218 protein-coding genes, 19 pseudogenes and 3 riboswitches (1 of these 240 running past the window's edge) are annotated in these 230,686 nt (G+C 34.4%); of the genes and pseudogenes, 65 read left to right on the forward strand and 172 right to left on the reverse strand.

All coding sequences use genetic code 11. From position 1 onward, the window contains the following. Positions 1–368 precede the first annotated feature (368 nt). Positions 369–617 (forward strand): DUF3243 domain-containing protein, encoded by a 249-nt coding sequence (locus VF726_RS17090; protein ID WP_087981107.1) that lies wholly within the window; start codon positions 369–371, stop codon positions 615–617. An 802-nt stretch (positions 618–1,419) separates the two neighbouring features. Here the strand turns inward: VF726_RS17090 and VF726_RS17095 are convergent. Then, a complete protein-coding gene (locus VF726_RS17095; protein WP_440170451.1) occupies positions 1,420–1,992 on the reverse strand; it encodes a spore coat protein in 573 nt (190 codons plus the stop codon). Between the two features lie 130 nt (positions 1,993–2,122). On the opposite strand from VF726_RS17095, the gene ku reads away from it, so the two are divergent. Then, on the forward strand, positions 2,123–2,947 hold the full coding sequence (gene ku, locus VF726_RS17100) for a non-homologous end joining protein Ku (RefSeq protein ID WP_440170454.1): 825 nt from the start codon (positions 2,123–2,125) through the stop codon (positions 2,945–2,947). 22 nt (positions 2,948–2,969) lie between these two features. Here ku and VF726_RS17105 read toward each other — a convergent pair whose 3' ends face one another. Beyond that, entirely contained in the window at positions 2,970–3,749 is a 780-nt protein-coding gene (locus VF726_RS17105) for a DUF2935 domain-containing protein (RefSeq protein ID WP_440170456.1), read from the reverse strand. A 301-nt stretch (positions 3,750–4,050) separates the two neighbouring features. Here VF726_RS17105 and VF726_RS17110 point away from each other — a divergent pair. Together VF726_RS17110 and VF726_RS17115 are read left to right on the forward strand one after the other, a co-directional pair. After that, positions 4,051–4,131, forward strand: a pseudogene (locus VF726_RS17110) (manganese catalase family protein); the annotation flags it as partial. Positions 4,132–4,540: 409 nt separating this feature from the next. Further along, positions 4,541–4,702 (forward strand): annotated as a pseudogene (locus VF726_RS17115) (DUF4021 family protein); the annotation flags it as partial. A 121-nt stretch (positions 4,703–4,823) separates the two neighbouring features. Here VF726_RS17115 and VF726_RS17120 read toward each other — a convergent pair. Beyond that, the gene (locus tag VF726_RS17120) at positions 4,824–4,997 is read right to left on the reverse strand and encodes a hypothetical protein (RefSeq protein WP_000354585.1); all 174 of its coding nucleotides are present in this window, start codon (positions 4,995–4,997) and stop codon (positions 4,824–4,826) included. 508 nt (positions 4,998–5,505) lie between these two features. Between VF726_RS17120 and VF726_RS17125 the strand changes: the two genes are divergently transcribed. Further along, positions 5,506–5,868, forward strand: coding sequence for a carboxymuconolactone decarboxylase family protein (locus VF726_RS17125; protein WP_088058929.1), 363 nt, complete (start codon positions 5,506–5,508; stop codon positions 5,866–5,868). Positions 5,869–5,989: 121 nt separating this feature from the next. Here the strand turns inward: VF726_RS17125 and VF726_RS17130 are convergent, their stop codons facing one another. The 4 genes and pseudogenes from VF726_RS17130 to VF726_RS17145 form a co-directional block, all read right to left on the reverse strand. Further along, positions 5,990–6,445 (reverse strand): TspO/MBR family protein, encoded by a 456-nt coding sequence (locus tag VF726_RS17130; RefSeq protein ID WP_240588615.1) that lies wholly within the window; start codon positions 6,443–6,445, stop codon positions 5,990–5,992. Between the two features lie 153 nt (positions 6,446–6,598). After that, a pseudogene (locus VF726_RS17135) lies at positions 6,599–8,029 on the reverse strand (cryptochrome/photolyase family protein). Positions 8,030–8,101: 72 nt separating this feature from the next. Then, complete coding sequence (locus tag VF726_RS17140; RefSeq protein WP_440170461.1) at positions 8,102–8,923, reverse strand: SDR family oxidoreductase; 822 nt, start codon at positions 8,921–8,923, stop codon at positions 8,102–8,104. 5 nt (positions 8,924–8,928) lie between these two features. Next, entirely contained in the window at positions 8,929–9,354 is a 426-nt protein-coding gene (locus tag VF726_RS17145) for a MarR family winged helix-turn-helix transcriptional regulator (RefSeq protein ID WP_048560574.1), read from the reverse strand. A 583-nt stretch (positions 9,355–9,937) separates the two neighbouring features. On the opposite strand from VF726_RS17145, the gene VF726_RS17150 reads away from it, so the two are divergent. The 3 genes from VF726_RS17150 to VF726_RS17160 all read left to right on the forward strand — a co-directional run bounded on the left by VF726_RS17150 (position 9,938) and on the right by VF726_RS17160 (position 11,987). Next, positions 9,938–10,453, forward strand: coding sequence for a DUF3231 family protein (locus VF726_RS17150; RefSeq protein WP_048560573.1), 516 nt, complete (start codon positions 9,938–9,940; stop codon positions 10,451–10,453). Positions 10,454–10,629: 176 nt separating this feature from the next. Then, the gene (locus VF726_RS17155) at positions 10,630–10,929 is read left to right on the forward strand and encodes a WGxxGxxG family protein (RefSeq protein ID WP_440170465.1); all 300 of its coding nucleotides are present in this window, start codon (positions 10,630–10,632) and stop codon (positions 10,927–10,929) included. Between the two features lie 203 nt (positions 10,930–11,132). Beyond that, positions 11,133–11,987, forward strand: coding sequence for a manganese catalase family protein (locus VF726_RS17160; protein ID WP_440170468.1), 855 nt, complete (start codon positions 11,133–11,135; stop codon positions 11,985–11,987). 254 nt (positions 11,988–12,241) lie between these two features. Here VF726_RS17160 and VF726_RS17165 read toward each other — a convergent pair whose 3' ends face one another. The 4 genes from VF726_RS17165 to VF726_RS17180 form a co-directional block, all read right to left on the reverse strand. Then, positions 12,242–12,694: a spore coat protein gene (locus tag VF726_RS17165; RefSeq protein ID WP_048560570.1), complete on the reverse strand. Its 453-nt coding sequence runs from the start codon at positions 12,692–12,694 to the stop codon at positions 12,242–12,244. Positions 12,695–12,708: 14 nt separating this feature from the next. Beyond that, entirely contained in the window at positions 12,709–12,909 is a 201-nt protein-coding gene (locus VF726_RS17170) for a hypothetical protein (protein ID WP_048560569.1), read from the reverse strand. A gap of 372 nt (positions 12,910–13,281) precedes the next feature. Further along, positions 13,282–13,956: a spore coat protein gene (locus VF726_RS17175; protein WP_440170471.1), complete on the reverse strand. Its 675-nt coding sequence runs from the start codon at positions 13,954–13,956 to the stop codon at positions 13,282–13,284. A 515-nt stretch (positions 13,957–14,471) separates the two neighbouring features. Continuing rightward, positions 14,472–15,071 (reverse strand): CPBP family intramembrane glutamic endopeptidase, encoded by a 600-nt coding sequence (locus VF726_RS17180; RefSeq protein ID WP_440170473.1) that lies wholly within the window; start codon positions 15,069–15,071, stop codon positions 14,472–14,474. A 98-nt stretch (positions 15,072–15,169) separates the two neighbouring features. On the opposite strand from VF726_RS17180, the pseudogene VF726_RS17185 reads away from it, so the two are divergent. Next, positions 15,170–15,352: pseudogene (locus VF726_RS17185) on the forward strand (alpha/beta hydrolase); the annotation flags it as partial. A 226-nt stretch (positions 15,353–15,578) separates the two neighbouring features. On the opposite strand, the gene VF726_RS17190 reads toward VF726_RS17185, so the two are convergent. The 7 genes and pseudogenes from VF726_RS17190 to VF726_RS17220 form a co-directional block, all read right to left on the reverse strand. Continuing rightward, a complete protein-coding gene (locus tag VF726_RS17190) occupies positions 15,579–16,667 on the reverse strand; it encodes a GerAB/ArcD/ProY family transporter (RefSeq protein WP_440171407.1) in 1,089 nt (362 codons plus the stop codon). Between the two features lie 27 nt (positions 16,668–16,694). Beyond that, positions 16,695–17,882: a Ger(x)C family spore germination protein gene (locus tag VF726_RS17195; protein ID WP_440170475.1), complete on the reverse strand. Its 1,188-nt coding sequence runs from the start codon at positions 17,880–17,882 to the stop codon at positions 16,695–16,697. After that, positions 17,879–19,471 carry a spore germination protein gene (locus VF726_RS17200; protein WP_440170478.1) on the reverse strand — a complete coding sequence of 531 codons (1,593 nt, stop codon included), beginning with the start codon at positions 19,469–19,471 and terminating at the stop codon, positions 17,879–17,881. The genes VF726_RS17195 and VF726_RS17200 overlap by 4 nt, the downstream gene beginning before the upstream one ends. A 969-nt stretch (positions 19,472–20,440) precedes the next feature. Next, a pseudogene (locus VF726_RS17205) lies at positions 20,441–20,650 on the reverse strand (DNA repair protein); the annotation flags it as partial. 817 nt (positions 20,651–21,467) lie between these two features. Continuing rightward, a complete protein-coding gene (locus VF726_RS17210) occupies positions 21,468–23,057 on the reverse strand; it encodes a bifunctional metallophosphatase/5'-nucleotidase (RefSeq protein WP_440170481.1) in 1,590 nt (529 codons plus the stop codon). Positions 23,058–23,742: 685 nt separating this feature from the next. Next, a complete protein-coding gene (locus VF726_RS17215; RefSeq protein WP_000829762.1) occupies positions 23,743–25,383 on the reverse strand; it encodes a catalase in 1,641 nt (546 codons plus the stop codon). A 113-nt stretch (positions 25,384–25,496) separates the two neighbouring features. Then, the gene (locus VF726_RS17220; RefSeq protein WP_001074308.1) at positions 25,497–26,333 is read right to left on the reverse strand and encodes a bromoperoxidase; all 837 of its coding nucleotides are present in this window, start codon (positions 26,331–26,333) and stop codon (positions 25,497–25,499) included. A gap of 492 nt (positions 26,334–26,825) precedes the next feature. On the opposite strand from VF726_RS17220, the gene ycaC reads away from it, so the two are divergent. The 4 genes from ycaC (at position 26,826) to VF726_RS17240 (ending at position 30,729) form a co-directional block, all read left to right on the forward strand. After that, positions 26,826–27,470: an isochorismate family cysteine hydrolase YcaC gene (gene ycaC, locus VF726_RS17225; protein ID WP_000131219.1), complete on the forward strand. Its 645-nt coding sequence runs from the start codon at positions 26,826–26,828 to the stop codon at positions 27,468–27,470. Positions 27,471–27,645: 175 nt separating this feature from the next. Continuing rightward, entirely contained in the window at positions 27,646–28,290 is a 645-nt protein-coding gene (locus VF726_RS17230; RefSeq protein WP_000067162.1) for a hydrolase, read from the forward strand. After that, positions 28,287–28,880 (forward strand): antibiotic biosynthesis monooxygenase, encoded by a 594-nt coding sequence (locus VF726_RS17235; RefSeq protein ID WP_074562269.1) that lies wholly within the window; start codon positions 28,287–28,289, stop codon positions 28,878–28,880. Before VF726_RS17230 ends, VF726_RS17235 begins: the two co-directional genes overlap by 4 nt. Before the next feature lie 13 nt (positions 28,881–28,893). Further along, positions 28,894–30,729: an amidohydrolase gene (locus VF726_RS17240; RefSeq protein ID WP_440170486.1), complete on the forward strand. Its 1,836-nt coding sequence runs from the start codon at positions 28,894–28,896 to the stop codon at positions 30,727–30,729. A gap of 309 nt (positions 30,730–31,038) precedes the next feature. Here VF726_RS17240 and VF726_RS17245 read toward each other — a convergent pair whose 3' ends face one another. The 6 genes and pseudogenes from VF726_RS17245 to VF726_RS17270 all read right to left on the reverse strand — a co-directional run bounded on the left by VF726_RS17245 (position 31,039) and on the right by VF726_RS17270 (position 36,117). Next, on the reverse strand, positions 31,039–31,917 hold the full coding sequence (locus VF726_RS17245; RefSeq protein WP_440170488.1) for a LysR family transcriptional regulator: 879 nt from the start codon (positions 31,915–31,917) through the stop codon (positions 31,039–31,041). A 218-nt stretch (positions 31,918–32,135) separates the two neighbouring features. Next, positions 32,136–32,470, reverse strand: a pseudogene (locus VF726_RS17250) (MarR family winged helix-turn-helix transcriptional regulator). Positions 32,471–32,926: 456 nt separating this feature from the next. Further along, positions 32,927–33,877, reverse strand: coding sequence for a magnesium transporter CorA family protein (locus VF726_RS17255; RefSeq protein WP_440170490.1), 951 nt, complete (start codon positions 33,875–33,877; stop codon positions 32,927–32,929). A 305-nt stretch (positions 33,878–34,182) separates the two neighbouring features. Then, a complete protein-coding gene (locus VF726_RS17260; protein ID WP_440170493.1) occupies positions 34,183–35,208 on the reverse strand; it encodes a ParM/StbA family protein in 1,026 nt (341 codons plus the stop codon). Positions 35,209–35,243: 35 nt separating this feature from the next. Continuing rightward, the gene (locus tag VF726_RS17265) at positions 35,244–35,645 is read right to left on the reverse strand and encodes a peptidase U61 (protein ID WP_440170495.1); all 402 of its coding nucleotides are present in this window, start codon (positions 35,643–35,645) and stop codon (positions 35,244–35,246) included. An 85-nt stretch (positions 35,646–35,730) separates the two neighbouring features. Next, positions 35,731–36,117, reverse strand: a complete 387-nt coding sequence (locus tag VF726_RS17270) for a general stress protein (RefSeq protein WP_440170498.1) — start codon at positions 36,115–36,117, stop codon at positions 35,731–35,733. Positions 36,118–36,236: 119 nt separating this feature from the next. On the opposite strand from VF726_RS17270, the gene VF726_RS17275 reads away from it, so the two are divergent. Next, the gene (locus tag VF726_RS17275; protein ID WP_081101980.1) at positions 36,237–36,392 is read left to right on the forward strand and encodes an acyl dehydratase; all 156 of its coding nucleotides are present in this window, start codon (positions 36,237–36,239) and stop codon (positions 36,390–36,392) included. Between the two features lie 145 nt (positions 36,393–36,537). On the opposite strand, the pseudogene VF726_RS17280 reads toward VF726_RS17275, so the two are convergent. The 5 genes and pseudogenes from VF726_RS17280 to VF726_RS17300 form a co-directional block, all read right to left on the reverse strand. Then, positions 36,538–36,810: pseudogene (locus tag VF726_RS17280) on the reverse strand (alpha/beta hydrolase); the annotation flags it as partial. Between the two features lie 420 nt (positions 36,811–37,230). Then, positions 37,231–37,353, reverse strand: a complete 123-nt coding sequence (locus tag VF726_RS17285; protein WP_440170501.1) for a flavoprotein — start codon at positions 37,351–37,353, stop codon at positions 37,231–37,233. A gap of 320 nt (positions 37,354–37,673) precedes the next feature. After that, positions 37,674–38,777 (reverse strand): Ger(x)C family spore germination protein, encoded by a 1,104-nt coding sequence (locus VF726_RS17290; RefSeq protein WP_440170503.1) that lies wholly within the window; start codon positions 38,775–38,777, stop codon positions 37,674–37,676. After that, entirely contained in the window at positions 38,774–39,877 is a 1,104-nt protein-coding gene (locus tag VF726_RS17295; protein WP_440170506.1) for a GerAB/ArcD/ProY family transporter, read from the reverse strand. The genes VF726_RS17290 and VF726_RS17295 overlap by 4 nt, the downstream gene beginning before the upstream one ends. 4 nt (positions 39,878–39,881) lie before the next feature. Next, positions 39,882–41,429: a spore germination protein gene (locus VF726_RS17300; RefSeq protein ID WP_440170508.1), complete on the reverse strand. Its 1,548-nt coding sequence runs from the start codon at positions 41,427–41,429 to the stop codon at positions 39,882–39,884. 457 nt (positions 41,430–41,886) lie between these two features. Between VF726_RS17300 and VF726_RS17305 the strand changes: the two genes are divergently transcribed. Further along, complete coding sequence (locus tag VF726_RS17305) at positions 41,887–42,252, forward strand: YxeA family protein (protein WP_440170511.1); 366 nt, start codon at positions 41,887–41,889, stop codon at positions 42,250–42,252. Between the two features lie 102 nt (positions 42,253–42,354). Here VF726_RS17305 and VF726_RS17310 read toward each other — a convergent pair whose 3' ends face one another. From VF726_RS17310 to VF726_RS17345, 8 genes and pseudogenes are all read right to left on the reverse strand, one after another. Beyond that, positions 42,355–43,065: an alpha/beta hydrolase gene (locus tag VF726_RS17310; protein ID WP_440170514.1), complete on the reverse strand. Its 711-nt coding sequence runs from the start codon at positions 43,063–43,065 to the stop codon at positions 42,355–42,357. A gap of 103 nt (positions 43,066–43,168) precedes the next feature. Further along, positions 43,169–43,270, reverse strand: a pseudogene (locus tag VF726_RS17315) (tryptophan-rich sensory protein); the annotation flags it as partial. Positions 43,271–43,379: 109 nt separating this feature from the next. Next, positions 43,380–44,810, reverse strand: a complete 1,431-nt coding sequence (locus VF726_RS17320) for a cryptochrome/photolyase family protein (protein ID WP_440170517.1) — start codon at positions 44,808–44,810, stop codon at positions 43,380–43,382. Positions 44,811–44,895: 85 nt separating this feature from the next. Next, complete coding sequence (locus VF726_RS17325; RefSeq protein ID WP_440170519.1) at positions 44,896–45,408, reverse strand: carbonic anhydrase; 513 nt, start codon at positions 45,406–45,408, stop codon at positions 44,896–44,898. A gap of 79 nt (positions 45,409–45,487) precedes the next feature. Further along, a complete protein-coding gene (locus VF726_RS17330) occupies positions 45,488–48,112 on the reverse strand; it encodes a DUF2309 domain-containing protein (protein WP_440170521.1) in 2,625 nt (874 codons plus the stop codon). Beyond that, positions 48,112–49,644: an NADH dehydrogenase subunit 5 gene (locus VF726_RS17335; protein WP_440170524.1), complete on the reverse strand. Its 1,533-nt coding sequence runs from the start codon at positions 49,642–49,644 to the stop codon at positions 48,112–48,114. Before VF726_RS17335 ends, VF726_RS17330 begins: the two co-directional genes overlap by 1 nt. Positions 49,645–50,240: 596 nt before the next feature. Further along, positions 50,241–50,603 (reverse strand): DUF2294 domain-containing protein, encoded by a 363-nt coding sequence (locus VF726_RS17340; protein WP_440170527.1) that lies wholly within the window; start codon positions 50,601–50,603, stop codon positions 50,241–50,243. A 226-nt stretch (positions 50,604–50,829) separates the two neighbouring features. Beyond that, positions 50,830–52,284 carry a DHA2 family efflux MFS transporter permease subunit gene (locus tag VF726_RS17345; RefSeq protein WP_440170529.1) on the reverse strand — a complete coding sequence of 485 codons (1,455 nt, stop codon included), beginning with the start codon at positions 52,282–52,284 and terminating at the stop codon, positions 50,830–50,832. A gap of 173 nt (positions 52,285–52,457) precedes the next feature. On the opposite strand from VF726_RS17345, the gene VF726_RS17350 reads away from it, so the two are divergent. Continuing rightward, positions 52,458–53,006 (forward strand): TetR/AcrR family transcriptional regulator, encoded by a 549-nt coding sequence (locus tag VF726_RS17350; RefSeq protein ID WP_440170532.1) that lies wholly within the window; start codon positions 52,458–52,460, stop codon positions 53,004–53,006. A 191-nt stretch (positions 53,007–53,197) separates the two neighbouring features. Here the strand turns inward: VF726_RS17350 and VF726_RS17355 are convergent. Further along, a pseudogene (locus VF726_RS17355) lies at positions 53,198–53,311 on the reverse strand (polysaccharide deacetylase family protein); the annotation flags it as partial. A gap of 153 nt (positions 53,312–53,464) precedes the next feature. Between VF726_RS17355 and satA the strand changes: the two are divergent. Continuing rightward, a complete protein-coding gene (satA, locus tag VF726_RS17360; protein ID WP_440170534.1) occupies positions 53,465–54,016 on the forward strand; it encodes a streptothricin N-acetyltransferase SatA in 552 nt (183 codons plus the stop codon). An 80-nt stretch (positions 54,017–54,096) separates the two neighbouring features. Here the strand turns inward: satA and menA are convergent, their stop codons facing one another. The 5 genes from menA to VF726_RS17385 all read right to left on the reverse strand — a co-directional run bounded on the left by menA (position 54,097) and on the right by VF726_RS17385 (position 59,296). Then, positions 54,097–55,008 (reverse strand): 1,4-dihydroxy-2-naphthoate polyprenyltransferase, encoded by a 912-nt coding sequence (menA, locus tag VF726_RS17365; protein ID WP_440170537.1) that lies wholly within the window; start codon positions 55,006–55,008, stop codon positions 54,097–54,099. Positions 55,009–55,435: 427 nt separating this feature from the next. Continuing rightward, positions 55,436–55,819 carry a hypothetical protein gene (locus tag VF726_RS17370; RefSeq protein ID WP_440170539.1) on the reverse strand — a complete coding sequence of 128 codons (384 nt, stop codon included), beginning with the start codon at positions 55,817–55,819 and terminating at the stop codon, positions 55,436–55,438. Between the two features lie 186 nt (positions 55,820–56,005). Continuing rightward, entirely contained in the window at positions 56,006–56,578 is a 573-nt protein-coding gene (locus VF726_RS17375; RefSeq protein WP_440170541.1) for a histidine phosphatase family protein, read from the reverse strand. Between the two features lie 217 nt (positions 56,579–56,795). Continuing rightward, positions 56,796–57,950, reverse strand: coding sequence for a 1-deoxy-D-xylulose-5-phosphate reductoisomerase (locus VF726_RS17380; RefSeq protein ID WP_440170543.1), 1,155 nt, complete (start codon positions 57,948–57,950; stop codon positions 56,796–56,798). 92 nt (positions 57,951–58,042) lie between these two features. Then, positions 58,043–59,296 (reverse strand): MDR family MFS transporter, encoded by a 1,254-nt coding sequence (locus VF726_RS17385; RefSeq protein WP_440170546.1) that lies wholly within the window; start codon positions 59,294–59,296, stop codon positions 58,043–58,045. A 102-nt stretch (positions 59,297–59,398) separates the two neighbouring features. On the opposite strand from VF726_RS17385, the gene VF726_RS17390 reads away from it, so the two are divergent. Continuing rightward, positions 59,399–61,045, forward strand: coding sequence for an ABC transporter substrate-binding protein (locus VF726_RS17390; protein ID WP_440170549.1), 1,647 nt, complete (start codon positions 59,399–59,401; stop codon positions 61,043–61,045). Between the two features lie 308 nt (positions 61,046–61,353). On the opposite strand, the pseudogene VF726_RS17395 reads toward VF726_RS17390, so the two are convergent. The 19 genes and pseudogenes from VF726_RS17395 to VF726_RS17485 form a co-directional block, all read right to left on the reverse strand. Then, positions 61,354–62,238, reverse strand: a pseudogene (locus VF726_RS17395) (alpha/beta fold hydrolase). Between the two features lie 175 nt (positions 62,239–62,413). Beyond that, a complete protein-coding gene (locus VF726_RS17400) occupies positions 62,414–63,409 on the reverse strand; it encodes a CgeB family protein (RefSeq protein ID WP_440170552.1) in 996 nt (331 codons plus the stop codon). A 314-nt stretch (positions 63,410–63,723) separates the two neighbouring features. Next, on the reverse strand, positions 63,724–64,659 hold the full coding sequence (gene mntA / locus VF726_RS17405) for a manganese ABC transporter substrate-binding protein/adhesin MntA (protein WP_440170555.1): 936 nt from the start codon (positions 64,657–64,659) through the stop codon (positions 63,724–63,726). A 17-nt stretch (positions 64,660–64,676) separates the two neighbouring features. Then, positions 64,677–65,543, reverse strand: coding sequence for a metal ABC transporter permease (locus tag VF726_RS17410; protein ID WP_212955103.1), 867 nt, complete (start codon positions 65,541–65,543; stop codon positions 64,677–64,679). Continuing rightward, positions 65,540–66,289: a metal ABC transporter ATP-binding protein gene (locus VF726_RS17415; RefSeq protein WP_440170557.1), complete on the reverse strand. Its 750-nt coding sequence runs from the start codon at positions 66,287–66,289 to the stop codon at positions 65,540–65,542. The genes VF726_RS17410 and VF726_RS17415 overlap by 4 nt, the downstream gene beginning before the upstream one ends. Positions 66,290–66,657: 368 nt before the next feature. Beyond that, positions 66,658–67,257, reverse strand: a complete 600-nt coding sequence (locus VF726_RS17420) for a DJ-1/PfpI family protein (RefSeq protein ID WP_440170559.1) — start codon at positions 67,255–67,257, stop codon at positions 66,658–66,660. A gap of 55 nt (positions 67,258–67,312) precedes the next feature. Further along, on the reverse strand, positions 67,313–68,296 hold the full coding sequence (locus VF726_RS17425) for a phosphotransferase enzyme family protein (protein ID WP_440170562.1): 984 nt from the start codon (positions 68,294–68,296) through the stop codon (positions 67,313–67,315). Between the two features lie 56 nt (positions 68,297–68,352). Further along, positions 68,353–69,183: a GNAT family N-acetyltransferase gene (locus VF726_RS17430; protein ID WP_440170565.1), complete on the reverse strand. Its 831-nt coding sequence runs from the start codon at positions 69,181–69,183 to the stop codon at positions 68,353–68,355. Positions 69,184–69,324: 141 nt separating this feature from the next. Next, positions 69,325–69,596 (reverse strand): annotated as a pseudogene (locus VF726_RS17435) (arsenate reductase/protein-tyrosine-phosphatase family protein); the annotation flags it as partial. 109 nt (positions 69,597–69,705) lie between these two features. Further along, the gene (locus tag VF726_RS17440) at positions 69,706–70,215 is read right to left on the reverse strand and encodes a DinB family protein (protein WP_440170567.1); all 510 of its coding nucleotides are present in this window, start codon (positions 70,213–70,215) and stop codon (positions 69,706–69,708) included. Positions 70,216–70,704: 489 nt separating this feature from the next. Continuing rightward, the gene (locus VF726_RS17445; protein WP_336821149.1) at positions 70,705–71,286 is read right to left on the reverse strand and encodes a GNAT family N-acetyltransferase; all 582 of its coding nucleotides are present in this window, start codon (positions 71,284–71,286) and stop codon (positions 70,705–70,707) included. 612 nt (positions 71,287–71,898) lie between these two features. Continuing rightward, a complete protein-coding gene (locus tag VF726_RS17450; RefSeq protein WP_440170571.1) occupies positions 71,899–72,843 on the reverse strand; it encodes an acetyl-CoA carboxylase carboxyltransferase subunit alpha in 945 nt (314 codons plus the stop codon). A 32-nt stretch (positions 72,844–72,875) separates the two neighbouring features. Then, the gene (locus tag VF726_RS17455) at positions 72,876–73,322 is read right to left on the reverse strand and encodes a MarR family winged helix-turn-helix transcriptional regulator (RefSeq protein ID WP_440170573.1); all 447 of its coding nucleotides are present in this window, start codon (positions 73,320–73,322) and stop codon (positions 72,876–72,878) included. A gap of 311 nt (positions 73,323–73,633) precedes the next feature. Next, positions 73,634–74,038 carry an arsenate reductase (thioredoxin) gene (arsC, locus tag VF726_RS17460; protein WP_440170575.1) on the reverse strand — a complete coding sequence of 135 codons (405 nt, stop codon included), beginning with the start codon at positions 74,036–74,038 and terminating at the stop codon, positions 73,634–73,636. 20 nt (positions 74,039–74,058) lie between these two features. Further along, on the reverse strand, positions 74,059–75,099 hold the full coding sequence (gene arsB, locus VF726_RS17465) for an ACR3 family arsenite efflux transporter (RefSeq protein ID WP_440170577.1): 1,041 nt from the start codon (positions 75,097–75,099) through the stop codon (positions 74,059–74,061). 18 nt (positions 75,100–75,117) lie between these two features. Next, complete coding sequence (locus tag VF726_RS17470) at positions 75,118–75,555, reverse strand: ArsI/CadI family heavy metal resistance metalloenzyme (RefSeq protein ID WP_440170580.1); 438 nt, start codon at positions 75,553–75,555, stop codon at positions 75,118–75,120. A gap of 60 nt (positions 75,556–75,615) precedes the next feature. Then, positions 75,616–75,921, reverse strand: coding sequence for an arsenical resistance operon transcriptional regulator ArsR (gene arsR / locus VF726_RS17475; RefSeq protein ID WP_000046014.1), 306 nt, complete (start codon positions 75,919–75,921; stop codon positions 75,616–75,618). Between the two features lie 254 nt (positions 75,922–76,175). Next, positions 76,176–76,478: an MFS transporter gene (locus tag VF726_RS17480; protein ID WP_440170583.1), complete on the reverse strand. Its 303-nt coding sequence runs from the start codon at positions 76,476–76,478 to the stop codon at positions 76,176–76,178. A gap of 152 nt (positions 76,479–76,630) precedes the next feature. Continuing rightward, positions 76,631–77,395: an SDR family oxidoreductase gene (locus tag VF726_RS17485; RefSeq protein WP_440170585.1), complete on the reverse strand. Its 765-nt coding sequence runs from the start codon at positions 77,393–77,395 to the stop codon at positions 76,631–76,633. Positions 77,396–77,562: 167 nt separating this feature from the next. Between VF726_RS17485 and VF726_RS17490 the strand changes: the two genes are divergently transcribed. Then, positions 77,563–78,003 carry an Lrp/AsnC family transcriptional regulator gene (locus VF726_RS17490; protein ID WP_001178569.1) on the forward strand — a complete coding sequence of 147 codons (441 nt, stop codon included), beginning with the start codon at positions 77,563–77,565 and terminating at the stop codon, positions 78,001–78,003. Between the two features lie 368 nt (positions 78,004–78,371). Here VF726_RS17490 and VF726_RS17495 read toward each other — a convergent pair whose 3' ends face one another. The 3 genes from VF726_RS17495 to VF726_RS17505 all read right to left on the reverse strand — a co-directional run bounded on the left by VF726_RS17495 (position 78,372) and on the right by VF726_RS17505 (position 82,918). Next, positions 78,372–78,854: a hypothetical protein gene (locus VF726_RS17495; RefSeq protein WP_440170588.1), complete on the reverse strand. Its 483-nt coding sequence runs from the start codon at positions 78,852–78,854 to the stop codon at positions 78,372–78,374. A 283-nt stretch (positions 78,855–79,137) separates the two neighbouring features. Continuing rightward, positions 79,138–80,343, reverse strand: a complete 1,206-nt coding sequence (locus tag VF726_RS17500; RefSeq protein WP_440170591.1) for a M20 family metallopeptidase — start codon at positions 80,341–80,343, stop codon at positions 79,138–79,140. Between the two features lie 88 nt (positions 80,344–80,431). Then, a riboswitch (SAM riboswitch) is annotated at positions 80,432–80,533 on the reverse strand. 75 nt (positions 80,534–80,608) lie between these two features. Then, a complete protein-coding gene (locus VF726_RS17505; protein ID WP_440170593.1) occupies positions 80,609–82,918 on the reverse strand; it encodes an AAA domain-containing protein in 2,310 nt (769 codons plus the stop codon). A gap of 111 nt (positions 82,919–83,029) precedes the next feature. Here VF726_RS17505 and VF726_RS17510 point away from each other — a divergent pair, with 111 nt between their 5' ends. Both VF726_RS17510 and VF726_RS17515 read left to right on the forward strand, forming a co-directional pair. Then, a complete protein-coding gene (locus VF726_RS17510; RefSeq protein WP_440170595.1) occupies positions 83,030–83,422 on the forward strand; it encodes a VOC family protein in 393 nt (130 codons plus the stop codon). Between the two features lie 98 nt (positions 83,423–83,520). Further along, positions 83,521–83,844, forward strand: coding sequence for a hypothetical protein (locus tag VF726_RS17515; RefSeq protein WP_440171409.1), 324 nt, complete (start codon positions 83,521–83,523; stop codon positions 83,842–83,844). 52 nt (positions 83,845–83,896) lie between these two features. Here VF726_RS17515 and VF726_RS17520 read toward each other — a convergent pair whose 3' ends face one another. Then, the gene (locus VF726_RS17520) at positions 83,897–84,229 is read right to left on the reverse strand and encodes a DUF1904 family protein (RefSeq protein ID WP_001120970.1); all 333 of its coding nucleotides are present in this window, start codon (positions 84,227–84,229) and stop codon (positions 83,897–83,899) included. Positions 84,230–84,578: 349 nt separating this feature from the next. Here VF726_RS17520 and VF726_RS17525 point away from each other — a divergent pair, with 349 nt between their 5' ends. Then, entirely contained in the window at positions 84,579–85,058 is a 480-nt protein-coding gene (locus VF726_RS17525) for a PRK06770 family protein (protein WP_440170598.1), read from the forward strand. A 135-nt stretch (positions 85,059–85,193) separates the two neighbouring features. On the opposite strand, the gene VF726_RS17530 is transcribed toward VF726_RS17525, so the two are convergent. The 5 genes from VF726_RS17530 to VF726_RS17550 form a co-directional block, all read right to left on the reverse strand. After that, a complete protein-coding gene (locus VF726_RS17530) occupies positions 85,194–85,499 on the reverse strand; it encodes a monooxygenase (protein ID WP_440170601.1) in 306 nt (101 codons plus the stop codon). Positions 85,500–85,679: 180 nt separating this feature from the next. After that, the gene (locus VF726_RS17535; RefSeq protein WP_025991640.1) at positions 85,680–86,030 is read right to left on the reverse strand and encodes a DoxX family protein; all 351 of its coding nucleotides are present in this window, start codon (positions 86,028–86,030) and stop codon (positions 85,680–85,682) included. Positions 86,031–86,243: 213 nt separating this feature from the next. After that, positions 86,244–86,663, reverse strand: coding sequence for a MarR family winged helix-turn-helix transcriptional regulator (locus VF726_RS17540; RefSeq protein ID WP_001048555.1), 420 nt, complete (start codon positions 86,661–86,663; stop codon positions 86,244–86,246). A 279-nt stretch (positions 86,664–86,942) separates the two neighbouring features. After that, complete coding sequence (gene cypD / locus VF726_RS17545) at positions 86,943–90,140, reverse strand: bifunctional P-450/NADPH--P450 reductase (RefSeq protein WP_440170604.1); 3,198 nt, start codon at positions 90,138–90,140, stop codon at positions 86,943–86,945. Between the two features lie 481 nt (positions 90,141–90,621). Continuing rightward, entirely contained in the window at positions 90,622–92,100 is a 1,479-nt protein-coding gene (locus VF726_RS17550; protein ID WP_440170606.1) for a DHA2 family efflux MFS transporter permease subunit, read from the reverse strand. Between the two features lie 382 nt (positions 92,101–92,482). Here VF726_RS17550 and VF726_RS17555 point away from each other — a divergent pair, with 382 nt between their 5' ends. After that, the gene (locus VF726_RS17555; RefSeq protein ID WP_440170608.1) at positions 92,483–93,076 is read left to right on the forward strand and encodes a hypothetical protein; all 594 of its coding nucleotides are present in this window, start codon (positions 92,483–92,485) and stop codon (positions 93,074–93,076) included. Positions 93,077–93,295: 219 nt separating this feature from the next. Here VF726_RS17555 and VF726_RS17560 read toward each other — a convergent pair whose 3' ends face one another. From VF726_RS17560 to VF726_RS17580, 5 genes are all read right to left on the reverse strand, one after another. Further along, positions 93,296–93,682 carry a DUF1259 domain-containing protein gene (locus tag VF726_RS17560; RefSeq protein WP_144535834.1) on the reverse strand — a complete coding sequence of 129 codons (387 nt, stop codon included), beginning with the start codon at positions 93,680–93,682 and terminating at the stop codon, positions 93,296–93,298. 302 nt (positions 93,683–93,984) lie between these two features. After that, positions 93,985–94,146, reverse strand: a complete 162-nt coding sequence (locus VF726_RS17565) for a hypothetical protein (RefSeq protein ID WP_033691926.1) — start codon at positions 94,144–94,146, stop codon at positions 93,985–93,987. 123 nt (positions 94,147–94,269) lie between these two features. Then, on the reverse strand, positions 94,270–94,926 hold the full coding sequence (locus tag VF726_RS17570; protein ID WP_440171411.1) for a serine/threonine protein kinase: 657 nt from the start codon (positions 94,924–94,926) through the stop codon (positions 94,270–94,272). 481 nt (positions 94,927–95,407) lie between these two features. Then, positions 95,408–97,264 (reverse strand): alpha/beta fold hydrolase, encoded by a 1,857-nt coding sequence (locus VF726_RS17575; protein ID WP_440170611.1) that lies wholly within the window; start codon positions 97,262–97,264, stop codon positions 95,408–95,410. Positions 97,265–97,322: 58 nt separating this feature from the next. Beyond that, positions 97,323–97,889: a TetR/AcrR family transcriptional regulator gene (locus VF726_RS17580; protein WP_142286549.1), complete on the reverse strand. Its 567-nt coding sequence runs from the start codon at positions 97,887–97,889 to the stop codon at positions 97,323–97,325. Between the two features lie 115 nt (positions 97,890–98,004). Here VF726_RS17580 and VF726_RS17585 point away from each other — a divergent pair. Further along, positions 98,005–98,295: pseudogene (locus VF726_RS17585) on the forward strand (hypothetical protein); the annotation flags it as partial. Between the two features lie 408 nt (positions 98,296–98,703). Here VF726_RS17585 and VF726_RS17590 read toward each other — a convergent pair. After that, positions 98,704–99,027: a PepSY domain-containing protein gene (locus VF726_RS17590; protein ID WP_440170613.1), complete on the reverse strand. Its 324-nt coding sequence runs from the start codon at positions 99,025–99,027 to the stop codon at positions 98,704–98,706. Positions 99,028–99,047: 20 nt separating this feature from the next. Next, complete coding sequence (locus VF726_RS17595; protein WP_440170615.1) at positions 99,048–99,518, reverse strand: hypothetical protein; 471 nt, start codon at positions 99,516–99,518, stop codon at positions 99,048–99,050. 423 nt (positions 99,519–99,941) lie between these two features. Between VF726_RS17595 and VF726_RS17600 the strand changes: the two genes are divergently transcribed. Continuing rightward, positions 99,942–100,616, forward strand: a complete 675-nt coding sequence (locus tag VF726_RS17600; RefSeq protein ID WP_440170617.1) for a response regulator transcription factor — start codon at positions 99,942–99,944, stop codon at positions 100,614–100,616. Further along, entirely contained in the window at positions 100,613–101,986 is a 1,374-nt protein-coding gene (locus VF726_RS17605; protein WP_440170619.1) for a sensor histidine kinase, read from the forward strand. Before VF726_RS17600 ends, VF726_RS17605 begins: the two co-directional genes overlap by 4 nt. Positions 101,987–102,130: 144 nt before the next feature. Here the strand turns inward: VF726_RS17605 and VF726_RS17610 are convergent, their stop codons facing one another. From VF726_RS17610 to VF726_RS17620, 3 genes are all read right to left on the reverse strand, one after another. After that, positions 102,131–102,346, reverse strand: a complete 216-nt coding sequence (locus VF726_RS17610) for a hypothetical protein (protein ID WP_044793101.1) — start codon at positions 102,344–102,346, stop codon at positions 102,131–102,133. A gap of 361 nt (positions 102,347–102,707) precedes the next feature. Then, positions 102,708–104,153, reverse strand: a complete 1,446-nt coding sequence (locus tag VF726_RS17615) for a L,D-transpeptidase family protein (protein WP_440170622.1) — start codon at positions 104,151–104,153, stop codon at positions 102,708–102,710. 934 nt (positions 104,154–105,087) lie between these two features. Beyond that, a complete protein-coding gene (locus VF726_RS17620) occupies positions 105,088–105,507 on the reverse strand; it encodes a hypothetical protein (RefSeq protein WP_440170623.1) in 420 nt (139 codons plus the stop codon). Positions 105,508–105,611: 104 nt separating this feature from the next. Between VF726_RS17620 and VF726_RS17625 the strand changes: the two genes are divergently transcribed. Continuing rightward, entirely contained in the window at positions 105,612–105,902 is a 291-nt protein-coding gene (locus VF726_RS17625; RefSeq protein ID WP_440170625.1) for a hypothetical protein, read from the forward strand. 168 nt (positions 105,903–106,070) lie between these two features. On the opposite strand, the gene VF726_RS17630 is transcribed toward VF726_RS17625, so the two are convergent. The 9 genes from VF726_RS17630 to VF726_RS17670 form a co-directional block, all read right to left on the reverse strand. Then, the gene (locus tag VF726_RS17630) at positions 106,071–107,066 is read right to left on the reverse strand and encodes a D-cysteine desulfhydrase (RefSeq protein ID WP_440170627.1); all 996 of its coding nucleotides are present in this window, start codon (positions 107,064–107,066) and stop codon (positions 106,071–106,073) included. Between the two features lie 333 nt (positions 107,067–107,399). Beyond that, positions 107,400–108,632 carry a DUF4073 domain-containing protein gene (locus tag VF726_RS17635; protein WP_440170629.1) on the reverse strand — a complete coding sequence of 411 codons (1,233 nt, stop codon included), beginning with the start codon at positions 108,630–108,632 and terminating at the stop codon, positions 107,400–107,402. Between the two features lie 280 nt (positions 108,633–108,912). Further along, complete coding sequence (locus tag VF726_RS17640) at positions 108,913–110,025, reverse strand: aminopeptidase (protein ID WP_440170632.1); 1,113 nt, start codon at positions 110,023–110,025, stop codon at positions 108,913–108,915. Between the two features lie 127 nt (positions 110,026–110,152). Further along, a complete protein-coding gene (locus VF726_RS17645) occupies positions 110,153–110,404 on the reverse strand; it encodes a hypothetical protein (RefSeq protein WP_440170634.1) in 252 nt (83 codons plus the stop codon). 28 nt (positions 110,405–110,432) lie between these two features. Continuing rightward, positions 110,433–111,257, reverse strand: coding sequence for a lysostaphin resistance A-like protein (locus VF726_RS17650; RefSeq protein WP_440170636.1), 825 nt, complete (start codon positions 111,255–111,257; stop codon positions 110,433–110,435). A 109-nt stretch (positions 111,258–111,366) separates the two neighbouring features. Beyond that, positions 111,367–112,161 carry a MerR family transcriptional regulator gene (locus VF726_RS17655; RefSeq protein ID WP_440170638.1) on the reverse strand — a complete coding sequence of 265 codons (795 nt, stop codon included), beginning with the start codon at positions 112,159–112,161 and terminating at the stop codon, positions 111,367–111,369. Positions 112,162–112,332: 171 nt separating this feature from the next. After that, positions 112,333–112,758 (reverse strand): ester cyclase, encoded by a 426-nt coding sequence (locus VF726_RS17660; RefSeq protein ID WP_440170641.1) that lies wholly within the window; start codon positions 112,756–112,758, stop codon positions 112,333–112,335. 156 nt (positions 112,759–112,914) lie between these two features. Beyond that, the gene (locus VF726_RS17665; protein WP_440170643.1) at positions 112,915–113,829 is read right to left on the reverse strand and encodes a class I SAM-dependent methyltransferase; all 915 of its coding nucleotides are present in this window, start codon (positions 113,827–113,829) and stop codon (positions 112,915–112,917) included. 194 nt (positions 113,830–114,023) lie between these two features. Then, complete coding sequence (locus tag VF726_RS17670; RefSeq protein WP_440170645.1) at positions 114,024–114,497, reverse strand: DUF4188 domain-containing protein; 474 nt, start codon at positions 114,495–114,497, stop codon at positions 114,024–114,026. A 404-nt stretch (positions 114,498–114,901) separates the two neighbouring features. Between VF726_RS17670 and VF726_RS17675 the strand changes: the two genes are divergently transcribed. Further along, positions 114,902–115,483 (forward strand): ATP-binding protein, encoded by a 582-nt coding sequence (locus tag VF726_RS17675; protein ID WP_440170648.1) that lies wholly within the window; start codon positions 114,902–114,904, stop codon positions 115,481–115,483. A 145-nt stretch (positions 115,484–115,628) separates the two neighbouring features. Then, a complete protein-coding gene (locus VF726_RS17680) occupies positions 115,629–116,753 on the forward strand; it encodes an LPXTG cell wall anchor domain-containing protein (protein WP_440170651.1) in 1,125 nt (374 codons plus the stop codon). Between the two features lie 64 nt (positions 116,754–116,817). Here the strand turns inward: VF726_RS17680 and VF726_RS17685 are convergent, their stop codons facing one another. Together VF726_RS17685 and VF726_RS17690 are read right to left on the reverse strand one after the other, a co-directional pair. Further along, the gene (locus tag VF726_RS17685; protein ID WP_000202604.1) at positions 116,818–117,489 is read right to left on the reverse strand and encodes an ABC transporter ATP-binding protein; all 672 of its coding nucleotides are present in this window, start codon (positions 117,487–117,489) and stop codon (positions 116,818–116,820) included. Next, positions 117,489–118,553, reverse strand: a complete 1,065-nt coding sequence (locus VF726_RS17690; RefSeq protein WP_377854782.1) for an ABC transporter permease — start codon at positions 118,551–118,553, stop codon at positions 117,489–117,491. Before VF726_RS17690 ends, VF726_RS17685 begins: the two co-directional genes overlap by 1 nt. Before the next feature lie 182 nt (positions 118,554–118,735). Here VF726_RS17690 and VF726_RS17695 point away from each other — a divergent pair, with 182 nt between their 5' ends. Together VF726_RS17695 and VF726_RS17700 are read left to right on the forward strand one after the other, a co-directional pair. Beyond that, on the forward strand, positions 118,736–119,362 hold the full coding sequence (locus VF726_RS17695; protein ID WP_440170654.1) for an ArsR/SmtB family transcription factor: 627 nt from the start codon (positions 118,736–118,738) through the stop codon (positions 119,360–119,362). Between the two features lie 214 nt (positions 119,363–119,576). After that, positions 119,577–120,836: an MFS transporter gene (locus VF726_RS17700; protein WP_440170657.1), complete on the forward strand. Its 1,260-nt coding sequence runs from the start codon at positions 119,577–119,579 to the stop codon at positions 120,834–120,836. Between the two features lie 110 nt (positions 120,837–120,946). Here the strand turns inward: VF726_RS17700 and VF726_RS17705 are convergent, their stop codons facing one another. After that, positions 120,947–121,411 (reverse strand): DinB family protein, encoded by a 465-nt coding sequence (locus VF726_RS17705; protein ID WP_440170659.1) that lies wholly within the window; start codon positions 121,409–121,411, stop codon positions 120,947–120,949. 163 nt (positions 121,412–121,574) lie between these two features. Between VF726_RS17705 and VF726_RS17710 the strand changes: the two are divergent. Further along, positions 121,575–121,709, forward strand: a pseudogene (locus VF726_RS17710) (MFS transporter); the annotation flags it as partial. A 319-nt stretch (positions 121,710–122,028) separates the two neighbouring features. On the opposite strand, the gene VF726_RS17715 reads toward VF726_RS17710, so the two are convergent. The 3 genes from VF726_RS17715 to VF726_RS17725 all read right to left on the reverse strand — a co-directional run bounded on the left by VF726_RS17715 (position 122,029) and on the right by VF726_RS17725 (position 124,959). Next, a complete protein-coding gene (locus VF726_RS17715; protein ID WP_440170662.1) occupies positions 122,029–122,532 on the reverse strand; it encodes a DinB family protein in 504 nt (167 codons plus the stop codon). Positions 122,533–122,903: 371 nt separating this feature from the next. After that, complete coding sequence (locus tag VF726_RS17720; RefSeq protein ID WP_440170664.1) at positions 122,904–124,280, reverse strand: sensor histidine kinase; 1,377 nt, start codon at positions 124,278–124,280, stop codon at positions 122,904–122,906. A gap of 1 nt (position 124,281) precedes the next feature. Then, complete coding sequence (locus VF726_RS17725) at positions 124,282–124,959, reverse strand: response regulator transcription factor (protein ID WP_000781966.1); 678 nt, start codon at positions 124,957–124,959, stop codon at positions 124,282–124,284. A 377-nt stretch (positions 124,960–125,336) separates the two neighbouring features. Between VF726_RS17725 and VF726_RS17730 the strand changes: the two genes are divergently transcribed. The 3 genes and pseudogenes from VF726_RS17730 to VF726_RS17740 form a co-directional block, all read left to right on the forward strand. Continuing rightward, a complete protein-coding gene (locus VF726_RS17730) occupies positions 125,337–125,927 on the forward strand; it encodes a hypothetical protein (protein ID WP_440170668.1) in 591 nt (196 codons plus the stop codon). A 1-nt stretch (position 125,928) separates the two neighbouring features. Further along, positions 125,929–126,105, forward strand: coding sequence for a hypothetical protein (locus VF726_RS17735; RefSeq protein ID WP_440170670.1), 177 nt, complete (start codon positions 125,929–125,931; stop codon positions 126,103–126,105). Positions 126,106–126,268: 163 nt separating this feature from the next. Further along, positions 126,269–126,418, forward strand: a pseudogene (locus tag VF726_RS17740) (FMN-binding negative transcriptional regulator); the annotation flags it as partial. 196 nt (positions 126,419–126,614) lie between these two features. Here the strand turns inward: VF726_RS17740 and VF726_RS17745 are convergent. The 3 genes from VF726_RS17745 to VF726_RS17755 all read right to left on the reverse strand — a co-directional run bounded on the left by VF726_RS17745 (position 126,615) and on the right by VF726_RS17755 (position 128,883). Then, positions 126,615–127,454, reverse strand: coding sequence for a YitT family protein (locus tag VF726_RS17745; RefSeq protein WP_440170672.1), 840 nt, complete (start codon positions 127,452–127,454; stop codon positions 126,615–126,617). A 339-nt stretch (positions 127,455–127,793) separates the two neighbouring features. Further along, on the reverse strand, positions 127,794–128,063 hold the full coding sequence (locus VF726_RS17750; protein ID WP_440170674.1) for a 2TM domain-containing protein: 270 nt from the start codon (positions 128,061–128,063) through the stop codon (positions 127,794–127,796). A gap of 178 nt (positions 128,064–128,241) precedes the next feature. Further along, positions 128,242–128,883 (reverse strand): hypothetical protein, encoded by a 642-nt coding sequence (locus tag VF726_RS17755; RefSeq protein WP_440170677.1) that lies wholly within the window; start codon positions 128,881–128,883, stop codon positions 128,242–128,244. Between the two features lie 279 nt (positions 128,884–129,162). On the opposite strand from VF726_RS17755, the gene VF726_RS17760 reads away from it, so the two are divergent. Together VF726_RS17760 and VF726_RS17765 are read left to right on the forward strand one after the other, a co-directional pair. Continuing rightward, on the forward strand, positions 129,163–130,194 hold the full coding sequence (locus VF726_RS17760; protein ID WP_440170679.1) for a S66 family peptidase: 1,032 nt from the start codon (positions 129,163–129,165) through the stop codon (positions 130,192–130,194). Between the two features lie 75 nt (positions 130,195–130,269). Next, the gene (locus VF726_RS17765) at positions 130,270–130,680 is read left to right on the forward strand and encodes a DUF3224 domain-containing protein (protein ID WP_440170682.1); all 411 of its coding nucleotides are present in this window, start codon (positions 130,270–130,272) and stop codon (positions 130,678–130,680) included. A gap of 186 nt (positions 130,681–130,866) precedes the next feature. Here the strand turns inward: VF726_RS17765 and VF726_RS17770 are convergent, their stop codons facing one another. The 7 genes from VF726_RS17770 to VF726_RS17800 all read right to left on the reverse strand — a co-directional run bounded on the left by VF726_RS17770 (position 130,867) and on the right by VF726_RS17800 (position 138,429). Then, a complete protein-coding gene (locus VF726_RS17770) occupies positions 130,867–131,244 on the reverse strand; it encodes an enoyl-CoA hydratase (RefSeq protein WP_440170685.1) in 378 nt (125 codons plus the stop codon). An 85-nt stretch (positions 131,245–131,329) separates the two neighbouring features. Beyond that, positions 131,330–132,577: a DUF1015 domain-containing protein gene (locus tag VF726_RS17775; protein WP_440170687.1), complete on the reverse strand. Its 1,248-nt coding sequence runs from the start codon at positions 132,575–132,577 to the stop codon at positions 131,330–131,332. Positions 132,578–132,590: 13 nt separating this feature from the next. After that, positions 132,591–133,763 (reverse strand): 3-phosphoglycerate dehydrogenase family protein, encoded by a 1,173-nt coding sequence (locus VF726_RS17780; RefSeq protein WP_440170689.1) that lies wholly within the window; start codon positions 133,761–133,763, stop codon positions 132,591–132,593. A gap of 12 nt (positions 133,764–133,775) precedes the next feature. Further along, the gene (gene serC / locus VF726_RS17785) at positions 133,776–134,858 is read right to left on the reverse strand and encodes a 3-phosphoserine/phosphohydroxythreonine transaminase (RefSeq protein WP_440170691.1); all 1,083 of its coding nucleotides are present in this window, start codon (positions 134,856–134,858) and stop codon (positions 133,776–133,778) included. 210 nt (positions 134,859–135,068) lie between these two features. Next, positions 135,069–135,260, reverse strand: a complete 192-nt coding sequence (locus VF726_RS17790; protein WP_098226768.1) for a DUF378 domain-containing protein — start codon at positions 135,258–135,260, stop codon at positions 135,069–135,071. An 89-nt stretch (positions 135,261–135,349) separates the two neighbouring features. Then, positions 135,350–136,408 (reverse strand): glycoside hydrolase family 113, encoded by a 1,059-nt coding sequence (locus VF726_RS17795; protein WP_440170694.1) that lies wholly within the window; start codon positions 136,406–136,408, stop codon positions 135,350–135,352. A 1,121-nt stretch (positions 136,409–137,529) separates the two neighbouring features. Beyond that, positions 137,530–138,429, reverse strand: coding sequence for a LysR family transcriptional regulator (locus VF726_RS17800; protein ID WP_440170696.1), 900 nt, complete (start codon positions 138,427–138,429; stop codon positions 137,530–137,532). A gap of 121 nt (positions 138,430–138,550) precedes the next feature. Here VF726_RS17800 and VF726_RS17805 point away from each other — a divergent pair, with 121 nt between their 5' ends. Further along, a complete protein-coding gene (locus tag VF726_RS17805) occupies positions 138,551–139,138 on the forward strand; it encodes a flavodoxin family protein (protein ID WP_440170699.1) in 588 nt (195 codons plus the stop codon). A 14-nt stretch (positions 139,139–139,152) separates the two neighbouring features. Continuing rightward, on the forward strand, positions 139,153–140,082 hold the full coding sequence (locus VF726_RS17810) for a DMT family transporter (protein WP_440170702.1): 930 nt from the start codon (positions 139,153–139,155) through the stop codon (positions 140,080–140,082). Between the two features lie 1,269 nt (positions 140,083–141,351). On the opposite strand, the gene VF726_RS17815 is transcribed toward VF726_RS17810, so the two are convergent. The 7 genes from VF726_RS17815 to VF726_RS17845 all read right to left on the reverse strand — a co-directional run bounded on the left by VF726_RS17815 (position 141,352) and on the right by VF726_RS17845 (position 148,045). After that, on the reverse strand, positions 141,352–142,380 hold the full coding sequence (locus VF726_RS17815; RefSeq protein ID WP_440170704.1) for a hypothetical protein: 1,029 nt from the start codon (positions 142,378–142,380) through the stop codon (positions 141,352–141,354). A 73-nt stretch (positions 142,381–142,453) separates the two neighbouring features. Further along, positions 142,454–143,164: a YiiX/YebB-like N1pC/P60 family cysteine hydrolase gene (locus VF726_RS17820; protein ID WP_440170706.1), complete on the reverse strand. Its 711-nt coding sequence runs from the start codon at positions 143,162–143,164 to the stop codon at positions 142,454–142,456. Between the two features lie 378 nt (positions 143,165–143,542). Further along, positions 143,543–144,973, reverse strand: a complete 1,431-nt coding sequence (locus VF726_RS17825) for an IS4 family transposase (protein WP_097980806.1) — start codon at positions 144,971–144,973, stop codon at positions 143,543–143,545. 305 nt (positions 144,974–145,278) lie between these two features. Beyond that, positions 145,279–145,554 (reverse strand): hypothetical protein, encoded by a 276-nt coding sequence (locus tag VF726_RS17830; RefSeq protein WP_016087254.1) that lies wholly within the window; start codon positions 145,552–145,554, stop codon positions 145,279–145,281. Positions 145,555–145,701: 147 nt separating this feature from the next. Then, positions 145,702–146,232: a hypothetical protein gene (locus tag VF726_RS17835; protein WP_440170711.1), complete on the reverse strand. Its 531-nt coding sequence runs from the start codon at positions 146,230–146,232 to the stop codon at positions 145,702–145,704. Between the two features lie 453 nt (positions 146,233–146,685). Next, the gene (locus VF726_RS17840; RefSeq protein WP_440170713.1) at positions 146,686–146,937 is read right to left on the reverse strand and encodes a cupin domain-containing protein; all 252 of its coding nucleotides are present in this window, start codon (positions 146,935–146,937) and stop codon (positions 146,686–146,688) included. Between the two features lie 280 nt (positions 146,938–147,217). Beyond that, complete coding sequence (locus tag VF726_RS17845) at positions 147,218–148,045, reverse strand: helix-turn-helix transcriptional regulator (RefSeq protein ID WP_440170715.1); 828 nt, start codon at positions 148,043–148,045, stop codon at positions 147,218–147,220. A gap of 654 nt (positions 148,046–148,699) precedes the next feature. Here VF726_RS17845 and VF726_RS17850 point away from each other — a divergent pair. Further along, positions 148,700–149,116, forward strand: a complete 417-nt coding sequence (locus VF726_RS17850) for a VOC family protein (protein ID WP_440170718.1) — start codon at positions 148,700–148,702, stop codon at positions 149,114–149,116. Positions 149,117–149,138: 22 nt separating this feature from the next. On the opposite strand, the pseudogene VF726_RS17855 reads toward VF726_RS17850, so the two are convergent. The 3 genes and pseudogenes from VF726_RS17855 to VF726_RS17865 all read right to left on the reverse strand — a co-directional run. Continuing rightward, positions 149,139–149,729 (reverse strand): annotated as a pseudogene (locus VF726_RS17855) (WXG100 family type VII secretion target); the annotation flags it as partial. A gap of 683 nt (positions 149,730–150,412) precedes the next feature. Further along, positions 150,413–150,627: pseudogene (locus VF726_RS17860) on the reverse strand (small, acid-soluble spore protein, alpha/beta type). A gap of 50 nt (positions 150,628–150,677) precedes the next feature. Then, positions 150,678–151,556: a CPBP family intramembrane glutamic endopeptidase gene (locus VF726_RS17865; protein ID WP_440171413.1), complete on the reverse strand. Its 879-nt coding sequence runs from the start codon at positions 151,554–151,556 to the stop codon at positions 150,678–150,680. A gap of 360 nt (positions 151,557–151,916) precedes the next feature. Between VF726_RS17865 and VF726_RS17870 the strand changes: the two genes are divergently transcribed. The 3 genes from VF726_RS17870 (at position 151,917) to VF726_RS17880 (ending at position 155,933) form a co-directional block, all read left to right on the forward strand. Next, the gene (locus VF726_RS17870) at positions 151,917–153,254 is read left to right on the forward strand and encodes an erythromycin esterase family protein (protein WP_440170720.1); all 1,338 of its coding nucleotides are present in this window, start codon (positions 151,917–151,919) and stop codon (positions 153,252–153,254) included. A 201-nt stretch (positions 153,255–153,455) separates the two neighbouring features. Further along, positions 153,456–154,034 (forward strand): sensor domain-containing protein, encoded by a 579-nt coding sequence (locus VF726_RS17875; protein ID WP_440170722.1) that lies wholly within the window; start codon positions 153,456–153,458, stop codon positions 154,032–154,034. A gap of 111 nt (positions 154,035–154,145) precedes the next feature. Next, positions 154,146–155,933: a response regulator gene (locus VF726_RS17880; RefSeq protein WP_440170724.1), complete on the forward strand. Its 1,788-nt coding sequence runs from the start codon at positions 154,146–154,148 to the stop codon at positions 155,931–155,933. Between the two features lie 240 nt (positions 155,934–156,173). Here the strand turns inward: VF726_RS17880 and VF726_RS17885 are convergent, their stop codons facing one another. The 4 genes from VF726_RS17885 to VF726_RS17900 all read right to left on the reverse strand — a co-directional run bounded on the left by VF726_RS17885 (position 156,174) and on the right by VF726_RS17900 (position 165,057). Beyond that, the gene (locus tag VF726_RS17885; protein WP_440170727.1) at positions 156,174–158,564 is read right to left on the reverse strand and encodes a penicillin acylase family protein; all 2,391 of its coding nucleotides are present in this window, start codon (positions 158,562–158,564) and stop codon (positions 156,174–156,176) included. Between the two features lie 100 nt (positions 158,565–158,664). Next, the gene (locus tag VF726_RS17890) at positions 158,665–162,084 is read right to left on the reverse strand and encodes a DUF4132 domain-containing protein (protein WP_440170729.1); all 3,420 of its coding nucleotides are present in this window, start codon (positions 162,082–162,084) and stop codon (positions 158,665–158,667) included. Positions 162,085–162,194: 110 nt separating this feature from the next. Next, positions 162,195–162,938 (reverse strand): DnaD domain-containing protein, encoded by a 744-nt coding sequence (locus tag VF726_RS17895; RefSeq protein ID WP_440170731.1) that lies wholly within the window; start codon positions 162,936–162,938, stop codon positions 162,195–162,197. Between the two features lie 343 nt (positions 162,939–163,281). Next, the gene (locus tag VF726_RS17900) at positions 163,282–165,057 is read right to left on the reverse strand and encodes an S-layer homology domain-containing protein (RefSeq protein WP_440170733.1); all 1,776 of its coding nucleotides are present in this window, start codon (positions 165,055–165,057) and stop codon (positions 163,282–163,284) included. Positions 165,058–165,489: 432 nt separating this feature from the next. Between VF726_RS17900 and VF726_RS17905 the strand changes: the two genes are divergently transcribed. Next, positions 165,490–166,197, forward strand: coding sequence for a DNA alkylation repair protein (locus VF726_RS17905; RefSeq protein ID WP_440170735.1), 708 nt, complete (start codon positions 165,490–165,492; stop codon positions 166,195–166,197). Positions 166,198–166,275: 78 nt separating this feature from the next. Here the strand turns inward: VF726_RS17905 and VF726_RS17910 are convergent, their stop codons facing one another. Further along, the gene (locus VF726_RS17910; protein WP_440170737.1) at positions 166,276–166,608 is read right to left on the reverse strand and encodes a DUF3895 domain-containing protein; all 333 of its coding nucleotides are present in this window, start codon (positions 166,606–166,608) and stop codon (positions 166,276–166,278) included. A gap of 406 nt (positions 166,609–167,014) precedes the next feature. Here VF726_RS17910 and VF726_RS17915 point away from each other — a divergent pair, with 406 nt between their 5' ends. Continuing rightward, complete coding sequence (locus tag VF726_RS17915) at positions 167,015–168,118, forward strand: S-layer homology domain-containing protein (protein ID WP_440170739.1); 1,104 nt, start codon at positions 167,015–167,017, stop codon at positions 168,116–168,118. A gap of 111 nt (positions 168,119–168,229) precedes the next feature. On the opposite strand, the gene VF726_RS17920 is transcribed toward VF726_RS17915, so the two are convergent. After that, on the reverse strand, positions 168,230–168,688 hold the full coding sequence (locus tag VF726_RS17920) for a VOC family protein (protein WP_440170742.1): 459 nt from the start codon (positions 168,686–168,688) through the stop codon (positions 168,230–168,232). A 360-nt stretch (positions 168,689–169,048) separates the two neighbouring features. Here VF726_RS17920 and VF726_RS17925 point away from each other — a divergent pair, with 360 nt between their 5' ends. Continuing rightward, positions 169,049–169,456, forward strand: a complete 408-nt coding sequence (locus VF726_RS17925) for a DUF4279 domain-containing protein (protein ID WP_440170744.1) — start codon at positions 169,049–169,051, stop codon at positions 169,454–169,456. A 102-nt stretch (positions 169,457–169,558) separates the two neighbouring features. Here the strand turns inward: VF726_RS17925 and VF726_RS17930 are convergent, their stop codons facing one another. The 4 genes from VF726_RS17930 to phaZ all read right to left on the reverse strand — a co-directional run bounded on the left by VF726_RS17930 (position 169,559) and on the right by phaZ (position 172,238). After that, positions 169,559–169,759 (reverse strand): NETI motif-containing protein, encoded by a 201-nt coding sequence (locus tag VF726_RS17930; RefSeq protein ID WP_000166305.1) that lies wholly within the window; start codon positions 169,757–169,759, stop codon positions 169,559–169,561. After that, the gene (locus tag VF726_RS17935; protein ID WP_440170747.1) at positions 169,743–170,939 is read right to left on the reverse strand and encodes an MFS transporter; all 1,197 of its coding nucleotides are present in this window, start codon (positions 170,937–170,939) and stop codon (positions 169,743–169,745) included. Before VF726_RS17935 ends, VF726_RS17930 begins: the two co-directional genes overlap by 17 nt. Before the next feature lie 113 nt (positions 170,940–171,052). Beyond that, positions 171,053–171,286 carry a hypothetical protein gene (locus tag VF726_RS17940; protein WP_440170750.1) on the reverse strand — a complete coding sequence of 78 codons (234 nt, stop codon included), beginning with the start codon at positions 171,284–171,286 and terminating at the stop codon, positions 171,053–171,055. A gap of 40 nt (positions 171,287–171,326) precedes the next feature. Further along, a complete protein-coding gene (phaZ, locus tag VF726_RS17945; RefSeq protein WP_440170752.1) occupies positions 171,327–172,238 on the reverse strand; it encodes an intracellular short-chain-length polyhydroxyalkanoate depolymerase in 912 nt (303 codons plus the stop codon). Positions 172,239–172,412: 174 nt separating this feature from the next. Between phaZ and VF726_RS17950 the strand changes: the two genes are divergently transcribed. The 3 genes from VF726_RS17950 (at position 172,413) to VF726_RS17960 (ending at position 175,402) form a co-directional block, all read left to right on the forward strand. Further along, positions 172,413–172,829, forward strand: a complete 417-nt coding sequence (locus VF726_RS17950) for a MarR family winged helix-turn-helix transcriptional regulator (RefSeq protein WP_440170755.1) — start codon at positions 172,413–172,415, stop codon at positions 172,827–172,829. Between the two features lie 15 nt (positions 172,830–172,844). Next, the gene (locus VF726_RS17955) at positions 172,845–174,044 is read left to right on the forward strand and encodes an MFS transporter (RefSeq protein ID WP_001190340.1); all 1,200 of its coding nucleotides are present in this window, start codon (positions 172,845–172,847) and stop codon (positions 174,042–174,044) included. 101 nt (positions 174,045–174,145) lie between these two features. Beyond that, positions 174,146–175,402 carry a serine hydrolase domain-containing protein gene (locus VF726_RS17960; RefSeq protein ID WP_440170757.1) on the forward strand — a complete coding sequence of 419 codons (1,257 nt, stop codon included), beginning with the start codon at positions 174,146–174,148 and terminating at the stop codon, positions 175,400–175,402. A gap of 420 nt (positions 175,403–175,822) precedes the next feature. Here the strand turns inward: VF726_RS17960 and VF726_RS17965 are convergent. From VF726_RS17965 to VF726_RS17975, 3 genes and pseudogenes are all read right to left on the reverse strand, one after another. Next, positions 175,823–176,611, reverse strand: a pseudogene (locus tag VF726_RS17965) (ABC transporter permease subunit). Next, positions 176,608–177,513 (reverse strand): ATP-binding cassette domain-containing protein, encoded by a 906-nt coding sequence (locus tag VF726_RS17970; RefSeq protein ID WP_440170760.1) that lies wholly within the window; start codon positions 177,511–177,513, stop codon positions 176,608–176,610. Before VF726_RS17970 ends, VF726_RS17965 begins: the two are co-directional and overlap by 4 nt. Continuing rightward, complete coding sequence (locus tag VF726_RS17975) at positions 177,510–177,749, reverse strand: PLD nuclease N-terminal domain-containing protein (protein ID WP_440170763.1); 240 nt, start codon at positions 177,747–177,749, stop codon at positions 177,510–177,512. Before VF726_RS17975 ends, VF726_RS17970 begins: the two co-directional genes overlap by 4 nt. A 125-nt stretch (positions 177,750–177,874) precedes the next feature. Here VF726_RS17975 and VF726_RS17980 point away from each other — a divergent pair, with 125 nt between their 5' ends. Next, positions 177,875–178,417, forward strand: coding sequence for a transcriptional regulator (locus VF726_RS17980; RefSeq protein WP_440170766.1), 543 nt, complete (start codon positions 177,875–177,877; stop codon positions 178,415–178,417). 160 nt (positions 178,418–178,577) lie between these two features. On the opposite strand, the gene VF726_RS17985 is transcribed toward VF726_RS17980, so the two are convergent. The 6 genes from VF726_RS17985 to alo all read right to left on the reverse strand — a co-directional run bounded on the left by VF726_RS17985 (position 178,578) and on the right by alo (position 184,945). Beyond that, complete coding sequence (locus VF726_RS17985) at positions 178,578–178,997, reverse strand: YvaD family protein (RefSeq protein ID WP_440170768.1); 420 nt, start codon at positions 178,995–178,997, stop codon at positions 178,578–178,580. Further along, positions 178,994–179,356 carry a DMT family transporter gene (locus VF726_RS17990; protein ID WP_440170770.1) on the reverse strand — a complete coding sequence of 121 codons (363 nt, stop codon included), beginning with the start codon at positions 179,354–179,356 and terminating at the stop codon, positions 178,994–178,996. Before VF726_RS17990 ends, VF726_RS17985 begins: the two co-directional genes overlap by 4 nt. Positions 179,357–179,370: 14 nt before the next feature. Then, positions 179,371–179,928, reverse strand: coding sequence for a TetR/AcrR family transcriptional regulator (locus VF726_RS17995; RefSeq protein WP_440170772.1), 558 nt, complete (start codon positions 179,926–179,928; stop codon positions 179,371–179,373). A 443-nt stretch (positions 179,929–180,371) separates the two neighbouring features. Next, a complete protein-coding gene (locus tag VF726_RS18000) occupies positions 180,372–181,124 on the reverse strand; it encodes a DUF7225 domain-containing protein (RefSeq protein ID WP_440170774.1) in 753 nt (250 codons plus the stop codon). Positions 181,125–181,855: 731 nt separating this feature from the next. Then, entirely contained in the window at positions 181,856–183,085 is a 1,230-nt protein-coding gene (locus VF726_RS18005) for a serine hydrolase domain-containing protein (protein WP_440170777.1), read from the reverse strand. Positions 183,086–183,406: 321 nt separating this feature from the next. Next, positions 183,407–184,945, reverse strand: coding sequence for an anthrolysin O/cereolysin O family cholesterol-dependent cytolysin Alo (alo, locus tag VF726_RS18010; RefSeq protein ID WP_440170779.1), 1,539 nt, complete (start codon positions 184,943–184,945; stop codon positions 183,407–183,409). Between the two features lie 409 nt (positions 184,946–185,354). Between alo and VF726_RS18015 the strand changes: the two genes are divergently transcribed. After that, a complete protein-coding gene (locus VF726_RS18015) occupies positions 185,355–186,701 on the forward strand; it encodes a short-chain fatty acid transporter (RefSeq protein ID WP_000490004.1) in 1,347 nt (448 codons plus the stop codon). A gap of 40 nt (positions 186,702–186,741) precedes the next feature. On the opposite strand, the gene VF726_RS18020 is transcribed toward VF726_RS18015, so the two are convergent. The 4 genes from VF726_RS18020 to VF726_RS18035 form a co-directional block, all read right to left on the reverse strand. Then, on the reverse strand, positions 186,742–187,095 hold the full coding sequence (locus VF726_RS18020; RefSeq protein ID WP_440170782.1) for a group-specific protein: 354 nt from the start codon (positions 187,093–187,095) through the stop codon (positions 186,742–186,744). Then, positions 187,092–187,667, reverse strand: coding sequence for an NAD(P)H-dependent oxidoreductase (locus VF726_RS18025; RefSeq protein ID WP_440170785.1), 576 nt, complete (start codon positions 187,665–187,667; stop codon positions 187,092–187,094). Before VF726_RS18025 ends, VF726_RS18020 begins: the two co-directional genes overlap by 4 nt. A gap of 22 nt (positions 187,668–187,689) precedes the next feature. Further along, a complete protein-coding gene (locus VF726_RS18030) occupies positions 187,690–188,079 on the reverse strand; it encodes an SWIM zinc finger family protein (RefSeq protein ID WP_440170787.1) in 390 nt (129 codons plus the stop codon). A 252-nt stretch (positions 188,080–188,331) separates the two neighbouring features. After that, positions 188,332–188,589, reverse strand: coding sequence for a hypothetical protein (locus tag VF726_RS18035; RefSeq protein ID WP_098390121.1), 258 nt, complete (start codon positions 188,587–188,589; stop codon positions 188,332–188,334). A 100-nt stretch (positions 188,590–188,689) separates the two neighbouring features. Then, a riboswitch (SAM riboswitch) is annotated at positions 188,690–188,788 on the reverse strand. A gap of 122 nt (positions 188,789–188,910) precedes the next feature. Here VF726_RS18035 and VF726_RS18040 point away from each other — a divergent pair. Then, the gene (locus tag VF726_RS18040) at positions 188,911–189,102 is read left to right on the forward strand and encodes a hypothetical protein (RefSeq protein WP_000544998.1); all 192 of its coding nucleotides are present in this window, start codon (positions 188,911–188,913) and stop codon (positions 189,100–189,102) included. A 32-nt stretch (positions 189,103–189,134) separates the two neighbouring features. On the opposite strand, the gene VF726_RS18045 is transcribed toward VF726_RS18040, so the two are convergent. The 7 genes from VF726_RS18045 to rraA form a co-directional block, all read right to left on the reverse strand. Next, entirely contained in the window at positions 189,135–189,857 is a 723-nt protein-coding gene (locus tag VF726_RS18045) for a YwiC-like family protein (RefSeq protein WP_440170791.1), read from the reverse strand. 183 nt (positions 189,858–190,040) lie between these two features. Beyond that, a complete protein-coding gene (locus tag VF726_RS18050; RefSeq protein ID WP_440170793.1) occupies positions 190,041–190,742 on the reverse strand; it encodes an ECF transporter S component in 702 nt (233 codons plus the stop codon). Continuing rightward, a complete protein-coding gene (locus VF726_RS18055) occupies positions 190,715–192,376 on the reverse strand; it encodes an ABC transporter ATP-binding protein (protein ID WP_440170796.1) in 1,662 nt (553 codons plus the stop codon). The genes VF726_RS18050 and VF726_RS18055 overlap by 28 nt, the downstream gene beginning before the upstream one ends. After that, entirely contained in the window at positions 192,349–193,227 is an 879-nt protein-coding gene (locus tag VF726_RS18060; RefSeq protein ID WP_440170798.1) for an energy-coupling factor transporter transmembrane component T, read from the reverse strand. The genes VF726_RS18055 and VF726_RS18060 overlap by 28 nt, the downstream gene beginning before the upstream one ends. A 22-nt stretch (positions 193,228–193,249) precedes the next feature. Further along, a complete protein-coding gene (locus tag VF726_RS18065) occupies positions 193,250–194,077 on the reverse strand; it encodes a DUF4430 domain-containing protein (protein WP_440170801.1) in 828 nt (275 codons plus the stop codon). Between the two features lie 56 nt (positions 194,078–194,133). After that, positions 194,134–195,921, reverse strand: a complete 1,788-nt coding sequence (locus VF726_RS18070) for a DUF4430 domain-containing protein (protein WP_440170804.1) — start codon at positions 195,919–195,921, stop codon at positions 194,134–194,136. A gap of 338 nt (positions 195,922–196,259) precedes the next feature. Then, positions 196,260–196,739: a ribonuclease E activity regulator RraA gene (rraA, locus tag VF726_RS18075; protein WP_440045543.1), complete on the reverse strand. Its 480-nt coding sequence runs from the start codon at positions 196,737–196,739 to the stop codon at positions 196,260–196,262. 200 nt (positions 196,740–196,939) lie between these two features. Between rraA and VF726_RS18080 the strand changes: the two genes are divergently transcribed. Beyond that, the gene (locus VF726_RS18080; protein WP_440170807.1) at positions 196,940–198,370 is read left to right on the forward strand and encodes a YfcC family protein; all 1,431 of its coding nucleotides are present in this window, start codon (positions 196,940–196,942) and stop codon (positions 198,368–198,370) included. 142 nt (positions 198,371–198,512) lie between these two features. Here the strand turns inward: VF726_RS18080 and VF726_RS18085 are convergent, their stop codons facing one another. The 5 genes and pseudogenes from VF726_RS18085 to VF726_RS18105 form a co-directional block, all read right to left on the reverse strand. Then, positions 198,513–199,340, reverse strand: coding sequence for an endonuclease I family protein (locus tag VF726_RS18085; RefSeq protein ID WP_440170809.1), 828 nt, complete (start codon positions 199,338–199,340; stop codon positions 198,513–198,515). A 511-nt stretch (positions 199,341–199,851) separates the two neighbouring features. Beyond that, positions 199,852–200,730 carry a 5'-methylthioadenosine/S-adenosylhomocysteine nucleosidase gene (locus VF726_RS18090; protein WP_440170812.1) on the reverse strand — a complete coding sequence of 293 codons (879 nt, stop codon included), beginning with the start codon at positions 200,728–200,730 and terminating at the stop codon, positions 199,852–199,854. A gap of 175 nt (positions 200,731–200,905) precedes the next feature. Then, positions 200,906–201,009, reverse strand: a riboswitch (purine riboswitch). A gap of 288 nt (positions 201,010–201,297) precedes the next feature. Continuing rightward, positions 201,298–201,459 (reverse strand): annotated as a pseudogene (locus VF726_RS18095) (RNA-guided endonuclease TnpB family protein); the annotation flags it as partial. Positions 201,460–201,478: 19 nt separating this feature from the next. After that, on the reverse strand, positions 201,479–201,862 hold the full coding sequence (locus tag VF726_RS18100) for a hypothetical protein (protein WP_440170814.1): 384 nt from the start codon (positions 201,860–201,862) through the stop codon (positions 201,479–201,481). A 62-nt stretch (positions 201,863–201,924) separates the two neighbouring features. Continuing rightward, positions 201,925–202,059 (reverse strand): annotated as a pseudogene (locus VF726_RS18105) (TetR family transcriptional regulator); the annotation flags it as partial. Positions 202,060–202,260: 201 nt separating this feature from the next. On the opposite strand from VF726_RS18105, the gene VF726_RS18110 reads away from it, so the two are divergent. The 3 genes from VF726_RS18110 to VF726_RS18120 all read left to right on the forward strand — a co-directional run bounded on the left by VF726_RS18110 (position 202,261) and on the right by VF726_RS18120 (position 203,898). Continuing rightward, the gene (locus VF726_RS18110; protein ID WP_440028962.1) at positions 202,261–202,404 is read left to right on the forward strand and encodes a hypothetical protein; all 144 of its coding nucleotides are present in this window, start codon (positions 202,261–202,263) and stop codon (positions 202,402–202,404) included. A gap of 65 nt (positions 202,405–202,469) precedes the next feature. Continuing rightward, a complete protein-coding gene (locus VF726_RS18115) occupies positions 202,470–203,228 on the forward strand; it encodes a MerR family transcriptional regulator (RefSeq protein ID WP_440170816.1) in 759 nt (252 codons plus the stop codon). A 13-nt stretch (positions 203,229–203,241) separates the two neighbouring features. Further along, positions 203,242–203,898 carry a GAP family protein gene (locus VF726_RS18120; RefSeq protein WP_440170818.1) on the forward strand — a complete coding sequence of 219 codons (657 nt, stop codon included), beginning with the start codon at positions 203,242–203,244 and terminating at the stop codon, positions 203,896–203,898. An 86-nt stretch (positions 203,899–203,984) separates the two neighbouring features. On the opposite strand, the gene VF726_RS18125 is transcribed toward VF726_RS18120, so the two are convergent. From VF726_RS18125 to ybaK, 4 genes are all read right to left on the reverse strand, one after another. Continuing rightward, positions 203,985–205,001 carry an alpha/beta hydrolase family protein gene (locus VF726_RS18125; RefSeq protein WP_440170820.1) on the reverse strand — a complete coding sequence of 339 codons (1,017 nt, stop codon included), beginning with the start codon at positions 204,999–205,001 and terminating at the stop codon, positions 203,985–203,987. Between the two features lie 12 nt (positions 205,002–205,013). After that, positions 205,014–206,138, reverse strand: coding sequence for a helix-turn-helix domain-containing protein (locus VF726_RS18130; protein ID WP_074601871.1), 1,125 nt, complete (start codon positions 206,136–206,138; stop codon positions 205,014–205,016). Positions 206,139–206,501: 363 nt separating this feature from the next. Further along, positions 206,502–207,032, reverse strand: a complete 531-nt coding sequence (locus VF726_RS18135) for a GrpB family protein (RefSeq protein WP_095205891.1) — start codon at positions 207,030–207,032, stop codon at positions 206,502–206,504. 595 nt (positions 207,033–207,627) lie between these two features. Next, positions 207,628–208,104, reverse strand: coding sequence for a Cys-tRNA(Pro) deacylase (gene ybaK, locus VF726_RS18140; protein WP_000710876.1), 477 nt, complete (start codon positions 208,102–208,104; stop codon positions 207,628–207,630). A 340-nt stretch (positions 208,105–208,444) separates the two neighbouring features. On the opposite strand from ybaK, the gene VF726_RS18145 reads away from it, so the two are divergent. Continuing rightward, positions 208,445–209,722, forward strand: a complete 1,278-nt coding sequence (locus tag VF726_RS18145; protein ID WP_440170824.1) for a histidine--tRNA ligase — start codon at positions 208,445–208,447, stop codon at positions 209,720–209,722. 162 nt (positions 209,723–209,884) lie between these two features. Next, the gene (locus VF726_RS18150; RefSeq protein WP_440170826.1) at positions 209,885–210,196 is read left to right on the forward strand and encodes a hypothetical protein; all 312 of its coding nucleotides are present in this window, start codon (positions 209,885–209,887) and stop codon (positions 210,194–210,196) included. Positions 210,197–210,367: 171 nt separating this feature from the next. On the opposite strand, the gene VF726_RS18155 is transcribed toward VF726_RS18150, so the two are convergent. Next, a complete protein-coding gene (locus VF726_RS18155; RefSeq protein ID WP_440170829.1) occupies positions 210,368–210,763 on the reverse strand; it encodes a winged helix-turn-helix transcriptional regulator in 396 nt (131 codons plus the stop codon). Positions 210,764–210,891: 128 nt separating this feature from the next. Between VF726_RS18155 and VF726_RS18160 the strand changes: the two genes are divergently transcribed. Both VF726_RS18160 and VF726_RS18165 read left to right on the forward strand, forming a co-directional pair. Then, positions 210,892–211,572 carry an NAD(P)H-dependent oxidoreductase gene (locus VF726_RS18160; protein ID WP_440170831.1) on the forward strand — a complete coding sequence of 227 codons (681 nt, stop codon included), beginning with the start codon at positions 210,892–210,894 and terminating at the stop codon, positions 211,570–211,572. A 160-nt stretch (positions 211,573–211,732) separates the two neighbouring features. Continuing rightward, positions 211,733–212,014 (forward strand): DUF1292 domain-containing protein, encoded by a 282-nt coding sequence (locus tag VF726_RS18165; protein ID WP_098267525.1) that lies wholly within the window; start codon positions 211,733–211,735, stop codon positions 212,012–212,014. A 50-nt stretch (positions 212,015–212,064) separates the two neighbouring features. Here VF726_RS18165 and VF726_RS18170 read toward each other — a convergent pair whose 3' ends face one another. The 8 genes from VF726_RS18170 to VF726_RS18205 all read right to left on the reverse strand — a co-directional run bounded on the left by VF726_RS18170 (position 212,065) and on the right by VF726_RS18205 (position 220,801). Continuing rightward, positions 212,065–213,123, reverse strand: coding sequence for a pyruvate kinase (locus VF726_RS18170; protein ID WP_440171415.1), 1,059 nt, complete (start codon positions 213,121–213,123; stop codon positions 212,065–212,067). A gap of 137 nt (positions 213,124–213,260) precedes the next feature. Beyond that, positions 213,261–214,520: a hypothetical protein gene (locus tag VF726_RS18175; protein ID WP_440170833.1), complete on the reverse strand. Its 1,260-nt coding sequence runs from the start codon at positions 214,518–214,520 to the stop codon at positions 213,261–213,263. Beyond that, complete coding sequence (locus VF726_RS18180; protein ID WP_440170835.1) at positions 214,517–216,061, reverse strand: hypothetical protein; 1,545 nt, start codon at positions 216,059–216,061, stop codon at positions 214,517–214,519. Before VF726_RS18180 ends, VF726_RS18175 begins: the two co-directional genes overlap by 4 nt. A gap of 215 nt (positions 216,062–216,276) precedes the next feature. Then, complete coding sequence (locus VF726_RS18185) at positions 216,277–216,987, reverse strand: hypothetical protein (RefSeq protein WP_440170837.1); 711 nt, start codon at positions 216,985–216,987, stop codon at positions 216,277–216,279. A gap of 338 nt (positions 216,988–217,325) precedes the next feature. Beyond that, entirely contained in the window at positions 217,326–218,084 is a 759-nt protein-coding gene (locus VF726_RS18190) for an SDR family oxidoreductase (protein WP_440170839.1), read from the reverse strand. A 56-nt stretch (positions 218,085–218,140) separates the two neighbouring features. Continuing rightward, positions 218,141–219,799: a putative ABC transporter permease subunit gene (locus VF726_RS18195; protein ID WP_440170841.1), complete on the reverse strand. Its 1,659-nt coding sequence runs from the start codon at positions 219,797–219,799 to the stop codon at positions 218,141–218,143. Further along, positions 219,792–220,517: an ABC transporter ATP-binding protein gene (locus VF726_RS18200; protein WP_000570195.1), complete on the reverse strand. Its 726-nt coding sequence runs from the start codon at positions 220,515–220,517 to the stop codon at positions 219,792–219,794. Before VF726_RS18200 ends, VF726_RS18195 begins: the two co-directional genes overlap by 8 nt. Before the next feature lie 89 nt (positions 220,518–220,606). Beyond that, complete coding sequence (locus VF726_RS18205; RefSeq protein WP_063220914.1) at positions 220,607–220,801, reverse strand: hypothetical protein; 195 nt, start codon at positions 220,799–220,801, stop codon at positions 220,607–220,609. A gap of 179 nt (positions 220,802–220,980) precedes the next feature. On the opposite strand from VF726_RS18205, the gene VF726_RS18210 reads away from it, so the two are divergent. Next, complete coding sequence (locus tag VF726_RS18210; RefSeq protein ID WP_440170845.1) at positions 220,981–221,340, forward strand: DUF3796 domain-containing protein; 360 nt, start codon at positions 220,981–220,983, stop codon at positions 221,338–221,340. Beyond that, positions 221,328–221,528, forward strand: coding sequence for a helix-turn-helix transcriptional regulator (locus tag VF726_RS18215; RefSeq protein WP_098095092.1), 201 nt, complete (start codon positions 221,328–221,330; stop codon positions 221,526–221,528). The genes VF726_RS18210 and VF726_RS18215 overlap by 13 nt, the downstream gene beginning before the upstream one ends. A 58-nt stretch (positions 221,529–221,586) precedes the next feature. On the opposite strand, the gene VF726_RS18220 is transcribed toward VF726_RS18215, so the two are convergent. Together VF726_RS18220 and VF726_RS18225 are read right to left on the reverse strand one after the other, a co-directional pair. Further along, positions 221,587–222,549 carry a tubby C-terminal domain-like protein gene (locus VF726_RS18220; protein WP_440170847.1) on the reverse strand — a complete coding sequence of 321 codons (963 nt, stop codon included), beginning with the start codon at positions 222,547–222,549 and terminating at the stop codon, positions 221,587–221,589. Between the two features lie 172 nt (positions 222,550–222,721). Continuing rightward, complete coding sequence (locus VF726_RS18225) at positions 222,722–223,432, reverse strand: YjjG family noncanonical pyrimidine nucleotidase (protein ID WP_440170850.1); 711 nt, start codon at positions 223,430–223,432, stop codon at positions 222,722–222,724. Between the two features lie 318 nt (positions 223,433–223,750). On the opposite strand from VF726_RS18225, the gene VF726_RS18230 reads away from it, so the two are divergent. Then, positions 223,751–224,176: a DUF1648 domain-containing protein gene (locus VF726_RS18230; protein ID WP_000464975.1), complete on the forward strand. Its 426-nt coding sequence runs from the start codon at positions 223,751–223,753 to the stop codon at positions 224,174–224,176. A gap of 37 nt (positions 224,177–224,213) precedes the next feature. Here VF726_RS18230 and VF726_RS18235 read toward each other — a convergent pair whose 3' ends face one another. Next, positions 224,214–225,236 (reverse strand): tyrosine-protein phosphatase, encoded by a 1,023-nt coding sequence (locus VF726_RS18235; protein ID WP_440170852.1) that lies wholly within the window; start codon positions 225,234–225,236, stop codon positions 224,214–224,216. A 175-nt stretch (positions 225,237–225,411) separates the two neighbouring features. Next, positions 225,412–226,134 (reverse strand): GNAT family N-acetyltransferase, encoded by a 723-nt coding sequence (locus tag VF726_RS18240; RefSeq protein ID WP_440170855.1) that lies wholly within the window; start codon positions 226,132–226,134, stop codon positions 225,412–225,414. Positions 226,135–226,257: 123 nt separating this feature from the next. On the opposite strand from VF726_RS18240, the gene VF726_RS18245 reads away from it, so the two are divergent. Beyond that, positions 226,258–227,097 carry a DUF2785 domain-containing protein gene (locus VF726_RS18245; protein ID WP_440170858.1) on the forward strand — a complete coding sequence of 280 codons (840 nt, stop codon included), beginning with the start codon at positions 226,258–226,260 and terminating at the stop codon, positions 227,095–227,097. Between the two features lie 18 nt (positions 227,098–227,115). Next, positions 227,116–227,565 (forward strand): NUDIX hydrolase, encoded by a 450-nt coding sequence (locus tag VF726_RS18250; protein WP_440170860.1) that lies wholly within the window; start codon positions 227,116–227,118, stop codon positions 227,563–227,565. A gap of 64 nt (positions 227,566–227,629) precedes the next feature. On the opposite strand, the gene VF726_RS18255 is transcribed toward VF726_RS18250, so the two are convergent. The 4 genes from VF726_RS18255 to VF726_RS18270 all read right to left on the reverse strand — a co-directional run. Continuing rightward, positions 227,630–228,010: a VOC family protein gene (locus VF726_RS18255; RefSeq protein ID WP_440170863.1), complete on the reverse strand. Its 381-nt coding sequence runs from the start codon at positions 228,008–228,010 to the stop codon at positions 227,630–227,632. 61 nt (positions 228,011–228,071) lie between these two features. After that, positions 228,072–229,100 (reverse strand): ROK family protein, encoded by a 1,029-nt coding sequence (locus VF726_RS18260; protein ID WP_440170865.1) that lies wholly within the window; start codon positions 229,098–229,100, stop codon positions 228,072–228,074. A gap of 122 nt (positions 229,101–229,222) precedes the next feature. Then, positions 229,223–230,416, reverse strand: a complete 1,194-nt coding sequence (locus tag VF726_RS18265) for an MFS transporter (protein ID WP_440170868.1) — start codon at positions 230,414–230,416, stop codon at positions 229,223–229,225. Positions 230,417–230,472: 56 nt separating this feature from the next. Then, positions 230,473–230,686 carry the end of a maltose O-acetyltransferase gene (locus VF726_RS18270; protein ID WP_440170870.1) on the reverse strand. 350 nt of this gene lie beyond the right edge of the window, so 214 of the gene's 564 nt are visible here — the last part of the coding sequence; its start codon lies off the right edge, out of view — the gene reads right to left on this strand; its stop codon occupies positions 230,473–230,475.

The raw sequence follows: 230,686 nt of genomic DNA on the forward strand, positions 1-230,686 counted from the left end.
ACCGAATACAAAGAATTTCATTTTGGATTACATTTATGATTAACCCTATGGTGAGGTACCATCACATGCTCATCGACTTAAGAATAGAAGCAAAATAAACTTTCGCTCATCAGGACTAAAGTATTCTTAAAGTAATGGTAAACTCTTAATTTTCTTTTTCATACTGAGCACACACCTTTTTTTAAGTATTAGTACCAATATTGCCAGGTTTGAAAATTTCTTTCTAATAGTTTAAATTTGCTACACCATAACCAAATTAATTGAGCTGAATGGTGATTCACATTGTTAAAATAAAAATTTGCACATAGAAAATAAGAAATTGTACAAATTAAGTATGAATCTATTACTTAATAGTGAGGTGATTAATTATGTCAGTACTAGACAATTTTGATCAATGGAAAAGCTTTTTAGGAGAGCGCTTAGAACAAGCAGAAGGAAAAGGGATTGCTGGTGAGGCTGTTTCAGATATGGCATTCCGTGTAGGGGATTATTTAGCAAATGAAGTAGAGGCGCGAAATGATCAAGAAAAATTATTAGCTGAGCTTTGGAAAGTTGCTGATGAACAGGAACAACATATAATTGCTAATTTAATGGTAAAGTTTGTACAACATAAATAGACAATCATAACTTGCCAGTCACACCTCTATATAAAAACGGTGTGACTATTTATTTTTCAAAACCTCCATCTCATTAAATAGATAATTTTTGTCTACCGTTTTTACGTATAAATTTCTCACCTTTAAAAACAATATCTATAAACAGGAGCTGTACTTTTGCTTTTCGAGAAATCATGAATAAATTTCTAAACTTGGCGGGTAGAATAAAATGCTATCTGATTTTCTGTATAAGATTTTTCATTTCACATATACTACTTTTGCACCTGTCAACTAATACGAACCATTTTGGTGTTTTGGATCTCCCTTCTTGGGATAAGTACTTTTTACTTATCCCTTTTTATATATTTACATAGACTTCGTTTAACAATAATTATGACCTGATTTTCTTTTTATGTGTGTTGTTCTAAACAACATACATTTTTCTCCTCTAAAGGACACAGGTACAATTACTCTTGCTTTTTTATTCATATCACATATTCCCCTTGAAGAAGTGAGTTATGGTTATCAAATATTTAATAATCGTGAAGACGATTGTATAAAAGTTATTTTGAAACCTTAAAGGACTCCTTGTTAATTACTTAATATCAGTTGTTTTTTGTGCTAAAGATAAGATTAAATCCAAGATCTTATCTTTTTTACTAAAAAAATAAATATATTTAAGTTTGAAATAAAGTTTCTCATTTTAAGGGCTAGCCTATAAATACTTTCTTTTTGCCAGAAGCTCTTAGTTATCTTTAATTACTGCCTCTATAAAATAAAGCTGAACAATAGTATTTTTACTGTTCGGATTTATCCAATAAATCTAATTATAATATTGTAATTGCTTATTAATAGGCTGATAAATGCTTGCTATAGCTTTTATTTCAGAATCTGGTGCTGGTGATAATGGATAGTAACCTTTTTTCACCATGTATTGCCAAATATCATACGCATGTCTACTACTATTTAAAAAGGTTTTTTCTAAAAAAGACCTCAAATTTGGATTTGCACATTCCAATAAAGCTCCAGCATAATTTAATGCAGCTGATTTTTGATTTAAGAGATAGCCCGTAGCAATTGCTCGATCGTTCGGAGGTGCTCCGTTTATACTAGGTACAACAGGTGGATATTGTTCAATAGGTGCTTTTACATAAGAAACCAACCCTGGATTTAACTTAGAGGGCTGAAAACGCTCAATATCGGGCGTACTCTGGCTTTGGACAAATTCTATTTTTAAATTATAGTCTGCCACATGGAGTGGAAAATGTTGCTGTAATAATCGTTTTAATTCTAAATCTTGTGCTTGCTGAATGTATGTACTCATCGTATTAATTGTATTGTAACAGCCAGCAATTAATTCACTTAAATCACGTAACTCATGAGTAGCTAATTGCATTGTTGAAACCTCCCTTTTAAAGTTTTTTTATTCTCTCCCAAAATATAAAAAATATAAGGAATGCATATGATATTTCTTATTACCTCATAATATAGCTATTCATTTTCTTTTTATGAAAGGAGAAGTTGTAATGCATACGGTATGGAAAGGCTCTCTTTCACTTGGTTTGTTAAGTATCGGTGTGAGACTGTATAGTGCTGTCGAAGAAAAAGATATTAAATTTTTAAGTCTTCATAAAGAATGTCTTACTCCAATTAAGTATAAAAAAATTGCTCCTGATTGTACAGAAACTGAAGTAAGCGATGAAGAAATTGTGAAAGCTTATGAATATGCGCCGCATAAATATATAATTATTAATGATAAAGAATTAGAAACACTACGAAAAAAAGATGAGCCGCGAATTATTCGCATTTCATCTTTTATCCAAAATGATGAGATTGATTCAATTTTTTTCGATCGTTCCTATTTTATTGGTCCTACCAATGGGAATGAAAAGCCCTATTTGTTACTAAAAGAATCATTAGAGAGAACAAATAAACTTGGTCTTATTCATATTACTATCCGTAAGAAACCGCATCTAGCTATTATTCGTAGCTTTCAAGAAGGACTTATTCTACAGACTATCCATTATCCTGATGAGATTCGAAATATAAAAAACATGCCTGATCTTCCTAAGTTTGAAGAAAACCCAATACAAAAACAAGAATTAACTACTGCCATGAATCTAATTCATCACCTTACCACTCCATTTAAACCCGAAGAATATGCAGATGAATATAAAGAGGCGCTTTTTAAGCTTATAGAAGAGAAAATTGAGAAACAAGAAAAGAACGAAATCATATCTCCAACCAAAAACATCATTAATATCATGGAAACATTAAATGCTAGCATTGAACAAGTAAAACAACAGAAAGAAAAGAATAAAAGAGGAATAAACGAAAAAAAAGCCAAATAATTGTGGCTTTTTTTACCTTCTTTTAAAGAGGATTACACTTTGGCCTCTCTCCTCCAGATGATTGTGCTAATTTTAGTAAGTAGTAGCATTCTTCTCTTGCCATATGGTCTGCCATTCTTGCGGATAATGAACTTAATATTTGCTCTGATAATTCTAACTCTTCTATTTCATGAAGAAAATGCGAAAATAAATTAAGTTCTAATGAAACATCTTGCGTAAATTTCTTCAAAGCTGGAAAATGCTTAAGCTCTGTACGTAAATACCCCGTCATTTCAACAGCTTTTAAATAAAACTGTTCAAAGTGTTTGGCGTACATCTCACTCTTCTCTTTCAAACGTTTCTCTACAAGATCTAATTCACCTGAAATTGAACCAGCATGACCAGCCGCATCCGTTAACCATACAAGATGATAATGTAGTTCATGAAAAATAGGGGGTATTTCTCCTTTTATTAAATACTTTAATACGGTTATATACTCTTCTACTTCATTTACCATATGGTTAATAAAAGTTGGAGTAAAGTGAATAATTATTTTTCCTTCTAATTGCTTTTGTATAATACTTAACTTAAATTGCCTAATCTCTTCTGCCAATTGTTTAACATCTTTCGCAAATTCAATTAAACTAACAGTATTAATACGACTTAAAAACCCATCAAATTTCTCTACAAAATATATAGCTCTTTGAATATCTCCAGTTTCTTTTGGAGCTAATGCATCTAAAAGGAACTGTGCATGGTCTCCAAGAACTCTAAGCCAAAATTTATGTTCAAATAATGCGCTTTCTTCATAAGTTCGATTCATCTCATTTCTCTCCCTTACCAACATGTCTTTCTTACTGATTAATACTAATAAAATATATAAAATATGAATTTTAGCTAGTTTTAATTTATCTTCAAAGAATTAAAGGCTACTTTTATCTAGAGAATGTGCAGAAATACATTCAAATAGATTTTTAGTAGCATAAGCACCTCTGAATGCCACTCAAAATTATTATAAATATATACAAATAACATTAATAATAACTTAATCAATTCAAGGAATAAACCAACCTCAATTAGATAAAATAACCATTTTTAACTATCTAGAAAAAGAGTTATACATTATGTTTTATTATAAAGAAGAATTAATTCATATTATTAAACCAGATCCAGCAGTCGCAAAGGTTCTACAAGAAATATTAGGTGTTCCTTCTATAAGTAATCTATTATATACATTAACTAGAAAGATTTTAGTTTTTATCCGGTTAAGTCTTAAATCAGTAAAATTTTCAATACCACTTATCCCCATACTTTCAACAGCCATTTTTAGCAGTTGTTGACGCTTAATGACATACTTACAACTTTACATAATATATAATTTGTGAAGAATTGATTTATATGATAGAAATTGAATGAACTATCTCCTATACTTACTAAATTTAAGCTTTATCACCTGGCATACTTTCTAGAAAAAATGACATACTACGTATGTGCTATTACACTAATAGCTCAATTAATCTTTCATTCAACTGGCAGATAATCCATGTTTTTATCTGCCAAACTCTATTTATTTCCTTTTACTTTTAAAATCATTTATGTTCGGAGTTTATATAATTGAATTTTTCACATTCTAAAAAGGAAAAGAATAACTATTCCAAAAAAATAACAACAAATGCTATTAACCCTATAATTCAACCTGTAGAACAAGCCATGAATGGATTGTATGGAATGCCAGAAACTGATATTGAAGATAAAGATCATCCAAAAAAGGGAATTCAAAAAATATTTAGTATTTTCAATGTAATCTTTATTTCCCATACATATTTCAATAATGATAATAAATAAGGAAGATTAAATTATAAAGAAGGCAAGCATTAATATATGCTTGCCTTCTCTTCTAACGACGATGTTCTACAAGATCAATTACACCTAAAACAACGTGAGCTAAACCAAATCCAAATACTGTATTTGCAATCATTTTATTAGTTCCACGAGTTTGTTTAAGAGCATAACCTGCTGCTGTCACTGCTGTACCTAGTGCCGTTGGAATTAATCCTTCACGAATATCCACAGTGATTGCCTCCTTATATCGTAGTTAGTAATTTTGTTTTAATGTTTTAGAAGTAAAGTACTAAAACAGGTATTAGTATTTTTCTTTTAAGTAAAATTATGTAGGATTTTTATAAATAATTTTTTACAATCATTAAAATAATATAGACAGTGAAGAAAGATTCAATTCAATATTTTTATTAGTTTATTGTCCTTATCTAACATCAAGATTTTAGTAAATAAACGTCTTATTTCCAATATTTTTCTAGAACTTGTGTTGAATGTTTCAATCTTAATTATATGTCTTTACTATTTGACGCCAATAATTTCTGCCTTCTTTTATGCAATATTTTTAATTAAGTATGCAAATTCCTTTACTGACTATCCAAAAATAATTTAGAGTATTCCCATTTTATATTTAAGCTTAAAATTATTATCTATTTTTCTTTTTGCAATTATGATTAATTAAAACTACTTACGCCCATACTATCCTTTGTTTAATACATACTACATATGGAGTTGAATTTAAAATGGAATATAAAGATAAAAATTCTACTGAAGCTGCCCTATTACAATACAAACATGGGTTGAGTTTATTTGCTGAAAAAATGCCCAAACTTACTGAACAATTTAATTCTTTTACAGAAGAATGCTTTAAAGATGGTAAGTTATCAAAGAAGGAAAAACAATTGATTGCATTGGGCATAAGTCTTTATTCTCAGGATGAGTATTGTATCATTTATCATACAAAGGGATGTATGGATCAAGGTGCTTCAGAACAAGAAATCCTTGAAACGGTTGGAGTAACAGCTGCATTTGGCGGAGGCCCTACCATGAGTCAGGCAGTCACACTTGTTCAAGAATGTATAGAAGAATTAAGTAACAAAAATTAATTACAAAAAGATTTTCTTGAGCTTAAACTTTGTTTGTTTATTTCCACAACTTTTATATATCGACTAATAAACATAAAAAACTTGAGCATTTTTTATTATGCTCAAGTTTTCATTTACACATTTAATTCATACTATAAATTGCCCAAGATAAGTATGTAGCAAAGGTAGTCCATAACAGATAAGGAATTAGAAGCCACCCAGCTGCTTTAGATAAGCGGAATGAATAAATGATAAGAAGAAATGCAGTAACAGCCACTAATAGACAATCTATTGTTGCTAAAAACAAATTTTTTTGACTGAATTGAAAGTAACTGAACGCTTGATTACAGATATAATTTAAAAGGAATAAAAACCAAAATGTTTTTGGATTAAATCCATACTTGTTGTAAATAATTGCAACTGATAATGCAATAAGTCCATATAATACAGCCCATATAATTCCGATCGTCATACCAGAAGGTGTCCAAGATGGCTTTTCTAACGCATCATACCAAATACGATCAATAGGGAATAAAATACTAGAAACATAAAACAAACCATATGTTAGTAAGAATACTATGACACTAGATTTTTTCATAAACATTCTCCTTTTCAATAGAAGGTTTTAGAAACTCTATATGATTCGTATGTTCTTTCAATGAATAAAATTTTAATATTTAATATGCAAATAGACATTCTTATATTTTTAATTATAACCTTTACATATCAAATTTATATTGATTCGTTTATTTTATACAAATTCCTTCATATTTTTATATACACAAAGCGCTCTCTCTCGCGCTGCCTTATGATCAACAATCGGAAAAGGATATGTATCACCAAGCTTTATATTGGCTTTTTGTAAAATCTGCTCAGATGCTTCCCAAGGTTTATGTATATATTTGTTTGGTATATCTCTTAATTCTGGTACCCAATTTCTTATATACTCTCCGTTTTCATCAAACTTTTCCCCTTGTTTAATCGGGTTAAAAATACGAAAGTACGGTGATGCATCTGCTCCACTTCCAGCAACCCATTGCCACCCCATTGTATTATTTGCAATATCAGCATCTAGTAGTGTATCCATAAACCATTTTGCTCCTTCTTGCCACGGAATTAACAAATGTTTTACAAGAAAAGAGGCTACAGCCATTCTTGCCCGATTATGCATAAAACCTGTTTGCCATAGTTCCCTCATTCCCGCATCAATAAACGGATAACCAGTTTCACCCTTCTGCCATACTCTTAATAACTCCTCTTCATTATTCCATGGAAAATGTTCAAAGCTCTTATTAAGAGGTTTATATACTGTAAATGGATAATGATATAGCAAATAATAAGAAAACTCTCGCCAAATTAATTGACGTATAAAACCATTAACTTATTTTTCAAAAAGGCTACATTGCCTTTCAATACTCTTATTTGTTAAATAATGATATATAAACTTCACTGATATTTGACCAAATGAAAGGTAAGGTGCCAACATCGAATGAACGTTTTGATTAGGAAAATCCCTTCTTTCACTATAAGAGGGTAATTTATTAGAAAAAAATTGTTTAAATATTTTGTATGCCTCTTCTTCTGTAGGACTCCATATTGAGTCAATATGGGATGTCCAAGGTATAATTGGAAGTAAGTTTAGCTCTGAAACAGATAAACTTGCTGGTAGAGGACTTATCCCCTTTAAATTCTGCACTTTACTAATAGGTGCAGGTATTACTTGCTTTTGAAAAGCATTATAAAAAGGAGTAAAAACCTTATATTCTGTGTTATCTTTCTTTTTAATAATCCAAGGTTCTAATAACAAATGGGATTCAAATTCTCTACAGGTAATGCCTATATCTTCAAATCCCTTTTTCATTTTTTGATTATATTTTAATCTCTCCGGATCATAACAAACATTCCAATATACAGCATTTACATTCATTTCTTCTATGAGAGACAATATTTCTTCTTGTGTATTGCCTTTACAAATTAGCAAAGTAGAGCCTAATGCTTCAAGCTACTCTTGGACATCTGTTATAGCATGATGTAGCCACCACTTTGAAGCACCTCCTACAAAAAAAGTTTCATCTTGTACATATACTGGAAGAACCTCACCCGACTGAGCAGCCTCAAATAGAGCTAGGTTATCATATAAACGAAAATCTTTTTGAAACATAACAATAATTTTATTTTGCATGGCTATCCTTTCTTACTCTTAAAACATAATGGATTCTTTATGTGAATAAGTATCTCTTTTACTTTTGCATTATTATATTAATAATTCTTTGTGATCATAAATAAACTTTTGCATAGTTATTGGATTTCTATCTAGTAAATTTGATAAATCTGATGTGACTTTTTTAGCTAATCCTAATTTTGCGGTTGTATATATTCCAATCATAACCCAAATAAAGTCACTTTTAAGCCCCTTTTTAACCATTCTTTTTCTAAATGTAAATATACTTGGGTTTGTATAGACAATATGCTTATTTATTATTTTTGAAATAATAGCAGCAACTTCATAATATGTTAATGCCTCATTTCCTGTTAAAGAATAAGCTTTAAATTTATGTCCCTCTTCAGTTAATATCTTAGCTGCAACTTCTCCAATATCTCGTACATCTATAAAACTTGTTTTCCCTTTGCCGGCAGGTACCTCGATTATCTTTTCATTTCTTAATTCATCACCATGTTGTGATAGTAAATTTTGCATAAAAAAACTCGGTCTTAGAAATGTATAAGGGATTCCAGAATCTTTTATTATAGCTTCAATTTTAGCATGAGGTACTATTGGATTTTTTTCTACTCCTAATAAAGATAAAAATACAATTTGTTTTATACCTATTTCTTTTGCAGCATCTATAACAGGCTGGAAATATTTTTTCGCATCAGCTAGATGTGGTGGTCGTATTAGAAATAATTTAGTAACACCTGTTAAAGCAGCCTTTACAGATGAGGGATTTTCAAAATCAAAATATACTCCTTCAGTTTCTCTACTGCGCGTTGCGACTTTGAAAGTAGCATTTCTTTTTATTAGTCCTTTTACAACCTCTTTCCCTACATTCCCTGTAGCACCTGTTACTAAAATCATTGTAATCACCCTCTATTTTTTTGTAAATTTCGAATCATACTTTGCAAAACTCGAACTGTATTTTCTACTTCCTCTTTAGGAATACTAGCTGTAGCACTTTTTATAACTTCATCGCTCACATTTTCTATTTCCTGTATTAATACCTTAGTTTCATCCGTTAAAAATATTAGATGTGACCGTTTATCTTTAGGATTATGTTTTATAAGAATCCATTCTTTTTGCAATAATCGTTGTATGATTCCAGTTACTGTTGGGCGGTCTGCCAAGAGCCTTTCAGCGATCATAGCAGGGGTGGTTCCATTTGGATAAAGAGATATATCCTTTAACACAGACCATTGCTGAGCTGTTATTTTATATTCTTTTAATTGATTTGATAATTCTGTTTTCGTCATTATACTTACCTTGTGTAATAAATAACCTAAATTATTCATATAACCCCCTATAGTTAGTGTACTAATTATATAGTTAGTATACTAACTATATTAAACAAATGCAAATTTTAATTACTAATTTATATCTAAAAAAGATAGATCAAATTGTTTCTTAGATTTTAGTTTAATTTAACATTAAATGTTAGATTCACATTCTTAAATGGTTTAAATTTGTGCTATTTTATTAAAACATAACCTTCTTAACAGTGACATATCAGCGATAATTTATTTCTATTACGTACAGTTGTTAACAAGTTCATTTGCAAACTTTTTAACAACTTTTTATATCTCTGCATAAATACAATCACCTTTACTACGATTGTTACAGCTTCTTTCATTTCCACTTCAGCTTTTAAGTTAAATAATCTATAAACTAAATCGAATTCATATTCCTATCCTAAGTTATATGGTATATATTCTTTTCATTTGTACATTATAGATTGAGAAAGTATTACTTGTAGTTAGGGTGTTCCAAATGAACTTTAGAAACCTATTTTCTTTATTACGGAACATTTTCAAAACTATTTTTTCTTTCATAAAAAGTAGTTCAAAAAATTTATTCAGTTTAAGGAGGCATCTTAAAATGGGAGTATTAAGTGGCAATCCCCAAAATGAACCAATGCATTATGGAGAAGTTTTTGCACTTTGGAGTTACCTTGCAGGGGCACAAGGTGCAATTGCTGGTTACCAAGTTCTCGTTAATCATACCGGAGACGAGGACTTAAAAAAATTTTTAGAAAACCTTATAGAAAATGATATCCAATCAGAAGTTGAAGAATTAAAAAACTTGTTGAAATTAAATGGAGTGGCATTACCACCAGCACCTCCAGAACGACCAGTTGCATCTATTGAAACAATCCCTCCTGGCGCTCGTATTAATGATGCAGAAATTGCAGCTAAAGTTTCTATGGATCTTGCTGCTGGATTAGTAGCATGTAGTCAGGCAATGGGACAATCTCTTCGAGAAGATGTAGGAATGATGTTTGGACAATTCCATATGAAAAAAGCACAAGCAGGTGTTACTTTACTGCGATTAAATAAGAAAAAAGGTTGGATCATTCCCCCTCCTTTACATGTTCTTCAATCTGATCAAGCATAACATAGAGTAAGCGGTTAGTTTTTTTACCGCTTCTTTTTATTTACCTATAACCTTTAATATTCGTAATCAAATATATTACTCGTAAATTTAGCCGTATTGTTATGGTTTATATGCTCTTAAACGAATAATGTACAAAGGAGCTGGAGAAATTAATACATGAGAAAGGAGGGAAAACTATGAAGAAGAAATTATCATCTATTTTAAGTGTTTTAGCACTAGCTATTATGTTTTTAGGCACAACTGCCCATGCTGAATACGATGGGAATAACATGAATCGAGTTAATAATACTGATATTTCAACTCGAGTTAATGACAATAACATGAATCGAGTTAATAATGATATGAGAACTCGAAATGTAAATACAACAAATGATTTAAATGATAATCGTGATAAAAATAATAATTGGGCTTGGCTTGGTTTATTAGGACTAGCAGGGTTACTTGGCCTTAGAAGAAGAGACAAAGAAACACGCTAATGTGGAAGTTTTTTTAGTAAACAAGTACTTATCCATCAAGATAATACAGTGAACATAAAATATAAATCGCCTTTAAAAAGGCGATTTATTAATTTTTCAAAATTAATACCTAAATATAATCAGTTATATTATGAGCTAATATGTTCAATTCATCAAAAACCTCATAAATATTTTTTCTATTCCAAAAAAGAGAGGATTATACTATGTATTATTATAAAGAAGAATTAATTAACATAATTAAACCAGACAAGCCAGACCCTGCGGCTGCTAAAGTCTTACAAGAAATATTGGGTGGGCATTATGGCGAAATGCGTACAATGATGCAATACTTTTTCCAAAGCTCAAACTTTAGAGGCAAAGAGAAGCAATATCGTGATTTAATCCGAGGTGTATTTCTTGAAGAGATTAGTCATGTAGAATTGGTACAAAATACAATCAATCAACTGTTAAACGAGGCTGGTGGATCACAGCCAGGCAATGTAGCTTTAGATGGTGCACCAATTGATGAGGCTGTAAAACTTGCAAATCCTCATCACTTTATTGTAGGTGCTAAAAGCTCCCTTCCTGTTGATGCAGCAGGCAATCCTTGGAATGGGTCATGGGTATACAGTCACGGCAACTTAATTAGTGACTTATTAGATAACTTAGTTCTAGAATCGACAGGTGTATTGCAAAAAACAAGAATATATGAAATGAGCTCTAATCAAACATTCCGAGAAACACTTGCATTTTTAATTGTGCGTGATAATGCACATCAAAATGCTTTTGCAAAAGCATTAGAAACATTAGGTGTAGAATGGGGAAAACTGTTCCCAGTTCCTAACTATGATATAAATAAGTATCCAGAATGTAGAAAGTATGTAGAGATGGGATTCCATAACGCTCAGTTTAATTTTAGATTAGATCCAACAAGAGTGGGAGAGATATTCCAAGGAGAATCCCCAAGTAGAAATAAAGGGGAACTACATGTTACAGAACCTCCAACAGGATTTCCTGTTCCAGAACTACCAGAGATGCCAAACGAACATAGCCCTGGCTTAAAAGATATGAATTTATAATCATTTTTCAAATTGGCTTTTAATTTAATATAATGTTTTCAAATTTTTACTGTTTAAAATTGAAAAACCGCATCCAATATAGGATACGGCTTTTCAATTTTAACAAATAACCAGACTTTATTTTCCACCATATTGTTTGTTTACATTAATAATTTAGAGATGGTGAATATTAGTCCAGTCATGATAAATATCCATTGCTTGTACCACAATTAAAACAGTGGGTATTCACCAATAAAGGACCATCCTATTTAAAGTTATAAAATGTTTAATTTAACTAATAAAGCTAATAAAATTTGAAGAAGGATTTGAACATTTACCGCTATATCTGTATCAGTAGTTGTAACTGAAACATTTCTAGAATTTCTAATAACAGTTTCTTGTTTATTAATTTGTTTAATAGATGATTTTTGAAACAAATCTTGTGCTACGCGATCAGCTTTCTCACTGTCTGCTATAGAAATACTTAAAATAACTACAATTGCCGCTTGTAACGCTGCTTGGATAGATAATGCAGCTTTTGTATCTGTAGTAGTAACCTGTACATCTGCTGAATCAACAATTCTGATAGATTCTTCTGAGATTTGGTAAGTTTTACTTTCTTGTGCAGCTCCTTCTGAAACGTTAGCATCTTTAAAAGAAGGATGAGGATTTGAAGAGTCTAATGCACTCCACTTTTTATTTTCATCTGAACGACCTTCTTTGCCCATGAGATCACCCCCTTTCAATCCAAATAATTATTGACCTGCGATTGTATTTCAGAAACAATATTTTTAATTTGCTGCTTTTTTTCTGGCGCTAAATTTTTTATTTTTTCTTCATTTATCCCATGCCTATTAAGAATATCTGAGAGTAAAAGGTCTATAATTATATTCTTTTGATCCTTATCAAATTTAAAGGAAGAAAATTTGTTTAAATCATCCATTTACAATATTCACTCCAATCAAATTTACAATAATAATTTCAAATAACTACCAGCATTATATGTATTTTGATGAGAATTGCTTGGACAAGTAACTTAATCTTTTATTTTCACTTCTTTTTTTCCAATAAAAGCAAAAAGCTGTCTTCTAATACGAAGACAACTTTCATTTACTTTACATATACATAGATTTCATTTACTGCTAAATAGTATATTTTACCTTTGCTATTGTGTGGTTATCTACAATTATTTTCACATTAATCTTGAATATTAATCCAGTCATAATGAGGAATCCAAGCTTGTACCACATACTACACCAAAGTAAATATTTACCTAGAATGAACCCTTATAGTTAATATAAACAGGATAAATACTTTATAAAATGTTTAATTTAACTAATAAAGCTAATAAAACTTGAAGAAGGATTTGAATATTCACTGCAATATCTGTATCAGTAATTGTTACGGATACGTTTCTGGAATTTTTAATAAGTGTTCTTTGTCTATTAATTTGTTTAATAGATGATTTTTGAAATAATTCTTGTGTTATTTTATCGGCTTTTTCACTATCTGCTATAGAAATACTTACTACAACCACAATAGCTGCTTGTAATGCTGCTTGGATAGATAGCGCAGCTTTTGTATCTGTAGTAGTAACTTGGACATCTGCCGAATCAACTATTTCAATATATTCCTCAGAAACTTGATCAATTTCATCTGTTTGTATAGCTTCTTCTAAAAGATTAACATTTTTAATAAATGAATAAGAATTTATTGATTCAGAATCCTGGTTTTTTGGTTTAGAATCCTGGTTTTTTGGTTCAGAACCCTGGTTTTTTGGTTCAGAACCCTGGTTTTTTGGTTCAGAATCTTGGTTTTTTGGTTCAGAACCCTGGTTTTTTGGTTCAGAACCCTGATTTTTTGGTTCAGAATTCTGGTTTTTTGGTTCAGAATCTTGGTTTTTTGGTTCAGAATTCTGGTTTTTTGGTTCAGAATCCCGGTTTAATGGACTCCGGTTTCTCTTTCTTCTACAAAATTCACACTCACACATAAAATCACCCCTTTTAATCTGAAAAATTAGCAATATAAAAATATTGGCTAACTAATAGCATTTTATGTGTTTTTAAAAAAATTGTTTGGACAAGTAACTTAATATTCTATCTTTACTTCTCCTTCTTTGTTTCTAATAGGAGTACCGCCAATCAAATGACATAAAACCTACGCTAAAGGTAAAATGGGATTCAGCCGAGATACACGTAAAAACAGGTCATAAGGTTACTTTTTTTTCAAAATAAATGGTTGTGAGTAAATTTTATCAGCTACAACATATTTTTATTTTATAAGTATCTATATAAAGAAAGAGTACATAAATTAAATTATGTTCTCCTGCTTTCTTATTCATACCGTAAACATTCTATCGGATCTAGGTTGCTTTTGTGCTTGTAAGAATGAAAAAAGAACCCTAAGGTCCTTTTTTGTTATTGTTTGTTACTTATAAGTAAAATAATTTTTTTATTTTAAAAGCATTGGTAAAAATCCAATAATGTCGAAAGCAAGGTGGCAAATTCAACTTACCCAAACGCTCTTTGAATTTTTCCATATATAATTCAGGAATAACCTAACAGGGACTATAGTTATCAATAATTGCATTGGCACGAAACCATAAGCAGGAATATGCCATAAGGCAAACAGAACGCTACATATTATTGATGCTGTACCAAATTTTAATCCTAATTTTTGTAATGCGATGATTATGTTAGTACATAGCAATTCTTCACCCATTAACATGAATGGTACACGGATTAAAATCATCGAAACACTTATTACTTGAGCAACAGAATTTGTAGTTGGGGGTTCAAAAATATAACTATATAGTGCGCCTGAACCCATGCCCACGATAATCGTTAAAGGCAAACCCCAGAGTAATGTCTTAAATTTAAAATGTTTGAATTGCTCTAAAGATATTTTCCCTAAAAAATAGTATCCTATAATTCCACATAATACAAGATTCCACGAAGCTTCAAGAATCATTGTTAATAATTCAGGTATATTACCCACTATAAATGCGATACATTGATATAAAAGTCCGGAAATAATTAATAATCCCAAAGCTAAAAGAGATTTTGAATCAATTTTCTTCTCTGTTTCTATAATCTTTGTTTCCACAACAACCCCTTCTTTCTTATTATTTCGTTAATTACAAATATTTAATAACATATAATCATCCTAATTAATGGTAATTCAGGAGGGTACAATAACTTTTATGGAATACAGATACATATATTATGTATGGAGACAAGGATGAACTGTGCGAATTTGAAACTATTAACTATTTTACAAAAAAACATCGTTGTGAATTAGAAGTCATGGAAACAGGTGAACATTACTTTCATACTGAAGAACAGTTAAAGATATTTAAACAGTGGTTACACAAACATATCGCTTAACAAATTACAATTTATCTTGAACCTGTTAGAGAAGAATCGTAAATATATAAACTGATATTATATTTGAGAAACATTATAAATGTGAATGTATTCACTTAAACAAACAGATGCTTTAGTTCAATAAGAATTAAACAACTTCATAATCACGCAGAAACGCCGCTGAAAAGCGGCGTCTTTAGTCAAAAAACTAAGTATACCTACTATTCCAACACATTACCGATTGGTTTTATGCATATTTCCTTCGAATTTTGCCAACCACCAATAACAGTAAGGGGATCCCTAGCTCATAAACGGGAAAAGCAATTGGAATTACGAAAAATATATAGTAATAATGGGTAAATGTCTGGATATTTTTAACTGACACAGCTATGATGAACGAAATAGGAGCAAGAACCAAAGCTACTTTTCGCCAATCCTTCAAATGAAACATTTGTGCTGTTCCATAACAAGCGATAAACATGTATAACGCCAGTTTAATAAAAATACTAAAAAACCAAATAATAACAATTAAAATATCCACATTTTGAATGAACTCCATGACGGATATGTACCGGCTCAGATCGTAAACTGGATATAAAAAACTTGAAGGTAAATTTGGACCGAATGTTAAAATGACCGCTAATGTTCCGATTGTTACCATGAAAACGGCTAGTCCTACTCCCCACATCGCCCTTGATGATGCTTGTTCTGGTTTGTCCATAAAGAAAACGAACATTGTCATCATGACAGCCTCTCCAAAAAATGCGGCTACAGGAGTATAGGAACCTTTAAGGATGGGAAGCCATCCAGAATCGTGATAAATAGGTCGCATATAATCCCAATTCATATTGTCAACATTCAAAATGATTACAAACGTTATCATTAAAAGTACTATTGGTCCTATGATTTCACTTAAACGTCCAATCCCCTCTATCCCGCCTTGGTAAATAATAAAAATGAGCAATAACATCGCAGTGAAGACGATGACCCACAAAGGTGTATTATGAAATAAAGCGATAATAATGAACTCACCAAATTCACGGACGGTTATCCAAATTATCATGTACCAACCAAAGAAGTAGAAAATCATCAGTAGCTTGCCTAGCCATTTACCAAGAATGGTTTGGCTAAATTCAATTAGAGTTTGCTTCGGATAAAGCGAACCAAGTTTGGTTGCCAAAAAAGTAAGAGCAATCCCTATCGCTCCTGCAATCAAAATCGAGATCCACGCATCTTGTTTGACAGTACGAATCGTCGCTGGAATAACTAGAAGGAGGGACTGTCCCACTTCAAATGTGAACATCATCCAAAAGATTTGCCTGCCAGAGATTTTCATTGAATTTCTCACACTCTATATTCCTCCTTATTTTTTCATCTCATTTTTCTTTAACTGCAACGGTGGTCCAGTCAGTCCTACTCTTCGAATAGTAAGCTTTGTATGAACAGAAACCTGCACTTTTCGAAATTGTTTACTCCAATTCTTTTTTAGACCTTTCCATTCAGATGGATATTTTTGATGAATGGCTTCTCCAAATCCAAAGATATCGGTTCCGTATTGTTTTTGAATTTTTTTAATGATTTGAAGAGATTGCTTTTCGGATTGTTTTTCTAATACATGTTCTAAAAGAGTAAGATTTTTTGGTTGCGAAAGATCTAAATTCGTGTTATTCTCCTGAATCGTTCCTTCACCAGAAAAAACAATGTCACACTTAATTGTGTCCCCTTGTATAGTAGGTATGATTTTTCTTTTGATTTTTGTCATATATAAACTTGCACTACCATTTCCTTTAGAGGCGCTTGCTGTAACCGTCTGTTTGCTTAAACGATTCACTACCCAAAGAGTGGTTAACCATTCCTGCATGTTTAAGTATCCTACCAATTTGAAATCGTTGTTAAATATAGCACCACCTACAATTTGAAAACCTTTGACCTCAGTTTTACCTTTTTTATGAGACACATTTAGTTTAATAACGGGCAAAATTGGGGTGATTCCATCACTCGTACCAGCAATAAGAAAATTTAATAAAGACATATCTCCTAACGCCTCTATTTGCATATGCTCTTTCAGTGCCCCAAGTGCCGGGATAGACTCTAAGGGGGTGGCTGCTTTCAGAAATTCTTTTGCAGTATTCCCTTTTATTACGAACGCACCTGCTCGTAATCGAATATCAGAATCTCGACTATATGCATCTAAAACGGGAGCGAGACCGCTTTTAGCCATTTTTTCTCCGATCAATATTACACGCTGGTGCCCTCGAAAAATTTCTCTCGACATTTTTGTTTGCATCATTTGTATAGCTTCATGTGTATCCTTTCCAATTCCTGATTCTATAAAAACCGCTTTTCCTGCATTACTTCTTCCGCTCTGTCCCATTCCCATTTTTGATGGAATAATAAACTGAGCGCTAATTTCAATCTTGTTATTCTTCGCTTGATCAAGTCCCCATCCTAATTCTATTGCCAGATCATTTAACTCCGTCCGATCCCAACATCCCGTCAAGAAACATAAAGAAACGACCAGTATCATACAAAGTGCCTTGTGCAGACTCATTCTGTTTCCCCTCCCCGTTCCGCACCTGGTTTTTGTCCATCTGGAAAACGGACTTTCTCTTCACCAGATACCATTATAGGGCGGTGCGTCATATTCCAACGAGGTGTTCGGAGAAAAACATCCTTTAAATCACGCGGAGTTTGAGGTGCAACCGGACTTAAATACGGAATTCCAAAAGAACGGATGTTAGTTAAATGAATCAAAATCGCAAGGGTACTTATTGCAATGCCATATAGCCCAAGCATCCCCGCCAATAACAGCATCGGAAAGCGTAACATCCGATAAGCTGTCCCTAAGTTGTAGCGCGGGAACGCAAACGACGCAATACCGGTTGTTGCCACAACAATGACCAAAGGTGCTGAAATAATACCCGCTTGCACAGCAGCTTGCCCGATAACAAGTGCTCCGACAATACTAACTGCTGATCCAACAGGTTTTGGTAACCGAACACCCGCTTCCCTCAAACCTTCAAATAAAAACTCCATCATTAGCGCTTCTATAACAGCCGGGAAAGGAATGCCTTCTCGCGCAGCTGCAATACTAATAAGCAAATTTGTCGGAATTAATTTTGGATGAAAGGTTGTAATAGCAACATAGAGAGACGGAAGAAATAATGAAATATTGATTAATATTAAACGTATCCATCGAACGAAAGTTGTGTAGATGGAGCGTTCATAATAATCCTCCGCCGCTTGCAAACCTGTCCAAAATGTCATAGGAACGATTAAAACGAAAGGTGTGTTATCCACTAAAATGGCGACTTTCCCTTCTAATAAACTTGCACACACCGCATCTGGCCGCTCAGTATTTTGAATTTGCGGAAAGGGAGAGAAAGGTTGATCCTCGATAAACTCTTCAATGAAAGCTGACTCCAACACCCCATCAATTTGAATTCGCTTTACCCTTTGGCGAACTTCTTCCAAAACCGAATCGGGCGCAATTCCCTCAATATAGGCAATTACCACATCTGTCTGTGACAATTCCCCAATGGAATACGGTTCCATTTTTAATTTTTGGCTTCGGATTCTTCTGCGAATAAGACTCGTATTGACCCTTAACGTTTCCGTAAACCCATCCCGAGGACCACGAACTGAGATCTCGGCAGCTGGTTCTTCAATACCCCTTTTTTCAAACCCTTTTAAATCAGCGACCAGAGCTTGACTCTCACCTTCTGTTAAAATGACAACATTCGCTTTCAATACTGCTTCTATAACCTCATGAACTTTAGAAACCGTTTTTACTTGAGAAACAGCAATAAGCTGATTTTGTATAATTTCTCCTAACGAATCCACGCTCTTTAATCCACTAGGCATACCCTCGAACATCATTGGTTTCAAAACAACTTGTTCCACAATCCTATCGTCTGTTAATCCATCTATATAAATAAAAAGAATTTTAGTTTGACTATTTAAGAGTATTGGACGAAAAACAATATCGGAACAATTTTCAAAAGCTTGTCTCAAAACTTCTTCATTCGCAGATACACTCTGCTTGAGTTCACACTCTTGATTATTTTGGAGCAGCATACTTGCACTCTCAAGTTCCTGAATATCTTTTCTCAAACGATTTCTACTAAGTTTTTTCATCATACTACCCCATTTATCGAATGGTTTATGTTTTTATACTTGAACTTTAGTGTTAGTGATTTCTTGACAGAAAAGCTTTAGAAACCTTTCCACTACATGATTTTTGGGTAAGTAATCATTTGTCTAGAAAACAACAGGAAAATATCCACTCTATATCCTTCTTAAAATCTCCTTACACATGAAAATTATTCAATTTTTTCTATAAGTTAGTTACTCTAAAATGAGGTATCCATAATGTAATTTGTAAATGATGTCTGGTTAAATTGATACTAATACACTTATAGAAACGAGTAAAAAGAGCATGCTCTGAAGAAAGATAGATCAGAACATGCTCTTAATTTATTTAATGGAATTATTCTTTTAAAAAAAATTATGATCATTTCTATAATCCTTCTTTCACTAAAACACCCTTTAATGAAATAATTGTAATAATATGAACTCATTTTTAAGTAAACATAAAGCTACTTCAAAATATGCAATAATAGTTGATTTTGAAGTTGTTTTATGGTTAATTGCTTAACCTTTTTCGGCACTCTGCATCTAGACGTTAAATCTAATCACCGCTGCAAGACTTTATCAATTTCTTCTTTATGGTTTAAATCGATGTTGGGAAGCGTTTTGAATAAATAACGAAGAGAGTGCTAGGACTTAGATTATTCTCTTTTGCCGTTTCAACCACACTATACATAATGGTTCCCCTATGCCTCATGCCCTTCCTCATTATAAATCTTTTGTCATCTTCCAACGATTTTTTAAACGCTCATTTATTTCTCACTACGAAGAAAAGAGTAAAATAAGCTTGGATAATACAACACTGTCTGTATTATCTAAGCTTATTTTACTCTTTTCTATCCGACACTTACCAAAAATGGATATTTCCAATTAATTTCTCCCCAAACATTTTTCTATTTTTGAGAAAAATTAAGATAACCTTTGATATCATTGTTAATTTAACTCTAAAAAAACATCACTATAAAATTTTGCCATTTTCTTAATTCCTAACGCTTTTAATGGCGGTGTTGCTGCTAATACGATTGATCCGCTCTGATTCACATCCCCTACGACAGCCAATTTTGTATAACGTGGATCCAGTCCTTTTTTAATACATGATACACTCGCATAAAAGCTACGAAGATCTACGCAAAGAATAATACGATTAGGTAAAAGAAAATAATCATACAAGGCAATCACCCCCCAGAAAAAGAACACTTGTTCTTATCATATACGAACATTCGTTCTTTTTAAAGGTATTTTCATGAAAATTTTGGTTAAAATAACCGTACTTTAAAAAATACCCAAGGAATTACCCTCAATATTCAAATGCCAATATTATTTTCACCATTTGGCATTACACTGTATTTAGCTATAAAAAATTTCACTAAATGTATTCTTGGTAACATGAGTATATAAAAAATAAGCTTCTTATCTATACACTATCAATCATGGAGAGAAAAACTAGAATTTCAAGTAACTCATAAGCATAAAAACTACTAAAACAAACCAATTAAATCTTTATTATCAAAACATAGTTTATATAAATTCCTTTGTTTCTTATATGTGTAAAGATAATAAAATACTATTCCCAAAACAAAAAACAAGGATTTTTAATTTACTTCAGCTTTCTTATCTCTCATGCATATATTCTTCTAAATTTGATTTTCCCTTGTATATTTCTCCAGCAAAATCTCCTACATAGCGCATGCACTAAGATTCATTCGTATAACTTAAAGTATCCAATTTCAGTTTGTGTTAGTAATGTAGTTAATATTGGACTAATATGAAGTTCCAAATTTTGTTTTTTTACAATGTATTCTCTTTATCATAGAGTTAATTTAGGGGTTATTTTTTGTCTACTCCATTGTTTTCGGCATTCTGCATCTAGACGGTATACCCATTGGCCACAGTAAGACTTTATTTCAAGCCCATAAAAAATAGATTACCTGCACACGAAAAATTATAGCGTACAGGTAATCTATTTGTTTTTGAGATTAATAAAAACCTAATTTATTTTTTGAATTCTTCCATCAATAATAGACTGAATTGGTTCTTTTGATTTTTTTATGTAATCTACTAATGCTTCAAAATCAGTTGGTCCTGTTTCAGCATCTTTACCGTTTTTAAAGGATACAAATCCATCTCCACCTGAAGCTAGAAATGCGTTCGCAACGACGCTGTAAGTTTTAGAAGGAATAATTTCTTCTCCATTTGTTAGGCGAATACTTGTTACTTTTTCTCCATTAGGTTTGTTTGCATCCCAAGTGTATTGGATCCCTGAAATTTGAAGCATTCTTGTTATGTCTTTTTGCCATTGTTGATTTAAAATATCACGAATATCTTGACCCGTTAAATTTACTTTTATTAATTGATTTCCGAATGGTTGAATACCATATATCTCTCCCCATGTAATATCACCAGCATCTAAGTCATTACGAATACCACCAGGATTCATAAGTGCAATTTGAGATTGCATTGTTGCACGCTGGGCATCAGCAACTAAATTTCCAAGAGTAGATTCACCAGCCGTATTTAGTTTGCGATCTAGTGAAGCAATAGACTTACCTACAACTTCATTAACAAGAGGTGCGATTTTTGCTTGATATTTCTCCATCTTCTTCTTTATTTTTTTATCAGGCTCCATGCCTTCATGGTAAGTTGTAACAATTTCTGCTTTTTTCTCAACAATATCTTGTGTTTTACGATCAATCTTTACATCAACATCAGCAAAAGCCATACCGTAAGAATTTGCTTGTACGACAAGTTTATTATTAACAGTTCCATTTACATAAGTGTGGCTATGCCCACCAAAAATAACATCGACTTCTGGATCAGTCTCATTTGCTAATCGGACGATATCACCATTTGTTACGCCGTTCCCATCTGTTGTCCCCCCATTATGTGCAAGAACAACGATAGATTTAACGCCTAGTTTTTTTAATTGCTTTACGGATTTGTTAATAGCTTCAACTTCATCTGTAATTTCTACATTCTTTAGCATAGTAGGCATAACAAGGTTAGGCACATCCGTTGTTACGACTCCGATAAATCCAACAGGAACTCCTTGTACCTTTTTTATAGTGAATGGTGGTAAAAATAAACGACCAGTGGATTTATTATAGAAATTTGCGGCAACATATGGGAATTTTGCACCTTTAAATTTCCCTGTTTTCTCATGGTATCCACCATAAATAAGGCGGTTCATTTCTTCAACACCTTCATCAAATTCATGATTTCCTATCGTTCCAACATCGAATTTCAAATCATTTAGAAATTCAATGGTAGGTTCGTCTTGTAATAATGCTGAAACAGGAGTACTTGCTCCAACAACATCGCCAGCATGTACTTTTAATGTATTCGGATTTTGTTTTTCACGATCACGTAAATAAGCCCCTAAGTACTCGATTCCCCCTGCATCTTTATTGTTAATTTTTTTTACTGTGTCTAGTTGCCCATGAAAATCGTTAATACCGAGCATTTGTACATCTATGTAGCGGTTTGGTTCTGTACTTGCTTGGGCTGAAGGTACAGCGAATACACTAGTAAAAGTAACTGTACTTAATGCTAAAGCAACTGGAATGATTTTTTTCAACATAAAATTTCTCTCCCCTAATTAAAATCTTACATAATACAATGTTATTTTAATATATTAAGAGGATTATTTCTATAAAAATTCTACTAATTATAAAAATTAATAAGATTTTATCATTTCCCAACAAAACACTTCTTCTTCAAAAATTTGAAGATGTAAAACAACAATTTTAAGAGGAGATGATTATTCGTAGGCTGTAGTCTACACTTTTGGATTAGGATATAAAGGCCCTCTCTCAACTTAAGAAACTTCACTACACAAACAAGAACATATACATTTCTTTGTTTTGAGAATTATTCAAAACATTATCTTGATAGTAATATAGCAATACTTCTAAGAGACTAAAAAACTCTAATCCATACATGTTAGCTGTTAAGAAGCATATTCAATCCGAAACTAATGGATATTTATAAACCTAACTCAATATCACCATTTAAAAATGAATAAAAATTTTGTTATGGAAGATTTCGATTCTTTAAATTGATTACAGTGGTGCACTACGCCGCATTCAAAAAGATGCTCCTGGATTTATCCAAGAGCATCTTTTTGAAACTTTATTTTTTATTTGTTTATGAACTATCTTATGATATTTAGTACTTCTCATATAAAAAAACATTTTAACAATCATATGGAAGGCTACCTAACTATTTTCACGGAATCTCTAGGTATTCTACTGTGCTCACTTCAATTAATAAGGATCGGATTCATGGCTTTTCTTTACTGCATCTTTTGTTGCTTCGTTTGCAGCTAATGAACCTTGACCATATTTTGATTTACTTACTTCGCGGCCCGGAAGTTTGTTTTCCGTTTTAGCTTCTTTCATTTTCTTTTCAATACCTTCTTTAACACGACGGCCATAATCTTCATCAGCTTGTGTGAAGTGTGCAATCATCGCATTCTGAATTCTTTTGTCACATACTGCAAGTGCTTCAGATAGATTTTTAACCAACTCATTTCTTTCCCACTCCTCAAAACTACGATACGTGTGACCTGCTTGACCATAATTGTTAGGACGATCGATTGGTGCGCTCATAGCAGCCGCATTGTAAGTTGGTTGGTGTGGATGATGCTTTTCTTGTTTTGCATCTTTATAACCACCCAGCATAGATGGCTCATAGTTAATATGCGGATTTTCTCCAGACTCTTTCGGATTACGCATATCCATTTGACCACGATGTTGATTTGTGCGAACAGGCGCTTTAGGTGCATTTACAGGTAATTGCAGATAGTTTGCACCAACGCGATAACGTTGCGTATCTGAATAAGAGAAAGTACGACCTTGTAGCATTTTATCATCTGAGAAGTCCATGCCATCAACAAGTACTCCTGTACCAAAAGCAGCTTGTTCAATCTCTGAATGGTAATCAACTGGATTACGATCAAGAACCATACGTCCTACTGGTAACCATGGGAACTGCTCCTCTGGCCAAAGCTTCGTATCATCAAGCGGATCAAAATCGAGTTCTGGATGATAACCATCCTCCATAATTTGTACAAATAGCTCCCACTCTGGATAATCTTTACGCTCAATTGCTTCATATAAATCTTGTGTTGCATGACTAACATTCATTGCTTGAATACTGTTTGCATCTTCTTGTGTTAAATTTCGAATTCCCTGCTTTGGCTCCCAGTGATATTTCACCAATACAGCTTCGCCTTTTTCATTTACCCATTTATAAGTGTTCACACCAGATCCCTGCATATGGCGATATGTTGCTGGAATACCCCATGGAGAAAATAAAAATGTAATCATATGTGTTGCCTCTGGGGTACGAGAAACAAAGTCAAACATCCGCTGAGGATTCGATACATTTGAAACTGGATCAACCTTAAATGCGTGAATCATATCTGGGAACTTCATCGCATCACGAATAAAGAAAATCTTCAAATTATTCCCCACTAAATCCCAGTTACCATCTTCCGTATACATTTTCACTGCAAAACCTCTTGGATCCCTTGCTGTTTCTGGTGAGTCCTTAGCTCCAGCTACTGTAGAAAAACGAACCATTAACGGTGTTTTTTTACCAGCCCCTGAAAATACTTTCGCACGAGTATATTTTTCTGCCGGCTCATCTCCAACTTTTCCATAGGTTTCAAAATACCCAAATGCTCCAGCTCCTCGCGCATGTACTACACGTTCCGGAACCTCTTCTCGATCAAAATGAGAAATTTTTTCGATGAAATGATAATTTTCAAGTGTTGCTGGACCACGATTCCCAATTGTTCGGATGTTTTGATTATCCTTCACAGGGTGCCCCTGTCGTGTTGTCAATGTCTCACGTTTCACGTCTTGTTCCTCTAGAGAATTCTTGTCCTGGTTTTCTGCCATAATTGAAAACCTCCTCAAAATTATTCACCTTTAGGTATTTCCATTTATTAGAAAAAATATGATAGAATTGCAACTTATTTATAATGTATCAATTAACAATTATATAGTTGTAATCAGTCCTTTAAAAATAATAGAAGTGCTTCATTAAATTCTTTAGCATGCGTTGCATTTAGCCCATGTGGACCACCCTTTATTAACGATACTTTAGAATTAGGAATTGCTTCATGTGTTAATTTCCCACTATATTCAAATGGTACAGTTGCATCAGAGTCTCCGTGAATAATAAGAGTAGGTATATTAAACTTCTCCAAGTCTTTTCTAAAATCTGTCTTACTAAAGGCGGTAATACAATCAAGCGTTCCTTTAGGTGATGCACCGGCTGCAATATCCCAATTATATAAACGGAATGGCTCACTAACTAAATCTGTTCGATCACCCGCCGCGAAAAATCCCTTAGTAAATTCATCAAGAAATGCAAGGCGGTCATTTATCACACCACTTTTGAATGTTTCAATTGTTGCATCATCTAATGCCCCTTCAGGATGATCCTCTGATTTGTATAAATAAGGAGGAACTGCTCCAGCAAAAACGGCCTTTTCAATACGATCTGTTCCATACGTACTAATGTACCTAGCTACCTCGCCTCCACCCATAGAAAAACCAACAAGTGTGACATTTTGAAGCTCTAACTGTTCTAATAGTTGATGTAAATCAGAAGTAAAGGTATCATATTCATACCCCTCCCACGGCTGAGATGATTTTCCAAAACCTCGACGATCATATGTTATAACTCTGTATCCAGCCTCAACAAGAGCGGGAACTTGGTATTCCCAAGATTGACCACTTAACGGCCAACCATGAATGAGTACAACTGGTTTTCCTGTGCCATGATCCTCATAATATATCTCAATTGGTGCTTGATTTTCGGTTCCTACAGTAATTTTTGCCATTCTCCTACCTCCTTTAATATATATCCTTTTCTTCAATAATCCGGATAAATCTCATAACCTATTTATGCCCATTTATATTGTGAACTCTATGTATAAAACTCTACTGTTCCGATGCATTCATTTTCTGTTTATGGATAATTCCCCATCTCCTACCTTTCTTATTACGAAGTATTTGCTAAAAATTCCTCCTATTCAATTCTAATAACAAAAATAGGTGACTATCAATATCGTTCTATCTATAGAATGTATAGGTAAAATCAATCTATTTTATAGTGAAAACATCTATAGTTACGACCTATATAAATTATAGATAATTTAGAATTGATTAACGAATCAGTTTTCAAATACTATAAATTTGTATAGCACTTCATGTTCTGTGAATGCTGCTATAACCAATATTATTGGTCAGCTTAGTTATAAACGAAGAAACTTATGATAGCATTCGACTATTTAAACTTTCTTCGATCACTTAATTTTTAGGAGGAATACATAATGACTGATCTCTATTCTCGTATTAACAAAGATGATGCTGTCGTTCTTTTAGTAGACCATCAAACTGGTCTTATGTCCGGACTAGTACGTGACTATGGTGTTGATGAATTCAAAAACAATGTTTTAGCTCTTGCTCACACTGCTAAGTTTTTTGATTTACCAGTTATTTTAACAACAAGCTTTGAAAACGGACCTAATGGACCTTTAATGCAAGAATTGGTTGATCTCTTTCCTCACGCACAAAAAATAGCTCGACCTGGACAAATTAACGCATGGGATAATGATGATTTTGTAAAAGCAATCGAAGAAACTGGAAAAAAACAACTTATCATCGCGGGCGTAGTTACGGACGTTTGTGTTGCTTTCCCGGCACTTTCTGCTATAAAAGCTGGATATGAAGTATTTGCTGTTACGGATGCTTCAGGAACTTTCAGCAAACAAGTTGCGGATGCTGCCAATACGCGTATGGCACATAATGGCGTGCAACTTATGAACTGGTTTAGCGTAGCTTGCGAATTACAACGCGATTGGCGCAACGATGTCGAAGGTTTTGGCAATTTGCTTGCTAGTAATCTTCCAGGCTATCAAAATATAATTGGAAGCTATTTAGGAGCTCAACGAGATCTTAGTAAACAAAATGTATAAATGTATTCCAAGGAAATAGCTTTAAATCACTTTTTTTTAAGTAGATAGTATAAATTTAGTGCTGATTAAATCAGCACTAAATTTTAAATTAAAAAGTATAGCAAAGCTTCAATTGACAGAAAACACATTACTTTCAATAAATTATTATAAACAATTAAAAAAGGAGCGCTTTATTATGAGTAATTTAGAATTGTTAAATCCGGAGAACAGTGCCTTAATTTTGATTGATTTTCAACCTCAAATGACTTTTGGAGTTGCAAGTATTGATAGACAAACATTGATTAATAACGTTATGTTGCTTGCTAAATCAGCAAAAACTTTTAACGTACCTACTATTCTTACTACAGTTGAGACACGCAGCTTTTCTGGTTATTTTTGGCCACAAATTCTTGACATATTCCCAAACCATGAAATTATAGAACGCAGTTCAATGAACTCTTGGGAAGATCCAAAATTTGTTGAGGCAGTTAAAGCAACAGGTAGAAAGAAATTGATATTTGCAGCACTTTGGACTGAAGTTTGCCTTGCATTCCCTGTGCTTGAAGCAATTAAAGCTGGCTATGAGGTGTATGCAGTTGATGATGCTTCAGGTGGTACTAGTTTGACAGCACATAACGCTGCTATGCGTCGTGTAGAGCAAGCTGGTGCAATTCCAGTTACAGCAATTCAAGTTTTACTTGAATACCAACGTGACTGGGCACACAAAGACACTTATGATGCTGTAATGGAGATTGTAAAGGAACACACTGGTGCTTACGGTCAAGGTGTAGAATACGCATATACTATGGTGCATGGCGCGCTTCCAAGCAGAAAAATATGAAACAAGAAGGAGTAACTGTCGAAGAGACTCATACAGAGAACACAATGGATGCTACTGATCCAGTAACAACAATTGTTACATGGGAAATTCAACAAGGGAAAGAAAAACAGTTTGAAACATGGAGACATGAAATCGAAGCTGCCGCTACTAAATTCCCAGGGCATTTAGGTGTAAATCTAATAGTCCCCAATAACGAATCCAGAGAGTATACTGTTATTTTTCGCTTTGATACGTATGAGCATCTACGTGCTTGGCAAGAATCAGATATTCGCCGAGATTTGTTAAAAACAGCAGAACAATTTCAAGTTACTAATCCAACTTACAAAACTGAAAGCAGTTTGGCTTATTGGTTTGTTACTCCGAAAACACCAGTTCCACCGCCAAAATGGAAAATGTCTATCGTTACCCTTCTGGGTGTATGGCCTCTTAGCATGTTAGTTCCTAAATTGATAGGACCTATTATAAAACATATGAATCCTATTATGTCCGCTTTTTTCGTTTCTGTATGTATAGTGTCCTTGCTATCATGGGTAGTTATGCCGATTTTCGGTAAATTATTTCATCCATGGTTACAAAATAATAGGAAGTAGACGAGGTGTGAATATGAATGTACCGGATATGATCTTATATAACGGAAAAATCACTACTCTTGATCCCTTTCAACCTGAGGTATCTGCTATCGCCATAACTGGTGGTTTCATAACTGCAGTAGGTGGAGATGAGCTTCTTGATAGTGCCACAGAAAAAACAAAAAAAATAGACCTTAAAAGAAAAAGAGCTATTCCAGGCCTGAATGACTCTCATATACACGTTATTCGTGGCGGTCTTCATTATAATATGGAATTACGATGGGAAGGTGTGCCTTCCATTGCCATTGCTCTTGAAATGCTCAAAGAACAGGCAAGGCGTACTCCTGCTCCTCAGTGGGTAAGAGTAGTTGGAGGTTGGTCTGAATTTCAATTTAAAGAGAGACGGATGCCAACTTTGAAAGAGATTAATGCTGTTTCCGAAGACACACCTGTCTTTGTGCTACATCTTTACGATAGAGCACTTGTAAATCGTGCAGGGCTTCGTGCACTGGGATACACAAAAGATACCCCAGACCCTCCAGGTTGTTTAATTGAGCGAGATAAACGAGGGAATCCAACGGGCCTTTTAATTGCGAATCCTAACGCTTCTATTCTTTATTCAAGTTTGGGTAAAGCTCCCATACTTAATTTTGACGATCAGATTAACTCAACTCGCCATTTTATGCGCGAATTAAATAGATTAGGTATTACAAGTGCCATTGACGCAGGTGGCGGGTTCCAAAATTATCCTGACGACTACAGAGTTGTTGAACATTTAGCCGAGAAGGAACAATTAACTTTACGTATTGCTTATAATCTATTTACACAAAATCCTAATCATGAATATGAAGACTTTGCTTCATGGGCAAAAATTGTTTCTCCAGGTCAAGGAAATGATAAGTATAAAATGAATGGTGCCGGAGAAATGTTAGTATTCTCTGCAGCTGATTTTGAAAAATTTCAAATGCCACGCCCCGAACTAGCTACGATGATGGAAGCTGACTTAAAGAAAGTAATTTCTCTATTGGTGGAAAACCGTTGGCCATTCCGTTTACATGCAACTTATGACGAGTCAATCACACGTTTCTTAAATGTATTTGAGGAAGTCAACAAAGAAATTCCTTTTAATGGTCTACGATGGTGGTTTGACCATGCAGAAACAATCTCAGATCGTAGTATGGAACGTGTTAAGGCTTTAAATGGCGGTATTGCCATCCAAGACCGCATGGCTTTTCAAGGTGAATACTTTGTTGATTTATACGGAAAAGAAGCTGCCAAGCGTACTCCTCCAATTTATCGTATGTTAGACCTTGGTATACCTGTTGGCGCTGGTAGTGATGCAACTAGGGTTTCCAGCTATAACCCTTGGGTTGCTCTTTACTGGATGGTTGCCGGAAAAACCATTGGTGGGCTTTCCATATACGATGAAAAAAATAAACTTGATAGAAAAGTAGCCCTGGAATTATATTCAAAAGGAAGTGCGTGGTTCTCTGGTGATGAAGGTAAAAAGGGAACTCTTTCAGTAGATCAGTTTGCTGATATTGCTGTATTGTCTGCTGACTACTTTACTGTGCCAGAAGAAGAAATTAAAGACCTTGAATCATTACTCACCATTATGGGTGGGCAGGTTGTTTATGGAAATGATGAATTTAAAAATTTATCACCTGAATTGCCCCCAGCATCACCTGATTGGTCACCGACGGGAGTTTATGGTTATGGTGGTGCTAACCTAGCCCACACTATACTTTCTCAAAATTCCCATGATAACAAGTTACATAGTTGCAGTAACCCTCTCCATCAACACACTCATACCGTAATAGGAAAAGATGGAACTAAATGGGGTATTGGTTGTACTTGCTTTGCTTTCTAAGTCAAAACCACCGGTATAATGCCGGTGGTTTTCTTTATACAATAAGGATATGTAGAAAGAAATAGCAGTATATCCCTAATGGAATTTATTACTATGCGATAAGACCGTAGAAATTATTGATTAACTTGACTTGTTTTTAACAGCCTTCTCTCCTTGCAAAGTCTGCCCTTTTTCCCTTAAGTAAAAGCCCATGATATTCCCTTTTGAAGCGACTACACCATACCTATAAATCTACTAGCCCTTTGACTGTAATTTAGGTCTTATCCTAAGAATTATGTATCATTTTTAATTCTTACACTATAATCATTATTATACTAATACCTTTTCGGGTTCATTTAACTTCTGCATAAAGATACGTGCTGCAAAACTTAAAAATTTATCATCAAAGTGAATAAGGTTAATATCTTGCCTTGGTGTCGGATCAATAATACGAACTATGCTCAAAGTATCATTATTCACAAAGTCAACTAGTGAAAGAGGTATTATGGCAACCCCATGCCCATTATATACAAGGCTCAATAGAGAAATAGAAGATTTTGTTTCTATATTTGCTTCAGATAAAGATAACCCTAAACTCTCACAATATATTTTAATAGATTCACGACAACTACATGCAACCATTATTCTCCTCAGCCCAGCTAGTTCTCGAAAAGAAACAAATGGTTTTTCATCCAAAGAATGATTTTTTGGAATGACAAGGACGAGCTCTTCGCTATACAAAAGGGTGCTTGTTAATGTGTCTGGAATTTGAGCACTACGTGTAATCCCTATATCAATATTTTTGTTAACGATTTGATTTACAGCAACTTCGGACTCTATAATTTTTACAACGATGTTGGGATACTGTTGTTGAAACTTCATAATATAAGGTGTTAAATAAGTGAGATCCTCTAATAAACCTCCTATAGTAATCACACCTCTTTTTACACCCTTTAATTCAAAAATTTCATTATAAACGTCATCAAATTGTTGCATGATAAATTTTCCTTTATCAAATAGCAGCTTACCCGCTTCTGTCATTTTGATACCTCTTCCAACTCGATGAAACAAAGGTGTATCAAGTTCACCTTCTAACACACGGATTTGTTGACTTAAAGTCGGCTGTGAAATACCTAGAACTTCCGCAGCTTTAGTAAAACTATTATTATTACAAACTTGAATAAAATACTCTAAATGACGTAATTCCATTCTTGATACCCACTCTCCGCTTTATGAAAGATTTATAATGAAAAGGACAATATGTATACGTTAACAGAACAACTATCTTTCCTACTATATCAATTGCAATTACATAATTTCTTTATTTTGTACTACAATACATTTACTACTATTTATTGATTTTCCCTCCTATTTATTTAATTTATATTTAATTAGGATATTACTAAACAGAAATAACCTCTAAAAACTTACAATTTCCGTTCATAATATCCTAACTTTTTCAACTGTTTCATTATCATTTTTTCTCAATATAGTCCAAACTACCAAATATTTGCCGAATCCCTTCTTTTCCAACCTATCCACTACATACGTGATACTACTACTTGCAAGTAATATTTTGATCTCCAAGTTTTTGTATAGGCTAATCACCCTTACTGTATAGTAGCTTAAGCACTACAAATTCAGTTGGGTTAAGTCCATAAATTTTTATATCCTTTTCAATACGTTTAGTGATTGACTGTAATTCCCTTGATAATATAACAAATAACTTTAAAGATAAGCTCTCATCGTTAATCACGCTCATAATTACCAATCCTTTACAACTTATCTTGAATTCGAGATTCATTATATTATCGTCAAAATATTATGTCAATCATTCGTTTTAGTTTTATCAAGCCACTTATAATTTATTTCTCAACATAAGAAATATGGAGTTAAAAGAAAACAATTGTTACTATATAAGTATCTCAATTACGTTATTTCTTTTAAAGAGAGCTTGTTTTCTAACGCAAGTTCTCTTTTGTCATATTCTAAATAGAATCCGGACAAATTTTATATGGTGAATCTACACATGTATAATATAGTTTTTAAACAAAGATTAGAGCTCTCCTACAAGAAGGAGAGCTCTAATCTTTCATATAAATATTCACCATTTTTATCATTGCGGGGACATCAAAACTTTAAGTGGATGGGGATATGATACTACCTCAATTAATAAATATTACTAACCATATATCTATCATATTTTTTGTAAACAGGATTAATTGGATTTAAAAAAAGATTTCTTTTTCTTTACTCGTAATAAATCACCTGTCCATCCTTTGAATCGCATATACATATACATACCTCCTGTTGTGAACATAATAAATAAGAGAGCAATTAAATAGCTATATTTCCATTCTAGTTCAGGCATATATTTAAAATTCATCCCCCACAATGCTCCTAAGGCCGTCAAAGGCGTACTTACAGCAGTTAATACAGTAAGAGCTTTCATAATTTCATTCCCACGATGAGAAGAAACAACTTCTTGTAAATGAATCATCGTGTCTAATTCTTCTTGGTACTCTTTAACAAGTTGTAATCCACGCTCTAATTTTACGTGTGTTTGTTTATAACAAAGGGTGTTTGTTAAGTTTTCTAACCAAGCTTCCTCCAGGCCTTGTAACACTTCTTGTATTAAGCGAAACACATGTGTGTTCATAAATAATTCATGACGAATATGATAAATTCTTTCTAAAACTGCTATGTTATTATGATGATAAAAATCCCATAATACATTTCTAAAATTGTTTTCAAAGTAGTCAACCTTTCGCAAATAGTGAGATATAAACATTGATAAGATAGCACATAATCCTTCAGCGGAACTATTACAATGTTTTGTACCCATAGGGAAATTATGTATTAACTTTTTGAAATCCTCTTCCTCTTTTTCTTGGACCGTTATCAGTATTCCATGAGCTACGAAATAATGAAGAAATTTTTGAATTTTGGCGTCCTTTTTATCTTGATCATATAAAAACGAACCATATACACAAGTTTGACTTGGTGATAACGTATAGACATATAATCCATTTTCACAAGGAGAACTTATTTTCTTTACAAATTGAGAAAAATAAGATGTTACATCACGAGGGATTATAGAAGAAAGTTTTTCAAGCTCACTATTTTTCACATGATACCAACTCCATTTCGGCATTTTTATGCATTCCATATTATTCTTCCTTTCTGAATAGTTTTATGTTTGATCGAATAATATTCGTAATATGAAATTTGTATGTAGGTATTCATGTCTTGGAGGAAAAGTTTTTAGATCAACTAAATTACAAAATAAATGGCATAGGAGGTCTTATTATGTTAAAAGGAAGACCCCCTATATATTAGCTATTTTTATTCTCAATTTTAAACATTTCCTCTATACAAGCACTTTTTATCTTTTCTTATAAAGAATTTATTATATGTGGAAAAGAAGCTACATAATTTGGCACGTCTATTCAATGAACTCCATTTCGGTCGTTATTATAATTTAGATTCATATGCAGATAGATTGGTGATGTCGTCAAATACTTGACTTCCAATAATGTAGTATCCATGAAGTGCAGCCTCTTTCGAAGCGTCTACCATACGGAAAGAAGAAATTTCACGTTGTATTTGTTCAATTCGTTTTTTGTGGAGATCTACTATTCCTCCTGTCCAAATAATAGTGTCATACTGGTCTAACTTAAATTGTTCTTGTAATGCATGCATAACATCTTGGAAGTGTGCATCCAACTCTTTTTGAATCAAAGTATCAACCTGACTTGTCTGATGATTTTCTTCTCGATATTCATATCCTTTTTCTAATATGTTTGGCATGTCGTTAATATGCAATTGATTACTTTCACCCGCATGATTCTGCACGATATTCTTAATATTTTTCAATGGCTTGCTACATCCTAGTTCCGTCTCATAATGATTTAAAATGACATTCTGTTTCATATCTGTCATTTCTAATGTACGAAATCCACCATCAATAATTAAGATACGATCTCGTTCCTGAATGATTCCCTCTTTTAAGAAATAGGCATGTAAAGCGACCGGTTGCTGAAGAATCAAAGCATTTTCCACCGTAATATTAATAAATTTCCCATCAATTTGTACGGAAGTTTCTTTTTTTAGTGCACGTTGTAATTGCTCATGCTGACTACCAAAACAACTAACGGGAAGCCCGGTAACAACTAAAGGCAACACGACATTTTCTTTATAATCCTTTGCAATGCAACCAAATATTTGTTGTTTAAACTGTTCGCTTTCATAATAATTTTCTATTTCTTCGTCAAATGGAGGAAGGAAGGAAGCGTCAGATTGATGTGCTTCATCTCCCATGTAGTATGCAAAGTCTAAGTCTATAAAACTTACCTTTGTTAAATCTTCACTTTCAGCATGATTGGGTACAGGCGCTAGTGTAGAGGCTTCACTCTTAATCGTCACCTCAGAATCTATATCCTGGCGATACGCCCGCTTAGTAAAGCCAATTCCTACATCAATTGCATACAGAGATTTCATACTTTTTTCCTCACTTTCTCTTTTTAGAATTAAATCTAAGCACTCTCTTCTTTCCCTTCTTTTCTATATTTCTTTTCATTTTTCGTTTTCTCCCCGTCTAAGTCCTTACTATTTTGATTTATTTCGTAATCCTTTTCATCTTTTTTCTTTTTGTTATTTTCGTTTTCTGTTAAATCTTTAATAGTAGAAATGACAACTGGTGTGGCTGTAAGCAGTTGTGGTAATGTTTGTTTTGCAACATTAGCTGCATTTACAGAGAATTGTTTACTTGTCTCAGTTACCTTCTCTATTGTTTCCTTTATGTTCCCTTCTTGTAGTTTTTCTTTTACGCTTTTTCCTGTTGTTTGTATAGCTTTCCGATTTTCTTTTTTTAATAAGGAGACCATGATTCCAGTCGTAACCCCAATCACAGCATATTTAAATATTGTATGTTTCATTTTTCTCACCCTTCTCTACTTTTATTTTCTTTAATGCTACGACCTAAAATAATTACCTTATCGATTTATCAGATGTTGCAATCTATTAGAGAGAATGATAGTTTTGCTGCTGCCTATCACTCGCCGTTGGTACTTCAGCTGTTACTAGAAGTAAAATCTTCCCTTGATCTAGTTTTTCTTCATATAAGTTAGCTTCCTCCTTCGACAACCCTATTTCCTCCATTTGATTTCGGAGCTCGTCCCCTTTTTTAGAGAAAAAGTTGATAATACTTGTTCCCAATCCTTGTTCTTTTACTCCAATCGTATTTATGTTTGTATCATCCGCAATCTTTTTTGTTAGATGTTTTTCATGTGTTAAGACGTAAATGTCATCTTGGTGAATCCCTTGTAATTCTAGCTCTTTTACTTTCATAACTACTTCATGTTCATTATCATATTCATGAACCACCGGTTTTCTTTCATCCTTATGCATTGTATTTTTCCTCCTTTAGATTTTTTATTTTCTTATTTAGTTGTTATGTAATATGTAATACACCTATTTTAAAGATGTTAAACCTAAATTTTCGAAAAATTTAATACAATAGGTTATTAATGTTTTTCAATATTAACGAGATGTCACGAGCACTTTCCTTTGATAGCAGTGTTACAAATAACGATTTGTTTGGAAGGCAAGCCCCTTATTTTATAGAAAAATTCTATTTAGAAAAAGTCACAAAAGGAGAACAAGATACTTTTTTCGGTAATTAAATCAAAAGAAAAATAAAAAAACACTCCTTTTCAAAGAGTGCTTTAAAAAACATATAACCTAATAAATATGTTTCTATTTTGATTACAGAAAGAAAGTCTTTATTAAAACATATGGTTGCTAATTTAATTGCAATCTTCCTTGCACCTAAGCAGCAATATCATTTATAACATACTCGAGGATATTAGCAGGACTATAATATTCATCCGGTTTACTTATTTCCCCATCATCCTCTGTAAAGAAATGATTTAACTTTGGATATAGTCGATAATCAACGTTATCTCGTTCTTTTAGTTGTTCTTTCCAAAGAGGGATTTCGATTTTCGATTGAAATTGATAGTCTCGTTCTACTTGAATAATAAAAAGCGGTGTCTTTTGTTCTTTTGACATTTCCACTGCTTTAATTTTACGGATAGAATCCTTACTTCACAGGATTTTTTTGCTTTTTCCATTATATCCTTACTATACAAATGAAAATATACAAACTTTGCATAAAAAAATGTTTTTATAGTATCTTTTTAATATCCATGTCCGCCTTGCCACCAGCCTGCATAGCCTTGTCTCTGTGAGTTCATTCCTTCGCATCCCTTCTTATTAAAAGTCCAAATACTGTAACTCGGTATTCTCTAAATATAATTATATATCCCAAAAATAAATGTATCCGCAAACATCCTGATTATTGGTACAGTAATTATCTAATGAAAAAAACATTTATTATTGCAAATCTAAGCTCTATAGTTGGGCTTTAGTTCTACAAAGAAAAACGATACTTCACTATTGAAATATCGCAAAAAAACTATTTATTTACATTATTATGACTATAACCCTATCCGGTATTAGTTACTCACCTAAAATTGCAACGGGGCTAAACGATTCATAATGAATCAATTCCTTTTCTATACTGTGTTCTTTTAATACTGGAGCCGTTGACTGCACAATTTGTATTATTTTCTCGTCAATCATAAATGGTACATCTCTTCATATACAATGTTTTTATAAAACATTAGCATTATTTGAAATTCACCTTTCATAATCCCATTTTTCACTTTTAACTTCAGAATATCGAATCTTTTTTTAATTATTATGGATCTAAACTGATTCAATAGTTCCGGTGCAATTGCTCTGAAGTTTTTACACTAGAACCTTCTTATTTACGCAATGAAAAATGTTACCTATAACGGAAAAGCCCAGATAGCGATGTGGCGGCACTCTTATTAAAGGCATTTCTCCTTCTAAAACAGACAGTACTTGCAATCTTAGTACAAATCACAGTTGAATTCATGTTACTTAATCGTACCCATTCCGCCAATTTTAATCTTAACCTTGACGTTTACATCGCCTTTTGCTAATTCGTTGCCCCAATTATTTTGTATTTTTTTCCATTCCGCATATTTGTATGTTCTTGCATATCCTCCAAGCCCAATAGGATCAATTTTGGCGGTTTGTATTTTTTGTATTAATTGCTTGAAATCAGCTTCCAACTTAGCTTCAATCGCCTTTTGTAATTTTGCTGCGTCCTTTCTAGTGTTAAACGAAAAAAGTCGTTCTGTAATACCGATTCTCATCTTTACATCTACATTAAATATAAAATGATCATCATATCTTGCCTTTGTCTTTACTTTAATACCATAGGCAGCAAAGCTTATCAAATCTTTATCTTGACTATCTGAATTTAGCTTAATTGGAACTGTAAATGGTAACTCCCCTGCAGTTCCTTGTTGCAAAATGCGTAAGAGTTTGTTTTCATCAGGTTTCAATGTTAATTTATACTTTCCTTTTTCATCCAATAAGGCTGTACCTGTCACCCATATTTTATTCTTTTTTTTCAGTTCAGTAATATTTGCTGTTAGCCCTTTGTCTGCTCTTTGTTCATATAATTCTTGAAGTGTTGTTTTCACCGTGATATTTCTTAAAAAAGCGGTATCAACTAGTTTTGTTAAATATATAGGAAGTCGCGGTTTATCTTTTGGACTATAGAAGATGACGTCTGAAACAGGTCCATCTACAGCGACAACCCTTGCGGTAACTGTATTTTTGGGATCACGGTAAAATGGATCAAGGTAAATTTCCCAGTTTTTTTGTTTCAGTAGCCTTTTTCCAACTAAAATAACCTGTGTTTTACTTCCGGCGGTAAGTGCCATAACTGTAGCATCAAATTGGTCTCTTGCTTTTCGAACCGTAGCAGATTTCACACCAGTAGTTTCTTCTTTTATTTTTGCTTCTTTATTGAAAACAGGGCTTGATATATACACTAATAAATTATCATTAGGATCTAAATCGATACCAAGAATAAGAGTAAGAGAAACATCTTCAACATTTCTTTGATCGAAGCATCCAGTCATCAAGAACACCAATAACAAAATACAACATAGTACTTTTCTTTTCAATGTATTCTCCTCCGGCGAAACTTCTCATATAGACAGCAATACAGCCATAAAATAATAGGTAATATATATGTTAATCCTAATCCAGTATTCGATAATACCTGTTGCCAAATTTCAGATTCATTCCAACTAGGATGAGTCCAAAATGTGAATCCGATAATAAGCAATAAGAGAACAACTACATGAGAGCTGTGATCTTGTTTTCTAAGTAATTGACTAGAACAAAATACCGAACAGTATAGGGCAGGGATCCATGATGTGGAAACAATAGTTAAGTAAACAGCCAATAAAATCATGTCAAAACGTTCTAAAAAACGAAATTCAATTACTTTCAGTAAATTTAGTACCGGTTGATTATATTGCGTAATGCTATCAGGGCTAAAATAGGCAAAGCAAACAATAGTAGCAAATAAATAAAATAACATCGTTAAGGTGTTTGCTATAACCATTCCATGGACTGCATACTGTTTTTTTTGTAAAAATGGATATAAAAAGAAAGCAATATCAAACCCTAAATAAGCATAAACAGTGCTTGGTACAGCGGTTATTATAGGTTTCCACCCTTCTTTTAAAAGCGGAAAGAACGGCATCCAACTTCCATTCCCTATAAGAGGGATTAAAAAAAATATCGGAATCCAAAGCGCCATATAAAAAAAAAGTTCGGCGTATCGTCCTAAAATACTAGGACCGTTACGTGCAACAAAATAGGTAGGAATCGAAAACAAAAAGATAACGATATAGTCAGGCGTTTTCGGGAGAAGCCATCCCTTAAGGTAAAGCATAGCGTTTATAAGAACGATACAAGAATAAAAAGCGAAGTACATCATGTAAATAACAACGAATGCTTTCCCTACTATTTTTCCAAACAATCGTATAAGAATATCATAAATCGTATCCTCAGGATATCTTGCAGCTGTTTTCACTATAAACACACCTGATATTGTGGAGAAAATCCAACCAATCAATATAGCTATCCATCCATCTGTTCCAGCCTTTTCTGCAAGCACACGTGGAAGCGATAAAACGCCAGTGCCCACCTGCACTCCATTAATTAAAATAATATACTGCATAAGAGTGATTTCATTATAGGCATACTTTTTCATAATTTCACCTTTTATTATGATTCTTTCCTTGTCGAATAGTTTGATTGGTTCCATTCCCCTTAGGACGCCTTCTTATTGTCCATAAAGGAAAGCGTACAAAAACATCTTTCATATCTGCAAAACGAAAGGGTGCTAATGGTGTTCCGTAAGAAGTACCTAGCGATTTAAGACTACTTAGATGCCCAATTAAAGTCATCCACCCGATAACAATTCCTACAATTCCAAATAAGGCAGCTGCTAGCATCATTGGAAAACGTAAAAGTCTTACTGCCGCTCCCATATCATAGTTAGGAATAACAAAAGAAGAGATAGCGGTAACAGCGACAACAATAATCATAATATTGCTTACAATTCCCGCCTGAACAGCCGCCTGACCAATGACAATACCACCTACAATTCCAACTGTCTGACCAATCGGAGTAGGTATCCGTAAAGCACCTTCTCTCATCGTTTCCAATGTTATTTCCATAAGTAATGCTTCCATAACTGGAGAAAAGGGTACGCGCGTTCTTGATTCAGCAATAGATAAATATAGCTCTACAGGAATAACTTCAAAATTAAAGGAAATAAACGCAACATAACTCGCCGGCAGAAATAAAGCAACCATAAAGGCGATAAAACGAAGCAACCGAATAGACGAAGCAACTAACCACCTTGTACCGTAATCATCAACTCCTTGAAAAAAGGAAATAAAATTTGTTGGAGTAATTAATACATTAGGTGAATGATCCATTACAGTTACAAATCTGCCCTGTAAAATGTGAGATACAGCCAAATCAGGTCTTTCAGTTAATATAAATTGCGGAAACGGCGAGTAAGGGTGATCTTCAATGAATTCTATAAGTTCACCATTACTAGTCACAGCGTCGATTGTAATATTTTGAATTCGTGTTTCTAATTCCTTCAGCACATCTTCAGAAGCTACATCTTTCAAATATAAAATAGAAATTTTGGTTTTGCTTCGTACACCAATTACTATTTCTTTTATCGCTAATTCACGATGAGGAATATATCTTCGAATCATTGCGATATTTTGACTTCCAGTTTCTATGAATGCTTGATGTGCACCCTTTAGAGCTATTTCGTTATGTGCATCTTCAACACTTCTTTGTGGCCATCCTTTTGTATCCAATTGATGCGCTGTTGTTCGACTGTGGATTAATAAAACACTATCTCCCCCATAAATAGCATTTTCAATCTGACTCAATGTATTAATAATTTTAATTTGTCCTAATGGAATTGGAAGTTCTGTATTGGTATCAAAATCACTATTCATCAAAGGACTGAGGACATGATTTTGAATCAATTCTTTATCTGTTAATCCAGACAAATATACTAAAGCTACTTCTAATCCATCTACTGTTATTTGAAACCGCCGAATTACTAAATCAGGCGCTTGACGAAATATATTCTGAATATGAGCTATGTTTTTGGTTAAATCAGCTTCTAAGAGGGCGTCTTCAATATTTTTTTCCTGAAAATGAGTATTGTCTAGTATTGGAAATGACTTAGGATTATCTCTATATTTTAAACGCCTCAAAAATTTAGCCATGATTCTCTCACTTTCTATATACTTTTTATAGTATGTTTAGTATGCATATATTAAGGGGAAATATCCTAATAGTTCCTACAATTATACTTTTAGGACATTAGATACATTTCTCGCTATCTCTTTTATTCATGTATTCCCTCTTGTTGTTGATGTAACTTTTCAATTGTAACTGACACAGATCTAAAACTCTAAACACACTCTCTTTCCTAACGACTACTAATCGTGCAATTTCAGAATCTAAATTGCGTAAATTCTCCTATATTCGCTCCCCTATAAAAGTAGATGTTTAACATATTGATGATAGTTTTTCTTTTTTCTTCTGTATGTCCTAATAAAATAATGTTTGGTTAAAATAACCTTAAAACTCTTTTTAAGAAAAACTTAAGAAAATCTCCCTTTATTCATAAGAATTTTTTTCTATACTGAAGCATGTAAATGAACAATAGGAGAAACGATCATGAAAAAATTTGTAATTTGCATAATAGGAATAGGTCTTCCTATATACTTACTACCTTTCATATTACGCGGGGATTTAGACAGATTTAATCCGATTGCTGAAGAAAAAAATGTATACGCCGTTGCGCAGGGGTATGGTGTTCCAGATTATCATTATAAAGGCCGGGCTATTTACTCACTAAAAAGTGTTGATGAATTAAGCAATGAGAAAGAATATAAAGTAGGAACGAACACCCCTAATGATTTTATTAGAAAAACTTACTTAAAGATTCATGTAAAAGGAAAATATGTTTATTCTTACGATATTATCTCTGAAAAGGACATACCAGAGAAAATAAGGGGACAATTGAAAATAGTATTTAACTAAAAGAGCCAACTCATATGAGTTGGCTCTTTATTACCTCTCTCGTCTATCATTGTACTATCTTAAGGGAGAGGCATTCTTTTAATAAATTTATGAAATTCACTATCACTGTTTTAACAACCATTGCTCAATTACTTTCACTGTTTCATCTTGTTGTGCTTTTGGCGTAATTAAACTCGCATTATCACCTTTTTGCTCACCGTACATGCCAAAATTAGCATGATTCCCCCCTTTTATCATGTGCATAGTATTATTCTTTGACATTAACTTTTTATTGTTCTCTATTTTTTCTACAGTTGCTAAAGCATCTACTTCCCCGTAAATTGATAACATTGGAATCGATTTGGCAGAGAAATCATCTGCAGGATAAGAACCTAAGAAAATAATTCCGTCTACCTTTTCTTCATGTTGAAAGGCATACCTAGAAATCATAGCTCCGCCCATTGAATGCCCAGCAACATACCATTTTTGAACTTCAGGGTACTTTTCAATTACACTATCTACCTCATTTATTCCAAGTATCGCTAAGTTTAATGGTAACTTAGGCATTACTACAAAATGCCCATCTTTTGCAAGTGCTTCCCCTAAGTAACTATAAGCCTCGGCTTCTACTTTAGCTCCTTGATAAAAAATAACCCCTATTTTAGCATCTTTCTCTCCAAAAGCTATATAATCTTCATCTTTTTTATCATCTACTAAAGACAAAGCCTCTTTCGTTGGTTTATAAGTAAACTGAGACCAAACAAAAAAACTAATACTTCCTATAAGTAAAATACCTAGTAAAGAGTACAGAATAATTTTTATCCATTTCTTCACAAAGATGACCTCCCTAAGATGTATATATTCTATATTTTAGATTACCATTCATACACATAAAAACTCGAGCATTTTTATTATGCTCAAGTTTTTATTTACGTCTTTAATTTATACTATAAATTGTCCAAGATAAATATGTAGCAAATGTAGCCCATAAAAAATATGGAATGAGCAACCATGTAGATACTTTAGATAAATTAATAGAAGGTTTTAGAAACTCTATATGATTCGTATGCTCTTTCAATGAATACAACTTTAATACGTAAATAGACATTATAACCTTTACATATCAAATTCATATTGACTCGTGTATTTTATATAAATTCTTTCATACTTTTATATGCACAAAGTGCTCTCTCTCGTGCTGCCTTATGATCAACAACTGGCAAAGGGTATGTATCACCAAGTTTTATATTGGCCTTTTGTAAAATATGCTCAGGTGCTTCCCAAGGTTTATGTATATATTTATTCGGTATATCTCTTAATTCTGGTACCCATTTTCTTATATACTCCCCATCTTTATCAAATTTTTCTCCTTGTGTGATAGGGTTAAAAATACGAAAATACGGTGATGCATCTGCCCCACTTCCAGCAACCCATTGCCACCCCATTGTGTTATTTGCAATATCAGCATCTAGTAGCGTATCCATAAACCACTTTGCTCCTTCTTGCCAAGGAATTAATAAATGTTTTACAAGAAAAGATGCAACGGCCATTCTTGCGCGATTATGCATAAAACCAGTTTGCCATAATTCCCGCATTCCCGCATCGATAAATGGATAACCAGTTTCCCCCTTCTGCCATACTCTTAATAATTCCTCGTCATTATTCCATGGGAATTTTTCGAAACGTTCATTAAGAGGCTTAGATACTGTAAACGGATAATGGTATAGCAAATAATAAGAAAACTCTCGCCAAATCAATTGACGTATAAAACTATTCACTTGTTTTTCAAAAAGACTACATTGTCTTTCTATACTTTTATTTATTAAGTAATGATATATTAGCTTTACTGATATTTGACCAAATGAAAGATACGGTGCCAACATCGAATGAGCATTTTGATTTGGAAAATCTCTTCCTTCACTATAAGAGGCTAATTTGCTAGAGAAAAATTTCTTACATGTTTTGTATGCCCCTTCTTCTGTAGGCTCCCATATTGATTCCATATGAGATGTCCACGGAATAGTCGGCAGCAAATGTAATTCTGAAACAGATAAGCTTGCTGGTAAAGAGCTTCCTCCCTTTATACGCTGCACTTTACTAATAGGCTTAGGTATTACCTGCTTTTGAAATGCATTGTAAAAAGGCGTAAACACCTTATATTCAGTGTTATCTTTCTTTTTAATAATCCACGGTTCTAATAATAAATGTGAATTAAATTCCTTACAGACAATACCTTTACCTTCTAATATTATTTTCATTTTTTGATTAGATTGTAATCTGTCCGGATCATAACAAATATTCCAATATACAGCCGTTATACTTAATTGTTCTATGAGAGAAAGTATTTCTTCCTGTGTATTTCCTTTGCGAATTATTAAAGTAGAACCCAATGCCTCAAGTTGCTTCTTTACATCTATTATTGCATGGTGTAACCACCACTTTGATGCCTCCCCCATTGAAAAAGCTTCATCTTGTACATATACCGGAATAACCTCACCGGACTGAGTAGCTTCAAATAGAGCTGGGTTATCATATAAACGAAAATCTTTTTGAAACATAACAATAATTTTGTTTTGCATGGCTATCCCTTCTCATTCTTAAAACATAGTAAACTTTATTATATAACAGTAATTTATACATAAGAATTTATTTGTCTTTCATAGATTAATTAACTTTTTCAACTACTTTATTAGTAGCAATTTTAACAGCCATTTCTTTTTCACTTGTTCTATCAATCATAAAACCATGAACTTTAATATCAGAAGGCACTAATGGATGATGACGAATCATATCTATACTCTTCTCAATATTTTCACTAACATTTTCTTTTCCACTTAGCCATGCATTCAGGCTACCACTTGAAAATTCAGGCATGCAATTTTTAAAGAGATAGTCTATTTCTCTGTTATTTTTTATGGAATCACGTTGAATTTGTAGATTAACTACATCAGTTTCTTTATCCTCTATTCCTACAACAAAAATTTCTTCTACATTTTCTTGATAAATAGCAATAATAACAGATCTCATTATATCTCCATAAGGATGTACAATTACAGAATCATAGCTGTGTATAGTCAACATGTTTTCTTGTTGAATGTTAGTTACTTGTTGGATAATAGGCTCTATTCCGTGTTCAATGTCTGTTAATAATAATACTTTTTTATTATTTGAATTCATATGGAGCACTCCTTCTTCATTATTGTATTTATGGAACTTTTAAACTAGTAACGATAGTTGATTATTCATTACATAATTGTTACCAGTTTTTCCATTGTCCTTCTGGATCAACACTTGCTAGTCTAACCCATCCATTTTGAACTTTTTCTCGAAATGTGAAATCGGTATTTAGCAAACGTTCTATATATTCAATAGGAGCTTGAATTACAATTAGTAAACGAAGTGGTGAATGATACATCTCACTATCTGACTGCATAACCGATTGCCAAGGTAAGCCCGGCAACAGGTCACTAGCATTCCCTTGCATAACACCGAGACCTGCCGTTACGGTTTGGGTTGTTTTGTTTCCACTACCATAATAATGAGGTGCTACAGTTGAAGCGTAATACTGTAAATTTATCCACTGAGCTACTGTTCCAGGTCCTGCAATGATGTTAGCTAATATATCGCCACTTTCATCCTGTTTCCAATCATAATTATGAAGGAAAGCCCTACCTTCTAAATCACAATTCTGAGTTAATTCTCGTTGCCCGATAATAAAAGATGCATTACGGGCTAATCCCCATTCCGGACGTATTTCACTCCAATCTTCTGCAAATCGATGTGCCTCTTTACTCGCGTTTTTTATTTTCGTTTTAAAATTAGGTAATTGCATTAAACGCTCTCTATTTGCATGTTGGCTCACATTTGGCATAACCGATTCAATACAATCAAATGCTTCTTGCGCAGTTTCCGAAAGTTCTGGGACGTAAATCCATTCCAATTCATCCACGGTTGTTTTATGTTCAGCTGCTGCAAAAATGGTATCCTCAGGAATTTTAATGCCTTCAGCAGACAATGCCTCTCTTACTTCTGGAAGATTACATAAAGTAGCGAAAACTCTTGCATTGAATCCTCCTGCTGCTCCGCCACACGCACCACACTCAAGCGCTGCAGCATAAGGGTTGTTTGTACTTTGACTACTGTGGCCGCACATTACAACTAAAGGCGCGAAACCTTCTGTTAATCCCACCATTTTTAAAGCTTGACGCACATAATTCACTTTTTCTTCTTTCGTAAAACCGATAGGTATCTCGCATTTTGTATCATGAACATGATTAAGCGAGAATGTTGTATCAGGCTTTTGCAACATATTTTTACGAAGATTACGAATGAAACCACCTACTCTTCTTGGCACAAAACTCCTTGTCATCATTTGTAGACCAAGTAAAGGGCCACTTACCTCAGGTAGTAACATACTTGTCAGTACGTTCTGTTTCATCGTTTTAAATGTATAACTTAACGAATTACCTACCATCTTACGTTGCTCATAAGATTTAAATTCATTTTCATCTGTGATCTCTTTGATTTGATGTTTCGCTTTTAATATAACTGGCAAAGAAGGATGGCTGTCACTACTACCTAGTTCACTAGTCGCAATCGGTAACCCAAAGAAACCAGCTATTCCAAACGTTTCAAACGGACCTAACTTTTCAAGGTGGCGACGAAATGGTTCTGAACGTACATCAATACAGAATGCTAATTGAGCTAATACATGCTTTTTATCATTAGTTGCACGTTGTTTAGAAGCAATCTTCTCTCTTAATTGCTCTGCATGCGTCTGTTCCCAAGCTTCCAACCAAAGTTTCCTGCGAATATTTTCATCAAAATGATATGCAAATGCTAATAATTCACTTTGTTCAGCTGCAGGCATTTGTGACCATTCCTGGGTTGAAATATTCCCCCAATAAATCCAAGAAGCTATAAGTGGGACAATCGCAACTTTTTTCTCAGCCTTTTGATTTGTTAAAGGTAAATAAGGTTTTACAATGGCCAGCTCCATAGAAATTCGAACTGCTAAATATTCGATAACGAGTTCCTGTTCCTGAATTGATTGTCGGGAACGCCATAGTATCATTCCTGCCCACCCAGGCAAAGCAAGCAAGTGCCCTTCAAGGTAAGCTTGCATGTTAGATTCAGCGATTCCTAATTCAGATAAAGCTCTTGTTAAAGCTACCTGGGCATCCTGTGGCCAATCTTTTAAAATTTTACGCTCATTTTTACTGAGCGCTGGATCAAATGTAATAAGGTGATGCCATGCACGATACAAACCTTTCTCTCGATTTGGCATCGTCCAACTTGACCCGGAGTCATCCAAATATAATTTACACCATTTAATAATGTGATAATTAAGAATATCAGATAGGTTTTCACCCTTTTGATTCTCTATAAGTGAACTTACAGGTTGCAAAGAAGAGTCTTTCATACTTCCTGTATTTATATAGCTTAATTCCTCTGCCAGTTTATTTAATTGTGGCGATGATACTAGGCTAGAAGGTAATTTCTCTAATTTTAAAGCTGCTTGGCAAAACTGCTCCGCTTTCTTTCGCGGGATATGAAAAGATTGTGAATCAAGCCAACGAGACAAACCACTTTGTAAAAATGATTCCTCAATCTCCTCTTTCGCCTTTGCTGAATGAATCATTGAAGCACTAGGATATATATCCACATTACGAATTTCTTTTAACCAATCTGCAACTTGTTCAAATGATTGTTTTTCAAGTCCCATCCAAGGGTGATGAGCTGCAAATGTAGCGATTGGCCAAAGTGGTGCAATCACTCGGCTAGCAGATTCAACTAAATCATTTATATTCTTTTCTTGTATTTCAATGTTTGTATCTTTCTTTTTTAAAGTTTCTTTCATTGCTATTGACGGTATGCTCATCACGAATTACCTCCCTTTGATACATAATGTTTCAGATAGCTTGGATGACTTTCTACTGACTTTTGTCGCGCCTCACCTACTCGAACGAACCAAAGATACATTACAGCAAATAAAGTAGAGGATTGATTACGAGTAACGAGAGTACTAATAGCACTACCAAATAATAAGAGACATATAACAAATATAATGGCTGAAGTCGACGGTTGAACATTTTGATACATGTCAGTATGCAACCATTTATAAAGAGAATTATGAACGGTAAAGTAAACGAGAGAAAATCCAGCTAAAATAAATACGCCAACAATTCGTCCCATTCTTCCCTCTCCAAAAACAACAAGTTGTTTCCATGAAAAATATAATGACCACCCTAAAATAAACGCACTAACTAATTCATACCCTTCTCCAGAAGTCGTAAACCAAAAAGCAATCGCTATAAATAATCCGAAAACACGTCCGACCATAATCCATAAATTAGACATCTTTTCATTAGACTGCTTCACTGCCCCAAAACGTTCTACTGAAGAACCAGCTTGTAAAAACAGTGTAGCTTTAAACAAACCGTGTAAAATTAAATGAATAACAGCCGCTAAATAGGCTCCTAATGCGCATTGGATGAGCATAAAGCCCATTTGTGCAATAGTTGATCCCACTAGCTGACGTTTATAATCAACTTGAACTAGGCTAATTCCTGTTCCTATTAAGACAGAAATACTAGAGAAAATAAGTAAAATGATTTGTGCAATATCATCATGAAAAAGAGGTGAAAATCTAGTTAACATGATACCGCCAGCATTTACTAAACCTGCATGCATAATAGCAGAAACAGGCGTTGGAGCAACAGCTGACTCAATTAACCATCTTTGAAAAGGCCATTGTGCCGCTGGGATCATCACAGCTAATATAATGAATAAGTTAATTCCTGTTTTCTCCAATGTTCCAAATTGAGTTACATTTTCATTCGTTAAAACTGATGTTAACTGCCACTGTCCAGTGACTTGAAAAAGCCAAATGATAGCTGCTAGCAAAGCAATCCAGCTTATTATAAATAAATAACTAGAAATTTTTGTTGCTTCGCTAACTACTTTCCACCCTCTATTTAGCCTTATGAGTAAAACCAATCCTATAAGAGTTGATCCCCAACAAATAATCATGAAACGAAGATCATCACTTAACCATGCAACCGAAGATATACCTGTAGTAAATGTAAAAAGTGCAAAGTATTTTCGATATGAGCGATCTCCCAGTAAGTAACGTATAGAAAAACGCTGAATGATTAAACCAATTGTAAGAACAAAGAAAGCCATGAACCAAGCTAAAGTATCTAAATGCCAAGGCCCCACAACGCTATCTCCATTGTGATTAACAAGTGCGAGTAAAGAAACCAATGAAGGCAATGCAGCGATACCAATATGGATATGAACAAAACGTAAAGGTATCCTTGCATGTAAAAACAATAATCCACTTAGCCAAGAAGCGCTAAGCGCCATAAAAAATAATGTTAACAGTGTTGATGAACTCAGCGAAATTAACATGTAAAATACTCCCTTCCAAACGAAAATAACCTATAAAAATTCCTTTTTAAGTAAGATAGTTTTTTAATTTCAATTTTCATTCACTCTTTTTAGTACATCGTTTTTTCCCATAAAAAAAACCGACAACTTCCATAATTCAATGATTTTATATCATCATTGAATTATGGAGATTGTCGGTTTCACTTCAACTAACTTCAATAAAGTTTTTTGAAGAGCTCCCATTTTATAGAGGATAATAATGTATGTATTACTCCTATTAAAAAGAAAAGTATATCTCTGATCTCCTAGATTATGCAATCAATATATCAATTTATGTTATATGCTATCTTTTCATTAAGAAACTTTTTCATTTAGTCAATATTACATATTAAAAAAATGCTAAAGCCTTAATTATAGCAAACTGTTAAAGTGAGCATCTAATAATTTTTTTAAACAATTATAAGATAAACCATATTAAGCAGTTTGTCAATTTTTTATCAGTTTTTAAAATTTATTATACCTAAATAACTTCAAATTTTTAATTATTAGTATGTTAATAAAGTGCAAAACTTGTAGGTTTCTTAATCCTTCCCCTAACCTTAAGTTGTTTATTATTTTTAAAACTTTTCCTCAAGATTATTTAGCAATTTAAAAATCATTACTCGTTCACCTGTACGTGAGCTTATATCCGTATGAAAACTTTTCACTTTTTCTTCAGTTAATTCTAGTATAATCTCTTTCAGATCATCAATTCCAGATTCAACTAGCTCCGAACGATTTTTCTTTATCGTTAGCATACCGTCTTTCGTTTCGCAAACAGTATATTCAGCCGGCGTTAAAATACCTTGTAAATTTACGATAATCATATCTCGTAATATATCTGTCTTAACGGATATAGATCCGCGTCCTAGGTAGTCCTTTTCCCAGTGCGTAATTGCTTTACTTATCTCTGACTCAATAGAGCCTTTTGAGTTTTTCATTTATGTATCCTCCTTCAATAAAATAAATTTACAATAACAATATAATAATCTGGATTAATTTTATTTTCAATTCCTAAGTAGAAATTATAGCAATTACAAAAAAGACCCTTATAAATTTAAGAGTCCTTTTTACGTTGTTTCGATAAAAAGAGAAGCAAGCGACCTCAATATTAGATCACTTGCTTTTCTTTCATCATATACTTTCTAAACAACTCTATAAACGATTCTAATTACTTGCCTTACTTTCAAGTTTTTGAGTTGCCACTTTTTTAGGCATGAAACATGCAAAAATTAATGCTACAAAAGACAAGAATAACATGAATAGATACGCATCACTTGAGCCGAAAATAGAAGATAATTTCGCTAGTTGAATTGCTGTAATGTTTCCATTTTCTAAAGATAAATCTGAAGCATGTGAAGTTGCTTGAGTCGTATATACAGTAATAACAACTGCTGTTCCAATAGCACCGGCTAATTGACGAACCGTATTATTTACCGCTGAACCATGTGAACCTAATTCTCTAGGTAAAGCATTTAGTCCTGCTGTATTTAAGGGCATTGAAATGAAACTTAACCCAATTCGTAAAATAATAGTACGCACCATTACATACATATACGTTGTGGATTCAGTTAAATCAATTACACCCCACATCGAAATAATGATAAATACTAACCCTGTAATAAAGAGTGGCTTTGCTCCGTATTTATCATACATTTTACCTGTAATTGGTGATAAGAATGCATTAATGACAGCACCAGGTAATAGAAGTAAACCTGATTCAAATGCGGTAAAACCTCTTCCGTTTTGTAAGTATATCGGTAAAAGAATTAAATCAGCATACATAATCATTGTGATAAGTACATTGATCACTGATGTAAGCGTAAAAATTTTATACTTAAATACAGATAAATTTAATAATGGATCGTTAGACTTTATTTGACGTAAGCAAAATATTGTTGTAACAAGTACCCCCGTAATAATTGTCGTAATAACAATCGGATGATCCCATCCCTTACTTCCTGCACTACTGAATCCAAATAAAACACAACCAAAGCCAATCGTTGAGAAAATGACACTTACAATATCCAATCTCGCTTTTGTCGTATCTGCAACGTTCATTAAATATTTCAGTGCAAGAATAATGACGATGAATACAAATGGAGCTAATCCAATAAATAGCCATCTCCACGATGCATATTCAATGATAAAACCAGATAACGTTGGAGCGATGGCTGGCGCAAAAATCATAGCAAAGCCGATAGTTCCCATAATACTCCCGCGCTTTTCACTAGGATACAAATATAAAATAACGGTCATCATGAGCGGCATAATAATTCCTGCCCCAATTGCTTGAATCATTCTTCCTGTTAATAACATGCCAAAATTGATGGCACCGGCACATAGTAATGTTCCGATGAATAAAAAAATCATCGAGCTAGTAAATAATTGCCTCGTTGTAAAACGTTTCATTAAAAATGCTGTAATTGGCACTAATACACCGTTTACGAGCATAAAACCTGTTGATAACCATTGTACAGTTGCAGCTGTAACATCAAATACCTCCATTAAGTTACTCATTGCCACATTAAGTAACGTCTGGTTTAATGTCGATATAAAACAACCAGCAATTAGTACAAGTAATAAAACTTTCTTATTTCTTTCTGTTATTCCCTTCTCCATTTGTAAACTCCCTTTTTCTATAGTTGCATTATCGACACAGTGTCGATAAAATTCATAGTAACAAAGATACATATTCCTGACCATGAACAATTTTGCTTTCAATGTTCATTAATCGACATTGAAAATATGCAATGTCGAGAAAGTCAAAGAAAAATCTATAAAGGAGTTTAAAAATGTCTACACCTAAAAAAGAGGATCCTCGTACACTTCGTTCAAGAGAAATGTTTAAAAATGCCGTCTATTCCCTTTTACAAGAGGAATCCACCATTTCAAATTTAACAGTCCAAAAAATCGCAAACAAAGCTGGGTTAAATCGGACAACATTTTACTTACACTATCAAGACATTCAGGATTTACTCGTGCAGCTCACTGATGAAATTTTAAACGAACTTTCTAATAAAATTACTGCTTTAATACACGTAAGCGATTTATCAGAAAAACAACAGCTAACACAATTGCTTGATTATTTATATACTCATCGAAATTATTTATCCATTTTATTTAATATGAATCATTTTGAAGAACAATTATTTCTATTAATAAAGCGGTTAGTAGAAACGAGAAGGAATAATAGTGAGACAGAGCTACCCGCAGATTATGTTGCCATTGAGATTAAAACTGCCTCATTGGTAGGAATCATCATGTGGTGGATAAGAAATGGGCTTCATTTTAGTTCAGATTATATTGCAAACCAAATTTATTTCATGTACAGAGGACAATGAGGTTAGAGCATATAAGTCCTATTTCGCTATGTAGAAAAATGCGAATTTCATACGCTAAGAGAATTTGAATATAAAAAATACCCCGATTGTTAGAATGTGCTTAACAATCGGGGTACACTTCATGGAAATCGACTTTGTTTTAGTTATTGTTTTAGTAATAAAAACATCTTTTTAAGATAACTATGTTTATACTATAGACGTTGATCTTTCTGGAAGTTTAAACGAAAATGATCCTCGTCATTATATACACCAAATTCATATCCTTGCTCTTTATAAAATTTAATAATTTCAGGAAGAGCTTGTAAGTATACACCCAAAATAAAAAATACTACTCTTTCTAAACAATATTTTCATATCAAGATAGCCTTACTATTGAAATTCTATTATAATTTTGTAATTGGAATGAATTTGAATCACATAAAGAACCAGAAGAAATAATATGATTTGGAGGTATCCCAATGAGCCTTTTAATTAGAGAGTTAGAAAAAAATGATTTAGACAATTTCCCGGAGATTGATGACAGTTTTATAGTGAATGCTCGGCTAATTCTTTCTCTTTCAAAAGTAAATAGACACATAGAATATACAGTAGAAGACGTTCCGAGTTATGAAAAAATTTATTTACAAAATGATAATGAAGAACTGACGTACAATGAATATATAAATAAACCGAATCAAGTAATTTACATAGCACTGTTACATAATCAAATCATTGGATTCATCGTATTGAAAAAGAATTGGAATCGCTATGCTTACGTAGAAGATATAACAGTAGATAAAAAATATCGTACACTCGGAGTTGGCAAACAGTTAATTGATCAAGCAAAGCAGTGGGCAAAAGAAGGCAACATGCCCGGTATCATGCTTGAAACGCAAAATAATAATGTCGCCGCATGTAAATTTTATAAAAAATGTGGATTTATAATTGGTGGGTTTGATTTTCTTGTTTATAAAGGTTTGGATATGGCAAGTGAAGAAGTTGCAATTTATTGGTATTTTCACTTCGAATAAAAATGTTCTTAACATTAAACAAACTCAAAATAAAACCCCAATCTCTCCATATTAAAATCGAGAAATTGGGGTTAAGTTATTTAAAACAGATAACTAATTAATAATCCTGCTGATAATAAGAAGCCGAAAATTGTATTTGTCATCGCTGTTGATTTCATTGCGATGCGCATATACCCGGGATCCTTTGCTCCTTTTTTGAAACTTTGAATGGCAGAGATTGGCTTTCTCAAACCTAGGAACATAACTAATGCCCAAGGGCTTATATAACCCATCAATACAATTACGGCAATCCATACATAAGCAATGAAAAAGGCTACAGCTAGTGTTACCACTGCTTTTTCTCTCCCAAGGAGGATTACTAATGTCTTTCTTCCACCTTTAATATCTTCTTCGATATCTCGGATGTTATTCGACATGTTGATTGCACCGACTAAAATTCCAATTGGAATGGAAATCAATACACTTTCAGTCGTTATCGTATTCGTTTGAATAAAGAAAGCGATGAGTACAAAACATGTCCCCATTAACAATCCAGAAACTAATTCTCCAAATGGAGTGTACGCAATTGGTAATGGACCACCTGTATATAAATAGCCAACCGCCATCCCAATTAAACCGATAACGACTAACCACCAGCTACTATTCATACAAATATAAATGCCAATAAGTGCTGCTGCTACGTACAATAAAAGTGCGACTGTTAAAACATTTTTTGGTTTCAATCCGTGACGGACAATTCCGCCACCAATTCCAACAGAATCAGCTGTATCTAATCCACGTTTGAAATCATAGTACTCATTAAATAAATTCGTTGCGATTTGCAATGCTAAACATGCAACCATCATCGCAATAAATAACAGCCAATCAATTTTGGCAACATAAAGTGATGCCACTGTCCCTAAAATTACAGGAGAAAACGTCGCCGTTAACGTATGCGGGCGCGTCATCTTCCATATTAATTTAGCGGAACTAATTTCTTTTTCTGTCCCCATAACTTAGTTCAATCTCCCTACATTTTAAGTATAAATTACTAGCAGTATCTTTCTATCTGTTTTCTGCCACGTATCTATTATATCAAAAAAAGAATTGGTGATAGAACTTTAATGCTCTTGCTTGCACGATAACTTTGCATCAAAAGATCGTTTTTCTAATATGGGGTACAGACGCATACCCATCAACTTAAGAAAACAGATTCACCCCAAAACGAAAAAATGAGCTTAATTCCCATATATAACTGTCGAGAGGTAATTTTTTTGTTTTGGTGGGCTTCAAAATATTAGCTTGATGGCGATGGGACTGACCCCCTAATACTTTATTTTAATAATGACTCTTTTCATGAAATAAAAATCAGCTATCATTTTAAACCATCTTTATATTTAATAGTAACAGTGTGCTTCTTTACCTTTCAGATGGTCTCTATTATTCTAATTTCTTCATTTCTTTCAGCCATGTTATCTCCTTTTCTGAAGCATTTTCTATTTTATACAGTTCATAGCTACCCTTTATCTCATCTATCACTACAAATTCAACTTCATTTCGAACATAGCTTTTAGTTTTTCCCTTTTTATAACCAATAACATTATCTAATATAGTTTCCCCACTATCTTTTTTATATAAATTATAGCTAACAGGTGGACGACCAATTACATACTTATTATCAGAAAATCCGACTATATCATCCCTTCCTAATCCTCTCGAAACACTCCAGACAAAAATAATCTGAAATATAGAATAAACAACAATACCGCATAAGAAAAAAAATAGGATTGATTTAAAAAATAACTTTAAAGATATCCTGCCCAAAAACATTCCCTCCCATTTCATCTCGGGGTAGCAAGAACAAAACGTGAATTTTGTACGCTAAGAAACCGAATTTTTTAGATTGTTGAACTCAATCCCCGTCAGTGCCATAAGCAAAAGGGTTACCGCAGTAACCCTTTTGCTTATAATACACGTCACTAGGAAAAGCTATGGATGAATAGAGTCAATCTATGAAATTCCCCACAATCTTTTAACCTCCACCAATTCCTGTCCATTGAATTCCATTCTATATATATCTGGCTTTGATGTCTGTAGTAAAAAATTCAAATCATACTTACTGTCATAATACCCCATCATCAACGTCATAATAGCTCCATGAGTGCCTACTACTACTTTCTGTCCTCGATAGGTGTTTAATAATTCTTTTAAGACTTTTATAGCACGTTTCTGACAGTCGACATTAGACTCTCCTCCTGATAAAGCAAAGTCGGGGTCTAAAAATGACGTTTCTATCAAAGGAAATAATTCTTTATCCGACATTCGTTCCTCTTCAGCAATAAAGATTCTCTCTTTTAAGTCTTCAAATACTAAAACTTCTTGTCCTATTTGCTTCGCTAGCTGCTGAACAGTTAGAATTGAACGATTGTATGGACTTGAGATAACAACGTCGATTCCCTCACCTTGTAGTATATCTGTTATTCGTTGAACATCTAATTTTCCTTTTTCAGTTAATCCTCTTGTTCCTTCTTTTCCAAACTTTGGTGAATCTCCATGTCTAACCATATATATGAAAGTTTTCATAATTACCTCCAGTTTTTTAGGTTTCTTTATTCCTTATATAGCTTATATGAATTAAAAAGAACTTTCCCAATGAGCATAACTAATAATTACTATAAATCCTTCTGCATGCGACATCTTAAATACATTTCTTTACAATTCTGCGAACGTAAGTGTATTAAAACAAAAGAACACGTAAAATGGAGAGCTAAAAAAGACGAGTTCTGTTCTAGCTCGTATTTCATTTTCTAATTAATAATTCGTTTGCATATTCACGAGCCCAATGATCGGCTTCTAATACTGTTTCCAAATCTGGATTTGCAATGCTATGATGGGCTTCAAGAGTAGAATAAATTGTTTTTTCAATATCAAAAAATGAAATTTTATTTTGTAAATATAGCGCATTTGCAATTTCATTTGCTGCATTTAAGACAGCAGGTGTTGTACCACCAATTTTTCCTGATTCATACGCATAATGTAAGCAAGGGAATTTTTTGAAATTTGGTTTTTCAAAGTGTAGGCTAGCTATCTCTAGTAGATTTAATTTTTTATAGTTTGATTGTAATCTAGTTGGATAATGAAATGCATATTGAATCGGCATTCTCATGTCAGGGGCACCGAGCTGTGCCATGATGGATCCGTCTATAAATTCAACTAAAGAATGAATAACACTTTCTTTATGAATTAAAACATCAATTTTCTCATACGGGATATCAAATAACCAACGTGCTTCCATGACTTCAAAGCCTTTGTTCATTAATGTAGCTGAATCAATGGTTAGTTTTGCTCCCATTAACCAGTTGGGATGCTTTAAGGCATCTTTAGCTTGTAAGATTTCCATTTCCTCACGCGTTTTATCTCGAAATGCACCGCCTGATGCAGTAACAATAAGCCTCTCAATTTCTTGAGTATTTTCCCCATTTAAACATTGAAAAATGGCAGAGTGCTCACTGTCTACTGGAATTAAGCGGCAGCCGTTTCGTTTCGCTAAATCTGTCACAATATGCCCTGCTGCAACTAATGTTTCTTTGTTCGCAATTGCTATATCTTTTTTCACTTTTAATGCTTCAATTGTTGGAAGGAGACCAGAGACACCGACAACTGAAGATAATACAAGATTAGAATCAGGGTAAGTTGCAACTTCAATTAATCCGTCCGTTCCATATGTGACTTTTGTGTCCGTAGAAATTCGCTTCCGAAGTGCATCTGCTAAATCTTTTGTGCTTACGCTTACAATCCGAGGATGAAATGTATGTATTTGTTGTTCGAGAAGATCAATATTGTGATTTGCTGTTAAACCAATAATTTTAAAATGTTCTGGATGAGAAGTGACTACATCTAATGCAGACGTACCAATTGAGCCAGTTGAACCAAGAATCGAAATATATTTTACCATGATAATTCCTCCAAAGTTGTATAATCCCTCTTTACACACATATCATACGATTCTATAAAAAGATTAGTGTATATTTCATTTTAGGCATTATATTATATTGAAATTTTATTCAATCTTTCCTGTGATTGACTATTAGTTCTAACAAACAGACCCTTATATAGGAAAAATGCCCCTATTATTACAATCATACCAATATAAACAGACATCATCGTAGGAATTAAGAATGCACCGACGATAATAGTCATTCTTGCAATTAGGTCCGCCCCAATATCTGATAGACCCGCAAAGGCTGAATATGATCCTCTCTTGTCAGCCGGAATCATATTAGCTTGTTCAGTATTTCTGATTGGTGAGTAGACAAGTTCACCAACAGTAGCAATAAAATTAAAAATAATCAGTACGTACCAAGTGTTTGAAGATGTTACTGCCACATAGCCCATCCCATAGAGCACAAGACCTAAAAGTAACGCTTTTCCCCCACTTATATAATCTGTAAATTTATTTATAATAAACGTTAAACATACTACTAAAAGCATATTTTGTATGTTAAGAATACTTAGCATCCTCACTCCTACTATTTCAAAGTCCCCAATGCTTATTGGATTGAATGTTTCTGAAAGTCGTACACCAATATAACTGTTTAAAGAAAACTCTGCCGCAAATATGCAGCTAGACCCTATTACAACCTTTAAAAATGCTCTATCTTGAATAGCAATTTTATAATTTTGAATTAGATCAAGTACTATATTTTCCTGCCTTTTTTCTAAGCATTCTTTAACTTCTGTAACTAGCCAAATTTTATAAGCAATCGGTACTGTAGCAGAAACACAAGTCAGTAGTATAAACAGCTCTTGTTGATGATTAATGTATAAAAAACCACCTAACGCTGCACCAATTGCCATAGAAAGATTCATAAGCCAATAGTCAATTGTATAGACAGCCTTTCGATTTTCCGGTGTAGTTGAGTCTATGATGATAGCTTGCATGGATGGACGCCCAAGACTGCTAGTTATTATAAAACCTATATAAGCGATTGCAAATAGCCAAATTATCTTATCTGTCGGATATAAGCTTAAAGTCATGAATAAAAACATCAAAGTACTAGAAAAAGAAGTTAACAATAAGATTTTCTTTCTTTGAAATCGATCTGAAATATAACCTCCAATTAAATTTGAAAAAAAACTTAAAATAACCGTTAAGATTAAAAATAACCCGGCCCATACTTTATTTATTTCTTGAGCAAAAAACAATGCCATAAAAGGCATTACTGCTGATGTAACAGCACGATTAAAAAATGATGTAATTAAGCGTACTTTTATATTTTGCTCAAATTCTTTCCAATTCATCGTATCTCCTCCCCTTGTCTAATGTTATATTAAACTAGACTTATCAAATTAAAAATGGACACCTTCAGAAAGACATGTCCACTTATAAAAGGAGATAGGAAATTGGATAAAACTTTACTGAATCTATGGCAATCATTTTCTTCTGGAAATATAAAAATACAAGACCTAGCAGATTTTTTAAATTTAAGTACAAAGCAAACAGTACGTTACTTACATAAATGGATGGATGAGGGTTGGCTGACTTTCATTTCTGGAAAAGGTAGAGGAAATCCCTCCTCTCTCCAATGGTTGAAAAATATAGAACAAATCTATGAGTCACAAGTAATGGAAATTATGGACCAACAGCCTGTTGAAAAAAGTAGTAAATATTTACTATATAATTGGTCTCCAAACAGTAAACTACGCTTAATGACTAAGTTTCATTCAAAATTTGGCTATATACATAATTCAGATGATAAATTAATTATTCCTAGAAGGAAGCCCTTTTTAACAACACATCCGCTCGAGGCTTCCGATGTACATAGTGCACATATTGTTGCGAATGTTTTCAATCGACTTGTTTATATGGATGAAGAAGGGAACATATTCCCTGAAATAGCTCACAGTTGGGATTTAACTCAATCTACGCTTAGACTATATTTAAAAAAGTCTATAAAATTTCATGATGGATCCATCTTAACAGCGTCTGATGTGAAACAATGTCTCTCAAAATTACGTAGTCATACATTCTATAAAGACTTATGGGCACCCATAGAAAAAATAGAAGTTGTATCACCATTAATTATTGATATACATTACCCAAAGGGGTGTAGTTATTGTTTACAAATGTTATGCATGATAAATACAAGTATTTATAAAGAAAATAACGGTCAAATCATAGGAAGCGGTGGTTTTTATATAGGAGAGAATAGCCTGGAGAAAACATCATTGATAGCATTTCATGATTATTTTCAAGAAAGACCTTTGCTAGATACAGTAGAATTCATTCAGGTCCCTCTGGAATTTGATAATATTTACCAATCTTCCAAACACCATAAATGTAATTCTACTTTTCAAGTAGAAAGAAATTCCGGTTTTGGCGTTATAATTATGAACGCTTGGCGTGATTCTTCAATTCAGCACATAGATGTTCGTAATTACTTACATTCTATTATCGCTAACAATATAAATCATATTCATGAATATGATTCTCAAAAAAAACCAAATATTAAAAGCTGTTTAAAAGACATAGATCATCAAATCGATATCCCAAAAAGAAAACGTCCCGAGTTTAAAGAACCACTTATTATAAAAGCTACTCAGTATACAGAAGCAACCACAAAATGGTTAATGAATATCTTAGAAAAAGAAAATATACCTTTTCAAGTTAAATGGGTTCCATTTAAAAACTATCTTAGGGATGAAAAACTTAATGAACAAGTCGACCTTTTTATTCATGGTGAAGTATTCGAGATGAATCAAGAGATATCATTTTATTATTTTTTAACAGCTAGATATTCACCATTGGCTAAAGTTTTAAAAACAAATAAATCACTAAGAAACCAGCTATCTAAATACAAACATACACATTTTGAAGAGTGGTCTTTATTAAATAAGAATCTTGAAAAAGAACTAATAGAATCCTCTATTATGATTCCCTTATACTATGATACACGTCAAATTCCTTTTTCATCAGATTTAACGAATATTAAGATGAAATATTTTGGGTATGTGGATTTTTCTCAACTTTGGATAAGACCTTTAATTTAAAATTCACAAGAAACCTAATCCAGTAGAAGCAAGCGATTTGTGTTTACGTGATCTTGGTTACTTCAATTTAGGAGACTTACAAGCTATTTATGATAACGCGGTCTACTACATCTCGCGGTTGAAGCTGAATACACACATTTATACCAAGAATCCTGAGCCAGTTTTGAACATTAGGCTTACTTTTCCTCAAAAACTTTTTGGACTTATAGCTGGTTTTATTATCTCTATTTACAAGGAACTGGTTATGACAATTACATTAAATTTCTCAAAAGAAAATCCGTTGCTCAAATGCGAACAACGGACCTTCTTTATTTGAACCAATGTAAAACATCCTCGGCAATCTCTTCCGGTCTATCCCAATGCATTAGGTGCCCTGTATCTGTATAAAGCTTAGTCGTAATATCAATACGCTTCTTAAATTCCTCAATCTGCAATTCTCTTATTTCTAAATAATCATCTGGAAGATCACAATACAATAATAAAATATCATTTTTAATTTTATGAGATTCCAACGTTTTATACACCGTATATTGAAACTTAATTACACCTCTAGCCGTATCGCCAGTAGCATGCCATTTTACTTTATTATCTTCTTCTCACATTAAGTCATAAACCACACGTTCTATTAATGGTGACCACCTGCTGTAAAACATTTTTTCTGATTGGATGAATGCTTCTTTACTGTCAAAAATATATTCATCAAAATCTTTTTCGTAATGAGTGATCTCTTCTTCTAATGATCGCGGTGGACACTCTCCTTCTTTCGCATCTTTATATAGCTTCGCAAAATAGTCTGCATTCATTTTACCGTGATGATAACCACCATCTAACAAAACCATTTTATTCACTTTTTCTGGACGTTCTGCTGCATAGTGAAGTGCAACACTTGCTCCCCATGAATGTGCTACTATATGAAATGTTTCTTTTCCTATCCCCTCAAGTAATGCTACTACCCAATTTGTTAAATGGGATGCACCGTAATCTTCATCCTTCTCAAAACTTGGTGTTTTCCCATGTCCAGGTAGATCAAACGATACGATATGATAGTTATCTTTTAAAACTTCTGCTATTTCTATAAAACTAAATTTTGTACTTCCTAAACCATGAAAACAAATGATTTGAGGATTACTTTTATCCCCCCATTCACAAACACTTGCCTTATATTCACCAAATTCTAAAAAAAAGTGATTCATTTTTAATCTCCTCTAATTATTAGATGTAAATTAGTTTGAATGCGAAATCGTTTTTTCTAATTGAATAAATTCGGAAAAATTATCTAAATCCCTTTTTCGTAAATGATTTTATAGAATACGAGAGTTAACTCTCGTTGAAAGCACGAAACGCTTATCATTTCAGTTAATCGTTAAACTACATCTTCATTCCTATGAAATCAATATAGCTTAATAATTGTAATATACGTCTATCATATGTGTGATTTTTCAAAGTTCTATCCAGCCCATTTTTTGCTATTTGTTTTCTCTCTTGTACATGCTCCAAATAATACTCCGCTTTTTGTATAAACTCCGGTGCACTGTAAAATGTTTCTATTTCAACACCTGGTATGTAATGCTTTGATACATCTGGGCGTATATCAGTTAATTGAAAAGAACCTACAGCATTAATTTCAAACGTCCTATTATTTACTGAAAAGGCTTGGATGTTTGCAGCATTACAATTCAATTCCCGATCACTTGGTGAACGATGTAAATTTATATTGATTTTAGTAGATGCATAAAATTGTAACGCATCTTCATACTTGGCAAGTGGCAAGAGTTGTATTTTATCCTTTAATCTTTCATAATTCTTTAACTTCTCCCAACCGAACCCTACAATTTTTGTGTTTTTTTCTGCTAAATAATCTGCAATAGAATCAACAAAGTTAATTCTATTTTCAAATGCTGTACCTATAAAACTAAGATCATACTTATATGTATCTTCTTTATGAGACGGTTTAAACACATCTTGATTTGCTGCTAACGGGAGATGAAACACATTATTACATCCTACCCCTCTATAAAACTTGATACAATTTAAATCTTGCGTAAATATGTAATTGTAATACGGAACAAGATTTTGTGTTACATCCATATAGTAAGGATCATCTGTCAGCCAAAGTCCAGTAGTAAACCCTGCATTCTTTAGGACTGGCATGACACTACTAAATCCTTCGCTTAAACCACTTAGTACCAAAATAAAATCTGGTTTCATTTTCAATGCGGTTTTTATAGCTTTTTCCGGACTCACCATAATCGTATTGCTGTTTACCTTTTGTAAACTATTCAAAATTGCTGCTTCGATCATTGGATAATAAAAAGGAATTCCCGATTGAATAAATAAAATTTTCTTAGGAGTATTGTCTTTCATGCCATTCCCCCCTATTTCTACATAATCAAAGTGCACAAAAATGGCCAGTCTTTATTCATTTTTATGACATCTTACTTTACATGTATAAGCATCGTTTATGTCCATTATGTTGAACTTTTCCTGATTCACAGACTAGCGGTGGATGATTCTTATCATATTGTTTTATCTTCTTTAGAAGCTGTTACGAAGCGAATACAATTAAGGTATATTCAGCCAAATTATTAATACATCATGATATATAAAAGAAAGAGCCAGTTCACATGAATTGGCCCTTTCTTTTCTTATAAAATTTCAATAGTTACACTAGCTAGATTTTATTTTTGTAACCCATTAATAATTGTATCTGTATTCCATTTCATCATTTTCAAATACGTATCTCCATCCTCACCTGATTTACCTAGTGAGTCTGTAAAAATTGTACCCGCAATCGGTACGTTTGTTTCTTTTGAAACAGTTTCCATACTACGTCGATCTACACTTGTTTCAACAAATAAAGCTGGCACTTTGTTTGTTTGAATTACACTTACAACATCTCTAATTTGATCTGGAGTACCTTGATTTTCTGAGTTGATTTCCCAAATGTATCCCGTCTTAATTCCATATGCTTTTCCAAAATATTTAAATGCACCTTCACTAGAAATTAAGAAACGTTTTTCCTCTGGGATTTGATGAATTCTGTTCACAGTTTCATCATGTAGCTTTTGAAGTTCCGCTACATACTTGTCGGCATTTTTAGTATAGAACTCTTTATTTTTAGGATCTTCTTTAATTAGTGCTTTCTTCACATTTTCAGCATATACAATACCATTTTTAATATTCATCCATGCATGTGGGTCTGGCTCTTTTTCTAATCCTTTTGTTTCTAAATAAATAGCTTCTACACCTTCACTTACTTTATAAACAGGTGCATCTTTCTCTGATTTATTTGCCGTTTTTAATAGTTTTTTAAACCATGCTCCGCCCTCTTCAAGGTTTAATCCATTGTAAAACACCATATCTGCATCTGTCATTTTCATAACATCTTTTGGTAGTGGATCATATTCATGTGGGTTAGCTCCAATTGGAACAAGACTATGAATCTCAACTTTATCTCCACCAATTTGCTTCACCATATCGTATATAATGGAGTATGTTGTTACAACTTTTAATTTTCCACTACCCTCTTCTTTTCCATTTGTGTTACTAGAACACGCTGTTAATACAAATACGAACATACAAATTACCGATAATAAAATATTTTTTAATTTCATCATTATCCTCCAATCAATTATGACAACTCTGCTCTATTTTTTCTAATTTTAATAGCTCTCCAAAACAAACCTTGTGACGGTGAGAAAAAGAATGCCAATGCGAACAAGAATGTTGCAACGAGAACAATCGTTGCACCTGAAGCAAGATTATAAGAGAAACTAAAATATAGCCCTACTACAGATGAAAGTGCACCAATACCTGCAGCTAAATAAATCATGACCCATAGACGATTTGTTAATAAATACGCTGTAGCCGCTGGTGTAATAAGCATAGCGACAACTAAAATAATTCCTACAGTTTGAAGCGATGCTACTGTAACCATTGTAAGTAAAATCATTAAGCCATAATGAATCCATTTGTTCGGTAATCCATAGCTTTGCGCCATCGTTGGATCAAAAGTGGATACGAGTAATTCTTTGTAAAACAACATCACAAGCCCAATAATGACTACTCCGATAATAAGTGTCATCCACATATCAGAAGAACGAACTGATAGGACATTTCCGAATAAAATATGATACAAATCCGAACTACTCTTCATAAAGGTAATTAAAATAATCCCTATGGCAAAAACAGATGTAAACATAATCCCTATCGCCATATCATGTTTAATTCGACTATTTTGACTTACAAATCCGATTCCAACTGCAGTAATAACACCTGTTAAAACCGCCCCTATAAAATAGTTCATACCAATCATATAAGAAAGCGCTACTCCTGGAAGAACAGCATGTGAAATCGCATCTCCCATTAAAGCCATACCTCGTAAAATAATAAAACAGCCAATTACGCCGCAAATAACTCCTACCATAACGGAAGTTAATAACGCTTTCTGCAGAAAACCGTACTGCATTAATGCATCTATAAATTCTACAATCTTCATGATGAATGTACCTCCGCTGCATTATTAAACAATATACCGTGATTTACATACGCTTTTGACATAACAGTTGGTTCTAATACTTGCCTTACTTCTCCGTAATGAATTAAGCTCTTATTCAATAATAGTAATTTATCAAAATACGATTCTGCTTTACTTAAATCATGATGTACAACAACAATTGTTTTTCCCTCTTTACGTAACTCCCTAAGAATTTTAATAATGGTCTCTTCACTTGTTACATCAATTCCAACAAACGGTTCATCTAAGAAGAATATCTCCGCCTTTTGTGCTAATGCTCTCGCTAAAAAGACACGTTGTTGTTGTCCACCTGAAAGCTCCCCAATTTGACGATTCTTAAATTCCTCCATACCGACTTTTTTTAGACATTCAAATGCCCAATCTCGATGCTCTTTCTTCGGTCTTTTCATCATCCCTAAAGATGGATACGTTCCGATTAGCACCACATCTAAAACTGTAATCGGGAAATCCCAATCTATATCACTTCTTTGTGGTACATAAGCAACATGCTTTCTAGCACTTTGAATATCCTCTCCAAGGACTTGAACATATCCCTTATCACTTGGAATTAGATTTAAAACAGCTTTCATTAAAGTAGATTTTCCCGCACCGTTTGGACCAATAATTCCAACGAGCTTCCCTTTTTCGATATCGAAGGAAACATTTTGAACTACTTGATTCCCTTGATAAGATACAAACAAATCTTTAACAATTATAGCCTCATCCATTTTTTATGCATTCCCCTTTCTTTTTTTCGTATATATAATTATTTTGCACAAAGGCAACTTTTAAATAAAAAAATATACAGCGAATGAAAATCCGCACTTAAGTTTCCTTTAGGAAACTTTTTTATATGAGTCAAATTATATAAGCTAGACGCAAATTTGTAAACTAAATTTTACTAATTTATAAATATATAATGAAAATAATTATCAATGTGGAACAAAATATATTATCTATTTTTATGATTTTTTTAAAAAGATATTACTGTGAAAAATAAGCAATATAGTAGCAAAGAGAAAGAACCTACTCGTATGAGTTGGCTCTTTCTCTTTTCAAATATTTAATACGCTCTACAGCAAAAAATATAATTAAATTACTTCCAAACAATCCCTCGCCGCTCGTATTCCATTCTATATTCAACAGCAGCTGCAATTTGGGAGCTTGCGAACCTTTCCGTGATCCACAGTCCTAAGTCAACTCCTGAAGTAACTCCTCTTGCGGTAATAACATTTCCTTGATCCACAATTCTGTAAGGAAGAAGTTCTGCCCCATATATACGAATTTCACTCTGCGCCAAATGATGCATCGTCGCCTTTTTACCATTCAATATACCTGAGACTACTAGCAGCATACCTCCTGTACAAACTCCCGCGACAATCGTTCCTTCATTGTGCATCTCTTTAATCATTTCGGTCAAAGTACCAAGCTCTGCTTGCTTGCGTGCCCCATGCTTTGCTTTATGATTCCAGCCACCACCAGGTACAATTAACAAATCCGGACGATTATCCATTCGTAAAAAATCATGTAGTTTCACCGTAACTCCAAACGAAGTAATAACTTCTTGTTTTTTTTCACTCGAAACGAGTTCAACCTTAAATGGAGCCCCTTCTTCTATTGCCCTTTTCAGTACTTCAAAAGGTGCAAAAGAGACAAGTTCTCCGAAACCATCAAACAATACAATTTGTATTTTCATTTTTTGAACACCTCATATGGTTTCTTTGTTGAATTCCAAATTAGAGGAATACATGTTATGTACAAATTAACAATGAAGATAGTCTTTCTCCCCTCACTCTATAAACTTCCAAATGTTCTTCTAATTCCCTCTCATCACTTATTACACTTAGCGTTTTCTTCACAAAATTCCAATTCAAACTACCGGATAGCCATAGTAACGAAGAAAGTCTTTTGTAATTATTTGATGTTACAATATTATGAGCCCTATACCCTTCTAAAAATGCTCTAGCCACACTTGAACATACTCCATGTGATTGTATTCCTTCTGTTCGAGAATACCACTTTAGTAAAAAGGCTAGTCCTTCAATACGATCAACATATCCAATCGATTCGACATCTACAATTCCTTTTACCTGCTCACTTGAGTCCCATAAAACATTCAAAGGATTTAAATCTGTCTGTACGATAAACTCTAATTCACTCGTATATGCGCACTCTATATGATATGTAGCGAGATCTATATACTCTCGTAATTCTCCACATCTGCTTGCCTTACTTTCTAGCGTATAAATAAACTGGGTATACCCATCCAAATGAGATTTCTTTTGAAAAATCGAGCTTTGAAATGTACTAGAAATATCATGTATCTTTCTTGCTTCCTTTCCGAAGACTTCTGCCATCGTTTCTGTGCATCGAGTAATATGTTCCCCTTCAATCCAAGTAGACAATACAAACCGGTACTGTTCATCATTCCAAGTGACAAGTGTAAATGACTCTCCCGCCCTATTCTCCTTAATCTGCATAAATGGAATTCCATGCTCTCGTAAATAATACGTAAACCGTACTTGCTCTTTCAATTGTTCATTTGTTAACGTCCCAAAAGCCGGATTGATTGTTCGATCGCTATTTATAAACCGTGCGGAATATCGGTCTCCATTTACGATGATTTTATAATGCAAATCTGTATTCCAACTATTCTTATGTAATTCTTCTTCTACTACTAATGTATGAATTTCTTTAAAATAATTTATTACTATGTCTTTTATTATGTGTTTCACCTTATTCTCCTTCCATGTAGAAACCTTTGATGATAGGTTTGTAAAATACACTTCATTTACTCAAAAGGAAAATAATATCCTACATAATTAAACACATTTGAAAAACCTACATTTTCTACAACGGCCACAGAAGGCTTATTTAACTCCATGCAGTCCCAATATGGAATGATATTATTCTCCAAACATTCTTTTACAAAACTATGAGCTATCATTTGAGCTAATTTTCTCCCTTGGTGACCTTCTATCGTTTCAATATCTATACAGTGTATATTTTCAAAAACGAACCCTGAAAAACACACACTTACAATCATGTTGTCATAAACAATACAATAACCTATTCCCTTATTAAAAAATTCATCTGTTGAGGACCAAAACTCTAAAATTTTTGATTGTAAAAATTCAATATTCTTAAATACGTGTCCTTTATTTTCATAGAGAGCTTTACTCATTTTTAGCACTGTATATCCTTCTTCAATTTTAGGTCCATACTGATCTTCATAATCTTCTTTTTTTAGCGTATACACTCTTTGATTCCAACTCTTTAATTTACGATGCTGAAATATTCTTTCGATTGTTTTATTCCACTTTGAATGATTACCAATTGCTTCAAAGCAAGTTAGTCCAACCTTTCTAGCCTCAGATATTATTACATTATCAATAAAGCTATTCATTTCATTATTAAATTTTTCATTTTCAGCATCTCCAATAAAGAAGAAGCCATCATTATTCCCTAACCAAATGAGTCCCGAATTAGGAGAAGTCATGTTATCTACAAATATACGACCAGGATTCACTCCTGCAATTACAGCCTTTACTTCTAATTGCCCTTTTTCATTTAGTAAACTGTTACATTTATAATAATCATCCTTTTTCAATTCAGAAATCATATGTTACGCCCCTCCCTGAAACTGCTCTATTCTAACTTTACCATCATGACAGAATATTCTCTATTCATTTTAATAGTTGTTTTAAATCAATACAGGAAAGAGCCAATCCCTATAAAATAGAAGATTGGCTCTTTCCTGTATTTACTCTCCTGTTTCAGAAGATCGCTTTATACGTTCTCCAATTTCATCACGAACACGTTGAAATTCAGACCATTCTTTTCCTGCTGGATCGTCAAATCCCCAGTGAACATGATTTACATGCGGAGGTGTCGAAGGACAGACAGAATCTGCATGACTACAAAGCGTAACGACTAAATCAGCATTATTTAAACATCAATTATATCTGATGTTTGATTCGTTATGTCGATATTTACTTCATTCATTGCTTTAATAGCACTTGGATTCCCTCCATAATACGCAAGCAGTTATGTATAAAAATTTGCATATTTTAGGCTGTTTAATTGTAATCCTTATTTTGTTAAAGTTACCCGTTAGTTCCATTCCAAAGGCCTCAGCCGACGATTAACTCAAGTACCGATTTCGGATGACCCCCATGTGATGAAGTTCGTGTCCTGCGATACCGTACGCGAGGGCGCGCACCGTAATGCTTAGGTTATTGGCTGTGCCCTTGCGGCTCCACGCCTCCGCCGGTAGCCCGCGCAGCAATGTGATCGTTGATTGCCGTACGGCCCGGTAGTCTTCGGCCAATTGCTCGGTTGTCCAACTTTCGAAAGGAGGCATGAACAATTCCTGATCGAAACCAGTCAGAGGCGTCTGGTCCCCTCTTGCGAACCGGAGCAGGCGGTAGGTCATGACACGTTCCGCATCTGCAATGTGGCCCACGACTTCTTTCAGCGTCCATTTTCCTTCCGCATACCGATATGCGGCCTGGCTTTCGGTCAACGATGCCAGGAGCTCGGTCATTTGCTTTTCCTGAGCGAACAGAATATCGATAATGTTACCGTCCGGCACCAAACGGATATATTTGCCGGAGTTCCCGGCGTATTCTTCTTCTGAAGGTCTTTGATTCATGCGTATTCACCTCTTTATGTACATATAAAAAATTATAGCGCTCGTCTATGTCTAATAAATTCGCGAAATGATAGAACTTCCCTTCTAATAATTGAGGATAAGCAACTATTTAGTTGGTCGGTCGCCACACTATCCTGATTCGTTAGCACAATAAAAATTATCTGTTATACAATATTTCGAAGTTATTAATATATAGGTAACACCTTCTTTTTTTAATTTAAAGATGGATTTTCAATTATATTTTGAAATGAATCGGAGTAGAACACACTAGTCTAACTACTTTTTTATACAAGATTTTATACACAAAAGAATAGCGAAGATCCCTAGAATCTCCGCTATATCAATGATGTATAAAATCTTGTATAAGTGATAGATAGACATAGAGACAAAAAATTTAGTAAAAACAAGGATTCTATGAAAAACTTGCTACCGATAATGATGCGTTATGTTAACCGAGCATGAATACGATATTCATAACAAATCTGTTATTTACTCAAAGTATTTTTCATAACAAACACACTGATGTTTACGAGTTAATCCTTTAAATTGATCTGTTTCCTCGCCGTCGTAATGACCAAATACTAAAATAGGATACAAATTAGGAATATTGCTTGAAATTCTATTATTTACCTCTTTTCCTTCAAAATATAAATGATAATATGACTCGGTTAGCCTGAATCCCATTTTTTCATACCAATTTCGAACCCAATCATTATCGCGAGTCCATGCTTCAAATCGGTTAAGATTGAGATCAATTGCTCGTTTTTCAGCAGCTTTCAATAAGCTTTCCCCTATTCCTTGACGAGCATAGTCTGGATGAACTGCTATATGCCAAATCATCCCTCCAAGTCCAGTCCCTCTTGAACAAACGGTCTTCTCTTTTTTTTCATATTCTACATCTATTAAACCAACAATTTCCCCATCCATTTCAGCAACAAGTTCAATTGATGGATTTTCATATACTTCTTTTTTATTTAAAACATTGTCATAGTAAGCCGTATTTAAAAAAGCTAGTACACGACAACGTAGCCACCCTTGCTCATCTTCATTTTGATAATCTCTAATTAACATTTTACTTTACACCCCACAATAGTATTTTTCCTATAATATTTTTCTAAATCATATCTATATCTGAATATTCTTTCTTTTATTATATAGGATAAAAAGAAAAGATGGTATGAAATTTCAATTCAAATCATCTTTTTTTAAAACTTTATTATTCGTCAACAACAAGAAAATAATAAACTCCTTAAAGAATTAATACAGGTACTTAAAGAGGGGAAAACTAATAAATTTTAACTTCCAATAACGAGAATTATGTAAATAAGCTGTCCATCTGGACAGCTTATTGTTTTTTGCTTAGCGTGCAAAATTTGCGTCTTGTTGGCGGTACCCCATTGCCATCAACCTAAGCTTTTGAGATACCCCCCATAACGAAATTTTCACCTTTTTACAGTTATTTATGAGAATTCAGCTCATTTTTTCGTTTTGGGGAACAATCAATTTCTTAAGTTGATAGGTAGTGATAATGCTTCCATTTGAACAAATTTTCCTTTTCCATACCGATCACACATCTTATATAGAGTAATAGTATCAGCATATCCCAGTTTAAGAGATTACTTACAAAATATTTAGTTTTTTTTGCAAGGATCCTCCGAAATGTAATACGGACTTTAAATACTTTCATTTATAATTCTCTATTTGTCTATACTTTTCATATCGCTGTTGTATAAGCTCTTCCGAGGATAATAGTATCAGTTTTTTTAGAGATGATTCGATTACAGATTCAATCATTTTTGCCTGTGATTTTATATCATTTTGTGCTCCACCTTTAATTTCAGGAATGATTTCATCAATAATTCCTAAATGTTTTAAATCTTTTGCTGAAATTTTCATATGTTCAGCAGCTTCTGGAGCATACTTAGCGTCCTTCCATAGGATAGATGCTGCTCCTTCTGGCGAAATTACCGAGTACCATGAATACTCTAACATATGGATATGGTTACCGACACTAATGCCAAGAGCTCCACCACTTGATGCCTCTCCAATTACAATACAAACAATTGGCACTTTAAGTGTAGTCATTTCAAATAGATTTCGAGCTATCGCTTCAGAAATCCCACGTTCTTCAGACCCTATCCCTGGATAGGCGCCTATTGTATCAATAAATGTAATAATAGGGCGATTAAATTTATCAGCTTGTTTCATAAGTCTTAGCGCTTTTCTATAACCTTCTGGATGTGCCATTCCAAAATTTCTTTCTATATTTTCCTTTGTATTTCTACCTCTTTGATGACCAATAACCGTAACGGGCATCCCTTTAAATTTTGCAATACCACCTATCATTGCTTTATCATCACCATATACTCGATCACCATGAAGTTCGAGAAAGTTTGTAAACAATAAAGGTATATAGTCCAATGTCGTGGGTCGGTTACGTAGCCTTGCAATTTGAACTCGTTGAAAAGGTGTAATATTAGAATAAATTTTATCTTGCATTTTATTTAAACGTTTTTCTAATTCATGAATTTCTGACGATAAATCTACATTATTTTCTTTCATAATTTTCTTTAATTCATCAAATTTCTCTTTTAATTCAATAATAGGACGTTCAAAATGCAAACTCATTTTATCCTCCAAATGTTATGACTTACCTCACTCTAATCAAAAGGCTTAGAAATAGAATCAATAAATAATTCAAAACCATCCACAACTATTTTTTGTTCTGCTTCTGATAAATTATTGAGAATACTTTGATAAAATGTAATGGATTGCTCTCTTAAGCAATTAACAGTTATGTGACCTTTTTCTGTGAGGTACAGAAAAAGTTCTCTTCTATTTTTTTCATTTACTTCACGATAAATAAGCCCCTTTTTTACTAACTTATCCACCAATCTACTTACAGTTGAAGTCTCTAATCTAAGTTTGTTGGATAGTTGCCAAACAGTTAGTTTTTCCACCTCTAGTTCCTCTAACGCCATCATTTGAGAAGTTGGTAAAGGTTTTTCAAATGGTCCATTGGGCAAATTTTGAGATTCAAAAACCCCAGTTATTATAATCATTTTCTTAATATCTGTTCTTAGTTTTAAGGCATCTTCTCTTTTCAAAAAGGTCACCCTCCTACAACTAATGTATCATACATCAATTGTATTATACATGAATATGATTTTTTCACAAGCTTAACGTAAGCCAATATTACAACATGAACGAGATATTTTTTCTTGTTAAAATGGTATAAGTGGATTGTTTTCTACAAATGGCAGAACATCAATTATGTATCAGGGGCCTTTATGGGGTACCGCTCATCGAAATCAAGCTAAGAAAATAAAACTACCCCAAAAACGAAATTTTGTGATAAGTTGTAACAAAATTTCGTTTTTGGGGGGAATTCTAAATTCTTAAGTTGATGGGCATGTGCCTATTCACCTGTTTCAGAAAATCGCTTTATACGTTCACCTATTTCATCACGAACACGTTGAAACTCAGACCACTCTTTTCCTGCTGGATCATCAAATCCCCAGTGAACACGATTCACGTGCGGAGGTGTCGAAGGACAAACAGAATCCGCATGACTACAAAGCGTAACAACTAAATCAACACTATTTAAAATGTTTGCATCAATTTTATCTGATGTTTGATTTGTTATGTCGATATTTACTTCGTTCATTGCTTTAATTGCGTTTGGATTTACTCCATGTGCTTCGATTCCTGCAGAATATACATTCCACTTATCTCCTAAATATTTCTTTCCCCATGCTTCTGCCATTTGGCTGCGGCATGAATTTCCTGTGCATAAAAAGTAGATTGTCTTTTTGTTTTCCATGTTGTTTTCCACCTTTGTTTTTAAGTTGATTGATCATTAAAATATTTACGTTTAAACCAAAAAGCGACATTTACAAGCGCAATCATGACAGGTACTTCGACTAACGGTCCAATGACAGCTGCGAATGCTGCTCCCGAATGAATACCAAACACACCAACCGCTACCGCAATTGCTAACTCAAAGTTATTACTACCCGCTGTAAATGCTAACGTTGTAGTCACCGGATAGTTTGCACCAATTTTTCTTCCCATAAAGAAAGAAACAAAAAACATCACAATAAAATAAATGAGTAATGGAATCGCTATTCTTACTACATCTAGTGGTACGCTAACAATCATTTCCCCTTTTAAAGAGAACATAACGATGATCGTAAATAGCAATGCAATGAGTGTAAGTGGACTAATCTTCGGTATAAACACCTTTTCATACCACTGTCTTCCTTTTAACTTAACGAGTACAAAGCGTGTCAACATACCTGCAAGAAAAGGAATTCCTAAATAGATAAATACGGATTTCGCTACTTCTACCATTGTAATATCAACAATAGCCCCTTCAATTCCTAACCATTCTGGAATGACTGTTACAAACACGTATGCATAAACGGAGAAGAATAACATTTGGAATACTGAGTTAAAAGCGACTAAACCTGCTGCATACTCTTTATCACCATCAGCTAGATCGTTCCAAACAATTACCATTGCAATACAACGTGCTAATCCAATCATAATGAGCCCGACCATATATTCTGGTTTATCAGGAAGAAAAATAATTGCTAAAACAAACATAAGTACCGGCCCAATAATCCAGTTTTGTACTAAAGATAACACTAACACTTTTACATCTTTAAATACTCGGCCCATTTCCTCATAGCGAACTTTCGCTAACGGTGGATACATCATGACAATTAAACCAACAGCGAGCGGAATAGATGTCGTTCCAACTTGTAATGCATTTAGTCCATCTACTACACTAGGGAATACAAACCCTAAACCAATCCCAACAGCCATCGCTAGAAAGATCCATAGTGTTAAATATCGGTCTAGAAAAGATAAACGTTTCATTTTATTTTCCATCTCCTATTAACAACAAGAATTTTTAGCCACTACGTTAGAAGTCGTACAACAAGATACCTCTTCTATTTTGTGAACATCACTATCTGCTTTCGTATAAAAGAACTCCCACTCATTCCCATCAGGGTCCGTTACCCAAAACTTATCTTGCACTGCATAGCAACAAGTTGTATCCATCTCATCACGCGCAAAGAAACCTTCTTTTTCTAATCTTTCTTTATGTAACGTAATTTCTTCAGCTGTATCCACTTGGAAACCGAAATGATTTACCTGATTTCCATTCACTTCATCTCGTACGTTCAGCGTGAAATTAAGTCCTGGCGTCTCTAATAAAAATTTTGCATAATCTGTTTTCACTTTAACGGGTGATACACCAAATACCTTTTCATAAAATTCAATAGACTTCTCTAAATTCGTAACGTTTATACCGACGTGAACATATCTCATACCGTATTCCTCCTCTTTATATATCGTTAATCAAATTTTTTTGATTAATAGCACAAAATTTTAACAGCAGCTACCTTTTCCTGTTTTTCTAAAGATACAGCACAATTCTTCTGATAATAAATTATTCACTTCCGCATCATTTAAATCATAATAACTCCACGTACCTTTTGTTTCTTTTACAATTAAACCTGCATCTAATAAAATCTTCAAATGATAGGACAGCTTAGATTGTGTCATTTCAAAAATCTCTGTTAAATCACATACACACGTCTGTCCTCGTTGGCAAAGTTCATACATAATTTCTAAACGCTTTTGATCCGCTAATGCTTTGAATTTTTTCTCATAGAGCTGAAAATCTTGTGCCATTGTAGTTCACTCTCCCTTCATCAATTTTTTTTGATGTTTATAGTATATATGTAGTTTAGCTCTTTATGCAACTAATTAATCAATTTTTTTTGATTAATATAAACTACTCTTCTTTCCCATAACAGAATTTTAGAGTTATCAAATTACAAAATAGCCCTGCATAACAGGGCTATTCTTATGTTTAAAAATTATTTTACAGGACACCTGAAGCACAGATTTCTTTTATAGCACCACTTCAAATTTTAACACCATCACTATTCATTAGAATTATGAATGTTTGTATTTGAAATCATACGAAATACTTTCACATAGAAAACTGCACTAACAAGGGCACAAAGTAGTATAATTCCGAACACAACTATTGGAGATAACCATGTAGAAAATACAATCATAATAGGTGCAATAAAACGCCCGATGGTAAATTGTAAATTGGATGCTGCCATATATTGTCCTCTAGCATTTTCAGGTGCATATTTACTGACAAAACTATGTACAACTGGCGAACGAATCAATTCGCCAATTGTTTTACCAAAAGCATCACTATAATATATGGCCATAAAAGGAAAATATAATAACATAAAGGGAATTTATTTTACAAACTAATATAGGAATCTAAACTTTAATTAAAATAAATTTACTAGTTATTTATAAGAATATATTTTTGGGGATACCTCAATTCATTCACTGATGGCCATAGGCTGTTTTCCTTCTATAAACAAAACCCACCAGAAACATCTATAATTTGCCCTGTTACCCAGCGACTATCAGCAGAAGCAAGGAACGCTACTGCATCTGCAATATCTTCAACTTGCCCTATTCGTCCGAACACAGATGAATTCGTAGCAAAATTTCGTATTTCCGGATTATCTAGCAATTTCACATTTATATCAGTCTTCGTATATCCAGGCATAATTGTATTCACTGTTATACCTCTTTCTCCAAGATGTTTCGCTAGAGGAAGTGTCATCGTATTTAGTGCACCTTTACTTAAACCATATGCAATAGACCCTGTAAAACCAAGTCGTACTTCAGCTGATGAAATGTTAATCACGCGCCCCTCTGCTCGTAGTAATGGTAATGTTTGCTGAATTAAGAAGAACGGTGCTTTAATATTTACAGACATAATTTCACCAAAAACTTCTTCTGTCGTATTTTCAATTGTTCCTTGTATACCTATCCCTGCATTGTTTACTAAAATATCAATCTCTGATGCACCAACTCTTATTTGTAATTCATTCTTCAATTGTTCTACTATCTTTTTGATACCATCAATTGAATTGAAATCCGCTTCAATTAAGAATGCCTTTCCTCCATTAGATTCAATCTCACTAATTGTTTCATCTGCAGCTGTTTTATTTCGGCCGTAGTGAACTGCAACTAATGCACCGTCGTTTGCCAATCTCATCGCAATCGCACGGCCAATGCCGCGACTCGCCCCTGTTACTAACGCTACTTTCCCATCAAGATTCTTCATTTTTCCATCCTTCCTAAATTTCCATTTGATAAATCCTATACTTATATTTTCATGCAAACACCAATCATTTTAAATATAGATTTATAGGTAATTTAGTTCCTTTACTTATGATATTATAGTTATAAATTACAATTCACTTTAGAAAATGAATCGAGGGAGATAACCCAATGCAAAATGCAGTAAAACTAGATGAAATCGATCACAAAATAATGAACTTGTTGTATGAAAATGCGAGAATTTCTGTTTCAGAAATAGGGCGAATTATATCCATGACGCAACCTGCTGTAAAAGAACGAATTAACAAGCTTGAAGATCAAGGAGTTATAGCGGCTTACCGAACGAAATTTGAGCCTTCCAAAATTAATAAAAACATTCAAGCATTCATTATGTTTAAAACGAGCCAATGCTCTGATTTTATCCAATATTGTAATGCCGCTCCTGAAGTAACAGATTTATATCGAATTAGCGGGGAATTTAATTATATGATGAAGGTCATGAGCGATTCGATGGATTCCCTCGCTGCATTTTTAGACTCGTTAATGCAATTTGGATTATCGTCTCCTTTAATTGTATTAAAGAGTGAGTTTGAGGAGAAATTGTCGTTTTGATAAAGTAAAACTTTAATTAACCCTCACCAATCGGGTGTTTACGTGAATCACAATTCTTGTTATGTTAAATAGCTTACGATTATAAAAAATTATTAAATTGAAGCGGAAAAGTAGTAAAATCAAGCATAAATAAGGATATGAGATATAGCACTCCCCTCAAATTTGATTAGTATGTAAATACAAGGTTTACTGGCTATATCCATCGTTAACTTAAAACGAATTATGAATCTAGTAAAAAGAAAGGCAACTTTCTATTCAACATTGAATGAAAAGTTGCCTTTCTTTTTTTACAGTTTATAAGCATTGATTTTTACTATTTAAATACAGTAACAAATAATATAAGAAAAATATAATTTCAAAAGCTATAATTAATAATTACTTTTTAATTTACTACGATCTTTACCCTCTGATTTTTGTACAGCATCAAACATTTTTGAATGTTTGTGCGCAAGCCATTCGTAAGTATATTCCCCAACAGTGACATAGAAAACCGGAGCCTTAACTTCTCGTGTACTGCTAAGTTGCATACCAGTATTCCCTAAATTTGTAGTTGTTGTACCATACACTCCTGTACCAACCCCTTTAAAACCATAGTTTGTTACAGTCTCTAATGGAATATCAATTATTTCTCCCTTCTTAGGAACAAATATAAAAGATTTGTCTGTTAAAGAAAGGTATCCGAACTCTAAATCATTATGATAAGCAAGTACTGTGAATTTACTGTTTTGATTACGTTCGCGACGTATCATTTCAATACAAGCATTTTTCTCTTTATTATCTTTCATGTAAAAGTACGCAGGAACAATTAACGGTGTGAATATTGTAAACATTAATAAAAGCGTAGAGTCCAAACTCGACCCCAGAAATAAACCTCCCAAAAAACAAACTAAAAATACGGCGAAACGCTTTAAAAACCTAGGCATATACGGATTATACAACAATAACACTCTCCTTTTTTTTCCAATGACAAGTTTTATTTTATTTCATACATCACTAAAATTTAATAATTAAATGTAATATTTATTTTTTTATATATTAAATACTAATATATTGATTAAAAATACTGGTTTTACTAGAAAACACATGGCTATTGTTAAGAGAAAAAGGAGTGGATCATCCACTCCTTTTAACCACCTACCCCTGATTTCTCTGGGCCTCTCTAAACTCCTCCTTCACCTTCTCTAACAACCCTTCTTCTGTAATTAATCGATACGCTGTATTCGCTAATGCTTTTGCGGATGTAATTAATGCTTTGTCTCCTAGTTCTGAACGCGCTGCTTCTCTAAATTCATTCGTATGCGCAATTAAGTCATCTGGGCCAATTTTAATGTACGGGTGGATTGTCGGCACAACTTGGCTAACGTTTCCTGCATCGGTTGAACCAATGCCAAGTCTTTCTTTACGATTTACTTCTTCACCTAGTAATTCTAGTTCTTCCGCTACGATGTCGTTATATGTTTTTGTTACGAGTAATTCATCGATCTCATTTTGGAATTGATGGATTTTTACTTTCGTACCTGTTGCTAGCGCTGCCCCTTGTGCGATGTTTTTCACTTTCTCTGTTACTTCCGCACATCTTTTTCGCGTTGCTGCACGAATGAAGAACCTTGCTGCGGCGTAGTCAGGAATAATATTAGGTGCTTTTCCTCCTTCTGTAATAACGCCATGAATCTTCACATCTGACGGAAGTTGTTGACGAAGTGCATTAATACTGTTATAAAGCTGAATAACCGCATCTAATGCGTTAATCCCTTCTTCAGGTGAAGCTGCAGCATGAGCTGTTTTTCCGTAAAAATGAAAATCAAGTGGATCGACTGCTAATGACGGACTCGTTGTCGCTGTTTTTCCGCTCGGATGAATCATAAGCGCCGCATCAATATTTTTAAATAAGCCTGCCTTTACATAACTCGATTTTGCGCTACCGTTCGGTCCTCCTTCTTCAGCTGGTGTTCCGAACACGACAACTTCCCCGCCAATTTCTTCAAGCGTTTCTGATAATGCAATTGCTGCTGCAACACTAATGGTGCCAATTAAATTGTGACCACACGCATGACCTAGTCCTGGCAAAGCGTCATACTCCGCTAAAAATGCGATTGCTGGTCCTTGTTTCCCTGAACTTTTCCGCGCGATAAATCCCGTTTCATGTCCAGCTATATTGTGCTGCAACTGAAATCCTGCACTACCTAGTAATAAACTTAGTGTTCTAGATGCATAAAACTCTTGGTTACCAATCTCCGGATTCGCATGAATATCATGACTTGTTTCTATGTACTTTTCCTTATTTCTTTCGATACTCTCTTCAATTGTTTTTCTTTGTGACGCTACTCCTGTCGCTCCCATTTTTCTTCCTCCTTTTATTTTCACGTAAAAAAGCCTCTTTCTAAAAGATAGAAAGAGGCTTCTGTATATACAGTCAAAATGAGCTTCTTTCTTATCTTTCAAGTTACCTTGCTGGAATTGGCACAGTATTCATAACGAATCCGCTGCCGAGGTATCATAGGGCCAGTCCCTCCACCTCTCGTGATAAGAATTTTCATAAAATTATATTAAATTACATTCATTCTAAGTTCATTCCAGGTAAAAGTCAAGGAATTCCTATCCGAATTTACCGAATATCTAAAAATCCTTTTAATACACCAATTGTTTCTGGTGCTTGCAGTCTTGCACATACGTACGGAAATTCCGTACTACCTTCAAACATCATTTGAGATGTGAGCGGTGCGCCTGCCCAGAAGATTTCATCATCGATTACGATAAATGGGAATGCTTTGTTTTGTCTTTGTAACTTTACATTTTTTAATGGAACTGGTCCATCACTATACACTGTTATTTGCGCATTTTTACGCATTAACGCTTGCCATACTCGTTTATCCACTTGTTTTGTACTTGGAAGTGAAATGATAATTTTTCGTTTTGCGGCTAAAATATCTTTCAATAACCCTTTCGGCTCTTCAAGATTCATTTCCATATACCAGCGTAAACGTTTCGAAATTTTTCGCTCCCACAATTGTCTTGATGTCGTGCGATCATACACATCTCCGTGACGTTCTATATGAGCTGTTAATTGTGATAACGCTTGTTTTCTCGATAAGTTTTTACGCATATAATGGCAATCTGATAATTGAATGAACTTTCCTCTCGCTCTCGTTACCGCTACATTGACGAGGCGATGATTTTTATGGTCAAAGAATAACACGCCAGGACGTTCTTGCGGATAACTATCCACTGTATCAAAAATCATCATATCTCTTTCAGAACCTTGAAACTTATGAACTGTTGCCGCTAAAACAGGTATGTGACGATACTTCGTTTTCTGCAACATTTCTCTAATACATGTTGATAAAAAGCGGGATTGGGCTCTGTAAGGTGTAACAATACCGATCGATTGAACACCGTCTAGCAGTCCGATTAACATCATTTGCATCGCTACTAAACCAGACATAATGTTAAAACGAGAACCAGATGCAGCGTCTTTTAACGAAAAGGCGCCCATTAAGCTCGTATCGAATAAAACACTCGCTTCATTTGCAAACGGCTGCAATTGCGCAATTTCCTTACGCTCTGAAACAGACGGATGGTCGTATACTCTATTTTTATAAATAAACGAATTCGTAAACTTAGATATATCCGCATGCATACGTCTTTGTTCCTGCAGCATAAAGAGGTTCGGATGCGCTTCTGATTTATTAACAGACTCAACAATTCCGGCATGATAAAACATATCTTCCCCGAGCCACTTTCGAACGAGTTCATGGTTCGCCATCGCAATTGGAGGTAACTGTAAGAAATCACCACAAACGACAATGCGTTTTCCAAGTGAAGCAGCTAATGCAATTTGTGGAACATATGCCATACTCACTTCATCTACGACAACTAAATCAAATGTACGCTCATAAATAAGTGAATCAATCGCACATTTCGATAAAGTTGCGCCGATTACTTTCGCATTTTCAATGTATTCTTTTTCTACTTCTTTAATTTTCGCTTTTTGCTTTCGAAGATCACTTTCAATCTCTTGTATACGCTTCTTATCAGCAGATGTTGCTTTATACGATAAAATCTTTTCACGAAGATCTTGTCGTGTCTCTTCTAAATAGAGTCTTTCTTCTCCCCAAGATCCGTTCGTCGTTTCAACTAACTTCGACGCAAGTAGCGTTTCATGATTTCTTATATGTTCATGTTGACTATAACCGTAACGAACAATTTCGCCAGGCGTCCATTTCTTTTTCTTTTCAATTTGCTTCGTTACTTCACTCATTAATACGTCCACTGCTGCGTTACTATGAGCTAACACAAGTACCGATTTTCCTTTTTGATAATGAGCCGAAATAATATGTGATAAATTGTAAGACTTCCCTGTTCCAGGTGGCCCCCACACGTACGTTGTCGGGTTGTAAAACGAACGATACGCCAATTCATTTTTCGGATTTTTCATCTTCTCAATATGTTTCGGACTGCTCGTCCCATCAACAAGACGCTTTATACGATTACGTTTTAACTTATCTTTATGTGCCTCTTTTAATCGCTCTTGTAACTGTTCTAACAATTGCCACGGTTCACTGTATAAAACAGCTTCTCGTATTTCACCTTGTATATAGTCATTTAATTTCAGTTCTATTTCTAATCCATGTACAGATAATACTTCCCCTGTCGCTTCCTCACCATCGAACTCAATTCGAATTGGTGAACCTTCAGGTAAGCTTACTTCCGAAATAAGTTGAAATACGTATACTGTACTTTCATAATCTGTATATAAAAAACGACCGTTCATGATAGAAATTTTACTACCACCTATCGTTTTCCAATGTTTAATTTCATACGCTAATGCATAATGCCACTCTTTCATCGTTTCCGATAATGAAGGAGTTTGAGTAGGTGTATTCATCGTATAATCTCCTTCCTTCTCCCCAAACATACTTTCTCACTATACCATATAACACGCTAAAATTTGTAAGGTTTTTATCTTGCTTATTTTCTTAATTTTCAATAACATATTGTATATAATTTTCAGAAAGAAGGAATCTACATGCCTGTTAGAAGAATCGAACACGTTGGACTTATGGTTGCAAACTTAGAAACATCTATTTCATTTTATGAAGAAGTGGTTGGCTTACAGCTTATTAAACGAATGGGACATCCAAACCCAGACTTAAAACTCGCTTTTTTAGGTGTAGAAGAATCGAAGGAAACGATACTGGAACTCATTGAAGGTTACAACTCCTCTCTTCCGGCAGAAGGAAAAGTACATCACATTTGCTTTAAAGTAGATTCATTAAAAGAAGAAATCGAAAGACTCAAGAAACACGGCGTAACATTTTTACTAGGAGAAGAAATCGAAACATTACCGGATGGAACAAGTTACATATTCTTCGCTGGTCCTGATGGGGAATGGATTGAGTTTTTTGAGACGGAGAGATAGAAAAAAGGAGCCTGAATTTTGACTCCTTTTTTCGCAAGTACAACACACTCTGAAAATTCATCTAGATTAAGAAGCAATCATTTTGCGAGGAGTAAAAAATAATGAATACAGTCTATATTTTGCTGTTTTGGGTACTTATACTATTTCCCATCCTTTATGTAATCAAGATAAAACATTGGAATATAAAAGTAGTTGCTGTTTTTATTGGACGTATCCTATTAAGTATTATCTTTTTCATAAACGGAATGATTTTAGGACTGCAACGAAATTGGGTAGAGCCTCCCTATGAAGAAGAATTGGGTTTCTTTATAAAGTCTTTGCAACATGGGAAAGCTGAAGCACTTATAGAAGTATTACTTCTAATTATTATCATTACTTTGGATTTAGCAGTCATATTTTATTATAGAAATAAAAAGAAATAGGATATTCTCTCCTATTTCTTTTCTTAATGTTATAAAAATCTTTCAAATAGCTCTAACTTGCACAATGCTTCCCGTTAATATAATACGCTGATTCTGTGAAAACCGTAAATACAACCTCTACTTCTGGAAGTCCAAAATCCATTACATATGTAGTAATGGCCTTGGCAAATCGATCACGAATTTCCTGTCCACGCTCAAACCATTTCACTTCAATAAGAGGAAACGCTTCTATTTCTTCTCCATTGAATACAAACGTAGAACTTGGTAGTTCCAAGGTAAAATTATCAGTACCACACTCACAGATATCTGCGAGCTCTTCTACTAATGGCTTGCTTATGCTTTTTAATTGTTCAGTAGTAATTCCACGAAACACAACATGCGGCATGTTAATCCCTCCGTTACATAGCTTTATATTTGCTCATATCATAACACAATTTATTTTGCTGCACTAACATCTATTGGTACATTTCAATGACATTCTTAAGAATGATCATATGTTATTGAAGCTTTTCATTAAGAATATAATCAGGAGTTAGTAATAAAGCAAAATCCTCTACACTATGGTTGAACTCCAAATCAAGATATTCGTAAAATTTTATCGACGATTTTTAATTACCCTCAGAACATAAAGCATAACTGACTACTGATAATGACGCTTTATGTAGATTAAACAGATAGATTGGGATATACAGCTCTTCTTTTATGGTACACTTCAGTAAAAGGGGGTACGAGGTTTGAAAAAGTGGATTAAAATCACATCAAGTTTAGTTATTGCTATAGCAGTTGGTATTTTTACTGGTTACAAAGTCGGTACATATGCAGGTTCAGACGTTAAGGAAAAGCAGACTGATAGAATTAAAGGTGAAGAGGTAATACTTGACCTCAATTCTGATCGTCATATAATCAATGCAATGCACAAAATGACTCATCAAAAAATATTATCTCACGAAAAGCAAGGATTTATTAAAATGACTCCAGAAAACATCGAAACAGTACGTCGAGTAATTGATGAAAGTAATAGTGGAACCTTACAACATAAAGAACAGTACCTCAAGATTTTGGTTCGTTGGTATGAAGGCGATTTCTCTCAATCCGTTGAGGAGCATAATTTATTATGGGAATGGGACAATAACAGCACTGGTCAAGCATACGAATTAGCGACACCAGAACAAGAAGAAGCATACATTCTAGAACAAGGGAAGTCTGAAAAATAATAACGGGGTATTGTCACATCGATATCAAACTATCAAAAAAAGATGCCCCTAAATAAAAAACACGCAATTCTTTCTATAGCATCAATTCAAAAAGGAAGGGATTATCCCCTTCTTTTTTGAATTCTGTGTCCCTTATTATTTACTATAACCACGATTCAGTTTCGTTAACTTATCATTGATAGCAAAAATTCTTACTCTAATATCTTTAACCCCAAATGTTTGAAGTCTATTTTTGTGCATTTCAGCGTATTTTTCAGCATCTTGTTTTTCTTCAAATACATAAATGCCTCCCGCTTCTTTTGTTTCTTCATTCTCTGTCCATATTTTCCAGTGGAATCCTTCTTCTTCGTTAATGCTGTTTGCTAAATCCCAAAATCCTTTTTCCATTTCTTCACCAAAAGGACCTTCAAACGGAAAATCAACTTGTAATAAATATGCCATCTTTGCTCACTCCTATTTTCAATATTTTTCAATTCGAATGCAGATAATATCTTAAATGAGTGCTGCTATTATTCCTGCACTCATTTGAAATTTCACCTACATTTTCAAAACCCCTTTTATAAAATAATTACAAAATGATAGCAACTTAAACGCATACAGTTTAATTGCTTTAGGTTATGTTTAAAAAATATGATACAAACTTATCCCTAAACTAAGAACAAACAAAACAAGCGCAGGTATTGCTTTCTTAAAGGGATCTCTTGCTAATACAATAAGAGTTAATGCAGCTGCAAGCATCGTACCACCTAACAACAATCCTGCTAATAAAGCTACTGTTGGAATCCAAATTCCTATCAACATTCCAATCGCTCCTACAATCTCAAAAGCTCCAGTTAAGAAATTAAAAAACGAAGGTAAACCAAATCGCTTGAACTCGTCTGCCATTTTCCCAGAAATAATTTTCGTACCTGTCATTAAAAAGAACAGAAATAATACAACTTTTACTACATTGATTAATATTAAAATAGCAATCACATCTTTCTTATTTATTTGATACGTTTACATGCTATAGCATATATAATATGAAATTTTGACTGATACTAGGAAAAAACGTGATCCTGAATCGAATCTCATACAAAATAAAGATATCTCCACCATTCCTTAAAACAAAATTATATGCTATAGCATATATAATACATAAAATAAAGTTTGTTCCTTATGAATAGCATCAATAAGGAACAAATATTAATAGCGTGTATCATACAATTTGTTTAATAATGATTGTAATACTTTAATTTCTTCCTCGCTCAAATTACTCGTAACGAAATGGTGAGCGTCTGTCACTACAGGCAAGATTGTTTTCTTTAACTCGTCACCTTTTTCAGTTAAAAAAAGGTTATGTGAACGTCGATCTTGCTCATTCAAATCCTTCTTTACAATCCCTTTTCTCTCCATTGACTGTATCATTCTTACGACAGTAGTTTGATCTTTATCAATCGCTTCTGCTAACTCTTTTTGAGTAGTGGCTCTTTGGCTACAAAGAACACTAATAATCCCCCACTGCTCTGGCGTAACTCCGAAAGGCTTTAATTTCTTCGTAAAATAATTCGTCATTTTCACATCAGTACGATGAACAAGATAGCCTATTAAATCATGTAAGTTCATATATCACCTCTATAAATTAATATATAAAAGAGTATAGCATACCAGTCAATTCTTAACAGTGAATGTATTCATTTTATTAATTATATGCTATAGCATATATATTATAGTAGGTCATTTTAATTGTCAAATGAATTACCTATTTTTCTACAGTATCAGCCGAGCTTATTAAAAATAAGAAAATCCCGCATTCAATGAAAATACGGGATTTTTATAAATGAGTTATTCACTTATTCGAAAGAAGGTCATTCATTACATATTACTTATCTAATTAAGAAGAATTTAGATTCCAGCCCAAACATCTTTTCCATATCGCCCTTCATCTTGCACACGTTCCAACCAATCCCTTGCTTCTTGTTCACTAACTTCATGAATTTCTTGATAGGCTTCACAAAGGGTATCTTCTACGTCAGGAGCCATTTTACTTCCATCCCCACATATATAAAGATGAGCTCCATTATCTAATAACGAAATTAAATTGATTCTATCTTCTTTTATTAAATGCTGTACATATGTTTTAGGATGCCCTTCTAAGCGAGAAAAAGCTGTGTGTAAAGAGATTAATCCGTCTCTTTCATCATTTTCTAGTTCTGTACGATAGAGATAATCCTTTTCAGGATGACGACAACCAAAGTATAGATGTGCTTGTCCTAAGTTAATGCCTTTTTGCTTTTGAACACGTCGTGCTTGTAAGAATCCACGGAATGGTGCAATTCCAGTACCTGGTCCAACCATGATAATTGGTGTTTCTGGATTTTCAGGTAATTGAAAGTTTGATTGTGGCGTTCGAATGAAACAAATAATCTCATCTTTATTATGACGCTGAGCTAAATAATTAGAAGCGACTCCTTCATATGTCCCTACCCCACTCCATGCAGGTGCATTAACGACACCAACCGTAATGCTCAGACGATCCTGTGCAACAAGTGGAGAGCTTGAAATAGAATAGTAACGCGGTTTGAGCGAAGGAAGAAGTTCTAAAAAGCGTTCAAATCGAATTTCACAAGCCTCATACTTTTCAAGTAGATCCAACATTGACATACGTTTCTTTAATATTTGTTCATGATAAACTCCTTCTTCCAATAATGATTCCAATTCCTTTTTATGAGGAGGGCATGCTGTGAATGTCACCATTTCTCTTATTTGTGCTCGAGTGGCTGCTTCTTGAACTTCTACACTATAACTAAGAAGGTCAAATAAACTAACAGGACTGTCTAAAGGTATGTGATTTACACTACGCCCACTTGCACTCAGTATGACTTGATCCTTCCCATTTAATCCAAATCGTTTTAAAATTCGGTTAACATTTTTCTCACTATTAATTGGCAGCACCCCAAGGTGGTCTCCTTCTTGATACGTAACGCCTTCTGGCAAGGATATCTCAATATGTCGCGTACTTCTTTCACTGCTAGACGATTGAAGTTCACGATTTTCTAATATAGATGCATAAACTGCTTCATATGTTCGCGCAAGAGGAGATCCTCCAAGACGACTAACAAATTGTAAACTTAATGTACTGCGTTCTTTCTCAATGTTTTTGTTAAGTTCCAATCCAAATGCCTTCATCGCATCAGACCACATACTTTGTTTCCATTGCTCGAGCTGTTCCTCGAAATCACCACTTGCATCCGCTTCCCCGCGTGTAGAAAATCTTGTTGCTCCTTTTTGCGCCATTTGCTCATCAATGTATCTTGGAATTCGCTGATAAGTACTAGCCCAATTATGATCTCCACAACCGAAAACTGCGTATTGAACACCTTTTAGCTCATCCGGTTTTAATTCCTCCAACCATTGCACAAACTGTCCTGCATTACTTGGCGGCTTTCCATTATAAGAAGAAGTTACAATAAGAACCGCTCCTTCTTTTGGCAGACTTCCAATTCGATCGTTAAGAGCTGCCACTTCCGTTTGAACACCTTCTAAACTAGCTGTATCTGCTAGTTCTCTTGCAATACCTTCTGCTACCCCTGTATCCGAACCATACAGAACAAGCAGCGAAAGATTATCGGCTCCAATAATAGAAGGAGTCTTCTGAACTTGCTGCTTAATTTCATGGTTTTTCAGTTTCTCCTCTGTAGGTGCAAGAACAGTAGTATGGCTAATAGTTTGATTTCGGGGTAGAATCCTAATTTTAAAATCACCAGGCTTTAGCGTTAATGTTTGTTTTACGTTCAGCTGATAGTCTTGATAATCGATGAATTCAAAATGTTGAAGCAGCATTCCCATTACGAGTGTTGCTTCATGAAGTGCAAACTGCATACCGATACATGCTCTCTGACCATTTCCAAATGGCTTATAAGCATGATGTGGGATCTTATCCAGCTCTTCAAATCGTTCAGGTTGGAATTCTTCCACATTGTCTCCCCACGCATCTTTATCCCTATGTAGCTGTGGAATAAGAACAGAAATGCGATCTTCTCCTTTCTTAATTGGATATTTCCCACCAATCACTGTATCTTCTTTTGCATAGAGACTGAATGCTGGAGCAGTAGGCCATAGACGTAGCGATTCATTTAAAATCATCCGTATATACTTAAGTTTCATAACTTGTTGGTATGTTGGAGTAGGATCTATCAATACCCGATCTACTTCTTCATAGGCTTTTTTCAACTTATCCGGATTTTTTAATAAAAAATAGATTGCAAAAGATAACAAGCCACTTGTTGTTTCATGTCCAGCTATTAAAAAGGTAATAATTTGGAAACGAATATTTTCATCATCTAATTTTTCACCAGTTTCCGGATCCTGCACATTTAACATACGGGAAAGTAAATCATTTTCTTCCTGATTTCCATTACTTTTACGTTCAGCAATAATATTATCTACTAAAGAAAACATGGATTGAATATCATGCTGAAATTGACGTTTCGTTCTCCACATGAGTTTGTCTTCTATATCCAATCGCTGTAATTGATGCATCGCCTCGTCTAGAGCACGGGTCATGCTAGTGATAAAAGGATGAGAGGTCTCACGATAAAAGCTATTAAATCGGTAATTAAAACCACATAGACCAATTGTATCTAATGTAAGGCGAGTCATATCCTCTGGAACATCCACGTTTTCATTTGGATTAAGTCTTGCCCATTTCTGAACGAGTTGTACGGCAATATCGACCATCATAGCATGGTAATCTTTCATTGCCCGTTGGCTGAATGTAGGCATCAAAATATTATGAGCTTTTTTCCAGTTAGGCTCGTGAGTCTCGCTTGTAAATAATCCGTCTCCAGCAAAGGCACGAACCTTTGCTAAAGCACCCTCAATACTTTTATCAAATCTTGTTTCGTCACAGACTTCTGCTACCAATTCATGTCCAGAAACGACAATGATGGTATTACTTAAAGTTTGAATTTGAAAAATGGGACCATACTCTTCCGCTATCTTGATAAAGGATAGGGTCGGTTTATCTTTATCGATTAATGGGAGATTCCCCAGTGGTCCATATGTTTTCGGCTGAGGAATGGCAGATACTTTTTTATCCATTAAAAAACACCCTTTCAAAAAGCATGAAATAAAATATCCCATTCAATAAAAAGAAGATAGCAATGAATCGCCTGGGATAAAGATATGTAATTGATTACCTTATTTTATCTTTTCCCTAACTATTCACGATTATGATACTGCTTATAAGGTTGGTAATCTAAGTTGTTTGTTGCTATTACATTTATAACTTGCAGAAAAAATACTAAATTAAAATGAAGCGTATTATTATAATGTTAATCAGAAATTGAGAGCTATAGATTATAGTATTGGGAAAACCAGTAGTTTCTAATGTCAATTCAAACAAATACAATAAGCAAGTATACTGTGTTACTAATGAAAAAGGATCTGATATGAAGATCAGATCCTTTTTCATTATGTGTAATTATTTCCCTGTTTCTTTCAGTTCTTTTCCCGTTTTAATTATCAGCTTCTTAGTAGCAAAACAACTTGTAGGAATCATTATCTCGAGTTTTATTTCGCCCTACCGATTTAACCTCTCGACAGCTTCCGCGCTTGTATCTACACGTTTAACGAAAAAAACTAATAGTAGGGCAACAATATTCATGCCAAGCGCTACATAGAATGAATATTGAATTCCGGATAATAAAGCCTTCTGAGTTAATATTGCCTTCGTAGTTTCAGTGAAGGTTGTTGGATCTACATCAGCCATTAGACTTTCAGCTTTTGTTGTTGTTACAGAATTCATAATCGTAACAAGAATAGCAGTACCAATTGACCCAGACACTTGTTGAGCTGTATTATTAACAGCTGTTCCGTGCGGATTTAAGCGAGTTGGCAATTGATTAAGGCCATTGGTCATAAGTGGCATCATCACCATTGCCATCCCAAACATCCGCAGTGTGTAAATAAGAATAATATGTGTGTGACTAGAGTCGAGTTGCAGATTTGCTAGCATATAAGTTGAAACGGCTGTAATGGAAAGTCCTACTATACCAAGAATCCGCGGTCCATATTTATCGAATAGTTTACCTGTAATTGGTGACATAACTCCCATTATTACCGCACCTGGAAGCATCATCAGCCCAGAGCTCAGCGGCGAAATACCGCGGACATTTTGTACGTAAGCTGGTGTTAAAATCATACCCGAAAACATGGCCACTGCATTGACAATTGCAATTACAGACGCAAGTGCAAACATTGGGTACTTGTAAACACGTAAATCCAATAACGGTTCATTCATTTTTAATTGACGGAGAATGAAAGCAATTAGGGCAATAGCGCCTATGATTAAGGTTGTTAAGACGACTTTATTCGTCCAACCATCAGAGCTTGCAGAACTAAACCCATATAACAAACCGCCAAAACCGACAGAAGATAATAGTAATGAGAGATAATCAAGTTTTGCATTTTTGTTTTGTCTCATGACATTCTCCGATTTCCAAATCCCTAACAGTAAGCTAATGATTGCTAATGGTAAAATCATTTCAAAAAGCAAACGCCAGTCATAATACTCTACAATATAACCTGATAGTGTCGGTCCAATTGCTGGGGCTGTAATCATAACTAATCCAAAAATCCCCATTGCTGTTCCCCTTTTTTCTCTTGGAAAGCTTACTAGCATAATATTCATTAACAAGGGCCCCATAACTGAAGAACCTGCTGCTTGAACCATCCGACCAGTAAGTAATAAACCGAAGTTCGGTGCTACAGCCGCTAAGGCCGTACCAAGAATAAAAATCACCATCGATGTAATAAATAAGCTCCTATTGGAAAAGCGGGTTATTAAAAATGCTGATGCCGGAATTAATATACCACTTACAAGCATATACCCTGTAGAAAGCCACTGGATCGTTGAATAATCTTTAATGTCTAAATCCTTCATTATTGATGGCAAGGCTACATTTAAAAGTGAGTTATTTAGAAATGAAACAAATGCCCCAATAAAAAGGATTACAAGCATTACATATGGTGGTTTTCTTTTATGTAATGTTTCACTCATATATTTATTTGCCCCTTCATTATCAATTCCATTGATTAATTTAACTCGTTTGCATAATTGCACGAGAATATATTACCCTTGCAGTATTTTGCCAAACTCTTCGGATGGATATTCTTTTTTTAGCAATTCTATTTGCTCAACATAACATGTTACAATCTTTTTTATTGATTAACCCTCTATAAACACGTTTGTTAACAGAAATTAAATTAGGTTGAATGTTGAGGTGGAGTTGTCTTATTGCCCACAAATAGTAAGATAAATCAACAAGTCCATACACCTTTTAAATACAGGCTTGTAAATCTAGTTATGTAACCATTCATAAAAAGAAATATTACATAGGCTAAGTCTAACATTACATTTTTAAAGTGAGGGGAATAAGCTTATGCACCAATGTTGGTATTTGAATTCAGAGGGCAACGGTGAGCAATATAATAACCAAATTGCAATGTCATCATTATATTTACAGCCCCAAATAGCTAAAGCTGAGGGAATGAATGATTTGAAGGTTCCTGAGAATTGGAGTTATCGAGTTTATCCATTTGGTTGGGATTCACCAGCTAATTATACGGGTTTCAATCCCCAGCCCCCTCCCTTCTCTCTAGGTCAGCCAATCCATTATGCAGGGTTGATGCCCCAAGGACCTCCCGCTAATTGGGCTCCATTACAAGGCCATGCAGATAATTTCCAAAAACCTCCCTTACCCTGGGCCCAACCATTCAATCATACAGGGATGTTCGCACAAGGTCATCTTGCCGCTTTACTATCGCCACCAGCCAAAGCTTTTAATTTTAATACCAATAATAACTGGGGTATTTTTGGAAACCCTCCAGGATGGGGAGGACAGGTAAGTCCTATGGGATGGGGGAATAACGGTCAGCCAGGAATGTTTGGAAACTTACTTACATTAGGAAAAGGCACCATGAATGGAATTGGAATGCTTAGTAGTCTAATGGGTATGGGGAAGTTCTTCTTTTAGTTAATTAGAACGGGAGGATAGGTCCATAGCCAAGAATTAAAAACCATTTCCTTTTAATCTTCTCAAACATACTCCCTTCAAGTTCGTTTCCTCGTTTTTCAAATTATAAAAACATCAAGAAAAGACATTCCAAATATGGAACGTCTTCTTTCACTTTATAAAACCATTCAACAATCTGAAATATTCTAACCAACATACTCATTTAACTAAATAAATTGGTTAATTGCATAACGCTCTTCTAACTTTCCTTGCGAAACTTAGCGGATCATCAACGTCTTCGATATTAACGTAAATTAAATTTGGATCATCACATAACCACTCATTGTGTATAGACGAAACGATTATTCCTTGTTTAATAATTGTAGCAACAAATCCGTTGACTTCTTTTTGCAATAGCGCTACCCGGCCTAGGCATAATGCCCGTCCAGTTTTATTATCTCGTGATTCGAATGAGAAGGAACTTGTTACTCTAAAACGTTTTCCTAAAATAGTTGCTTGTATTTCATCCCGATTTATTGTTGCCACGCATTTTCCACCGGCGAATCCTTCTTGGCCACCGATAATCCTTGCAAACTGTTGACAAATTAATTCATCATTACACGCCATACCTTGAATCATCCCCCTTTTTACTATTAGGTTATGAATGAATACTTAGGTCTGAAACGGTAATGAATCTATTCTATTACAAAATAGATTATCGGAATCTAACGAAATCTATTATATGGTAAGGCATTTTTAGGGAACATAAAAAAGACACCCCTAAGGTGCCATCCTCCAACTTGAGAATCATATCTATGTATGGAGAAAATTAGACAAGAGAATTTTCTAACTATAATTTATAGAGCTCTTATACCATGAATTACTTACATACATATTTCCTTATTTACCCCAAGAAGAATCCCCTTATATTACTTTCTGATCAGTCTCGTTAAAGCCATCCCAAGAAATCCAACGCCCATACCTATTAACCATCCAGTTTGGGCATTACCTAACATAGACCCCACTCCTCCGCCAAGAAACATGCAGCCAACGAATACTAAACCTCCAATTCCCCAATTCGGCCGTTCCATAGTCAATCACACCCTTTCAATAAAACATATGCGATTAACTAGCCTAACTTTCTTGCATAGGTTGGTTAATTATTTTGCTTACGTGTAGCACTTTAAGGGCATTCAAAAGATGCGATGATTGAGTCATTTGAATTTCTTTTTAAACTTCTTATATTTTCTATACGAATGTCTAACAATGTTTAACATAAAATACGGTATTTTAATAGGAAAAGGAAAGTTATAAATGAAAGGCAAATAAAATATAAAATATGCCTTTTCTAGGTCTCTCCACTTACTATCTTCTTTTGTTTTTAAGAAATCAGATACATCCACTACATATCCTCTTCCGTTTTCCATCATCACATTTTTCCCGTGAACGTCACAAGGAGTTAACCCTTGTTCCCTTGCATACTCTAATGCTTCATTAATATCAAAGATTACCTGCTTAGGAATTTTAATCCCCTTATGAATAGCATCGTATAAGGTAATTTCTTTTAAACGTTTCAATACTATGAAATTTTCTCCTTTATATATAAGCTTCGAATAAGAAGGATGGTCTCCGATTCTTCGGTATACTTCTGACTCTTTTTCAATTCCTTCTCCTTCTCGTGCGTAAACTTTCACTACCCAATCTTTGTATTCTTTATGCATGAATACTGCAGCATAATTACCTATTCCTAAACACTTCCAAAGTCTAGGAATATCTTTAACTACTACAGGCTCGAATTCATCCTCACTTCTAATGCTTACCTCTGTTAATAATTCATCCTTTATCAATCCCACAAAACTGTTTATACTCATCATTTCCACTCCGGTTTTGCTAAAAGGGGTACACCCACATTTTAACGAAAATATACACTAAGTGAATTTTATCATAAAACAAGTCATCTTTTTTCTTAAAATGAAAAGATGACTTGTTTTATTTTAACTGTTGAATACTTACTATTTATTTCACTATTCATTACTAAAAACCTTATAAAAAACAATTCCCCCCACCATTTACGTATTTTCATTTTTTCAGAGACAACCGTATAAGAGCTTTTATTAGTGCAAGTTCTCTTCGTTTATTAGCCATGCTACATATATGTTTGTTCATCGCATAAGTATAGCTTAGCTTTTCATCTGAATCGGTAAAACAGGATGAACCTCGGTGCTATACAAAACGTTCTGGGGGTGGTATGAACTTTTAACTTGATGGGCATAGGGTTGGGACCCCATACAGTACAATTTTATTTCAAAGACACAACAATCTTGCTACACACTTTTTATTTATCCCACACCCTCATCTGCTAGTATTACTATTTTTTATTACTAATGTTGCCGTTTCACTCGGATGGCTAAGAGGAAAATGATGGCCATATGGAACAAAATCAACCTTACCAAGATGCGATGGAGCAGAATAGCCTCTGTCATACTCCCCCCAAATAATGTGAAGATTATACTTTGTTAGTTCATTGAAATCATCTTGATCGTTTTTCAGTAATAAACTGTTAAGCTGAACCGTAGTATTTAAAATTCTAGGAGAAGTAAAACTGTTACTTATTTTTTCAATATAATGTTCAGGGATACTCTCCATACTTTCAAACAAACCATTACTTAATAAATATCGCTCTATTAAATTAGTAGTTGCCAATTTTAATGTCCATTTGTTCATAAATTGAGGAACATTTAGCGATTTAGCATTTTTTTTAGCAACAGGTGGCTGAAGTAAAGTGATTGCATACTTCTTATCTATGTACTCTTGTACCAATGCTTCTAGAAGAATAAACGCACCGAATGAATGGCCAATTAGATGTGCACCATCCGTAGCTTTCTCCAATAACTTTTTCACTACATTCAAATAGATATCTAGAAGATTTTTCTCTCGTTTAAAAGGAGAACGTCCCAAACCTGGAAGATCCAAAATCCATACAGGTTGACCAGTTTTTTCATGAAGCTCTTGTGCTAAAGGAAATAAATCCTCTCCACCACTCAATAAACCATGTAATAAAATAAACGGTTTACCCTTTCCTTGTAATTGGTAAAGGGTAGTGTTATCGCATAATGTTCGTTTAAATACATGATTATGCCGGCCATTTTGATACATCATTCGATAATCCAGATCAGCTACTACGGCAGGGAAAAATTTCATTACACTCGTCTTCTTAAACCAATCTCCTCCCATAATTTTTTTCGCTGAAACATTTGAAAATTTTTGTTTTGTAATAAAATTCAGTCCATCAGAAGGGATTTTTGTTATTTTACTTCCTCCACTATTCATAATTGCTTTCATAAATGGCATTGGAACAGAGATTTTTGGTGCCCTCATATTCATACTTTCCGACATAATACTTAATAATTCAGCAATGTTCTGATCGTGCTGTTTGTCTTCAACAAGTGTATATGTTTGAATAGTCGGTTGCTCCAATCTGAAAACCTGCACAATAAACTTCGCAAGCTCATCGTTTGAAATAAGTGGTAACCTATATCCCTTACCTCCAGGAATCACTGGCATGAGCCCTCTTCGCATACTCATCACAAGCAAACCTAATCCTGCTATCTGCTCTGTACTCCCTGTTTTACTACTACCGACTACAGTTGGCGGATTAATTACAGAAAGCGGATAACCTACTGCTGATGCCTGCTGACGGATATAGAGATCTGCTAAAAATTTTGTTCTCTCATATGGATTTTTTATTTTCAAATAATTGTTTCCTTCTTGAAACACATCAATTGCAATCTTACTATTTTTATCATCAAAGGGACTCATATAACCTACAACATGAATAAATTGTTGCAAGCCCTTCAATTGATGAATACTTTTAGCTAATTCACTAATATGTTTTGCGCCATTTACAAATACGGAAGATGCCTCTTTACTTGTCGCTTGAATATCCATGGGACCTCCTGCGTGAATAATCACATCCGTTTTCAATACTCTCTCCTTATCTTCAGCACTTAGACCTAAATCTATTTTCGTCAAATCACCTTCAATAAAGTGCATAACTGACTTTTTTAAGATGCCTCTTTCTTGAAAAAGGCGTATTGCTTTACTTTTCGACCTCACTAAAAGAAGAATTTTAACATCCTCTTTGGCTAATTGTTTCACTAATTGCTTTCCAATAAAGCCTGTTCCACCAGTTAAAAATACTGTTCTCATATAAGATCTCCTTTTTAGTACTATACAGTACTAATCTAATGTAAAAAAAATGCTTCTTTTATCGAAGCAATTTTAAAAAATGATCTGCTGTTTTCGTGATTACAGTTGCATCTTTCAATGTTTCTGAAATAAATAACGCTCCTTCAAGATTTGTAATAAAAAGGGATGCAACCTCATCAATATTAATCGTATTTCTGAATTCTCCATTCTCTACCCCTTGTTTAAGTAATAGAGAAACTTTCTCTTGTAATCCTGTAAAAAAAAGACCTATTTTTTCTTTTATTTGCGTGGCCTGTGTAGGACTTTGAATATAAAGAGTAATAAATGGACAGCCCCCCTTATACTCTCTCGACTGAACTCCTTGTGATAATTGCTTTAAAAACAGTTGGATACGATCTTCAACTAAAAATTGGTTCTGAGAAAGCACGTCATCAATTGCAGATTGATACATTTCAATCCAATAATCAACGACCCCTTCTAATAATACTTCCTTATTAGAAAAGTGATAATACACATTAGACTTTGAAACTTTGCTTACACGTACTAATTCATCCATACTTGTATAAGCAAACCCTTTTTCTAAAAATAATGTTGCAGCTACTTCAATCACACGTTTTTGATTCATTAATTTTACCTTTGTCATAACTAGAACTATATAGTACTAATTAGAATATTGCAAGTATTTATGTTAATTTACAAAAAATTTTGATTAAAAAAGTTCTACTAACATTGATTTTACTGCAAAAAATCCTAACCCTAATTATTTTCAAGATAGAAGAATTAAGAAAGGTACATAGTATATACAGATAGATATGGAGACGTTAATGAAATCTCTTCAACCAGGACAAACATGTGAAATAGCTGATGCTTATGTAGGTATGATTGATAAAGTTCCAGCTCGTGTAATTGCTCATCGATTAACAAAACAACAGCAAAATGGGCGAAAGTCTCATCGATATGAGAAAAAAACGGCCTTTGATATATTAGGTGTCGTTTACAATTGTACCCTGTCTGATAATCAAGCCGCTTAATTCAAAAAAGTGAAACCCGTTAAGGTTTATTTCGCATGCAAATCTTTCAATCACCTACACTTGCCCTTTAGAAAAAAGAAACAATCTCACCTAAAATTGACTTTGCATAAGCTTAGCTTGATAGCGATGGGGTACCGCCAGAATTCCGGAAAAAATTACGCTAAGAGTATACAAGATTTCATACAGTTTTTCGGTTAATCCAATAACAGACAAGAACCCTAAAACCGCACTAGGATAAGAATATAAAAAATGCATAGATCCATAGAACAAAAAAAGACGATTCCCTTGTGAAATTAGGGAACCGTCTTTTTCTTCGCTACCGATAACAAAAATTGTGTAAATAAGCTGTCCATATGGGCAGCTTATTTGATTTTTTCAAATACGTAATATTTATTTGTCGATATTTTCTCAATCTTCTTTATCGATTTCTATTGTACCTGTTCTAGCACTAACTTTTAAACTATTTAACAGATTATCAGGTGTCTTGATTTCCACTTCATATTCAAATGTAGATTGTGTTAAGTTGTCATCTTCTAATTCGAATTCTTTTTTCACGTTAATAATTTCTCCCTTTGTATGCGCTAAAGAAATTTCACGAACTTGTTTCTCTGTGTAGTTTTCATTCTTTTTTGCATAATTGTAACCCATACCATAATATCCACCAACAATCGCAATACCACTTACTAACATAGCAATTACACTTATCATTATTTTCTTTTTATGTTTTAACATTTTCATCCACTCCTTCATGATTAATCATCTATTCCAAATCTTGCTTCAAGCGCATTTTCTGCTTGCTCTAATTGATCTTCCAGTATATCGTGTTCTCTTTCTTGCGCTTTATATTGTTCAATCGTTATCGTTCCAGCATGATAATCTGCTTCTAGCTGATTATCAGATAGATCTATCTTGTCATCCAATTGATCAATTTCTTTTTTTGCTGCTAAGTACGTATTTAAGTTTTCTTCTTTTGCTCCAACTGTTTTCGTGTTATTTGCCTTTTCAACGATAGATGTGACTTCGTTTTTGAAATCTTGTATTTGTTTCGTATCATTTGTAGCAGGACCTGTTTTGTGTGGTTCTTGTTGTAGTTGAGAACTTTCTTTTTGCAATGTATCATTTTCCACTTTCAGTTGTTGTACTTCTGTATTTTTATCAGCTTGAGTAGAACAAGCTGTTAAGAATAAACAAGACATTGCTCCAATCAACATCGACTGTCTCATTCTGTTTTCCTCCCTTTACATGTGCACCTTATCCTTGCCTTTATATTACACAACAAACATTAAAGGAAGATTAATGTACAAAAAAATAAAGTGAAACTTTAATCAGTGGGGGTTTTCTTCATCCCCCACTGATTATTAGTTGAACCAATCGGACTTTTATGGGCAGTTGATCCCCCACCTAAATTCTTTGCTTTCGCTGAATTTTGAGATGGGGGTCTTACTGCCCATTAAAGCGGGATAAAGTGAAGACTTTTACAGATAGCCCGACTCCCCTTACCTCCCCCGCATTCGCCGAATTTTGAGGGAGGAGTCTTACTGCCTGTTAATGCTGGATAAAATGATATAATTAAATCGTTTCTAATCTTTCTTTAATGTTTTGGAATTATAGTGATACATATAAATAAGGAAAAAAGGAGAATGTTAATGCGAGTTCTTATTGTCGAAGACGAACAAGACTTACAAAATATATTGGTAAAACGATTAAATGCAGAACATTATAGTGTCGATGCATGTGGGAATGGAGAAGATGCCTTGGATTATATAAACATGGCTACCTACGATTTGATTGTGCTTGACATTATGATTCCCGGAATAAATGGTTTACAAGTATTACAAAAATTACGTGCAGACAATCATACAACTCCTGTCTTGCTTCTTACAGCTAAAGATACAATTGATGATCGCGTAACAGGACTCGACTTAGGTGCGGACGATTATTTAGTAAAGCCGTTTGCTTTTGACGAACTGTTAGCAAGAATTCGAGTGTTAATGCGAAGAAAAACAGGGAATACATCTAATGTGTTTGAAATTGCGGACCTAGTGGTAGATTGCAATATGCATAAAGTAACACGAGGAGACCAAGTTATCACTCTTTCCAGTAAAGAATTTGCTATTTTAGAATATATGATTCGTAATAAAGAAGTTGTGTTAACACGAGATAAAATTGAGCAACATGTGTGGAATTACGACTATGAAGGTGGCTCGAATATTATTGATGTTTACGTCCGCTATCTTCGTAAAAAAATTGATAGCCAGTTTGAAACGAAGTTAATTCATACAGTACGAGGAACTGGTTACGTATTGCGAGTAGAATCATGAGAAGACTATCAATCAAAATGAGAGTAACCCTGTGGTATACAGGGCTAATTGTAATTATTATGGCACTCGTGTTAGCTTTTATTTTAACTTCTTCAGATCAAGTTTTGCTTTTTAATATGAAAAATCAATTAAAGAGCACCGTAAAAGAAAGCATGGAAGATATCGAATATAAGCATGGACAATTAAAGATGGACGATGATTTTGAAACCTTAGAAGATGGAGTAAATATCAGCATTTATAATAAACAAGGTGAGCTGCTGGCAGGAAATAGTCCAACAAGCTTTAATAAAAAGATCACGCTTAAATCCGATGAAATACAAACCATTAAAGACGGTAATAAAGAATGGATTGTATATGATTTTCTCCATAATGCAGGCGGCGATGAGCAAGTCTGGATTCGTGGAATAATGACTATGAACCAATTATCATCAACGATGAATACGCTTATTGTCATAACACTCATCTCATTTCCATTACTTATTCTCATTGCCGCAGTAGGAGGATATTTTATTACGCAAAGAGCGTTTCGACCTGTGCAACAAATGAGTGATTCAGCCAGTAAAATCAGTGATGGTAAAGACCTTTCGAAGAGAATTCATTTACAAGGTTCACCGAAAGACGAAATGTATCATTTAGCACAAACCTTTGACAAAATGTTTGAGCGATTGGAGACATCATTTGAAAGTGAAAAACAATTTACATCTGACGCATCTCATGAATTAAGAACACCAACATCTGTTATTATTTCGCAATGCGAATACGCTTTATCACAGAGGCATAATCCGAAAGAAATGGAAGAATCGTTACAAGTCATTTTAAAGCAATCACGTAAAATGTCCGCGCTAATCTCACAACTCTTATTATTAGCAAGAGCTGACCAAGGAAACCAGAATACTTTTCAATTTGAATGTATCAATATGAGTGAATTAACGGAAATCGTTGTAGAAGAGCTTTCATTAATGGTTCAAGAAGCATCGATTGATATAACAACTCATATAGAGGAAAACCTGTTTATAAAAGCAGATCAAACATTGATGATGCGTTTATTAATGAATTTACTAACGAATGCGATTGCTTATAGCAAAGCGAACGGCACTGTGCATATGCAACTGTTCCGTGATGAAACCAACATAATTGGTAAAGTCTCTGATAATGGCATAGGCATCAGCAAGCAACATATTACGAAAATATGGGACCGCTTCTATCGAGTTGACGCAGCACGAACATCTTCAAGCACCGGAAATACAGGTTTAGGATTGTCGATGGTAAAATGGATTGTCGAACTACACGGAGGAGAAATTACGGTTGAAAGTAAATTAGGAGAAGGCAGTACGTTTACTTTTAAACTACCAATTGAAAAACAAGCATAATGTATGAATGTTTGTAGCTCCACAGTAAAGATTCTTCCATCTTTATATAAAAGTAATCGCTGCATTTTGTTCTGTTAAGTTCATATGCATACGGGAAAAATACCGAAATAAAACCCCAGAAATCCAAAGGTTTCTGGGGCTTCATTATATATTTAGCTCTTTTTGCTTTTTGTTTTGTTTATGTCTATAAAGTAATTTTCGACTTATTAGAGAAATCACTAATAAAGTCAGGATTAATACGATAAGTTGCATAAATGACAAATCAAAATATTTAGCACCTGTAACGATTAAAAGTGTAGAAATCGTGCCTTTTACAACGAAAAAAATAATAACCCATAATCCGCCTTTTTTCCAGTTCATTTTCTATTACCCTTCCCTACGTTTAAATTCATAAATGGAGCACCTTAATAGAAATCTATTATATTAACAAAAAATACATGTCTAATTAAATGCGACGATTCTATATTAAGTGAAAATGATATTCATTGTCAATTTTGTGGACTTTTTTAATTCTAATTGTCTCCATAATGTGACGATTTGACTATCCGCTTTATTTCATCTCGATCTATTTCCGTTTTCTTCCTTATCAGCTTCAAACAAAAAACACCTCCATTGAATGTGCGCACTTAGTATGCGAATTCAAGAGGTGTTTTTTCATGGACCATCAGGTAAAATTTCCTGCTTTGTTTATTCGTATAAGTTTTTAATACATAACTATTTTCTAGTACACAATAACTGGATCATATGTGTTCAAACTATCATACACAGTTTTCGCAACGTTAGGCAGAAGATTTACACACCCGCCTGATCCTCCTGTTAAGTAAGCATTATTTCCCCAGTCTTTTCGCCAGCCGGCATCATGGAATCCTTGGCCGCTATTTGTGAATGGAACCCAGTAATCTACTTTAACCGCATAATCAGCTTTCCCTACTGCGCTTCCTCTTAGTGTGTATGGTGTTCGTTTATATAGAACGTACCACACACCTGGTGATGTATCTTCAGCCGTGCTATGTTTACCCGTTACTACATTTGTTGTGACAACTAATTTTCCATCTTTATAAATCCAAATTTGTTGATCCGCAATGGAAACTTCGGCATACGTGTCCCCGATGCCATTATTCGCTGTTGTTTCATAGCCGATCCCTTCTTTCTTCCAACCATTCCCGTGAATATTAGAAGCAGAAAGCGATTTTTCACCTTTCTCGAAAGCTTCTTGCACTTGTTTTGTTTCTTTTTCCACATCTAGTGCCCAGCCGTAACCTTGACCTTTTACTGATATAACTGAACCAGAATGTGTTTTAAAAGCGAAGTCTTTATGTAATGTAGATTTAGCCTTATTAATTTCAGCAACCTTCTTCTGAATATCGCTCGCATCGATTGTCACTTTCATATCCTTTGACATAGACGCATTTTGAATTAAATCTTTTGCTTTTAATGAATACACTTCACCTTGTACTTTATAATCAACAGACTGCGTAAGAAGATTTTGTAATGCTTTCTCTTCTTTTTTAATAATTGGATCGTCTTCTTTAATAGGCTGTATGTATGCAGACTTCAAATGAATTTCACTTTTATGCTTCTGCTTGTCGTAATCTTTTAGTAGATTCGTAACGTCATATTGTTTCCCATCAACGCTCTTCGAAATAACAACTTTTCCTTGTTCGAGCTTCGCCATAGCATCTTGAGGCGCTTTTAATTTTTCATTCATAGAAACGAGCTTTTCTTCTACAAGCTTTTTCATCGTTTCATTGCGATACTGATCCGCTTCTTTCGGTAGCAATGAATAATCTTTTTCCTTTGCGGAAGGGAAAAATGTCCACTGGCTTTTTAATAATTTCTTAACTTGTGGCATATCTTTTTCCGTCAATTCTGTTTTTGTATCTTGTTCATCTAAAATTTGTTGTTGATCAATATAGACTTTGTTAGCTAGTCCAGATGTTTTTAATTTCTGTATTGCCTGATCAGCGCTCAAACCACCGACTTTTGTATCGTTAATCGTAACGTTTGAATTGAAATGAGTTGCCTGATAATAACTCACTCCCCCAATGAGAAGTGCAATTACACCGCCACCCGCTGCGATTAGCTTCCAATTTGTAAAACGTTTTCTTGTTCTTACCCGTTTTTTCTCAACTTCTTCAACAGATTCATTTACTATATTGTTATTCATCAATCTTTCCCCCGTATACATAAACGTCAATTGATTTTAAACCAAAACCATTGAATAGTGTACCTTATTTTTCCTGAAATTTCATTGTTTTAACCAAATTTTATCTCATTTAATCTATTAAAGTTAGATTTTTTAATAGAAAGATATATAAAGATGGTAAATAACGCGAAAAAGGACCATATCAATCGAGTTATTATGGAACCCATCGCATTTTGAAGGATGAAACTTTATAAACATCTTAACCTAGTAAAATAATTTTTAGAAGGTCCAAGTTAGAGACAGGCAGCATAGAATATCTTTTATTTATGAAAAATATCCACAAAAAATGACCTACATGTAGACTCTTTTTTGTGAATATTTTAATGCCGCATATTTTATTAATTTAAATGCGAACCGTGCTTCCTGCTTTTCACCAGGTTTCACAACCTCTACTATCGGCCTAACTAATTTCACCTTATGATCTTTATCATCAACAATTTCAAGTTTCTTTAAAACTATTATATATGTTTATACCACGCTTTGTTGACACGCTTAATCTTTATAGGTGTTGGATTTTTATATTCATCCTTTGGTGTAATCCTATTATTAGAACATCCTGCAATAGTGAGACAGCATGTAGCCAATAAAACTAATACTATTAATTTCTTCAAATAGCCACTCCTATATAAGGGAAATATTATATCGAGAAAATTAAACATAACATCGAATCTTTGTAAAAACAATATATTTCCTAGTATTATTATTCATTGGCGGATTAATGTATACCTTAATCCGCTTATACGCGTAGAACCTCATTCTCATCAAATCAATGTCCAATGTCCATTTTATCCGATTCTCAATGTTTATTCCAATATAAAGAAATAGCTATGTTTATTGAAAACTAAGTATCTCCCAAAATGAAAAATACGAACGGAATTCCTATAACCATATATACTTATTCGGCTAACTTCTCCCCTGTAACAATCCGAAACAAAGCGGCTACATGTTTCCCTTCTAATTGAGCGTACCGATTATCCTCCGCCTTAATTTCTACTTTATCCTTATTAGGGCTTACCCAAATTTGATACAACACAGCTTTTGCCTCTATTTTCGGATTTTTAAATTGAAAAATAAAGTGATAATCAGCTGGACGAGACATTTCGACTTTTTTATTTTCAAAAGCAGTATCATTTAATATTTTCTTTACTTGCTGAACTTGCTTATTATCTGTAACTACCTTCAAATCTTCATATTTATCATCCACATGTTTTTGCACTTTGATTGTTTGATCTTCATTTCCTAGTTTATTTGAACAACCGATTATTATGAGTATACATATGGTGATAATAACTAGAGACAAATTTCTAAATTTCATATTAATATCCTCTTTTCAATACAAAATATTTCAATTTGTAAAATAAAGGTAATTAATTTAAACTTAAAAATATAAATAATAAAGAGAAAGGAGTGTCTCGTTCCATGCAGTTACAAACATACACTTGGAAAAGTTATACGTTTCTCATTGTAAGTATATTCGTTACTATAAATCTCTTTCTCTTCTCACCTATTTTAGACAGAGCTGGAGTAGAATATGTTGTGCCTTTCGCCTATTTCATATTAGCTTCTGCTGTTATAGCAATCATATTAGCAGTCGTCTCTTTTTGTAGCCGAGCTGAGAAGAAAATTTTAGCCATTATCGGTTTATGTTTTACTCTATTTAACACAGTGATCATTTTATTTTTCCTTTGGTTTGGTTACCATTTCACTTAAGTGAAATACAAATAAATCCCATAAGACACAAATGAAATTAGTAAAATAGAAATACTGAGCACCGTGTATATAATCCATTTTAAACTTGAACTCATATATACCCTCCTCTCACCTTCTAATAATTCCAGTATATAACAAAAAGCATTGGATACCCAATGCTTTTTACTCTTATGCAAATAAAGATGTATTCGCATATAACGCTGGTGAACCACCTGAATGTACGAATAAAATGTTGTCTTCTTTATTAAATGTACCTTTTTTAATTAAGTCGATTAGTCCCGCTACCGCTTTACCTGTATACACTGGATCCAGTAAAATACCTTCAGTTTTCGCAAGTAATTGAACTGCTTCCACCATTTCCGGCGTTGGTAACGCGTAACCTGGTCCTACATATTCATCAAAGCATGTAACAGCTTCGCGTGAGATAAAGTTCGGAATACCAACGTGAGCTGCCGTTTCCTCTACAAGTTTTGCTACTTTCTCTTCTTGTTCGGCTTTTCCTCTACTTACGTTGATTCCAATTACAGGAATGTTACTTTGCGTTCCAGCAAAACCAGTAATTAAACCAGCGTGCATACCAGCGCTACCACTTACACAAACGACTGAGCTGAAATCAATTCCTTGATCGAATGATTGCGTCATTATTTCTTGCGCACAAGCAACGTATCCCATTGCACCAGTAGGATTTGATCCACCAACTGGTATTACATATGGTGTATTACCTTTTTCACTAACTTCTTTCGCGACTTTATGCATCTCTTCCATAAGATCTGCTCCGTTTGGTACAACAATTACATTTTCAGCACCTAGTAAATGATATAAGAAATAGTTTCCGTTAAAGTCTCGCTTCTCTTCTGGCTCAAGCCCTTCTTCTAATACAAGAATACATTTCATTTTTTCTTTTACCGCCGCTGCCAGTGTTAGACGGCAATGATTGGACTGAATGCCACCAGCTGTAATTAACGTATCCGCACCTTTTGCCTGTGCATCCGCAACTAGAAACTCTAACTTTCTCGTCTTATTACCGCCTGCTGTTAAACCAAGTAAATCATCTCGTTTAAAATAAATAGTCGGCCCACCAAGTGCCTCAGAAAAATTGTTTAATTTTTCAATTGGTGTATATGACTCTGTATATTTTTTTCTCGGGAATTTAGCTAAATTCATGAATAACGCTCCTTTTGTACTTCTTTCACAATGTATGTAACGATACTATTATTACATGTAAAAATGATGAAGTCATCTTTCTGGGGTAAAAATGTATTGGAATTCGGTTTTGGTGAATGGAATTATACGACACTTCGGATCTCAATATGGTACATGAAATTTATATCAGCGATTTTTCAAATATATCGTTCATAACTTGAAATATATCGGCGATTTTTCAAATATATCGTTCATAACTTGAAATATATCAGCGATTCGACATAACATATCGACTTACCGACAAAAAACGACAACACAAAAAGACCCACTCATAAAAAAGTGGGCCCTCTCCAATCACTTATTTTCCGAAAATCGAAGAAGCTGCGTTAATCCTGGTTCTAAATTCATTTCGCCTTTATGACGTACGTATACAGTTTTGTTCCCATCAAATTTTGGAGGGTTCCCTTTACTGTATGTGTGCCACTCATTCGTTCCTTCTACATTGTACTCCATATACTCTGTTGCACCGACAATTACATTTTTACTATCATCAGCTGTTACATCTGGTGCCATTTGTGCGACTTTCGCATCACTAATGAATAGCTTCTTTATATCCTTATCACGTTTATAATCGTAAGCTGTTACCATTACATCGTTACCATATGCTTTCACTTGTAACCCTTGTTTAAATGAATATCCATCTGGAGCAGTCTTCTCTCCGCCATTTGGTCCAGCTGACATCCAGCCTGTTTCAATACCACCCGTATTTACAACAGTAAAGCCTTTTTTATCTCCGCCTGCAATTTTCTTTTTACCAGCCCAGTCTGGTAAGTTTAAATCCCAATGCGTATGACTCGTGAAGAAAACAACTTGCGGATAGTCTTTTAATATATCGTACAATTTATCCACGTTTAAATAGTCATTTAAATACGGTGATTGTCTTGATCCAGATACTGTATCAGGTAACACGTGATGAGAAAAAATGAAGATTGGCTTATTTTTATCTTTTTGACTGTACTCTTCTAAATTTTGTTTTAACCAACCTAATTGTTCATCACTCATAAATACTTCATCCCACATTTTTGAATCGTGGTATTTCATATATTTTTCCGTTCCTAAAAATAAAAGCGGATAACCATCTAACTCTTTTTTATGGTACACCTTTTCTTGTCCGCTAAATTTCAAATATCGATTAAATAATGTTTCTTCTGCTACACCGTTTGGCCATGTACTTTGAGATAACTTCCCATCAGCTGTCCATTTACCAGCATAAAACTCATGATTCCCAACAGTTGACCATACATTCTCTGGATGTTTATTTGTATTTAACACACGCTTCACATCATCATATTGCGACTGCTGCCCAGTTGGCGTTATATCTCCATTCATAATAAGTGCTCTAGAAAGTGGCGTCACTTTGTTCATATCTTTTAATACGTGATCAAAATCCCCTAAATCCCCTTGAATATCACTAATAACGTTAAAAGTTGTAGCTGATTTTCGGGCTTGCTCTTTCCCTTCCGCATGTACTGAAAATGTCGGTAATAATGCCGCCATAACAGCTAACGAAGCAACTGCCTTTTTCATACAAATTCTCCCCCTAATAATAGAATGTACAAACTGACATGTTCTGCTTTCTCTTAGATGCTTGTCCAATTCACATTATAGAGAGCGATTGTAAAGGTAGATTGGGTAAAAAATTAAGTGTTTTTTAAGAGATTTTGTCTTTTTTACACGTCTAGTATAACAATTAGTACTAATTGTTATACTAATCTATTCATGTTAACCTAATGTAAAGTTATACGATAAATTACTTAGTTGGATACGTTGTGTTTTAATCTACTTTACATAAATTCAATAAAATACTTTATCCCTTCAAATGTTCTTCATTTAATCCGAATAACTCTTGTAAAATAAACCGCCCATCTTTTCTTATCAATACATCATCAAACCAAATTTCACCACCGCCATACTCTGGTCTTTGAATATTTACTAAGTCCCAATGTATCGCTGACTTAATTCCGTTGTCTGCACCTTGTAACGAATCTCCAATTGCTATATGATAACTACCATTTATTTTTTCATCAAATAACGTATTATTCATCGGGTGTAATATGTAGGGATTAAACGCTAGTGCAAATTCCCCTATATATCTTGCTCCCTCATCCGTATCCAAAATTTGATTTATTCGCTCTGTATCATTTGCATATGCCTCTATTATTTTCCCTTGTTTCACATGTAACTTTATATTTTGAAACGCATAACCTTGTTGAACGGATACTGTGTTACATGTTATTACTCCATTTACAGAATCTTTGACAGGTGCTGTATATATTTCGCCATCAGGGATATTATCCGTACCATCTCCCTTTAAAACGCCTATTCCTTCAATTGAAAACTCCAAATCTGTTCCTTCTCCAATAATCCTCACTCGTTTTGTCCTTTCCATTAATTCTTTTAATGGCTCCATTTCTTTTGACATATTGTTGTAATCTAGCGTACATACATCATAGTAGAATTTTTCATAAGCCTCCGTGCTCATATTTGCTTCTTGCGCAGAAGCCGCATTTGGAATGCGAGTTGTCACCCATCTCGTTTTATACACAGCTTCACTATGAGCTTTTCCAAATATCTTTTGATATAACTTCATTTTTTCTGCTGGTACATCTGCTAATTCATATGCATTTCTAGGGCTACGGAGATTAATATACACCTGCATTTTACTTAATCGATAACACTCCCAATCTGCTAACAACTTAAACTGTTCTTCAGATCCAGATAAAATTAATTGCCTTGTAACAGAAACGTCGCGCATTGATACATGCGCACACCCACCCGCTTTTTCTACAGACTTAATAATTTCACGAACGACTGCGGGATCTATTTCTGTAACACTTTGGATCAATACTTGATCACCAGGCTGCACTTTCGTAGAATGATTGACTAATACATCTGCTAATTCCGATAGTTTCTGCTTCATTACACCTTCGTCCCTTCACTACCATTTCAATACATGAATAAAAAAAGAGAACTACTTTCTTTAAGCATTTCTCCTCTCCGTCCAAACAATAGCTAAACATTATGAAAAGTATAACGTATGTATTCCATCAACTAGGTATCGCCGTTACATCTAAATAAAGAGTTCCTGGCAACATCCAAATGCAGCAAACGACCATAAAAGCCTTTTTCCTTGCCACTGCCGCAATTACTGCTAGAAAAGGAGGAAGTAAGAACATGAAAAATACAGTGATATATACTTCCTTATCAAGTACTTGATCGCTATACGGATTAAAATATAGAAAAACAATTGAAAAGATAAAGATACTTATGGCAGCGGCTACCCCTATATAATTTTTCATCATTCCCCGCCTTCCAATAGCAATGTACTTAATACTTTCCATTCCTGCTATCTATATCTTTCGCTCCATACAGAACTCTCTTTGGGTTCACAACAATTAAAACAACTGCAACTACTAAATAAAAAATCGCGTTATACATGATTAGATCAATTAAGTTTCCATTTATGATGCCAATAAAGAAATTAAAAAATTGATGGATAATGATTGGAATGATTAAATTTTGATTTAAGTTATAAAATGCAGTCATGACAATTTTAATGGATATGATAGAAATCATAAAAAATAATATATATTTGAATAAATCAACTCCTACAAATCCTGTAGTAAACCAAATTGGTAGGTGCCACATTCCCCACCAAAAACCAATAATTAGCGAAGCTTTTAATGGTGAATACTTCTTTTGAAGTTCAATTTGTGCAAAGCCTCTCCAGCCTAGTTCTTCTCCCAATGGCCCCGCAAGAAAGTTTTTAACAAAGAAATAGATTAGCATTTCCCATGAAGTGACAGTAAAAATAGAGCCTGCTTCACTATTTGTAGACTCGACAAATAAAATCATTAAAAATATGAAAGTTTGAATCACACTCACAATAAGTATTACAGAAACTTTAAGTTTATTTTTGAACTTGTCTTTTACAAATTGTATAAAGCTCTGCCCTGGATAGATTTTTTTGAATAGTACGGCAAAAGCAAAAGTTGAAGACCAAGACGATATACAAAACATTACATCAAAAACCCATGCTGGAAATCCTAGCATACTTATAGCTCCTACAAGCAAAAAAAGTGGCAGAAAAATGATATTGGTTAGTACAATAAAACTCGCTATTGGTTTTTTTAGTTCCTTTTCCCTATTCATGCACAATCCCCATTTCAAACTAAGTATTTCGTAAATATAATAGTATTTATACTTACGGATACTTTCAGCTTAAACCTGGGGGTTACTCACAGGTCAATACATGTCTACACTATTTTACAGGTGCATAAATTTCTAAAAATATACGCTCAAGTTCATCTTCATATGTGGTAAGTAATATATTTATATACACTAGCCCCAAAAGTTCATGCCCTTGTTCTATCGCTGCTTTTCTTAAACTGGATTCCACATTATGGTCGATACTTTCCCCACCAGTTGCCCACCTTCCATCTTCAATAACTGTATAAATACATTTTGGATGCGATAGAATTTCACCTTCTAAATCTTTATCAAAGTCCTCTACCTTTCTTACAATTATAAATTTATCTTCTATAATACCTTCTTCGTTGAAATTTATAACTCTTCGTAAAGATGTTAAAGTAACTGCTTTTTTTAAACTATCCGTATTCTTTTTCAAAGATTCAAATTCATCATACGCAGTAAAATGCTCTATTTCTCCGTTTACTTCTAAAGGCTTCATGTCTTTTACTACGTATTCCCCTAAGAATTGCTTTATTTTTTCGCAATCTTCTTTTAGAATTTGAAGCTTTTTTAAAAGAAGTTTTTTATATTCTATCGCCTCTAAAACTTCTTGTTCTTTCTCTTCGAACAATGATTTTATTCCCTCTATACTCTTACTTTTTCTTAATTCCTGAATTTTTTTTATTTCGATATCCATTTCCCTATAGAAATTGACCGTTGTTATATCATATATATCAAAATGATTATATTTTCTATATCCATTCTCAATATTTTGCTTCGGCTTGACCAAACCTTTTTCCTCATAAAACTTCAAAGTATCTCTAGATACATCTAAAAATTTAGCAACTTGTCCAATTGTGTACATTACGTTCTCCTTTACCATTGCTACTTGACTTTTACATTCATACTACATATTCTTTAAACCAGCGAATTCCCCTTCCAATAACCTTTCACTTACACCAACTCACTCTCTTATTTTTCATAAAAAAAGACACAGAGATTTCTCTCCATGCCTATTTATAGCTTTAAAAGTTAACTACTGGATATTTTTATTGCGCTCTAATTGGTTTTGAACTCCTAACCTATCAATTTGAATCCAATACTCTGCAATTTTCCCATCTTCTACTCTATACACTGCACTTGCTATTTGAATGATTGGAAGTCCTGTAGGTTCATATCCATCGATTTCTCCTACATGCATACCTACTTGTTTCCAACGTACATATACTTTACTTTCTTGTACTAAAAATTCTTGAATTTCTAAAGAAAAATTACCGTATACTTCAATCATCTCTCTTACATGTTCAGCATAATCTTCAGGTGTTCTACAAACTGTTTGTTCTTCTTCAGATACAATTTGATGTGCCAATACTTTTTCTGCCATTAATTGATTTGAATAATCAGGATTATTCCCCGAACGTACCTCATCAAAAAATTCTCTAACAATTTGTTCTGGCGTCATTTAAAAACCCCCTTATTAAGAAATCCAATACTAATCATATTGTATTTTAATCTACCTATTAAAGTAAACTGATTCATTTGTACAATAAAAGGACAAAATTTCTTCTTTCTTAAGAAATCCCAATTGTTTCCCCTGAAAATTCACAATAATAAATCTCTACTTCTTTACCGCATGTACATAATGTACCGTCTCAAAAGCTTTCAAATAATCATTTCGTCCTTCAAAATATAATGTATTTATGTCCTCTGGTGATAAATGCTCATAAATGAGTAAACCCGCCTTCTCTAACAATGCTTCCATTTCGGTATAAGAAAAACACGATTTCATCGGTTCCCCGCCTACTGCAGCCATTTTTACCATATTTTCAACTCGATTAGACAATCCTTTTTCCGTAAATAAGTTTTCATCCGGATAATCGAAAACGATAGAGCTCCCCTCTGGAACCATCTCGAATAAGTATTCTATTAAACTAGAAAGCTCCTCTTTCGTTAAATAGTACGTAACACCTAATAGACTAAAGAAAGTCTTTTTGTTTTCAAATCCTTCATTTACTAATGCTTGCTTCGAGAAATCTTTAGTGAAATCCATCGAAACAAAATGAAGGTTGCTTGGAATTTCATACTCTGCTTCTTTTATTCTCTCCTTCTTAAACTTTTGCGTAGAAGGATGATCCACTTCAAATATTTCTATTTTATTTTCTAACTCTCTGTGTCTAAAACTGAATGCGTCTAAGCCCGCACCGAGTACGACGTATTGTTTTGCGCCTAATGTAATTTCATGTAGTAATACTCTTTCACAATATGCCGCGCGGGCCAAAGGTGTTGGTGATAATTGAACTTGTGTAATCCATTTTAATATTTCTTTCGGATTGTCTTGAAATCTCTCTGCAATGTCTGTATTGAAAAAATGTATTCCTTGAATCATGTTCGTTTCAATATCGTTACGTTCTTTTTGTGAAATGAACTCTTTAGCTACATAATCATCAAATATTTTCGGACGATCAAATTCACTATGATATGCCCTGCTGAAAGCTGATACTAACGACGTTACACTTGCTTCACCTTTTTTCACGCACATACACTCTCCTTCATTTTCACAACAAAAATAGGGTTCCCCTGGCCAGGAGAACCCTATTATACACGTTATTTTTATATTGGTAAATTATAGAATAAATAAGTTTTTTTGTCAAGTTTTCAGCCCACTATCACTCCGATCCTTTGTATATTCTCTAGTAGAGAAATCAAATTACACATATACTATTCCGATTATTTATCCATTCTTTTTTGAGCAGTATTAGTATCTTGAGATACTGGTATATGTTCGGTAGCTCTAGATAAACCTGTTTTTGGCATATTAACATAGATTGCTTCAGAAGCACCTTTTTCTATTTGATATGTTTCGTGAAAAACACCGACACTCCCATTATCTTTAATCTTATTATTGTATGATTTCCAAGCATTTGAATGATTTTTTCCGTGGGCATAGTTTACTAATTCATCGAATCCCTTCCAGTATTGAATTAAGATCACCTTTCTCCAACTAAAGAAGAATTCTGTATGTAAGAAACCCCATTGTGGGTTTTGATACAATTCTTTAATCATAGGTCCCATAGCATTAAAAACTGGTATCCACTTCCAAAATTTTAATAGGTTATTAATACGCATACCAATAATAAAAACAACAAATTCTTGATCCTTACTATTAGCTATATGCCTGCCGTTAAAAATTTTAGCTCCCACTTTACTCCCCCTTTTTTACTGAACATAAAAAATGTGCAGCTCCCAAATAAACCATAACACTTTCCCATGAATTTTCCAATTAATTCAACAAAGCTTATGAAAAGGTGTATGCTTCCTACCTTTTTATTATTTATATTTGTTCTAAATTTACTTTTCACTAGGAGCATTTTCATAATATATTTCAATAGCGATAGCATCGCCGCTCCCTTTCAAAACAGAATATTTTTTAGTTCATTTCAGTTAGGACAACACCACATCACACTTTTTTCACATTGGGAAATGATTGGATACATAAGTTTTTTTGTGAATTTTCTAACCCACTAACACTTTGTATATTCTCTGGCAGGAAAATTGTCGATTCACACCGAACATTCCATATTATAAAAATACACATGGAGGCCGATATGAAACGATTCGTCATTATTACGGTAGGAAAGACTCACAGCGGAAAAACTACATTTGCTAAAGAACTAGAAAAAGAGTTACCCCACTCTTTCGTTATGGATCAAGATAACCAAGCAAAATTTATTAACACGCATTATGAAAAGTTACAGCCGACTGAAGGCACCAATACCTTTAAACACGGTCTTTCGAAATTCATTGTTGATTATGCAAAAGAACATACGAGTTTACACCTTATTATTAGTAACTCCAATCGCAGTAAAAACGGAAGGTTATATTTACTAAACGAATTATTTCCACAAAATGAATATATACGCATACTCGTTCATTTTGATATTCCAGATGATGTACTTTACGGAAGAGTAGCTCGAAGCACGCGAAGTACGAATATTTTTAGAGGTGATTATTCTAGTTTCAAAGAAGTACTCGATCGACAACAGTCTGAATCACTTCACGAAGATGTGGTAGATCCTATAGAAAACGAGGCTGATTATTTGTTTGTTATTCGTAATAGTAAGGATGTAAACCCTACTATAGAAGAAATTGTTCACCTAGCTAAAGATTTATCCCCTACTCCAAAATAGGAGACTATGAGAATTACATAATGATAGATTATTATGCAAATACTTCCTCTAGACATCGTACATGGTATATAATGATGTAATAATCTATTTTTATATGCTCAATTTTACACAATAGAGTGCATTCATAGGAAAGAGGTACAAGAATATGAAAACAAAACAAACAATTGCTGCGTCTACACTAGCTTTAGCAATGATTGCTGGCGCAAACTCTGCTCATGCGGAAGTAACTGATGCTACTCCTCAGCAAAGTACGGGAGATCGATTAGCTGAAATTAAGCAACATAGACAAGAGTTAGACGCGAAATTGCAGCAACACAAAGAAAACGTGGATCAAAAGTTGAATGAACTTAACCAAGTTAAGGAAAATGTTGATACGAAGGTTAATGAACTACATGAGCGTAAACAAGTTGCTGATGAAAAAATTAACGAAATGAAACAACGTAAAGAAGAGTTAGATGCAAAACTTCAGCAAGACAAGCAAATTGCCGAAGATAAAATCGCTGAAATAAAAGAGCATAAAAAACAAGTAGAAGACAAAGTTGCTGAAGTAAAAGAACATAAGCAAAATATCGATAACAAAGTGAATGAGATTAAAGAACATAAACAAACTGTCGATGAAAAAGTGAATGAAATGAAGCAACATAAAGAGAACATCGATCAAAAGGTTAATGAACTTAAGGAAGTTAAAAAACAGGTAGATGAAAAATTAGCTGAGTTAAAGAAAGCGAAACAAACTGCTGAGGACAAACTTGCTGAGCTAAAAGAAAATAAGCCAAATACTGGTAACACGTTAGAGGAACTTAAGAAAATTAAAGGCAATTTAGATAGTCTTTCCGCTAACTTAGAACTAGCTAAACAAGATGTAAAAAACAAACTAGCTGAATTACAAAAAGCTAGAGAAGATTTACTAAATAAAATTAACGAAATAAAACAAGCGAAACAAACTGTTTCAGACGATTTAACAAAGAAAAAACAAGACTTAGATATTAAAATCAACGACTTTAAACATACTGAGAAAAAAATTGAGGACAAATTAGCTGAGGTACATACTACGAAGCAAAATGTAGATAACAAAATTAATGAAGTATCTCAATCGAAACAAACGCAAACAGACAATAAAAATACTACTGCTCCAGCGAAAAACAATGCTAGAGAACTTCCTAACGCTGGTAGTGAGCAATCAAACAATATGGCTTTAGGTATGTTATCTGTATTAGGCGGGGTTTTATTAGTAACACGAAATAAAATTAAAACATTATTCTCAAAATAAAGCCCTTATAACTATACTTTATAAAAAGGACAACCGCACATTTATGTGCGATTGTCTTTTTTCTTTATATTAACTTTCCATCTCTAAGCGTCAATATACGATCACATACATCAAGCATTCTTTCATCATGCGTAATCATAATTGCTGCTTTTTGACTTTCTTTCACTTCACGTTTCATCATTTCCACAACTTCACGTGCACGTTTTGAGTCTAAGCTTGCTGTTGGCTCATCCGCTAATATTAAGTCTGGGTTGTTCATGAACGCACGAGCGATTGCGACCCTTTGTTTTTCCCCGCCAGATAGTTGATTTGGATAATGATTTTTTCTTTCTCCTAATCCAAATGCCGCTAATAAATGATCCGCACGCTTTTCTGATTCTTGTTTGTTTTCTTTTTTAAGCTTTGCAATATAAAGCAATTGTTCTTTTACATTCAAATATGGAACAAGATTTGCGAACTGGAAAATGAAGCCGATTTTTTTCAAACGAATGTCTGTCATTTCCTTTTCTGATAGCTTCGTAATATTTTGCTCACGAATGTAAATATCCCCTTTTGACGGTGATAATAACGCACCCGCGATTGATAATAATGTACTTTTCCCTGATCCAGAAGGACCGACGATTCCGATAAATTCTCCAGCTTTCACATCAAGCGACATCGGATGAAGGGCTGTTACTTCCGTATTCCCTTCTCCGTACACCTTACTTACTTTGTCTAATTTTAATAATGAAGTCATTACATCCCGCCTCCAATTGCTTCTAATGCATCAACTTTTAATACTTGGTATAACGAAATAAGTGTTCCTAAAATGCTAATTACGATAAAGATTGCTGCGTATTGTGCAATCATCGGTGTTGTTAATAAGAACGGCATACCTGCTGGTAAAATTTGTTCTAACCCTTGTACAAGAACGATGCTAATTACCATCGCAACGACTGATAAGAATAACGCCTGCACGACTAAGCTATTTGCTAAATAAGAATTCTTCGTACCGATTGCTTTTAATACGCCTAATTGCTGTGTTTTTTGCAATGTAATTACGTAGAAGAATACACCGATTAGTAATGCAGCGATAACAAGTAAGAACGCAATGATCATCGTCAATGTTCCTTGTTCTTCTTTAAATCCTGGAATACTTTGCAGCACTTCTTTTTTGTCAATTACATGTGCATTTTTAATCTCTTTATCTGTGTTAAGTGCAATTGCACTATAATCTTTTTGGTTTGGTTGTGAAATAGATCCCCATACATCTTCATTTACATACACAACTGGTGTATGGCTAAACATTTGATCTTTCGTAAATCCAACGATTGTAAATTCTTTCTTTGAAACAGGATCAATAATTGTATCCCCGATATCGATTCCTTTTTCTTTAATGGATTCATCAGCAACCATTTCGTTGTTTGCTGTACCTAATTTCTCACCTTTTACAATGTTCGGTTCTAAAAATGTATCGCGTTCACTTGAGAAAATCGCAACATCAACCTTTTTCGAACTATCTTTCTTTTCATATGTTGAAACTTTCACACGAAACGGAACTGCCTCTTTCTCGCCTACTTGATTTACTACGTTATCTACATCATCTTTCTTAATTTGTGAACGAAGTAATTTATTTTCCGCATCATCTGCTAAAACGAACTTATTTGCCTCCATATTTTGAATCGATGAAGCATTATCATATGATAGTCCATTTGCCAATCCTGAAATAACAAGAACTAAAAATGATAATAACACCATAATAAGTCCGATTAATCCGTATCGTAATTTTGATTGTTTTAATTCACGCAGAGCTAAAAACATTTCGCTCGCTCCTTCCTCTTTCTTTCTATGCACTTATCATAAAAAAGAATTATGAACGGAATATGAACAGAAGATTACAGAGGGGAAGATTTAATTTTCAGAAAGTATTGAAAATAATTAAAATCCTTGATACAATTCAGTCAAATAATCTTGACCGAGTAATTTCATTTAAGGAGTTGATTATGTTGAAGCCCATGTTAACACTAACTACTTATAGCCAACTAAAAGCAATAAGCGATCCACTACGTGTCGAAATGATGATGCGTCTATGCGAACGTCCTTATACAGGACAATTACTATCTGAGAAATTCGGCATTCCAAGGGCGAAAATTCATTATCATTTAAAAGAATTAGAAAAGAATGGTTTTATAGAAATTGTTTATACAGAAGAAAAGAATGGCATCATTCAAAAATTTTATCAATCTGTCGCTAGAGGCTTCACCCCTGCCGCAGATCTATTACCTCATTTAGAAATGTTAAGCGAATCAGGTCGCCAAATCTTTTTACAAATGACAGAAAGAACGAAAAACCACATTCTCACTGCACCAGAAGAAGCTTTTACATTACGAAAAGTAAGCGAAGACCCTGCTAATTGGAATTACGTTTCATCTTGCTGGGAATTTGATGCTACGCCAGAACAATTTCAAGTGTGGGTGAAAAAATTTCATGAATTGATGGCTGAATTAAATGAAATCGCAAAAGACGCGGATAAAGATCCAAATAGTAAATCTTATTACATTTCTACTACTGCACTGCAAATCGACGAACGAGCAATGCAGCGATATGTGAAAAAAGAAGAAAAATCGTAATACGATTTTTTTTACATAAACGGTCAAATTTATTTTACCGAATAAATTTATCCGACATTAACGGTCAGTGAAACTCCAACCTCAAAATTCAACTAAAAAAGAAGTTAAGTGGGAGATTAACTTCCCGTAAACGTCCGATTGGTTCAACTAATAATCAGTGGGGATGAACCTCCCACTGATTAAAGTTTCACTTTATTATAAAGGAGTAGATTAAATGGACATATTGAAAAACCGGAATTTCCTCTTACTATTTTTAGGGAGAATTTTTACAAACATAGGAGATAGCTTATACTATGTAGCCGCGATGTGGCTCGTATATAAGCTAAGTGGTAATCCTTTTTATTCTGGATTGGCTGGTTTTCTTACATTATTACCTTCTGCACTTCAATTTCTTACCGGTCCATTCGTTGATAGATGGTCAATCAAAAACACCCTCGTCATCACACAAGTTTTGCAATGCATTCTTATATTAATCATTCCTATTACACACTACTTCGACCTATTAACAGTTCAACTACTACTCATCATCATGCCCATCGTAGCCTTTATCGAACAATTCGCCTATCCCGCACAATCAAAAGCTTTACCACTTCTACTGCATAAAACACAATTATTAAAAGGAAATTCACTCTTTTCATTTGCGTATCAAGGCATTGACTTAATTTGTACGACTCTTTCTGGCATATTAGTAGCACTATTTGGCGCAATCACTTTATATGTAATCGACTCTTTTACATTCGCGATTACTGCCCTATTGTTCTTTTCATTGAAAATGCCAAAGCAAACTGAAGCAGGCACAACACTTTCAACCAAGCAATATTTCTCTGATTTAAAAGAAGGTTTTTCGATCGTCTTTCGTTCATTAATGGGCGTATTTTTAATCGGTTCAGTTGTCGCTAATTTTTCAATCGGTATGACGATGGCAATACTCCCTTCTTTCGCTGATTCTTTAGGTGGTGTGAAATTATATGGTTTCTTCTTAGCTGCTATATCAGCAGGTAGTCTCATCGGTGCATTATTCAGTTCATGGGTTGGCAAACGTAATGTTGGCCGTGTCTCCATTATTAGCTTTGCGACTGGCGCTATCTTTTGGTTTCTCTCTACGATTATACCGTTTCAATGGATGTCTATTTTCTTATTCGGTCTAGCTTGGATTCCAATTGGAGCTACGAACATATTGTTTGCGACAATTAGTCAAATGGTAATTCCAAATCAATATATTGGACGCATCAACTCAGTTATGCGGAGTATGGGCACAATTGCGATGCCATTTGGTTCTTTAATTGGCGGATACACCGCAAATGTATTTAGTAGCCAACTCATTTTCGCACTCGCTAGCATCGGGATTTTCTTCATTTCTCTCGTATGGTTACTTCATCCGAAATTACGAGCATTGCCAAAAGCTGATGAGATTACAGCGGATACTTTTGGAGTGCAGTTTAAGAAAGAGCGCGGGAAAGGTGCGGCTTTATAACAGAACAAACATAACCCCGTTTTAAATTAGGGACGGGGTTAAAAATATAACAATAAAGTCGTTTGAATATCTAAAATTTATTCAACAATAGCGCCAGCTCAAACGTTCAGTTAACGCTTTGATGGCCATGTCCCCTGCATTTTCCTTAATTGAATAATTTGGCCTGTATGGTAAGCATCATGAAGCATAATGTCCAGTAATTTGCCCTCAAGAAAATTAAGCTCTTTTTCGGAAATTGCACTTAATACCTGCCTTAAATTACGCTGAGCATTTTCAGAACGGACAACGACTTTCTTCCATTCCATATCATCATTAGATTGCTTAGTAAAATAAAAGGTGTCATTACCGTCAAGATTATGAGTCCATTCACGACCTTCCAAGTTTGCAGCAAGCCTCTCTTTGTAATAAATGAGATGATTAACGTTCTCCCAAATCGTATTCGTTTCCTCACCAGATGGTTTCCACATAGCCTGTTCAGCTGTAAGTCCTTCTATAGCATGTTTAAACGGTGCATACCAACTCTCTTTATCGAATGTTGAATCTAGTACGTTTAATAACAAATCAATTCGTTTCAAAGTAATTTCCTCCCTACACGGTTCAATTTTAAATACAATCCTGATAACTCTGTAGAGATTCTACATATTCAAATAAACTTCCTGCTGATCTTATGCCACAAATCGGTCCCATTATGGCATAGTAGGACTCACATTTTTTTAATATTTTTTTCACTTACGAAACATCGAGGTTTTATTCAGTTCTCTCGAATGAATACTTCACCCGAAATTACGGTCATTACCGAAAGTTGATGAAATTACAGCAGATACTTTTGGAGTTCGGTTTAAAGTAGAGCGCGGGAAAGGCACGGCTTTATAGCAGAAAGAAAACATTATCTAATCCATAATGTTTAGTTATGATAAAATTATTTAATTTAAAAAGCTCAAACAAACATAACCCCGTTCTAAATTTAGAACGGGGTTAAAAATATAGTTGTTTCATTTTGTATGTAAGATACTTTACTACACTAAAAAATATAACAATAAAGTTATTCAAAAATCTAAGTTTTATTCTACAATAGCGCCCATTTGTGGAAAATCAAGATGATGATTTTGATTGCTGCCTGTTTCCTTTTGACTAACGCACCGGTTTAAAAACGGAACCATTTAAAGGAGATTTGCGCTTGAGTAACTCTGTTTTATTTTGAATATAGGTAAAGTCCAAAATCTTGCATAACGGAGGTTTGCCCCATTTGCCGCAACATGGTAGCTATATTGCCACGATGATAAGAACCATGGGTGACAACGTGAAGTACTGATTCAGAAATAGAAGTTTCAAGCAACCCAGCATATGGGTTGTTCACCACTATCACCTTATCAATATCTTCTTGACTGTTTAAAAGGGCTTTGTTTCGTTCGGATAAGTCTTGAAATAATTTTTTCATTCCCTCAATATTTTTCGTTTCTACCTGTTCTCTCAATTGGTTTGTAGACACCATTGCTTCATTCATACTTTTACCTAATATAATGTCAAACCACGCGTAATCTGTAAGATAAATGTGCGACAACACCTTTGATACCGAAGAAAAACCACTCTGAATTTCCTTATGATAAATGTCCTGTGGTAGTTCTTTTAAACGATCAATTATCACTCCATTTGCCCATACGTGGTATTTGTACATTATTAATGCGGGGTGTGTCATCTTAAAGTCCCTCATTTCCAATAGTTTTTTCGTATTGAAACAATTGATGCCTAAAAGATAAATAATTTTTCTATAAATTCTGTTGTTCAATTTATTTATTATTCCATTTTATTTATAATATTCCTTCCTAAACTAATCTGACTTGTTACCATAAGTACATTCCTTCACAACCCCTATTTATTCACATGGATATCTAAATTAATCACAAATTGTTATTCAAGGCTATGGCCCAATTGTGGAATAGACTGACTCGCATTTTTCAAACAACTTTTTATCACTTTACACGTAAGTGATAATATATCAGCGATTTTTCGATTATATCGACTTACCGACAAAAAAGAGACCGTTCCAAACAGCCTCTTCCCTTGCATTTATTTCGGAAGCTCCACCTGAACAGTAGTCCCTTCCCCTTTCGTACTATACACTGAAACGTTTCCGTTATGCAGTTCAATAATTTTCTGCACGATTGATAATCCTAAGCCACTACCTTCTACGTTTCTCGCTCTTGCCGTATCTACTTTGTAAAAACGATCAAATATACGGTCCATTTCTTCTTTTTCCATGCCGATTCCATTATCGGAAATCGAGATGATGACACTAGACTCTAACTCTTCCACGAAAAACTCAATCGTCCCAGCATCGTTTGAAAACTTAATACTATTCGTAAAAATATTACTCCATACTTGATGAAGTAAGTTTTCATCACCTTGAATTGTAATGTCCGGCACATCAAATTCAACAGCGATATCTTTTTCACGCCATTTCCATTCGAGCATAAAAATGACATCTTTAATTTGCTTCTGCAAATTGAATTCTTTTCTTTGCAACACTTTCTCTTCTTTATCTAATGACGCTAGCGTAAGTAACTGTTTACATAAACTAGACATTCGCTTGCTTTCGCCCTCAATAATTTGTAAGTAATGGTTTCTTTCTTCATCACTCATCTTTTCTGTTTGCAAAGTCTTCGAAAAACCTTGTATAGAAGAAAGCGGTGACTGGAATTCATGTGAAACGTTCGAAACGAATTCTTGTCTCATTTCATCAAGTTCTTTAATACTTTTCGTCATCTTTTGGAAGCTTGTAGATAACGTTCCTATTTCATCTTTTCGTTTTACGTCTAATTCAATTTCATATTCACCACTCGCAATTTTTTGCGTAGCCTTCGTAAATTTACGAATAGGACGAACGATGTAACCAGCTGCAATCGCTATAAAAACAATACTCAATAGTACGATAAACCCAAGTAATACCGCTAGAAAAATTCGCATCTCGCCAAATTGGTTCTGAATGTCAGGACGAATAAATAATGCGTACTGTTTATCACCGTGTTGTACTGGTACACCGACGCTATTAATTAATTCATTATCGAAAAATCCTGTAATAAAGAGGCGCGTTGGATACGTGGAAACACCATTAAATGTCTCCCCCCGCAATACTTTATGAACGGTATCATCACTAATGGACGTCTTACGAAACGCATTACCGATACGCTTTCCATTCTTTTGATCATCGACAATATAAATTTCATATCCTAATTTTGCAATAGAATGTAAATATGCCTCTTGATTTCCTTCACTTTGCTTTTCATATAATGACTTAACTTCTTCCGCATACGTTAAAATCTTCTCACTGTTATACGGTTTTAACTTCACTTGATAATATACGTTCGTTAATAAAAAGCCGATAATACTACTAAGCAGCATAATACCGACTGTCATAAATACAAACCTAGAATATAGTGATTTCATTTTATTTCAACTCCAACTTATAACCGAGTCCGCGCACCGTTGTAATTTGAAAATCATCTGTTCGTTTTGAGAATCGATCTCGTAGTCTCTTCACATGAACATCAACTGTTCGTTCATCCCCTTCAAAATCCATTCCCCATACTAATTCAATTAGCTCTTCTCTTGAAAATGTTCTTCCAGGATAACTAGCAAGTTGTGATAATAATTCAAATTCCTTCAGCGGTAGTAAAATCGTCTGCCCGTTACACTTCACTTCAACACCTTTACGATCAATCGTCGTCCCGTGAAGTGTAATAATGTCTGCACTCAGCATTTGATAACGGCGCAGTAATGCTTTCATACGGAAAATGACTTCAGCTGGCTCAAATGGTTTTACAATATAATCATCCGTACCGGAAATAAACCCTTTTTCTTTATCGACTAACTGATCTTTTGCTGTTAATAAAATAACCGGAATATCATGATACTTACGAATTTCTTCACATAACGTATAGCCGTCAACGAACGGCATCATAATGTCTACAATCGCAAGATGAATGTTTTCCTTCTCTAATACTTCTTGCGCTACCTTTCCATCTTCCGCTTCAAAAACTTTAAACCCCTCTTTTTGTAAATGGTAATGCAACAATTCTCTAATATGCTTATCATCATCAGCTAATAAAATATGTATCATCTTCATTAAACCCTCTCTTGTTCATCCTTCTACATGTCTTACATTAAGAAACAATTGGTTTTTTTGCAAGAAAAAGAAAAGCCGAATGCTATGATATGGTTTCTTGCAACAAATGTATAAAGCCTTGTTAGCTTGAAGAAGATTGAAAAACAGTCAGTCTTCAAATGAATAAGTAATATAAAAATTATATACTTATACTAGTTAAATAATATTTTAGTTTGATCTCTATCTAACATATAACTTCTTTCATTCTTATGCGATGTAAATTCACTTTTAAAAATATAAAAAATATATAATAAAAAAAATTATACAAGGAATTACACATTATTAATTGAATATATTTACTAAGGTTGGAAAAATTTAGAATTGACGGATGGGAATTAATGTTTAAAAAAGCAGTACTCATTTCTACTACAGTTTTAGGTTTTATGCATTTCATACCGGGGGCTGATGCTTTAGCTAAAGAATCAGTTCCAACACAAAATTTAAAGGTTTCAAATACAGAATTTAATTTGGATAAACAGACGTTGACATCTATTAATGAAGTTCTAGAAGAACAAGAAATAAATTGGGGAGAAATAGAAAAACTTAATACTATTGCTAACGAATCCCTTACATTGGTAAATGAGGATAGGTATGTCTTTGATTCTTCAAAGGCACTTGAATTAGGCCTTACTCCTGAACAAGCAACAAATTTAAAAAATGGATATGAATCTTTAAGTTCATCAGAAGTTCTAGCTTTTGAAAATATAAAAAAAGATAAAGTTGAATTTCCAGGACCAGATCCAATCTCTACAGTTGTTCCTGTTATTATTACAGTAGGAGCTCTTATAAATGCACTTTTAGCAATAGGTGCTGCTTGGTTAGTAACAATAATATTGGAATTAGGAGTAGATACTGCTTGTAAAAGGTGGAAATACAGTTCTAAAGCACCTAAAATTTTTAAAGCTTTTTGTGATATGAAGGGGTGGTAATTTGACTTTTGCAAATATATTTATGATTTCATTTATGACTCTTATTGGTTATAAGATCTTAGAGTTGTTCCTGCTAATGATTTTGATGCAAAATATTGATAAGATAAAACAACGAAAAAAAGGTTTTATATATGAACTTGCAAAAATGAAATTAGGAGAAAAATTTAGTCATTTATAATTCATTAGATTGATTAGTGTTGTATTTCCAACCGAAAATAAAGAATTGTAATTTGAGCGGTCTCTCAGCTTGTCTGAGAGACCTTTTTCATTTAATAGTATGCAATATGTAGCTTTTGAAAACATGGTTATTGTAGACAGCATAATATTTATTAATTTCATAAGTGGAAGACATCCCGTCGGCATATAAATTAAGTCAAAATCGAAATGAGACTGATTATATTAACATTATTGAGAAATTGTACGATGAAGAAAATCCAGATGCAAAACAAATGGCGGAACTCATGGGGAGTAGATTAAAAAATCGCATATGACCCATTGTTATTCAACTCTCACATTTCAAAATTAAAGAACAGACTGGAGCGCTTTATCGGCGGTTTTCTTTAGAACGTAAAAGATTGAACTGAAAGTGACTGTCGTTTAATTAAAAAAGAATCTATTTTGAAAAAAGACTATTCAAAATAGATTCTCACGTTTTAGTATTAAGATTATTTTAAGCAAAAATAATTTCTAAGCCTTAGAAATATCAACAAATCCTTCTCCAAACACATCACGAACATCGTGTATAGCGATGAACGCAGCTGGATCCGTAGTTTGAACAATCCTTTTTAGCTTCACTACTTCTTGCTTATTAATAACAACATAAAGAATTTCCTTCGGAGTTTTCGTGTAATATCCATGACCTGAGTACACCGTAACCCCTCTGCCCATTAAGGTAGTTACCTTCCCGGCAATGTCATTCGGGTTATCAGAAATAATCGTAATAGCCTTCTTCGGATTTAAACCTTCAATTACAAACTCCATCACTTTCGTTGCTACATATAGCATAATAATTGTTATCATCAGTTTTTCTGCACCAATGATGAAATAAGATGAAAACGCAACAATTAAATCGAAGAACAGTAAACCATAGCTAATGCTCCATCCTAAATATTTATGCGTCATCCTTGCTAAGATGGTAGTACCTGCAGTTGTTCCGCCAACGCGAATAATAAGACCAATCCCGCATCCGATAAATATTCCACCGAAAATGGCATTTACGAGCATTTCATCCGAGGCAATCGTCCATCCCTCTGTCAAATGAAGGAATAGCGAGTTCGTAACTACAGCGATAATCGTATAAATTGTTGTGATCTTATTTAAAAATTTATAACCGGCTATTAACAAAATCGCATTTAAAATTAAGTTCACTAAGCCCGGTGACCATTCAAATAAATAGTACGTAATAATCGTGATACCTGTTACCCCGCCCTCACCAAACTCGTTCGGGATAACAAACAAATTGACACCTAACGCAAAAAGAAATGCACCGATAATAATAAAAATAATGTCTGTCGTTCTTTTTTTCATACAGTACCTCACTTCTTATGTAAATATTTATTCTGTCATAAACTCTCACCATTATATCGTGGAATATTCAAATCGAACAGTGGTTTATTTTTATTTTAATATAGGATGATAAAACAACTTTATCCTATACCCACATGTAATTTAAAAAGTAAAACAACTGTATTTATTATGTACTACAAGTAAAGTTTTGATTTCACATGCAATTGACACTAAAAAAATGAATATCAATATTCACTCGCACTAACTTCGAATACAAAGCAAATAGGCGAAGCTATAGAATAGGCTTCGCATCAAGCATTTGATTGTAGAGATTTATATTCATACATTCCAAAAATAAATTCACTTATCTTTCTCCATATACTCTTTAATCTTTCGTTCTTCCCACTCTTTTCCGAATATCCCAACTGGAAAAGTTGTTAAACCGTGTATAACGATACCAATCCCCCAACCTCCAAGTGGATATAAAAACCATAATTTACTGGAATCAGAGCTTATATTTATAATAAAAAGCATTAAGTTCACTAATATATAGACCGTTAAATGAATATAAAACGCTTTTAAATTCTCCACCCTTTTTTTAGCTCGTAAATAATTCTCATTTCGCTCCATATGTAAACACCTCTTTCATTATTGTATTTTTTAAATTCGCTCCGATTTAAACATCATATTCTAGTCGGATATTCCTTATTCTCAAAAAATACAAAGCAAAAAAGTATCCAGCAAATGATTATACACATCACCATTTGCTGGATACTACATGATACTTTTGTTAATTACTGAATTCTAATTAAGACCAAATCCAAACATCATCATTATTTTCAACGTTGTTCTTAAAATCATGAACTTTTTCAATATTGTCTGTTGTGTTCCAATTAATAGAACTTCCGCCCCAGCCTACATACTTCATATCAATTTTCACTTTCTCACCCGTATTAAATACTTGTCCCTTTGTTAAGAAAACATCAATAATAACTTTCTTCCCGTTTAGCGATGGATACTCCACTACGACATATTTAGTAGCACCGTCTCCCTCATCTTCCATCGTTGCTACTTTTGATACTTCCCCAATCACATAATCAGGCGAACCATCTTCTTTCATGTGCATACCTAACTTGTTTGTTGTATTTTCAACTGCAGTTGCAATCATATATTCCGTAAAATTACGCATCATAGATCCAGTAGCTTTTACTTCATCTCCTACTTTCACATTTGAAAGTGAATCAATATACACACTAACAGGTTCCTCATATTGCTTAGATTTAACAACAATTACACCGTTATCTACTTCTACTACTCGTCCTTCTAACGTCGAGAAATTCGATTCAATAGAAGCTGCACTCGCTTTTGTTACTTCTAGTCCTGGTAAATTTGTTCCTGATAATGCTGCGATTCCTAAAGCACCTGCTAATATTAATTTTTTCATACCCATTATGAAACATCTCCATTCATGATGATTTTATTTTTTTGATTGGATACGACCAACCTGTAACTATTATAGTTACAGGTTATAGAAAATAGCAACCCCCTTTCTTATGCAATGTTGCATACTGTAACTTTTAAATATACTCAATACTAAACTAAGACTGAATTCTTGAATACCAGCAGGTAAACGGATTGATGATGAAGAAACTAATGTCATGCATCATATTTTTCAGCGCTACGGTTTGTATAATCGTAGTTCATTACATTTTGTAGGGGCGGAATTCATATGTTAAGAAAACCAAAAAGGTTACAACGAGGAGATATTGTAGCGACAGTAAGTCCTTCATGGGGAGGCGCAGGTGATTCTGAAATAAGATGGCGATATGAACAAGGAGTAAAGAGATTAGAAGAAGTTTTCGGTCTTACGGTTATACCAATGCCAAATAGTTTAAAAGGTAGCGAATTCATTTATGACAATCCAGAGGCTCGTGCGGAAGATTTAATGACAGCATTTAAAGATACGCGCGTGAAAGCAATTATTGCGAATATCGGCGGTGAAGATAGTATTCGCTTACTTCCCTATATAGATTTTAATGTGATACGTGAAAACCCGAAAATTTTCATGGGATACTCTGACGTTACTATTTCACATTTATTTTGTCATAAAGCAGGTCTTTCCTCTTTATACGGTCCAGCAATTTTGACCGACTTTGCCGAAAATGTAGAAATGGATCCATATACAATTGAAATGGTAAATCGAACTCTTTTTTCAAATGAAACGATTGGCGAAATTCAACCAGCTCATGAATGGACGAGTGAGCGTTTAGAATGGATAGAGATAAATAAGGATACAAGACGTACGATGCAACAAAACAAAGGATATGAGCTACTTCAAGGCTCTACCACTGTACATGGTCGTTTAATTGGTGGTTGTATAGAAGTACTTGAATTTGCAAAAGGAACGGAACTTTGGCCTGAGAAAAACTATTGGGAAAATAGTATCCTTTTCTTTGAAACATCTGAAGATCATCCTGAACCAAGCTATATAAAATATTGGTTGCGAAATTATGCAGCGCAAGGCATTCTTCAAAAAGCAAAAGGTATCATCTTCGGTAAACCGAAAGATGAACAATATTATGAAGAATATAAACATGAAATACTGCAAGTTATGAAGGAACATCATCTAGAAGATTTGCCGATTCTTTATAATTTAAATTTCGGCCATACTGAACCGAAGTTTATTTTACCTTACGGCGCGTTGGCAGAAATTGATTGTGAAAATGTATCTTTTTCTATTTTAGAGAGTGGCGTGGAATGAATAAAAACACTCCTATGAGATATGTCTGTGAATTGGTACTTTTTAAAAGTATATAATTGGAGGGAGGTTACGTGTATGGAAGTAACATTTACAGTAAGTAAGTGGGATGAAAAACCAATCGATGATAATAAAAAAGATTTCCCTATTAATATTGCTCATGTCGAATATGATATTGATGGGAAATTAAAAGGAAAGGCTTTTGTTGAATACTTATTATATTATTTAGACTCAAATATAAATGATGGTCACTTAGCTACTGCTAAAATTTCTGGATTTTTACACTTTGAAGGGATTTATAAGGGGCAACAAGGGACATTTACAGCTATAGAGCAAGGAATATTTGATAAAGGAAATTTAGATTCCCCAGGAACAATTATTAAAGCTACTGGTAACTTAAAAAACCTGAGAGGATCCTATAATTATCAGTTTACAGGTCAAACTAGTAAACTAATTTTAGAGTTTGAATTTCAGCAAAATACCTTATAATTTAGTGGAAAGGACATTTCTTGTAATACTAGGAATGTCCTTTTTGTTGACGAGCTTATTCAAGTTAAAAATGAACAGAGTATATTATCAGTATTCAGCAATGCATAAAATTTTCCTCATGGGGGAATTAAAAATCTACGCCCTAGAGATATCATGCCCCCACCTATTCATTTCTTTTCTTACTAATTAAAGAATAATCCCCGAAAAACTCCCCTTCATTACTTCCTTTTCAAGTTGATTCCTACAAATAAACATCGCAATAATCTTCGTGCGATGTTTTTCATCTGGTTCAAATTGCTCAATGGTTACGTCACAACGGATCGTATCACCGCTAAAAACGGGACGTAAAAATTCAAAATCCATTTTGCGAGCTAGTACGTTATAATCACCACCAATTTTTGTAGGTAGCGTTGATGTTAGAAGTCCTTGTACAACAAATCTCCCCTGCTCATCTGGTGTAACATGATGAACGCCCTCATCTTTAGATACTTCGGTAAATAACGCAACATCCTCTTTCGTAAACGTTCGTTCAAAGGTGATTTTTTCGCCTACTTGTAATTTCATCTATACCCCTCCTCAAAAACACTTTAAAAAAAGAAAAACCGAAATTAAATATCATTTCGGTTTTTCAATCTAAAGAAGTCTATATTTACTTTAATGAATGTACAAACAACCCACTGCGCAGCTTCGGTTCAAACCACGTTGATTTCGGCGGCATAACTTCCCCAGCGTCTGCGATTGCTAATAAATCTTCCATTGACGTTGGATATAATGAGAACGCTGCTTTATATGCACCGCTGTTCACAATACGCTCTAGTTCTTCTAACCCGCGTATTCCGCCTACAAAATCGACGCGTGAATCAGATCGCGGATCATGTATTTCAAGTACTTGGCTTAATAGATGGTCTTGCAGAATAGACACATCTAAACCTTTCACAAGATCGTTCGCATCAAACGTTTCCTCTTTCACAGTGAGCTTATACCATTTCTCGTTTATATACATACCAAATGTTTTCGGCTCATTCGGTTTATACGGAGAAATATTTGCTTCTTCTACATAAAAATATTGCGTGATTTGCTTTAAAAACTGTTCTTCTGATAATCCGTTTAAGTCTTTCACAACTCGGTTATAATCCCAAATGGATAATTCATCGTGAGGGAATAACACTGATAGGAAGAAATTAAATTCTTCTTCTCCTGTGTAATTCGGATATTGTTCTCTTCGCATAAGTCCTACTTTTGCAGCTGATGCGGAGCGGTGATGTCCATCTGCAATGTACAAGTTCGGAATGTCTTCAAATGCGTTTACTAAAGTCGTAATTACTTCTTCATCTGCAATCTTCCATGCAACATGCCTAACGCCGGCTTCTGCTGTAAATGTATAGATTGGCGCATGTTCTTCCTTCCAGCTGCTAATTAAGCGTTTCACTTCATCTTTTGTACGGTACGTTAAAAAGATAGGACCCGTATTTGCGTCGCACACATCTACATGACGAATACGATCTAGTTCTTTTTCATGACGCGTTCTTTCATGTTTTTTAATTGTGTCATCTTCATACTCATCAATAGATGTACAAACGACAAGGCCTGATTGGGTTCTTCCTTGCATCGTCAATTCATAAATGTATAAAGCTGGCTCTTCATCTTGAATGAACACTTCTTCTCGTATAAAACGATTTAAATTTTCACCTGCTTTTTCATATACGCGATCATCGTACGGTGAAAGTGCTGGATCTAAATCAATTTCTGCTTTATCAACGTGTAAGAAAGAATACGGATTTCCTTTCACAGCTTCTCTTGCCTCTTCACTATTTAATACGTCATACGGTAAAGCTGCAACTTCCGCTGCTTTTTCTTCTACTGGACGAATGGCCCGAAACGGTCGGATTTTTGCCAATTTCCTCTCTCCTTTACACAATCATTCGAACGGCTACAACACCTGTAATTTTGCTTATATTTTCCACTATATTCTCTTTTATTATATCATCAATTCCGTTATCAATATCAATCATTGTGTACGCCCAAGAATGTTTACTACGATTAATCATATCGGCAATATTAATATGATGTTCTGCTAAACATCCTGTAATTTGACCTACCATGTTCGGAACGTTTTGATGCATGATTGTAATACGTTTCTTTCCGATATACGGAAGTTCGACGTTTGGATAGTTTACTGAATTACGAATATTTCCTGTCTCTAAATATTCTCGTAATTGGCGCGCTGCCATTACTGCACAATTTTCTTCTGATTCAGATGTAGATGCACCAAGGTGAGGCGTCGCTGTTACATTTTTCATCTTTATCACATTTTCATTCGGGAAGTCTGTTACGTAATGCGCAATAACCTCTTCTTCTAACGCTTTTTGAAGAACCTTTTCATCTACAAGTTCTCCTCTAGAGAAATTGAATAAGCGCATGCCTTTTTTCATCTTCTCTACAGCATGTTCACCAATAATCCCCTTCGTTTGATTCGTAAGAGGAATATGCAGTGTAATATAATCACACGTTGCAAAGATTTCATCTAAACTAAATGCTCTTTGCACATGTGTAGAAAGGCGCCATGCAGTTTCAACTGAAATGTAAGGGTCATATCCGACGACGTCCATTCCTAAAGCTAACGCATCGTTTGCCACTAAAGCACCAATTGCGCCAAGTCCGATAACCCCTAGACGCTTCCCTGCAATTTCTGCCCCAACGAATTGTTTCTTTCCAGATTCAACAAGCTGCGGTACTTCTTCACCTTCTAAATTTTTCGTCCAGCTCACTCCGTTAATAATGTTACGTGAAGACATAATAAGGCTGGCGATAATAAGTTCCTTTACTGCATTGGCATTCGCTCCTGGTGTATTAAATACTACAATCCCTTTTTCTGTACATCGCTCGACAGGAATATTATTTACACCAGCCCCCGCTCTTGCAATCGCCTTTAAATCTTTTGAAAAATCTTCTTGATGTAAAGAATAGCTGCGAAGTAAAATACCATCTGGATGGTCCATTCTATCCCCTACTTCATAGCAATCTCCGCTAAGTACTTGCAAACCTTTTTCCGCAATTTGATTTAACGTTTGAACACGAAACATATCCCCATCTCCCTATCTATTCTCAAGCTCAAATTCCTTCATATAATTTACTAATTTCTGTACGCCGTGTACTGGCATCGCATTATAAATACTAGCGCGCATACCACCGACTGAGCGATGTCCTTTTAACGTAACAAGGCCGCGTTCTTTCGCTTTTTGTAAAAACTCATTGTTCAGCTCTTCTGACGGTGTTGTAAACGGAATGTTCATAAGTGATCGATACGTAGGATCAACTGGTGAAGTAAACAATTTTGATTCATCTAAGAAATTGTAAAGAAGTGAAGATTTCATTCTATTCTGTTCTTCAATCGCAGATACCCCGCCCTGCTCTTTCAACCACTCTAGTACAAGTTTCGTTACGTAAATACTAAAGGACGGCGGTGTATTATATAAGGAGTTATTTTTGCTGTAAGTTTCATAGTTTAGCATCGTAGGACAAGAGCGGTCTGCTCCCCCAATTAAATCTCTTTTTATAATAGCAATTGTTAAGCCCGCTGGCCCTAAATTCTTTTGCGCTCCCGCATATATAAGACCAAACTTCGAAACATCGTATTGTTCTGATAAAATATTTGAGGACATATCCGCAACGAGCGGTACTTTATCTAAATGTGGAATGTCCACATATTTCGTCCCCTCAATTGTATTGTTCGTTGTAATATGTACATAATCTAGTTTTTCATCATTTGGTAAACCATCCAGTTTAGGAATTGCAGTAAACTTCGCTTGTTCAGAAGAAGCAAGCACTTGTACTTCTCCTACTTTTTCAGCTTCTTGCAGTGCCTTTTTAGACCATGAGCCAGTCAATACGTACCCTGCTTTTTTATACGTATTCATTAAGTTTAACGGTATCATAGAAAATTGTAATGACGCACCGCCTTGTAAAAACAATACCTCATACTCATCAGGAATGTTCATTAATTCACGAATTAGGTTACTCGCTTCATCTATAATACTTTGAAAATAAGAAGATCGATGACTCATTTCCATAATAGACATGCCTGTCCCGTTATAATTTACAAGCTCCATTTGCACTTTCTCTAAAACTGGCAAAGGGAGTATTGATGGTCCAGCTGAAAAATTATACACTCTCTCCATCACCCTGAAAACCTCCCTATTTCTCATTTTTATTAATTTTTAAACTTTCTGAATTATAACCTAAAATATAATACGTGGTCAATTTGTTTTCTATTATTACGGCGTAAGACGCAATGGAATCGCTTGCATGTGCAAACTATTTTTTTATAAACATACAAAAAGTGTTAAGTACATAATCGTACTTAACACTCTAGTAATAAAGTATAATTGCTAATTGTCCGTGAAGAACCGATCAAAAATTTGATAAATAGCAGAAAGACCAAAGAGCCAATAAATAGTGTCCACAAGCGCCGGCATTGAACCAAACCATTTCTCAACTACATTGTAATCTAACGCTACAAATAACCAATTCAAACCGCCAAGAATCACCAAAACTACTGTAAGGTAAGACAAAAATTTCATTATGATTGCCCCCTAGGTGATAAGATGGTGAAAGGCCTTTCACTAGAAATATATGTGGTAAAATTCAAAACTTACCTATTTAATAAAAATTATTTTCGGTACCAACCGTTAATAACTGCCTCTGCTTCTTTACTATGAATTTGATACGCATGTGTACTATTATTAGAACCAATAAACCAAACTGAGAATCCTTTAAAGTATGGCTTCGATTCCAAAACATTTCGATAAGCACGCCACCCGTTTAATTGTATATCTCTTGAAAACACATTTGAAACATCTGGATTCCACGGATTTTGTAGTCCTAGTTCACGCGCCGGAACGTTAAATCCACCAAAATAAACGGGCTTTCCTGTTGCTTTATGTAATTGTTCCAGTTGCTGCACAATATTTTGCCCACGATTATATACCGTAGTCGCAAATAAATTTTGTCTTACTTCTTCATACGATGGATTTCTTTTTCCTGAAACCTCAAACCAACTATCGATACTTACAATATCCACCTTTTTTAAATACGGACGATTGATTTTCGCTTTAAACTTCGCTTCATACGAAAGATCCCAACTTGCTGTTAACCACCAATTCATTTGATACAAAACATTTCCTTTATACTGCTTACTAACGAAATCAATCGTATCGCTCCAGTATCCTTCTGCATATTCCATATTCACAAAATTAGAGGCAATCTTAAGTCCGTACACATTGTATTTACTTGTGATCGAATTAAAGATGTCTTGCAAAACAACCGTTTTCCAATTCCAGAAGAAATCATTAATATTACTTGGATTCCACTCCGTTTCTCCAACATTTCCTTGCTGAATATACGGGAACGGTTCCACTATAACTTGAATATTACGCTTTAATAATTCTTGAATTAAAATAATAGCCTGTTTCTTTTGTGCCTGGTTAATTACCATATTAGTAGAAGTGACATTCGGAATGTCGACTTGAATCGGTACATTTACTGTATTTAAATTTAAACGTTTCACATCAGCTAACACCTTCGATACATTTCCAACTTCCCACACCGTTACGTTTCCTGATTTTATTTTTCCTGGTTGAACAGCTGCCTGTACATTTCCTTGGAAACAAAAAGAAAACAACATAATAAACACTCCTAAAAAACTTACTAAACTCTTGTTTTTCTTCACAACTTTCCTCCTCTTATTTTTGGCATACTTGCTTATTTTATACAACGTTTCACATATATTCCATACAAAAAAGAGTGGAATTTTCATCCATAAAAATGCTATTCATCCTTTATTCATCGCTTATTCATACTAACCGCCTAAAAATAGTAAGTTAAATAAAAAAGGAGCGTATTTCCGCCCCCTTTTTTACCTTTTCACAATTGAAGTTATTGAACTTTTTCTCATAGCCCAACCACATCTATCTTTTCGTATAAATAAATTTTTATACTCATAAATGTATCAAAAAAATTTTATCTATATTCGCTTTTGTTTGTATTACATTTACATCATTATATATCTTTTCAGTTAAGAATTTCTTTGTTCTCCTTTCAAAAATTACACCATCATACAAATAAATTCTTAACTGTGTACAAAGTAATAATTACTTCATGAATATTATACCTATAATTAATTCTTTTAGTTAAATAATAAAGAAGGGAGAGAGATACGTATATTATCCAAGTGTTCATTAAATCGGGATTTAACGAACACTTGGATGGTGAGAGTTAACCCCTTCCCCCATCTTGTACAGATGTACAAAGACGTGAAACTCTAAACTATTTAGAAAAGAAACTCTGAACTTTCACTTTTAGATATTGGCTGGGATAAAAACGTATCGACAAAATTTATGGTAATGTCTATTTATCAAAGATTGTTCATGAGATTTTAGTTTAGACTTTTATGTTTTTCTACAGGTGTAGAAAAACATAAAACTGGGTAATTTTTTATAAAGGTATTGCATTGGTTATATATCTATGTACATTTTTAGCATGATTTTCAGTAGCAAATCTATTAATTAAAAGAGAACTTTATTTCTGTACAGTTGCGTATAACGGTAATTTCTAAAATAAAAAAATGACGTAAGGAATGATTAAAGAAGTTTATGATAAAATTAGATAGAGTTTGTAAAAAGTGTATTTAAACTAAGCCCCCGATAATTGAATAAGATAGAATAAAACTCTAAGGCATGGGATAGCCTTAGAGTTTTATTATTTTTGATGCTTCTTTTTTCCATTAAGTGATTATTCTGCTTAAAATGAAAAAATTGCTAGGTTTAACAAACTCTTAGCGATTTTTTATGTTTAAATCTTGTGTCTGTTAAAAGTTCTTTGAGTTAATTCAATAAAATCTTCCAATGGAGGAGTCATCCATTTATCCTTATGCCAAGCGATATGTGTGAAAATAGGAGGAATATTATTATCCCATTTTAATTCCACCATTCTCCCCATTTTAATATCTTTTTCAACAACCATTGTAGGTAATGCAGCAATTCCTAATCCTGCAATCACACATTGTTTTATGGCTTCGATACTACCAAATTCAAACTTATTTACTGGGTAGACTTTTGCTAAGTGACAAGACTTTTCTAAAAGAGTACGGTAGGAGCAACCACTTTCGGTTAATAGCAATGTTTCATGCTCAATATCTTTAAGATAAACCTCTGACTTCGAAGCTAATGGATGGTTTGGAGCAGCCACCATCTTGATATCTTCTTGTATCAAAGGTTTTATCGTTAAAGCTTCTTCAGGTTTCGTTATATCCATAATGAAGGCAATATCAAGCATACCATTCATTAGTTGCTTTCTAGCCAACTCGTCAGAATGAGCTGGTTTAAATATTAACTTTACATTAGGGTATCGATCTTTAAATTCTTTTAATATGGTAGGTAACCTATAAGTACATTGACTTTCTTGTGCTCCGATGATAAGGGTGCCAGAAGGTTCTTTATTTCCACTGATGGCCATTTTTGCTTCTTCATTTATTTTAATGATTTTTTCCGCATATATTTTAAATTCTTTTCCTGCCTCGGTTAATGTTAGGCGTTTACCTAAGCGTTCAAATAAAGGTTTTTCTAGCTCTTCTTCTAATGCTTTAATTTGGGCTGTCACACTAGATTGAGCAAAGTTTAATATACTAGCTGTTTTGGTAAAATTAAGAGTTTCGGTAGCAGTCTTAAAAGTGATGAGTTGTTTAATATCCATATTCGTCTCCCTCCTAAATCGAAAATATCGATTGAACTAAACGAAATAATCTATTTTACTGATTTATATATGTAGTTTAGGCTATAAATTATAAACAGTCAAAAAAAGGAGTGGAATAATTATGAGTATTGCAGTTATTTACGGAGGTACTCGCCCAAATGGAAATACAGAGACGTTAACTAAACGTTCTATTAAGGATCTCGAAGTAGATTCCATTTACTTAAGGGATTACAATATTAAACCAATAGATGATATGCGCCACACTGAAGACGGCTTTCAGGATGTTGATGATGATTATAACTCCCTAATATATCGAATGGTGCACCACGATATTCTCATATTTTCGACACCGATTTATTGGTACAGTATGACAGGAACAATGAAGAACTTTATTGATCGATGGTCCCAAACGATGAGCGAGCCTCAATATAAAGACTTTCGAAAAATCATGTCTAAGAAAAAGGCCTATGTAGTTGCAGTTGGGGGAGATTCTCCTTTTATAAAAGGATTACCATTAATTCAGCAATTCAACTACATCTTTGACTTTGTTGGTCTACCTTTTGAAGGATATATTATTGGGAAAGGAAATAAACCTGGAGATATATACAAAGACCAGGAAGCTTTTTATGCAGCTGATCAATTACATAAAACATTAAACTTCTTATCGCCTTCCTCTTATACAAAAAAAGAAGCAAAAAGAGAAGTGTGAAAGGAGAGTAAAAAGTGCTAAAGACACAAATGAAATTCAACGTTTATTATATAGCTTATCTAACACTCGGGGTTATTTGGGGCACTAATTTTCTTTTTATGAAATGGGCCGCCGTTCATATTGATCCTTTACAAATTGTGTTTCTAAGAGTTTTAGCCGGTTTTATTCCTGTATTTCTTTATGCACTTATTAAACGTCAAATAAAGTTAAGTCATATAAAATATATACACCACTTTCTAATTATGTCTATCCTCGCAACTATCATTTACTATTATTGTTTTGCGAAAGGTACAGCATTGTTGAATTCTGGAGTAGCTGGGGCTTTAAGTGGGTCCATACCGATTTTTTCTACAATCATGACCTTCTTTGTTTTAAAAGAAGAAAAGGTAACTGTTAAAAGAGTAGTCGGAGTTATTGTAGGATTAATTGGTGTGTTACTTATTGCGAGACCATGGGCAAACGGAGATACAGCTCTTGACGTTAAAGGTGTCATATATATGTTAATAGGGTCTCTCAGTGTTGGTGCCTCTTTTGTATATGCAAAAAAATATTTAACAAAAATCAATATTTCTCCCGCAGCTTTAACGAGTTACCAGGTAGCCATTGCAATCATTATACTTGGTCTCTTTGGAGATTTACAAGGTATAGAGAATATTCAATCAGACTCAGTTGCGTTGATTGGTGTATTAGTGGGACTAGGAGTTCTAGGAACAGGGCTAGCTTACATTCTTTATTATGTTCTCGTCAATAATTTAGGGGCAATAATAGCCTCCACAGTAACCTATATACCACCTGTAATATCCTTATTAATCGGCGCACTGTTAGCAAACGAAAACATTTTGATGAGTGATTGGAGTGCCATGATCATCATTTCATTTGGAGTATATATAATGAACAAAAAGGAAGGATTTGATAGTGATTTGCTCCATAATCGGGAGCATTAGTTCAATTATCTATTGGCAGTAATTATTATCTTGACCTTCCAAAATAGGACGCTTTAACGGAGCAACGAAAAAAGCCTAATTTCTCAATATAAATGTTGAGAAATTAGGCTTTTTAATACGGGAATTTCCTTAACGTTGTAAATCCGCATTTTCCTGACGCTACCCCATCGCCATCAAGCTAAAAGTACGAATTTCCCCAAAACAATAAATACGAGAAAAATACACAAAATTTTCGTTCTGGGGGTGGTATGAGATTTTAACTTGATGGGCATTTGGTTCTACCCCTATGAATATGATAATTGTAAAAAATATGAGAGTACTACCAACAAATTAACGTTATTTTAAATCCTTAATAGAAAACCTTTGTATATTAAGGGTTTATTCATTATTTACAGAGTTAAGATAAATTCTGTAAACATAAGTGAAAGCTCCGCTCGTAGAAATCAGATTTTTCAAAAATAAAACATAAAAAATGTATTTTTGTGGTAATATGATAAAAGAAACATAACTTGTTTATAAAGGAGAATTTCATGAAAAGTAAATTACTTTTATGGATTATAAGTATTCCACTTTTTTTTATGTTTTTTTTGTATCCATTGTTTATTACAAATAAAATTGTTTACGCATCACAATCTGATTGTAAACCTTTATTTATTTTTACACCTCAAAATGTACAATATTGTAGTGATATATATTTTATTGATATTATATTAATTATGTTAAAAGAACATCCAATTTCATATATTGGTTTATTTTTAGGTTTATATATAATTGGTTTTATGTTTTACCTATTATTCGTAAATTTTAAACGTTTTATGAAAAATTCAATTTAACTATACATATGTAATGTATGTTGAATCTTTAGTCAAGTATAGGGGTATGTGTAGCAATGGAACAAAATCACGCAACAAGAATTAGCGGACATTAGAAATGATACAACAGTCATTTTTTATCTCACATCAATGAACAGTATGACTCCCACCTCAAAATTCGGCAAATACGAGGAAGTTAGGTGGGCGATTGACTGCCCGTAAAAGCCTGATTAGTTCAAATAATAACCAGTGTAATGTCCGATAAGTATCATTAGCGGACATCATACTACTCAAATTAGGGCTTCCATGTCCGCTTATACTTAACGTAAGTTTTTGTTCCGTTGCTACACATACCCCAGTATACATAAGAAATGAAGTTTGTATGTATACGTTTTAGAATTGACTGATTTATTATATTACTTTAAATCATATTTAATTATATAAAATATGATCATTTTTATTTGCCGATAATAACAAAATCTTGAACTCTACTTTCGCTTTTTGGAATTTTTATTTCTTCAATTTTTTTTAACGTTTTTATATCAAAAACCCCTAAAATACCTCCATATTTATTGTTATCCTCAATTTGAGATAAAATATATATCTTATCATTTAAGAATTCAGATTTCATATAAGGAAATTTCAAGTTTGTATTTTTTTCCCATTCAAAAGAATCATTTAAAATAGCAATATGTGCGTTCATTTTTTCATCCATATATGTTATATATAGTTTCTCATTTCCGTCAACATATAATTTATCGGCTATTCCATCATTAAAAGAATAGTCTTTGTATTGAATATCCCAAGTTTCTTTATTAATAATTGTTAATTTATTTTCTGTTGATAGTATAATTTTGTCTTTAAAGAATGCATAGTTTTCAGGGTGATTATCAATTTCTAATGATTTGAATTTTTCCCCGTTATCTCTTTTTATAATATGTAGGAAAGATTTATTTTCATAAGCATCATTATGACAAATATATATATAATTATTATCTAAAAATGCAAATGCTAAATATGGAGTAAAGTTCATGCTATATTCTTTATTATATTTATTATCTTTTACTTTTAAAATATTATTATTAAGATCTTGATTGTAAGATTCTATAGATATTTCATCATCTTTTATATAAAAAGTGTAGGGATCTTTTAATTGTTTTTTTTCTAATTTCATATCATCTTTGTTAAGTGAATAGAAATATGGTTCATGCTTAGAGAACATATGTAAATTTTTTTTTGTATCAATATCTAATTCTGTAATATCATTTATTTTATATGTATATTTTTTAAATGTTTTTAAATCGTTTGTTTTTAATATGAATGTTTCAGGTTTAAAAGCATGTGAATAAACAAAAGCAAGTTCTTTATCTTGTACGAATTCTTTATTAACCTTTTTTACATCTGATTTTTCACATGCATTTATTAAACACATATTAAACGAAAGAAAAATTATAGTTGTTATCTTCTTTAATCTATTTTTTTTCATTTTCCGCCTCTTATTCTTTTATTTAATAAATAAAACTTTAAGAGTAGAAATTAGATTCTACTCTTAGGGAAATTTAATAAGTAATTGTGTATGATGAATTATCTATATCAGCTGGAGTTACTATTCCACCACCATTAGAATCTAAATCATACCCTTGAGATTTCCATGCTTGCCAAACTAGAGAAGAACAATAGAATTGGTATGGATTGTCTTTTCTAGTTAAGACACTGTATTTGCTACCTTTTTTAGAATATGCATAATTCTGAGCTGCTCTGTATTGATTATTGCTTGCCCCTTTAATATATTGTTTTTTCTTACTATTGAAGCGTGTACCAAAATCATTATCATGAACTCTAACTCCACGATCAGGCCATGCTTCCATATAGTAATTGTTATCTTCTAAAACAATTGCTGCATGTCCATGATTCCATCCAGCTGTTTTATTGTCATAAGAGATTAAAATATCTCCTTTAGTTCCCATTTTTCCTGAACTTGCTGCAAATTTTTGTTTTTGTTTTTCTTTTATAATAGCTTGATATTTCTCTGGATTATTACTTTTTAGTTCTTCTAATTCTTTATTGAGTTCCTCTTGATTAATTTTATTTACTTTTTGAGCTGCTGTTTTAGTATCAATTTCCGCCTGTTGTAATTCTTTTTTTAATTCTGGTGAATATTGCGATATTTGCTCGTTTAAATTTGTAGGTTCTTCAGATGCAAATGCACTTCCTACTGGAAAAACTAGTGATCCAGCTAATGCTAAAGATAATGCTTTTTTACTTAACATTAAAACCACACTCCTATTTCCTTTATTTGTTATTACATACTAAAAATACTTTATTTTCTTAATTTTGTAAATAGCTTTTTTATAATAAAAATATAAACTAATATTCAAAAGCTTACTTTCGATAAAAGTAAACAAGGATCTTATGTTCATAGGATTCTTTTTTTAGTTTCTGACAATATTGTATTAGTTGAATGTAGTGGTTGATTTAGTAAGGGATTGAATATGTGAACCATTAGTTTACATGTATTAGGGGTAGAACCACATGCTCATCAAGCTAATCAAGTAAATTACTAGATATGAAACGATCCTTGTTTCAAAACTAGCAATTGATAGAAAAGTAGGCATGCTAAAGAAGCCTATTAAAACGTGATTTTTTCGCTAGGCAGATTGTCTATGCTTCACCGTCGTTTTATACACAATCCCTAGAATATCAAAGACGGTCATCTTCTTATACCTATGACATTTACGACCGTTCTTTTTGAGCAGCAGATAAAGACGATGCAGAATTTTTAAAATTTCTTCTGTGCCAACGGCTATCGCTTGAAACAGTAACGGAAAGTAATCTTTAATCATATAAATCGCTTTGTATTCACTCAGCTCCTGCTTTGTCTTTTCAAGCAGAAACTGGCGCATTTGAAACATCGTAGAAGAACAGAGGAGAATGCCGATGAGTTGTCCATATAAATGGCACTCTAGGCGTTCTCTTTTTATATTTTTACATTCATCAATTTCAAAAAATGACTTCCACGTTTTAAACAAAATTTCAATCTGCCAACGAAGTGAATACAATGAGTGCACGTAGTTCGTTGGTACTCCTTCTAGAGACGTGTTCGTGATATATACATTCATACCCATTAAACGTTTACTTTTCTCCTTCATGACGATGCCTTTTTTCTTTTCACGTATCGCTTGGTTTTTCAGGCGTGTTTGCGTTTGATCATCGGTTAAACGATGGAAAATGACACGTGCTGGAAGCTTCTGATTTTGGCCAATGTATGCCTCGGGGATTTCTATCGTTTCGCCAGGGATTAGACCCGACATCATTTGTGCCATATCAAGCTGGATGTATTCTGTTTGCTTTTTTAACGTGCCGTTGTTGAAGTATTCTGGCTCAGGGTTCTTGATATAAATGCGTGTATTCAGCTTCAACCGCGAGATATAGTAAGCCTCTTTATCATGAATAGTTTGTAAGTCTCCTAAATCGAAGTAACCAAGATCACGTAAACACAAATCACCCGCCTCTACGGTTTCAAGGCAGATGGTACCGTATGTTTTATCATTATTCTTTCCTGGTCCAAGCTGCACGTTAAGAAATTGACCACTAAGTAAATCATATTCCAATTGGATTTTTACGCCTGCCGTATTACTACTCCCGCCTGAACCTTGATAGTTAGTGGCGAAATGATCAGGCAGTTGAAACACTGTCGCATCTAAAATACGGATACGATTGAAAGTAGAGATCATGTGTGCAGAAAGCGAGTGATTTGAACAGAGTTTTTGTGTGAGAAGAGAAGTAAAGACTTCTCGAAGAAATGCGACAGCTGCTGGATTAAAGCGTTGATTCAATCCTTCTGAGCTCATCAGTACCCCAGTTGAGGCTTCTAACTGACTGCACAATTGTGTAAGCGATGTGCTAGCGATTTCTTGACTGAGCCATACGCAAAGGGCAATGAGTTCGTTTGCTTGATACTTACTAGATCGCTGTACAAAACCAACTTGTTTGGCGATATCTTGTAGGACTATTGGAGATAAAAAGTATTGTAGCTCTTGTGCGAAAAGATTCAGTTCATTGGAAATGATAGGATTCATCAAAAACGCCATCCTTTCTGTATATTTCTACAAAAAGAATAGCGTTTTTTTGATTATATGGATACAAATTTATCTTAGCTTGATAGCGATGGGGCGGTACCCCTAATACCCCAGAAGGAAAAGAAGAGTTTGAATCCTTTAAGGTACAGGGCGTTCCATATATCATTGTAAAAGATCATGAAAATAACACTCAAAAATCAATTCTTGGATTCAGCACTCAATCATTAGAAGAGGCTATTTTATAATAATCATCCAACACCATGAAAAAGAAACGAACAAAAATGTTCGTTTCTTTTTCATGGTGTTTAATGCTCAAGAAAACTTATAACCGCATAAATATATAGAACGACTAGAGCAAAGGCACATATTCCCATAATGATAATCGCTAGTGCGCTTTTCTCTTGTCTAAACCCTATAATTCCAAGAATAAATGCACTCAACATTGTTACCTTAAGCATTGTAGAAAGATTGGGAATTGAATATCCACTCAACCAGGTAGAGAAACTTACAATTACGGAAAAAGAGAACAAAGTTAGAACAATAGATAATATATTAATGTGCTTCCCATACTTCAGTTGCATTTCGCTACCTCCTTTTCTTTTCATTAGTGAATAATAGGTAGGTGACCGTATTTTTATTTTATTCTAAACTTTCTTAAAAATCTATAATAAAAAGAAGAGGTTGTCTCAAAAGTCGCTGAATAGTTACTTTTAGGCAACCTCTTTTCTTTATTTTTTACTTTCCTCTAGTTTAGAGATACTTGCTTCTTTTTCAGGTAACGTATCAACAAAATCCTTTTGAGATTTTAATAGGTCAGATTGTTGTATCCAAGCCATAAGATCATCTAAAGATTTACGGGCTTCTTTTACATCGCCAGTAATATCATTCATGTTCAACTTATTAAATGTAGCTAAAAATTCTTGTTGAATCTCACCTTGCAATGCATTTGCCTGCTTTGTTAATTCTTTATTTTCATCACATTTTGCCTTTTGAACATTATTCATAGCTTTCCCGATTTCATGCTTATCAAAAGCATCTTGCGCTTTCTTTAAATTTTCGGTTTGTTCTAACTTACTTTTAATCTTCTTATCATCCTTCAACTTCAAAGCCTCTTGATAATTCTTTATAGCTTCGCTATATTTTTTATTCTTAATGTTCTTATCAGCTTTTGATGTATAATCTTCAAAGGAATTACTACTACAAGCTGCCAGTAGCAAGATGAATGCTAGAATCAACCCATAAAACTTAACATTTTTCATAGAAACTATGCCTCCTCTTCTATATGCATACACTTATAATATTAAAATTTCTGTAAAAATAGAAAGGGATACATATGTTATCAATTTGATAAATATTCTATTCGAGGCATTATGTATCATTTATTATCTTTTTCGGTAGACTGAATATATTCAAAGAAATCCGGTGGTTCTTTCATTGCTTCTTTTTTTTATTTTTTCAAGTTCTTCACGTTCACGCGGAGACAATCTTTCTAGTAGGGGTACCCCCCATCACCATCAAGCTAAGAAATGCAAATACCTCAAAACGAAAAAATGAGCAATTTGTTACAAGTTAGTACAAAATTCCGTTCTGGGGGTACTATAAAATTTTAGCTTGATGGGTATGTGACGCTCCCCCTAATAGAGCATTTAAATCCTAACTTCTCAATTGTATCTACACTTTCTTATCTGCCAACGAAACATTTGATACAATTATCAATCCATTTCCCTTTTAGGCTCTACCAACATGATGTGGGATTCCTTTTCAGTGAAAGGTTTATGCTCAACGCCTCTCGGGACAATAAACATCTCGCCCTTAGAAATTTTCACTTGTCCATCACGAAAATCGATGAACATCTCCCCTTCAAGCACGATAAATAGCTTATCCGTATTAGGATGCTCATGCCATATAAAATCTCCATTAGCTTTAAAAAGCTGAATTTGATCATCATTCAGTTCACCAATCACTCGTGGATACCAATAATCGTTAATTTTAGATAACTCGTCATTTAGTTTAATAGGTTCGTAATGGATAATAATCCCTCCTCATTTTTAACTTCCACTATATTACAGTAATCTAAGTAAAAAGTCGTCATTACGCTTAAAAAGAAAATGCTCAGGCCAGAACTTTTCATTCAGATCGTACAAAGGATTAATTTCGATGAAAGTTCTTTCAATCTAATATTTCCTTTAGCTCTCCATAAGTATAGAACAGTGATTTTCAAATAAGAATGGACCCCTGTTGACGTTAGTATGGATTATTGATGAACTTCTCGCGATATTTAGTAGGCGAAATACCAACTCGCTTCTTGAAAACTCTACTAAAATAAAAAGGGTCTGCGATTCCAACAGCCTGCGCAATTTGTTGTACAGGCACACCACTTGTACATAACATTTTTTGAGCCATCTTTATACGATAGTTCAATAAATATTCTGCTGGTCCCATACCTGCATGCTTTCTAAACACGTAAGAAAGACGATTTCGATTAACATTATTTTGTTCTGCAAGCGCGTTTATTGTAATATCTTTATAATAGTATTTATGAACGTAACTAGATATTCGTTCGAATAAAATATGCGACTCATAGTTGTTTTCTCTATTGACAACACTTAATAAAGCTTCATTCAACGCTTCGCGAAACAGCATTTCGGTCTGAAACATTGAAATGCCTCCACGCTGATTATACACATCCCAAAGACGCATAAGTAATTCGACAAGACGAGGAGATTGTCCTGTTAATAATTCAAAATGCTGATGAGTAAAGCCAGAGTCTTCTCGTTCTGAATTGCTTATCCGATATAAAACAAGAATATATTCCCAGTTTATTTCACCAAGCATTTTATGGGCTAATGTCATTTTTGCCCCCCCATGTATAACTTTTCCTGGGGAAAGGGTATACGGCGTACCATTAAATTGAAATTGCGTCTTCCCTGTAAGTGGAAATACAAATCCTGGGAAAGCATCTGTAGACTCAGCACAAGGCACACCTGTATTTTTAGCATAACGATATACTCCTTCTACTCGGAAAGGATTATTGGAAAGATACTCTGCTAACTCATTCACGTCGAACTTCACAATGCACGCCTCATTTCAATAATAGTTTTCTTATAATTCGCGAGATTAATTGGTGTACATTCTGGGCAACGCTAAACTAAAAATAGTACATATGACTTAACAAGACCTGGTTACTAACCTATAAATATATTGTTTTTCATTTATTTAGTCTACTGTTAAGCAGCTTTATTGAAAGTCAGAAATTTAACCTTTTTATATTTTTCATATTTTCAACTTCCATTCTCGATTGAAAATATACTTGTTCGAGGATAAAAGCCCGCCTAAAATTAGGAGGACTTTTATCTTTCATATAAGTGAATCCGATTTTATGATTTTAAAAATGAATGTCATCTGTTATACCCCTATAATGCTAACTGTTCAGAGCATGCTCTGACATTATTAGTATTATTATACTCATGTATATAATGGATATCAATATTATAGTAATAGGTAGATTCCCTCTGCTGTTAAGTAATAATACAATTGTTTAATTAAAAATAAAATTGTTACATTTACAATAAAGGTATTTAAAAATTCCAGTGATTTTATTCGGTTAAAGGTACATTTTCTTGAATAATAGAAAGGAATATTCATAAGTAAATCGAAGTTAATTCAGAAGCTGTTATCTAGTATAGCATCGGGACGTACTACTCAACATTAAGGAGGAAATCGATTATGAGTGACACACAGATATTACGAGGATTAACTACAGTCAGTTTTTGGACAGATGATCTAGCAGCGGCAAAGAAGTGGTACGCCGAGCTGTTGGGCATCGAACCTTACTTCGAACGTCCAGGATATATCGAGTTTCGTCTTGGCGATTACCAGCACGAGCTGGGGCTGATTGATAGCCGCTATGCGCCCAATGGTTCAGCGACCGGACCGGCCGGTGCTGTAGTGTACTGGCACGTCGATAATGTAACAGCAACTTTCAAATATCTGCTATCTATGGGAGCGAAAGAATACGAGGCACCCACAGAGCGCGGCGAGGGGTTTATTACTGCTTCCGTGGTCGATCCCTTTGGGAACATCTTAGGGATTATGTACAATCAGCATTATTTAGAGGTTCTGGGTTCGACTAGAAAAACGTAATTTTACAGTTCACCAAGGCTTGGTAAGCTGCATAATGTTCTCTGCTTTCCAGATCTCCATTCCAAAAATTATTCATAAATGTATCTGATAGAGTGTTCCATGCAGGAGGAATAGTCTCACTATAGTTTACAATCATATCTGGCATATTTAACCAAGTTTCTTTATCTCCTAAAGTCACGAATCCTTCCATGCATCTACAACACCATCTATAAATCCAGCAGAAATAACAGTCGACGCAGCATTTAAATCCTTTTTATTAAAAAATGACTCTTCTGAGTTTGAAGGGAGCTTTCCACACGTGGCTCCTTCTTGAATATCAAAGTCAACTAAATTACCAGCATACAATTCATCCGCATCTCGGAATTTAACGGCTGCACGTTCTAATTCTACTGCGATTTTATCTAATTCTTACAAAATGTTAAACATCTTTGGCTTTGCTTCATTAAACATCTGATAGAAACGATCACTGCTTGCTCCGCTCCACTGAGAAGCTATATATTCAATTTGAAAGTATAAATCTTTATGTATATATTCTATATGATGATCTCGTATTTCTTACGGTTTTAACAGCTTGTTCTAATTGTTCCGGTGTTACCTTTATTTGTGTGCTCATTCCATCCCTTCTTTGCATATATATTATGAAAATTATAACATATCATTATTTCATTAATGGTTATCATTTGAAAATATCCGTTCTTAAAAGTAAAAGTATATCCCATCATAAAAACAGCTCCAATTCCTCATTAGAAAAATGAACTGACTTCGTAAATAACCCACAACTTTAAAAATAACCCCGGTTGTCATAAAAGACATCACGTTTTTATACTGATAGTATTATAAAATAAGCGGTTTATTAATTTTGCAATGAAATTGATTTTATAGGCCCCTCTCTTTGTCAATAATTTATCTATTCAATACAATTGTATATTTAAATATTTAATTAATAAGAACAACAAATTTCCGAAAAATATATTTCTTTCATTAATAATATAATTTTTGGTATTCGATTGATGGTCGTAAGAAAAACATAATAGGATAACGCCACATGCTCGTCAAGCGAAGTTAAAATTATATCCTCAAAATAAAAAAATGCTATACTTATCGTAAAAATCTTCAACTGGAGTACTGATGAAATCAGAAGGATTGAATCCATGCTTTAATTCAGCATCCGTTGTATTTCTTCCCGAAGTCCTTACTCCTCTTTTTACACAAAAACAGACTGTGGAGAAGATTTTCTCCACAGTCTGAAAAGAATCCATTTAAATATATATAGATTCTTTTATTTATCACCTTAACTTACTGTAACCTATATTGTCCTGTTAACTGTTCTTCGGCCATTCGAACTAAGGCGTTTTGTTATTTCTCCACCGACAGAACCATTTGCACGTGCTGATGTATCCAGTCCTAATGTGACTCCTAATTCACGAGCAATCACGTACTTCATCTGCTCAATAGTTCTCAGCAGAAATAAGAATCTCATTTGTATTACTTTCATGTCTTTGAGCATCCATAATTGTGCCTCGTCATATTTCACTAATTGAATTTAAAACACATCCGTATGCTATTTAGTAAGATTTACTATTCGAGACGTAATTATTGCAGTAATTAAGATAATACTAGCGGTTATCAAGCCAGATTCTCCAATCCAAATCTCAGTTTGATATCCTGTACTTGCACGTGCGAAAGGTCCTTGTATAATGGCATTCCAAGTGGTATGGATGATAACCGAAGGCCAAACGCTACCTGTGATAAGTCGTAAATAAGCTGTAATATAACTGAAGGGCACAATACAAAAATAGATGCCAAGTACGGAAAGTAGGATAGATGATCCCTCTACATATAGACCAGCAATAACAATTGGAACATGCCACGTTGCCCAAATCAATCCACTAATAAGGATAGGCCGTGAAAACTCTGCATCAACTAACCTTGTGAGCATATAACCTCGCCAACCTATTTCTTCTCCTAAAACTGGGATTAAGTTAAGCAAACTTCCTAAAATGCCGCTCAATATTACTAGATAAATGAAACTGAATGGCGCCGGTATATACTGAAGTCCAAGTATATTGTAGATCGGTTCTAACATACCACCTTCGGGATGCTGAAACCCCGCAATGCCGCTCAACCAGGCGATACAGTAAGTAATTCCACAAATAACCATAGGTATTAGCAGAGCAAAACCAATCCCCTTCCATACCTTAAAGTTACCGAGACTAAAAGATACATCTTTAAACCCTTCTTTCAGTATTATGCGAGTCAAAATAGAAGAAAATGCTGGGGTAAACATATATACCACAATAAGCGGAATACTTTTCGTAATTATTACTACTACATTTAAGATAATAGAAGTAATGATCAAGATACTCAGAAAGAGTTGAAGTCCTTTTTTAGCACGTTGGATTTTATCTTTATTGTGAAACGATTTTGCGTGTAATATCATTGTCATCCGCCCTTCCCCTTTCATTCACTTGTTTATCGAATTTACTTCTTCTCATTTCAACAGACACAATTTAGAATAAAAATATTTTGACATACAGATTCATTCATATTTAAAATCCCTCCCAAATTTATAATCTAGTCTTACTTGCGACTCATCAATGTAATTATTATTTATAAGTTGTCATAGCCGATAGTACAAAAGTGTAATGATTAGTCTATGACCTGTGTCAATTAATCTTATGACAATATGTAACTAGAAAATATGATATGGGATAGATAACAATTGAATTAAGGCAATTGATACGTGCAAGTACATGAATCAATCTTGCTTTTAAAAATAATTCAATTGAGGTGGAAAAAAATGAATAAGAAAAGAATAATTGCAACGGTTAGTACAGCTTTATTAGTCACAGGATGTGGGGAAGTAGGAAACGCTCAAACGGTAGCAGTCGAAAATTCAGGTCAATCAATCCAAAAAAATATAGTTAAATCAATACAATCACAGGCTTATCCATTAAAAACGATAGAGCCGTCAAAATCATTTGAGGATTTAAAACCACTTAAGAAAATGATTGGGAGTGCACAATATGTAGGATTAGGAGAGAATACTCATGGAAGCTCTGAAATTTTCACTATGAAGTTTCGACTTGTGAAATATTTGGTTACTGAGATGGGTTTTACAAATTTCACAATGGAAGAAGATTGGGGAAACGGCTTAAAGCTAAATGAATATATCCAAACAGGAAAAGGAAACCCTAGGGATTTTTTAAACTTGTTATATCCTACTGATGAAATTATAGCCATGATTGAGTGGATGAAAGATTATAATGCTGATTCATCCAATACAAAAAAGATCCAATTTATTGGGCTCGACTTAAAAACGTTGGACCAAGGTAGCTTTAATAAAGTAATTGATTATGTAAGGGTGCATCGACCAGATTTGCTGGCAGAAGTAGAAGAAAATTATAAAGAATTATCGTCTTTTACTGGAAGTGTACAGGAATATATGGAACTTACTCCTGAATTGAAAGAGCAGTTCAAAGCAAACGCTGAGAGAGTAGCCCGATTACTAAAAGATGAGAATATGCAAGCCAACACAGAAATAGTTTCACCTGAGTACATCTGGGTGAAAGCAACGGCAAGTGCAATAGAGAAATTTACCACAATGCTACTGCCTAACGACTATCCAAGTATGATAAAGCTACATGAGCAATACTTGGCCGATCATGCAATGTGGGCACAAGAGACATTTGGTGGTAAAACGATGGTTTGGGCACACAATATTCATATAGCTAAAGGCATTATCGATGAGGAATTATACCCTGATGTTGCGGGACAATTTTTGAAGGAACGTTTAGACAATAATTACGTCACAATTGGTAGTACAACTACGGAGGGGAATTTCACCTTATACAGCGAATATAATCCTTCCACCGGGGGTAAGATTACAACGGATACGATTCCACAAAATGTAAATAGTTTTAACTATACCCTCGGAAAAGTACCATATAACATGTTTTTATTGGATAACCGTCACCTTAAAGGACAAGCAGAGAAATGGGTTAAAGCAAAAAGACCATTACTAAGTTTAGGGGGACAAATTCTCCCGAACAGTTCGTTATACTTTGATACTTCATTGCTTGAGCAATTTGATATCATTTTTCACATTCGAAAAACAAGTCCATCTCATATTCAATAAAAGTACAAAACAATCCCTTCTTGCATCTGCCAGAAGGGATTGTTTTATGGAGATTAATATAAGCCTCTTTTTTAAACAGAAGTAGGTTACTCTCCCCTTTTTAGCATCATTTAGAACTGTCATATGACACTTTTACACTAGTGAGAATGACAAAAGACGCCGTACAATTCGGTTATTACATAGATAGGAGCGATGAACTTTATGAAATCAAGATTCATCCAGAATGGTTATTTTTTATTGCTAACTTTCGTTACAGGATTGTTTTATTTTTGTTTTTATCTAATAGCTCTGCTATTCAGCTTCACCCTTTCATTCACGGTAATTGGGATTCCACTAGTTATACGCGTACTACAGACTACTACACCTTTTATCCAATTCGAGCGCATACAGACGAAAATTTATACAGACATTTCAACAGACTCTTACGATAGAAGGATAACAATGGATGCATCGAACTGGGCTCAGATGAAATTAGTGCTTACAGATCGTCGCACTTGGTCTGCTGTCTATTGGTTAATGCAGAAATTTGCGATTGGCATTATTAGTCTCATTAGTGCAACCATTTTTTATGTAATGCCACTTATGTTGCTGTTGGCACCACTACTGTATCGCTACATCGAAATGAATATTATATTCATACAAATAGATACTTTTACCAAGTCACTCTTTGTAATGTTTATGGGTATAGTATTTACCGCCATAAGTATTAGAATAGTAGATGGTTTGACAAAGAAAATTGGAGGCTATACACGTAGTATGATTCGGCAACTAAATCAATAGAAATTTGCAGTCTGTGAGTAGTATCGCAGTTTTAAAATAAAAAGTATAATAAGGAAGCATTAAATTATAATATAGGAAGTAAAAAGGTAGGCTATTTAGGGGGTAAATGACTTGTTTGATATGGTTAAATATTGGTTTTGGTATGATTGGATTATGTTAGGAATCCGTCTACTTGCTAGTGTGTCTATCATTCTAGCTACATTAAATTTTCAGGATGGTTTAACATTACCACTTTGGATTATTATTCTTTGGGAAATTATTGCCTTCTCTGTTCCATGGGTGGCCTTACTATTCAATTATAAATATTATTTATTCACAGAAATATTGCTTTATGGTGGACTATGTATATATTTAACCTCTTTATTTCCAGAGGCTTACAATATTTTTCTTATATCAGTGTTTCTTATCGCAGCAAATAGTAAGCATTTGTCCTATTATTGGACAGCTCCAACAACAGTTTTTATAACAACTGGAATTTTCTATGCGGTTGCGCCAAGTAATAGCTATTGGGTTATGGTCATCTATTATGGATTCGCTTATGTAATGGGATTCGCCTTTCATTTATTAATTGTCAATCATAAGCAAAATGAAGCAATTCGTAAACAAAACGCGGTACTTGAGCAGTATATGTCTCAAATTGAACGCATTACACTGGCAGAAGAACGGAACAGGCTGTCGAGCGAGCTTCATGATACAGTTGGTCACGCTTATACTTCTATTATTATGGGGATGGAAACTTTGCGTACCGAACTAGCTACTGAAATGGGTATACAGCGGCTAGATTCTCTGCTTGAAATGGGGCGTAAAAGCATCGAGGACGTGAGAGGTTACCTACATCAAATGGATTCTCCGTGTCAATCGCCTTCCTTGATTCAATCTCTACAAAATCTTGGAGCCGAATTTCAGGAGCACGCTCAGGTACATGTAAGTTTTAGGACATTCGGAGAGGAATATCAATTGTCTCGGCAAGCGAAGATCGCATTCATTCGTTGCTTACAAGAGTCCCTTACGAATGCAGTACGTCATGGTCAAGGGACTGAAATTATAGTTTCATTGCAGTTTGAAAAACAATATACGAGGTTAGAAGTTCAAGATAATGGAAAAGGAAATGTAGAATGGCAGGAAGGCTTCGGTATGAATGCGATGAAAGAACGGGCAATGAATTTGCAAGGGCAATTTTCTGTATATACAAAGCCAGAGGAAGGAATGCTTGTTACATGTACCATACCGCGACAAACTGAAATAAAAGATGGACTTATTCGTTTGTTAATTGTAGACGACCAGCCATTTGTTCGGGAAAGTTTGAGGACACTACTCGATAGATATGAAGATTTAAATGTAGTCGGTTTGGCCGAGGATGGCAATCAAGCCATCGATTTGTGTGGGCGCCTTCAACCCCATGTTATACTTATGGATTTAGATATGCAGCACATGGATGGAGTCGAAGCAACCAAAAAGATTAAGCAACAATGGCCACATATCCGCGTATTGATTTTTACAACTTTTCAGGATACTGAACAGGCGTTGGAATCGCTTCGCAACGGTGCGGATGGTTTTTTACTCAAATCTATTGAAACGTTGGAACTAGCTAATACGATCCGACTTATTCACAAAGGTGGGACACTGATTGATCAGGGAATGTCTCACAAAATATTTGAGAAGTTTGATGAGCAAAAAGAAACGCCACAATCAAAAGCAACCGCTTATGAGCTAACAGCTAGGGAGATTGAAATATTGCAGCTAGTAGCAAAAGGACTTCGATACACTACCATAGCATCAAGGTTATATTTATCGAATGGTACGGTCAGAAACTATGCTTCCACAGCCTATACAAAGTTAGGAGTCCGCAACAAAGAAGAAGCTGTTCAAAAAGCTCTAGAAATTGGAATTATTGAATAATAAAAAAGAGTAACAAAGAAACAGAACGCTTTGTGTGATTTCTTTTGTAACAGAGTAAATAAGGCCCATTATCGTATAAGTAAATGTTAAAACACTTACTGTTGTGGAATAATAAAATCATTGAATCTTATTCTCTAAAATACAAAAGCCTACTATCCACTTAACTGATAGTAGGCTTTTAAAATTATTTAAGGATTGGTTTATGTTCTAATTTATAAATTTTCATCAATAGAAATATTATCACTTCGGCTCTAAATTTAACACTTTCCCTTCTATTCCATCTGTATTCAGTGTAGTCATATGATACGTTCCGTTTACCCAATCATCTATTTGATCATGGTACCAATCACTTCTAAAATGTCCTGATTGTCCTGGCCCTACGATATGATAACCGTTTGACATATCTTTCGTATCAATTACGAATCGCCAAGAAGCTCCGTGATTGACAATACCGTTATCTCCGTAACTCGCTGCTTGAACGGTAACTTGGCTGCCGCCAATCGGAACTAGTTTTTCACGATTAAATGCAAGTAGTGCTAACATACTAGATGATTTTGAGATTGGATGTGTAAAAGCAAGTTGATGGTAATCGCCCCACTTCCACTCTGCAACATTCGGTCCATATTCCTTCTGTAATTTCTTCATTACATTTTCGTACGAAGTATGCACAACTTTCGTGAAGCCGCCGTACTTCGTAAACCAAGCGCTCTGTTCTCCTGCTACTTCTTTTCGAATTAATTCATCAACAACTTGTGACTTCCCTTCAAATAACTCCATCACATCTTTCGGTATTTCTTTTGAAAATAACGTATTCGAAATCTCTTTCATTAACAAATGGAAAAGTAGTGGTGCTGATTCATCTTTACTATCGTAAAAATTCCATTTCGTTAATTGTTTTACACCTTCTTTCTCTACTTCATTTAACGATGCTTTATTTAACTCTTTTAACAATATAGGAGTAAATTCTTTCCCATATAAATTTTTTTGATCCATCTGTAATTCTTCTAAATCTTTCACCGTATACTTTTCCCTCTCTTGCAAAAACTCTTGAATACGCATTTGTCTATATGGCTGTGCCCACGTATTACTAATATGGTACGGATAATGATCATCCACAATTTTATTATTCGCAGTTGAAATAAACCCTTGTTTTGGATTGATTACTTTTGGGAGTTGATCATATGGGATATACCCTTCCCATTCATATTCATCTGTCCACCCTGGTACTGGTAAACTCCCATCTCCTTTTTTACGCACTGGTATATTTCCGTTCGCTTTATAAGCAATTGTGCCATCATTTGATGCAAATACAAAGTTTTGAGTTGGTGTATGAAAATCTTGAAGAGCCGTTTCAAACTCATTCCAATCTTTTGCTTTATTCATATTTAATACAGCCTTTAATTCAGCGGAAGGTTCCAAAGCAGTCCATTTCAAAGCAAATACTGTTTTCGTTTTCTCTTTCCCTTTATCCGCAAACTCTGAAATGACTGGACCGTGCCTCGTAACCGTCACATTATACGGTATTGTCTTTCCGCCTTTTACTTTAATAGATTCATCCACAACAGTCGCTTTTTCCCACTTATCTTTATACAAAAATTCATTTTCATTATTAGGATTTCTCTTCTCAATATATAAATCTTGCACATCAGGGCCTGTATTCGTAACGCCCCATGCTATTTTGTCATTGTGTCCTAAAATAACACCTGGTACTCCAGCGAAAATAACGCCACTTACATTCAAATCTTTCATTTCAAGTTTCGATTGATACCAAATAGAAGGCGTGGCAAGAGATAAATGAGGATCATCCGCTAAAATCGGCTTACCAGACGCACTCTTCTCACCGCTTATAACCCAGTTATTACTACCATTAAACTCTGGTGGTATGATCGTTTTTGCAAAACTTTGCGCTACGTCCACATTTGTATTTTCCAGTTCAGCTAGCAATCTAGGCGCATCTTTCGGATATGTAGGAAATAGCTCATTTGCTTGCTCTTTCGGTAAATTTTTCAGCGCCCAATATCGAAACGCCTGTCCGTGCCAATGTCCGCCTAAGTCAAACGCCATATACTTTCCAATCGTTAACGTATCAACTATGGACCATTCAGCAGGCTCATAACCTAATATAGTAAACTCAACTGGCAATTTCTTTTCCTCTTTCGCCTCACGTATAAAAGCATTCACCCCATCAGCAAATGACTGCAGAGCATATTTCGCTTCTCCGTCATATTGACTAACGGATGCTTCAGCTGCTCTCCGTAAACCGAGCGTTCGAAACAATTTATCTCGATCAACAGCTGCTTCCCCTACAACTTCACTCAACATCCCAGAAGCTTGCCTTCTACTTAAATCCATTTGAAACAAACGATCTTGCGCTTGTACATACCCTTGCGAAAAATATAAATCATGTGCATTTTCCGCTTTAATATGCGGTACCCCTTTACTATCCCGTTTTACAGTAACAGCATGTTGTAAATCCTCTAGCTTTATCGTTCCATCTATCTTTGGCACAGAACTAAGCGTATATATGTTCAAAAAAATTACTGTACAAATAACTAGTAAAAGAACGATACTACTAGACCAAATAAAAATTCTCTTACCTCTCGTTCGTTTCTTCTTTATGACGACTTCCATATTACCCCTCCTTTCTCAAACTATTCGCTTTTATTTAAGGAAGAACCTTTTAGAAAAGTTGAAAAACCCCTTCATTTTCCTACAAATGAAGGGGGAATTTTTAACGTTTGTTACGCCAGCTTTCATTATGACCGAGATTTGAATCGGTCGCTAATTGTACCTCATATAATCTTTCACTAAAAAAGCGTTTATCTACTTGTTTTGGTACAATACGTCTTTCATCATCAATTTCATCGTATTCATATGAACCTCGGTTTACTGTACCTGCTTTATAAAATTGAATCTCAAATACACATACATCTTCTTCATCTTCATAGCCAATCGGTGCTCCACTAAATGACAGTTGCGCCCCTAATCCAGTGCGAGTATCTTCTTTATAAAACGTATAATACACGCCGCCATCTTGAACCGACCCGCGAATCCACCCAAGTTTCGTCATCTTACCGAATAACGAGCGACCATTTAATAAAATACCGCCAAATCTCTCAACAGTAACCTTATCGTTTTCCTCCACTACAAACACTGGACGTTCAACTTGTAGGAATGGCTGGACAATTTTCGAATTTTCCAGTTGCTCTTTCCACATTCCCTTTTCCGCTCCAGATAATTCTAGCGGATGAATTAAACCAATTACAGTTCCAGATGAAGTTTCATGTTTCTCTCCTATTATTGAATAAAACGTACCATCCTCCGCATTACGGAACATTTTCAGTAACTTTCCTTCCGCATACTCACCCCAAATAAGTGAAGTGGAAAATTGCTTCATAATTGGATTTTCTAAAAATACCAATTTCCACGTCTCGTATGACCAATAGCGCTTTAATGATAAAGCGGCTTCCAAACGTTGTTTCTGTATGGAAAGTGCATTTCGAAGCTCTTTCTTTAAAGCGGCTAACTCTTTCTTAGCTAATTCAGCTTTTTCTATATCATCTTTTGCATTTGGCTTTGGTAGTGACTTCACACGACTCCCCTCTTCTGTCTCTAATTCTATTTTTGACTCAGAAGTTAAAATAGCAGTAAAGCATCTATCCCCAAAATCAATCTTCTTCTCACCACGTATATTGAACCCAAGATCTGGTACTAGTTGATCTTCCAGCTCTTCTTCCGTTATACCACGTGTTTTCGCAGCAAGACTTAGTGCTTCTTTTGCCGCATTACGCACTTGTTTATGTTTATATTTAAATGCCATTGCATGAATAGACATAAGTGCAAGCTTAGATGAGGACAAACCTAGAGCACGAACAGCATCTGCTGCAATCTTTCCTCTCATATGAAGCACCCATTCATCGATTTGCTTTTTAAGTATACCGACCATTTTGTCATCACTATATATTCCATATAACGAAAGAATACCGCGTTTCTTCACATCTGCATCTTGAAAAATCCACATTTGATATATCGCTTGCACATATTCTTTCAAATCTTGCTCATTTAAATTACTACCAATTACTTCAGCTGCCTCTTTCTTTTCGATGACAGAATCTGAAATGTACTGTTGTATATAAGCTAATGAAATTGTGGCATCCGCAATTTCATTTGAATGACGAAGACGGATTTGTGGTTCATCCCCAATTAATTGTAGAAGTGAATTTCTTTTTTGTTCCGTTACAATACGGCCACAAAGTTCTTCTATATTTTCTGAGTTTCTTTCCACTTCAAGTAATGGAGCAAATTTTTCAACAAAAGAGGCATTTTTCTTTTCTTTCAATGCTTCCTGTACAAGTTGCATATATGTTTCAACCTTATACTCTAGTAGTATTTTCATCACATTTTCACGAACAATTTTCTTTTTATTATGAAGTTCAACTGCTACATCTGCTGCAGCTTCTACATCTTTTGAAAGAATTTCAACTACAGACTCACGCATTTTTTTCGAAGAATCTCCTAAGGATTTGATTAAAATGGGACGCATTTTAATCATGTTATCCCTTGCTAACTCTTCTAAAATATATGCTTTCGCCACAGTAGAATACTCATCAAATTTTTCAATGATGTACGCTTGTTCTTTTACAATGACATGAACAAGCGCTTCCTTCGCCTTATTTCTCTCCTCACTGTAGCATGCAGCTTGTTCAACTGCATAAGTGATAAGCTTTTCCTTGCTTAATCCATACGAAAGAAGATCTTCTAATACTTGTTTCGGTTCTATCCCTCTGACAGCACATTCATACAGAAGTTCATATAAGTTAATGTTATATTCATCTCCCAATTGCAGTGTAAGTACAGCTTCCCTTTTCGCTACATCATCTACATCCCAAAGAAGTGCAACCTCTAACACTGGCATCCCCCAATACATACTTCTATACTTCGGATTTTTAAGTATTTGCTTCATTTCATCAAATGACAATTTCCCGAGTAAATAATCACGATACGTATCCCGCACCGTAGACAACTTAAGTTGCAAAGCAGCAACAAAAAATTCTTCTCGCATTCTCCCTCTATTTAACTCATGTCCTTTTTCAGCCAACATTCGTGCGATTATGAGATAATTAATTTTACTTACATATTGCAAAGTACGTTGAACAAATTCAGGATTTGCTTCCACCACAGAGCATAACATTTCATATTCATACGTCTTACAAAATTCTTCATTATTTAAATTATGTTGCCTCAGGCGGTGTGCAAAAAATCTTTCCTCCGAAATCCAAAACTGTTTACAAAAACTTTGAATTTCATCATAGGTTTTCTTATTTACACTCCCTGTTCGTTTATAGTTTTGAGGCTGATTGAGAGCTTGACACACGTAACGCGTAGCATGATTCATAAAACCCCAAACGTTTTTCTTCGCTAATATTTCAACATACCGCCTCGCAATATTTGAATACTGATGATTACTAAATAATAGTCGCCAAATATATTCTGGTAAATTTGCACCTAAAAATAATTCTCTATCGCTTTCACCTTTTATATACCGTTCACCTGCTTCAACCTTTTCCTTTTCTCCATTTAAATTCAATATAAATTCAGCATGTTCTTCTAATCTCTCATCCAATAAAGAGCTATATGTATGGAACCTCTCATAATCTACTTCAAACATTACGAGAAGTAGTGATAGTTGCTGTTGATTTGATAATTTTAATAGCTGCTCTTCTATATAGTTCGGATTCTCACCTATTAATTCTCGAAGAAAAACATACGCTTCATCCACATAACTTGAAATATTAGTTAAATATTTACATGCACTTCCCAAAAGTTTATCCAATGGAAGTGTACTTTTTTCTAAATAAATCTTCATATTAGCAAAATCCACATATTTAAACCTTATTATAAGAACATTTAACAATTGCTCCCCTAACAAATAATAAAATAACCGAAAGAAAGCCGGATCTTGTTTATATACTTTCCTAAAATCATTTATAAACTGATTTGCAAAATCGCTTCTATTTTGATCTCTAATTGTCGTTAGTTGTATATTATTTAAAATCTCTTCATCTTTCGTTTTTAAATAACGTAATGATAATTGTTCCTGCTCTTCTGTCATATGGACATATTGAAACAACTGAGCTGTATTTGTAGTCAAACTTTGTTCCCCCGCATCTGTTTATCCATTATAAAAATACCCTTATTTACTTGTAGTATAGCATAAAACTAACAAAAACGAACATATATTCTATATTAAGTTAATGTAAATTAAAACACACTACTCAAAACACTTCTCCTTCTCTCCAAACTTCCCATTACACACTTCTCTCCACCATATTTGCTACACCAATTCCTCAAAATCCCCTTCACATAAGCAAACGTTCGCTTATTCTGTTCAAATGCAATTTTAAGCGCCTCTAATACTCTCTCTCCTGAAACTTTTCGTATCCACTCCTTCAATTCCTTCACAATATATGGAGATAAACTACTTATATGTTGTTCGTAAAATTTATAAACTTTACAATGCGAAGTATCCTCTTCTATCTCTCCTTCTTCAACAACTACTTCTAAACTACTATTATCCTCTTCTTTCGGCATTCCAAAATGCTGTAATAACAATGGCATCTTCCATTCTTCTTCCAAACATTTACGTAAAAACATATGTATGAACTCTTTATTTTTTACAGTCTTTAACTCACGTAACACACATTTCTCTACATTCGTATTTAATATCGGGTTATAGTGTAGCCAATTTAGTATGTATAACTCTTTCGTTTCCGCATCGTATAAAATCTTTCCATATTCAACAAACCTATTTAATAACTTCTCAACAGTCTCCATACTGTATCCTGTTTCCAGTTCTGCCACACGCTTCGGTAATACATAAATTCCACATTGCTTCGTTTTCGTACCAGTTAACAAATATATGTAAAAATAACGCTCCTCTGGCGTTAAATCTAATATGAATTCATCTTGCCAAAAGTTCACCTGCACATTACGGTACACCGCCATATATTTCCCTCCTCCTTTTATTTTTAAAAAGGCAGAATTCAATCCTTCAATATACATATAGGAATGAGGGCTTTGTTTTTGCGTTTGAATTTCAAATTTTTTTAACTACTACAACGCCGGTTTTATTTTTTCGCGCTTTTTTGTTCTTGTAGTTGTTTTTGTTTTGTATTGTTTTTTCTTTTCTTAGTGATTTATTACTTGGTAGGGGCTTATGAGGGGCTTGGAATGGGCTTATGAGGGGCTAAAATAAAAAGGAGCTATTCCCAAATTTTCATTTTGGATAGCTCCTTTAGAATCTTTATTAATTTTCTTGTACCATTACAAACTGCTACATACACTTTATTTATTTCTGCATAGAGTCTAACATCTTCACTAAAAAGGCAGCTGCCTCACCACGAGTTGTTGTACCTTTAGGATTAAACTCATTATTTCCAACACCCGTAACTACCTGTAAGCTATATAATCGTTGAACAGGCTGTTTATATGTGATCAAATGTTGGTCTGTAAATGGTAATGCGACTAATTCACCTGTAGCACCTTTATACTGTAATGCGTTGTCAATCATGATAGATGCTTCTTCACGAGTGATAGATGCGTTAGGATCAAAAATCCCGCCGCCACGACCGTTAATAATTCCTGCACTTGCACTACGTTTAATACCGCTATGAAGGGATGGATGCGCTTTGTTCATATCTACAAATGACTTATTTCCTTCTGGTAGCTTTAGAGCATTTGAGATTAATGTCGCAAACTCAGCTCTCGTTACATTACGATAAGGCGCAAATACACCATTTCCTTCCCCATGCATAATTCCGAGACTGTTCAGCTTACGAATATGCCCTTCAAACCATCCACCTGTAATATCATCTTTTGGTTTTTGTACTTCTTTATTTGGCACATTGTAGTTTATCTTAATCCAACTTGGGTTATAGAAAATCCACTCATCGTTACCTACTTTATACCAACCGTTTTTAACTGCTAACACTTTGTAACGGTCTCCTTTTGAAGCTTTATAAACGATATGATGCTCAAGGCCTACGCCACTACGTACGTTTATGCCGTCACCATTCACTACAAGCTCCATATTAGGTTCAGCTGGATTATATTCATTTGAATCAAATAACTCATTTCTTTCTTGTAAAGGCGAGTCAATTTGCGCATTAACATTTGCATACCATTGAATACCCTGTACGAAGCTATTCCAATTCCCGCGAGAAATTAAAATATCAGGACAGTTTTTTCCACTCCATTGTTGATGCCTGTAAATGTGATCCGCGCTAATTCCTCCTTTATTCATTAAGTAACCTGCAAGTCGCTTCGCATTCTCTAACGCTTTATTATAATCTCCATCTTGGTTAACTGAAATTTCAATTCCGATAGATTCTCTGTTTCCTGATCCATCCCCATCTCCTGCATGCCAACCATTTTCATTTGTTGGTAAGTGCTGATAGATTTGTTTATCGTCTACAGTAAAATGCCAAGAAGCCGTTCGGAACGTACCTTCCGTTGCTTGTTTATACAAATATTTCGCATGATTTTCAGCATTCGCACCACGAGCTGTATTTGCAGTCTCATGAATTGTAATATAACGTGCTTTCATCGGATTGGCAGGGCGAATATCAGGATTTCCTGCTGGAACAATCCACTCTATAAACGGGACACCAGCAAGTGTTCCATATTTCTTTGTCGTCATCGATGCACTATACTGAATAGCTCTTGGCTTTTCAACCGGCTTCATTTCGCGAGTAGAACCATCATTTCGACCGTCTACATGTTCAAATGCCTTTTCAATGTTTGAAAGAGCTTCTTCTTCCGCTACTTGACCTCTTTTAGCTTCTTTCATTTTATGTAACTCTGCTGTTTCATCATGTTTATGCTTATATTCTTCTAAAAGAATTTTCTCGTTTTCTGATAATTCTGCTTCGTTAATTTGCATGTAATCTGGCGTTTCTAGATTGAAATTAGAATAACTTAATCCGTTCGTTCCACGCTCCCCTTGCGCGATACGAAGTTGATCAGTTTGAAGGTTTTTACTCTCTTCTGCTGATATCGCTAAAGGTGCGCTCCCTAACATTACTAAACTTGTTGATAGTGCGATTACCTGTTTTTTAATATTCATTGCTGTATGAAATACCTACACAGTTCGTGTAAGTATCCTAACCTCCCTTTATTTTCTCATTAGTAATACTATGAATCTACTATGTATGTATAAAACTATGTTTATTCCACCCTTTTATAAATACTTTCACTTTATCCCCAACAGGCGAATGATAGTTTCTATAAAATCCCTTAACAGACATTATTTTATAACCAATTGCAATTGCCGTCAAAAGTACTTACGAAAAATAAAAAAACTATACTCCGATAAATACAACAAATGTTACTGCTCTCCTCTCTATTATTTTCACCATGGATATGCAAGGGATTACAGAAAATAGACATACCTCTTGAATACGATTAAAATTGGAAAGTGAAGAAGATTTAATAAGAAATATAAACTAGACACTCGCAGTTAAAATTGTCTTTATATTAAGGAAGGAAGTGCACAACTTTGGATTTTAAAACAGTTATGCAAGAGCTTGAGGCCCTAGGCAAAGAAAGAACGAAAAAAATATACATATCTAACGGTGCGCACGAGCCAGTTTTCGGCGTAGCTACAGGCGCTATGAAACCAATCGCTAAAAAAATAAAATTAAATCAGGAGTTAGCTGAAGAACTTTATGCGACAGGCAACTACGATGCTATGTACTTTGCAGGCATTATTGCGGATCCGAAAGCTATGAGTGAGTCTGATTTTGATCGCTGGATAGACGGAGCGTATTTTTATATGTTGTCTGATTATGTGGTGGCAGTAACTTTATCAGAATCAAATATTGCACAAGATGTTGCTGATACATGGATTGCAAGTGGGGACGAGCTTAAAATGTCAGCAGGCTGGAGTTGCTACTGCTGGCTTTTAGGAAATCGCAAAGACAATGAATTTTCCGAGAGCAAACTTTCCGGCATGCTTGAAATGGTAAAAAATACAATCCATCATTCGCCAGAACGAACTAAATCCGCTATGAATAATTTCCTAAACACTGTAGCAATTTCATATGTACCACTACACGAAAAGGCGGCCGAGACTGCAAAAGAAGTTGGTATAGTTGAAATAAAACGTGAAAATAAAAAGAGCAGTTTGCTAAATGCTGCAGAGAGTATTCAGAAAGAACTTGATAGAGGAAGACTTGGTTTCAAACGTAAGTATGTTAGATGTTAAACGATTAAAGAAGGTGTCAATCTAAGCAAGATTGACACCTTTTTTATGAGAAAAATGAATGAATTCCCTCTGCACACCTTATTCGTTAAACATTTCTTCATTCAATTTATAAACCCTATCTCTTTTCTCATCACTTTTGACAAAAATAAACTTTCCTTCTTTAACAAAACCTTCTAATAGTAAGCATACTTGTCCATATGCTTTTGGCTTATTCGTTGTGAACCTTTCATCTGATATTTTGCCAGATCGTATTAATTGTTCACATAGCTCAAGCGCACTTATTTCTTCCGAATCCACTAATTCCAATATATCTTTTTGTAATGGCGATAAAGGCTCTGGTATATTAGCTACCTCCACCTTTTCTGGTTTGTTTTCTTCTTCAAATAAATCTTCAAATGAAATTTGATTCATTACTCCTTTTCCTTTCTAACGATTAATTTGTATAACATGAACTGAATCCTATAGCGTAGTTATTGTTATGTATTACTTACCTTTTTACATAAATCTCAAACTCATGTACATCGTTTCATATAGTATGTTTTGATTATACCAAATATATGTTCTATCTTCTATCGTAGATTGAAAAAAGACGCGTTTTACTGTTCACAAATAGCGAAAAGGAGTTTATATGCTTTTTGTTGAATGGATTTATAAATAGGATGATTAAGTTTCATGTAGGTTAGAAAAATAGACATTTATTTCATAGAAATTTATGGTAAATACTCATTAATTACATGTTATAATCACGATGTAAACATTAAATTATATTAAATGTTTAGGTTATTCAATTCGTTTCATATAACAAGGGGGTTCACAAATGGGCAGAAAAACAAGTACAGTTAAAAAGTTTTTTGGCTTCGTACTAACCGTAGCACTAGCAACTACAACGATGGTAAGCACGGTAAATGCAGAAACACTTACGAAAACAAACGGTAATGAAAATAGCTATAAGGCAGTTAGCAATAATGACACTGTATTTACAGATGTACCAAAGAACCACTGGTCAAAAGTTGCTATCGATTACTTAGTGTCAGCAGGGATTTATAAGGGATATGGAAATGGGAAATTTGGTTTTGGAGACAACGTTACTAGAGGACAGGTAGCTTCTTTAGTCAATCGATATTTAGGTTTAAAAGCAGACGATAAACAAGGGAATATGTTTAGTGATATTACAAATCATATGTTTGAAAAAGATATTAAAGCCATTGCGCAAGCCGGAATTATGAAAGGTGATGGCACAGGTACATTTCGTCCAGATGATGTATTAACTCGCTATGAGATGGCAGTAGTATTACAAAAAGCATTTCATTTAGAATTAAAAGGACAAGGGAACTTTAAAGATGTACCAAAAGGGCATTGGGCCTATGAATCTGTAAATGCAGTGCGTAGTAACCGCATAGCACAAGGTGACGAATCAGGTAATTTTATTGGAAATACGATTGTAAAGCGTGAGCAGTATGCACAATTTTTATATAATGCAATAGCAAAAAACAGAGATTATAATTTCAACATCAATTCAAAAGAAGAATTGAAACAAATGTTAACAACCGCTTTACAGAATGGGACGTTTGGTCCATTTACATTAAATACATTGCGTAAAGATATATCTGAAGTAAAAAAAGAATTTGGTGTGCCTGATGTTTTGAAACAAGCACCTTGTACAGAATGTGATGCACCTAATATAGCGGTATACGGAGATTATTATATTGATATGTACCCTTCGGACGCAAGATATATATGGGTGAAAATGGATATCCCTATCCACGAATTAAAAGAATGGTTTGGTGAGCCCGATTTAATCGGAGAGGATATGACTAGTGAAGGCTTTATATATAAACGAGGAAGCTATTCTCTTTATTTCAGCTTCTCTGATGGTTATATTCAACGCGCTGAAATATCTAAAGCTGAAGATCGTTATTAAGTTACAAACAATAAAAAAAAACCCTTCAAGAACATGCCTTTTCTTGAGGGATTTTTTTGTCTCTATCTATTTAACATAATACAAAGCTATAACACTCCTACTGATCAAACTTTATTTTTCTTGGTGCTCCGCTTCCCATTCACTTAAATAAGTAGCATATTCTAATTCATCTGGATCATCATGTAATATAGAAATAAACTCTAATTTATTTCCATCACAATCTAGAAAATATACGCTTGCAGCTGGCATCCACCTTTGAACAATTGGCTCTTCATTCCCTTTCCCCTGACTCCCTACTACCTCTATTCCACGCTTCTCTAACCATAATTTAGAAATCTTTAAAAAATCTAAATCTACACGAAAAGCGAAGTGTTTCATCTCAAACTCTTCATTACTATGTACTTCCCATAATCCGAGCATTTGTTTTTTATTTTCTCCTATCCAAAAGAAAGCAACCCGCCTTTTCGATAGTTTTTTTGCTAATATTAAACCTAACTTATTTTGATAGAAATCTATCGCCTTTTCTAAATTTCTTACATGTAAATGAGTTTCGTATATGCTTTGTATCATTATATATTTCTCCCTCCCCTACATTCAGATTTTAAAAATATATTTTGTTTTTATCATACAAATTAATATATTTTTAAGCATCCTACTTTTGTATAATTGTTCTTTCCTACAACGGTATAGGTATCAACTTTAACTAATGTCCCCACGCCAGAATTCAATACAATAAAACTAGTTAGCCTATATTCCCCACACTAATCAAGCTTTTATGGAAAATTGCTCTCACCTACTTTCCCCCATTAGAAGCTTTACTGCCCACAAATAGCAATATAAAAATTCTATTTACATTCGTAAATTTTTATATTGTAATAAGAGTAACATCTTAATAATAAAGGAGGAACCGTTCTGGATAAAACCAAAGTTATGGCTTACTTTAGTGTAACGGGTGATATATTCCCTGTTGAAGCAATTACCGAGGCCCTAAGTATCAAGCCTACAAGAACTTATAAAAAAGGGGATGTTGTTGCAAGACGTGATAATCCGAATCTTGTATCCACCAAAACCCTATATAGAAAAGAGACGGATTGGATTTTAAGCACTGGATACCAAGAATCATACGATATAAATAATCAGTTGCATATTATTCTAAAATCCCTTGAAGGAAAAGCAGAACAATTAAAACATCTCAAGAAGAAATATAGTTTAGAGTTTCTTTTTATGATAGTAATTCAAGTGGAAAATAACGAATCACCCGCGATGTATTTACAAAAAGAGATTATTAATTTTGCTAGTCTCATTCAAGCAGAAATTCATTTTGATCTATATATTTAGTAAAAATAAAAACGCTATTGATATTGAAATCAGTAGCGTTTTTATTTGACCATATGTTTTATCTTACTTGTACCCAAAAGCAAATTCTTTTTATATAATTTATTACTTCAATTTCCCCTCAAAAACAATTTTCCTACCGCACGGTTCAACTTCTGTTTTTCCGTTTTTCTTCACTTCATGAAAGATTGGCTCTTCCATGCGACGTGATGGTGCGTAGCCTTCTTGTTCCATACGTGCTAAGCAGTCTGTAATTGTTTCGTTTTCAAGTACTTCAAATTTCTTTTTATTAGGTTGTTTTGTCATGCCCTAACCTACTTTCTATTTTTCTTGATGCGAATTGATTCTTCATGTAGACGATATATAACATTGCGAGAATTCCTATTATAATCATAACCGCAATAAAAAAGCTTGTATACTGTATTTTTTCTATAAATACGCCTCCTAATACAGGTCCCAGTATACTTCCTAAACTAAATGCGATTCCAGATAATATATTACCTGCTGGTAGTAAGTGCCTCGGTAATAAATCTGTCATAAATCCAAGTCCTAAAGAGAAGCACGATCCAATGACCATACCCGCTAACAGCATACAGGCAAAGACAATCCAGTAATATTGGTCAAATACAGCTGCCAGTAGAAAAATCCCCGTACTTACGCTGAACGTCCACGTTAAAATACGATCTCTTCCGTATTTATCACTTAATATACCAAGCGGTATTTGTGTAATAATGCCGCCAACTGCAAACGCTGGCAATAAAAAGGATACTTCTGAGACGGACCATCCTTTTCGAAGCGCGTATACTGGTAAGTTACTATTTAACATTGCTTCCAGTACGCCATATGCAAGTGGTCCCAGCAGTGCAATCCATCCTAATCCAACAACTTGTTTATAACGAGAAAATGATGATTCACTCTTCACTTCTCTTTCATCTTGCGTCGGGAATGCATTTTTCGTTGGCAGTAGTAAAAGCCAACCTATTAAGCAAAGTATAGTAGATATCATAAATGGTGTTGCAAGACCGTACTGAACAGTGCTCGCTAAATACGGACCAACAGCAAAACCAATTCCGAAGAATACACCGTATATCGATACTTGTCTCCCTATTTTACTCGGGTCTGATGTTGTCGTAATCCATGTTTGTGTTCCAACATGAAGCATATGATCTCCAACCCCAACTAGAAATCTAAGAATAAACCATACCCAAAATGAAAAAGTTTGTGTAAAAAAGAATAATGATATAACAACGAGAAACCCACCAATCACAATAATTGGCTTCATTCCAAACTTTTGCATCGGTTTTTCAAGAAACGGTGAAATAACTAATATCCCAATATATAATGCCGTCGCATGAATACCGTTAATACTTGAACTAACCCCTTCTTGTTCAAAAATCATTGCAATGGCCGGTAAAAGCATCCCTTGTGATAAACCTGAGATTGCTACAATTCCAACCATAATCCAAAACGTAAAACGCATCGACATCCTTTTCCCTCTCCTTCTCACGCTTTCCACTTTTCATTATAAACTGTTTCTGCAAATGCGTGTACGAATATTCGCAATTAAAAAGAAGCTAAAAGAATGAATCTTTTAGCTTCTTATCCTTCCCAAACTTGTGCTTTCACATTGTTATGGAATTGCTTGAAATACGGATGTTTATAAAAAGCAGTTTCATACGCGTATTGCTGTGCATTAGCGATTGGTGGCTGCGGGTATTGCAGTTGTAAAGGAACTACAGCTGGTGAAACTTGTATATACAGCGGAGCTATCATCATTTTTGTATATACATGATGATTATATGGCGAATGAGCAATGAAGAACGGATGATGCATTGATAATCTCCCCTAATACCTTTCATTTCGGGGATTGTTTCTATTCTAACCAATCCTCTACATGCTTAATAAATACATCTAAGCAATCTATAAACGGTGAGTGTCCGCAATCTTCTAATATCTTCAACTCTGCATTCGGCAAATGTTTTGCTAATTCCTCACCTACTACTTGCGGTACGACGTAATCTCTGTCACCTTGTATGACGAGTGTCGGAGCTTTAATATGTTGAATTTGCTTATTTCCTTCTACAACTCCATTATGTTCATTCGAAATATTAAATGTAATGAGCGCATAATTTACATCTACGAAATTTCGCTGTGTTAACATATCATCTAAATACTTTTCATAACGATCTGATTCAGGTTGATTATGTGTATATATTAATAGATTCCATACTGTACGGTAATATAATTTATTCATATTTTTTATCGCATCTAGCACCGGTGCAATTTGTACCGGATCTTGTGCGATCTCTTCTTTCGTCTTTACTAAACTTGATACGATCGGCTGCCCGTTAATATCTTTTTTAAAAATTGGATATCCCTTCATGCCTACTGATTCTACTAAAATTAACTTTTCGACAAACGTTGGATGATTCGCTGTAAATTGCATCGCAACACCACCACCCATTGACCAGCCCATTAATGAAAATTTCTCTAATTTTAATTGATCGATAAATAGTTTTACATCTCCTGCAAAATCTTGTAATGAATCTATCGATTGATTATATGTTGATTGGCCAAATCCTCTTAAATCAAGAGCGTAAATATGGTATTGATCTTGCAACTTTTCAATAACTAAATCCCAGTGTTGTGACGATGTCATGTTCCCGTGAATGAGTACAAGAATTTCTGTATTTTGCCTTCCAACTTCCTGATACGCAATCGTTTCTCCGTTCGATAGTGAAACAAACTCCATTGTTGCAGGCTTAATCATCACAAGTTCCCCCATTCTTTTTAATAGAAAGAAAATTCTTTACTTACTTAAAGAATAACATGCAGAATGTATGTTCTCAACAAAAAAGCTATACGAAATTATTACATAAATCAACATGTCTATTACTAGACAATTATCATAAAAAAGGATATAGTTAGCTAGGTAACTAATTTGAAAGGATCAAAATACATGGACGAAAAACAACATTTTTTTCACATTGTCAGCCAGACTTCTCGAAAATTCACAAAGAAATTTAATGAACGCGTATCTCCCACTGGGCTATTTAGTGCGCAATGGGCCGTTATTTTCCGCATTAATCAAACCGGTTCTTGCACGCAAACAGAATTATGTCAGTATTTAAATGTTGAATCACCAACGATGACTCGTACGCTAACACGTATGGAAACGATGGGCTGGATTATTCGTACAGAAGGTAAAGATCGCCGTGAGAAGCTTATTTCTTTATCAGAAACAGCGATACAAATGATTCCGGTATGGCAAGAAGAAGTTGATACTTTCGAAGAAAAGACACTAGAAGGTATTAACGAAGATGAGTTACATCAAGCATTTCAAGTGTTACAACAAATTATTAAAAACTTAGATTAAATTGGAGGGATGACGATGCAAAGTGAAAAACTTTGGACGAAGGATTTCCTCGGAACTTGTTTTAGTAGTCTATTTCTCTTCTTAACATTTTATATGCTCATGACTACTTTGCCTGTCTATGTCATAGACGGCCTAAAAGGAAAACCTGAGGAAATTGGTTTAGTTGCAACTGTTTTTCTTATTTCATCTGTTTTATGTAGACCATTTACAGGAAAATGGCTTGATGAATTAGGGAGAAAGAAAATTTTATTTATTTCACTGTCATTATTTTTAGCTGCTACTGTTATGTATTTCGGTGCACAAAGTTTATTCTTATTACTTGCCCTTCGCTTCTTACATGGTATTGGGTTCGGTATGGCAACAACTGCAACTGGTACGATTGTCACAGATGTTGCGCCAGCTCATAGAAGAGGCGAAGCACTGGCCTATTTCGGCGTATTTATGAGTTTGCCGATGGTAATTGGTCCTTTTTTAGGTTTAACAATTATTTCTCATTTTTCATTTACTGTACTATTTATCGTTTGTTCCGTATTTTCATTGCTTGCATTTTTATTAGGACTACTTGTAAATATTCCGCATGAAGTGCCAGTAAGCAAACAAAAACGTGAAAAAATGAAATGGAAGGACTTAATTGAACCATCTTCTATTCCAATCGCTCTGACAGGATTTGTTTTAGCCTTTTCTTATAGTGGTATTTTATCCTTTATTCCTATTTATGCGAAAGAGATCGGTTTAGGAGAAGTTGCTAGTTACTTCTTTATTGTATACGCGCTCGTTGTTGTAATTTCTCGTCCATTTACAGGAAAAATTTTCGATCGATTCGGTGAAAATGTACTTGTTTACCCAGCTATCATTATTTTCACAATCGGGATGTTCATTTTAAGTCAAGCACAAACTCCGTTTTGGTTCCTTGGCGCAGGTATGTTAATCGGTTTAGGTTACGGAACATTAATTCCAAGTTTCCAAACGATTGCGATCTCTGCCGCTGCAAACCATCGACGTGGTTCCGCGACAGCTACGTACTTCTCATTCTTTGATAGTGGTCTCGGTTTTGGTTCTTTCATTTTAGGTATCGTCGCAGCGAAATCAAGTTACCATAATATGTATTTCATTGCGGCTATTATCGTTGCTTTCACTTTACTTCTCTATTATGGATTACACGGACGAAAACAAAAATTCAAGAAACAACATACAGATGGAAAAGTTTCCGCTTAACATGAATAAGGAAAGTAAACTTCCCCGTTTACTTTCCTTATTTTGTATTTCTTTCAATAGAAGCGTATACTTATAATAGAAATAAAAAGGAGGGACCCCCTATGAAACTTAAAAAATCTCCCCTACTCTTACTCATAATCACATTTATATTTGTAATTACAGGGCTCGGTTTTACATACTTCAAACATAATAAAACAATCCCATCGAAAAACAACGTGACGAAGAAAAATTGGTTAGATGACCCGTACTTACGTTGGTCGTATACACATATGAAAGAATTCACTTTAATTAACGAAGTGAAAAATAACCCGGATCACGTTTTCCACTTCCCTACTGCATCGCAAAACTTAGACGATTTTACTGTGGAGCGTAGATTTGGAACGACTCCTCTAAAAAAACTTTTAGACGATAATAAAACGGATGCTTTTGTCGTTGTACACAATGGACAACTTGTATATGAGCGATATTTCAACGGGTATAAAGAGAGTGAACCTCATGGCATGGCATCATTAGCGAAGGTTTTTACCGGGGCAATTATACAATCTCTCGCTGAAGAAAACCGTATTGACTTAGAAAAAACGGCTGACACATATATAAAAGAATTAAAAAATACACCGTTCGGTAATGCCACGCTCCAGCAATTAATGGACATGCAAGTTTCTGCACAGTACCCTACTCATGGATACGAACATCCAGCGTTAGAAAATCAAGATGCACAACTATATTTAGCGAGCAATATTTTACCTCGAGGTAAAAACTACGACGGTCCGATGAAAATTTATGATATGTTACGAGAAGCAGAAGAAACTGCACCGCCTGGTTCCGATTTTTCTTACGATAACGGATCAGCAGAAACACTCGCTTGGATTATTCGAACGATCACAGGTAAATCATTAGCTGAAAATGTTAGCGATCGCATATGGTCTCAAACTGGTATGGAAGAAAATGCTTATTACGTCACCGATGAAACAACAGTTGAACAAGCAAGCGCTGGCTTAAATGCAACTGCTAGAGATATGGCTAGATTTGGGCAATTACTATTAAACAACGGGGAATATAACGGAAAACAAATTCTCCCTTCTTCTATTACTGAAAATATAAAAAATGTCCAAGAAGGTGAACTTGCAGTTGGCCCTGGGGCTTCCATTTCTTATCATAATCAATGGTGGATTCCGCACAATGAACAAGGTGCTTTTGAAGTGTTAGGTAGTTACGGACAAACACTTTACATCGATCCGAAAGCGAATATGGTAATTGTCCACTTCTCTTCTAACGCTACGCCAAGTAATGAAATACATTCCGTTTACTCCAATATGTATATTGATATTGCACATCATTTAGAGAAGCTTCCACAGTAGTGGAAGCAGGAGTTTAAACCTTACATGTATGACTATTTGATTGAACACACGATCTGTTGTGTTGAAACATCAATATATCTAAAAAAGGAGCTCTCTTGATAAAGAGAGCTCCTTTTTTATTTCTTCTTCTTTTCTGTCGGTTGACTTTGTTTAGCGAAATTAGATGAATCATCGAAATTTGGTTGCTTTTTACCAGCATTATTACTTCTACCTTTTCCCATATGTAATACACCTCCCCTCACCCTTACTATTCCCAATAAAAAAATCCTCTTGCATCCAGAAGTTTTTTTATTGTCCCTTATTCATAAGGCACCACTGTTCTCGTAGTACTTCCAACACTTTCAGTTAGAGAAGCTTTCACAGTAGTGGAAGCTTTTTATTGTTGGGATGTTTTATTTAAACCCATTACCCTCATCACGTTTATTCATAATGAAACTTTTTATTAGCAATCCAATAATACATTACGAAGAGTGTCAACAAAATTCAAACTATAGTTAGTAATCCTGTAATTATTACGTTTGAATGTACGTCCCCCGTAACTAATGTTTCCATTGCATACGTACTCATACTGGCTGGATTAAGCTGATCCATTATTGGATTCAAACCGACGATTACTCTACAGGCTAACAGGAAAACAATTGAAATTAATGCGATAATACCTTGACTGTGAAAAATAGCACTTATCATTGTTGTGAAAGATACGATAAAAAGAACCCAAATTAGATAAAATAGTAATCCTGTAATTAGGTGTGCGAATGGAACAGCAGTAAAAAGAAAATTTACATATAGATAAGAAATTACGTATCCAATTGTTACACTAAACCCTACCATTAAATAGTTTGACACTATTTTCCCACCTACATATGAAGTAACAGTAACCGGCCTTGTTAAAATAAAGGCCAACATACCATTTGCTTTATCGGTTTGAATTGCACCCATTATAGAAATCACTAGAATCATAAGTCCAAGCTGATCAAACTGGGATCCCAAAGTACTCGCTAATACTTCGCCTCCTTGTTGCGCTACCATACTTGGATCAATGGTAATTCCCTGTCCTCCACCTAACGCTTCTAAAATTGATGGCAAATAATGAGTTACTATCGGTTGTGTTGCGCCTAAAAATATAAAAACAATTGGTAGCCAAATAATCTTAAAATCACGTAACATTTGAACACATTCTTTTTTTATCAATACCATTGAGTTGTTCATTTTTGCACCACCAATTTCAAGAAAATTTCTTCTAAAGTATCGTTGCTCATTTCAAATTTAACGATGTCCACTTTATGTTCGAGTGCATTTTGCAGTAACCTATTTTTATTTATTTTGATACTTTCAACCTTTACTTTGATCTTAAGCCCAACCACTTCTACGTCCTTCACATACGGTAATTTTTTTACAACTTCAATCCACTTTTGATCTTTAGCTGTTATTTCAATCATTAATTTATTTTCACTATTACGGTGTAAAAGCTCCGTAATCGTTGTATCTTCTATTTTTGTTCCATCTTTTATAATGACAAATCGTTCACAGATTTCTTCTGCATCGCTTAATATGTGGGTTGATAATAAAATGGTTGTATCTTTTTTTATTTCTTCAATCAGATTTAATACTTCCCGCCGGCCGATCGGATCTAATGCGGATACAGGTTCATCCATGACAATAAGCGAAGGTTTATGCAATAATGCTTGCGCAATGCCAAGTCGTTGTTTCATTCCACCAGAAAATGTACTAACCTTTGCATTTTCTTCGCCCTTTAGTCCAACTTTCTCCAACATTTTTGGAATCGACTTTGACAATTCTTCTTTTTTCAATCCCGAAAGTTGGCCCATAAACGTAAGCGTTTCTCTCGCTGTCATCCAATGAAAAAAATTAGGATATTGAGGTAAATAACCAATTTCACTTTTCATTTTTGATATTTTTATTCCATTCAATAAAACTTCACCAACAGTTGGATGAATAATATCCGAAATTACTTTTATTAATGTGGATTTCCCTGCTCCGTTTGGCCCAATTAATCCGACACATTCCCCCGCTTGCAATTCCATCGAGAAATTATTGACAGCAATTTTTCCTTTAAATGATTTTGTTACATTTTTAATCTCTAGTTTCATAATTTCTCACTGTCCTTTCTCCCTATAACAAAGTAGAAAATAGATCCCAATATATTAACGAAAAGAATAATGAACGTCCATACAAGTACATTTTTTCTTGTTTTTCTATGTCGGTATAAATCAATGAATGCAATGAAGACTAAAAGTGCCCCCACTGCAATAACTGGCAATATAATGGGTAGAAAAGTCATAATATCAATGTCTTTAAGATCATTCAATCCATAATGTAGTTGCATTATTGTCATTCCTCCCTAAATTCATTCTCATTATTGATAATGATAAATCATAAGCGGATGAATTGCAAACATTATTCTCATTATTTATAATGAGAATAAAAATACATAATAAATAAGGTGAGTGAATGAGTAATAAAGTTGAAATTTTAATGCATCCCGTAAGAATGAAAATTTGCCAAGTGTTAATGAGAAATAAAGAAGATGGGCTAACGCCATTAGAAATGGTAAAAATCATTAAAAATGTACCACAAGCAACTCTATATAGACAGCTACAAACTATGGTTGATTCTGGTATCGTCCATGTAATTAAAGAAAAAAAGGTGAAATCTGTTTCTGAAAAATATTACGCAATCAATGAAGAAGATGCAAAAATTGAAGGAAGTGAATGGAAAGGCTTATCTGATGATGAAAAGTTAAACTACATTTCCTACTACCAGTTATCACTTATGACACAATATCAAAGTTACCTTAAGAAATTAGAAGAACAAAACAGTAAAGAAGATAAGGCTACTTTTTCTGTAGTGGAATTAAAGTTAGATGAAGAACACTTTGGAAAATTTCAAAGCGAACTTAACGAATTAATGATTAAATACTACAATAGCCAAAATAAAGATGAAATAGAGGCTCCGGTTCGGACCATCGCTATTACAATTATTCCAGAAACGTGAACTCACTCAACATACATAATACAAGCCGATGCTTCCTTACCATAGGAATCATCGGCTATCTTCATTTTGACTTTTGCTGTATGGCTGGCGAAAAAACTGAACTTGAAGCTGAAATGTTTTAGAATCTAGAATTCGAATGTGCTTAAAGTTGCTATCTATATTACATGAATTCTTTTCTCGCATTAATCTCATACGATCCACATTCTCTCCAAACACTTTTAAAAAAGAAGCATGGATAAACTAGTAAATATATATTAGGAATCCACCAAGAAATATCAAAATCTAAACGGATTGTCCAAAATGCTAGAGCTTGTAACCCTGAACAAAAAGTTAAAATTAATGATAAGAACGCAAAGTGGCTCCAAATATGTTTTTGTTTAGAATGTAAATATAAACTTAGAAATCCCGTTAACGAGATTAACAAATCTAAGGGTAAAAAAGACCAGTTCCATGCTACTAAAATAGGATCTTCATAATCTTTAAACAAATATTCTTGCGGAATCATATGAAAAATTGTTGTGAGCCAATATATAACAAACCCAAAATCAGTAATAAAGAAAAAATACTTTAATCGATTCAATGTATACGTTCCTCCACTATTTCTTTTTTCTTCGCTTCATGTGCCGCACTATTAAAATTTAATATTACGACTCCAACTAAAATAAAAAGAATTGCTAGTATCTTAATTATATTGATACTTTCTCCAAAATAAATAAAACCAATTGTTGTAATCGTTACAATTCCCATACCTGACCAAACTGCATATGCAACGGACATCTCCAACCCTTTTAATGCAAATGACAGAAATGCAAAACTTACTACATAAAAGATAAAAATAAGAATGCTTGGTACAAGTTTCGTTAATCCATCAGATAATTTCATCGCAGTTGTACCCGCTACTTCAAATAAAATTGCTAAGCATAAATAAATCCACTGCACTATTCTCCCACCTTCTATTTTGAATTAGAAATTCCATACAGTAACATATCCATAATCGATTCAAGCATACTTCCCAATGTATAATCACTCTTTTCTATAAACATAGGATCATATATGCGATTCAGTGCCCCCAAGTATACTTCAATAAAAAACGGGATTTGAATTTTTCTTATGCTTCCTTCTCTCATTCCCTCTTCTATTAAACCAATTACAGTAAACCAACCTTCACGTAAAAACTGATCTAATTTTAACCATTGGTAATAATGATGTTTTTTTAGTTCTACTAATAAACGTGCATCCATAAATTGAAATTGTTGCGGAATGCAAATTAAAATGAGTCTTATTTTTTCAACTGTTTGTAACGTACCGTCTTCAGCGATATCTTTTTCCTTTTCTTGAATACTTTCTATTACATTACGAATAACTTCATCTACTATTTCATCTTTTGAAGAGAAGTGCTCATAGATTGTCCTCTTACTGACAGCTAACTGTTTTGCTAGGTCACTAATTGTAAATGTAAACCCCTTCATTTGAATTTGATGAATTGTTTCTGTTACTATTCTTTGTTTCATAATCCGCCCCCTAAACCAATGGTACCAATTTGGTTTTTTCGGTACCATTTTATTTTACAATATTTAACATAATATATACAATAAATATTTTAAAATTTCTAATTTTCAACTCAAAACAGGTAAACATGAGAGCTATGGGGATCATACCTGCATATTCAACAATCAAGTGAATGTATAAAATAACACTCATACATGAAGATTTAAATAAAGTTAAATGCAATTCTATAAGACTATGTTGGTATATGTTCTTTTTTAGCTTGATAGGTATGTATAGAAAATATCAGTCACTACACACTAATAATTTTTAATGAGTAACAAAAAAAGGGTTACAAATTCAATGTATCCCTTTTACCAAGTGTCTTTTGTTTCATATGATTCCTATAACAATTACAAAGCTGAATAATCATCGTTGGAGCTGCTTACTTCTGCAAAAAAAGACACCCTTATACGAGTGTCTTTTCTACTCTCTTTAAAGAATGTATATCAACCTCATAAGTATTCCCATATGGTCTAAGCGATGGAATCTCTTCCTTTGGCCCATAAAATAATAGTTTCAAATCATCATCTTTATACTGAACTACGAAGAAGTCATCGAATAGGTCAAATGTCTTCTGATTGATCGTGATAAAACCTTTTTCTTGGGCAGTTGTTTTAACACTTATTCTTCGTCCATCTTTAATGACATCATATCCATGCTGATTAGTCACTTTGGATAGCTCACCATTCGTATAAAGAACACAAAAAAATTCACCTAGACGACCTATAAGATGTCTTAATTCAGTTGCCTTACAACCAAGAACATTCATTTCAAATCGTAACATTTCAAAGTATGCCTCATATAACTTTTTAATTTGTGAGATTCCTATTTTATCCTTATCCTTATAGAAAAGAAGTTTGCCATTTTCCCACTCCCCTACAACAGACTCAACATCTGTCCCTTTAGGTTTGTGAAAAACTAATCCTGTATAAGGATAATTTTCACCTACATACCTATAAGTTTTTTTGTTTATATATATAAACAAATTTTTATTAAACACTCTCCCTTTGTTATAACGGTTATAACAATAATCAGCAGGATTAATACTCCCTGGTTTCGTATTAAATTTTATTATTAATCTGTCCTTTATTTCTGCAGATGTTAAAGTATCACCTATTTTTTCTTTAAGAGCCTCTATAAATTGCTCATAAATAGTCAATGTAACCCTCTCCTCGTGTTTCTCAATATTTTTAGACCTAGTAGAACTTTCACTCTATAATTTGGCCTAATTGTAGAATAATATATTTAAAGTTCTCCATAAATTTTTATAACTTACTATATAAATTTTACATTTAATTAATTAAATTTCATAGACTATTAGAAAATATAAATTGGAGAATTTTATTAAATGCTCAAAATAAAGATAATACTCCATTAAGAGCTCGTTTATTTAGGAAACGTGTCTTTTTTTATTGGCTTTTTAAATAAGGTAAACGTGTAGAAACATTATAAAAAGCAGGACAATAATATTAAATTTACTTCCATTCGAAGGAGTTTAAGCCTTGCATGAATGACTATAATGACTATTTGGTTGAGCAATCGATACGTTGTGCCGAAACGTCAATATATAAAAAAAAGGAGCTCTCTTGATAAAGAGAGCTCCTTTTTTATTTCTTCTTCTTTTCTGTCGGTTGACTTTGTTTAGCGAAATTAGATGAATCATCGAAATTTGGTTGCTTTTTACCAGCATTATTACTTCTACCTTTTCCCATATGTAATACACCCCCCCTCATCCTTACTATTCCCAATAAAAAAATCCTCTTGCATCCAAGAGGATTTTTTGTTGGGCTATTATTAATAATGCCCAAGTGTTACCGCCGTACTTCCAACACGGTCCTATCCTAACTTTTAACCATGATGTCGATCGTAGCGTTTTCCTTTAAACGTACCTTAGTCTTCGATTGCTTGATAGGCCGTAGTCCAGAAGTCTTGGATAAGATGCGATGGGGCCGGAGTGGACATCCCAACCTGGGTGAACAGAATTCCAATAAACTGTTTATCTGGATCAGCGTAAGCTGAAGTACCGGTTCCACCATCCCAGCCGAATTGACCAATAGACGCGTAGTCTCCAAGATAGGTACGCACCGCCATCCCAAAGCCCCAGCCACCTTGGATCCCTTGTCCGAACGACAAATGGACGTTATTTTTGGCCAAATCGTCTCGGTATGCTTGTTGTTCTGGAGTAAGACGGTTGGTGGTCATCAGCTGGACTGCGGGCCTAGACAGGATCCGTTTAGTACCGTGCATCCCTTTATTCAAAAGCATCTGTAAATACGCATGATAATCGTCGACGGTTCCAAGCAGTCCACCACCGCCTGCTTGGAATGATGGAGGTTTGCTATAACGTCCACCCGCCCCCTCATCCCACACGATGAATTCACCTGTCTGCGGATTGGGGTTGAAGGCTGGTGGAAGCCGATCAATCTTGAGCTGAGGTACGTAGAATCCAGTGTCCTTCATTCCTAACGGGTCGAATATGCGTTCGCGCAAGAACGACTCGAACGTCTGACCCGTGACCCTGGCAACAAGAACGCCGATTACTTCTATACTGATATGATACTGCCACCGCTCCCCGGGCTGATAGCTTAGCGGAAGTCCACCTAGGCGACGCATAAACTCATCTGGATCGGGCATATCCTGCCCTGGCGTGTCGAATATCCCACTCTCGAAGAACGCATTCATGATTGGAGAACCCATCAACGTGAGATCCACTCCGAGCCCGAATGTGGAGGTCAACAAGTCTCGTACAGTGATAGGACGCCGTGCTGGGACGGTCTCTTCTAGCGGGCCATCGGGCTGTTTCAATACTTGCCGGTCGGCGAGTTCCGGTAGCCATTTGTCTATTGGGTCGTCTAAATGCAGTTTGCACTCATCGAGCAGAACCATTACTGGTGAAACTGCGATTGGCTTGCTAGTGGACGCCAATCGAAAAATCGTGTCCCGACGCATTGGTGCACCACCATCATGCCTCATTGTTCCAAGCGCTTCGACATGCGTCTCGCCGTTTCGGCTGACTAAGGCGACGAGCCCAGGAATCTTTCCAGAATCGACATGCCGCGCCAATATATTGCGCATTTTGCGCAATCCTGTTTCAGAAAAGCCCTTATTGTTTTGTCCCATTTTGTTCTCCTTTAGTTTAGATTGAGATTTCTAATACATATTGACAATCAATTATTAGTTCTTCAAATAGAAAAATTCCCCTTTTTAATAATTTCGACAAAATGCATTTATATACATGGAGGCACCATGCATCACTATCAACCTAAGATAGGCTACATTTATGGGGATTTAATAATGGGGAATGCAATCGTTAATAACATTGATACAGCCATAAAAAATATGATTACAAGATTTGCGAATTGATTATGATACATCTAAAAACAACGATATTCTTTCAAACAAGTAAAAAAGCGCCCTATAACCAGGGCGCTTTACTCCAACCTAATGACTAATATTAGCAGTTGGGTATAATGTTGTTCCTCCAATTGAAACCTTTATTTCATTTGTTAATGGAACATTTTGTTCATTAATAATTGTTCTCCACCATTCCCATGCAAGACCTGTACATTCTCTTGCAACGATTCTTATATTTTTAGAATTTGGTGGAAGAGGAATAACTGTAGAGTAATGAGCTGTTTTGTCTTTGCCACTACCTTCCCATGTTTTATGTGTTAGTACTTCTTTCCCATTTTGATCAAATGTGAATTCATCCCAAGATACATCAAATTGAGCAACGTAAGCACCGTAATGATCAAGTGTCATTTTAGCACTTGAATATTCTGTAGTTGTCGTCTCGATATAATCTGTATTGTTATGAACAGCAGCAGTTGCATTATCTTTTAAGAAAGTGCTTGTATATGAAATTGGGTATGCCGGATTTTTAAGGCTTAATTCTGCATTATCTTTAATGATATTTCGGATTTCATTGAAATCTTTTGTAACAACCTTGTTATGCTCTTTCGCATCTCCGCCTAATACTACAGCAGTAAAGGTACTTTCTTCAAAAATATCTTTGTACTGTCCACTCGTTTCAACGCTGTTATTCTTAAGTAAAGCTTTAAAAGCAGCTTGTACATCTTTGCTCTTAGATGTTGTTTCTAATTTTACATAAACCGTTCTACCATAAGCTACATTTGAAACCATAACAGGTGGAGCCGAATTACTTACTCCTTTACGAGTTAACTCACCAAAAGTAACACTATTATCAAAGAGATCAGATGGATTGTTAGGTAGTTCAGCACTTACAGTATAAAATATTTGTTTATATGCGGCCACCATCACTTTCTTTTCTCCATTTGCAACCGCATTAAAGTCAATATTTAGACTATTATCAAGATATTTAGCGTTAACATTAAGAGCACTTGCGATTTGTGATTTACTATAAACCATAGATTCTGTATACTGCATTCTTGCAGGTAACGTATGTGTTGTAGAATACTTTTCATTCCAAGTAGATACTAAATCGTCTACTGCTCCAGCCACATTACCATATGTCGGATTTTGGACAGTGATTGTATTTTCTTTTCTCATGCCGGGTAAGTCTATACTAATATTCAAAGGTTTTCTCTTAGCCACTAATAAACTCGGTTGATTGTCTGCAAAAGCTTTATTAGCAAGTTGTACAGCTCCTGGATACGTGCGATTTGCTACAGAATCAATAATTGAAATATCGACTGGTGATGTTGTAAGTGATTTTTTCTCGCGTTCCACTACTACAAATTTACCATTTGAATTGATACTTTCTTTCGGAATAAAACTCGCTATCTTATCACCATTTACAGCTAAAACCTCTTGATTATTATATTTAAGATTTGCTATACCAGTATCAATGCTACTAGCATTTTTAGTTATATCAGTTGCATTACCCGCTTGTGTTTCTGCGAAAGAAATAGATGAATAATTAAGAGTGCATAGACTGACTAATAAACATGTAAGGAACTTTCTTCTCTTGGTATTTTTCTTAATGTTCAGAAAAATCACACCATTCTTTTTTTAGTAAGATATAATAATGATGGATACATGATAGCTAACTAATAAACTTACATAAACGCTTTTAAAAGTTCTTGAACTAACGGAATTACTCCACCTAAAAATTTTAATACTGCCATTGCGATTTCCATATTACTTCCTCCTCTTTGCTGTATTGAGATGTGTTGTATATTTATGCTTTCATTATAATAAGCTTTTGCATTTGCATCAATTCATTTTTATATGCAATATTTCATATTGAGGAAAAGCAACTTTTTCTGTCAGATGATGATGATGGTACTACTCTTCTTGACAATATTTCAATCTCTCTAAAAATATCAGAATTTTCTAATTACAAAAGGTTATGAACGAATCAACCTCGAATAATTGTAATACATATACATAAGGAGGTTGATCTATTTTGTTTCGTTCTTTTACAAATGGTTGCGTCGCCTTAGTACAACGTTTCTTGCCAGAGCCGTTTATTTTATCATGTTTATTAACTGTTTTTGTTATTTTCTTCGGCATGTTTGCAACGCACCAAACACCTGTGGAAATGATTAATCATTGGGGTAATGGAATTTGGGGACTACTCGCCTTTTCTATGCAAATGGCACTTGTACTCGTGACAGGATCTGCTTTAGCAAATGCTCCCCTCATTAAAAAAGGGTTAACGAAAGCGGCAAAACTACCGAAAACGAATGGACAAGGTATTATTGCCATTTCAATCGTAAGTTTACTAGGGGCATACATAAACTGGGGATTTGGTATTGTTGTATCTGTTTTATATGCAAAAGAAGTGGCAAGGCAGCTGGAAGGATTAGATTATAGACTAGCCATTGCTTCTTCTTACTCTGGATTTCTCATTTGGCATGCGGGGCTTTCTGCTTCTATTCCTCTTACGTTAGCAACAGGCGGCGAAACGTTAATTAAAACGACAGCTGGCAGTATTAAAGAAGCGATCCCAATAACAGAAACGTTATTCTCACCATACGCACTTGTACCAGTTATTATTTTTCTCGTTACGATGCCTCTCATTAATAAAGCGATGCATCCAGATGAAAAACATACAATAACGGTAGATCCTAGCGTATTTCATGAAGAAGCTGCGGCTCAAGAAGTAGGAAACAATACGTTCGCTGAAAAAATGGAAAATAGCATCATTATTACACTTTGCGTTGGATTGTTAGGTCTCATTTATATTTTCAATTACTTTTATACGAAAGGCTTTAACCTTACGCTAGACATCGTTATTTTTATGTTATTAATTGCTGGACTTATTTTCCACCGTACTCCGATTCAATATATTCGCGCTTTTTCAGATTCTACGAAAAGTGCTTCTGGTATTTTACTACAATTTCCGTTTTATGCTGGAATTATGGGAATGATGATTGGAGCAAATAGTGAAGGACTTTCACTTGGAGGAGCTATTTCTAATTTCTTTATTAGCATTTCAAACGAAACGACTTTCCCGCTCTTTACTTTTTTAAGTGCTGGCATCGTTAATATTTTCGTTCCATCGGGTGGCGGTCAATGGGCTGTGCAAGCACCAATTATGATTCCAGCTGGCGCTGAACTTGGTGTACCTGCAGCAAAAACAGCAATGGCCATTGCATGGGGTGATGCTTGGACGAATTTGATTCAACCATTCTGGGCATTACCAGCATTAGCGATAGCTGGTTTAGGTGCTCGTGATATTATGGGATTTTGCGTTGTTAACTTGCTATATGCAGGATTTATCATTAGTCTATGTTTCCTATTTATTTAAACGAAAAGCTAGTTTTATACTAGCTTTTTTACATAATAAATCATTTATTTCCCATGCAATTTATAACCCTCTGCCACTCTATCTCCGTAAGAGATAATACCTCAAATGCAAAAAAATCTACACATACTTTTTCAATTAAATGTGGATGTTCCCTCAAAAAATTCCACTGTAACGCTTTAGGAAGAAAATATGCTTCATATTCTTTACTTCCCCGTACTACCTCATCAACTTCTCTTTCACAAATTCCTCTTATCAAGTAGTCATTTCTTAACTCTATTTGAATTTGCTGAAATGTTTCGCTACATTTTTTCAATTGAAGTAAGCATGTAATATACGTTCGCAAAAGTTCATTATCATACCCACAACAGTTTATAATACGATCGATTTCATTCATAACGTACGAGCCTTTTCTTCTATTTGTAATAACCACTTTTCCCGCTTCTCTCGTTTACTCGTTTTCACAGATTGAAAAACAGATCGTTTTATATCGCGAATGCCGCAAAAACGTAAAACTCCTCTTTTCATCATAATCCAATCTGCTGATCGATATAATAGGGCGACGTACCATAACGGTGAATCTAACGTATTAATTACCCATGCCTTCTTACCTTTCAATAAGCCTTTCGGCAGGGCCCCTTCATATTTATAAGCAAATCCAGCTACGAAAATGCGATCAATAAATCCTTTTAAAATAGCAGGCATTCCCCACCACCATATCGGATATATAAAGAGAAGCGTATCTGCTTCTTCTACTAACGTTCTGTACCGAGCTGTTTCTTCTTCATGTACTAAATCACGCCTTTTCTTCTCTTCATTAAATACAAGGACGGGATCAAATTTTTCTTTATATAAATCAAGTACTGTAACCGAATGATTTGTTTCTTGTAATCCTTTTTGCACATGCTTTAATATCGCTGCGTTAAAACTGGAAGTACTAGGATGAGCGTATACAATTAGTACATTCACTACAAAACAACTCCCTCTATAGTTAAAGTTTCCCCTTATTTAACATCTTTTCTACAATTTGCACGTTTTTTGAGCTTTGTAATAAACGATTTAATACGGTAAGTAACTCTTCCTTGTCTAAATCTTTCAGTTTCTCTTTCACCGTACTCTCACCAGCACTTTGAATATCATAAACAACTGCCGCCATATGCTTACAATAGTTTTCATATGGACACTCGCAGCTACTTTCCGAAAAATCCTCGAGTTCTATCACTACTTCATAATTTCCTGCATTACCAGTCACAAACGCAAATACTTTATTATTATGTATTTCAACATCTTCTACATGTCCTTCTTCATAATATTCATAACCTCTATCAATAATGTGTTTCGGAATATACCTATATAACTCTTTTAATAAGTAAGCGTACATAAAAACACCTCTTCCTTTAATTCCCTTTTGACTTCTAGAGCCACTGCATGTTATTCTAATAACTGTCAAATAGCAAGTCTATATGACAAACGACTGACACCTATTCGGCGAAGGTGTCTCTTTTCATTTGCAGCCGATATGAAGTGCCTCTTTCAGGCACATTCAATCTTTGACACTACACACTCAACACCATTCCCTGTATCAGGCTGCTTAAGCAGTCTTTTACTCTACATACTTCAAAAAAAAGAGAGCTTAGCTCCCTTTTCTCGCCTTATAAAATACCCCTTTTTCATTATAGAGATATTCATCAGCTAATGTAATTTTCCCATCCAGTTTCAGTTCATCTAATAGTCTTGACAAATAAAATTGATGTAACATCTTTTTCGTGAATTTTCCTTCATGATGCGAAACGATATGTTCTTGAATATCTAACAATGATATTGGCTTATCTTGCTCTATCATATATTCATAAACTGTACTACGCAGTTTTACGTATTTTTCGAGTGTCACAGTACTTCGCAACCCCTTTCTTCTTAATATAAATTTTCGTAATCGGTTTTTTTGCAATAAAAAAACCTCTCCGATAAGAAGAAGTTACGTATATATCTTCGTCTTATCTCCCAGAACAAATATGTTCTGCTGGAATTAGCACCTGCATCGCGGTTGCTGGGTTTCATCGGGCCAGTCCCTCCACCTCTCTGGATAAGAAAATATTCACTTAATTCTTACTATACGTAATTTCATTTTAATTGTCAAACAAATATAACAAATAATATTTTCTTCTTTACTGCTCATACTATACATATATGAATATGCAAGGAGGATTATGAAATGCACGAAAATGCTCGCGGATATGTACAAGATTCATTTCAATCATTACAAGAAGCAAAACATTGTTTAGAAGCAGCACTACAAACTGTTGAAAAAGATTTTAATCGCGCACGTATTGAACAATCCCTTTATGCGATCGAACAAGCTATTCAACGCTGTGATTACACCGTTCACATTTTAGAACAAGATTGAAAAAGCTTCCCATCATAAGGTGGGAAGCTTTTTCAAATGGCATACTTCATAATTATTACCGTGATGATTAAAAAATATACAGAATTAGCAATTTCTAAAATACCTACTTTTATAATAGAAATCTTTTTGCCGTACAACATAATGGCTCGAATGACACTCGGTATAAAAATAAGGGCGCACCACGGATTGATAGCAAATACAATGATTGTTAATAGAATATGATAACCCCATGATATAAAACGATACTTCGGGTTATTTTTCTCACGAATCATCGTTTTCACATAAAACGTACTTCCTAAAAAATATAAAAATGATATAAGCGCAATAAATAATGCTGTTTTATCTATAAGTTTCATTGAAAAATAATAACTAACTAAACCGCCAATACAGAAAACAATAATCGCACTAATATCATTTAGTAACGCTCTTTCATTTTTTTGACGAGCGTAATACATATTTACTATAAATAATGGGATCATTACTGCTACGAATAAAAGAATGCGCCATTCATATAATAGAGAAACCACCCCAAATATAAATGCGATGATAAAATATACAATTGCAGCATGTAAAAACTCTTTTTTTCGTCTTTGCTTTATGTACGTAAGAAATGGATACGTAGCTAAATAGATAAAGAACCAAGCTAAAAACAATGGAATATGATACATAGTAGGTTTCCCAAGTATGACACTTAATAGAAACGGTATTACGAGCATAGCCCATGCACCGTGTTGCTTCGGAATAACTAACTTCATTAACTATACACCTCCTCTTTGAAAATAGTTCTCACCTATTATTATACAAATAATTTTATATAGTAACGGATATATATTGGACTATTTTTTGACAATAAAAAATGCTCCTTACAATATGTAAGAAGCATGAAAGAGGCAAACGAATATGTAAGTCGCGACCCTACCTTATATGAGTATGCTTTTCTATGCCATGTTATGCTTATCTAATATGCCATATTTCTTTTTGAATCTCGTAAGAATCGTAATCCAAGACGTACTAAATAATAGTAAGAAAATAACATTTGAAATTGCATGGCTCAAATCGAAATAAAAACTTGCAACATAGTACGCGACAACTGTTTCCCACGTTGCTTCTTGTATAAAACCGAGAAGCCCCCATAAGTTCATAATCCAGCCAAATAAAAATCCAACAAATAATCCGTATAGAAGTCTTCCCCATAGCTTTTTCATTAAAAATGTATTACGTAATAATCCAGCTATAAAACCAATCATCCCCCATGAGAACATTTGCCACGGCGTCCACGGACCTTGCCCTAAAAAAATGTTAGATACGATAGCCGCTGTTGCACCGATCATAAAACCAGTTTCACTTCCAAATACAATTGCAGAAACGATAATAACAAAAGAAGTTGGTTGTACACTCGGTAAAATAGAAAATGGTACGCGGCTAACTGCTGCAATTGCCGCCAATACGGCAACGAGAACAATTTCACGTGAAACAAACGCCTTTCTTTCAAAGCGGATATAGAAAGGTATCATAATAACAACTAATAAAAACAAACTACTTAACATGTAATAACCATCCATGATAAGTGTAGTAAAGAGTAATGTGCCTATTATTACTGCAAAAATGCATATTATGAATGCAACATATCGTTTGGACACGCTTCGTACACATCCTCCCACGTTAATGCATATGGCAATTCTTTTCGAATGAATCGATTAATAGATGTTGTATAAAAGAAGTTACCACTAAAAAATTCTTTCGGTGCATCATTCATAATGACTGCTCCGTCAAATAACATCATACATTGATCAACGTATTTCGCTGCAAACTCAATATCATGCGTTGCCATTACAATTGTTGTACCTTCTTTTTGCAGCTTCCTAAATAGCTCTCCTACTCTTTCTTTCTTCCACGGATCTAGCCCCTTTGTCGGTTCATCAAGTAATAATAAAGTCGGCTTTGATAATAACGTTGTACATAACGCGAGTAGTTGTTGCTCTCCCCCGCTACAATCATGCGGGTGGCGTTCTTTAAGCGAATATAACCAAAACTGTTTGAGCATATTTTCTGCTATTTCTTTTCCTTGTTCTCCGTATAACTCTCGTGCACGTTCATACACTTCTTCCCACACGGTATCAAATGTAAAATGATAGTACGGATGTTGTGATACATACCCGATCCTTTTAAACCGTTCTTTCGAATCAATTTTATGTATCACTTTGCCGTTCCACTTTACTTTCCCTCTTCTCGCTTTTTGTAATCCAGCTAATATCGTTAACAGTGTAGACTTCCCTGTACCATTTTTCCCAACGAGAGCTACCCATTTTCCTTTTTCAATCGATACAGTTAAGTCTCGTAAAATAAGTGGACTACTTTTTTCATATTGGAATGAAATATGCTCTGCACTTAAAATAACTTCCCGCTTTTCACTTTGTGCTATTGGCTCATTCACATATGATATATCTGAAAAGTTATTCAATTTCATTTGCGCTTCTCGCACTGTAAACGGAATATCTTCCGCGTTCCATTCTAAAAACAATCTTGGAATTTGCGGAATAAATGGACGGAATTTTTCAACTTCCCACATGTTCGCTATAACCGTTTTAGGATTTCCATCATACACGATTTGACCATTATTCATACAAATAACGCGCGTAGCAAGTGGTATTACTTCATCTAAACGATGTTCACTTAAAACGATTGTTATTCCAAGTTCTTCGTTAATACGTTTTAACAATCCTAAAAATTCTTTCGCTGCAATTGGATCTAACTGCGCTGTTGGTTCATCTAATAATAATAGTTTTGGCTGCATAACTAGTACGGCAGCTAAATTGACAAGTTGTTTTTGTCCACCAGATAACGTATGAACAGATTGGTGCAATAAATCTTGAAATCCTAAGAAGCTAATGAGCTCTGCTATTCGTTTTTGAATAATATGTGATGGTAATCCAACATTCTCTAAAGAAAATGCTAATTCTTGAATGACTGTATCCATTACGAGCTGATTTTCTGGATTTTGAAATACCATACCAATTTCTTGTGCAGATAATAGATCTGGTACTTCCTCTAATAAAACGTCATCATAAAAAATTTCTCCTGAACGTGTACCGATCGGAAGTAACTCCTTTTTAAAATGTTTTAATAAAGTCGTCTTCCCAGATCCTGATCCTCCAGCAAGTGCAATAAACTCTCCTTTTTGAATAGAAAGAGAAATATGCTGTAACGCATATTCGTTTTCATCAGCATATACAAATGATAAATTGTTTATTTCTGCATGCGCCACCATAGCCACTCCCTTCCTTCCATTATAATTGGTAGACTAATAAACATCATAAATATGCCAAACATTATTCCATCATATTGCTGAAATAAAATAGATTCAACTTTCGGATAGATAATTAATTTTCCTCCGCCATAATTATTAAAGATGACCGCGGCTATGAATAGAATCGTTAAATAACTGAGTGTATACCAATCGCGTCTTTCCATTCTATATCGAATATACGTCGTACGCTTCGTTACACCAAATCCACGAGCTTGCATAGAATCTGCCGTTTGCAGTGCATCTTCTAACGAACAAATTAATAATACTTGCAGCAATTGCATACCATTTTTCACGCGTTCAATAATGGAACCTGCATCAACTTGTACACCTTTCGTTTTTTGGACGAGTGTAATTTTCTGTAATCGCCTAATAAACAACGGCACAAACCTCACTGTAATCATCGTTAACAATGCTACTTTCGGTGAAATTCTAGAAAACAAATATAAAAATTTATGACTCGAAATAATATCATTATACGAAGCAAACGTAAACATAATCGCAACTAGTAATAACCCCATTACTACTCCAAACATGATCGCCTCAAGCTTAATACGACTATCACCTAACCAAAACAACGTAGTTCGACCTCTATGCGTTAATAACGAATTAAATAAAATGACCATAAAAAAGAAAACAATTGTGCTCGGTAACATTTTTCTTATCTTTTCGCTATTCCCTTGCATTATATTTAACATAACGATTAATAGTATCGCTCCAATTAAAAAAAGAGGATGAAGACACATCATACATAGTATCATCACCCCGATATAATAGAAAAAATTCACAAAAGGATGTAAAGAAGAAAAACTTATTTTCATAGTCCTTTACCGAATGCCTTTCTTATTTTAATACAAACACCCACTCGATTGTATCTCCTGGTTTTACTGTAGCTACACCTGCACTATAGTTTGGAAACGCACCGTTCACACGATATTTCCATCCACTAGTAGCCGTAACATCTTTTTCATATAAATCATTAATACCTTTTACATAAATATCACCTTTAGAACCCATTGCATCAACATCTAATCCCGTACGCTGCAATACTTTATACACTGTATCGCCTTCTTGTACATCCATCTTTTTCGCACCTAGTAAGTATCCTTCATTACCTTTTACTGAGATAGTGACTTGTTTTGCTTTAGGTTCTGGTACTGGGTCTGGTTTTTTCGGTTCAGGAGTTGGTATTACTGGCGTCGGTATCGTTTTCTCCTCTTTATTCGGATCAATTTTTTGCTCCTGCTTCGGTGTTTCTTTTGGCTGATTTACAACCTTCGCTTCTTCTTTTACTTCTGGTGCTTTCGGTTGTTGCTCTTGTTGTTTCTCTTCTTGTGCTTTTTGCTGTTCTGATTGCTTAGCAGCAGGCTGTTCCTGAGGTTTTTCTTCCTTCTTTACTTCCGGTTGTGCCTGTGGCTTTTCTTCTTTCGGTTTTTCTTCTATTTTTTGCTCTTGCTTCTCTTTCTGCTCTTCTTGCTTATTTTGCTCTTGTTCAGCTTGTTTTTCCTCCGGTTTTTCTTCCGGTTTCGCTTCATCTTTTTTCTCTTCTTGTTTTGCTATCTCTTCTTGCTTTGGTTCTACTTTCTTCTCAGGCTTTACAGCTGCCTCTTCACATCCGGCAAGTAGCCCAAGTGAAAGCAGTAAAGAAATAAACCACTTCATCTTACTCATGTTGTCTCTCACCTTTCATAAGAAAATTAGGAGCAAATGATTGCTCCTAATTTTTGTTAAGCTGCTTTACGTCTCCATAATACATATGCAGAAGCAATACATAATACACCCATACCTACTTCTGTCGCTGCACTATGAGAAGATGCTCCTGTTTTTGGTAATGTGCTACCATTTCCGGATTTTTTATTTTTAACCGTTTCGTTATCAACAACAACTTTTAAATTGTCATCTTTCGTTTCTTGTTGTACTTGTTTTTGTTCTTCCGGTTCTTCTGTAACTTCTTTATCTACTACATTATTCTCCGGTTCAACAATCTTTTCTGGCTGTTCAATTGGTTTCGGTTTAATTACTTCACCAATGACTACATTCGACCAATCATAAATAGATTTCCCAAGTTCTTTAAACTGAATTAAAGCTAATAATGCTTGCTCTGTCGCCATTCCACTACCATTTTGATCACCTGGTAACCATTTAAATTCACCATTTGGAAGTTGATATGATAATAGATTTTGCACTGCCTTATGTAGACGATTTTGATCTACATCTTTCACAAGTGATAATCCAATAATTGCTTGCGCAACACTATTAGAATTTTCTTGTCCATCAGCAGAAAAACCACCATTGTCTAACTGTTCTTTATATAAATAAGCAACAGCTTTCTCTACAGCTGGTTTCACATCCGGTCGATCTTGATAAGGAGCTAATGCCGATAAAACCATGCCTGTTACATCAACGCTACTAGCACTGTCTTTACTGCTTGCGCTATCGTAAGTCCAGCCACCATCTGTATGCTGTGCGTTTAAAAGCGCATCTACTAAAGCAACTCGATTCCATTTTGAATTCACTGGAACTTCATATTTCTTCGTATCAAATGCAAGTAAAGCAAATGTATAACCTGTAACAGAATTTACTTTATCTGATTCGTACAATTTTTGAACTAAATTATGTTCGCCAACCTTTGTAGGGTCTGCTTGCATTGCATTCATCATAATAATCGTTCTAGCTAAATCTGTCGCTGAAAAACGATTAATGCGCTTTTCTACTTTTTCAGTTACTGCCTTAACATAATTTAATTTCGCCTCAATTGGAACATTCTTTCCAGAATGAGAAAGACCTAAAGCTACCCAATCACTTTCAATTCCATCTTGTAACATCTTTTCAGACGTCTTAGAGATCGCGTCATTTACTTGCGCTGCTGGTACTTGAATGTTCTCTTGCTTTGGTTGTTCTGGTTTTTCTTGTTTCGGATCATCTGTTTTTGGTTCTTCTGGTTTTTCTTGTTTCGGATCATCCGTTTTTGGTTCTTCTGGTTTTTCTTGTTTTGGATCATCCGTTTTTGGTTCTTCTGGTTTTTCTTGTTTCGGATCATCTGTCTTTGGTTCTTCTACAGTTTTACAAGTACCAAATTTATCTAATGTTTGCTGTAATGTTTCCTGGCTCATATTGCTCCAGTCTGAAACAAAGCGGAAAACAACAACATCACCAGACTCTAATTTATAACTATCTGCCCCAACTTGTGCAGATGTATCATTTACATCGTACGTCCAACCACTTGTAGCCCCGGCCATTAAACCGTCGATGCCTTTTACATATGTTCCAAACGACATCGTTTCAGATTCTACTTTGTCCCCCATGACCTTTTGCAGCAAACTTAAAGCTGTTTCTCCATCTTTAATTTGCTCTTCTTTTGGACATAACATAATGCCCTTTTGTGATTCCCCAATAATTGCAAGTTTTGCTGTATTTCCTTCAGCAAACGTAATATGTACTGTATTTGCAAAAGACACAAATACGAGTGTAACTGCCATTAACGACATAAGCAGCCATTTTTTCAACATTGCCATCCCAAAATTTCCTCCCTTACTACTATTTACACAAAAAAAGACCCTTCAAGGGCGTGCAATTGACACTCTTTTTTTGTAAGTGTCGAACAAACTGTGCAACACCTCCTACCCGCATCATTCGCGGCTATATTTGTATAGGAAAAATAATTTTGTTTATGAACGTATCATTGTGATAACATTCACTTTTCTAGGCACTACTTACTTCCATTTCAGTTATCGTAAAACGATAAACCTATACATTCTGTTAATTATAAATTTCTGTATTATTTTACTATTGACAAAGAGTTTTGTCCATTCCTTATCAGATTTATTTTCTAAGAATAGTAGTTTACTAGCCCTTAACGATGCAAACTCTTTTCACTAATAATCACGCCATCTTCATCCGCATATACATATTCATTCGGCTTCCATTCTACTTGTCCAAATTGCAACGAAATATTCCGCTCGCCTTTTCCTTCTTTTACACTTCTATTTGGCATCGTCCCTAACGCTAAAATACCAATATTAATATTCTTTAGTTCACTAGAATCACGAACATATCCATTTACAATAATTCCTGCTAGCTTTCTTTTCTCCGCAATAGCAGCCAAATTATCACCAAGTAACGCACAATTCGTGGATGCTCCGCCATCAACAACTAATACCGTTCCTTCTGGTAGTGTTTGCAATCCTTCCTTCACTAGTACATTATCATCCTTCACTTTTACCGTTGCAATTTTCCCGTGAAATTGTTCTTTCTTCCCAAAAGACCGAAAAGACTGACGACATATTTGTAATTCCTTTTCAAACTCATCACATAGATCCGTAGTTTTCCACATCTTTTTCCCTCTTTTCCTTATTCTTTCTATATAACATATTCTTTGATACTTTTCGTTTCCCTGTCTCATGTTGCAAGAATTTGTATGCGTAAGAAAAGGACAGAAAAACTATTGCCTTAAGAAGTCACCTTTATTATAATCTATTTCACAGATAAATTTCAGAATATTAAAAATTAACCAAGTGAAAAAGGAGGGGTTTTATGCAATTACATACCGAGGTAAAAAAGCAGCCGAGTAAACGAAAATTTAAAATGCCTGATGCGTACGTACTACTATTTTTTATTGCCTTACTTTGTGCAATAGCTACATATTTCGTTCCTGCTGGAGAGTTTAAAAGAGTTACAAACGGGACTGTTACTACGACAATACCAGGAAGTTATCATTCTGTTCCACAATCGCCGGTAGGGTTTGTTTCTTTTTTTACCGCTATTGAAAAAGGAATGACACTTGCTGCTCCTATCATCTTCTTAATTTTATTTACGGGCGGTGCCATTGCGATTCTTGAAAAAACAGGCGCTCTTGACGGTTTAATCTATCATGTGATTAACAAGTTTCGTAATCAGCAATTACTTTTCATTTGCATTGTCGCCGCACTCTTTTCTATTCTCGGCACGACTGGCATTATCGTAAACTCAGTTATTGGCTTCATCCCCATCGGCATCATCGTTGCGCGCACATTGAAATGGGACGCTATCGTTGGCGTAGCAATTATTTATTTAGGTACTTATGCCGGCTTCAATGCTACTATTTTATCCCCTTCACCTTTAGGCATTTCACAAAAAATCGCGGAACTCCCAATGTTTTCAGGAATTGGTTTACGTACAGCAATTTATATCTCTTTTTTACTGGCTACCATTCTATATATTAATTGGTATATAAAACGCTTAAAAAAATCGAATAAAGGAAGCATCCTCGGCGATAACTGGTTTCCAAGTAATGCTCTTTCAAGCGAGAAAGAAACAGAGAAAACAGAAGTTCCTTGGACAATACGTCATAAATTAATTTTAATCGTTTCAGCTTTATCATTAATTGCATTTTTAATAGGTGCTTTTCGTCTACATTGGACGGACGCGGAAATGACTGCTACTTTTATTTTCATAGCAATTACAGCGGGAATAATAGGTGGTATGAAAGCAAACGATATCGCTTCTACTTTTCTAGCAGGCTGCCAAAATCTCATTTACGGTGCTTTGATTGTCGGAATGGCTCGTTGTATTTCAGTTATTCTAGAACAAGGCAAATTACTTGATACAATTGTGAATCAGCTCGCACAGTCTCTCGAAGGACATAGCCCTGTATTTGGCGTTATCGGTATGTATGTAAGTAGTGCCGCATTACATTTCCTCATTTCATCCGGGACAGGAGAATCTGTTATTTTCATTCCGATATTAGCTCCATTAGCTGATTTCATGCATATTACACGCCAAGTTACAGTACAGGCTGTTATGCTTGGAGAAGGTGTAGTGAACTGCCTCAATCCAACTTCCGGTGTTTTAATGGGAGTACTCGCAGCGAGCGGCATTTCTTACGGAAAATGGATTCGATTTATGGCTCCACTTGCATTCATTTGGTTTATCATTGGACTTATTTTTCTTATTGTTGGTGTGAATATTGAATGGGGACCTTATTAAAAGACTCATATTATACTTAACTTGATAAAATATCTATTCTCCTCTCCAACCCTATAAAAATCACTTATTCTAGTATAGATATAAATAGGGATTGATCACTATGATCAATCCCTTCTCTCAAAGTAAAATACCTTTAAGTATTTTAGTTCCAAATTTTATTTACCCATTCCGGATGATCAATAAAAGGATTACGATTATGTTGATATTTCGTAAAAATCACTTCATTACGCTTTCGCTCTAAATCATCTACCGGGTCTTGTTCATTCCATTTTAGTAAAACGGATAGTTTGCCCATGTATGGGTCTTTATTGTTATTCACCTTTTCATTTAATTCTAGGTCTATTTCACCGTTGTCTCCTTCATAACGAACAGCCATGTAAAATAGCATTCTAGCGATATCTCCTTTTACACTATCACGAGGTTCCCAAGAATCACTATCGTATTTACATTCTGTCGCTTCCGAATGATTCACACCACCATTATCAAAATCCAGATTTCCACGTGAACTATTTACAGATACATCCGTCGCTCTTAAATGATGCAAATCTGTTCCAGCTCCTGCAGTCGTTCCAAAATCACCGTGAGATTTCGCCCAAACATGCTCTCGGTTCCAATTATCAACTCCTGAACCATTCGTAAGTTTCCCTTGCGAACGCCCAGTATATAAGAGTATCACATTGTTTTTATTATTTGGATCTTCATCAGTATCTCTTAGTGCTTCCCAAACCGCACTGTATGATAACTTTGTATGGTCATCAATAATATTATGAAGTTCCTTCTTTAATTCTAAACCCGTTTTTCCTATTGCATTATTATAATATGTATCGTCATAGCTTTTTACAGTCATCTCTTGTGGTGATGCAGAAGCTACTTCACCGTGTATGATATCTGTGAATGATAGAGATGCCGTACCTAAAATAAAAAATGAAGAGAGTGTAACCATAGCAAGCTTTGTATTTCGAAACTTCATATACCCATTTCCCCTTTAAAATATAATTTGAAGCTATTCACTAAAAAGTGCTTTCTAACCCCCAAAAACTTTTAGAAAGCCATACCCATCCTTTTCTTTTTATTTAATACAAAACTCTATTGAGTCTGTATTATTTCCACAATTTTTGTTTATCTACTTTTCACAAGGAATATCCTTCTCTAGTAAAGATTATTAAAATATTCTTTACAATTAAAAAGTAGTTTAATGTTAACTTATAAATTTCAATTTTTTTATGCAATTATGCATATTTGATAAATCGTTCAAAAAAATTTTTGGATAAAAATTAAGATGATAGCTCGACTTTTCCTTTTTCTATAATTGTCTTTATTTTTTGGTGTAAAACCCTTCTTCCTCTGAAGAATAAGTACAAAAATAGATTGGATACCATGTAAGGCACCAATCTATTTTAATGAAAGAAACTTTGTTAATTCTGAATTCACTACACATTGTGCAGTAATGATTACATTTTTATATTGGGACAGAACTACTACTATTTATTTTGCATCGAATCTATATACTTTTTAACTACTTCATATACATATTCTTGATTTGCCGCCGCTGTATTTGGATTGTATTTTCCGCCGTTAGTTTTATTGTTAGATAATACTCGAATCCCTAAAAATGGTACGTCATAAGCTTTTGCAATTTGCGCTGCTGCAGCACCTTCCATTTCCTCTACAGATGTACCGTATTTTGTATGGAACCACTTAATTCTATCCACTTCATTATTCCAAAGATCTGCTGAGCCTATAGTCCCTTCCACCACTTTACCTTTTGTATATTTATCTTTCACCGCATTAGCTGCTGCAAGTAAATCCTTATCTCCCTCGTAGTATCGGATTTTCTCAGCATTTGGATCTTCTCCTGCACTTCCTTCAGAAGCCATTAAGTCCATTGAAATCCATTTTGTCGGTTCAATCCCTTGATTCTCATCCAAATTTGTTGTTTTTAATGAACCTATGTTTGCTACTTGTTTTCCTAAAACAATATCAAATACTTTTAAATTTGGATCGTGTCCACCTGATGTTCCTTGGTTAATAATCGCCTTAGGCTTATATTTTTCAATAGCCACTGCTGTAGCGGCTGCTGTATTTTCCATTCCTTTACCTGTTTTCGCTACGATTACAGGATAATTGTCGACAGTTCCTTTATAAAATACGAAAGTTCCAGACTTTTCTTCTTTCACATTTTTTAACCTTTTTGCAAACTTCTCAGCTTCTATCGGCATTGGACCTTGAATTAAAATAGGTTTTTGATTACTTTTTGCTTCAACTTGTTTTGGACCCGCATTACATCCCGCAAGTATTGAGAATGACAGTGCAACAGTAGTTACTAGGGCAGCACATTTTTTCAACGTATTCTTCTTCATAAATAATCTCCTCTTTCTCTTGTTGTTTTCTATACTCGATGCTTTTGGTCCAAACAAAAAAGTTCTAGAAATTGTAGAAGAATCTCTACTTTCTAGAACTACGGTAGTCAAAGTTAATTGAGCAAAAAATAAAACAAATGCCAAATTATAGATCGGTAGCGCTCATGAAATAGCACGGCCGAATACTTTAACCCGTAGTCCAGTTCTTTCATTGGGAACTAGGTAGAAACGCTCGGACCATATTACCGAGTATATACGAGTGATGATGTGTAAAATTATTATATTGGTAATATATCAAAATTTTAGTGCGCACGCAATCTAAAAATGAACATTTTCATTAAAATTATTTTTAATGTTCGTTTTTGAAGGAAAAATTATTTTTTTTCGTCTATTTTAAAGCGAAAAATACCGATAAAAACTTATATTCTGAATACTAAACTAAATTCACCTACAACAACTGAACTTTTACAAACAATTAAGCTTTCTTACTTCCGCCTTATATCGAGCTGGAAGTCTTTTTCCCCTCGTATTACGAGATAAAATGCACCTCTATACACTTCACAATTATTTCTTCCAGCGAGCTGAATCTTTTACACGCCTTGCTAATACTCGTTGCGCTTTTGCTAATCTGTCTAACATCTGACGATACAAGCGAGGATAACTGGATTTCTCATCTTCGCTACTCACGTACAATTCAGCCATTGCGAAGTCTAACCAAACAGTATTTTTTCCCTTCAAATAGTCTCTTTCATTCTAATTTCTGTATTTCTTTCAGCCGCTCTATATCCTTTTCTGAAGCTTTTTCTATTTTATACAATTCATAGCTACCCTTTATCTCATTTATCACTACAAATTCGCTTTCATTCCGAACATAGCTTTTCGTTTTTCCTTTTTTATAACCAATAACATTATCTAATATAGTTTCCCCACTATCTTTTTTATATAAATTATAGCTAACAGGTGGACGACCAATTACATACTTATTATCAGAAAATCCGACTATATCATCCCTTCCTAATCCTCTCGAAACACTCCAGACAAACATAATCTGAAATATAGAATAAACAACAATACCGCATAAGAGAAAAAATAGGACTGATTTTAAAAATAACTTTACAGGTCTACTTCCCAAAAGACATTCCCTCCCCTTTCACCTCGAGATAGTAAGAACAATACGTGAATTCTGTATGATAAGGCACCGAAGTTTTTATAAGGTTCCAAAACTAGTTTAAATAGGGCATCCTTATCTTCAAAACTATCGTAAAGAGTAGCTCGGCTTATGCCCTTCGTTTCAATAAGATTTAATATATATGTAGTATCATAACCTTTCTACCCAATTAACACCCCCCTATTATATAATTTAGTATAAATATTTTGAAATTAAATCTTCCGTTAGAGGGTGCTTTAAAGGTTTATATAAATTTATTAATAAAAAACACTTGAAGTTGACCTTGGGTCATTTTATATACTCTTAAGTAGCTACTATTTAGCAATTTCATAAAAGAAATTAGAAAAATAGGAGGTTTTCAGATGAAACAAGGCGATATTATTATTTATGGATGTGTCATTATAGGTGCAGGGATCGGACTCACATTGGATCATGCATTTCCTGGTGTACTAATTGGCTTAGGAACAGGCTACTTACTTAAAAACCTTTTTAGTAAAGAAGAATAGATGTGGTATGAAGAAAATAATCGTTTACGATAAAATCTTAACGTACTGAAAGGTAGGTTTATTAGTTGATACACATTAATAAAGTTGCAGAACTAACAGGCGTTACAGTAAGGACACTGCGTTATTACGATAAAATCGGATTATTAAAACCAGCATCCAAAACAGAGGGTGGCCATCGTTTATATACAAATGAAGAAATAAAAAAACTTCAGCACGTTCAATTTTTAAAAAAGGTTGGCTTTCCGTTACAAGAGATTAAACATATGCTCGGCTTCAATGAGTGGGATTGGTCGGATAGTTTAAAGAGCCAATTATCTTATGTAATAAATGAGCAGGAAAATTTAAAGAAAATAGAATTATCCTTACGGGAAATGATAAATGGAATTGCGATAGAAGGAGAAGAAAGCTGGATCGCGATTCAAAAAATCATGCAATTATCCAGCAAAGATAAAGAAATCCAACAATATTATCGCGAATCTGTATTTAAAGAAAAAGAAATAAAACTATTAGAAAAGGTCCCCAAAATGGCAAGTGACTGCTCTGATTCACTCGAATGGATTGCCCTCATAGGTCAGTTAAAGCGTTATATGAAGGACGGACCAAAAGCAACAAAAGTTCAAAATATCATAAGAAGAATGGAAGAAAAGTGCTTAGAAGAATTTGAAGGTGAGGATGAATTTTTAAATAAGCTTTGGGAGATACGAATGTCCCCAAAACAATCAGAGAAGCTAAGTTTATATCCAATTGATCAAGATGTGCTTCAGTTTATGAACAAGGCACATGCCATTTTTATGGCTGAAAAGAATCATCCTGAACCGAAATAAGGGGGCACGAGCGATGGGTACAGAACAACTTCTCCTAATAGGCGGATTAGCCATATTGGACACGCTAAGCCCTACTACAATAGGAGTAACAATATATCTACTTTTAACAGATAAAGAGAATCTTACGAAACGTTTATTCGTTTATTTATTGACCGTAGCAGGATGTTATTTTGCTGTTGGCGTTTCACTCATGTTAGGATTAGATTTTTTGTTTAAATTTATTTCTGGCTTATTTCAAAATCAAATCGTAAGCTGGACGTTATTTATTATTGGAGCCTTATTATTCATTGCAAGCTTTTATATTCCACCAAAGAAAAATTCAAAGCTCCCTTCACCAAAATCAAATAGCATTCTTTCAATGATTGCGCTCGGATTCACTACTACATTAATTGAAGCGGGAACTGCTTTTCCTTATTTTGCAGCAATTGGTATACTGACTACTTCTAATCTATCATGGGTAGAATGGTCTTCTATTTTAGCTGGATACAACTTTATTATGGTATTGCCCTCTCTTGTGCTGTTTCTCTTCTATCTCCTATTTGGTCGGTGGATGCAAAAACCTCTCGAGAGGCTTCGAATGAAAATTGCTAATAGTACAGGATCGGCTCTATCATGGATTATGTGTATAGTTGGCTTCCTCCTAATATTAAATAGCCTGGATTATTTATAGGGTGTTTATAGAACCTACAATCAGGGGAATATGTTTGAAACTACAGAAGTACTTACACCTACTATTCCCCCACACCAGTCCGTCTTTTACAGGCAGTTACTCTCCCTTCCATCTTCCTCATATTCACCTAATTTTGATGTAAGAGTCCTACTACCAGGGATAAAATATGATTCCAGCCAATTTATAATTATTTCTTCCAGCTCTGGATGAAGTGGCTTTCTTGCCCCTTCTTCATAATTCTTTTTAAAATCTAATGCTTTAAACTCACCTTCAAAAACTTTCAAACTATGATCCATATTTTTTATTACATGTACTTCAGAATCACCCTTCACATACTCACCAATTCGACTCGCTCTTTCAGGATCAGCCTGAATATCTTTATCACCAGCGATAGCTAGCACTGGACATGTTACTTGCTGTAAATCTTTATAAATATCATGCTGAAAATGCTCTCTAAACCACTTTGCGTTCATCGGTTTAAAACCAACTTTAATCGTATCTTTTTCTGTATTCATCATTTTTTCTTTTATTTTTTCCATCTGCTTTTCTCCACGTTTCTCCACATTGAGAAGGCGCATTAGTTTTCCCTTTATTCCTTTTTGTTCTTTTAATTCTTTATAAGCAATCTCTCTTTGTCTTTTCGTAGCTTCTTCTAACGATTCCGCAGCTCCTGTAAGAAGGATGAGTCCATTTACTGGTGTACTTGCGTTTACTACAGTTGCTAACATACAACCTTCACTATGACCAGCTAAAATGATATTTTCCGGATTAACAAATGGTTGTTCTTTTAAATACGTAATCGTAGACTCTATATCACTAACTAAATCCCACATTCCAGTCTTTAGAAATTCTCCGTCACTCTTTCCTACTCCGCGCTTATCAAAGCGGAGCGTCACTACCCCAAGTCTCGCCATTACATGCGCTAAATCTTTATATATGTTCGCCTCAAGCTTTAGCGGTACGATTGTTCCATCACGGTCAATTTCTCCAGATCCTGCGATAATGACAACAGCCGCATACTTCCCGTCAGCTTTCGGTTTAGTGAGTGTACCTTGCAAAGTAAACTCACTATTGATCGCTACTTCATATTCATCAAAAGTCATCATTTTGTCCCCCTATTCTTTTATATCCAATTTAAATTTCAAACTCGTTATTATATTTTTATACTCTCTTACATCTTTCATTGGAGCAAAAACTGGATTCTCTGCAATACTTTGTAACATACTTCGCTTTATAATCTCTTCATTTCTAACTGTTTTAGCACCGAGCGGAAACTCTGCAAACCATCCATCAATCGCATCAAAATAGGAATCTCCATGTAAATGTAGACTATTTACTGTAAAGCTCGCCGCACAAACTGCTACATATTTCCGTAACATTTTTAAGGCTCTTTCAAAATTGCCTTGCATACAATATACTTGCGCAGCAGCATAGTATACTTTTAAAGTCATATTAGGATGTAATGTTTCTATTTCATATATATCTATTAACATAAAAGCTCTATTCAAAATCACCTCTACTTTTTCAACGCTTGAGGCATTTACTACTACATAATTCGGTATTGTCGCAACGAGTTGTATTAAATGTTGATACATGCTAATTTGCATTATTTCATTTGCCTTTTCAGCATTTCCAAGTATTTGATATGCTTGGGCAATTAAATCCTCTTCTGGAACGTTAGGACGTATCGTCCCGCCAAGCAATTGCAATACTTCATTTGGTTTATTGAGTATAAGATAGCAAGTTGCTTGAAACGATACCGCCTCTTTCACAAGAGAAACATCATCACTTTCTTCCTGCACCCTGCTAAAGAGATTCATTGCTTCTTCTAAAATTTCAATTCTTCTATCCGTGTCCTCCGTTAACATGTGATGATTAATAAAAAGTATTCCTATTTGAATTAATAATGGAAAACAAGAATAATATTTTTTTATGATTTTCCTGCACTCTATCATTACTTCATCAAATGGTTTTTCACTAAAAGCTTCCGCTAGTCTATGGTATAAATCTTTAATATCTTCCTGTTCCATTTGCGGTTTATAACTGATTAGTTCATCTATACTTATATTAAAGTACGATGCTAACAGTGGTAAAAATGTAATATCCGGATAACTCTGCCCCGTCTCCCATTTGGAAACAGACGCCTTCGTAATACCGATATACGCCGCTAACTCTTCCTGCGTAATTCCCTTTTCTTTTCTCTTATCCGCAATTACTTTATGAATGTTTATCTCCTTCACATCATCACCTCATACTTTTATTATATGCTTTTATTTCACACAAAATATGGATTTGAAGTCGACTTTCGTTAACAAAATCAACTGTTAGGAAACATGTCTCTAAAATCAAAGGCAGGGACATATTTGATATGTCCCTGCCTTTTTATTGTGGGGTACCGATACATAGCCATCTAGCTAAGAGTTTGAAGTGCTGCAAAATTAAACATTTCATCTCACCATAGTTTTCTATGGGAATCCATTGAACAGCTTATTTACATAATTTTCGAAAGCGGAAGTCAGCTAACGAGAATTATGTTCATGAATAATAAAGTTGTGTCTGTAGTGCTTAAAGAAATATAGTATAGTGCTTTGAAAAAATGCCTTTTAGATATTATATCTGTGTTTTAATTTCATCCAATTCTTAGCTCTATTATCTATTTCTTTTATATAATCATTTTTGCCCTCTATATACTTTTCAATATTTATCGGGAATTTTTTAGCCAACGTTTGTTTTAAATTGCTATATTGTTGTGCTTCTTCAGGATGAGCAATCATATAATCTCTAAATGCTAGGTGACGTATTATTTCTTCGTTTCCTGTCTCGAAAATATGAACATGGTGGCTCCTATTATCTCCACCTTTGATAAAAAATCTTCTTCCCACTATTCCAAATTCACCTTTGTATTCATAACCAATTTGTTCCATACCGTTTATAAATTCATCGACTTGTTCTAGTACTTTTACTTCAATCAATATATCGATTATAGGTTTAGCTTTAATATTTGGGATTGCTGTACTTCCAATATGGTGAATATTTATAATTTCATTGCCAAAGATAGTGTTTATTTCTGTTGCTTCTTCCTTGAACATTTTTGACCATTCCTCATTATGTGTGACAACTTCAACTATTCTCAAAATAGTACCCCCTTTTTTCTTTATTGTATCATTTAGAATAATTGATTTGTTGTAAAAATTGGATGTATATTCCATTCATGTCAGGTTGACATAACGCACCATTATCAGTAGCATGGAAAAAGGAGAACCCTGCTCTCACAAGGGAACCTTCTTTTTTAGTTCTATGAATCTATACATATTCTATACATTCCTATTCTGGTATCGTTTTATGGTTCTTGTTTGTTACTCGATTAGCCAAAAAACTGTATAAAATCTTGTATACTCTTATGCGTGGGGTTTTTCAAAAATACTAGCATCACCAATATATGCTTTCTTATGGGTATTTCTTGAACCCTCATTAAAATACTCTCCAGTCCTTTAGCTACCTTTAAGAGTAACTCTTGTTTATTTAAGGTCCTCACAACGAGCCTTTGTCCTCCTCCCAAATCCAAACAAATGATTCATATTACAGTCTATTTCAAACTGAATATTCAATCTTTATTCATTTTAATATAGGTATGTAAATAAAAGGGATAATCAGCCCCATAATGGACTAACTATCCTATAAATCTTTATCTAAAGTTAATAAAACTAGAACTTCTTTTCCTATGTATCATTACTTCGTTACCTCACCAAACTGCGCTCTCGTCACTTTCGCCAAGTCATCCACTTTCAGCTCAATTTGTATACCTATTTTTCCGCCGCTTACTATCATCGTTTCAAGTAATTGGGCACTCGCATCAATACATGTAGAAAATAACTTCTTCATCCCAACTGGTGAACAGCCGCCGCGAATATATCCTGACACTTTCGTAATATCTTTAACAGGAATCATTTCAATTTTCTTTTCACTTACTGCTTTTGCGGCAGCTTTTAAATTCAATTCCTCATCTACTGGGATGATAAAAACGTGATAATTTTTACTATTTCCTTGAGCGATTAACGTTTTATATACTTCTCTCACTTCTCGTCCAATTTTCTCGGCTACTGATACGCCATCAATTTTCCCATCGTCTGGATTATATGACATCATCGAATATTCAATTTTTTCTTTATCTAATATTCGCATCGCATTCGTTTTATCTTTTTTCATAACGGTCTCCTTAAAAGGTTATTTCATATTATTAAGTTTTATTATACACCCATTTCCCTTTCTCCTACATAACTTCACGTATATTTCAAAACTAAAAATATTGATAATTCAAAAATCATCTGATATAATTTGGAAAAACTTATGTTAAGGAGAGATTTGTCATGCGAAATGTTAATACGTCTTTCCAACTTCATCATCATACGTAACGCCGTGTATCCGAAGAAAAATTTTTCTTCGTGGGTACAGGGCTTTTCCTGTTGACCCACGAAGCGTTCATAAAGCTATGTGGGTATTTTTATACCCGCATAGCTTTTTTTAATTTAAAAAAGGAGTGATTATAATGGAAATGAAAAATGTAAAAGGAACGAAAGACTATTTACCAGAGGAACAAGTATTGCGAAATAAAATTAAAAGAGCTTGTGAAAATACGTTTGAACGATACGGATGTAAACCGTTAGAAACACCTACGTTAAATATGTATGAGCTTATGTCTTATAAGTATGGCGGCGGTGATGAAATTTTAAAAGAAATATATACACTTCAAGATCAAGGTAAACGTGACCTTGCCCTACGCTATGATTTAACAATTCCATTTGCAAAAGTCGTGGCAATGAATCCGAACATCCGCCTCCCTTTTAAACGGTATGAAATTGGAAAAGTATTTCGAGATGGTCCGATTAAGCAAGGACGATTTCGTGAGTTTATACAATGTGACGTTGATATAGTCGGTGTTGAGTCTGTCATGGCAGAAGCTGAACTTATGAGCATGGCATTTGAACTGTTCCGAACGTTAAACTTAGAAGTAACGATCCAATATAATAACCGGAAATTGTTAAACGGTATTCTACAGGCTATTAATATCCCTACTGAACTAACGAGTGACGTCATTTTATCATTAGACAAAATCGAAAAGATTGGGATTGATGGTGTACGAAAAGATGTATTAGAGCGCGGAATTACTGTAGAGATGGCCGATACGATATGTAATACTGTTTTATCTTGTCTAGAGCTTACAATTGCTGAATTTAAAGAAACTTTCAATACTCTACTCGTTGCCGATGGAGTAAACGAATTACAACAATTACAACAATATTTAATCGCCCTTGGAATAAATGAAAATGCTATATTCAATCCATTTTTAGCACGAGGACTCACAATGTACACAGGCACCGTATATGAAATCTTTCTAAAAGACGGCTCAATCACATCCAGCATCGGTAGCGGTGGTCGATACGACAATATTATTGGGGCATTCCGCGGTGATAACATGAACTATCCAACAGTTGGTATTTCATTCGGCCTAGATGTCATTTATACAGCACTATCGCAGAAAGAAACAATATCATCTACAGCGGATGTATTTATCATCCCGCTCGGGACGGAATTACAATGCTTACAAATTGCCCAGCAATTACGAGCTACTACTTCCTTAAAAGTCGAACTAGAACTAGCAGGACGCAAACTAAAACGTGCCCTTAATTATGCCAATAAAGAGAATATCCCTTATGTGCTTATTATTGGGGAAGAAGAAATTAGTACAGACACTGTTGTGCTGCGGAATATGAAGGAAGGCAGTGAGGTGAAAGTTCCCCTTTCTTCTTTAAGTAGTTATTTATAATACGAACCACCCTCGTTTGGGTGGTTTTTCTATTTTAAAGATAACGAAACAATTAGTTAACATAAAATAATTATATTATACTAAAAACCACAAATATGTAATATCCACTTACCTATTAATTTTGGTAATATATAGATATGAATTATTTTAGGAGGATTAACTTTGAAAACCTACATACAAGCACTAAAGTGGACTACAGGGATCTATCATCTTTTATTATTTCCTTGTTATTATGTATTTCCAAGTCTTGTTAACCTATATGGGATACCTTTACTACTATTGATTGTTTTACATATCACTACTATTTTATTAGCTAAAAAATCAGGCATGAATACGTACGCTCATTATATAGGTATTATCGTTACTCTAGTTGCCTTCTTTCCTTATATAGTAATCGTTCTACATATTATAGCAGCGGTTTTCCTTTTATTAGATGCTGCTTCCACTACTAAAAAGGAAGTTTTGGATTCATAGCAGGATAATTTAATCAGTGTCGTTTTTAGATTAGTCTATAAATAGAAAAATCACTAGCACACACTAACCTTATTCCTAATATCCCAAAAATAGATTCACATGCATTTTAGTTACAACCAACATTTCAGAAAGCAAAAAATAAAAGGTGTCTTCACATATGGAAAACACCTCTTATTTCTGCATCTCTTCAATATTATTTTTCGCATTCCTACTCTCCAAAACTTTCTCCATATTATGAGTCGCCCACTCCATCATTAATAGAATCATTGGACGAAGCGATTCACCAAGCTCCGTTAGCGAATATTCTACTTTTGGAGGTACTTCACGGTATACTTCACGATGTATAATGCCATCTGCTTCGAGTTCTCTCAGCTGCAATGTTAACATTCTTTGTGTGATATTAGGTTTTAATCTTTTTAATTCATTAAACCTCTTTGTACCATCTAATAAATGATACAAAATAACCCCTTTCCATTTTCCGCCAATAACCTCAACCATCGCTTCCACTGGACAAGAATATTTATTTAAAAATGGGTAATTTACATTATTTTCATTTGAACAATCCATTATAAATTCCTTCCCTTACCAATAGTATCTTTTTTGATACTATACCACATAAATGTGCGTACTTGTATCTATGTTACTTTAAAAATATAATTTACTTACAAAATAAATGAATGAAAAGAGGAGCTTTTATGACAAATACAAAAGAAATTACAAAAGAAAAAATTATGGATGCTTTCCATTTCAGACATGCATGTAAAGAATTCGATCCTATGCACAAAATTTCAGAAGAGGATTTTAAATTTATTTTAGAAACAGGCAGATTATCTCCTTCTTCTTTCGGATATGAACCTTGGAAATTTGTTGTCGTACAAAATAAAGAATTAAGAGAAAAACTACAACCGTATTCATGGGGCGCTGGTGGGCAACTTGCAACAGCTAGTCACTTTGTTATTGTTCTTTCAAGAAATATTAAAGATATGCATTATGATGCAGAGTATATTAAATATATGATGAACGATATTATTGGATTACCTGAAGGCACTCAAAAAATTAGATATGAATTCTTCAAAAAGTTCCAGGAATCGGATTTTAACTTATTACAATCCGATCGTGCTGTATTTGATTGGGCATCTAAGCAAACTTATATTGCTTTAGGTAATATGATGACGAGCGCAGCTCAAATTGGCATTGACTCTTGTCCAATAGAAGGATTTGATAAAGAGAAAGTAGATTCTTTACTTCGTCAAGAAGGCATTATACAGGGCGATAATCTTGAAGTGTCTGTTATGGTTGCTTTTGGTTATCGTAAAGAAGAGCCAAAGCGTGATAAAACAAGGCAGACTATGGATACAATTGTTGAATGGATTTAGTAATATAGCACGCAAAAAATACCCCTCCTTATTACTGGATACTCATACTAAAGAAGTAGAATTTGATTTTTCTTATGTATGAAATTGATTTTTCATGGAAAGATATATTAGTATGTATGCAGTTTAAACGCTCTATTATTTAGAGTTGAACAGGAGGAGAATGAATATGTCTGATATTGAAGTTGGCGAAGTATTTACTCTTAGTGATGAGAATAATGAGGATCAGGAAGTAGAAGTACTTGGAGCTATGGATGTCGAAGGTGCAGAATATATTGCAGTTGCCTTCGTAGAAGACATTCAAACAGAAACTGAGGAAGACATTGATATCTTCTTTTTAAAAGTAGAAGAGGATAATGAGTTTTCATACATTGAAAATGACGAAGAGTTTGACAAAGTATCTGCTGCTTTTGATAAGATTTTGGATGAGCAAGAGCAAGATTAATTTGAGTTAAAAACACGAGGGGGATGCATATCCGCCCTCTTTTTTATTTATCACTCACCGAAAGATCTATGCAGTAATTCTAGTATATCTTTCATCGCAAAAGGCCCATCTTTTTTTACATGCTCCGCAAATTCAGAAACGAGACGTAATGTCCTTACACTTTCGATTGGATGCTCGCCTGACGCACTTTCAGCAGAAAGCATAACAGCATTCGTTCCGTCCAGTACAGCTTGAAACACATCAGTCACCTCTGCCCTTGTTGGAATAGAATGCTCTACCATAGATTGAAGCATTTGTGTCGCTGTAATAACATATGTATCCGTTCGATTACATTCCTGAATCATCATTTTCTGCAAGAGCGGAATAAATTGATACGGCAACTCTACTCCTAAGTCGCCCCTTGCAATCATAATTCCATCTGCTTCTTTACATATATCTTGAAAATTCTCGATTGCTTCCATCGTTTCTATTTTTGCAATTAAACTTGGAGAAGTTTCTTTATGCTCTTTTATAAAATCCCGTATTTCCTTTATATGACTAGGTTTTCGTACGAAAGAACACGCAATAAAATCAACATCCTCTTCCAAAAGAAACTGAATATCTTTTTGATCTTTCTCTGTAATAGCTGGTAAGCTAACGGCCGCACCTGGTAAATTCACTCCTTTATGAGATGAGATATTACCACCTGTTCTGACCTTTGTATCTATTTTGTCCGTACTTACCTTCTCAACGATTAACTCAACTTCTCCATCATTAATTAAAATTCTACTGCCAACTTTCACATCCTTTGCGATTCCTTCATAATCAACACTTGCTTCTCTATCGCTCCCTGTAACTGGTTGCGTATGTAAAATAAAAGAATCTCCCGCCTGAAGTGTAATTTGCTCTCCTTTTATTTCACCTAATCTTATTTTAGGGCCTTGTACATCGCCTAAAATTTTAATAGAATCATCTAACGATTTGACTAAACGAATAATATCTTTATGACTTTCATGCGTGCCATGTGATAAATTCAACCTTACTATTTTCATACCATTGCTTATTAACTGTGCTAACGTTTCTTTATTATTGCTTGCTGGACCAATTGTACAAATTCGATCGATTGTCATATTTCCACCATCCTTTTTCATTAGGATTCCCACTAAAAAATGATTAATTCTCATTATAGGTGTCGTCTAAAAATATGAATTGAATAGCAAAATGAAGTTATAATTTAGATCATATAATTACTTACTTAAGCAAAAAACTATAGTTTCTTATATAATGCCTTCATTGATTTTTCTACGTTCAAAAGTTCATTTCGAATACTGTGTACATGAATTCCTGACTTTGTTAAGACTCCAATTAACCTTTCAAATGCACGTAAAGCATCTTTATGTATTTCCTGTTCAATTGCAGTAAGCTCCTTGTTCATGTTACCGAGAAATTGAATTTCCCCCTGATGAACCACTTCTAAATTAACTATAAGTTTTTTATTAAAAATTTCGTGTAAAATACTTTTCCACTTTTCTTTCTTTATTTCTTCTTTCAAGCCCAATTGTCTTTTCATAGCTACAACTAGATCCTGCAAACTTATTTCTAATTGACTAAATTCCTTCTTCGCAAGAATTTTCTTTAACTTATTCGCAACACGCCAGCTCTGTTTTAATCCGACAAAAGCACCTACTAGGGGCAGTACTATAACAAATGCTCCTCCTGATACAAATATGGCTTTCGCAGCAAAAGTACAAGCTGCTTGTCCTGCAGCGGCTAATGATGCACGACTCGTTGTATCAATAGCCACATTTCGTGCTGCAAGCTGAAAAGGTAATTGTTCCTTCACAACTCGCCTTAAATTGTAAAAAGAACTCACCCCAGCTGAAATCCATGGAACCTCAAAATCAAGTATCCCCTCTGCATGAGATAAAGTAGATTGTGTTGCTTCAAGAACTTCTTCTCTCGTTACCCCGATACTATAAACATTAGGGTTATCTGAATAATGCATCGCCAATTCATCATTCACATATACAGGAATATCGGGATAACGTTCTAAATGTTCATCAACAATTGCTTTATTACTACCACACTTCACTTGAAATTGTTCCCCATCAATAAGGATATCCCATCCAGCTTGATTTGAGGTTTCTGGAAACTGTACATCATATCCTGCTGCTTCTAATCTTTGGGCAATCATTTGTTCAGCTACATATCCTTGTAATTGAGCCATGTCTCCTGTAGCTAAGTCTATATCGACTGTTTTTGCAAACTGAGCCAATGAAAATATCGAACTCAAATCCTCACTACGTGCAAAGTCAATTCCTTTAACAACGGTAGGATTAATCATAAAATAATCATATAAAAACTCACCTACACTAATTCCGACAATACCATTCATTTCTTCTGTTTGATTGGTACTCCCAAATAACCTAGCACCTTTTCTTTTATTTTTCTTACCTACTGTGCATTTCATTGCCTGTTCAAATTCACCATTCCGCCAATACTCCCAAAATTGTTCATTTTGAATCATACGATATCACCTAAGCCATAGATTTCTTTTTGTAATGCGCGTAATTCATCTTTCTTTTCATAAAGCATGGTATTTACTGTCGATAATTTTTTTTCAATATCTCTTTTTTGCTCTTTTAACTTAGTCACTTTTTCATTTACTTTTTGTTTCTCCTCCATAATAAAATGTGCTTCATTGCACATTTTATTTAGGCTTATCGGCCGAATAGAAATCACTTCAACAGCTTGTTCTCTTTTCAATTCATGGATTTTTTTTTTTATTTTTGAAATATCATTTTCATATGAAATATTTGAAACCATTCCGCTAACTTTCCCCCAAAAAGAATCTACATGTCTATTTTTTCCAATAGACTCTTTCTTAGTTCGCACTTCCATTTCTAAACCCTCAATTTTCATGCTCTTCTGTTTGAAAACCTCTGTCTTTTCATGTTCACTTACTAGTATTAAAGAATCAATGAGTTGATTCACTATGTTATTATAAGCACTTGTACTTTCCGATAATTGATTATTGCAATACACTAGACTATCTTTGTTCATTTTTAATTGCTGCGTTATCATTTCGCATTCCTTTTTATAATTAGCAATTACATCTAACAATTTATTTTGCTCGTTATAAAATTGAGACCATTCTTGAATAAAAGTATCATACTCATATACTTTCGCATCTCCTAAAAGTACTGGTAGCATTAATTGAACAATACCCATCTGTAACAATGTTTTCTTCACTTTTTTACTTTGTGTTAACATCATCATGCTACTAAATCCACCAATTAAAATAAAGCCTACTGGCCCTGTCAAAACAGATAATGCAGATGTTGCTGTTATATAAGCACTAAAAGGTAATGTCAATCCAAGCAAACTAGCTGTCCCAGCAATTAACGACGTTAAAGTTGTGTACGCCGCAAACCCTGCTATCTCCACAATAACAGCCAACAATACAGCACTGCCTTGTGTCGCAATGAGTTTTTTTATCGTAGCACTTGTTACTGCATCAATATTTAATTTATCTTTAATCTTTTCTTGCTGCTCTGTTGGTAGAGACTCAATAAATTGCTCAATTTGATTGGCAAAATTTTCTTCTTGATCCGCAGTTAGATTTTTTAACTCCCCACCAATTGACTCGAATATTTTTTGCATTTGATACAATGTTAATTGATTATCGATTGTCAAATGTTCATTACGTGATACAAACGCACTATAATTTTTATCTTTTTTCATTTGAAGTGTATGTGCTTTTTGAAGAATTTCTCCACATTTATTCTCTATTTCATAAGAGGTATTATAGTACGACCCTGCTAGGTCAAATTCTTTTGTCATATATAAAAATAATTGTAAACGTAGTGTATTGTCATCCACATCCTTTAGCTTTGCAATTTCGAAATCTAGCTCTTGCTTTGAATGGTCTACACCTTTATAAAAAAAGTCTTTCGTTTTATTTGCTATCATATTAAAAATTCCAGTCTCCATAACTAAAACATAAATTAAGCGTAATTGCTCCCCGTTTGCCGCCATTAATCCGTTAGCTAAACTTTTACCTATCATTCAAAACTACCCCCATTTTCTATAAAAATTTATAACAATAATAGATACTAATCTTTATTGCCTAAACTATTTCTTACATCATATAATCATTATATCAATCTATATACAATATTTGTTATATTTTCCGTATAATATTTTCTATAGAAGGATACACTCATCCAAATTCCCCTTAAACAACGTAAAAAAAGCCTACTCACACAAGTAGGCTTTTAAAACTACGAAAGTTTCGTTAATAACTGATTTAAATCTTTTTTCGTTTTCGTCGTTAATGACTTCATTTTAGTAATATCTATCTTTTCTTTCTCCGCTCCTACAATTAACGGATACATACTTTGTCCAATTGTTTTATATTCAACTGGGTGTGATGCTTCTAGCTCTTTCTCAATCACATCCCACTTTTCATTAATTTGTTTTCCAAGTTTATTTACCGTTTCTAATTTCGGATTCGCAGCTAATTGCTTGTCTAAGCTATCAACTAATGCAGCAACTTCTTTTACATTTGTTTTCACCGCTACGCTTTTCTTCGGATCTTTCGTTGTTTTTCCGTTTGCGTTTGTACTTGTACTTTGATCTGTCGTTTTCCCGCTAGTCGTTTGGTCATTCGTTTTTCCTGTCGTCTCTTTTTCTTTTGTTTTCACATTCTCATTTTGAGATGACGTTTTACCGTTACTTTCTGTTCCTGATGATTCTTTCGTATTTTTTGCATCTTTATCTGTTTTTTCATTTGAAGAAGTATTTGTTTCTTTTTCAGTATCTTTCGTTGTTTTTGACGTTTCATCTGCACTTGTCGTTTTTGATTCTCCTTCATTTTGCGCAGTTACTTGCTCTTTCTTTTCTGTTTCTTTCTCTGCTGAAGGACTACAAGCTGCCATAGTAAGCATTGTACCAATTGTTATCGATGCGATAGCGACCTTTTTCATTTTCATATAAATCCCCCTATGTTTACTTTATTTATCCTCCCCTTTACGATTCGATTTCCCCTTAAAAAATCCCTTTTCATACGAATTACCATCTTTCCGACAGTAATCTTCATAATAATACGTACAAAAACTGATAAATCATTTTGAATATTCGAGTTTCTTCTACTTCATTTTTCTTCTCTCTAGCAAAAGAAAAAGAGTATATTGTCACATGAAGAATTACGATCTTCATATGACGATATACTCTCCTATCAAATTTTTATCTTTCTTGACATTTTATTTATACAAAAAAATAAAATTTTCTTTTATTTTTTGTTTTCTCAACATTTGTTAACATAATATATTTATGAATAACCACCATTCGAATGAATGACTTGACCCGTAATCCATTTTGCTTCTTCACTTACTAAAAAAGAAATTAAGCGTGCTGCATCCGTCGGTTCCCCTACTTTACCTTGTGGGAACTTCCATACTAAATGATGCTTTAGCTCCTCTGTAATCCATCCTGTATTCGTCGGCCCTGGATCTACTGCATTCACTGTAATTCCCTTCTCCATCGCAACTGGTGCTACTGATCTTGTAAATGCTTCAATTGCCCCTTTCGTCGCTACATATGCTAGTTCATCAGGCATCGGCCCTAGTGACTGCCCTGAAGTAAGGTTAATAATACTCCCACTCGTTTTCATTGCATAATGCTTTATAAATAACGAACTTAATAACATAGTAGCGCGAACATTCACTGTATAATGTTTATCTAACTGTTCTACATTTAATTCTTCAATTCTCGTATGAGTTGAATACGCTGCATTATTAATTAAAATAGATGGATCACCTAAGCGTTCTGAGACCATATAAAACAAACGATTTGGCGAATACGACTGCGATAAATTGATTTCTGCCATTTCACATCGAACACCTAAACTTTCAATCTCCTCTTTCAACAAAAAGGGTTCTTTGTCATGCATTCCCCACGGCATCGCTTTATCATACTGAGACCAGTACGTGAAAAAAATGTCTATCCCTTCTTGAGCAAGCACCTTGCATACAGCTGCACCAATTCCATTCAAACGAGTTGCCCCTGTTACAATTGCTATTTTCTTCACCTTTTCTCCTCCATCTATGGATAAATCCTCTGCACGAATACAGAGGATCTATCTATTTATTCAATATTTGACAATATACGTTCTGCACCTAATTTTAAAATTTTAATGAAGATATAATTTACAATCGTAAACATTACAAATAAAACGATAAACATAACCCACAGTCCTACTTGAAGGAAGAAGTATAATAAACTTACTCCCGCTACAATAACTAAAGCTATAAAGATATTAGCTAAAAAATTCCACAATGTTGTATAGCGGCTCTTAAATAATTTCTGCTCTGTATCCCAATGTATATCTGCAGTTTGTGCATCCCAGCGTGTACCGATTAAATTAATTAACAATAATCCGTTCGCACTTAGTAAAAACCACAGTAACATGAATACAGGCGAAATCCCAGCTACAACCGCCATCGTAATACCGAATACTGCTAAAATAATCACATTAATTAACCAAGCCGTTATCGCTTTCGCAAAAAAGATATCCGAAGCTTTTACAGGTAAATAACGATTCACAAACCAAGAGCTTCCATCACGTGAAAATGATGTTGTCGCGATGACGTTACTTCCCATTAAAAATAGCGATGCACAAAGGCCAACACCAATTGCAAGACCTGCTGATTTTGGGTTATCAATATACCCTGTAATCCACTTTAAATTCCCATCTTGCACGAATAAAACGAAGAACAACATAATCGGCATAACGAAAGTTTGTACGATACAATTTAAGAAAAATTGTGGTGTACGGAATAACGTTTTAAATTCTTTTTTCACATACGCTTTTAAATGTGAACTTTGTACCGTTGATTTCTGTAACCCTTCTGCTGAAATGATCTCTTTTTTTGCTGTACTCGTTGAAAGTCCAATTATCCCTTTTAAATATGTACGCTCTGCAATGTAATAAAACGACACAAAAAATACAAATGAAATAAGTGCAAAGATGATTACGTTTAAAGGACCCTTCCAATTTGCATTTTCTACTAATGCCACTGCTCCGAAATATGTAGTTGGAAAATAGTTTGTCATTTGTACTAGAAGAGAAGATTCGTTGTTCGCTAGGTAATTCATGATTGCATCTTCAGAAAACGAACTTTTATTTTTCCACTGCAAAAATACGTTAATTCCTACAATAAATAGTATACTTACGATTCCAATAAATATATTTCCTCGGTCTTTATTTTTCGCTATATTTGTATACCTCATAATAACTGTCATCAGTAACGAAGCTAGTACTAACGGCACAATTGGGAAGAGTAAGTAAATAAAAATCATATATATGTAATATGTAATAAACGCGCCACTTTTTAAACCGTACGTAATAAAGATTGGTAATAAAATAAATGAACTCATTACGTATTGTGTAATTAATACCGTTAAAAATTTCGCCGAAATAATTTGTGCTGGTTTTAATGGTAATGGCAACAACATTTCAATGTCATTACTATAGTAAAATACAGTTAAAATGTTCGTTATACTCATTAAAAATACCCATATACTCGCAATCGCAAGTCCCATTGCGATAATCATTCCTGGATCTTGCCCTAAATGTATCATTCCCTCATACATTGCATGCGTGATAGAACCAAACAGTAAAAAGCCGACAAATAAAATAGCTGCAAATGAAAATACATACGCCCATCGCTTCTTCTTATCTGCTATAAAATCTGCATAATTTAATTTCAATAATACTTTCGTTAACGTCCAAATTTTACTCATTGCCCGTCATCTCCAAGAACATTTTTTCAAGTGATTCATTGGATTTAAAATGATCTCTCATTTCATCTAAATTCCCTTTGAACTGAAGGTTTCCCTTATTAATAATCGCGACGCGGTCACATAATTTTTCTGCCACTTCTAATACGTGTGTAGAGAAGAATACAATCTTTCCTTTATCCGCATGTTCTCTCATCATTTCTTTTAAAATATATGCAGATTTCGGATCAAGCCCAGTTAACGGTTCATCTAAAATCCATACATCTGGCTCATGCACGAGCACACCAATAATAACAATCTTTTGTCTCATACCGTGCGAGTAACTTTGAATTTGATCCGATAACGCATTGTAAAGATCAAATTTCTTCGCTAAGGACTCAATTCGTTCTTGTCGTACTTCTTTTGGCACTTCATACATATCTGCCATAAAGTTTAAATATTCAATTCCCTTTAATCGTAAAAACATATCTGGGCTATCTGGAACATAACCAAACGTCCTTTTCGCTTCCATCGGATTTTTCATAATATCTATACCGTTAATCGTAATCGTCCCTTTGTCCACCCCATGAATGCCAGTAATCATCTTAATTGTCGTTGATTTACCCGCACCATTCGGCCCTAAAAATCCAAAAATTTCTCCGCTAGGCACTGATAAACTTAAATCTTTTACTGCATAGGTAGACCCATTATAACTTTTTGACACATTCGTAATTTCAATCATTCCATCCAATCCTTTCCTTAATTACCAAATAACTATATTAATATTATAGCATACTTCTATTTTTAGATTTTTATATTTTTTCAGTTTTTTCAACCTTTAAAATAAATATACAAGCCCAATCCAACAATCAAAACGACAGCTAGTAAAATATAGATCATCGTCAGCCGTTTAATATTCCCTTTTGTCGCTTTACTATAATTCGCATCACCATTTCGCCCAATTAACACCGTAGCCACTACAGTAATCACTACAAGTAATACAACGATCATAATCCAAGTTAGCATACCTTCCTCCCCCTCCTCACAACCATTTTACAATATTATCCTCTTTATTTCGCAGTATATTTCCTCTTTTTACTATTATTATGAAAAGAATTGGAAAACTATTATTACTATACATTTTTACATGTGATATATTTATAACATAACGTGAATTATTTCTAACATTGCAAGGAGGACCTATTATGAAAACAACTTGGATTAAATATTTAGGGTTTCTCGGTTTCTTTGGATTCCTCGGCTTTTTTTACGACAAGGGATTGTTTACTATGTTCTGTTTCTTCTCCTTTTTCACAACGTATAGAACGGTTCAACACGATGAACTGTTTGAACAAATCGTCAATAAATCGTGCCGCAATGCATTTATCGTTACGTTACTAACTACCGCTATCATTTTGTTTATTGAAATGCTGTTTCCAAACCCGGGGCTACAAGAGATTGATATCGCTCTTATTTTCGGCACACTCATTCTTACGTTCGGCTTCTCTATGTTCTTTTACGATAAACCAGTTGATGAAATGGAAGATGCGCCATGGCGTTCGTAACGAAAATAAAAGAATACCGCGCCAAGTTGAATATGACACAAGAAGATTTAGCGAAAACTGTGGGCGTGCGCCGTGAAACGATTAGCCATCTCGAAAAAGGTAAATATAATCCTTCCTTACAACTCGCTCACGATATAGCGAAGGCTCTTCATAGTACGATTGATGAGATTTTTATTTTTGAGGATTAATAAAAAATACCGGCATTCTTTTCACAAAGAATACCGGTATTTTTCATTTATACAACTATCACCCATACAAAATCGCATGAAATACGCCTAATAGTAAGTATTGATCTTCTATATAATCCTCATCATACACATTCATCTCAATATCATACATATCTTCCCCAAGACGAATATTCCAATCTGCGATTACATAGCCTTTTCTTAATAACTTTCCAAGCCCAATTGGAGTTTTGTGAACAACATATTCTTCTCTCTTATATGTAAAGGTAAATAGGAAATTTGCATCTAATAACTTTCCGTCACATACAAGTATTTCATGCTCTGCATCATTATGATCGATGTACGTTACTAAAATCCTTCTTTGGCGCTGCCTACTTATATCCTTTGCAATGACGCGAATATTGTCCTTACTATCCTTTATTTCATACATGATATTACTACCGACTTTCGGAATAAAGTCTAGCACTTTCATCAACGTATTTTTATAATAGCCCCGTACTGCGCCTACTCTTTCACTTTCATTGTAAACTTCTATCGACGTCGTATCCGCTTTACTATCACACAGTCGTTTATAAGAAAGCTGCATCATTCGCTCTCCTCGTAAGTACTGATCAAACGTCACGGGATATTCTATCGCGCGCAGTTCCTTATTTAGCTCATATAAATAACGCCCAACGCTCTCTACTAATGTCGTAGTAGAGATACTCTCCTGAATTTCAAATTGTTGCCAACTGGAATAAATCTTCCACTGATCGTCCTCTTCATAGAAGAATCTGAGAATGACTTCATCACGTTCAGGCGTTTCATAATTCATCTGTTCGTTCTGCCCATGCTGCACTTGTTCCATCCACTGTCCTAAATAAATGCCGATCTCTGCGACCTTCATGCACGACTTCTGGAACAGTACGCTGTCACCGACAAGAATCGTTAAATCCCCTTCAATAAAGCCATTTGCATAAGCGGTATACCGTGGCTCATCCTTGTGCGGAATACTCTTGTCTAACTCAAATAAAAACGTTAACATCTTTCACTCACCTCTAGTTGTTACACCGATCGTACCTATAAATTGAACGCAACTCAAATTATATCAGCGATTTTTCCAATATATCGATCGTAACTCAAATTATATCAGCGATTTTTTCGATATATCGACGATTCGACAAAGAATATCGACTTACCGACAAATATCGCCGCAATTAAAATGAAACTACCTTTTCTTCCGCCACTTCTACAAGTTCTAAAATTTGTAGCAGACTCTCCACTTCATAAGTCGGCTTAACAACTTCCCTATTTTCTTTCAAACTGGGATTATACCAACACGTATCAATGCCGTAATCTTCTCCGCCTTTCATGTCAGAAGTTAGCGAGTCTCCAACCATTAGTACACTAGATTTATCCGTAATCCCAAACTTTTCAAACGCATAATCAAAAATCTCACGTGCTGGTTTTTGATGACCAACCTCTTCTGAAATAATAATATGATCAAAGAAATTACATAAAGGCGAATTTCCAATTCTAGATTGTTGCACCTTCGTATATCCATTTGTAATAATACCTAACTTACAATCTTGTAGATTTTCACATAATTGCACTGCACCTTCTATAAGGTGTACTTCTTTCCCTAAGTTTTCAAGGTATGCATCACTAAATTGCTGTGCATCTACTTCTATATTATGAAGGGCAAATAATTGTCTAAATCGATCTACCGCTAATTCACTTAGCGTAATCATTTTATTTTCTAAATCTCTCCATAATCCATTACTAATTTCTTTATAACTTGCAAGATAATCATTATACCCTGTAGGCATCCCGAACTGTACAAACGCGTTATGTAATGCGTTTCTTTCCGTTTCAGGAAAATCTAATAATGTATCGTCTACGTCGAATAATATAACTTTATATTTCATTATGCTCTCCTCAACTAGTACGTTATTTACAACTTGTATTTTCTCATTAATTGCCTCTTAAGTCGAACTTTTTCCCTTTACGAATAGGAACTGTACAGAGAATTTAAAGTTACTCTAAGGCACACGAGTTATGTTATTCGAAAATAATTAATTGTGAAAATACTATAAATTTGAGATAATTTGGATAATGAACCGATTTTAAAAAGGGAATACAGGAATAGAAAGGGGCGGAAAGACATAGTAAATTCGTGGGAAAGACCTAAAATAAAAATCCCAAAAACAAAAAGTGAATGGGTTGGAGATATTATTGGATATTCATTGTTCTTTGGATCCATCATTTTTTTGATTATCATATGGGGAAGATTGCCCGAGGAAGTGCCCGCACATTATAACGCATATGGAGCTGTAGATCGTTGGGGATCAAAGTGGGAGCTTTTACTTCTACCAGGAATAGGAGCATTCATACTCCTTCTCATGCAGACTTTAGAAAAGTTTCCAGAAGTTCATAACTACCCAAAAAGATTTAATGAATCAAATGCGAAGCAGTTTTATTTAAACAGCAGAAAAATGCTTAATCAATTAAAAAATGTCTGTTTACTTATTTTTGCTTTCATCCAATTTGAAACAATTTCGATAGCGCTAGATTGGAGCGGCGGTTTTGGAAAATTATTTTTACCGATATTATTAATCGGGACAGCTATTCCAATTATTATAGGAATAATAAGGCAACGAAAAATTTCATAATAGAAACAGGAGGCTAATCCAATTAGCCTCCCCCTCATTATTTATCCTCTAGCAATAACACTTTCATTTCCTCTAACGACTCTTTCGTAAAGCCAAGTGCTTTTTCAGCATACGCTTCAACTGAACCGTATTGCTTTTTCACTTCATCAATTGCAGCTTGTAAATATTCAGCGCGTGCTTCAAACATTGCACCTAATATTGCTCTGCTTTCGTCGTTTTGTAATTTTGCACCTAAAAAGGCCATCATTTTTTCATTTAACTTTTCACGGAAACCGTTACTTAGTAAGTAGTCTTCCATTACTGTTTTTTCCGGTACACCTAGTAAAAGTAATAACAGTGCCGATCCAAATCCAGTACGGTCTTTTCCAGCTGTACAGTGGTTGACTAACGGTAAGTTTTCCGGGTTTTGCGCTAAGTTTAAGAAGCTCACGAACGCTTCATTACCACTTACGAAATCTTGATTCATTTTCACAAGGTACTCACCTGGTTTCCCTAACATAGAAAGGTCACCAACTTGGAAAAATTCATTTATGTTTAAGTCTTTTGCTAAGTCTTGCATAACTGGTAAGCACACTTGACGAGCACCTGTAATCTCTGGATTCGGCTTATGCTTCACTTCAAAGTCTGTACGATAGTCACAAATTAACTTTAAGCCAGACTTTTGTAAATAGTCGATATCCCACTCTGTTAGTCCTGCTAATTCTTCAGAACGGTACAGCTTGCCCCATTTTACTTTACGGCCTTCAGTCGTCTCATATCCTCCCATATCACGGAAGTTAAACGCGCCTTGTAATGGCAATCTACGCTCAGCTACTGTCACTGCTTGTCCATTACTTCCTACTAGTCTAAAATATGGACGCTCATTTTCACTCGGATTTTCAATTGTACATGATGATTCTCCATTTACCGTTGCAAGTAATTCTCCGGTTTCTTCAATATGATCTGGTGAAGTACTCCAATAAATACGAACTTCTTCTATATTATTTTCCCACTTTATATATAGTGTATTGTCTTCATTTCTTTCTACAGTCGCTTGTAACCAATTTCTTTGCTGCTCCATTCTTTCACCAACGCTTTCTCTTATAATCGAATCTTTCTCTATTGTATTATAGGGATATCTACTTTGTCGTTCTCATTTTTCTTTTTATCTTACAAATAGGCAAGTAGTTCTTTTACTTGTTCAAAATTTGTACACGGATTCCCGTTAAACAAGTTCAAGAACCTTTTTCATCTTCCTAAAACACCCTCACATATCGCTCAGTACAACTCAGCAACTGACATCCGTTCTTTTCAAAAACATCCTTCATCCACTCATTTTGTACATTTGTCTCACCAATATAATAAGATGCACCTATTTCTTTTAAGACAAACATTGCTCCCGTAAAGAATGCTACTTCATACCCTTTATTTCGCATATTTGGAGTGACTGCAAAATACATGAGTTTTCCTTCTTCTAACGTGCCACTCTCAATATGCGGGATTACAACTCCTATCGGCTCTTCACCTACACTCGCTGTTAAACAATGCTCTTTCCATTGCTCACCAATTTCTTGCAACATCATATTTACAAATTGATCATAATCGATTTGTTCTTCCGTCACTTCATTCCACAGTGAGTAAAAAACGTCTTCGCCAATCTCTTCAATCAGCTTAAAATCAATCTCACTTTCTACATCTTCTACTTCATATATATCCTTAAATACAATTATGTTTTCAGTAACATATTCAAATGAATACGTTTCGAAGCATTTCTTATACACATCATAATTTGGGCTTTTTGAAGAAATCTCAAAATGTAAGTATTCTATTCCTTCTTTTTCAGCCTCAGCAACGCAATATTGCATCATTTCCTTTAATTGCTCTTCTGTAAAAGACTCTGCATTATTTTCTTTTATCATGATAGAAGAAGCGTTTCTTCTTATTTTAAAATGTTTTTCTAACTGTTCTATAGTCATCATATACTTCCCTCATCTATGTCATACTCGAATTTCTACTTGTTATCCTTGCATGAGCAGGATTGTCCTTGAATATATAGAATACTAGAAAACATCGCATCTTTAAAGTGCGGAGGAGGTTCTCCATTGGATATTACAGCGCTGCAACAACAGTTAGAGCTTATACAACAAAATGACTATACGCAACTGCAACATATAGATATGAATGAGTTAACACTCAATATGCTTCAGCATATCGGAACGACTGATAGTTACGTTCGTTACCAACTTATATATAAATGTTTTGCACATTTCATTCATCATGAATTCCTTATGGATGATCAGCTGAAATTACTTTTACAAACTTGTTTAAGTGATGAGTATTTACATTGTGACATCTACTCCCCACATACAGATGGGGTTTTCACACGTTCTTACACTGTTTCGTTACTTGCATTAATACTCCAATTCGCTAACTCGCACTACTTTTTTACAGAGGAGGATATCGAAGAAATAAAAAACAAACTCATTACATACACAAACTTAGAAACGGATTTTCGAGGCTATATTGAAAATAAAGGATGGGCCCATTGTCTTGCCCACGTATCTGATGCCTTTACTGAAATTGTTCACAATTCCTATACGACTTTTGAGTGGTACGAAGAATTAATTCATTGTTTATTAAATAAAATCTTCATTCCATCTGACCTTTTTCATAATAATGAAGATGAACGAATTGTTACGCCGTTATTATCGATGCTATATCATGACTTCCCGCAAGATGAGTTAATTTCCATTATTCATAAAAAAATAAAAAGGCTTCCTCAAATTAGAAAACGCCTTTCGCTAAACGAGTATTGTATTTTATGTGCCAACATTAAAACCTTTTTACGCACATTATTTTTTAGAACGAAAGATGATCATAACTTAGCATTTACAGCACGGAAAACAGAAAGAATGTTAAAAGAACTTCCTAACTATTATTAAAATATAAGGAGAACCACTATGGGTTATATTGAAGACATAAGAAATCTAATAGGCAATCAACCACTTATTTTAATCGGTTCACACGCCATTATATTAAATGAGAAAAATGAAATATTACTGCAGCTCCGTACAGATTTTAACCGTTGGGGCATTATTGGCGGCGCCTTAGAATATAACGAAACGTTAGAAGACGCTTTAAAACGAGAAGTATATGAAGAAACGGGACTTATCATTAAAAATCCAGAACTATTCCGTACATACTCAGGACCTGATTTCTTTCAAATCTATCCAAACGGCGATCAAGTACACGGTGTACTCGTTGTTTATATTTGCCGTGAATTCAACGGTGAACTTGTATGCGACCAAACGGAATCGAAAGAACTGTGCTTTTTTCCGCTTGAAGAGTTACCTAGTAATCTTCCTTCTGTTATTGAGAGGATTATTAAGGAGTTTCAGCACTTCAATTAAAAAACATTACATATTAAAACACCCTCATTTCCCGTCATGATAACGCGAAATGAGGGTGTTTATGTTAGATTGTTATCTCAATCTGATTTCCTTCCGGGTCACTTACTACACTTTCATAGTAACCATCCCCTGTAGTACGTGGGCCGTTTAACACAGGGTATCCTGCTTCTCTTAATGTATTAGTTAATTCGTTCACCTTTTCTTTACTACCTACAGAAAAAGCAATATGTGCATATCCTATTGTTTGTGTTTGTAGTACATCATCTATCCCTACCTGCTTCATAAGTTCTAGACGTGCACCACCTTCAAAAGTTATAAAATAAGATTCAAACTGCTTTTTCGGATTATGATATAAGCTATTTTCCTCACCGCCGAAGTACTGCTTATAGAAATCACGCATGGCTTCTAAATCATTCACCCAAATTGCTACATGTTCAATTTTCATAATCGACACCTTTTCCTTTATGTTATTCAACTAAGAATCGGATACTTCATTGCCAGTACATTTAATTTTCTTTATTTGTTTTAGTAATCATAAGATCAAGTCCAAGGCTTTTTAATCCATATAAATAATCTTCTTTCCAGTCGCTCACTGTTATTTTTGGAATATGTTCTGCCGGAATGTACTGCGGACAGCTTTTTACAATTTGATCTATTACAAATTGGTTCACTTCATCATCACAGAAAATAAAGGCATGAGGATTAATAATAGCTATAAATGTCGATATTAAACGGGTCATAGCATCTATATGATATTCCTCTGGATTATTCGAATCTTCACTTCTCAAAGCTTGTAAGAAATTTTTATTATCATACTGCGGAACGAAAGATATCTCTCCTGAGAAAAAAGTACTTCCTCTTACGACATCTCCATTAATCATAATACCTGCACCTGGACCATTTTGACCTGAATACAAATATACAAGAGAGGAATTATCATAGTTTCCAGTGTTTTTATAATAACCAAGCACTGCGGCATTCATATCGTTTTCTATTACTACTGGTATAGAAAACTGTTCCTCCAAATGACTTTTCAAATTAAAATTTTGGAACTTTTCATATCCAGGAATATAAAAAATACGACCATTATCAACCGAACCAGGCACACCAATTGATATAGAGCTTATTTTCGGGAATGTAGCGATAAGACCTTCAATATGTTTAGATAATAGATTTACGCCCGTATCAATTAACATACTTGAAGTACTTCCTTGTTCTTTCACTTCACCTAAACAGTTAAAAACTGTATAGTTCGTCTCATTTTTCTCTAAAAATATTGCTAAACCTAACATATATTCTGGATTATATTCATATCGTTTCGCTCTTCTTCCGCCACTTGAATCATCTAAACCGGCTAAAGTGACTTCACCATCTTGTTTCATTTTTTCTATAAATTTACTTATCGTTGGAAAACTAATTTCTAATGTATTACTAAGCTCAACTTTCGTTGCACTACCTCGCTCTAGAAGAACTTTACGAATGCCGCGAAGGATCGTCTCTTTAATCGATTTTTGAGTAACAAATTGTTCACTCAAATCGCTCACCACCTTAATCAACATACTTATTAAACACTTTTAATAAGTTGCGTTGACAATATATCATACATCATTTTCTAAAGCAATAGAGATGATATATTTCTACTAGCGGCACTCCGCATTTAACTCGATGCATTCTCTCTCGTAACAGACGATACAATCCCAGACAAGATAACAAATAATAAAACAGCTAGCAAAGCATTACGTATTCCGAATGCTTCTCCAAGTATCCCTAAAAATGGTGGTCCGACTAAAAACGCTGTAAAACCGATGATAGAAACTGTAGCAACATTAGAAGTCGCATTTTCACTGTCATCTCCAGCAGCAGAAAGCCCAATTGGGAAACCTAGCGCGGCACCAATCCCCCACAGTAATACACCAACCGCTAGAAAATACGAATTACTCCCAAATATGACGATTGAAATTCCTATCATCGCCATCATAATCGTAGCACGCATAACAGCGACACGACCGAAGCGATCAAGGAAATAACTACTACACATACGAGCTAACGTCATTGCCAATACAAAAACAGTATACATAATAGAACCTGTCACTACACTTTGCTCATGTCCGTCTACCATCACGATAGGCAGCCAATCGTTAGCACTCCCTTCTGCAAATGCCATTCCAAGCACGAAAAGACCAAGTAGAAGCACCTTTTTTTCCATCCGTAAGGACGTACGCTTCGCTTTCTTTTCGTTCCGCGATTTCTCCTTCTTTCCTGTTCCATGCGGAAGAAAACGATACAACATACATACAAGTAATACAAACACGACCGAAATCGCCAGGAACTGATACAGAATCGGCATATGAAGCGAGATGGCAGCAGAACCACTGAGCGCGCCTACTAAAGTTCCTATACTAAAAAAGCCATGGAATTTTGGAAGAAGAGTTGTTCCTAATTTCTGCTCAATAGCAGCACCTTCTACATTTAGTGCGACTTCTGCTAATCCATATCCTACTCCAAATACTAGTAAGCTACTAAAAGCCCCTATGCTAGAAGCAAAATAAATATTTATACCTAAACTAATTAATCCAACAATTATAAAAAACATACTGCCTATAATAACGTCCCTAGCTCCCTTACAGTCAATAAAATGACTTGCACTCAGTAAACCAATTATTGAACCGATAGATAATCCGAACAATATCCAGCCCATTTCTGCATTTGAAACTGCTAAAATATCTCGAGTAGCTGCTGTTCTAGAAATCCACGTAGCAAACGCGACACCTGGCAAAGCAAATAAGAGGAATAGAGCGTTTCTAGAGGCAAGTAGCGTCTTTGTATCATTCTCCGCAAAATCTTTCTTCATATGAAACACCTTCCAAATTGTCTATACGATAATTTACACTCTAATGAAAACACCTTTTATTCTTCTATCGTTTTAATAATTTTAGCTGGGTTACCTCCAACTACTACATTATTAGGTACATCTTTTATCACAACTGCCCCAGAGGCAATTACGACATTATCTCCAATTGAAATACCAGGGTTAATAATAGCGCCCCCGCCAACCCAAACATTGTTACCAATCTTTACCGGTTTCCCATATTCTTTGCCAGAATTCCGCTCTACCGGGTGC

The organism is Bacillus sp. Brlt_9 (assembly GCF_051948935.1).
GTDB lineage: Bacteria > Bacillota > Bacilli > Bacillales > Bacillaceae_G > Bacillus_A.

Coding starts and splice junctions, on each gene's coding strand:
- satA (WP_440170534.1), top strand. CDS start 53,465: ATGAGCCTTTTAATTAGAGAGTTAGAAAAAAATGATTTAGACAATTTC.
- VF726_RS17765 (WP_440170682.1), top strand. CDS start 130,270: ATGGAAGTAACATTTACAGTAAGTAAGTGGGATGAAAAACCAATCGAT.
- VF726_RS17565 (WP_033691926.1), bottom strand. CDS start 94,146: ATGGAACGGCCGAATTGGGGAATTGGAGGTTTAGTATTCGTTGGCTGC.
- VF726_RS18255 (WP_440170863.1), bottom strand. CDS start 228,010: ATGAAAATTGAACATGTAGCAATTTGGGTGAATGATTTAGAAGCCATG.
- VF726_RS17275 (WP_081101980.1), top strand. CDS start 36,237: ATGTTTTTCAATATTAACGAGATGTCACGAGCACTTTCCTTTGATAGC.
- VF726_RS17780 (WP_440170689.1), bottom strand. CDS start 133,763: ATGTTTCGTGTTCAAACGTTAAATCAAATTGCGGAAAAAGGTTTGCAA.
- VF726_RS17865 (WP_440171413.1), bottom strand. CDS start 151,556: ATGATATTACACGCAAAATCGTTTCACAATAAAGATAAAATCCAACGT.
- VF726_RS18125 (WP_440170820.1), bottom strand. CDS start 205,001: ATGACTTTTGATGAATATGAAGTAGCGATCAATAGTGAGTTTACTTTG.
- VF726_RS17510 (WP_440170595.1), top strand. CDS start 83,030: ATGCCTGTTAGAAGAATCGAACACGTTGGACTTATGGTTGCAAACTTA.
- cypD (WP_440170604.1), bottom strand. CDS start 90,140: ATGGATAAAAAAGTATCTGCCATTCCTCAGCCGAAAACATATGGACCA.
- VF726_RS18160 (WP_440170831.1), top strand. CDS start 210,892: ATGACAAATACAAAAGAAATTACAAAAGAAAAAATTATGGATGCTTTC.
- VF726_RS17655 (WP_440170638.1), bottom strand. CDS start 112,161: ATGTACACAATTGGACAAGTTGCTAAATTTTTAGATGTATCTAGAGAT.
- VF726_RS17760 (WP_440170679.1), top strand. CDS start 129,163: ATGTTAAGAAAACCAAAAAGGTTACAACGAGGAGATATTGTAGCGACA.
- VF726_RS17125 (WP_088058929.1), top strand. CDS start 5,506: ATGGAATATAAAGATAAAAATTCTACTGAAGCTGCCCTATTACAATAC.
- VF726_RS18180 (WP_440170835.1), bottom strand. CDS start 216,061: ATGATAGGTAAAAGTTTAGCTAACGGATTAATGGCGGCAAACGGGGAG.
- VF726_RS17255 (WP_440170490.1), bottom strand. CDS start 33,877: ATGGAATGCATAAAAATGCCGAAATGGAGTTGGTATCATGTGAAAAAT.
- VF726_RS17430 (WP_440170565.1), bottom strand. CDS start 69,183: ATGATTTCTGAATTGAAAAAGGATGATTATTATAAATGTAACAGTTTA.
- VF726_RS17720 (WP_440170664.1), bottom strand. CDS start 124,280: ATGAAATCACTATATTCTAGGTTTGTATTTATGACAGTCGGTATTATG.
- VF726_RS17105 (WP_440170456.1), bottom strand. CDS start 3,749: ATGAATCGAACTTATGAAGAAAGCGCATTATTTGAACATAAATTTTGG.
- arsB (WP_440170577.1), bottom strand. CDS start 75,099: ATGAAACGTTTATCTTTTCTAGACCGATATTTAACACTATGGATCTTT.
- VF726_RS18155 (WP_440170829.1), bottom strand. CDS start 210,763: ATGGATTGTTCAAATGAAAATAATGTAAATTACCCATTTTTAAATAAA.
- VF726_RS17660 (WP_440170641.1), bottom strand. CDS start 112,758: ATGACGCCAGAACAAATTGTTAGAGAATTTTTTGATGAGGTACGTTCG.
- VF726_RS18195 (WP_440170841.1), bottom strand. CDS start 219,799: ATGAGTAAAATTTGGACGTTAACGAAAGTATTATTGAAATTAAATTAT.
- VF726_RS17400 (WP_440170552.1), bottom strand. CDS start 63,409: ATGAAAGACAATACTCCTAAGAAAATTTTATTTATTCAATCGGGAATT.
- VF726_RS17715 (WP_440170662.1), bottom strand. CDS start 122,532: ATGACACACCCCGCATTAATAATGTACAAATACCACGTATGGGCAAAT.
- VF726_RS17190 (WP_440171407.1), bottom strand. CDS start 16,667: ATGAAAATCTCTGGCAGGCAAATCTTTTGGATGATGTTCACATTTGAA.
- VF726_RS17750 (WP_440170674.1), bottom strand. CDS start 128,063: ATGGAGCGAAATGAGAATTATTTACGAGCTAAAAAAAGGGTGGAGAAT.
- VF726_RS17265 (WP_440170495.1), bottom strand. CDS start 35,645: ATGAAACATACAATATTTAAATATGCTGTGATTGGGGTTACGACTGGA.
- VF726_RS17755 (WP_440170677.1), bottom strand. CDS start 128,883: ATGGGTATGAAAAAATTAATATTAGCAGGTGCTTTAGGAATCGCAGCA.
- VF726_RS17155 (WP_440170465.1), top strand. CDS start 10,630: ATGAAGAAGAAATTATCATCTATTTTAAGTGTTTTAGCACTAGCTATT.
- serC (WP_440170691.1), bottom strand. CDS start 134,858: ATGGAGAGAGTGTATAATTTTTCAGCTGGACCATCAATACTCCCTTTG.
- VF726_RS17140 (WP_440170461.1), bottom strand. CDS start 8,923: ATGATTTTAGTAACAGGTGCTACAGGGAATGTAGGGAAAGAGGTTGTA.
- VF726_RS17900 (WP_440170733.1), bottom strand. CDS start 165,057: ATGAATATTAAAAAACAGGTAATCGCACTATCAACAAGTTTAGTAATG.
- VF726_RS17995 (WP_440170772.1), bottom strand. CDS start 179,928: ATGAAACAAAGAATAGTAACAGAAACAATTCATCAAATTCAAATGAAG.
- VF726_RS17835 (WP_440170711.1), bottom strand. CDS start 146,232: ATGAAAAATGTTAAGTTTTATGGGTTGATTCTAGCATTCATCTTGCTA.
- VF726_RS17830 (WP_016087254.1), bottom strand. CDS start 145,554: ATGCAACTGAAGTATGGGAAGCACATTAATATATTATCTATTGTTCTA.
- VF726_RS18020 (WP_440170782.1), bottom strand. CDS start 187,095: ATGAATGAAATCGATCGTATTATAAACTGTTGTGGGTATGATAATGAA.
- VF726_RS17350 (WP_440170532.1), top strand. CDS start 52,458: ATGTCTACACCTAAAAAAGAGGATCCTCGTACACTTCGTTCAAGAGAA.
- ybaK (WP_000710876.1), bottom strand. CDS start 208,104: ATGAAAAAAGATAAAACGAATGCGATGCGAATATTAGATAAAGAAAAA.
- menA (WP_440170537.1), bottom strand. CDS start 55,008: ATGGGGACAGAAAAAGAAATTAGTTCCGCTAAATTAATATGGAAGATG.
- VF726_RS17445 (WP_336821149.1), bottom strand. CDS start 71,286: ATGTTAATTAGAGATTATCAAAATGAAGATGAGCAAGGGTGGCTACGT.
- VF726_RS17145 (WP_048560574.1), bottom strand. CDS start 9,354: ATGAATAATTTAGGTTATTTATTACACAAGGTAAGTATAATGACGAAA.
- VF726_RS17640 (WP_440170632.1), bottom strand. CDS start 110,025: ATGAAGCAGAAACTATCGGAATTAGCAGATGTATTAGTCAATCATTCT.
- VF726_RS18090 (WP_440170812.1), bottom strand. CDS start 200,730: ATGAAGAAGAATACGTTGAAAAAATGTGCTGCCCTAGTAACTACTGTT.
- VF726_RS17210 (WP_440170481.1), bottom strand. CDS start 23,057: ATGTTGAAAAAAATCATTCCAGTTGCTTTAGCATTAAGTACAGTTACT.
- VF726_RS17260 (WP_440170493.1), bottom strand. CDS start 35,208: ATGAAATCTCTGTATGCAATTGATGTAGGAATTGGCTTTACTAAGCGG.
- VF726_RS17230 (WP_000067162.1), top strand. CDS start 27,646: ATGAGTAATTTAGAATTGTTAAATCCGGAGAACAGTGCCTTAATTTTG.
- VF726_RS17635 (WP_440170629.1), bottom strand. CDS start 108,632: ATGAAAAAGGCAGTTGCTTCGTTAGCTGTTATGGCGGCATTATTACCG.
- VF726_RS17685 (WP_000202604.1), bottom strand. CDS start 117,489: ATGACTTCATTATTAAAATTAGACAAAGTAAGTAAGGTGTACGGAGAA.
- VF726_RS17955 (WP_001190340.1), top strand. CDS start 172,845: ATGCAAAGTGAAAAACTTTGGACGAAGGATTTCCTCGGAACTTGTTTT.
- VF726_RS17950 (WP_440170755.1), top strand. CDS start 172,413: ATGGACGAAAAACAACATTTTTTTCACATTGTCAGCCAGACTTCTCGA.
- VF726_RS17215 (WP_000829762.1), bottom strand. CDS start 25,383: ATGGCAGAAAACCAGGACAAGAATTCTCTAGAGGAACAAGACGTGAAA.
- VF726_RS17130 (WP_240588615.1), bottom strand. CDS start 6,445: ATGAAAAAATCTAGTGTCATAGTATTCTTACTAACATATGGTTTGTTT.
- VF726_RS17620 (WP_440170623.1), bottom strand. CDS start 105,507: ATGAAATTTAGAAATTTGTCTCTAGTTATTATCACCATATGTATACTC.
- VF726_RS17200 (WP_440170478.1), bottom strand. CDS start 19,471: ATGATGAAAAAACTTAGTAGAAATCGTTTGAGAAAAGATATTCAGGAA.
- ycaC (WP_000131219.1), top strand. CDS start 26,826: ATGACTGATCTCTATTCTCGTATTAACAAAGATGATGCTGTCGTTCTT.
- VF726_RS17560 (WP_144535834.1), bottom strand. CDS start 93,682: ATGGCGTGTAATGATGAATTAATTTGTCAACAGTTTGCAAGGATTATC.
- VF726_RS17885 (WP_440170727.1), bottom strand. CDS start 158,564: ATGGAAGTCGTCATAAAGAAGAAACGAACGAGAGGTAAGAGAATTTTT.
- VF726_RS17295 (WP_440170506.1), bottom strand. CDS start 39,877: ATGAAAAAGTATGCCTATAATGAAATCACTCTTATGCAGTATATTATT.
- VF726_RS17610 (WP_044793101.1), bottom strand. CDS start 102,346: ATGAACTGGAAAAAAGGCGGATTATGGGTTATTATTTTTTTCGTTGTA.
- VF726_RS17160 (WP_440170468.1), top strand. CDS start 11,133: ATGTATTATTATAAAGAAGAATTAATTAACATAATTAAACCAGACAAG.
- VF726_RS17450 (WP_440170571.1), bottom strand. CDS start 72,843: ATGAGTTTGCATTTTGAACGTCCTATTATTGAATTAAAAGAGAAATTT.
- VF726_RS17675 (WP_440170648.1), top strand. CDS start 114,902: ATGAAACGATTCGTCATTATTACGGTAGGAAAGACTCACAGCGGAAAA.
- VF726_RS17090 (WP_087981107.1), top strand. CDS start 369: ATGTCAGTACTAGACAATTTTGATCAATGGAAAAGCTTTTTAGGAGAG.
- VF726_RS17375 (WP_440170541.1), bottom strand. CDS start 56,578: ATGAAAACTTTCATATATATGGTTAGACATGGAGATTCACCAAAGTTT.
- VF726_RS17270 (WP_440170498.1), bottom strand. CDS start 36,117: ATGCATAAGGATGAAAGAAAACCGGTGGTTCATGAATATGATAATGAA.
- VF726_RS17730 (WP_440170668.1), top strand. CDS start 125,337: ATGTTTAAAAAAGCAGTACTCATTTCTACTACAGTTTTAGGTTTTATG.
- VF726_RS17175 (WP_440170471.1), bottom strand. CDS start 13,956: ATGTGTGAGTGTGAATTTTGTAGAAGAAAGAGAAACCGGAGTCCATTA.
- VF726_RS18250 (WP_440170860.1), top strand. CDS start 227,116: ATGGGTTATATTGAAGACATAAGAAATCTAATAGGCAATCAACCACTT.
- VF726_RS17630 (WP_440170627.1), bottom strand. CDS start 107,066: ATGAATTTAGCTAAATTCCCGAGAAAAAAATATACAGAGTCATATACA.
- VF726_RS17625 (WP_440170625.1), top strand. CDS start 105,612: ATGCAGTTACAAACATACACTTGGAAAAGTTATACGTTTCTCATTGTA.
- VF726_RS17800 (WP_440170696.1), bottom strand. CDS start 138,429: ATGGATATTAAACAACTCATCACTTTTAAGACTGCTACCGAAACTCTT.
- VF726_RS17645 (WP_440170634.1), bottom strand. CDS start 110,404: ATGAAAAATTATATAGGGGTAGCCGCTGCCATAAGTATCTTTATCTTT.
- VF726_RS18030 (WP_440170787.1), bottom strand. CDS start 188,079: ATGTACGCTTACTTATTAAAAGAGTTATATAGGTATATTCCGAAACAC.
- VF726_RS17575 (WP_440170611.1), bottom strand. CDS start 97,264: ATGAGAACAGTATTTTTAACTGGTGGAACAGGCTTTATTGGAAAGCAA.
- VF726_RS17930 (WP_000166305.1), bottom strand. CDS start 169,759: ATGACAAAACAACCTAATAAAAAGAAATTTGAAGTACTTGAAAACGAA.
- VF726_RS17300 (WP_440170508.1), bottom strand. CDS start 41,429: ATGGCTAAATTTTTGAGGCGTTTAAAATATAGAGATAATCCTAAGTCA.
- VF726_RS17490 (WP_001178569.1), top strand. CDS start 77,563: ATGCAAAATGCAGTAAAACTAGATGAAATCGATCACAAAATAATGAAC.
- VF726_RS18185 (WP_440170837.1), bottom strand. CDS start 216,987: ATGAAAATGAAAAAGGTCGCTATCGCATCGATAACAATTGGTACAATG.
- VF726_RS17555 (WP_440170608.1), top strand. CDS start 92,483: ATGCACCAATGTTGGTATTTGAATTCAGAGGGCAACGGTGAGCAATAT.
- VF726_RS18005 (WP_440170777.1), bottom strand. CDS start 183,085: ATGGGACAAAACAATAAGGGCTTTTCTGAAACAGGATTGCGCAAAATG.
- VF726_RS18205 (WP_063220914.1), bottom strand. CDS start 220,801: ATGCTAACTTGGATTATGATCGTTGTATTACTTGTAGTGATTACTGTA.
- VF726_RS18210 (WP_440170845.1), top strand. CDS start 220,981: ATGAAAACAACTTGGATTAAATATTTAGGGTTTCTCGGTTTCTTTGGA.
- VF726_RS17960 (WP_440170757.1), top strand. CDS start 174,146: ATGAAACTTAAAAAATCTCCCCTACTCTTACTCATAATCACATTTATA.
- VF726_RS17580 (WP_142286549.1), bottom strand. CDS start 97,889: ATGAATCAAAAACGTGTGATTGAAGTAGCTGCAACATTATTTTTAGAA.
- VF726_RS17605 (WP_440170619.1), top strand. CDS start 100,613: ATGAGAAGACTATCAATCAAAATGAGAGTAACCCTGTGGTATACAGGG.
- VF726_RS18215 (WP_098095092.1), top strand. CDS start 221,328: ATGGCGTTCGTAACGAAAATAAAAGAATACCGCGCCAAGTTGAATATG.
- VF726_RS17550 (WP_440170606.1), bottom strand. CDS start 92,100: ATGAGTGAAACATTACATAAAAGAAAACCACCATATGTAATGCTTGTA.
- VF726_RS18145 (WP_440170824.1), top strand. CDS start 208,445: ATGGAAATGAAAAATGTAAAAGGAACGAAAGACTATTTACCAGAGGAA.
- VF726_RS17500 (WP_440170591.1), bottom strand. CDS start 80,343: ATGGGAGCGACAGGAGTAGCGTCACAAAGAAAAACAATTGAAGAGAGT.
- VF726_RS17970 (WP_440170760.1), bottom strand. CDS start 177,513: ATGAAACTAGAGATTAAAAATGTAACAAAATCATTTAAAGGAAAAATT.
- VF726_RS18175 (WP_440170833.1), bottom strand. CDS start 214,520: ATGATTCAAAATGAACAATTTTGGGAGTATTGGCGGAATGGTGAATTT.
- VF726_RS17415 (WP_440170557.1), bottom strand. CDS start 66,289: ATGGATGAGGCTATAATTGTTAAAGATTTGTTTGTATCTTATCAAGGG.
- VF726_RS17520 (WP_001120970.1), bottom strand. CDS start 84,229: ATGCCGCATGTTGTGTTTCGTGGAATTACTACTGAACAATTAAAAAGC.
- VF726_RS17345 (WP_440170529.1), bottom strand. CDS start 52,284: ATGGAGAAGGGAATAACAGAAAGAAATAAGAAAGTTTTATTACTTGTA.
- VF726_RS17600 (WP_440170617.1), top strand. CDS start 99,942: ATGCGAGTTCTTATTGTCGAAGACGAACAAGACTTACAAAATATATTG.
- VF726_RS17825 (WP_097980806.1), bottom strand. CDS start 144,973: ATGAATCCTATCATTTCCAATGAACTGAATCTTTTCGCACAAGAGCTA.
- VF726_RS17420 (WP_440170559.1), bottom strand. CDS start 67,257: ATGAAAATACAAATTGTATTGTTTGATGGTTTCGGAGAACTTGTCTCT.
- VF726_RS17245 (WP_440170488.1), bottom strand. CDS start 31,917: ATGGAATTACGTCATTTAGAGTATTTTATTCAAGTTTGTAATAATAAT.
- VF726_RS17935 (WP_440170747.1), bottom strand. CDS start 170,939: ATGTCGATGCGTTTTACGTTTTGGATTATGGTTGGAATTGTAGCAATC.
- VF726_RS17170 (WP_048560569.1), bottom strand. CDS start 12,909: ATGGATGATTTAAACAAATTTTCTTCCTTTAAATTTGATAAGGATCAA.
- VF726_RS17790 (WP_098226768.1), bottom strand. CDS start 135,260: ATGAAATTTTTGTCTTACCTTACAGTAGTTTTGGTGATTCTTGGCGGT.
- VF726_RS17305 (WP_440170511.1), top strand. CDS start 41,887: ATGAAAAAATTTGTAATTTGCATAATAGGAATAGGTCTTCCTATATAC.
- VF726_RS17505 (WP_440170593.1), bottom strand. CDS start 82,918: ATGTTTGGGGAGAAGGAAGGAGATTATACGATGAATACACCTACTCAA.
- VF726_RS17850 (WP_440170718.1), top strand. CDS start 148,700: ATGAGTGACACACAGATATTACGAGGATTAACTACAGTCAGTTTTTGG.
- VF726_RS17875 (WP_440170722.1), top strand. CDS start 153,456: ATGAAATCAAGATTCATCCAGAATGGTTATTTTTTATTGCTAACTTTC.
- VF726_RS17650 (WP_440170636.1), bottom strand. CDS start 111,257: ATGAATAGGGAAAAGGAACTAAAAAAACCAATAGCGAGTTTTATTGTA.
- VF726_RS17915 (WP_440170739.1), top strand. CDS start 167,015: ATGGGCAGAAAAACAAGTACAGTTAAAAAGTTTTTTGGCTTCGTACTA.
- VF726_RS17285 (WP_440170501.1), bottom strand. CDS start 37,353: ATGATTGACGAGAAAATAATACAAATTGTGCAGTCAACGGCTCCAGTA.
- arsC (WP_440170575.1), bottom strand. CDS start 74,038: ATGGAAAACAAAAAGACAATCTACTTTTTATGCACAGGAAATTCATGC.
- VF726_RS17530 (WP_440170601.1), bottom strand. CDS start 85,499: ATGGCATATTTATTACAAGTTGATTTTCCGTTTGAAGGTCCTTTTGGT.
- VF726_RS17695 (WP_440170654.1), top strand. CDS start 118,736: ATGTTGAAGCCCATGTTAACACTAACTACTTATAGCCAACTAAAAGCA.
- VF726_RS17340 (WP_440170527.1), bottom strand. CDS start 50,603: ATGAAAAACTCAAAAGGCTCTATTGAGTCAGAGATAAGTAAAGCAATT.
- VF726_RS18235 (WP_440170852.1), bottom strand. CDS start 225,236: ATGGAGCAGCAAAGAAATTGGTTACAAGCGACTGTAGAAAGAAATGAA.
- VF726_RS18070 (WP_440170804.1), bottom strand. CDS start 195,921: ATGGCAATGTTGAAAAAATGGCTGCTTATGTCGTTAATGGCAGTTACA.
- VF726_RS17570 (WP_440171411.1), bottom strand. CDS start 94,926: ATGAGTATAAACAGTTTTGTGGGATTGATAAAGGATGAATTATTAACA.
- mntA (WP_440170555.1), bottom strand. CDS start 64,659: ATGAAATTAAAAAATATTTTATTATCGGTAATTTGTATGTTCGTATTT.
- VF726_RS17920 (WP_440170742.1), bottom strand. CDS start 168,688: ATGATACAAAGCATATACGAAACTCATTTACATGTAAGAAATTTAGAA.
- VF726_RS17385 (WP_440170546.1), bottom strand. CDS start 59,296: ATGAATTGGAAAGAATTTGAGCAAAATATAAAAGTACGCTTAATTACA.
- VF726_RS18110 (WP_440028962.1), top strand. CDS start 202,261: ATGAAACAAGGCGATATTATTATTTATGGATGTGTCATTATAGGTGCA.
- VF726_RS17480 (WP_440170583.1), bottom strand. CDS start 76,478: ATGGCCATATATTATAGTGATGCTTTTGGTAAAACAATTGGCGAATTG.
- VF726_RS18085 (WP_440170809.1), bottom strand. CDS start 199,340: ATGAAGTTTCGAAATACAAAGCTTGCTATGGTTACACTCTCTTCATTT.
- VF726_RS17870 (WP_440170720.1), top strand. CDS start 151,917: ATGAATAAGAAAAGAATAATTGCAACGGTTAGTACAGCTTTATTAGTC.
- VF726_RS18080 (WP_440170807.1), top strand. CDS start 196,940: ATGCAATTACATACCGAGGTAAAAAAGCAGCCGAGTAAACGAAAATTT.
- VF726_RS17680 (WP_440170651.1), top strand. CDS start 115,629: ATGAAAACAAAACAAACAATTGCTGCGTCTACACTAGCTTTAGCAATG.
- VF726_RS17820 (WP_440170706.1), bottom strand. CDS start 143,164: ATGTTAAGTAAAAAAGCATTATCTTTAGCATTAGCTGGATCACTAGTT.
- VF726_RS17975 (WP_440170763.1), bottom strand. CDS start 177,749: ATGCAACTACATTATGGATTGAATGATCTTAAAGACATTGATATTATG.
- VF726_RS17485 (WP_440170585.1), bottom strand. CDS start 77,395: ATGAAGAATCTTGATGGGAAAGTAGCGTTAGTAACAGGGGCGAGTCGC.
- VF726_RS17380 (WP_440170543.1), bottom strand. CDS start 57,950: ATGGTAAAATATATTTCGATTCTTGGTTCAACTGGCTCAATTGGTACG.
- arsR (WP_000046014.1), bottom strand. CDS start 75,921: ATGGCACAAGATTTTCAGCTCTATGAGAAAAAATTCAAAGCATTAGCG.
- VF726_RS17330 (WP_440170521.1), bottom strand. CDS start 48,112: ATGAGCATACCGTCAATAGCAATGAAAGAAACTTTAAAAAAGAAAGAT.
- VF726_RS17150 (WP_048560573.1), top strand. CDS start 9,938: ATGGGAGTATTAAGTGGCAATCCCCAAAATGAACCAATGCATTATGGA.
- VF726_RS17615 (WP_440170622.1), bottom strand. CDS start 104,153: ATGAATAACAATATAGTAAATGAATCTGTTGAAGAAGTTGAGAAAAAA.
- VF726_RS17725 (WP_000781966.1), bottom strand. CDS start 124,959: ATGAAGATGATACATATTTTATTAGCTGATGATGATAAGCATATTAGA.
- VF726_RS18060 (WP_440170798.1), bottom strand. CDS start 193,227: ATGAAAATAAGTTTTTCTTCTTTACATCCTTTTGTGAATTTTTTCTAT.
- VF726_RS17095 (WP_440170451.1), bottom strand. CDS start 1,992: ATGCAATTAGCTACTCATGAGTTACGTGATTTAAGTGAATTAATTGCT.
- VF726_RS18045 (WP_440170791.1), bottom strand. CDS start 189,857: ATGAAGTTAGTTATTCCGAAGCAACACGGTGCATGGGCTATGCTCGTA.
- VF726_RS17195 (WP_440170475.1), bottom strand. CDS start 17,882: ATGAGTCTGCACAAGGCACTTTGTATGATACTGGTCGTTTCTTTATGT.
- VF726_RS17325 (WP_440170519.1), bottom strand. CDS start 45,408: ATGAATTCAAATAATAAAAAAGTATTATTATTAACAGACATTGAACAC.
- VF726_RS17440 (WP_440170567.1), bottom strand. CDS start 70,215: ATGAATCAAAGACCTTCAGAAGAAGAATACGCCGGGAACTCCGGCAAA.
- VF726_RS18240 (WP_440170855.1), bottom strand. CDS start 226,134: ATGATGACTATAGAACAGTTAGAAAAACATTTTAAAATAAGAAGAAAC.
- VF726_RS17335 (WP_440170524.1), bottom strand. CDS start 49,644: ATGTTAATTTCGCTGAGTTCATCAACACTGTTAACATTATTTTTTATG.
- VF726_RS17700 (WP_440170657.1), top strand. CDS start 119,577: ATGGACATATTGAAAAACCGGAATTTCCTCTTACTATTTTTAGGGAGA.
- VF726_RS17240 (WP_440170486.1), top strand. CDS start 28,894: ATGAATGTACCGGATATGATCTTATATAACGGAAAAATCACTACTCTT.
- VF726_RS18165 (WP_098267525.1), top strand. CDS start 211,733: ATGAATATGTCTGATATTGAAGTTGGCGAAGTATTTACTCTTAGTGAT.
- VF726_RS17910 (WP_440170737.1), bottom strand. CDS start 166,608: ATGAATCAAATTTCATTTGAAGATTTATTTGAAGAAGAAAACAAACCA.
- VF726_RS18265 (WP_440170868.1), bottom strand. CDS start 230,416: ATGAAGAAAGATTTTGCGGAGAATGATACAAAGACGCTACTTGCCTCT.
- VF726_RS17925 (WP_440170744.1), top strand. CDS start 169,049: ATGGCTTACTTTAGTGTAACGGGTGATATATTCCCTGTTGAAGCAATT.
- VF726_RS17895 (WP_440170731.1), bottom strand. CDS start 162,938: ATGGCGGTGTACCGTAATGTGCAGGTGAACTTTTGGCAAGATGAATTC.
- VF726_RS18170 (WP_440171415.1), bottom strand. CDS start 213,123: ATGACAATCGATCGAATTTGTACAATTGGTCCAGCAAGCAATAATAAA.
- VF726_RS17220 (WP_001074308.1), bottom strand. CDS start 26,333: ATGGCAAAAATTACTGTAGGAACCGAAAATCAAGCACCAATTGAGATA.
- VF726_RS17745 (WP_440170672.1), bottom strand. CDS start 127,454: ATGAAAAAAAGAACGACAGACATTATTTTTATTATTATCGGTGCATTT.
- VF726_RS18225 (WP_440170850.1), bottom strand. CDS start 223,432: ATGAAATATAAAGTTATATTATTCGACGTAGACGATACATTATTAGAT.
- ku (WP_440170454.1), top strand. CDS start 2,123: ATGCATACGGTATGGAAAGGCTCTCTTTCACTTGGTTTGTTAAGTATC.
- VF726_RS17690 (WP_377854782.1), bottom strand. CDS start 118,553: ATGTTTTTAGCTCTGCGTGAATTAAAACAATCAAAATTACGATACGGA.
- VF726_RS18065 (WP_440170801.1), bottom strand. CDS start 194,077: ATGAGTAAGATGAAGTGGTTTATTTCTTTACTGCTTTCACTTGGGCTA.
- VF726_RS17770 (WP_440170685.1), bottom strand. CDS start 131,244: ATGAAATTACAAGTAGGCGAAAAAATCACCTTTGAACGAACGTTTACG.
- VF726_RS17595 (WP_440170615.1), bottom strand. CDS start 99,518: ATGAGACAGTCGATGTTGATTGGAGCAATGTCTTGTTTATTCTTAACA.
- rraA (WP_440045543.1), bottom strand. CDS start 196,739: ATGTGGAAAACTACGGATCTATGTGATGAGTTTGAAAAGGAATTACAA.
- VF726_RS18120 (WP_440170818.1), top strand. CDS start 203,242: ATGGGTACAGAACAACTTCTCCTAATAGGCGGATTAGCCATATTGGAC.
- VF726_RS17165 (WP_048560570.1), bottom strand. CDS start 12,694: ATGGGCAAAGAAGGTCGTTCAGATGAAAATAAAAAGTGGAGTGCATTA.
- VF726_RS17590 (WP_440170613.1), bottom strand. CDS start 99,027: ATGTTAAAACATAAAAAGAAAATAATGATAAGTGTAATTGCTATGTTA.
- VF726_RS18200 (WP_000570195.1), bottom strand. CDS start 220,517: ATGATTGAAATTACGAATGTGTCAAAAAGTTATAATGGGTCTACCTAT.
- VF726_RS17980 (WP_440170766.1), top strand. CDS start 177,875: ATGAGTAATAAAGTTGAAATTTTAATGCATCCCGTAAGAATGAAAATT.
- VF726_RS17940 (WP_440170750.1), bottom strand. CDS start 171,286: ATGCATCATCCGTTCTTCATTGCTCATTCGCCATATAATCATCATGTA.
- VF726_RS17470 (WP_440170580.1), bottom strand. CDS start 75,555: ATGAGATATGTTCACGTCGGTATAAACGTTACGAATTTAGAGAAGTCT.
- phaZ (WP_440170752.1), bottom strand. CDS start 172,238: ATGGGGGAACTTGTGATGATTAAGCCTGCAACAATGGAGTTTGTTTCA.
- VF726_RS17320 (WP_440170517.1), bottom strand. CDS start 44,810: ATGCAAAACAAAATTATTGTTATGTTTCAAAAAGATTTTCGTTTATAT.
- VF726_RS17410 (WP_212955103.1), bottom strand. CDS start 65,543: ATGAAGATTGTAGAATTTATAGATGCATTAATGCAGTACGGTTTTCTG.
- VF726_RS17235 (WP_074562269.1), top strand. CDS start 28,287: ATGAAACAAGAAGGAGTAACTGTCGAAGAGACTCATACAGAGAACACA.
- VF726_RS17805 (WP_440170699.1), top strand. CDS start 138,551: ATGAGTATTGCAGTTATTTACGGAGGTACTCGCCCAAATGGAAATACA.
- VF726_RS17540 (WP_001048555.1), bottom strand. CDS start 86,663: ATGAACTTACATGATTTAATAGGCTATCTTGTTCATCGTACTGATGTG.
- VF726_RS18220 (WP_440170847.1), bottom strand. CDS start 222,549: ATGTTAACGTTTTTATTTGAGTTAGACAAGAGTATTCCGCACAAGGAT.
- VF726_RS17815 (WP_440170704.1), bottom strand. CDS start 142,380: ATGAAAAAAAATAGATTAAAGAAGATAACAACTATAATTTTTCTTTCG.
- VF726_RS18040 (WP_000544998.1), top strand. CDS start 188,911: ATGCACGAAAATGCTCGCGGATATGTACAAGATTCATTTCAATCATTA.